Origin of the sequence: Peribacillus butanolivorans (genome assembly GCF_001273755.1) — a bacterium.
GTDB lineage: Bacteria > Bacillota > Bacilli > Bacillales > DSM-1321 > Peribacillus > Peribacillus butanolivorans.
This window is the reverse complement of sequence record NZ_LGYA01000005.1, coordinates 471,842-643,701: the sequence shown is the minus strand read 5'-3', so window position 1 is coordinate 643,701 and position 171,860 is coordinate 471,842. Positions and strand designations below refer to the sequence as shown.

The 171,860-nt window shown below is 38.4% G+C and carries 179 protein-coding genes, 1 tRNA gene and 2 pseudogenes; 62 read left to right on the top strand and 120 right to left on the bottom strand.

Translation table 11 applies throughout. From position 1 onward, the window contains the following. The first annotated feature begins 402 nt into the window (after positions 1 to 402). On the top strand, positions 403 to 588 hold the full coding sequence (locus AKG34_RS27780) for a hypothetical protein (RefSeq protein WP_141521436.1): 186 nt from the start codon (positions 403 to 405) through the stop codon (positions 586 to 588). A 34-nt stretch (positions 589 to 622) separates the two neighbouring features. Here AKG34_RS27780 and AKG34_RS25060 read toward each other — a convergent pair whose 3' ends face one another. Beyond that, a complete protein-coding gene (locus AKG34_RS25060) occupies positions 623 to 1,528 on the bottom strand; it encodes a DMT family transporter (RefSeq protein WP_053348842.1) in 906 nt (301 codons plus the stop codon). A gap of 143 nt (positions 1,529 to 1,671) precedes the next feature. Here AKG34_RS25060 and AKG34_RS25055 point away from each other — a divergent pair, with 143 nt between their 5' ends. Both AKG34_RS25055 and AKG34_RS25050 read left to right on the top strand, forming a co-directional pair. Continuing rightward, on the top strand, positions 1,672 to 2,379 hold the full coding sequence (locus AKG34_RS25055) for an MgtC/SapB family protein (protein ID WP_053348841.1): 708 nt from the start codon (positions 1,672 to 1,674) through the stop codon (positions 2,377 to 2,379). A gap of 117 nt (positions 2,380 to 2,496) precedes the next feature. After that, a tRNA-Ala gene (locus AKG34_RS25050) sits at positions 2,497 to 2,569 on the top strand. 109 nt (positions 2,570 to 2,678) lie between these two features. Here AKG34_RS25050 and AKG34_RS25045 read toward each other — a convergent pair. Then, positions 2,679 to 3,311: pseudogene (locus tag AKG34_RS25045) on the bottom strand (site-specific integrase); the annotation flags it as partial. Between the two features lie 606 nt (positions 3,312 to 3,917). Next, positions 3,918 to 6,197, bottom strand: a complete 2,280-nt coding sequence (locus AKG34_RS25040; RefSeq protein WP_053348839.1) for an ATP-binding cassette domain-containing protein — start codon at positions 6,195 to 6,197, stop codon at positions 3,918 to 3,920. 1,697 nt (positions 6,198 to 7,894) lie between these two features. Here AKG34_RS25040 and AKG34_RS25035 point away from each other — a divergent pair. Next, the gene (locus AKG34_RS25035) at positions 7,895 to 8,125 is read left to right on the top strand and encodes a helix-turn-helix domain-containing protein (RefSeq protein ID WP_053348838.1); all 231 of its coding nucleotides are present in this window, start codon (positions 7,895 to 7,897) and stop codon (positions 8,123 to 8,125) included. Between the two features lie 396 nt (positions 8,126 to 8,521). Here the strand turns inward: AKG34_RS25035 and AKG34_RS25030 are convergent, their stop codons facing one another. Both AKG34_RS25030 and AKG34_RS28185 read right to left on the bottom strand, forming a co-directional pair. Continuing rightward, a complete protein-coding gene (locus AKG34_RS25030; RefSeq protein WP_053348837.1) occupies positions 8,522 to 9,433 on the bottom strand; it encodes a hypothetical protein in 912 nt (303 codons plus the stop codon). 1,188 nt (positions 9,434 to 10,621) lie between these two features. Continuing rightward, on the bottom strand, positions 10,622 to 10,786 hold the full coding sequence (locus AKG34_RS28185; RefSeq protein ID WP_161804983.1) for a hypothetical protein: 165 nt from the start codon (positions 10,784 to 10,786) through the stop codon (positions 10,622 to 10,624). A 407-nt stretch (positions 10,787 to 11,193) separates the two neighbouring features. Between AKG34_RS28185 and AKG34_RS25025 the strand changes: the two genes are divergently transcribed. The 4 genes from AKG34_RS25025 (at position 11,194) to AKG34_RS25010 (ending at position 16,706) form a co-directional block, all read left to right on the top strand. Beyond that, complete coding sequence (locus tag AKG34_RS25025) at positions 11,194 to 12,111, top strand: proline dehydrogenase family protein (protein WP_053348836.1); 918 nt, start codon at positions 11,194 to 11,196, stop codon at positions 12,109 to 12,111. 56 nt (positions 12,112 to 12,167) lie between these two features. After that, positions 12,168 to 13,709 (top strand): L-glutamate gamma-semialdehyde dehydrogenase, encoded by a 1,542-nt coding sequence (gene pruA / locus AKG34_RS25020; RefSeq protein WP_053348835.1) that lies wholly within the window; start codon positions 12,168 to 12,170, stop codon positions 13,707 to 13,709. Between the two features lie 169 nt (positions 13,710 to 13,878). Beyond that, positions 13,879 to 15,348: a sodium/proline symporter PutP gene (gene putP / locus AKG34_RS25015; RefSeq protein WP_161804982.1), complete on the top strand. Its 1,470-nt coding sequence runs from the start codon at positions 13,879 to 13,881 to the stop codon at positions 15,346 to 15,348. A gap of 137 nt (positions 15,349 to 15,485) precedes the next feature. Beyond that, positions 15,486 to 16,706 (top strand): PucR family transcriptional regulator, encoded by a 1,221-nt coding sequence (locus AKG34_RS25010; RefSeq protein WP_053348834.1) that lies wholly within the window; start codon positions 15,486 to 15,488, stop codon positions 16,704 to 16,706. 190 nt (positions 16,707 to 16,896) lie between these two features. On the opposite strand, the gene AKG34_RS25005 is transcribed toward AKG34_RS25010, so the two are convergent. The 10 genes from AKG34_RS25005 to AKG34_RS24960 all read right to left on the bottom strand — a co-directional run bounded on the left by AKG34_RS25005 (position 16,897) and on the right by AKG34_RS24960 (position 28,205). Then, positions 16,897 to 17,244, bottom strand: a complete 348-nt coding sequence (locus AKG34_RS25005) for a YrdB family protein (protein WP_053348833.1) — start codon at positions 17,242 to 17,244, stop codon at positions 16,897 to 16,899. A gap of 7 nt (positions 17,245 to 17,251) precedes the next feature. Beyond that, complete coding sequence (locus AKG34_RS25000; protein WP_053348832.1) at positions 17,252 to 17,845, bottom strand: TetR/AcrR family transcriptional regulator; 594 nt, start codon at positions 17,843 to 17,845, stop codon at positions 17,252 to 17,254. Positions 17,846 to 17,864: 19 nt separating this feature from the next. Then, a complete protein-coding gene (locus tag AKG34_RS24995; protein ID WP_152952413.1) occupies positions 17,865 to 18,569 on the bottom strand; it encodes an MBL fold metallo-hydrolase in 705 nt (234 codons plus the stop codon). 246 nt (positions 18,570 to 18,815) lie between these two features. Beyond that, positions 18,816 to 19,913 (bottom strand): NAD/NADP-dependent octopine/nopaline dehydrogenase family protein, encoded by a 1,098-nt coding sequence (locus tag AKG34_RS24990; RefSeq protein ID WP_053348830.1) that lies wholly within the window; start codon positions 19,911 to 19,913, stop codon positions 18,816 to 18,818. 266 nt (positions 19,914 to 20,179) lie between these two features. After that, the gene (locus AKG34_RS24985; protein WP_053348829.1) at positions 20,180 to 21,610 is read right to left on the bottom strand and encodes a sodium:solute symporter family protein; all 1,431 of its coding nucleotides are present in this window, start codon (positions 21,608 to 21,610) and stop codon (positions 20,180 to 20,182) included. Positions 21,611 to 21,759: 149 nt separating this feature from the next. Then, a complete protein-coding gene (locus AKG34_RS24980; protein WP_053348828.1) occupies positions 21,760 to 22,977 on the bottom strand; it encodes a CdaR family transcriptional regulator in 1,218 nt (405 codons plus the stop codon). Positions 22,978 to 23,150: 173 nt separating this feature from the next. After that, entirely contained in the window at positions 23,151 to 24,605 is a 1,455-nt protein-coding gene (locus tag AKG34_RS24975) for an alanine/glycine:cation symporter family protein (protein WP_053348827.1), read from the bottom strand. 288 nt (positions 24,606 to 24,893) lie between these two features. Then, positions 24,894 to 26,546, bottom strand: coding sequence for a glycerol-3-phosphate dehydrogenase/oxidase (locus AKG34_RS24970; RefSeq protein ID WP_053348826.1), 1,653 nt, complete (start codon positions 26,544 to 26,546; stop codon positions 24,894 to 24,896). Positions 26,547 to 26,951: 405 nt separating this feature from the next. Continuing rightward, positions 26,952 to 27,197 (bottom strand): DUF2164 domain-containing protein, encoded by a 246-nt coding sequence (locus AKG34_RS24965; RefSeq protein WP_053348825.1) that lies wholly within the window; start codon positions 27,195 to 27,197, stop codon positions 26,952 to 26,954. Positions 27,198 to 27,761: 564 nt separating this feature from the next. Further along, positions 27,762 to 28,205, bottom strand: a complete 444-nt coding sequence (locus tag AKG34_RS24960; protein WP_053348824.1) for a VOC family protein — start codon at positions 28,203 to 28,205, stop codon at positions 27,762 to 27,764. Positions 28,206 to 28,292: 87 nt separating this feature from the next. On the opposite strand from AKG34_RS24960, the gene AKG34_RS24955 reads away from it, so the two are divergent. After that, the gene (locus tag AKG34_RS24955) at positions 28,293 to 29,231 is read left to right on the top strand and encodes a helix-turn-helix transcriptional regulator (RefSeq protein WP_053348823.1); all 939 of its coding nucleotides are present in this window, start codon (positions 28,293 to 28,295) and stop codon (positions 29,229 to 29,231) included. A 184-nt stretch (positions 29,232 to 29,415) separates the two neighbouring features. Here the strand turns inward: AKG34_RS24955 and glpK are convergent, their stop codons facing one another. The 7 genes from glpK to AKG34_RS24925 all read right to left on the bottom strand — a co-directional run bounded on the left by glpK (position 29,416) and on the right by AKG34_RS24925 (position 36,857). Next, a complete protein-coding gene (glpK, locus tag AKG34_RS24950; RefSeq protein WP_053348822.1) occupies positions 29,416 to 30,906 on the bottom strand; it encodes a glycerol kinase GlpK in 1,491 nt (496 codons plus the stop codon). 23 nt (positions 30,907 to 30,929) lie between these two features. Then, positions 30,930 to 31,754 carry an MIP/aquaporin family protein gene (locus AKG34_RS24945; RefSeq protein WP_053348821.1) on the bottom strand — a complete coding sequence of 275 codons (825 nt, stop codon included), beginning with the start codon at positions 31,752 to 31,754 and terminating at the stop codon, positions 30,930 to 30,932. Between the two features lie 234 nt (positions 31,755 to 31,988). Further along, on the bottom strand, positions 31,989 to 32,531 hold the full coding sequence (locus tag AKG34_RS24940; protein ID WP_053348820.1) for a glycerol-3-phosphate responsive antiterminator: 543 nt from the start codon (positions 32,529 to 32,531) through the stop codon (positions 31,989 to 31,991). 210 nt (positions 32,532 to 32,741) lie between these two features. Next, positions 32,742 to 33,179, bottom strand: coding sequence for a hypothetical protein (locus AKG34_RS24935; protein WP_053348819.1), 438 nt, complete (start codon positions 33,177 to 33,179; stop codon positions 32,742 to 32,744). Between the two features lie 405 nt (positions 33,180 to 33,584). After that, entirely contained in the window at positions 33,585 to 33,707 is a 123-nt protein-coding gene (locus AKG34_RS29390) for a hypothetical protein (protein ID WP_269083775.1), read from the bottom strand. Between the two features lie 165 nt (positions 33,708 to 33,872). Next, positions 33,873 to 34,973 (bottom strand): CaiB/BaiF CoA transferase family protein, encoded by a 1,101-nt coding sequence (locus AKG34_RS24930; RefSeq protein ID WP_053348818.1) that lies wholly within the window; start codon positions 34,971 to 34,973, stop codon positions 33,873 to 33,875. A gap of 399 nt (positions 34,974 to 35,372) precedes the next feature. Beyond that, a complete protein-coding gene (locus AKG34_RS24925) occupies positions 35,373 to 36,857 on the bottom strand; it encodes an amino acid permease (RefSeq protein ID WP_053348817.1) in 1,485 nt (494 codons plus the stop codon). 472 nt (positions 36,858 to 37,329) lie between these two features. On the opposite strand from AKG34_RS24925, the gene AKG34_RS24920 reads away from it, so the two are divergent. Further along, positions 37,330 to 38,955 (top strand): M4 family metallopeptidase, encoded by a 1,626-nt coding sequence (locus AKG34_RS24920; RefSeq protein ID WP_053348816.1) that lies wholly within the window; start codon positions 37,330 to 37,332, stop codon positions 38,953 to 38,955. A 625-nt stretch (positions 38,956 to 39,580) separates the two neighbouring features. Here the strand turns inward: AKG34_RS24920 and AKG34_RS24915 are convergent. The 5 genes from AKG34_RS24915 to AKG34_RS28180 form a co-directional block, all read right to left on the bottom strand. Continuing rightward, positions 39,581 to 39,991: a hypothetical protein gene (locus AKG34_RS24915; protein ID WP_053348815.1), complete on the bottom strand. Its 411-nt coding sequence runs from the start codon at positions 39,989 to 39,991 to the stop codon at positions 39,581 to 39,583. Positions 39,992 to 40,532: 541 nt separating this feature from the next. Beyond that, positions 40,533 to 40,682 carry a hypothetical protein gene (locus AKG34_RS28430; protein WP_053348813.1) on the bottom strand — a complete coding sequence of 50 codons (150 nt, stop codon included), beginning with the start codon at positions 40,680 to 40,682 and terminating at the stop codon, positions 40,533 to 40,535. Positions 40,683 to 40,922: 240 nt separating this feature from the next. Further along, a complete protein-coding gene (locus tag AKG34_RS24900; protein ID WP_053348812.1) occupies positions 40,923 to 41,138 on the bottom strand; it encodes a hypothetical protein in 216 nt (71 codons plus the stop codon). A gap of 137 nt (positions 41,139 to 41,275) precedes the next feature. Beyond that, positions 41,276 to 41,443 (bottom strand): hypothetical protein, encoded by a 168-nt coding sequence (locus AKG34_RS28425; RefSeq protein ID WP_169787527.1) that lies wholly within the window; start codon positions 41,441 to 41,443, stop codon positions 41,276 to 41,278. Positions 41,444 to 41,461: 18 nt separating this feature from the next. Next, positions 41,462 to 41,629, bottom strand: coding sequence for a hypothetical protein (locus AKG34_RS28180; protein ID WP_161804981.1), 168 nt, complete (start codon positions 41,627 to 41,629; stop codon positions 41,462 to 41,464). 550 nt (positions 41,630 to 42,179) lie between these two features. On the opposite strand from AKG34_RS28180, the gene AKG34_RS24895 reads away from it, so the two are divergent. Continuing rightward, complete coding sequence (locus AKG34_RS24895; RefSeq protein ID WP_053348811.1) at positions 42,180 to 42,581, top strand: SET domain-containing protein; 402 nt, start codon at positions 42,180 to 42,182, stop codon at positions 42,579 to 42,581. A 138-nt stretch (positions 42,582 to 42,719) separates the two neighbouring features. Here the strand turns inward: AKG34_RS24895 and AKG34_RS28420 are convergent, their stop codons facing one another. The 3 genes from AKG34_RS28420 to AKG34_RS24880 form a co-directional block, all read right to left on the bottom strand. Then, positions 42,720 to 42,908 (bottom strand): hypothetical protein, encoded by a 189-nt coding sequence (locus AKG34_RS28420; RefSeq protein WP_053348810.1) that lies wholly within the window; start codon positions 42,906 to 42,908, stop codon positions 42,720 to 42,722. 182 nt (positions 42,909 to 43,090) lie between these two features. Continuing rightward, positions 43,091 to 44,383 carry a beta-N-acetylhexosaminidase gene (gene nagZ / locus AKG34_RS24885; protein ID WP_083450964.1) on the bottom strand — a complete coding sequence of 431 codons (1,293 nt, stop codon included), beginning with the start codon at positions 44,381 to 44,383 and terminating at the stop codon, positions 43,091 to 43,093. Beyond that, on the bottom strand, positions 44,380 to 44,583 hold the full coding sequence (locus AKG34_RS24880) for a hypothetical protein (RefSeq protein ID WP_053348809.1): 204 nt from the start codon (positions 44,581 to 44,583) through the stop codon (positions 44,380 to 44,382). Before AKG34_RS24880 ends, nagZ begins: the two co-directional genes overlap by 4 nt. A gap of 197 nt (positions 44,584 to 44,780) precedes the next feature. On the opposite strand from AKG34_RS24880, the gene AKG34_RS24875 reads away from it, so the two are divergent. Continuing rightward, complete coding sequence (locus tag AKG34_RS24875; protein WP_053348808.1) at positions 44,781 to 45,134, top strand: hypothetical protein; 354 nt, start codon at positions 44,781 to 44,783, stop codon at positions 45,132 to 45,134. 152 nt (positions 45,135 to 45,286) lie between these two features. Here the strand turns inward: AKG34_RS24875 and AKG34_RS24870 are convergent, their stop codons facing one another. After that, positions 45,287 to 46,069 carry a TrmB family transcriptional regulator gene (locus AKG34_RS24870; protein WP_053348807.1) on the bottom strand — a complete coding sequence of 261 codons (783 nt, stop codon included), beginning with the start codon at positions 46,067 to 46,069 and terminating at the stop codon, positions 45,287 to 45,289. Between the two features lie 238 nt (positions 46,070 to 46,307). Here AKG34_RS24870 and AKG34_RS24865 point away from each other — a divergent pair, with 238 nt between their 5' ends. Continuing rightward, complete coding sequence (locus AKG34_RS24865) at positions 46,308 to 47,078, top strand: TSUP family transporter (protein ID WP_053348806.1); 771 nt, start codon at positions 46,308 to 46,310, stop codon at positions 47,076 to 47,078. Between the two features lie 151 nt (positions 47,079 to 47,229). Then, positions 47,230 to 48,168 (top strand): oxidoreductase, encoded by a 939-nt coding sequence (locus AKG34_RS24860; RefSeq protein ID WP_053348805.1) that lies wholly within the window; start codon positions 47,230 to 47,232, stop codon positions 48,166 to 48,168. A 176-nt stretch (positions 48,169 to 48,344) separates the two neighbouring features. Here the strand turns inward: AKG34_RS24860 and tnpB are convergent, their stop codons facing one another. Beyond that, positions 48,345 to 49,550 carry an IS200/IS605 family element RNA-guided endonuclease TnpB gene (tnpB, locus tag AKG34_RS24855; protein WP_053348804.1) on the bottom strand — a complete coding sequence of 402 codons (1,206 nt, stop codon included), beginning with the start codon at positions 49,548 to 49,550 and terminating at the stop codon, positions 48,345 to 48,347. Between the two features lie 400 nt (positions 49,551 to 49,950). Then, on the bottom strand, positions 49,951 to 50,391 hold the full coding sequence (locus AKG34_RS24850; protein ID WP_053348803.1) for a peptidylprolyl isomerase: 441 nt from the start codon (positions 50,389 to 50,391) through the stop codon (positions 49,951 to 49,953). A 160-nt stretch (positions 50,392 to 50,551) separates the two neighbouring features. Between AKG34_RS24850 and AKG34_RS24845 the strand changes: the two genes are divergently transcribed. Then, positions 50,552 to 51,544: an NADPH:quinone oxidoreductase family protein gene (locus AKG34_RS24845; RefSeq protein WP_053348802.1), complete on the top strand. Its 993-nt coding sequence runs from the start codon at positions 50,552 to 50,554 to the stop codon at positions 51,542 to 51,544. A 38-nt stretch (positions 51,545 to 51,582) separates the two neighbouring features. Here the strand turns inward: AKG34_RS24845 and AKG34_RS24840 are convergent, their stop codons facing one another. From AKG34_RS24840 to AKG34_RS24810, 7 genes are all read right to left on the bottom strand, one after another. After that, positions 51,583 to 53,049, bottom strand: a complete 1,467-nt coding sequence (locus AKG34_RS24840; protein WP_053348801.1) for a PAS domain-containing sensor histidine kinase — start codon at positions 53,047 to 53,049, stop codon at positions 51,583 to 51,585. Positions 53,050 to 53,197: 148 nt separating this feature from the next. Continuing rightward, entirely contained in the window at positions 53,198 to 53,626 is a 429-nt protein-coding gene (locus tag AKG34_RS24835; protein WP_053348800.1) for a cell wall hydrolase, read from the bottom strand. Positions 53,627 to 53,853: 227 nt separating this feature from the next. Next, the gene (locus AKG34_RS24830; protein WP_407946293.1) at positions 53,854 to 54,129 is read right to left on the bottom strand and encodes a DUF1292 domain-containing protein; all 276 of its coding nucleotides are present in this window, start codon (positions 54,127 to 54,129) and stop codon (positions 53,854 to 53,856) included. 476 nt (positions 54,130 to 54,605) lie between these two features. Continuing rightward, positions 54,606 to 55,403: an ABC transporter permease gene (locus AKG34_RS24825; RefSeq protein ID WP_053348798.1), complete on the bottom strand. Its 798-nt coding sequence runs from the start codon at positions 55,401 to 55,403 to the stop codon at positions 54,606 to 54,608. A 21-nt stretch (positions 55,404 to 55,424) separates the two neighbouring features. Next, positions 55,425 to 56,222 (bottom strand): ABC transporter permease subunit, encoded by a 798-nt coding sequence (locus tag AKG34_RS24820; protein WP_053348797.1) that lies wholly within the window; start codon positions 56,220 to 56,222, stop codon positions 55,425 to 55,427. A 4-nt stretch (positions 56,223 to 56,226) separates the two neighbouring features. Then, a complete protein-coding gene (locus tag AKG34_RS24815; protein WP_053348796.1) occupies positions 56,227 to 57,111 on the bottom strand; it encodes an ABC transporter ATP-binding protein in 885 nt (294 codons plus the stop codon). 17 nt (positions 57,112 to 57,128) lie between these two features. Continuing rightward, positions 57,129 to 57,746, bottom strand: a complete 618-nt coding sequence (locus AKG34_RS24810) for a TetR/AcrR family transcriptional regulator (RefSeq protein ID WP_053348882.1) — start codon at positions 57,744 to 57,746, stop codon at positions 57,129 to 57,131. A gap of 472 nt (positions 57,747 to 58,218) precedes the next feature. Here AKG34_RS24810 and AKG34_RS24805 point away from each other — a divergent pair, with 472 nt between their 5' ends. Beyond that, the gene (locus AKG34_RS24805) at positions 58,219 to 58,605 is read left to right on the top strand and encodes a VOC family protein (RefSeq protein ID WP_053348795.1); all 387 of its coding nucleotides are present in this window, start codon (positions 58,219 to 58,221) and stop codon (positions 58,603 to 58,605) included. Positions 58,606 to 58,780: 175 nt separating this feature from the next. Here AKG34_RS24805 and AKG34_RS24800 read toward each other — a convergent pair whose 3' ends face one another. The 10 genes from AKG34_RS24800 to purT all read right to left on the bottom strand — a co-directional run bounded on the left by AKG34_RS24800 (position 58,781) and on the right by purT (position 66,661). Continuing rightward, on the bottom strand, positions 58,781 to 59,140 hold the full coding sequence (locus tag AKG34_RS24800; RefSeq protein WP_053348794.1) for a hypothetical protein: 360 nt from the start codon (positions 59,138 to 59,140) through the stop codon (positions 58,781 to 58,783). Positions 59,141 to 59,384: 244 nt separating this feature from the next. Then, entirely contained in the window at positions 59,385 to 59,654 is a 270-nt protein-coding gene (rpsN, locus tag AKG34_RS24795) for a 30S ribosomal protein S14 (RefSeq protein WP_053348793.1), read from the bottom strand. A gap of 128 nt (positions 59,655 to 59,782) precedes the next feature. Further along, positions 59,783 to 59,932 (bottom strand): 50S ribosomal protein L33, encoded by a 150-nt coding sequence (rpmG, locus tag AKG34_RS24790; protein WP_053348792.1) that lies wholly within the window; start codon positions 59,930 to 59,932, stop codon positions 59,783 to 59,785. A gap of 24 nt (positions 59,933 to 59,956) precedes the next feature. Next, positions 59,957 to 61,150 (bottom strand): GTP-binding protein, encoded by a 1,194-nt coding sequence (locus tag AKG34_RS24785; RefSeq protein WP_053348791.1) that lies wholly within the window; start codon positions 61,148 to 61,150, stop codon positions 59,957 to 59,959. Between the two features lie 297 nt (positions 61,151 to 61,447). Continuing rightward, complete coding sequence (locus AKG34_RS28175) at positions 61,448 to 61,618, bottom strand: hypothetical protein (protein ID WP_161804980.1); 171 nt, start codon at positions 61,616 to 61,618, stop codon at positions 61,448 to 61,450. A 158-nt stretch (positions 61,619 to 61,776) separates the two neighbouring features. Continuing rightward, entirely contained in the window at positions 61,777 to 62,151 is a 375-nt protein-coding gene (locus AKG34_RS24780; RefSeq protein ID WP_053348790.1) for a nucleotide excision repair endonuclease, read from the bottom strand. Between the two features lie 345 nt (positions 62,152 to 62,496). Beyond that, on the bottom strand, positions 62,497 to 62,649 hold the full coding sequence (locus AKG34_RS27295; RefSeq protein ID WP_083450963.1) for a YpzG family protein: 153 nt from the start codon (positions 62,647 to 62,649) through the stop codon (positions 62,497 to 62,499). A gap of 108 nt (positions 62,650 to 62,757) precedes the next feature. Then, positions 62,758 to 63,402 carry a DUF4352 domain-containing protein gene (locus tag AKG34_RS24775; RefSeq protein ID WP_053348789.1) on the bottom strand — a complete coding sequence of 215 codons (645 nt, stop codon included), beginning with the start codon at positions 63,400 to 63,402 and terminating at the stop codon, positions 62,758 to 62,760. A 20-nt stretch (positions 63,403 to 63,422) separates the two neighbouring features. After that, positions 63,423 to 64,796: an alkaline phosphatase gene (locus AKG34_RS24770; protein ID WP_053348788.1), complete on the bottom strand. Its 1,374-nt coding sequence runs from the start codon at positions 64,794 to 64,796 to the stop codon at positions 63,423 to 63,425. 707 nt (positions 64,797 to 65,503) lie between these two features. Further along, positions 65,504 to 66,661, bottom strand: coding sequence for a phosphoribosylglycinamide formyltransferase 2 (gene purT, locus AKG34_RS24765; RefSeq protein WP_053348787.1), 1,158 nt, complete (start codon positions 66,659 to 66,661; stop codon positions 65,504 to 65,506). Between the two features lie 313 nt (positions 66,662 to 66,974). On the opposite strand from purT, the gene AKG34_RS24760 reads away from it, so the two are divergent. Further along, positions 66,975 to 67,301, top strand: a complete 327-nt coding sequence (locus AKG34_RS24760; protein WP_236695043.1) for a hypothetical protein — start codon at positions 66,975 to 66,977, stop codon at positions 67,299 to 67,301. A gap of 452 nt (positions 67,302 to 67,753) precedes the next feature. Here AKG34_RS24760 and AKG34_RS24755 read toward each other — a convergent pair whose 3' ends face one another. From AKG34_RS24755 to katA, 3 genes are all read right to left on the bottom strand, one after another. Then, positions 67,754 to 68,947: a M14 family metallopeptidase gene (locus AKG34_RS24755; RefSeq protein ID WP_053348786.1), complete on the bottom strand. Its 1,194-nt coding sequence runs from the start codon at positions 68,945 to 68,947 to the stop codon at positions 67,754 to 67,756. After that, positions 68,887 to 69,120, bottom strand: coding sequence for a hypothetical protein (locus AKG34_RS27775; RefSeq protein ID WP_152952405.1), 234 nt, complete (start codon positions 69,118 to 69,120; stop codon positions 68,887 to 68,889). The genes AKG34_RS24755 and AKG34_RS27775 overlap by 61 nt, the downstream gene beginning before the upstream one ends. Positions 69,121 to 69,183: 63 nt before the next feature. Then, on the bottom strand, positions 69,184 to 70,650 hold the full coding sequence (gene katA, locus AKG34_RS24750) for a catalase KatA (protein WP_053348785.1): 1,467 nt from the start codon (positions 70,648 to 70,650) through the stop codon (positions 69,184 to 69,186). Positions 70,651 to 71,483: 833 nt separating this feature from the next. Between katA and AKG34_RS24745 the strand changes: the two genes are divergently transcribed. The 6 genes and pseudogenes from AKG34_RS24745 to AKG34_RS24720 all read left to right on the top strand — a co-directional run bounded on the left by AKG34_RS24745 (position 71,484) and on the right by AKG34_RS24720 (position 77,056). Further along, positions 71,484 to 72,371 carry a TetR/AcrR family transcriptional regulator gene (locus AKG34_RS24745; protein WP_053348784.1) on the top strand — a complete coding sequence of 296 codons (888 nt, stop codon included), beginning with the start codon at positions 71,484 to 71,486 and terminating at the stop codon, positions 72,369 to 72,371. Between the two features lie 157 nt (positions 72,372 to 72,528). Beyond that, positions 72,529 to 72,861: a phage holin family protein gene (locus AKG34_RS24740; protein WP_053348783.1), complete on the top strand. Its 333-nt coding sequence runs from the start codon at positions 72,529 to 72,531 to the stop codon at positions 72,859 to 72,861. 627 nt (positions 72,862 to 73,488) lie between these two features. After that, entirely contained in the window at positions 73,489 to 73,800 is a 312-nt protein-coding gene (locus AKG34_RS24735) for an ArsR/SmtB family transcription factor (protein ID WP_053348880.1), read from the top strand. 128 nt (positions 73,801 to 73,928) lie between these two features. Further along, complete coding sequence (locus tag AKG34_RS24730; protein WP_053348782.1) at positions 73,929 to 75,104, top strand: MFS transporter; 1,176 nt, start codon at positions 73,929 to 73,931, stop codon at positions 75,102 to 75,104. 22 nt (positions 75,105 to 75,126) lie between these two features. Continuing rightward, positions 75,127 to 75,378, top strand: a pseudogene (locus AKG34_RS24725) (endonuclease); the annotation flags it as partial. A 313-nt stretch (positions 75,379 to 75,691) separates the two neighbouring features. Beyond that, positions 75,692 to 77,056 carry an amino acid permease gene (locus AKG34_RS24720; protein ID WP_053348780.1) on the top strand — a complete coding sequence of 455 codons (1,365 nt, stop codon included), beginning with the start codon at positions 75,692 to 75,694 and terminating at the stop codon, positions 77,054 to 77,056. Positions 77,057 to 77,111: 55 nt separating this feature from the next. Here the strand turns inward: AKG34_RS24720 and AKG34_RS24715 are convergent, their stop codons facing one another. Next, positions 77,112 to 77,975 (bottom strand): DUF4349 domain-containing protein, encoded by an 864-nt coding sequence (locus tag AKG34_RS24715; protein ID WP_053348779.1) that lies wholly within the window; start codon positions 77,973 to 77,975, stop codon positions 77,112 to 77,114. A gap of 313 nt (positions 77,976 to 78,288) precedes the next feature. Between AKG34_RS24715 and AKG34_RS24710 the strand changes: the two genes are divergently transcribed. Both AKG34_RS24710 and AKG34_RS24705 read left to right on the top strand, forming a co-directional pair. Next, positions 78,289 to 79,395 (top strand): GerAB/ArcD/ProY family transporter, encoded by a 1,107-nt coding sequence (locus AKG34_RS24710; protein WP_330219190.1) that lies wholly within the window; start codon positions 78,289 to 78,291, stop codon positions 79,393 to 79,395. Positions 79,396 to 79,680: 285 nt separating this feature from the next. Next, on the top strand, positions 79,681 to 80,892 hold the full coding sequence (locus AKG34_RS24705) for a Ger(x)C family spore germination protein (protein WP_053348777.1): 1,212 nt from the start codon (positions 79,681 to 79,683) through the stop codon (positions 80,890 to 80,892). A 326-nt stretch (positions 80,893 to 81,218) separates the two neighbouring features. Here the strand turns inward: AKG34_RS24705 and AKG34_RS28170 are convergent, their stop codons facing one another. From AKG34_RS28170 to AKG34_RS27285, 7 genes are all read right to left on the bottom strand, one after another. Further along, the gene (locus AKG34_RS28170) at positions 81,219 to 81,356 is read right to left on the bottom strand and encodes a hypothetical protein (protein ID WP_161804979.1); all 138 of its coding nucleotides are present in this window, start codon (positions 81,354 to 81,356) and stop codon (positions 81,219 to 81,221) included. Positions 81,357 to 81,396: 40 nt separating this feature from the next. Then, the gene (locus AKG34_RS24700) at positions 81,397 to 81,627 is read right to left on the bottom strand and encodes a hypothetical protein (RefSeq protein WP_330219189.1); all 231 of its coding nucleotides are present in this window, start codon (positions 81,625 to 81,627) and stop codon (positions 81,397 to 81,399) included. A gap of 214 nt (positions 81,628 to 81,841) precedes the next feature. Then, positions 81,842 to 83,437, bottom strand: a complete 1,596-nt coding sequence (locus tag AKG34_RS24695) for a spore germination protein (protein ID WP_053348775.1) — start codon at positions 83,435 to 83,437, stop codon at positions 81,842 to 81,844. A gap of 748 nt (positions 83,438 to 84,185) precedes the next feature. Then, positions 84,186 to 88,004: a bifunctional 2',3'-cyclic-nucleotide 2'-phosphodiesterase/3'-nucleotidase gene (locus tag AKG34_RS24690; protein ID WP_053348774.1), complete on the bottom strand. Its 3,819-nt coding sequence runs from the start codon at positions 88,002 to 88,004 to the stop codon at positions 84,186 to 84,188. Positions 88,005 to 88,540: 536 nt separating this feature from the next. Further along, on the bottom strand, positions 88,541 to 88,999 hold the full coding sequence (locus AKG34_RS24685) for a DinB family protein (protein WP_053348773.1): 459 nt from the start codon (positions 88,997 to 88,999) through the stop codon (positions 88,541 to 88,543). 166 nt (positions 89,000 to 89,165) lie between these two features. Next, positions 89,166 to 89,993, bottom strand: coding sequence for a GNAT family N-acetyltransferase (locus AKG34_RS24680; protein ID WP_236695042.1), 828 nt, complete (start codon positions 89,991 to 89,993; stop codon positions 89,166 to 89,168). Between the two features lie 401 nt (positions 89,994 to 90,394). Further along, positions 90,395 to 90,556, bottom strand: a complete 162-nt coding sequence (locus AKG34_RS27285) for a YvrJ family protein (protein ID WP_082527571.1) — start codon at positions 90,554 to 90,556, stop codon at positions 90,395 to 90,397. Positions 90,557 to 90,712: 156 nt separating this feature from the next. On the opposite strand from AKG34_RS27285, the gene AKG34_RS24675 reads away from it, so the two are divergent. Further along, positions 90,713 to 91,336 (top strand): sigma-70 family RNA polymerase sigma factor, encoded by a 624-nt coding sequence (locus AKG34_RS24675; RefSeq protein ID WP_053348772.1) that lies wholly within the window; start codon positions 90,713 to 90,715, stop codon positions 91,334 to 91,336. Continuing rightward, complete coding sequence (locus AKG34_RS24670; protein ID WP_053348771.1) at positions 91,329 to 91,547, top strand: hypothetical protein; 219 nt, start codon at positions 91,329 to 91,331, stop codon at positions 91,545 to 91,547. The genes AKG34_RS24675 and AKG34_RS24670 overlap by 8 nt, the downstream gene beginning before the upstream one ends. Before the next feature lie 144 nt (positions 91,548 to 91,691). Here AKG34_RS24670 and AKG34_RS24665 read toward each other — a convergent pair whose 3' ends face one another. From AKG34_RS24665 to AKG34_RS28160, 5 genes are all read right to left on the bottom strand, one after another. Then, positions 91,692 to 94,055 (bottom strand): penicillin acylase family protein, encoded by a 2,364-nt coding sequence (locus tag AKG34_RS24665; protein WP_053348770.1) that lies wholly within the window; start codon positions 94,053 to 94,055, stop codon positions 91,692 to 91,694. Positions 94,056 to 94,326: 271 nt separating this feature from the next. Next, positions 94,327 to 94,758, bottom strand: coding sequence for a hypothetical protein (locus AKG34_RS24660; protein WP_053348769.1), 432 nt, complete (start codon positions 94,756 to 94,758; stop codon positions 94,327 to 94,329). Between the two features lie 18 nt (positions 94,759 to 94,776). After that, positions 94,777 to 94,926: a hypothetical protein gene (locus AKG34_RS28165; protein ID WP_161804978.1), complete on the bottom strand. Its 150-nt coding sequence runs from the start codon at positions 94,924 to 94,926 to the stop codon at positions 94,777 to 94,779. Between the two features lie 250 nt (positions 94,927 to 95,176). After that, positions 95,177 to 95,866: an STAS domain-containing protein gene (locus tag AKG34_RS24655; protein ID WP_053348768.1), complete on the bottom strand. Its 690-nt coding sequence runs from the start codon at positions 95,864 to 95,866 to the stop codon at positions 95,177 to 95,179. Between the two features lie 21 nt (positions 95,867 to 95,887). Beyond that, positions 95,888 to 96,043 carry a hypothetical protein gene (locus AKG34_RS28160; RefSeq protein ID WP_161804977.1) on the bottom strand — a complete coding sequence of 52 codons (156 nt, stop codon included), beginning with the start codon at positions 96,041 to 96,043 and terminating at the stop codon, positions 95,888 to 95,890. A gap of 145 nt (positions 96,044 to 96,188) precedes the next feature. On the opposite strand from AKG34_RS28160, the gene AKG34_RS28155 reads away from it, so the two are divergent. Further along, positions 96,189 to 96,332: a hypothetical protein gene (locus AKG34_RS28155; RefSeq protein WP_157443938.1), complete on the top strand. Its 144-nt coding sequence runs from the start codon at positions 96,189 to 96,191 to the stop codon at positions 96,330 to 96,332. 305 nt (positions 96,333 to 96,637) lie between these two features. Here AKG34_RS28155 and AKG34_RS24650 read toward each other — a convergent pair whose 3' ends face one another. From AKG34_RS24650 to AKG34_RS24635, 4 genes are all read right to left on the bottom strand, one after another. Beyond that, a complete protein-coding gene (locus AKG34_RS24650; protein WP_056525653.1) occupies positions 96,638 to 96,976 on the bottom strand; it encodes a hypothetical protein in 339 nt (112 codons plus the stop codon). Between the two features lie 89 nt (positions 96,977 to 97,065). Further along, positions 97,066 to 98,259: an MFS transporter gene (locus tag AKG34_RS24645; protein WP_053348766.1), complete on the bottom strand. Its 1,194-nt coding sequence runs from the start codon at positions 98,257 to 98,259 to the stop codon at positions 97,066 to 97,068. Positions 98,260 to 98,407: 148 nt separating this feature from the next. Beyond that, a complete protein-coding gene (locus tag AKG34_RS24640) occupies positions 98,408 to 99,730 on the bottom strand; it encodes an APC family permease (RefSeq protein WP_053348765.1) in 1,323 nt (440 codons plus the stop codon). Between the two features lie 375 nt (positions 99,731 to 100,105). After that, the gene (locus AKG34_RS24635; RefSeq protein WP_053348764.1) at positions 100,106 to 100,933 is read right to left on the bottom strand and encodes an undecaprenyl-diphosphate phosphatase; all 828 of its coding nucleotides are present in this window, start codon (positions 100,931 to 100,933) and stop codon (positions 100,106 to 100,108) included. Between the two features lie 151 nt (positions 100,934 to 101,084). Here AKG34_RS24635 and AKG34_RS24630 point away from each other — a divergent pair, with 151 nt between their 5' ends. Then, positions 101,085 to 101,828 (top strand): glycerophosphodiester phosphodiesterase, encoded by a 744-nt coding sequence (locus AKG34_RS24630; RefSeq protein ID WP_053348763.1) that lies wholly within the window; start codon positions 101,085 to 101,087, stop codon positions 101,826 to 101,828. Positions 101,829 to 101,891: 63 nt separating this feature from the next. On the opposite strand, the gene AKG34_RS24625 is transcribed toward AKG34_RS24630, so the two are convergent. Further along, positions 101,892 to 102,095 (bottom strand): alpha/beta-type small acid-soluble spore protein, encoded by a 204-nt coding sequence (locus AKG34_RS24625; RefSeq protein ID WP_053348762.1) that lies wholly within the window; start codon positions 102,093 to 102,095, stop codon positions 101,892 to 101,894. A gap of 168 nt (positions 102,096 to 102,263) precedes the next feature. Here AKG34_RS24625 and AKG34_RS24620 point away from each other — a divergent pair, with 168 nt between their 5' ends. Next, entirely contained in the window at positions 102,264 to 103,550 is a 1,287-nt protein-coding gene (locus AKG34_RS24620; RefSeq protein ID WP_053348761.1) for a glycoside hydrolase family 18 protein, read from the top strand. Positions 103,551 to 104,097: 547 nt separating this feature from the next. Further along, on the top strand, positions 104,098 to 105,090 hold the full coding sequence (locus tag AKG34_RS24615; RefSeq protein ID WP_083450959.1) for a potassium channel family protein: 993 nt from the start codon (positions 104,098 to 104,100) through the stop codon (positions 105,088 to 105,090). On the opposite strand, the gene AKG34_RS24610 is transcribed toward AKG34_RS24615, so the two are convergent. The 4 genes from AKG34_RS24610 to AKG34_RS24600 form a co-directional block, all read right to left on the bottom strand. Further along, positions 105,087 to 105,491 (bottom strand): YugN-like family protein, encoded by a 405-nt coding sequence (locus tag AKG34_RS24610; protein WP_053348760.1) that lies wholly within the window; start codon positions 105,489 to 105,491, stop codon positions 105,087 to 105,089. The genes AKG34_RS24615 and AKG34_RS24610 overlap by 4 nt on opposite strands. 71 nt (positions 105,492 to 105,562) lie before the next feature. Beyond that, positions 105,563 to 105,709, bottom strand: coding sequence for a hypothetical protein (locus AKG34_RS29115; protein ID WP_162878698.1), 147 nt, complete (start codon positions 105,707 to 105,709; stop codon positions 105,563 to 105,565). Between the two features lie 331 nt (positions 105,710 to 106,040). Beyond that, complete coding sequence (locus tag AKG34_RS24605) at positions 106,041 to 107,387, bottom strand: glucose-6-phosphate isomerase (protein WP_053348759.1); 1,347 nt, start codon at positions 107,385 to 107,387, stop codon at positions 106,041 to 106,043. 152 nt (positions 107,388 to 107,539) lie between these two features. After that, a complete protein-coding gene (locus AKG34_RS24600; RefSeq protein ID WP_053348758.1) occupies positions 107,540 to 108,703 on the bottom strand; it encodes an iron-containing alcohol dehydrogenase in 1,164 nt (387 codons plus the stop codon). Positions 108,704 to 108,913: 210 nt separating this feature from the next. On the opposite strand from AKG34_RS24600, the gene AKG34_RS24595 reads away from it, so the two are divergent. Continuing rightward, positions 108,914 to 109,147 (top strand): DUF378 domain-containing protein, encoded by a 234-nt coding sequence (locus tag AKG34_RS24595; RefSeq protein WP_053348757.1) that lies wholly within the window; start codon positions 108,914 to 108,916, stop codon positions 109,145 to 109,147. 480 nt (positions 109,148 to 109,627) lie between these two features. Here the strand turns inward: AKG34_RS24595 and yugI are convergent, their stop codons facing one another. Continuing rightward, complete coding sequence (gene yugI / locus AKG34_RS24590; RefSeq protein WP_053348756.1) at positions 109,628 to 110,032, bottom strand: S1 domain-containing post-transcriptional regulator GSP13; 405 nt, start codon at positions 110,030 to 110,032, stop codon at positions 109,628 to 109,630. Between the two features lie 482 nt (positions 110,033 to 110,514). Here yugI and AKG34_RS24585 point away from each other — a divergent pair, with 482 nt between their 5' ends. Beyond that, on the top strand, positions 110,515 to 110,868 hold the full coding sequence (locus tag AKG34_RS24585; protein WP_053348755.1) for a helix-turn-helix domain-containing protein: 354 nt from the start codon (positions 110,515 to 110,517) through the stop codon (positions 110,866 to 110,868). A 165-nt stretch (positions 110,869 to 111,033) separates the two neighbouring features. Here the strand turns inward: AKG34_RS24585 and AKG34_RS24580 are convergent, their stop codons facing one another. Together AKG34_RS24580 and AKG34_RS24575 are read right to left on the bottom strand one after the other, a co-directional pair. After that, positions 111,034 to 112,200: an aminotransferase gene (locus AKG34_RS24580; RefSeq protein ID WP_053348754.1), complete on the bottom strand. Its 1,167-nt coding sequence runs from the start codon at positions 112,198 to 112,200 to the stop codon at positions 111,034 to 111,036. After that, complete coding sequence (locus AKG34_RS24575) at positions 112,197 to 112,697, bottom strand: Lrp/AsnC family transcriptional regulator (RefSeq protein ID WP_053348753.1); 501 nt, start codon at positions 112,695 to 112,697, stop codon at positions 112,197 to 112,199. Before AKG34_RS24575 ends, AKG34_RS24580 begins: the two co-directional genes overlap by 4 nt. A gap of 324 nt (positions 112,698 to 113,021) precedes the next feature. Between AKG34_RS24575 and AKG34_RS24570 the strand changes: the two genes are divergently transcribed. Continuing rightward, positions 113,022 to 113,867 (top strand): alpha/beta fold hydrolase, encoded by an 846-nt coding sequence (locus tag AKG34_RS24570; protein ID WP_053348752.1) that lies wholly within the window; start codon positions 113,022 to 113,024, stop codon positions 113,865 to 113,867. Positions 113,868 to 113,906: 39 nt separating this feature from the next. Here AKG34_RS24570 and AKG34_RS24565 read toward each other — a convergent pair whose 3' ends face one another. Further along, positions 113,907 to 114,167, bottom strand: coding sequence for a DUF1871 family protein (locus tag AKG34_RS24565; RefSeq protein WP_053348751.1), 261 nt, complete (start codon positions 114,165 to 114,167; stop codon positions 113,907 to 113,909). A gap of 103 nt (positions 114,168 to 114,270) precedes the next feature. Here AKG34_RS24565 and AKG34_RS24560 point away from each other — a divergent pair, with 103 nt between their 5' ends. Then, the gene (locus tag AKG34_RS24560; protein WP_053348750.1) at positions 114,271 to 115,446 is read left to right on the top strand and encodes a MalY/PatB family protein; all 1,176 of its coding nucleotides are present in this window, start codon (positions 114,271 to 114,273) and stop codon (positions 115,444 to 115,446) included. A gap of 48 nt (positions 115,447 to 115,494) precedes the next feature. Here the strand turns inward: AKG34_RS24560 and AKG34_RS24555 are convergent, their stop codons facing one another. The 4 genes from AKG34_RS24555 to AKG34_RS24540 all read right to left on the bottom strand — a co-directional run bounded on the left by AKG34_RS24555 (position 115,495) and on the right by AKG34_RS24540 (position 118,137). After that, entirely contained in the window at positions 115,495 to 116,250 is a 756-nt protein-coding gene (locus tag AKG34_RS24555) for a TraR/DksA C4-type zinc finger protein (RefSeq protein ID WP_053348749.1), read from the bottom strand. Positions 116,251 to 116,567: 317 nt separating this feature from the next. Beyond that, the gene (locus tag AKG34_RS24550; protein ID WP_053348748.1) at positions 116,568 to 117,182 is read right to left on the bottom strand and encodes a PH domain-containing protein; all 615 of its coding nucleotides are present in this window, start codon (positions 117,180 to 117,182) and stop codon (positions 116,568 to 116,570) included. Between the two features lie 43 nt (positions 117,183 to 117,225). Continuing rightward, entirely contained in the window at positions 117,226 to 117,702 is a 477-nt protein-coding gene (locus AKG34_RS24545) for a GNAT family N-acetyltransferase (protein WP_053348747.1), read from the bottom strand. 210 nt (positions 117,703 to 117,912) lie between these two features. Beyond that, positions 117,913 to 118,137 carry a hypothetical protein gene (locus AKG34_RS24540; protein WP_053348746.1) on the bottom strand — a complete coding sequence of 75 codons (225 nt, stop codon included), beginning with the start codon at positions 118,135 to 118,137 and terminating at the stop codon, positions 117,913 to 117,915. 421 nt (positions 118,138 to 118,558) lie between these two features. Between AKG34_RS24540 and AKG34_RS24535 the strand changes: the two genes are divergently transcribed. Continuing rightward, entirely contained in the window at positions 118,559 to 119,119 is a 561-nt protein-coding gene (locus AKG34_RS24535) for a TetR/AcrR family transcriptional regulator (protein ID WP_053348745.1), read from the top strand. Positions 119,120 to 119,298: 179 nt separating this feature from the next. Beyond that, the gene (locus tag AKG34_RS24530; RefSeq protein ID WP_053348744.1) at positions 119,299 to 119,808 is read left to right on the top strand and encodes a DUF2798 domain-containing protein; all 510 of its coding nucleotides are present in this window, start codon (positions 119,299 to 119,301) and stop codon (positions 119,806 to 119,808) included. A 74-nt stretch (positions 119,809 to 119,882) separates the two neighbouring features. Here the strand turns inward: AKG34_RS24530 and AKG34_RS24525 are convergent, their stop codons facing one another. Then, positions 119,883 to 120,416 carry a peptidylprolyl isomerase gene (locus AKG34_RS24525; protein WP_053348878.1) on the bottom strand — a complete coding sequence of 178 codons (534 nt, stop codon included), beginning with the start codon at positions 120,414 to 120,416 and terminating at the stop codon, positions 119,883 to 119,885. A gap of 235 nt (positions 120,417 to 120,651) precedes the next feature. On the opposite strand from AKG34_RS24525, the gene AKG34_RS24520 reads away from it, so the two are divergent. Then, the gene (locus AKG34_RS24520) at positions 120,652 to 121,038 is read left to right on the top strand and encodes a kinase-associated lipoprotein KapB (RefSeq protein WP_053348743.1); all 387 of its coding nucleotides are present in this window, start codon (positions 120,652 to 120,654) and stop codon (positions 121,036 to 121,038) included. Between the two features lie 40 nt (positions 121,039 to 121,078). Here AKG34_RS24520 and kapD read toward each other — a convergent pair whose 3' ends face one another. Then, on the bottom strand, positions 121,079 to 121,702 hold the full coding sequence (gene kapD / locus AKG34_RS24515; RefSeq protein ID WP_053348742.1) for a 3'-5' exonuclease KapD: 624 nt from the start codon (positions 121,700 to 121,702) through the stop codon (positions 121,079 to 121,081). 411 nt (positions 121,703 to 122,113) lie between these two features. Between kapD and AKG34_RS24510 the strand changes: the two genes are divergently transcribed. After that, positions 122,114 to 122,935, top strand: a complete 822-nt coding sequence (locus tag AKG34_RS24510; RefSeq protein ID WP_053348741.1) for a transglycosylase domain-containing protein — start codon at positions 122,114 to 122,116, stop codon at positions 122,933 to 122,935. Positions 122,936 to 123,047: 112 nt separating this feature from the next. On the opposite strand, the gene AKG34_RS24505 is transcribed toward AKG34_RS24510, so the two are convergent. After that, positions 123,048 to 123,425, bottom strand: a complete 378-nt coding sequence (locus tag AKG34_RS24505) for a hotdog family protein (protein WP_053348740.1) — start codon at positions 123,423 to 123,425, stop codon at positions 123,048 to 123,050. A 202-nt stretch (positions 123,426 to 123,627) separates the two neighbouring features. Between AKG34_RS24505 and AKG34_RS24500 the strand changes: the two genes are divergently transcribed. From AKG34_RS24500 to mnhG, 8 genes are all read left to right on the top strand, one after another. Beyond that, complete coding sequence (locus AKG34_RS24500) at positions 123,628 to 123,849, top strand: hypothetical protein (RefSeq protein WP_152952404.1); 222 nt, start codon at positions 123,628 to 123,630, stop codon at positions 123,847 to 123,849. A gap of 519 nt (positions 123,850 to 124,368) precedes the next feature. Beyond that, positions 124,369 to 126,774, top strand: coding sequence for a Na+/H+ antiporter subunit A (locus AKG34_RS24495; RefSeq protein ID WP_053348738.1), 2,406 nt, complete (start codon positions 124,369 to 124,371; stop codon positions 126,772 to 126,774). Then, complete coding sequence (locus AKG34_RS24490) at positions 126,771 to 127,193, top strand: Na(+)/H(+) antiporter subunit B (protein ID WP_053348737.1); 423 nt, start codon at positions 126,771 to 126,773, stop codon at positions 127,191 to 127,193. Before AKG34_RS24495 ends, AKG34_RS24490 begins: the two co-directional genes overlap by 4 nt. After that, on the top strand, positions 127,193 to 127,543 hold the full coding sequence (locus AKG34_RS24485) for a Na(+)/H(+) antiporter subunit C (protein WP_053348736.1): 351 nt from the start codon (positions 127,193 to 127,195) through the stop codon (positions 127,541 to 127,543). The genes AKG34_RS24490 and AKG34_RS24485 overlap by 1 nt, the downstream gene beginning before the upstream one ends. After that, positions 127,536 to 129,017 carry a Na+/H+ antiporter subunit D gene (locus tag AKG34_RS24480; protein ID WP_053348735.1) on the top strand — a complete coding sequence of 494 codons (1,482 nt, stop codon included), beginning with the start codon at positions 127,536 to 127,538 and terminating at the stop codon, positions 129,015 to 129,017. The genes AKG34_RS24485 and AKG34_RS24480 overlap by 8 nt, the downstream gene beginning before the upstream one ends. Before the next feature lie 6 nt (positions 129,018 to 129,023). After that, positions 129,024 to 129,500, top strand: coding sequence for a Na+/H+ antiporter subunit E (locus tag AKG34_RS24475; RefSeq protein ID WP_053348734.1), 477 nt, complete (start codon positions 129,024 to 129,026; stop codon positions 129,498 to 129,500). A 47-nt stretch (positions 129,501 to 129,547) separates the two neighbouring features. Beyond that, a complete protein-coding gene (locus AKG34_RS24470; protein WP_376110396.1) occupies positions 129,548 to 129,784 on the top strand; it encodes a Na(+)/H(+) antiporter subunit F1 in 237 nt (78 codons plus the stop codon). Beyond that, a complete protein-coding gene (gene mnhG / locus AKG34_RS24465) occupies positions 129,768 to 130,106 on the top strand; it encodes a monovalent cation/H(+) antiporter subunit G (RefSeq protein ID WP_053348732.1) in 339 nt (112 codons plus the stop codon). The genes AKG34_RS24470 and mnhG overlap by 17 nt, the downstream gene beginning before the upstream one ends. Positions 130,107 to 130,165: 59 nt before the next feature. Here mnhG and AKG34_RS24460 read toward each other — a convergent pair whose 3' ends face one another. The 6 genes from AKG34_RS24460 to AKG34_RS24435 form a co-directional block, all read right to left on the bottom strand. Then, complete coding sequence (locus AKG34_RS24460) at positions 130,166 to 130,885, bottom strand: MOSC domain-containing protein (RefSeq protein ID WP_053348731.1); 720 nt, start codon at positions 130,883 to 130,885, stop codon at positions 130,166 to 130,168. A gap of 129 nt (positions 130,886 to 131,014) precedes the next feature. Further along, positions 131,015 to 131,413: a hotdog fold thioesterase gene (locus AKG34_RS24455; protein WP_053348730.1), complete on the bottom strand. Its 399-nt coding sequence runs from the start codon at positions 131,411 to 131,413 to the stop codon at positions 131,015 to 131,017. Between the two features lie 150 nt (positions 131,414 to 131,563). After that, positions 131,564 to 132,127, bottom strand: coding sequence for a 5' nucleotidase, NT5C type (locus AKG34_RS24450; protein ID WP_053348729.1), 564 nt, complete (start codon positions 132,125 to 132,127; stop codon positions 131,564 to 131,566). Positions 132,128 to 132,143: 16 nt separating this feature from the next. Further along, positions 132,144 to 133,238, bottom strand: coding sequence for an FAD-dependent monooxygenase (locus tag AKG34_RS24445; protein ID WP_053348728.1), 1,095 nt, complete (start codon positions 133,236 to 133,238; stop codon positions 132,144 to 132,146). 24 nt (positions 133,239 to 133,262) lie between these two features. Next, positions 133,263 to 134,357 (bottom strand): bifunctional diaminohydroxyphosphoribosylaminopyrimidine deaminase/5-amino-6-(5-phosphoribosylamino)uracil reductase RibD, encoded by a 1,095-nt coding sequence (gene ribD / locus AKG34_RS24440; protein WP_053348727.1) that lies wholly within the window; start codon positions 134,355 to 134,357, stop codon positions 133,263 to 133,265. Positions 134,358 to 134,371: 14 nt separating this feature from the next. Then, the gene (locus AKG34_RS24435; protein WP_053348726.1) at positions 134,372 to 135,121 is read right to left on the bottom strand and encodes a GTP cyclohydrolase II; all 750 of its coding nucleotides are present in this window, start codon (positions 135,119 to 135,121) and stop codon (positions 134,372 to 134,374) included. Between the two features lie 236 nt (positions 135,122 to 135,357). On the opposite strand from AKG34_RS24435, the gene AKG34_RS24430 reads away from it, so the two are divergent. Beyond that, positions 135,358 to 135,753, top strand: coding sequence for a YuzC family spore coat inner layer protein (locus AKG34_RS24430; RefSeq protein WP_053348725.1), 396 nt, complete (start codon positions 135,358 to 135,360; stop codon positions 135,751 to 135,753). A gap of 67 nt (positions 135,754 to 135,820) precedes the next feature. Here the strand turns inward: AKG34_RS24430 and AKG34_RS24425 are convergent, their stop codons facing one another. Then, positions 135,821 to 137,317 (bottom strand): leucyl aminopeptidase, encoded by a 1,497-nt coding sequence (locus AKG34_RS24425; RefSeq protein ID WP_053348724.1) that lies wholly within the window; start codon positions 137,315 to 137,317, stop codon positions 135,821 to 135,823. Between the two features lie 282 nt (positions 137,318 to 137,599). Here AKG34_RS24425 and AKG34_RS24420 point away from each other — a divergent pair, with 282 nt between their 5' ends. Then, entirely contained in the window at positions 137,600 to 138,082 is a 483-nt protein-coding gene (locus tag AKG34_RS24420; protein ID WP_053348723.1) for a divergent PAP2 family protein, read from the top strand. Positions 138,083 to 138,091: 9 nt separating this feature from the next. After that, entirely contained in the window at positions 138,092 to 138,880 is a 789-nt protein-coding gene (locus AKG34_RS24415; protein ID WP_053348722.1) for a cobalamin-binding protein, read from the top strand. Positions 138,881 to 139,003: 123 nt separating this feature from the next. Here AKG34_RS24415 and AKG34_RS24410 read toward each other — a convergent pair whose 3' ends face one another. The 4 genes from AKG34_RS24410 to AKG34_RS24395 form a co-directional block, all read right to left on the bottom strand. Further along, positions 139,004 to 139,696 carry a stationary phase survival protein SpsC gene (locus tag AKG34_RS24410; RefSeq protein WP_053348721.1) on the bottom strand — a complete coding sequence of 231 codons (693 nt, stop codon included), beginning with the start codon at positions 139,694 to 139,696 and terminating at the stop codon, positions 139,004 to 139,006. Between the two features lie 137 nt (positions 139,697 to 139,833). Beyond that, positions 139,834 to 140,151 carry a YuiB family protein gene (locus AKG34_RS24405; RefSeq protein WP_053348720.1) on the bottom strand — a complete coding sequence of 106 codons (318 nt, stop codon included), beginning with the start codon at positions 140,149 to 140,151 and terminating at the stop codon, positions 139,834 to 139,836. Positions 140,152 to 140,259: 108 nt separating this feature from the next. Beyond that, on the bottom strand, positions 140,260 to 140,739 hold the full coding sequence (locus tag AKG34_RS24400) for an NUDIX domain-containing protein (protein ID WP_180320490.1): 480 nt from the start codon (positions 140,737 to 140,739) through the stop codon (positions 140,260 to 140,262). A gap of 378 nt (positions 140,740 to 141,117) precedes the next feature. Beyond that, on the bottom strand, positions 141,118 to 142,335 hold the full coding sequence (locus AKG34_RS24395; protein WP_053348718.1) for an NAD(P)/FAD-dependent oxidoreductase: 1,218 nt from the start codon (positions 142,333 to 142,335) through the stop codon (positions 141,118 to 141,120). A 487-nt stretch (positions 142,336 to 142,822) separates the two neighbouring features. Here AKG34_RS24395 and AKG34_RS24390 point away from each other — a divergent pair, with 487 nt between their 5' ends. From AKG34_RS24390 to AKG34_RS24380, 3 genes are all read left to right on the top strand, one after another. Further along, positions 142,823 to 143,815: an NAD(P)/FAD-dependent oxidoreductase gene (locus tag AKG34_RS24390; RefSeq protein ID WP_053348717.1), complete on the top strand. Its 993-nt coding sequence runs from the start codon at positions 142,823 to 142,825 to the stop codon at positions 143,813 to 143,815. 302 nt (positions 143,816 to 144,117) lie between these two features. Continuing rightward, positions 144,118 to 144,399 carry an NAD(P)H-binding protein gene (locus tag AKG34_RS24385; protein ID WP_053348716.1) on the top strand — a complete coding sequence of 94 codons (282 nt, stop codon included), beginning with the start codon at positions 144,118 to 144,120 and terminating at the stop codon, positions 144,397 to 144,399. 2 nt (positions 144,400 to 144,401) lie between these two features. After that, a complete protein-coding gene (locus AKG34_RS24380) occupies positions 144,402 to 144,602 on the top strand; it encodes a Rossmann-fold NAD(P)-binding domain-containing protein (protein WP_053348715.1) in 201 nt (66 codons plus the stop codon). A gap of 52 nt (positions 144,603 to 144,654) precedes the next feature. Here the strand turns inward: AKG34_RS24380 and AKG34_RS24375 are convergent, their stop codons facing one another. Beyond that, the gene (locus AKG34_RS24375) at positions 144,655 to 145,017 is read right to left on the bottom strand and encodes a HesB/IscA family protein (RefSeq protein ID WP_053348714.1); all 363 of its coding nucleotides are present in this window, start codon (positions 145,015 to 145,017) and stop codon (positions 144,655 to 144,657) included. A 222-nt stretch (positions 145,018 to 145,239) separates the two neighbouring features. Between AKG34_RS24375 and AKG34_RS29785 the strand changes: the two genes are divergently transcribed. Further along, positions 145,240 to 145,395, top strand: a complete 156-nt coding sequence (locus tag AKG34_RS29785; protein WP_152952403.1) for a DUF2225 domain-containing protein — start codon at positions 145,240 to 145,242, stop codon at positions 145,393 to 145,395. A 159-nt stretch (positions 145,396 to 145,554) separates the two neighbouring features. On the opposite strand, the gene AKG34_RS24370 is transcribed toward AKG34_RS29785, so the two are convergent. After that, positions 145,555 to 145,791 carry a YuzB family protein gene (locus AKG34_RS24370; protein ID WP_053348713.1) on the bottom strand — a complete coding sequence of 79 codons (237 nt, stop codon included), beginning with the start codon at positions 145,789 to 145,791 and terminating at the stop codon, positions 145,555 to 145,557. Positions 145,792 to 146,100: 309 nt separating this feature from the next. Here AKG34_RS24370 and AKG34_RS24365 point away from each other — a divergent pair, with 309 nt between their 5' ends. Continuing rightward, the gene (locus AKG34_RS24365; RefSeq protein ID WP_053348712.1) at positions 146,101 to 147,168 is read left to right on the top strand and encodes an NAD(P)/FAD-dependent oxidoreductase; all 1,068 of its coding nucleotides are present in this window, start codon (positions 146,101 to 146,103) and stop codon (positions 147,166 to 147,168) included. Between the two features lie 85 nt (positions 147,169 to 147,253). Here the strand turns inward: AKG34_RS24365 and AKG34_RS24360 are convergent, their stop codons facing one another. Next, positions 147,254 to 147,577, bottom strand: coding sequence for a YuzD family protein (locus AKG34_RS24360; protein ID WP_053348711.1), 324 nt, complete (start codon positions 147,575 to 147,577; stop codon positions 147,254 to 147,256). 166 nt (positions 147,578 to 147,743) lie between these two features. Here AKG34_RS24360 and AKG34_RS24355 point away from each other — a divergent pair, with 166 nt between their 5' ends. Next, complete coding sequence (locus AKG34_RS24355) at positions 147,744 to 147,980, top strand: NifU family protein (protein WP_053348710.1); 237 nt, start codon at positions 147,744 to 147,746, stop codon at positions 147,978 to 147,980. Positions 147,981 to 148,195: 215 nt separating this feature from the next. Here AKG34_RS24355 and thrB read toward each other — a convergent pair whose 3' ends face one another. The 5 genes from thrB to yutH form a co-directional block, all read right to left on the bottom strand. Next, a complete protein-coding gene (gene thrB, locus AKG34_RS24350) occupies positions 148,196 to 149,140 on the bottom strand; it encodes a homoserine kinase (protein WP_053348709.1) in 945 nt (314 codons plus the stop codon). Further along, positions 149,137 to 150,198 (bottom strand): threonine synthase, encoded by a 1,062-nt coding sequence (gene thrC / locus AKG34_RS24345; RefSeq protein ID WP_053348708.1) that lies wholly within the window; start codon positions 150,196 to 150,198, stop codon positions 149,137 to 149,139. The genes thrB and thrC overlap by 4 nt, the downstream gene beginning before the upstream one ends. Continuing rightward, entirely contained in the window at positions 150,195 to 151,493 is a 1,299-nt protein-coding gene (locus AKG34_RS24340) for a homoserine dehydrogenase (protein WP_053348707.1), read from the bottom strand. The genes thrC and AKG34_RS24340 overlap by 4 nt, the downstream gene beginning before the upstream one ends. A 190-nt stretch (positions 151,494 to 151,683) precedes the next feature. Continuing rightward, positions 151,684 to 152,598, bottom strand: coding sequence for a L,D-transpeptidase family protein (locus AKG34_RS29110; protein WP_236695041.1), 915 nt, complete (start codon positions 152,596 to 152,598; stop codon positions 151,684 to 151,686). Positions 152,599 to 152,715: 117 nt separating this feature from the next. Further along, positions 152,716 to 153,717: a spore coat putative kinase YutH gene (gene yutH / locus AKG34_RS24330; RefSeq protein ID WP_053348706.1), complete on the bottom strand. Its 1,002-nt coding sequence runs from the start codon at positions 153,715 to 153,717 to the stop codon at positions 152,716 to 152,718. A 200-nt stretch (positions 153,718 to 153,917) separates the two neighbouring features. Here yutH and AKG34_RS24325 point away from each other — a divergent pair, with 200 nt between their 5' ends. Continuing rightward, a complete protein-coding gene (locus AKG34_RS24325) occupies positions 153,918 to 154,415 on the top strand; it encodes a phosphatidylglycerophosphatase A family protein (RefSeq protein ID WP_053348705.1) in 498 nt (165 codons plus the stop codon). Between the two features lie 148 nt (positions 154,416 to 154,563). Here the strand turns inward: AKG34_RS24325 and AKG34_RS24320 are convergent, their stop codons facing one another. Continuing rightward, entirely contained in the window at positions 154,564 to 155,331 is a 768-nt protein-coding gene (locus tag AKG34_RS24320; protein ID WP_053348704.1) for a 5' nucleotidase NucF, read from the bottom strand. Positions 155,332 to 155,356: 25 nt separating this feature from the next. Continuing rightward, complete coding sequence (locus tag AKG34_RS24315; protein ID WP_053348703.1) at positions 155,357 to 155,794, bottom strand: DUF86 domain-containing protein; 438 nt, start codon at positions 155,792 to 155,794, stop codon at positions 155,357 to 155,359. Between the two features lie 324 nt (positions 155,795 to 156,118). Between AKG34_RS24315 and AKG34_RS24310 the strand changes: the two genes are divergently transcribed. Both AKG34_RS24310 and AKG34_RS24305 read left to right on the top strand, forming a co-directional pair. Beyond that, positions 156,119 to 156,385 carry a DUF3055 domain-containing protein gene (locus AKG34_RS24310; RefSeq protein WP_053348702.1) on the top strand — a complete coding sequence of 89 codons (267 nt, stop codon included), beginning with the start codon at positions 156,119 to 156,121 and terminating at the stop codon, positions 156,383 to 156,385. A 66-nt stretch (positions 156,386 to 156,451) separates the two neighbouring features. Continuing rightward, positions 156,452 to 156,745, top strand: coding sequence for a hypothetical protein (locus tag AKG34_RS24305; RefSeq protein WP_053348701.1), 294 nt, complete (start codon positions 156,452 to 156,454; stop codon positions 156,743 to 156,745). A 31-nt stretch (positions 156,746 to 156,776) separates the two neighbouring features. Here the strand turns inward: AKG34_RS24305 and AKG34_RS24300 are convergent, their stop codons facing one another. Next, complete coding sequence (locus AKG34_RS24300) at positions 156,777 to 157,052, bottom strand: YutD family protein (protein WP_053348700.1); 276 nt, start codon at positions 157,050 to 157,052, stop codon at positions 156,777 to 156,779. Positions 157,053 to 157,167: 115 nt separating this feature from the next. On the opposite strand from AKG34_RS24300, the gene AKG34_RS24295 reads away from it, so the two are divergent. Further along, complete coding sequence (locus tag AKG34_RS24295; protein ID WP_053348699.1) at positions 157,168 to 157,830, top strand: YhcN/YlaJ family sporulation lipoprotein; 663 nt, start codon at positions 157,168 to 157,170, stop codon at positions 157,828 to 157,830. Positions 157,831 to 157,898: 68 nt separating this feature from the next. Here the strand turns inward: AKG34_RS24295 and lipA are convergent, their stop codons facing one another. Beyond that, a complete protein-coding gene (gene lipA / locus AKG34_RS24290; RefSeq protein ID WP_053348698.1) occupies positions 157,899 to 158,813 on the bottom strand; it encodes a lipoyl synthase in 915 nt (304 codons plus the stop codon). Between the two features lie 189 nt (positions 158,814 to 159,002). On the opposite strand from lipA, the gene AKG34_RS24285 reads away from it, so the two are divergent. Beyond that, complete coding sequence (locus AKG34_RS24285; protein ID WP_053348697.1) at positions 159,003 to 159,992, top strand: M23 family metallopeptidase; 990 nt, start codon at positions 159,003 to 159,005, stop codon at positions 159,990 to 159,992. Positions 159,993 to 160,079: 87 nt separating this feature from the next. Then, the gene (yunB, locus tag AKG34_RS24280; RefSeq protein WP_053348696.1) at positions 160,080 to 160,832 is read left to right on the top strand and encodes a sporulation protein YunB; all 753 of its coding nucleotides are present in this window, start codon (positions 160,080 to 160,082) and stop codon (positions 160,830 to 160,832) included. Between the two features lie 24 nt (positions 160,833 to 160,856). On the opposite strand, the gene AKG34_RS24275 is transcribed toward yunB, so the two are convergent. From AKG34_RS24275 to AKG34_RS28415, 11 genes are all read right to left on the bottom strand, one after another. Then, entirely contained in the window at positions 160,857 to 161,954 is a 1,098-nt protein-coding gene (locus tag AKG34_RS24275) for an HD-GYP domain-containing protein (RefSeq protein ID WP_053348695.1), read from the bottom strand. A 178-nt stretch (positions 161,955 to 162,132) separates the two neighbouring features. Continuing rightward, positions 162,133 to 162,426: a YunC family protein gene (locus AKG34_RS24270; protein ID WP_207196218.1), complete on the bottom strand. Its 294-nt coding sequence runs from the start codon at positions 162,424 to 162,426 to the stop codon at positions 162,133 to 162,135. Positions 162,427 to 162,496: 70 nt separating this feature from the next. Further along, positions 162,497 to 163,882, bottom strand: a complete 1,386-nt coding sequence (locus AKG34_RS24265) for a bifunctional metallophosphatase/5'-nucleotidase (protein WP_053348693.1) — start codon at positions 163,880 to 163,882, stop codon at positions 162,497 to 162,499. A 13-nt stretch (positions 163,883 to 163,895) separates the two neighbouring features. Next, complete coding sequence (locus AKG34_RS24260; protein ID WP_053348692.1) at positions 163,896 to 164,723, bottom strand: sulfite exporter TauE/SafE family protein; 828 nt, start codon at positions 164,721 to 164,723, stop codon at positions 163,896 to 163,898. A gap of 87 nt (positions 164,724 to 164,810) precedes the next feature. Next, positions 164,811 to 165,659: a DUF72 domain-containing protein gene (locus tag AKG34_RS24255; RefSeq protein ID WP_053348691.1), complete on the bottom strand. Its 849-nt coding sequence runs from the start codon at positions 165,657 to 165,659 to the stop codon at positions 164,811 to 164,813. 136 nt (positions 165,660 to 165,795) lie between these two features. Continuing rightward, positions 165,796 to 167,193 (bottom strand): Fe-S cluster assembly protein SufB, encoded by a 1,398-nt coding sequence (gene sufB / locus AKG34_RS24250; RefSeq protein ID WP_053348690.1) that lies wholly within the window; start codon positions 167,191 to 167,193, stop codon positions 165,796 to 165,798. 56 nt (positions 167,194 to 167,249) lie between these two features. Beyond that, positions 167,250 to 167,678, bottom strand: a complete 429-nt coding sequence (sufU, locus tag AKG34_RS24245) for a Fe-S cluster assembly sulfur transfer protein SufU (protein WP_053348689.1) — start codon at positions 167,676 to 167,678, stop codon at positions 167,250 to 167,252. Then, the gene (locus AKG34_RS24240) at positions 167,668 to 168,897 is read right to left on the bottom strand and encodes a cysteine desulfurase (RefSeq protein WP_053348688.1); all 1,230 of its coding nucleotides are present in this window, start codon (positions 168,895 to 168,897) and stop codon (positions 167,668 to 167,670) included. Before AKG34_RS24240 ends, sufU begins: the two co-directional genes overlap by 11 nt. After that, the gene (gene sufD / locus AKG34_RS24235; protein ID WP_053348687.1) at positions 168,897 to 170,198 is read right to left on the bottom strand and encodes a Fe-S cluster assembly protein SufD; all 1,302 of its coding nucleotides are present in this window, start codon (positions 170,196 to 170,198) and stop codon (positions 168,897 to 168,899) included. The genes AKG34_RS24240 and sufD overlap by 1 nt, the downstream gene beginning before the upstream one ends. A 15-nt stretch (positions 170,199 to 170,213) precedes the next feature. Continuing rightward, a complete protein-coding gene (gene sufC, locus AKG34_RS24230) occupies positions 170,214 to 170,999 on the bottom strand; it encodes a Fe-S cluster assembly ATPase SufC (RefSeq protein WP_053348686.1) in 786 nt (261 codons plus the stop codon). Between the two features lie 450 nt (positions 171,000 to 171,449). Beyond that, positions 171,450 to 171,653: a YuzK family famiily protein gene (locus AKG34_RS28415; RefSeq protein ID WP_053348684.1), complete on the bottom strand. Its 204-nt coding sequence runs from the start codon at positions 171,651 to 171,653 to the stop codon at positions 171,450 to 171,452. Positions 171,654 to 171,860: the final 207 nt, after the last annotated feature.

The following is a 171,860-nucleotide window of genomic DNA, read 5'->3' as shown; positions in this document are numbered from 1 at the left end:
AACGTTGGCGCTTTGTTTTGTTCAGTTTTCAAAGAGCAATTTGTTGTCGTTTCTCTCAGAAGCGACTCCTATAATGTAACACATTGTGTCACGTTTCGTCAACAACTTTTTTTAAAAAGTTTTCAACAGCTTGTTGAGCTGTTTAAGTTGTTGTCTTAGCGACAAGAAATAATATACCATGTACAAATAATGTTTGCAATATGTTTTTCAAAACTTTTTTTCGAAAAAGGTGTTTTTTTCATTCTCCTTCTATATATTCCTTTCTAGAATAACTCTTTTTCGAATGCGCCAAGCCCCCCTACCTCAAAAACACAGTCCGCCGCTTCAGCTGAATTAACTCGCATATTTCCCCTTAATCCCAAATAGACATATAAAGATATCTTCTTTCTTTGAGGTGAAGCAATGAATCTATCATTAATCGCACTACTCATTTCTTACAGCATGGCTCTTTACTTATTTAGCACTGCTTATTATGAAGCCATAAAGTTCAGTAGGGAAAAAGGGAAAGTGAATGGTACAACGTTTTTGTTTAGCTTTACATTTGCCTTGATCTTCACTCGGATTACCTATTTGTTTTATCCCTATTAAATAAAAGCAGTAAGTCGGATTCGACTTACTGCTTTTATATGGAGACTGCTTCTTTTTTCTGCACCTTACTATTCTGTTCATCCTTTAGGAATATCATCAAGCCGGCCAATATGATGGTACCTCCTAGGATTTGCGTCCAGAGTATGGGTTCACCAAGAATGAAGTAAGCTAGAATTGTCGCTCCAATCGGTTCCAGTAAGATTCCCATAGAGATTGTTGAAGTACTTAACCACTTCAATGACCAGTTGAATAATGAATGCCCTAATAGAGTCGGGAAAATAGCAAGCAAAACGAAATAAATCCAGTCGACAGTAGGATATGGTCCCAGCGGCTCTCCCTTAAGGACAACGTAGAAAAACAATGTAAATGCACTAATTGCATACACGACAAAAGTGTATGTTATAGAAGAGATACGCTTTCTAACATTTTGACCAAATAGTAAATAACCAGTTACTAACGCACATGCAACAAGGGAAAGAATGTCTCCCCAAAGCGCCATACCGCTGATTCTAAAATCTCCCCAGCTGATGACAAGACTGCCGGCTATCGCGATGATCCCGCTTAATATTGCCTTCATTGAAAATCGTTCTTTAAAAAACAAGTAAGCCCCGGCAAACGCAAATAACGGCTGAAGGGTGACAAGCACAGTTGAACTCGCAACCGACGTGTAATTGAGCGATTCAAACCATAATATAAAATGAAAAGCTAGGAACACACCTGCCGCAATCGAACACAACCAGTCCTTTTTCTCAATGAATTTAAGTTCATGGCGGTATTTTATTATGAAAACCGGCAACATAAGTAGAACAGTAAATAATAAACGATAAAAGGCTATAACACCTGATGGAGCAGATGCTAATTTAACAAGTATGGCCGAAAATGAAACGGATGCCACACCTATCGCCAATGCAAAATAGGGATTTATTTTAGGTATTTGCATTCTTGTTCCTCTTTTCATGTTGAATTACCTATCATTGTACTCTATTTTACTATGGTAAAATTATTAGAGTGAGTTATTTGAAAAAACGGGTATATTGCACCAATCATATAATTCTCGATACTCTTTCGGAAGTGGTGAACATTATGGAATGGACATTCGATCCTCAATCAGAACTGCAAATACTTATTAAGCTGGGGATCTCAGCTCTCCTTGGATTAATTATCGGGCTAGAGCGAGAAATGAAACGAAAACCCGTTGGATTAAAAACAAGCTTGGTTATTTCCATCGTCAGCTGTTTATTAACGATTGTTTCCATGGAGTCAGCTTATAAATTCCCCGGAAGTGACGATGTAAATATCACAATGGATCCCTTACGTCTTGCCGCACAGATTGTTTCTGGCGTCGGCTTTATCGGGGCCGGCGTTATTCTCCGCCGTGACAATAACAGCATCTCCGGTTTAACCACCGCTGCCATCATTTGGGGAGCAGCCGGAATTGGGATTGCTGTCGGAGCTGGATTCTTTCTCGAAGCAATTGCCGGAGTCATTCTATTAATCATCAGTGTCGAATTGGTACCCGTAGTCGTCACCTGGCTTGGCCCGATGAAATTACGGCAAAAAGAAATCTTTCTGCAGCTAGTGGTAAAAGATAAAGATGACATCGCTTTAGTTCTCAAAAAAATCAAAGACGAAAAGATTTTCATCAAAAACCTAAGAATCAAAGATGTTGCAGAAGACCATCACCTCTTAACACTTAAAGTTTTGGTCGATCATAAAGTTAGAACCTCAGAAGTTTATTACACCGTCTCCAACCTTAAAGAAATTGCACGGGTAGAAATCGAGAATGCTTAAGTGAAAAAAAACCGTTTGATACCCTCAAACGGTTTTTTCTTACTATTTTGCAAATTTCTCAATTTTATTATTGACTTTTCCTGAAATTTCGATAAAATAATTATTGTACCCTAACCCGGGGCATTAGCTCAGCTGGGAGAGCGCTACGCTGGCAGCGTAGAGGTCAGCGGTTCGATCCCGCTATGCTCCATACTTGGAAACCCTTGTGTATCAAGGGTTTTTTTCTTTTTATATACCACTGTTCCCCTAATATTTTCTTCGAAAATGTCCGTCTGGTCACAATCTGGTCACACACGCAATTATTTAATAATTTCATCTAATTTACGAGCCACTTCTTCTTGCATTGATGGAAGAACGTGTGAATAGGTATCAAGTGTAACTTTTATGTTACTGTGTCCTAATCTTTCTGAGATGACTTTGACATGAACACCATTGGAAAGAAGCAAGGTAGCATGTGTATGTCTTAAATCATGGAAGCGGATTTCAGGAACATCAGCCATTTTGATCATCCTTTTAAAAGTCCTTCTAATATTTACAGGATTAAGCGGTGTACCATGCTGAGTACAAGCAACTAAATCAAAGTCTTGATAAATAGGGCCTAGGCTTAGCTTTTCTTTCGAAACAGTTAATTTACGAGTTATAAGGACCTTTATAGACGACAGGGATAAATTTATTGTCCGTAGACTAGACTTGGTTTTAGCTCCGCTTAAAAATGTCTTACCGTCATGACTAAGAGTCTGTTTAATATTTAACAATCCTTTTTCCAAATTAATATCCTTCCAACGCAATCCAAGTATTTCACCTTGTCGCATACCAGTTGTTAATGCAAGGTAAAATACAATATAAACAGGATCCTCTTTTGCTACTTTTAGAAATCTATTTACTTCCTCTTCATCCCATACATTCATTTCTTTCTTATTTGCCTTGGCAATTTATTTTTCGAACAAGAAATGTATTGAATAAAATCGTCACCAAAGTCAATTTTTATAATCATAAGCGTTTAACTCCTTAAAATCGTTTTGAAATTAAGGCTATTATAGCATTCCTTATTAAACTAACCTGCCCCTTTAGTTCCATAAGAAAGTGTTGCGTAGCAACCCTATTGTTAAACTCAAGCACCCGTTAATTGAAGAAGAAAATGGCAAAAGAGAGCTCATTTTTATGGTACAAATAAAATAATGAATAACATAAATACTGCCAAACCAAGAAACATTGAAATGAGCTTAATCCACCATTTTTCTTTAGTTATCATAAAAACCCATTTTGAAACCTTTTCATTTATGTTCAATGAATCAGGCAAGAAAATAATGGTTATGTAAAGCATTAAAAATTAATTGTGACACGCACTCCACATGTCCAGAGTGTATGTCGCAACACATGGGTGTTGATGGGTTTATGTAGAGAAGGGGGAACGGCTTCTTGCAATAACGGTTAGGATGGAGTTTCGATTGGTTACGGCCAACACCAGCAATTTATCTTTCATTAGAAAGAATCAGCCACTTTGATAAGTGGGGAAGTTCAAATAATAAATCCACATTTTAAGTGAAATGTTTTCTAACTCCATCCTTTAACCATTTCGCTGTCAATGTTTCTGCATTTAATATCTCTTCTGGTGTGCCTTCAAATATAATATGTCCGCCTTGTTTTCCTCCTCCTGGACCCAATTCTATTACCCAGTCACTCGCCGCTATAAATTCTAGATTGTGTTCGATGATTATAACAGAATTACCTCTGTTTACAAGTTTTTGAAACACATCTAAGAGTTTTCCATTATCTTTTGTGTGTAGTCCTAAGGATGGCTCGTCTAATAAGTATATTTGTCCTTCTTTTTGTAAGTGGCTTGCAAGTTTTAGACGTTGGATTTCTCCTCCGCTTAGAGAACTTGTTGTCTGTCCTAGAGTTAGATACCCTAACCCTACGTCTTTTAGTGTATTCACTCTTTTTATGATCTTTGGCATTTTAAAATAGATAATAGCCTCGTCTATAGTTAAATCTAAAATCTCTTCCATATTTTTATCTTGATATCGATATGACAGTGCTTCGTCTGAATATCTCGTACCACCACATGCTTCACACGGGATTGTCACTGGATCTGCAAATGCTACGTCTGGCGTTAGGACTCCTTTTCCTTTGCAGCTAGGACATGCTCCTAATGAGTTAAAGCTGAACAAACCTGCTGGTTGTCCTGTTTCTTTTGAAAATATTGAGCGAATATCATCCATTATTCCCATATATGTAGCTAGTGTCGAACGGTTCGAAATTCCTATACTGCCTTGCCCTACCATTATGGTTTCGGGATAACTTTCTGTGAATGCTCCAAACATTAAAGAGCTTTTACCTGAACCAGATACTCCACATATAGAGAGTAAGACATTTTTAGGAATATTTACGCTTATATTTTTCAAGTTATTGTTACTTGCTCTTTTTATTGTAAAATAACTTTCTATATCCCTTGGATTTTTGTTGATTTTTAGACTGTGGTTTAGGGTTGTTGCGGTTGGAGAGGTTTTTAGTCCTTCTAATTTTCCTTGATAGACAACTTCTCCTCCATTTACACCTGCTCCTGGTCCCATCTCTATTATTTCATCCGCTACTTTTATTACTGATAGATCGTGTTCGATTACAATTACGGTATTATGTTGGGCTTTTAGATTTTTCATCATTTGTATTAACATATCCACTTCTTCTGGATGGAGTCCTGCACTTGGTTCGTCGAAAATGTATGTGATATTGTTTAGGCTGCTCCCTAAATGACGAGCGATTTTTACCCTTTGAGCTTCGCCACCGGACAAGGTACCCATTTTTCTTGATAGACTCAAATATCCTAATCCCATTTCAACTAGTTGTATGATATGTGGGATTGCTTGTTGTGCGATAGATTCTCCCATAGGATCTTTTATGTTTGTTAGTTCTTCCAGTAGTTCTGTAAGCTCAAATTGATCGTATTCTGCGATATTTAAACCATTTATTCTACATTCCAATACCTTTGGGTTTAGGCCTGAACCTTGGCAGGTTGGGCATAATGAATGTGTTGATACTGCTAAGACGTCATCTTGGGTTACTTCTTTTAGCTTTGAGATATCTCTATTGATATAAAGGCGAGTAAATCTGGGCAATAACCCATCCCACTCATGTTTTTGAGGTCCGTGTTTTGTGTGAAACGGCGCATAGACTCTTTCACCTTCTCGGGGACCATATAATAGCAGGTGGAGCTCTTCTTCTGAGTAGTCCTTTATCGGTTTATCCGGATCGAATAATCCGCAGGTCATCATCCATCGGCCTTGCCAACCTGAAGGAGATAATGGCTTAAATTTCACTGCATAATCTCGAAGTGACTCATTGTAATCGATAATCTTATTTAGGTCTGGCGCAATTACCTCCCCAAATCCGCCACATTCTGGACATCTGCCAAAAGAACTTTGGCTCGAAAATTCGTTGGCAGAACCAATTGATGGCTTTCCTATTCTTGAAAACAAAACTCTAATCAATGGATTTATATCCATATAGGTGCCTACTGTTGAGCGGGAATTGCTCCCTGTAGGTCTTTGTTCTACTACTACAACCGGGCTTAAGTTTTGCATAAGATCAGCATGGGGCCTTTCGTACCTTGGCATTTGATATCTGACATAGTGAGGATAATTCAAAGTCATTTGTCTTCTGCTTTCTGTTGCTAATGTATCAAAAACAACGGAGCTCTTTCCTGAGCCTGAAAGACCAGTAAATACGATAATTTTTTCTTTGGGTATGTTTAAATCTACATTTTTTAAATTATTTTCTTTAAGCCCTCTTAAAATGATTTCATCTTTTATTTCTGGCATTTTATCACCCTTTCTGATTTTATCTACTTTGCTTCTTTCAGTTCGCTACAAGTCTAGCCAACCCTCAGGGGGAATACCTTTCAAATTCTCTCGCCTTTCTGGCTAGATAAATAAGAAAATGAGATAATTGCACCAAATAAAATAATTTTTATTGCTTTCGAAACTCTTTTTGATTTTGTTCTTTCTGCAGCTACTCTATAATGATTTCTAGAATTTTTCTATCAATTCATCCATGTGGAACTCCTCGTGAGATATAAATAATCTTTGTTTCGCAATTATCTACAACTATGCATTAATACATTTTGCTAAATCGTTCAACTATACCGGCAAAACTTAACCTCATCACTCGATAATAAAAACATTCATTTCTTTTTCCTAAGACTTAAAACACAAGAAACTGCCTTGTTTATAATCCGCTGAAAAACTTGATTTAAAATGGTCATTTTCGCTTTAATTGATTTCATCCAATTAAAATTTAGCAACGGCTCCCGCACCAATTAAACCGATATTCATAGTTGGCCTCCTTTATTAAAGTAGTAAGTACTAGGAAACATGCAAATGGTCTTCAAAATGGTGATAAAGGACAATATAAAGCGTATACAAAAACAACCCAGTTTCCTATGTCTAGTTCCACCACTCTAACTTTCATACTGCCTTTATGGCATGATATTTGATTAATATTCTAGTTTACACTTTATCACATAAAATTGTTCTAAATTTCACCTGTATTTGTACTATTCTAAATCTTTTCTCCCCTATTCAATATTACTTTTGAAATATTACAAACTCAACTGGATTGCTTTTCTCTACTATGTTCAATTAAAATAAACTCTTCCGAAATCACCCCACTCCACCTCGCATTCAACCGTTTCAGTTAAAATAAAGTTTTTCTACGGAATCCCCATTTCGGACGATTTTTGATTCAAAAATGACCGTTTTTTCCCGCTTTTTCCGCTTTTCTCTACATTTTTTTCACCTTTTTTCGAGTGTTAAAATAGAAATCTCTCAGAGTTGGATGAGGGCAAAAAACCAGAAATCCAGGATTATCAAAGGGTGAAAGAGGGAAAAACCCGGAATTCGGAAATTTATTTTTTCACGAAATCCGAGTCTGAATAGGAGGGGTTTATTTTAATATAAATTGTGTCACACACTCTACATGACTCGACTGTGGAAACATTCTGTCTTATACCGTCCCTTCAGCATTTTAATGTTTGTCGGAGGTAATAGGGAGTGTCCGTTCAACTATTACTCCTCCAGAAAAATACTCTCTTGCTGATAAATCTAAGGGATACAATTAATAATAACTTTTCTTACTATTTAGCATACCATCACACCTCACAATCCTATTGATGTTATCCCTACACCTGGCGAACCATAATCCTCCGTTAACTTATTGATGCAACCATTTCTCAGCTTGCTCCTAATATAAATATCAGTTTATATCCCTTCGTATTTCGTGAGGGTTTCCCCCTCGTGATCCCCTTTCCGTTTCCATCCGCTTCGCTTCTTCAAAACACTTTCGTCCTTTATCGCTTCGCTTTCGATTTGGCAAAGACTACTCTAATAAGGCTACTAGGGTAGTTAACTTATTAGACTTACCGTTTTTTCTTTATACCAATTATTTGCGAAACTATGCGTATATTTTTGTGAAAGATGGACGAGACTGCTAGTACAATAAATACTAGGAGGTACGCGAAATGTTTAGATTCGGGAAGGGAAAGCGTCGGAGTAAGGTAGGCAAATTAATAGATAAGCACGGGTATACACAGGAGGAGTTTGTAAGCGCGTCTGGAATCTCACGCAATACGATTAGCAGAGTTTGCAGCGATCCTAAGTATGTGCCTTCTGCCGGAGTATTAAAGAAAATTATGAAGGCGATTCGGAGTATAGATGCTGGCGCAAAGTCAGACGAATATTTTGATATTTAAGGTTGCCCTGATTATTCGATGTTTAAACGCAAAAAATGCCCCGACTCAAACGAACGGTTCCACTTAAGGTCGTGGCTTTGATACGTTACATGAAAGCAGATATTTCTTTGTATTGTTTGCTAATTTTCCGTTTCATTGTGTCCTTCCAAAATCCCATTTCAACAACTTCATTTAGCTGCCTCAGAATTGAGTAGAACAAACCCTGCAGGTCAAATTATGTTGATCTTCAGGTTATAGCAGCAGTAGAAGGGGATTGCGAGCCCGTGCTTGGAAGTTAAAATACCCCTTAAGTCGGCACGAAACCGGCATAAGGGGTATTTTACTTTTTGCGAATTTGAAAGAATTGAAAGAATTGCTCTTAATACTGAAATAAGCGGGACTCTATTATTTCAGTATTTAAGGTTTGATAACTGTTCGAAATGATCCGAAGGCGGCTGTGCTTTCGTAGTCACTCTCGCTAACTTCATAAGGTTTTGGTAAAGCAATAACCTGAAAATTCGAGTTATCTTTTACCTGAGGAAGTTTATATTCAAAAACTTTTCTTTCACCAGGATTAACAACTACATTTCCTACTAATTGTTCATTCTCTAAAGGAATCTGTTGCCAATTATTTAAAGCAATGATATTGTAGTTTTCCTTTTTTTCAACAATGTTACCAACAGATATAAAAATATTTTCACCACTTCTTGCTGTGGGTAGAATATTTAGTTCCTCTTTTTGTTTACTAATAAAAATGGTATCGTTGGGTCCTTCTTTAATCGTTTCATCAGGAATAAAATCAGCTGTTTTTGGTTTGGCTCCGTTGCTCTTAACCTTAAAACGCAAAGGTAAAAATTCCTGCAAAGTATGCATCTTTGATATATCTAATTTATCTAGTAAATAATTTGGTTTTTTAAATATAAGATAATCTATCTCTCTTGTATTATTGTTAGTGGAAATACTCGTATTAAACTCAATTCTTTTATTTGGCTTAGCGTTAAAAGTATAAACACTGTATCGCTTTCCTTCAACTGTGAAGGGTGTTTGTTTAAAGTTTTCAAGGACTATTAATGCATACTCTCTTTCCACTTCGATAAAATTAGAGAGCGAGAGGGTATACTCGAGCTTATTCTCTTTTGGTTCTAGAATACTTCCATTATCTATTACTTTGTCATCCGCATTTAACAACCCGTAGGATATGGTATTGGAACCTTCTTCAAATCCTGGTTGTATTCCTTTTGTGTTTTCGCCTGACATTTTATTGTAAAAGATCCAACCTGAAATTCCAATGAATAAAATGACCGTGACTATCAATAGCTTTTTTTTCATATAATCATTGCTCCTAGAATAAAGTTAAGACTAACAATAGTTAGCCTTAACTTTTTCTTATATTTAAAATTTATCCTTGGTTTCATGTACGACAGTTTTATAACTCTTCTTTACATAAGTATGATTTCCAAAAGCAGTAGCTGGAATACTAGTAGATTTATCAGTATAGGTAGCTCCAGCATATGTTGACTTTGTCTGCGAATCTGTTTTTTGTCCTCGCAACCCGCCCTTACTGCTATATACCCTAACTTTAGCAGAGATATGATCTTCTTTTACAGCTGCTGATGAAGTAGCTGTTGCGCTAGGAGAACCAAAAATTGGATTACTAGCCTTTACCTTGGAAGTACACTTGATTTTTTTTCCGGATGTTTCTGCTGTGATACCTGCAGTTAGACTGCTAACTTCAGAAAAACTTGATATGTTAGTAACAGTTGTTTCTGATCTACTTCAGCTGCAATAGCACTATTCCCAATTGATACTAGCAAAAATTGTACCTACAACACATAATTTCTTAAGCATGAATACTCTTTCATCTCCTCTAAATTAAATACCAAATTTTAACACAATTAAAACCATACCATATTTTTCTATTATATTCCATTGTTGTAAAATTTTCCTTAGATTGTTTTATTAGAATACTAGTACTATCACCTTTATGGTTTCGGAGAAAGTAAAATGCCCTTTATCCCGATAAGCCGGCATAAAGGGCATTCGTATTCTAATATGATTTTCTTAATTTGAAAGAATTGTTCTTGTTCCTAAGAATGACGAATTCATTTACTGAATTTTAAATACAGAATGACACCTTCCAGCCCCAAAGCGTCATGCCTTCGAACAAAATAATCAGCATTATTCGGTGGAGACAAATGCGTGAGATGACATTTAGCACTTCAGAACCTTTATCTCTACTACATCATGATTACTTATTAATCTAATATGTAAAATCCCCCACTTCTATAGTAGAAGTGGGGATTTTTTTGCTATAGTTATCTATTGATTACATATGTGAAAGGAAAAGAGTCGTTTCAATCTTATTCTTCGCCGCATCTAATGCTTTGACAATTCATATATAGTGACTTCTTTTTGAGTTTATTCACATACTTCCTACTATTATAGACATACACGGTTGCACCTTCTTCAAGCGGGGCTTGATGGATTAGGGACAAGGGGGTATGTAATCCGCCACATCTATTTTCGACTAACCATTTTCTTTATCCTTCGAACAACAGGTGACACAATGACTTTATGTGCTTTTGTGAAGGCTAGTCCAATAAACCCTGTTATTACCAGAGCCATTATCAAGCCGATTATCAATCCAGATGTTTCTCTAAGTTCTTCAAATACCGCACCCATTCCTTACCCCTCCCCGCCTTACCGATGTCACTTATTTTTACAGCCCTCGCCATTAACTTCCGATCATGTAACAGAAGATGTACTCGGTTGGACCTATAGTAAGGTTCATTATATCGCATTGGATTATTATGGTCGAGCTACCACTTTTAAACGCATTCGCAAAGGTTTCATCTTTCACAGGGCTATTTTCTCCTAAGCACCTTTCTTCTAGCTTTTCTTTATAAGATAAATTATAAACCTTCCGTTCTATCCATTAAGATTAGGAGAAAATTGAGTACCTCCCCCTTCTTTGTCCCTAACCGACAAACAAAAGACAGAATTATTGTATTTTTAGAACATTGCGCAAATTGTCGAAAAACCATAAGATTATCTTGTGATTACAACTTCTTAGGGGGTGTGTTTTTTAAATGGAAGCGATTACAAGAGACTTTTTCTTATTTTTATCTAAAAATAACTTACTTAATAATATTGCTAAGAAAAGCGGCGGTAGTTTTGCAGCTGGAAAAATTATAGGGGGAACTGATTTCCAAAGTTCCATTAAATTCATTAAACAGCTTAATAATAGTGGCCTGTCGGTTACAGTCGACCATCTTGGGGAATTCGTTGATTCTAAGGAAGTGACCCAGGAAAGGACAGCAGAATGCATCGAAACCATTGAAATGATCAGCAGAGAAAAACTGGATTCACAGGTATCTCTCAAAATGACTTCTCTGGGTCTTGATATCGATCATAATCTGGTCATCGAGAACATGACAAGAATTCTTGATACAGCAGAAAAACACAATGTCATGGTCACGATTGACATGGAAGATGAGGTTCGCTGTCAGGCAACAATCGATATATTTAGGCAGTTCAAAGAAAAATACAACTGCATAAGTACTGTTTTACAAGCTTATTTATACCGCACAGAGAAAGATTTGGAAGACCTTGCCGAGTATAAGCCATTCTTGCGTCTCGTAAAGGGTGCCTACAAGGAATCTGCCGAGGTGGCTTTTCCCGAAAAGAATGATGTAGATGAAAACTATAAAAAGTTGATTAAGCAAAGTCTTCTTAACGGTAATTATACGGCCATTGCCTCACATGATGACCAAATCATCGAATATACAAAAGCGCTGGCTAAAAAGCATAACATTCCAAATACACAATTCGAATTTCAAATGCTTTATGGCATGAGAAACAAAACACAATACGAGTTGGTCAAGCAAGGTTACAAAATGCGCGTCTATGTACCATATGGTCTGGATTGGTATGGATACTTCATGAGAAGGCTTGCGGAAAGGCCGTCTAATATTGCCTTTGCCTTCAAAGGGATGGTCAGAAGCTAAATATACATTCAACATTCTAATTGCTACAAAAATTCTATAAAAAGGTGTGATTATTAATGATTTCATATAAACACGAACCATTTGTTGATTTTACAAACGAGGAAAACAAAAAAGCATATCAGGAAGCACTTCAAACTGTTGAGGGCTACTTAGGGCAAGACTACCCTCTTTATATCGGGGCAGAGAAAGTAACGACTGATGAGAAAATCGTTTCATATAACCCTGCAGACAAACAAGAGGTCATCGGCCAAGTATCGAAAGCTAACAGGGATCTTGCTGAAAAAGCTATGCAGGAAGCTGCAACAGCTTTTGAAAGCTGGAAAAAAGTGAAACCGGAAATCCGCGCTGACGTTTTGTTCAAAGCTGCTGCCATCATTCGCAGACGCAAGCATGAATTCTCTGCGTTATTGACAAAAGAAGCGGGAAAACCTTGGAATGAGGCTGATGCGGATACAGCGGAAGCGATCGATTTCCTTGAATTCTATGCCCGTCAAATGCTGACGCTTAAAGATGGTGTGCCTGTTCAAAGCCGTCCGGGAGAATTTAACCGCTATGATTACATTCCATTAGGAGTAGGCATCATCATTTCTCCTTGGAACTTCCCATTTGCAATCATGGCAGGTACAGCTGTTGCCGCTATCGTCACTGGTAACACAATCCTGTTAAAACCAGCTTCGACTACTCCTATTGTTGCTGCGAAATTCGTTGAAGTAATGCATGAAGCCGGCCTTCCGTCAGGTGTGTTGAATTTCGTTCCAGGAAGCGGAGCCGAAGTGGGCGACTACCTGGTTGATCATCCTAAAACACGTTTCATTTCCTTCACAGGTTCACGCGATGTAGGTCTGCGCATTTACAAACGTGCGTCAGAAGTGAACGAAGGCCAAATTTGGCTGAAGCGTGTCATCGCTGAAATGGGCGGAAAAGATACGATCGTCGTTGACAAAGAGGCAGATCTTGAATTGGCCGCTCAATCGATCGTGAAATCTGCATTTGGCTTCTCTGGACAAAAATGTTCTGCTTGCTCCCGTGCTGTCATCGTAGAAGATGTATACGATCAAGTTTTAGATCGCGCTGTTGAATTAACAAAACAACTTACTGTTGGTAATCCTGTAGAAAATCATTTCATGGGACCAGTTATCGATCAGGCGGCATTCGATAAAATCATGAGCTATATTGAAATCGGTAAAGAAGAAGGACGCGTTCTAACTGGCGGAGAAGGAGATAGCTCAAAAGGTTACTTCGTTCAACCGACCATCGTCGCTGATGTCGATCCGCAAGCCCGTTTGATGCAAGAAGAAATCTTCGGCCCAGTCGTCGCCTTTACAAAAGCGAAAGACTTTAACGAAGCTCTTGAAATTGCCAATAACACAGAATACGGTTTGACTGGGGCTGTCATTACGACAAATCGACTGAACATGGAAAAAGCACGTGAAGAATTCCATGTGGGGAACTTGTATTTCAACCGCGGCTGTACTGGTGCAATCGTAGGTTATCAGCCATTCGGCGGGTTCAACATGTCAGGAACCGATTCCAAGGCAGGCGGACCGGACTACTTGCAACTTCATATGCAAGCCAAAACAACATCAGAAACGTTCTGATAATGATCCTTTAAAAGCAAATGAAGTAGAAATGAATAACCTCTTTAGTTAAGTATCTTCTATACTAAGATACACAATCAAAACGAGGTTAAATGGAGGAAGTGACAAATAGGTTGCTTCCTCTTTTAAAACAAAAAATTATATATTTCATCCTGAAGGGAGTCTTCATATGATAGATTACTCATTAATAATTTCCATTAGCATTTATATGGCGGGCATGCTTTTCATTGGGTATTTCGCTTACAAAAGGACGTCCAATTTAAATGATTACATGCTGGGCGACCGGGGTCTTGGTCCGGCTGTTACTGCATTAAGCGCCGGTGCTGCAGATATGAGCGGTTGGCTTTTAATGGGGATGCCAGGTGCCATGTTTGCAACAGGACTCAGTTCCATCTGGATTGTAATCGGCCTGACACTAGGTGCCTATGCGAACTGGCTGTATGTTGCACCAAGATTGAGAACGTATACAGAAGTAGCCAATAACTCCATTACGATCCCTGCTTTCCTGGAAAATCGTTTTGGTGAGGGCTCACGGATCTTAAGGCTCATTTCCGCTTTGGTTATCCTGATATTCTTTACCTTTTACGTTTCCTCCGGAATGGTATCTGGCGGAGTCTTATTCCAAAGTACATTTGGCCTAGATTACCATACAGGTCTATGGATCTTAACAGGTGTTGTCGTGGCCTATACTTTATTCGGCGGATTCCTGGCAGTAAGCTGGACAGACTTTGTTCAGGGAATCATCATGGTCGTTGCCTTGGTTCTGGTACCGATCGTTACCCTTTTCCATGTTGGCGGTTTCGGTCCTTCCATAGATACGGCACGTTCCATTGATCCAGCCTTATTGAATATTTTTACAGGGACGAGCTTTTTAGGAATCATCTCATTATTTGCATGGGGACTGGGTTACTTCGGACAGCCGCATATCATTGTCCGCTTTATGGCGATCAGTTCTGTTAAGGAAATCAAGAAAGCCCGTAATATCGGGATGAGCTGGATGATTTTCTCCAGTGTCGGTGCCATGCTGACTGGATTCATCGGTATCACGTATTTTTCTCAGAACGGTCTCAAGTTAGATGATCCTGAAACGATTTTTATAGAGTTAGGGGAAATACTTTTCCACCCACTTATCACTGGTTTCTTGATTTCCGCAATACTGGCAGCCGTCATGAGCACGATTTCTTCGCAGTTGTTGGTTACAGCTAGCTCTTTAACCGAGGATATATACAAAACCTTCTTCCGTCGTTCCGCTTCAGATAAAGAGCTTGTCTTCCTAGGCAGACTTTCTGTACTGATCATATCGATCATCGCGCTTATTCTCTCTTGGGAGAAAAATGACACGATTCTTGGACTTGTAGGGTATGCTTGGGCTGGATTCGGTTCTTCATTCGGTCCATTGGTCTTACTAAGCCTATGCTGGAAACGCATGACAAGATGGGGCGCATTAGCAGGGATGGTCGTTGGTGCCGGGACTGTTATTTTCTGGTCGATGGCAGGATTATCCGATACGCTTTATGAAATGATCCCTGGTTTTGGCGCAAGCTTGATTGCCATTATCGTGGTAAGTCTTCTTACAGCCAAGCCATCAAAAGAAGTAGAAGAGCAATTCGAGGAATTCGAAAGAACATTAAAACAATAATAAATCACCTAAAAGGAACGGTCTATGAAATTTTTTTCATAGACCGTTCCTTCTTTGTGCCCCTATACACATCATCCGTTTAAAAGTATTATTAAACTTAGTTGTCATATACTTCAAAAAATAACAGGGGGCCATATATGTCATTAGAAAAAATCCTGACTCTCACAAACATCAACGATATAACGGATATGGTCAGCACTTATTTAAAAAAACCAGTCGTCATCGAAAATGACCAATTTTTATTGCTGGCATATAGTTCATATTATATCGAACACTTCGACCAAGCCAATCAGCAAACCATCTTCACTAAGCATTGGCCGATTCCAATCTTGGAAAAATTCATGGATGAGGGCATTGTCGAACAGCTTAAAACGGTGGAGCATCCATTTAGAGTGAAACAAATCGAGGAAATCGGTTTAAATCAAAGAGTTGTTGTAAGCGCTGTCCACAAAGGGCAGGTCTTCGGATTCATTTGGGTCCAAGAGACGGAAGTGATGCCTGATTCCGATTTGGAATTTTTACATGAGGTTTCCCATCATATCGGCAAGCTCCTCTATCAGAAAAAACAGATAAACATGAAAAAAGATGAAGAAAAAAATGAGTTTTACCAAAAGGTCATCGACGAAGTCTATCAAACGGAAAACCAAATAAAATGGGAAGCAGCCAATATGAGTCTTCTTATTCCGGAAACTTTCCTTGTAAATGTCTTTACCATCGCTCAATCCGATGCGGAACATTTCGATGAATTAACGGATACAGTCAGTCTATTCGCAAATGCATTGAATCATTTTTCCCATGTATTCACAAACCAATTGAAGATCATCGTCTTAATTGGTAGCAACGGAAAAGGGAAAGAGCTGCTTTCTGATAGCGCCACTGATTTAACGAACACGGTTCTTTCCCAATTCAATGGCCAAAAGGTGTTCTCAGGAATCGGAAATGAGTATTCTTCGATTCTTCAATTAAGAAAATCCTATCTAGAAGCCCTGGAAGTGATAAATGCAGCCAAGTTCATCGGTAAACCTGAACAGCTTCCTTTTCAATATAGCAAACTTGGGATTTTCCGTTACCTCGAAATGATCTCTAATCATCATGGTAAAACGAATTATATCAATATGGATTTACAGATTCTGCAAAAGAAGGACCAGGAAAGCCAAACAAAGCTCCTTCAAACAATGGAAATATTTCTGTTGAATAATTGCCGGATCAAACCGACAGCTGAACAGCTATACATTCATACCAACACGTTAAAATACAGAATGAACCAAATAGCCGATCTCACTTCAATCGATTTTGATGACTTTCATTCACGGATACAGCTATACGTCGACTTACAACTATTAAAGCAGAAAAAATAGGAAATGCTTCTTTTGCAGGCCAGACTTTTAAACTCTCTTATGAATCCTTTAAATCAGCTAAGAAATATGAAACTCGGCAACGGTTCGATCCAGCTATACTTCATACTTTAAAGCCCTTGTGTAGCAAGGGTTTTTTCTTTTTGTTCGCCACTCCATTTTGATGTCCTGCTGGTCAGGTTTAAACTACACCTTATTGGTCCAGAAGCATCATGAAAATTCTATTTATTATCACGGTAAATCCATAGAACCAAGCTAGTTTAACGTTTTTAAGGGACAAAAGTAATCCTACTGGAACCAAGAAAATAACTGCTTCCAGTAGCAAATGAATTTGTGCGGATAGTTGTATGCTGGCCTTAGGGGAACCAAATGCCCCCCAAAGGATCGCTATACCAATTGGGATAACAATGCTAAAAAAAACTTTCATGATTCTGGTATTTCCTACTTTGAAACCCCAATAACCGTATACAGCAAGTGCAAAAATTTCTAATAAAAATCGAACGGATAAGTTTACCATTTGCAAGACAGAAAGAAAACTCATTTTAACCTTACACCAGCTCATATTTATCTTTATTTATAACTATAGAATGGATTCCCTCAATATAAGTATTTAGCAGTATAGAAAAACTCTTATCGATATCAATCGGCATCCCAAACCCACCCATTTTTTCAATTGAAGTAAATCCATGTAAAATGCTCCTTAATCCTCTCACCAAGTGAATTGCCATTTCTTCCTTCAAATTATAGGCTTGTAGTACTTGGACAACAAGCTCTACAACTGATTGCTGTGCTTGTTGTAACTCCTTGTCTTCAGAATTTGGAAAACGGGTGGTAGCATCATAAAGTCCTGGATGAATTCTAGCAAATTCAACATATGCCTCACTAAGTGCCCTGATTGCATCATCACCGGAGCGTCCCACTGCTGCTTGAAGCATGTATTCATAAAGTTTTTTAACTCCATTTACTGCTAGTTTCTGTTTTAATCCATTTAGGCCGTCTAAATGGTTATATAACGAAGGGGGGCGTATTTGTAATTCTTCAGCCAACTTGCCTAACGAAAGATGATCAAGGCCGTTTTCATCAACTAGTTCTGTAGCTTTTTGTAAAATGATAGACAAATCTAACCTTATACGTTGAGACATCAATTTTTACCTCCTATTTTCATGATTGAAGTTTTAATTCTGCTTCAACTATTGCTTTGTCAATAGAATTCCCAGGGTGTTCTAGCATCTTCCCATGACCAACAGCAAGTAAACTCGGTTTATAACTTCTTAATTTCTTTGCACTTTCAAGAGCGATAAGTTTATTCCATGTGGCAAAGGCCGGGAACGGAAATAAAGGTTTAATCATTCCAGACACCGCAGTTCCACCTCTAGTTTGTAAGGCATCCCCCACAATTAAACTATGATTCCGGGTGTCAAGAAGAGATATAGAACCAGGGGTATGTCCTGGTGAAAAAATAACCTCCAATGAACCAATACGGTCGCCCTCTTTGAGTAATAAGTCTGGTTGAGTTTGAATATTTTTAGGGACTCCTCCGCGGATTGGAGAGTTTGTTTCATTTTGTAGGAGGGTAGAATCACCAGCCAGTAATAACGCATCCCTAAAAGAAATACTCACTTGTAAATCAGGGATTAACGCTTTAAGCCCGTCTAGTGCACCAACATGATCATCATGTGCGTGGGTAACTATTAATCTTGTTATCGGTTTTCCAATAATCCGCGCCGCATTTATTATACTTTTTGTACTGTAGGGTAAGGCTGCATCTATTAGTGTAAGACTATTCTCTTCCTCTACAAAATAACAGTTCACAGGAAATACACGTGGCATAAAAGATAGTTGATATACTGTACCAACCTTAGTCATTTTCACCTTTAATCAAACTCCCCCCCAAACTAATATAATTAATATTATAACTAATATGATTAGTTTTTCAATAATATTCCATGTTTAAAGTCTTTAAATTATATGAAAATAAGCAATCTACGAATCATCGTAAAAAAACCCTTCTAAGTAAACAATAACGCTCTTTCTTGAGCATGTTTACTTAAAAGGGGTGCGATTTCGTTCTGCTAAAAATGAGGGTTTTTCGATTTTTTTACTAGACTCACCTTAAACAGAAACTTTATGCGTTCCTGTACGAACGAATTCTATGATTTCATCTTTTGATAGTTTGCTAAGGCCTAAATTATCAATTGTCCTTCCAGTTTGCGGGATTCCTCCAACAAGAATTTCGCCTAACGTGATCATCGAATCCATCACTGGTGTTTCTAGTCCAATATGATCGGCTATTGAAGCGAATGTTCGTAAGCCAAAAGGAATATCTTCAGATAAATAACGCGATTGCAAAGAAGTAGGCCCTTTAATCGGTGTCAAACTGCGGCTTCCGTTTAACACTTCCCAAGTTGTTCCTTTTGGACCATACCCTGATGTATGAAGAAGTTCAGCAATTGTCATCAATTCCAAATCAAACCACTTCCCAATTTCTAATCTTTCCTGATCCAATTGTTCCATCACACGAATAACAGATGGGGTCATCCCTTCTTCATAAATATAAAATTCGCCATTTGAGCGCTCAATGCGACCCGCATTTAAAATCGTTCCAGGCGGATGATCGATTGGGTTCATACTGCTCAATCCAGCCTCAAGTACATTGCTCACAGGGGTGATAGATAAAATATCATCAAGCAAAGCCGTTGCCCATTCAGTACGAACGGAAGGAAACACGCCGATTTGCACGTTAATTTTCACATTAACTCTTACTTTTCCAGGACCCTCTAGTCTTGTCGCATATGGAAGGGTATCTGATTCAGCTAGCACAACATCTTCATTTACACCTAAATCTCTCCATATCCTTGCAAATTCTAAAGAACCAAGCGTTCCTGGCAGAAGAACAACTAATTGATCTGATTTCACTTTATCAGCTAATAGATTCGCATAGTCTTTATGTGCAAAAGCCGGGACAGCAACAAGGATAATCTCAGCACCGTTTAATGCTTGGTCTATGTCATTTGTGACCATAGCTATTTCAGCTGTTCCATTTAATATCTCGCCAATACATTCAATACGTTTCGTTTCAAAAACATCCTTCATTGCAAGACTGAATTTCTCCATTTCAAATAGTCGAACTTCATGTCCAGCCAAACTTAAATCAGCCGCTAATGTATGACCTCCATTACCTCCACCTAAAACAGCTACAGATCTTTTCATAACTTTTCCTCCTTCATATCTTTTCGTCTATTTTCCATATCTTCATATTCTATTGAATGAGTAAAAATGACACTGTTCTCTCCGCACAAAATGTTCAGTGATTTCTACGGATACTTTCGTCAGATTTTTCCGTTGATATTTCATAAACTAATTTTTCAGTCTTTTTTTATTTCTTAATGACATCATCTATATAATGTTTTGTACATACAATACCTGTCATAAGGGTAACTACGATTAATAATGATGGAATGAAATAAAGTAGAAAACTATACAACATCATTTTCAAGCATCTCCTTATCCACCTTAATTGCAGAACTTCCTGCATCATTGTTTTTCGTTAATGAATGGGCGATAAAAAAGGTAATGATATTCGCGATAAATCCTGGAACAACCCCAGATAAACCAAAAGGTTCATGTAAGGCAAAGGTCCAAATTAAGGTGATAATCGCCCCCACAACGATTGAGGATAAACCCACTGTTGCATTACGAAAGTTCCACATGATTCCCATCACCAATGGGAATACAACGGTCGGAGCCCAAAGGTAATAAGAATATTCCAAGGCCGCGATTATACTTGGAACATTTAGAGCAAAAATTAAAGAGGCGATACCAACGATTACTGTCAGTATTCTTCCCAACAATAATTCTTGCTTGTCCGAAGTTTTTTTTCTATTAAGAAAAGGATAGATATCTCGCATAAAAGAAACGGTCGTTGAATTTAAAAAGGAGCTGGCTGTGGACATAATGACGGCTAATAATGCAGCAACTGCTAATCCTGTCACACCAACTGGCAAAAGTTCTTTTACAATGGTTGGTAAAGCATTGTCTGTTTGAATCCCAGGGAATAACACATAGGCGACTAAGCCTAATGAAGCTGTGATGAAGAAGAATCCAAAAGAAAAGAATCCGGCAATTATATACCCTTTTCTAGCTGTTTCAGGATCTTTAGACGAAAAAATCCGTTGTGTATAAGGCGGAATCAACGCTTCTCCTAAGAGAAATGTGACGAATAATCCAATAAACGTAGTTATTTCCCAATTACCCAACAAGGTGAAATGAAAATCCGGAACTTTTGCAATTAACGTATCCGTACCGCCCACAGCAAACAATCCAATGATAAGCGAAAGAGGCAATATGACACCGAGCAGTACAAATTGAAGAACATCTGTTTGAATAACGGCCATAACTCCTCCAAAGGACGTATAGAGAATGACCGCACCCATCCCGATTAGAATCCCTACAAGCGGAGGTATATCCAAGATTACTTTAAGCATAGTTCCTAACGCTAATGCTTGTCCCCCTATAATCCCCGTACATAATCCCACTGAGAGAATTCCAGTTACTAATTTCGCTTTTTTCCCGTAGTGTCTTTCCATAATATCTCCAACGGTTTGTGCTCCTTTATAAGCTTTTAACCGCGGGGCAATAAAATAACCAATCAATACACTAGCAATCCCATATGCACAAAATGCAAACATAAAGACATACCCATCTTTATAAACATTTCCCGCCATTCCAGTTGAGGCTCCTCCTCCTAATACGGAAGCCGCCAAACTAGCAAAAAGAATGGAAATTGTAACTTTCTCTCCTGCAACATTATAGTCTTTTACTGTTCGTATGCGTTTACTTGTTTGATATCCAATAACCGCGATGAACGCAAAATAACCTACAACAAAGATCCAATCTAAGTTCTCCATACCCCTTCACCCCTTTTCAAACTAATAACCTAAAACAGTTTCTCCCTCTCTAATTTGAATTATATTGGTTTAGGGTCATTCAAAGCATCGTAATCCCCGCCTAATTATTCATTTATATAAAAGAAGTAGTTTGTGCTAACAGCACAATGCTAATTTCCCTTGTTTTCTGGTTCGAGTATCTGCATTAGTTTCACCGCAATATAAAGTTCCAGGGACTCCCTAAAATTTCGTAAATTCTTTCCTGTAATTTGTTCTATTTTGTTTAATCGATAAAAAAGTGTATTGCGATGGATGTTCAATGCTTTAGACGAATTAATCGGACTCAAGCTAGATTCACACCAAGCTGTGATCGTACGAAATAATTCATCATAATCAGGGTACTGTGTTAATTTCGTAACGGTTTCTTCTACGAAATGATGCGCAGTATTTTTATGAATATAGGATAGTAATTCTTCTAAAACGAAATCTTTTATATAAAAGATTTCTGGGTGATCCGTCATTTTTTTTCCGATTCTCAGCGCCCGCCAAGCAGCATGGTAAGAGTTATTAAGATCAGTCAGACTTCCAATAGTTCCTATTCCAATTGAAGCGTCAATTCCTAACTCCTTTAATGCTGAAATAAGCTGTTTACACTTCTTTTTAATCGTTTCACAGATTTCTTCTTCATGAATTTCACCATCCAACATATGAAACACAACATATTTATCAGACCCTAAGGACACCGTAATATCCTGATTATTCGAAAAGGTTTTTTTTATTTTCGATTCTATGTTTATCTTTAATGATTGAATATATATTTCTGGTGAATCTTTTTTTAACGCTTGATGATGAATTTCACTCGTAATATGATTGAATTGAAAGAGATCGATAACGATCGTAATGCGAGGTGGTTTTAAATCATAACCCAATTCCCTTCCTCGAGTTAGCAATAGCATTTCATCACTATGGTTGGGGTCAAAAGCGGCAATTTCCTGAACAAGGCTCTGTAAAGCCCTTTCACGTAGAAGGGAAGATTTATTGATGATTTCCTCACGCAATAAAATTTCAGCATACTTTTTAGCTAACATCCCAAACTTTGCTACTTCATTAGGATATCCTGTGATGCCTAATGTACCTACATATTCCCCTGATAGTTCAATTGGGATTGTTATTCCAGGTTTTACCCCCTTCAATGTACTTGATACTATTTCATTATGGGTCATTTCCTTACGACGAAAAATGGCTCCAAGAGAAGCTTGATGCAATGTGCCAATTCTTGATTGATCACTTGAACCAAGCACTATTCCATGTTTATCTGTAATCAGCACTTCATGGCCAATTACTTCACTGGTTATGTTCGCAATTTCTTGAGCTAGCTTTTCTAACATAATATCCCTACCTTAATTTTCCACTGAATTTTTTTTCTTTTTGGAGATTACACTCCCTTTACCAAGTTCCCCAATTTAACAGAAACTAAAAAAACCAGCTCTCATTAAACTTGAACTGGTTTGTGATGAACAATGATTTATTTTTTACATAATAAAATTAAATCCAGGAATATTCAAGACACATTTTCCTTGTCTCTAACATATTCATGCTCCCAAAAATCAGCATTTTTAATCCCCAACGATTTTGGATCGAAAACGGGATCCAAACCTTTTTTCTTCTGCTTTTCGTAATCTTTTAAAGTTATCAAGGCTGGCTTAGCAAGAATTAAAATGGCAATAACATTGAGCCAAACCATAATCCCTAATCCCGCATCACCTAACGCCCAAGCCAACTCTGCTGTTCGAACAGTTCCATAAAAACTAGCCGCAAGTATGACAAGTTTTAATGTAAACATAGCCCATTTACTATTACGATTACGCATTAAATAGGCGATATTTGTCTCTGCAATATAATAATACGCCATGATCGTTGTAAAGGCGAAGAAGAAAAGAGCAACAGCAACAAACCCAGCTCCAAAGCCTGGTATAACACTATCAATTGCCGCTTGTGTATACCCAGGACCAGGTGTTACTTTTCCTAAATTATTGACAATATATGAACCATTTTCTGCTTGTGTATTATACATGCCTGTGAATAAAATCATAAATGCTGTAGCAGAACAAACGAACAATGTGTCAATATAAACAGAAAATGCTTGGACAAGACCCTGCTTTGCTGGATGTGATACTTCAGCTGCAGCGGCCGGATGAGGGCCTGTACCTTGACCTGCTTCGTTTGAATAAACCCCACGTTTTACTCCCCAGGCTATCGCCATACCAATAAGCCCACCAAATGCAGAATCCATCCCGAAAGCACTTCTAAATATTAATGAGATAACATTGGGTAATTCAGTAACGTTGAAAAGAATGATTACAACTGATAATAAAATATAACCAAGAGCCATAAATGGAACAATTAATTGAGCAGCATTAGCTATCCGTTTTACTCCACCGAATATAATAAATCCTAGTAGAAGGACGACTATTATTCCGGTGATTGCCGGTTGAATGCCAAATGCGTTTTCTACTCCTGCAGCAATTGAATTAGACTGAACACCAGGCATAAGAACTGCCATAGCTATTAGTGCAGCGAATGCAAAAAGAACAGCAAACCACTTCCAACCTATTCCTTTTTCAATATAATACGCGGGACCACCTCGATATTGACCGTCTTGTTTGACTTTGTAAATCTGAGCTAAGGTAGATTCTACAAATGCACTAGATGCTCCAATAAAGGCTATGGCCCACATCCAAAAAACTGCACCTGGACCACCAAAAGCGATAGCTGTTGCTACTCCCGCAATATTACCTGTACCGACCCGACCCGAGAGCGCAATTGATAGAGCCTGGAATGAAGAAACCCCTGCTTCTGAACTTTTACCTTGGAACATTAAAATGATCATTTCTTTAATATGCCGTACCTGTAGAAACCGGGTTAAAATTGAAAATAATAGCCCTACTGCCAATAAACTATAAATGACTGGTGTACTCCATAAAACTCCATTTAAAGCAGTAATAAAATCCGACAAATAAACTCCCCCTTTATATAATTTGAAAATTCAAATAATATTACTTAAATAATTATATTTCATCTTAATCATATAAACAATATTAAATATGTAAGAAAACCTAACATTATTAAAGTAGAAATGGATTATCGTGATTGTTCTATTTGCAAGCATTCTATCATTGAATATGTAAAAGATGAGCCGCATTGCCACTCATCTTTTACTCACACATCTATAATTCGAATAAAATCATGGAAAATAAGATAAACGCCAGCAAAGCCGCTGGCGTTTAATCGTTTCAGGTATAAGTTAAGATACTTTAATAGCACCATGTATTTCTTGTTCCAATTGGTTTGTTCTTTCCGTTTTTGTTGATTCCGTCCAGCCAAAATATTCAGCCATATATTTAATTACTGCACTTTTATGTGTTTGGACTAAATCAATATCAAATAATAGGGTGCCGGTTCTGCGGAAGAAGAAATCAACCGGAGTTGCGGCCATTTCATGATCTAATGCGTATTGCAGCTGTACGAACAACTTCTGTGGGAGGCCAGTGCGAGTTTCCACGTCCCCTTCACTTTTTGCGATATTGAACAAAACAGCCGCGTTTGATCCGTACATAGCCAATAATTCTTTGGAATCCTTAGCAGTGAGTCCTGAGTCAACCCCTATTTGAATATGTGTCTGGATATAATCAGAGAAATTGCTTGATCCTCCGACATCCCCTCCAGAAATCGGCATTTTTTTGGTACTGCTATTAGGGTAAGATCTATTTGATTGCTGGGAAAGCTTCCCGGCTACAAGGTCAACTGTCGTTTTTGCCATTTTGCGATATCCCGTTAATTTTCCTCCGGCAATCGTGATAAGACCCGAATCGGACTCCCAAATTTCATCTTTTCTTGAAATTTCAGAAGGGTCTTTACCTTCTTCTAGAATTAACGGTCTCACTCCAGCCCAGCTTGATTCGATATCTTCATTCGAAACTTTCACTTCTGGAAACATATAATCAATCGCCTTTAATAAATAGGTACGGTCTTCTGATGTAACGGTAGGGACTGCAGGATCGCCATCATAAAAGGTGTCTGTAGTTCCGACGTATGCCTTACCGGCTCGCGGAATAGCAAAGATCATCCGGCCATCGGGCGTATCAAAGTAAAGCGCCTGCTTCAAAGGAAATTTCGATTGGTCGATTACGACATGAACACCCTTTGATAACTTCAGCGTTTTCCCTTTTTTCGATTGGTCTTTTTCACGGATCGAATCAACCCATGGACCTGCGGCATTGATAACTTTGTCTGCATATATTTCATACTGATTACCTGATAGTAAATCATTGACCAGGACGCCTATTACCTTGCCATTTTCATACAACAATTTTTCTACCTTTGTATAATTTATCGGTGTCGCGCCTTTATCCACAGCCGCCTTCATCACTTCAATCGTCAGGCGTGCATCATCTGTACGGTATTCAACATAATGGCCTCCGCCTTTAAGTCCTTCTTTCTTTACAAGGGGTTCCATTTTCAGTGTTTCACTAACCGATAGCATTTTCCTTCGTTCACTTTTTTTGACGCCTGCTAGAAAATCATAGACTCGGAGTCCGATGGATGTACTGAATTTTCCAAATGTGCCGCCTTTATGCATTGGGAGCAGCATTCTTTCCGGTGTAGTCACATGTGGCCCATTTTCATAAACGATCTCTCTCTCTTTTCCAACCTCAGCAACCATTTTTATTTCAAATTGCTTTAGATACCGCAAACCACCATGGACAAGCTTTGTTGAACGGCTTGATGTTCCTGCAGCAAAGTCCTGCATTTCCACCAATGCCACTTTCATTCCTCGAGTCGTTGCATCCAGGGAAATCCCTGCACCTGTAATTCCTCCGCCAATGACTAACACATCAAATTTTTCTTTTTTCAGAAGCTCAATTGTTTCTTCTCGATATATATTTGAAAACCTCATGCCTAACTCCTCCTTTGAGTGATACCTGCTTTTGTCGAGTAGTTGTTGGTTCTTGTATTTAAATAAGTTAATTTGTTCTCATAGTTTTCCATTCATATAGATATTAATTACCCTAATCTGCCAATAAAAACAAAAAAAGAGACCATAAATGCACATTATCGAATTCTCGATAACGCATTCATGGTCTCTCCTGTTCTCCGGCCGATTTATTAACTTGATTTTAGTATATCATACTCTAACTCATATTAGAAAGACTTCGCTTTGTTTTTATTTAACAGTTCAACTAAAGGGGCAGATTAGCTGAAGTAAAAACAAGGAAAGATGATTCCTATCTTATGCCGTATAAGACATATTATGTGCAACAATAAGAGTGAATTATTATCAAATTCACTCTTGAAAAATTATTTATCTTTTTATCGGGCGTTCTAGAGTTAATATTTCATCTTCAAGTGAAGAAAATTGCTGTTCCACTACATGTTTAACATCTAAGACAGCAGCGTTATAGAAATGAGGAGCAAGTGACTCCTTAACGAAATCTAATACTCTTTCTGCAGCAAATTCGGTTATTTCTTCATCTCTTTCTTGTGAAAAAAAGTATTGAATGTCAGAAATCATTAATTGCTGTTGGTCTTTTGTAAGTTTTATAAACAAGTAAAACACTCCCTAATAAAATATATTACAGCTAACTATACATGTGAAATTCAGTAAATCACAGGCTATATTTTCATAAAATATTATGTACAAGTAGGAGTGGTAAAAACCCTTTATTAAGGGTATTTGAAACTAGATTTAATGCAGATGAGCATACCTCGACATTGTTTGGTTTAGGTTTTCTCGAATTAATTCTTTTATCATACCCGTTTATTTTTATTGGATTATCAGTTTTATTAGGAACAAAAGAAGAGCGAATTTAAACGTGATTTTAGTTAATAAAAATAGAATTTAAGGGGCGGGCGTTAGTTGAAGAAGATGAATACTTATAATAAAGTCATTTAATTTTATAGCCATCAATCAAGAAAACCGATACTACTGATGTAGAATCGGTTTTCTTAAGTTCTGTAATTTAGTTGGAAAGTGGTACTACAGAGTAAAAACCTTAACTATAAAGTTGTTTAATCATTCTTTCACTAACGCCCCAAACTGTTAAATAATCTTCTAAATTACTGAAATTTAATACAAACGTCATATAGCTGTACATGTAATAAATCACCTAAATTAAAAATCATGCACGGTTACACAAAGTTGGATAATTACTCCAAACGGATCTCGCACAATGGCATATCCTGGACTAAAAGCATTGGGTTCATATGGTACTAAAATGGCCACCTTTTCATGTTGAATAAGCGAGTCATAGAGATCTTTAATTACAATCTTATCTTGAGACTGAATACATAAAGATGAACTATTACCTAATTGCCAAGGTTGTGTATTGTCCATTTCTTTCTCCGCAAGCATAAGCTTATTCGCACCGATTTGCAAAACAGAATGTGTAATATACTCATCTTGACCTTCTCCATAAATAAAATTAGGATTCATTTCCTTCATCTCTTTATAATTTTTCTTAAAAAGAACGGTCGCCCCTAAATATTCCTCATAAAACTCAATTGCAGCTGCACCTTTACCATTCATCGATAGAAAGGGAATTACTTCAAAATTCATTTTATTGCCTCCTCAACAATTATTTATTACACTTACAAGTATATAAAATAAAGGTGACAAAAAACGGCACCATTAAGAGGTCATTTTATGAAAAAATCAGAACGCTTAAATCAAATGCTGCGTTTTATCAATCAAAAACAACAGTTTACGCTCCAAGATTTAATGCAAGAATTTCATATTTCTAAAAGAACTGCATTACGAGACATTTCTTCACTAGAGGAAATTGGCGCACCAATTTATGCAGAATATGGTCGGTATGGAGGTTATCATTTACTTAATCAAATGACACTCCCCCCCATTTCTTTTAACAGTCAAGAAATTTATGCACTTTATTTTGCAATGCAGGCACTACGCAGCTTTTCAAATCTACCTTTTCAAGTATCGCTTCATTCTATTCATGAGAAATTTATAAACGCGTTAGCAGAAAAACAACGTCAGCATATAGAGAGAATTCAAGACCGGGTAACCTTTCGACACACGGAGCAAATCAAAGAAAGCGCACATTTAGAAACTTTATTACTTGCTGCCATTAAAAATGAAGTATTAAAAATCAGTTATCAATCAATGCATCAAGAAAGCACTCGTAGCATTCAGCCAATCGCTATTTATGCAATGAAAGGCTATTGGTATTGTCAGGCTTATGATGTAACGAAAAAAGCTTATCGAGTATTCCGGTGTGATCGTATTACAACAGTGGAAATAACGAACATCGAACCATTAATTGACTTAAAGGAGATTAATGTTCACAATGCACATTCACTCTGGAAACCATCTGAAAAGGCAATTCAATTCAAATGTCTAATAAATCAAGAAGGGGTTGAGCATTTTCAACAGCAACATTTCCCATCTATGAAGTTAATCAACGAGAGTGAAAGTACCTATATTGTTGGTTCGTATGAGCCAAATGAGCTTGAGTTTATAGTTAACTATATTGCTAGCTTTGGTAAGTCCATAAAAATAGTAGAACCTAATATATTAAGAGAACTTTTAAGAAAGTATTATATAGATTTACTAGATAATTTATAGAAGGCTAGTTTGTAAATTATTTCTCTTATTTAAAGACTTTATTATGGTAATCTGCCCGATAATTGAACAACATATTTAAAGCATTTTATTAAGTTTCAAATGACTTTATTGTAAATTTAACAACAAAAAGACCACTATATAAGTGGCCTTCTTTATTTGTTAAATTTAGTGTTTATCAGAACCTTTATTTAAAAGCCATTGCTGCTTGAACAGCTTTTTTCCATCCGTCATATAATTTTTCACTTTCCTGCTCATCCATGGATGGATTAAAGGTTTTGTCTATTGCCCACTGCTGAGCGATTTCCTCTTGGTCCTTCCAATAGCCAACAGCTAGTCCAGCCAAATACGCTGCACCGAGTGCTGTCGTTTCGTTTATAGTCGGCCTTTCAACAGGGACACGTAGTAGATCGCTTTGGAATTGCATTAAGAAGTCGTTCTTAACTGCACCGCCGTCCACTCTCAATGTCTTCAGCTCAATACCTGAATCCGCCTCCATGGCATCGAGTACATCCTTCGTTTGATATGCAAGCGATTCAAGGGTAGCACGGACAAAATGCTCTTTAGATGTTCCACGAGTTAAGCCAAAAACTGCACCTCGGACATCGCTGTCCCAATATGGAGTCCCAAGCCCTACAAACGCAGGAACAACATAAACTCCATCAGTACTTTCTACACGTTTTGCATAGGCTTCACTGTCCTCGGCATTTTTTAGCATCCGTAAGCCATCACGCAGCCATTGAATCGCTGATCCTGCTACAAATATGCTGCCTTCTAGTGCATATTCAACCTTGCCATTCAATCCCCAAGCAAGAGTTGTCAATAACCCGTGCTCGGAACTGACAGCCTTTTCACCCGTATTCATAAGCATGAAACAACCTGTTCCATACGTATTTTTAGCCATTCCTTCATTAAAACAAGCTTGGCCAAATAATGCCGCCTGTTGGTCACCCGCTGCTCCTGCAATTGGAATCGACTGGCCGAAGAAGTGATATTCGATCGTATGGGCATACACTTCGGAAGAAGGTCTAACCTCTGGTAGCATCGATTTTGGAACAGTCAATATCTCTAGAAGCTCCTCATCCCATTTCAGATCATGAATATTATACATTAATGTCCGCGAAGCATTAGAATAGTCTGTTACATGGGCCTTGCCTCCTGATAGCTTCCAAATCAGCCAGGTATCAATGGTTCCGAATAACAACTTGCCTTCATCTGCTTTTTGTCGAGCTCCTTCCACATTATCGAGGATCCACTTCACTTTTGTACCGGAAAAATAGGCGTCTATTAACAATCCTGTTTTTTCTCGGAACAGATCATTAAGACCTCTTCCTTTCAATTCATCACAAATTTCGCTAGTTTGTCTGGACTGCCATACTATCGCATTATACACAGGGGTTCCTGTTTCTTTATCCCAAACGACTGTCGTTTCACGCTGATTAGTGATTCCAATACCAGCAATTTGCTCAGGCTTTACACTAGATTCCGATAGTACACCAGCAATCACTGCTAAAATTGATCCCCAAATCTCATTGGCGTTATGCTCTACCCAGCCTGGCTTAGGGAAATGCTGTGTGAATTCCTTTTGGGCCGAGTGGACGATCTCGCCCTTTTCGTTAAACAAAATCGCCCGTGAACTAGTTGTTCCTTGATCCAATGATAAGATATATTTTTCCATAATGTGTTTCCCCCCTTTTTAATTTAACTAGCAATGTTGCTAGTTTCTAACTCACGCGACTGCTTTTTTCCAAAAGTATATGCTAATACCAATATTATTAGGCTTGCTCCTAAAACAGTCCAAAAGACTGTCGTCAATTCACCTAAAAAGACCGCTTTATAGAAGACAGCTCCAAGTGCTCCACCGACAATCGGGCCAACAACCGGAATCCAAGCATAGCCCCAATTCGAATTTCCCTTACCCGGTATTGGCAGCAGGAAGTGAGCAATACGAGGTCCAAGATCACGTGCAGGGTTTATGGCGTAGCCTGTTGTTCCTCCGAGCGACATCCCGATAACAACAATCAATAAACCGACAGCAAATGGGTTCAGACCTTCTGTAAACTTGCCTGCTCCAATAAATAATAAGCCAAGAACAAGGATGAATGTACCAATCATTTCACTTAATAGATTTGAAAAAGTATGTGGGATAGCTGGTGAGGTTGCAAACACACCAAGCTTTGTACCTGGATCCTCCGTAGCTTTCCAGTGAGGCAAATAATGCAGGAATACAAGAGTCGCACCTATAATTGCCCCTATCATTTGCGCCACAATGTACCCTGGCACATCAGCCCAAGGAAAATCTCCATTGATAGCTAATGCTACTGTAACAGCCGGGTTTAAATGTGCTCCGCTTATGGAACCCACTGCAAAGACACCCATTGTAACAGCTAGTCCCCATGCAATCGTGATGACAATCCAGCCTGCATCTTTGGCATAAGATCCCTTTAAGGAAGATCCTGCCCCAATACCTGCACCAAATAAAATTAAAATCATTGTGCCTACTACTTCTCCCCAAAATGGAGTCATACATAACTCCTCCTCTTATAGAATGATGCCTTACCAACAAATAAAAGGAGATTCACAGCAGAACTTTCCTCAAAAAATGAGTATGTCTGGTGTGAATCTCCTAATCTCCGTCACATGTATTAACTTGTAATGTAAATATACTAGGTAGTGAAAACGCTGTCAATTAATTTATATAAAAATAAATGATTTTTTCTGTATTTTTTTTCCTCTATCACACATCAACTCCTATCTAAATTAAAACATCTCCCATAATTCAGTTTTTGAAGTCGTGATTGACGAAGCTCCTGCCTCAAGGGCATTCAAGACTTCATCTGAAGAACGTATGAGCCCACCAGCAAAGATAGGAGTTTGTAAGCGTTCCTTTACCTCTTTAATCATCCAAGGCATTGCGCCAGGCAAAACTTCGATATAATCAGGCTTTGTTTTCTGTACCAGCTTATAACTTTTCTCTAACGCATGTGAGTCAATTAAAAAGATTCGTTGAATGGCAATAACACCCTTTTGCTTCGCTTTCAAAATCACGCTGGATTTTGTTGAAATCAGGCCATATGGGCAATACTCCTGACAAATAAATTCTGTAGCGTATTCATCACTTTTAATACCATGAATTAAATCGACATGATAAATCATTTTCTTATTATGCTGCTTTGCCATTAAGCTTACATTTTTCAATTGTGATATATGCAAATCAAGAAACACACCTATTTCATAGGAACTTTCTAGAAATCTTTCGAAATCCTTCATGCTTGCCGAAGCAGGCAAAATTTTCTGGTCCATTCATTTTCCCCCTTATCTACCGGAAAAACTCAAAACTTTTAGTTATTTAGTATATTTTAAAGAGCTTGGTTTATCAAACACAATTTTTCTTATTGAAGAATCGTCCTTTACCATATCCTTACACTAACATACCTGGTATCCCCTTTAAAATAGTACAGGTAAGAATGCTATGTAAATATTTCCTTCATTGCTTACCCTTTCTTCGATTCATCATAATGAAAGTTTAATTTTTAATGCACCTTCCGCCAACTCATACGATTTAATAGTGCCCACGGGTATTCTTTTCACGATGTTCCAAGCATTAAAATTCATTTTGATCATTCTATTTTCAAATTCAAAAAATGGCGGTCTGTTAAATATCTTTTGGTTAATAAAATTCCTATCAATAGGCTTCATTTCTACTAATTCAAATGAAATCGTTCTTTTTTCCACGTGAACCGGTTTTAATGTAATACGGAAAGGCACGTTTTTCTTAAACATCATTTTTTTCACTTCCGTCGTTCCGAAAAGCACTATATGTTTTGGCGTAATCTCGACTTTAACATCCTGCTCACCTGATTTCATCTTTATAAATCGCTCTAGCATAGACGCAGTTAACGTTATCGGTAAACCATTCCCGAAAATATTAGATGGATTGAACGTATTCATCGTGGTTTCCCCCTCCAACTTAACTTACAGGTAACTTCATTCCATATGGAACGTCAGTTATAGCATATGCCGTCTTCACGAATGTAGTTAACCCTTCATAACATGCAAGGTCTACTACTTATTTCGTCCTTCATCCCACTTAATTCGACCTTTCTCCGCTTTATTCGACCTTCCTCCGAATAAATCGACCTTTCTCCACTTATTTCGACCTTCCTACGATTAATTCGTCCTTCATCCCACTTAATTCGACCTTCATCCGATTAATTCGTCCTTCATCCCACTTAATTCGACCTTCCTTCTACTTATTTCGTCCTTCCTTCTACTTATTTCGTCCTTCCTCCGATTAATTCGTCCTTCATCCCACTTAATTCGACCTTCCTCCTACTTATTTCGTCCTTCCTCCACTTAATTCGACCTTCCTCCGATTAATTCGTCCTTCATCCCACTTATTTCGTCCTTCATCCGATTAATTCGTCCTTCATCCCACTTATTTCGTCCTTCATCCCACTTATTTCGTCCTTCCTCCATTTAGTTCGGCCTCATAAATGTTGCAGCACTATGAGTACAGGAGTATTTACGTCGTTGCAGCGAAGATCGAATTCAAAAAAATTAGGCTATCTCTCTCCAAAAAGATTTTGGAAAAGTGACAGCCTTTAAATATATATATCATTTTAGCTAGGTCCGTTTCTTTATTTAGCGATTAAAGGTGCGGAGAACTTCTTCATTGCTTTGTCCTGGCTTCAGCCCTGCATGTTTATAATCAGGGGTAAAAACCGATGTTTTGATTGGACAGGCAATTTGCTTCTGGATGCTTCCTTTTCCGTCAGGTATTTCAACAATCATGCCCCGCTCCTTAAGCTGGGGATGATTGGTCGCTTCGGTAAAGGTCAGTACTGGTTCTACACAAGCCTCAGAATCAGCAAATATTTCTTTCCATTCATCAAAGTTCTTTTCAAGAAAAGCACGTTGGACAGCTGTTTTAAATCTACTTCCACTCTCAGCATCTCTACTCAAGCTTAGTTCATACAATTCGGGCTTGAGGATTGCTACACACAGAGCTTTACGGAATGGAGGCTCCAGGCTTCCTACCGAAAAATAACGACCATCTTTCGTTTCGTAAAAGTCATAAAATGACCCTCCGTTTAATATCAATTTCTCTGGCTCAAGCTCCATGCCCCCTTGTAAATTCAGAGGTGCGGATATGGCATTTAAAGCGAAACTGCAGTCGGTCATGCTGATGTCGATGTATTGGCCTTCCCCCGTTCTGTCTCTATAAATGACTGCGGACAAAATACCGATAATAGCATGCAATGACCCTCCTGCAAGATCAGCTATTTGCGTTCCGTTCTTTGCTGGGCCGTCTTTTTGCGTACCGGAATAGCCTGATAATCCTGCAATCGAAATATAATTGATATCATGACCCGGGCGGTCTTTGTAGGGACCGGTTTGGCCAAATCCTGTGATTGAACAATAAATTAACTTCGGATTGATTTGTTTTAATACCTCGTACCCCAGCCCTAAGCGCTCCATGACACCTGGCCGGAATTGTTCAAGGACGATATCGTATTCTTTCACTAAATTTTTTACGGCTTCGATGGACTCCGACTGTTTTAAATCAAGGGTAATCGATTGCTTTGATCTGTTAAGATATTGATTCACACCCCATGAATCCCCTGCTGCCGGCCTTTCTACCTTCAAAACATCTGCTCCTAAATCAGCTAGCATCAAAGTGGCAAATGGTCCGGGCAGTAGCGTTGAAAAGTCTAATACTTTCAAATTAGTTAATAGAGTCATAAGCGCGCACCCTCCTTTTCTAGCGATTAGATACTTCAAACGGTTAAAGTCTGGCTTTCTCTTCTCAAAGATGGTAGTTACCCCGTCGTACTAGCATGCATTCCTTTACTTTTTTAAAAAAATTTGAAAGAGATTAGAATGATACATAGAGTCCCCTTTAGCTAATTTTATAGAAAAACACACATAGAGATTACGTTTATCATATAACATCCACCTTTAAATTTGTATTAATTTCCATTTATCATAAATTAAAAAGCCAGGAATCCGGCTCCTGGCTTTGAATAAGAGTTTTGAATGGGGAAGGTAAAAAAGCTTACATGCACATTACTGTTTATATAGACAAGTAAAAGCCGGACAACTTAAAACAACGTTGTCCGGCTGATTTTACTTAAAGCATTATCATTCGTATTTTTTGTCAAAGTCAAACTCCACTTCTTCAAGTTTAACGAATTTAGTTTTCCTTACCAGTTTATATCCAAACCATAGACCAAGGAAAAGTGGGATTCCTAGGTATGCAGCTACTACACTGCCCCAATCAATGTGGTCTGAAAAAAACGCTTGAAAATTTTGAGATAGAATGACAATTAAGCCAATCACAATAGCAAAAATCGGTCCAATCGGAAACCATAATGCCTTATATGGCAGCTTCTCCAATGAATGGCCTTGAGCTATATAAGCTTTCCGGAAACGATAATGGCTGATAGAAATACCTAGCCAGAAGATAAATCCTGTAATACCAATAGCATTCATTAACCATATATACACTTTACCATCACCAAATACAGAAGCTAAAAATGCAAGCATACCAATGGCACATGTCAAAATCATTCCCGCAACCGGCACTCCGCGTTTGTTAAGTTTTGCAAAAATGCGTGGTGCTTGCCCATCTTTAGCCATTGAATATAACATACGTGTCGATGCATATAAACTAGAGTTACCTGCTGACAATACCGCTGTTAAAATGACTGCATTCATGAGCGAAGCTGCAAAAGCAATTCCAGCCTTTTCAAATATAAGCGTGAATGGGCTGACCATAACATTATCCCCTTGTAAACTTTCGCTTGTATAAGGGATAAGTAGCCCTATCACAAAGATTGCCAATACGTAAAAGAGTAGGATTCTCCAAAAAACGCTTTTAATAGCCTTCGGTATATTTTTGGCTGGGTCTTCACTTTCACCTGCAGCCACACCAACGATTTCTGTACCTTGAAAAGAAAAGCCAGCTGCAATAAACACAATGAAGACACCCATAAAACCACCCGGGAAAGGCGCGTCATCGACTGTGAAGTTCTTAAAACCTACTGCTTCGCCACCCATGATGCCAACAATCATTAGTATGCCAACGATTATAAAAATAACGATGGCCGTTACTTTTATGAAGGAAAACCAGTATTCCCCTTCACCATATCCTTTAACGGATAAATAGTTTAATAGGAAAATGAGTACCAAGAATGATGCACTCCACAACAATGATGGACTATTTGGAAACCAAAATTTCATAATCATTGTTGAGGCTGACAACTCCGCCGCTATGGTCATCGACCAATTGAACCAGTACGTCCATCCCAAGGCAAATCCAAATGCCGGATCGACGAATTTCGTTCCATAGGTACTGAATGAACCGCTTGTCGGCATAAAGGCTGCCAGTTCCCCTAAGCTGGTCATCACAAAGTACACCATTGCCCCAACTAAGGCATAAGCAAGTAATGCGCCGCCTGGACCAGCTGTATGGATAGCTGCCCCGCTGCTAAGAAACAGCCCGGTGCCAATAGCCCCTCCAATAGAAATCATCGTTAAATGTCGGGATTTTAAACCGCGCTTTAATTCTTGTTCTTCTCGCTTTGGAGGATGCTGAAAGATGTCGTTTTCTTGTTTTGGTATCATAAATTTTCATCCCTTTCTATATAAGCGCTTTCATTTATAGGGAAATCCATTTAATAAATTTTCCTATTTCATCGACTTTCAAATAGACCTAATTTACAATTCGAATATTCCTATTCTGAATATATGCAATTTTCATGCCAAATTTTCAAACCGCAAAATTCAACAAATTATTTTAAAAAACGCTTTTAATAGACAAAATATTTTGCACTTTATGCCATGTTTTTTTGCACTTTATGCCATGTTTTTTTGCAGCATTAAAAAAGCGGGACTAATAAAATACTAAGCTCATTTCATACGCCCTTAAATATATTCCAAATATTACTAGAAGAATATTTAGAAAGAACATTTCTATTAAAAACCATTTTTCTCCATTTTATCCCTTTAAATGTCATATTTTTGCGTGTTTTCTCCATTTGATAATAATATGAAACGATGTAAAAATGAGGTATTCTCATGAAGGAGTTGAAAGGTTATGAAAGGTAAGGTATTTTTAGGAACCGCACTATCTATCGGTCTATTATTTTCTGCTATTCCCCAACAAGAAGCTCTAGCGGCAAAAAACGTGTTAAGCGTTGAAAAGTATAATAAGCATAGAGATTCGCTAGAATTCAAGTCTGGGAAACTCACAGAACCTTCAAAGCAGACGGCAGAGGATATCATTCTTACCTTTTTTGATAAAAACACAAAGTCTTACAAGTTAGAGAAGCAAAAAGCGAAAGACTCCTTCATTATCCAAAAAAAAAGTAAGGATGAACTTGGAAATACCGCTCTAAGATTGCAACAAACCTATCAGGGCGTACCTGTATGGAATTCTACACAGGCAGTATTAATTGACCCTCAAGGTGTTTTAACAGTCGTGTCCGGAACAGTTGAAGCCAATTTAAACACTAAATTAGGGAAAAAGGCTAAAAAAGGCATCAGTAAATCAGAAGCAATCCAAATAGCCGAAACAGATATTGGATTCACTCCTTCCTACGAACAATCTCCTGAATCAGAGCTATATGTATACGCCAATGAAGGAAAGGCCGACTATGTATATAAGGTCAATTTAAATTTCTTAGATCCGGAACCAGGAAACTATAATTATTTCATTTCAGTCAAAACAGGTGAAATATTGAATAAATATAACACCCTTGATGAAGTGACGGGGACCAATTCCGTCGGTACGGGCATCGGAGTCCTAAACAATACTGTATCGTTAAACACTACCTTATCGAGCAGTAAATATTATCTACAAGACAATACACGTGGCAAAGGTATTTTCACCTATAATGCTAATAACCGGTCAAAATTGCCTGGTACACTCTTATCCAATTCAACCAACGCTTTTACTTCTTCTACCGATAAAGCTGCAGTGGATGCTCATTTTTATGCTGGTAAAACCTATGATTATTACAAATCCACGTTTGGACGGAACTCTTACGATGGAAATGGAGCCATCCTGAAGTCAACCGTTCATTATGGTTCGAAATACAATAATGCTTTTTGGGATGGTACACAAATGGTTTACGGTGATGGGGACGGCACGACGTTCATCCCATTGTCAGGCGGTTTAGACGTTGTTTCACATGAATTGACACATGCAGTAACTTCTACGGAATCGAATTTGACCTATCAGAATGAATCCGGTGCTTTGAATGAAGCTATTTCTGATATTTTTGGCACCGTTGTTGAATTTAAGAATCAAAGTGCAAAAGCGGACTATCTGATAGGAGAAGATATTTACACACCTAATATTTCCGGCGATGCCCTCCGTTCAATGGCCAACCCAACATTGAATGGCGACCCTGACCATTATACGAACCGTTATACAGGATCGGGCGACAATGGCGGCGTCCATACGAACAGCGGAATCATTAATAAGGCAGCTTATCTTATCTCCGCGGGTGGCACTCACCATGGCGTGACCGTAACTGGAATTGGCATTGATAAACTAGGAACCATCTTTTACCGGGCCAACACGACTTATTTAACTTCCTCGTCTACTTTTTCACAAGCCAGAGCAGCAGTCGTCCAATCTGCCGCTGATTTATATGGTTCAAGCAGTGCAGAAGCCACTGCAGTCAAAAACGCTTTTACAGCTGTCGGTGTGAATTAAGAGATCCACCCTATGAATTATTAAATGTCTAGGCTAATCTAATAAGTAAGACAACCTTAACACCTCCCTAAATGTACAGAAAAAAGTACATGTTAGCTGAGGTGTTTTTTTATAAGTATAAATGTAAGCAACAACCAGCACCCAAACCTAGGTACATCGGAGCTCCCACTGTGTATGACGCATGAGTTACCATTTCCGCGCAGGGAAACGCGTCCTACTATAAATCCATCATTTATCATTTCAGGACGTCCTTACTAAAAATAATAAGCACAATATTAAAAAGTCGCGCACCTTATAGGAAGTTCGTTCCGGACATTCGTATAGTATTTTCGTGCTTTAACGAACGTTAATAACGGCTGTTTTGAGAAGAAACTCCACCGTTCGAGAAAGTCTGCTTTTACGAACAGTAGCTAACCGCCCACTTCGGAAATTTTATACGCTAAGAGAATTCCAACCTAAAAAGTCGATCTCTTCTAAGTTATAGAACTAACGCACCCGTTAGTTTAAGTACAAACCTTCACAATCTTGCTAACCTGCCCCTTTAGCTCCATAAGAAAAAGAGCTGCCATAGCAACTCCCTTATTGAAGTAAAGAACCTGAGCTTAAAAAGAAGTAGCCATTATGTTTACCTTTTCAGTAAAAATCTTGGAGGTGAACCAACCTCTTGTTCTGCTTCAAAGTAAGCAAGTGAACCTTCAATACACGAAACAATAGAAGGCATTCCATAACCAACTACTTTCTTTAAGGCTTCATTTAAGGATAATTTTTTACCATCAATTTCTTCGTTCCATGAAATTACATAACACTCATTGGGTGCACCTTGTTTTTTAAGTAAAGTAGCAATTTCTTGATAATCGGAATTAGGAGTTGGTATTTCAATCATATATTCCGGAAGAAGTGTTTTGCCATAATCGTGGCAAAGTCTGTTCAATGCTTCTACTCTTTTCTTTTCTGATGATAGTTCAAATATAACTCTATCTTGTATTCTTTTAGCAAAGAACCTTTTTACAATTCTTTTTTCTTGTTCTTTATCCATTATGACCTCCCGTATACTGCTTGTTTTTACTAATCATAACAAAATCCTTATAGAACTATCCTGCCCCGATAGTAAAGAAAGAGCTGCCTTAAAGACAGCTCTGATCTTCAGCTAACGCATGCGTTAGTTGCATAAGGAAGTTGAAAAAATAGCCTGTATATATTTGAACGATGAATAACTTACCTATTTTCTTGTGTTTGTTTGCACCATATACAGAAAATTGGGAAAAACGTAACCAAAAACGTAACCATTTTTATAAAAAACTCGTCAAGCGTAAAATTGAAAGTATGAATTAAAGCAGCCGTTTCTATATTGGAATGCGTTGCTTTATTTTTTATTGGAGCATATCAGAATCCAAAATAACGGCTGGTCTATTGATTCTGCTACTGAAATTTTTAGTGAGGAATGGATATCTGATGACGAGTTTTTTGTCACCGAATCTGAAATTTATGGGAATAATAAACTCTATCATCAATTGAAAAAAGAACTTCGAATAAGAAAAACATAGGGAGATTTTAGTCTTCCTATGTTTTCATTCATATTATTTATCTGTTTGTTTTTGCTTCTTTTTCAAATACTCCGCACGTATTTTTTCAAGTTGCTGCTTTTTATCAAATTTGGCAGGCTTCTGTTTTTCACGAAACTTTGTCACAGCTACCTGACCTTTGTAATCCAATTGATATTTTCCCACTTTGTTCACCTACTTTTCTTGTCTTTAAAGAAAATCTATTCAACAAATATAATATACCTTTTTTTACTGAAGTAAACCTTATTACTTTATTAGTGTACTGCTAACTTTGCATATATCAGTAAAAACATTAAAAACTTAGTAAAATAATTCATCGCCAAATGGTATTCATTTCATTGCTATAATCAAAATAAAATGCCTTGACACTCTGCATAAGCCTCAATCATTCTATTTCTTGTTTGTTCAACTCTCTTCTAAAGGTCCAATTGTTCGGTAAATAAGGTTTAAAATATTAAAACAATCTAAGTCTACTCCATCTTTTAAATGGTTCTTAATGCTAATAACCATTACGTTCTCGATGATTTCAAATTTAGGTTTCTGAGGGGAAATATTGTTTTTTTTGCAAAGTCTTTTTACTACTTGTTTAAAAAAATCTACATCCCCAATATTTTTCTCCAAAAAATCAGCCCTTGTTATTAACTTTTCTACTTATATCTATCTTAATCCAAATATTACCTTATTCAACTAAACTGCCCCGATAGTTGCATAAGACAAAGAGCTGCCAAAGCAACTCCCTAATAGAAGTAAAGCACCCGTTAATCCATTTTCTCTTTATTAACTTTCAGTATCTCCTTTAATGTAGAATGAATATTTTGAAGGCTAATTAAAATAAAGCCCAGCATAATAAATGTTACTAATTCCCCTGTAAATATAGAGATTATTGCTATTATTAGAGCATATAAACCATAAAGCCAACCTTGCATTTTTATATCACCACGCTGCTATTTTTGATTTTTAAGTTTCCAAACCTCTTCTTCGAGATTATCTATTCTTTGTTGTAGTGCTTTCTTCGGTTCTAAAATCCTTCTCCCCAATATTACGGAGAAGCCGGTAATAGCAATAATTCCCCCAGCAAAAGCCATAAACAATATCAAGGTAATATCAAACATAAAAACAACTCCTAATTAATTCAAGGTTTGTTATTATTATCTACGTAAATTGAACAACAAGAGTTTCATTTTCCATCAACAAACTTGCCCCGATAGTTGAAGAAGAAAAATCAAAAGCATTGTTTAACAGATTCTATTTTAAAGAAGTAACAATCAAAAAAAAGTTCGTAAAAATGTACTTAAACGAACGGATAGCTAATAAACAGATTAAGGTTTATTTGTGCACATGGGTCTGTACATACCTATTCACGCATACAGCCATAAGGATTCTATGTATGGTAAAATGTTGGTTAGGAGATTATATTAGATACTTTATTACTTCGGCTTATTATTGCCGGCCCTTATTCTTCTACGAGGTCTAGGGAAGCAGCAATAGTTTTTACATCCCACTTTCATTCTTTAATTTGAATGGAAGTGTTATTACACATATAACAATCCCTTCTTTTTCATTTGAAAAAGATTAATTCCCTAAAATAGTTGCTTTTCTTCTTATTAACTGTCAAGCTTAGATGATCTAGACTATAAAGAATAGAACAAGTAGGTGACGAACATGATTGAAGTTAAAACTTCCACACTTAGTGATGGTGAGTTCAATAGAGGCGTATTTGCTACACAAGACATTAAAAAAGGTGAGCTTTTACATGAGGCACCTGTTATTGCTTATCCAAACGAAGAGCATGTTTTCATAGAGAAAACATTGCTTGCAGATTACGCGTTTGAGTATGGAATTAACCATACTGCCATGCTTTTAGGATATGGCATGCTGTTTAATCACTCTTATACTCCCAATGCTACTTATGACATAAACTTTAAGAACCACACGTTTGATTTCTTCGCTTACACCGACATAAAAGCAGGAGAAGAAATTCTTATTAATTATAATGGTGAAGTCGATAATGAAGATCCTTTATGGTTCAATAAAGAAGATAATGGTGAAGATGACGCTGAGTAACAACACCGTTACTTTTGAATGACCTGAAGGTAATACTTTATTAATGAGAGCCATTTACACAGACAACAAGGTTCAATAAAAAATCCCCTTTAAAAGGATTGTGGCAATTACACAATCACTTAAGGGGATTTTTTTTACTTAATGAGCGGAAGGCTTATTCGATTTTGATTTTGTTAAGGATTGGAGTTGGCTCTTAACCTTATCAATGTTTTCTGGAGTGGCTAGGGATTTTATTTGACTCATGGTTTTTTCACGAGTTTTTTTATTGCGCATTAAATATGCTGCTGCTCCTATCACGACAGTTCCAATCATTTTATTTGATGGCATATGAGTTTCCTCCTTGAAGTTGGTTATATTATAGTATTCCCTCTATCGGTTGATTTAAACAACAGGCCGTAGCCTCAGCCTGCATTGAATAGACTGGTAAAAACTCTTAAACTTGACCCGCGAAACCCAGCCTTCGCTGTTTTATTTGAACGAGGGCTAAGCTTTGATAGTTGATTTTCCTTTTATTTCTCCAAGTTCAGACTGTTAATATACTCTACGCTTTCAGGACTTTTCACCACTTTTGCAGCTTGATCTGGATCTACCTTTGTTTGCTTCATATTGTAGAGTTTATAAGTTAGAACTCTTTTCGTTGACTCGTTAATTCGCTCCATAGGAACTTCTCCTGCTTTCACCGCTTCAAGTAAACCGTTATATACCTCAAGCTCATGCGAATATTCATGACAGACCAATAATAAATCCGCTCCTGCAAGGATTGCTTCTTTCCCCATATCTTTATAGGAAAAATACTTATTCACAGCGCCCATTTCCAAATCATCCGTGACCACAAGCCCTTCAAATCCAAGTTTCCCCCGAAGCAAGTCTTCAATGATAACCTTGGACAGGCTTGCCGGTTTTTCTTTATCATAAGCTGGATATTTAATGTGGGTGACCATCACGAAAAACTTTTGGTTATCCATTTCACTAATAATTTTCTTGAAAGGATAAATATCCGAGTTTTCTAGATCGAGCTGGTTTGCTTCCACAGAAGATGTTTCGACATGCGGGTCAATCTCGCTGCGTCCGTTTCCTGGAAAATGCTTCAATGCTCCTGTGACGGAAGCATCGTTCAAGCCTTGAATCGCTTTCGTTCCGTATTGATAGACCTTTTCTGGATCTTTTCCCAGTGAACGGTTGTCCTTCTTTGATAAATCAAGAACTGGAGCAAAATTTATATTAATCCCCATAGAGTTCAGTTCTGTCCCGTTCAATTTTGCCACCTTGTACATGTCTTCAACAGAAGCATTTTCCCCAAGTTCCTGTTGCGAAGGGATTGGCGATACTCGTTCCCTCATTCGGATTATGTCTCCGCCTTCCTGATCGACGGCTACCATAAGCGGAAGGGAATTCTTACTGCGATCTGCCGATTGCTGAAGCGAATTGGATAACTTCGCCACTTGTTTTGGCGATTTCATATTGCGGTCAAAATAAATGACGCCCCCTATATGTTTTTGTTCGATAAGCTCCGTAATTTCACTGCTCTTCTCAGTTCCCTTGAAACCGACCATCATTAGCTGTCCAATTTTTTCTTCAAGCGTCATGTTTTCAAGCAATTCTTCTATTTTTTCATCAGTATCTGTGATGACATTGATGTCGGTTTCTTCCTTACCGCCTTGCTCTTTTTCTTTATCTGCTGTGTTTTCTACCTTCTCGGTTTCTTTGGATTTCGTATCCATATTTATTTGAACGAGCACCACCGTTAATAACGAAATGATAGCAATGAATAGCAGTACGATATACTTATTTTTTTTCTTCATTGTACTTTTTTATCCTTTCGTTCCATATCAGAATCCGCAAGCTTCCTACCGGAGATTCCCTTCATTAGATACCCCTTGCTTCCCCATATATGGACTAACGTTTCGCCCTCCTTACAGTCCTCGTTGAAAATATCAAAAGAGACTGTCGTTTTACTATTCTTCATTAATTCTCCTTTTACTAATGACACTTCATCACTCATATTGTCCGTCATTCCTTTTCTGCAAAATTTATTTTTCTTTTTCGGCTGTACTGCTTAAATCGTAATTTCTATTTGTTCTCTCTTAATAATGTTCATAAGTGACCTATTCTATTTCTTCCTTAGGAATTTATTGCATAAAGCATAAGCCACGTACCCCATACTATACATACCCCAATACAAAGGAGATACAAACCCTTATGGACGGAATCTTAAAGAATCTTGCCGATACTATTAGTCATGCAGTTGATTATGCAAAAGAAAAAGTAACAGACATCACAAGATCAACATCTGTTACGATTTTGCAGTTGAGTGAGCATATTATGAATCAGCCTGAAACCAAGCAAATGGATAAAGACCTTTTAGGTATAGTTTATTCTTTTTATCATTTACAAAAAGAAGATGTTTCGTATTATTTGGAAATGAAAAGCTCACATATTCTACAGTTGGACGTGTATTCACACGACCACACGATTGTTTCTTACCGGTCTTATCGCGATCATTCTAGCTTACCTACTCCAATAAAATTTCCAAAAAACCTTTTATCCGAATGACTATCCTGAATCGTTTAAATATATATATCCACAAATCAACAACACAGAATCAGAAGCTAAGGTAGATAATAAAAAAAGCTGATATCCCACCACATTGGGGATATCAGCTTTTTTGAACTTCATTTGAGAAACAAAGGTAAAACAGGATCTAACTAGAGTGAGAAAAACTGATCTCTTTCTCTCGATATCCAATTCTCAGCATCTTCATTATCCTTTTTAACTAGTCGGTTAACGAGGATATCATGCCAAATATAGTTTTCTAGAAAATTGATATGAACCGGATCATCTGTGTAAAACGCTGTTTCTCTTTCTTCAGAAGAGGGGCCGTAAATTGTCTCCTTGCCATCAATGGATAAGATAAACCATTTGTTCTCTCCAATATTGTCTACATAACTGGTTTTACGATGAATATCTATCCCTGGTAATGGGTTGTCAACTTGAAAAACTATACCTTTGAGATTACAATACGCTGCTGTATCTGTTAGCTCTTGTTCAAGTTTCTCATACATCTTATCCCATATGGAAACAATCACTCTTTTCTCAGCTTTTTGTAATAAAGTACGACAAAAGGATAGAATATGCCGTTCTCCTTTAAGAGTCATTACACGGTTATCGGAAATGGGCTCTGTTTTTTCAAATTGCTTTAATGTATCACTTATGGATTGATAGGTATTGTTCCATTTTGTTTGAACAGATTCTAAAAATACATCGACAGGTAAAGGTGAATATTGAACCGAATCATTAATTTCTTCTTTTAACACGATTCCCTCTTCTTGAAGCCCATTTAATATTTCATAGATACGTGCTCTAGGAATTCCTGATTCCTTGCTCACTTGATAGGCACTTGTTGGTCCTTGACGTACCAAAGAAACATAAGCCTTTGCTTCATATTGACTAAATCCTAGAGACTGAATTTTTTGAATGATATCTTGCATAGTACCTCCTAGTGCAATTAGTAAGTTATATCTATCATACCAAATCTCTATTTGAAAAGTTAAGAAGTTATAAAATCGTAAAAGTCTTATTTACATGGATGATTTTTTTAGTTACTATCTAAGTAGTAACTAAAAATGTCTTACTCTAATTTTTTTAGTAAAGTAGATAACTTTGGATTAAGGAGTCCCAATCAGCGAGTGGTTCGTCTTTAATTCTATTGATACGGAGGTTTCTTGGATGGAAGATATTAATATTTCTACACTTTTGTTGTTAGTATGTTTCGGATTTCTAGCAGCATTCATTGATTCTGTAGTCGGAGGCGGAGGTCTCATTTCTATACCTGCTTTATTATTTTCAGGTCTCTCCCCTACAGCGGCAATTGCTACGAATAAATTGGCCAGTTCAATGGGATCTTTAACAAGTACCATTGCCTTTATCCGTTCAGGAAAAGTCGATTTTCAATTAGTAGCAAAGTTGTTTCCTCTTATTTTCACAGGGTCCTTACTAGGTGCCTGGGTAGTCAATTTTGTCTCACCCGAATTATTAAAGCCAATGGTATTAGTTCTCTTAATAGCCGTTGCTATTTATACGATTCTAAAGAAAAACTGGGGACATGAATCGACTTACCAAAAACTCTCTTTGCAAAAAGCCCTACTATTTTCATTTACTATATTTGCAATTGGTTTTTATGATGGATTTTTAGGTGCTGGAACAGGATCCTTTATATTATTTGCCTTTTTGATTATTGGTTTCGATTTTTTACACTCAGCGGGAAACGCAAAATTTCTAAACTTCGGAAGTAATATTGCGGCGCTCATCATGTTCATTTTTCTTGATGCGGTCAACTTTTCCTATGGGATACCGATGGGGATTTCTATGATTGCAGGAGCTTTAGTAGGTTCTAAATTCGCCATTAAGAAAGGAGTAGCATATGTAAGAGTGTTATTTATCTTTGTTACTGTTTTCTTAATCATAAAAAATATTATTGATTACATAAAAATTTTGTAATCGTTTAAAAGCCGGCTTACCCTTAAGTTAAATTAGACTTAACATGTTTTTCGATTTGATTACACTCTTTCACACCTCTAAATGTGACATATAGGAATTATTTGGGTATATGATAGATAGATATAGAATGTGTGGAAAGGTGTGGTTGGTGATGAGTGAAAAGTGGAATGGTGAAGAAATGGTAGATGTAACTGGGAAAACGATTGTGATTACCGGAGCTAATAGCGGTATTGGCTTTGAAACAGCCTTTGTGCTCGCTAGTAAAGGGGCCGAGATAATTCTTGCTGTTCGGAATGCTTCTAAGGGCGAAAAGGCTGTCGAAAGAATTACCTCCGTCTACCCTAAGGCGGACGTACGAGTGATGCAGCTCGATTTAAGTGATTTAAGCAGCATTCGTCATTTTGCTGATTCCTATTTGGAAAACTATGACTCACTTTCTGTTCTTATCAATAATGCAGGTGTCATGATCCCACCTTACAGTAAGACGAAGGACGGCTTCGAGCTACAATTAGGAAGCAATCATCTCGGTCATTTTGCTTTGACAGGTCTGCTTCTTCCGTGTATTCTGTCTACACCAAAATCGAGGGTAGTCACATTAAGCAGCTTAGCCGCCATCAATGGATTTATTGACTTCGATAACTTAAATGGTGAAACTAATTATAAGCCCATGAAATACTATGGGCAAAGTAAGCTCGCCAATCTTCTCTTCGCCCGCGAATTACAGAACAAGTTCAATCAGCACCAAGCCGACTCGATTAGTGTTGCCTGTCACCCTGGCCTTGCTCATACGAATCTTATGTCACGCGGATCAGGAAGACCGGTAAATAAGTTCGTCCACTTTCTTTCCAAAACTATCACCCAGCCTGCAAGCATGGGGGCGCTTCCGACTCTGTACGCCGCGACTGAACCTGCCTTAACAGGCGGAGAATACATCGGACCCGATGGAAAGAAAGGCAGAAAAGGCTTTCCTAAAAAAGACGATATTATTAATACTTTATATAATGAGGAAACCTCGAAGAAATTGTGGGATATTTCGGAAACTATGACAGGTGTCAAATATAGTTTTACTGCAGACATATTCAATAAATAATCATCGAGTCAATCACTTATAAAACATTCGTTAAAAGAGCAATTTTCAATGCTCTTTTTTATTTTCCCCTTTTTAAAAGAATGGGTGAGCCTTTGAACTACCCACCACTTATCGACCTTACGGTCTGATTGTAGTGGGGGATTCCTAAGAACATTAGCCTATCGGCCAATTTTTAATTAGGCTACTCCCGTAGTTCCTACGGTTAGAAGCCTTATGGCTTCATTCATTAGATTGAGTCCTGTGTTAATATCTCGATCGTGGTGAGTAGAACAAAAAGGACAATCCCATTCACGAAGATTCAGATGTTTAACGTCTTTATTTTGGTAACCGCAGCTAGAACACAATTGGCTAGAAGCAAACGTTTTAGATACGGTCACGATTTGTTTACCATACCATTTTGCTTTGTATTCCAACATTTTTTTGAATAGGTACCAAGATACTTCACTAATACCTTTAGCTAGTTTGTGATTTTTCATCATATTCGACACTTGCAAGTCTTCCATTCCAATAACATCGTGGTTTTTGATGATTTCGGTAGAAACTTTATGTAAGTAATCCATTCGGGCATTTGAAATTTTTTCGTGTAGGATAGCCACTTTTCGTTTTTGTTTTTGATAGTTTTTGGCTTCAGCCAATGGTTTATTTTGATTCAAGGCTATTTCTTGTCGCCTTGAAAGAATCCGTTGTGCTTTGGCCAATTTCTTTTCGACCGTCCGGAAGAATTTTGGGTTTTGATAGACCGTACCATCTGAAAGAATAGCAAAATTCTTCAAACCAACATCTACACCGCACGAACGATTCGTTTTAGAAAGTACTTGTACATTGGTTTCCGCTAAAACGGAAATGAAATATTTACCCGAAGGTTTCCGCCTGATTGTGGCATTGATGATTCGCCCTTCGACTTCGCGGCTTTTAGCAAAACGAACTAGACCGAGTTTTGGCAATTTGATTTTGTTTCCAATTATTCCGATATTTCCATTCGTATATTTAGTCGTGTAGGACTGGATAGGATTCTTTTTCGATTTGAAGCGTGGTGACTTGTTTTGCTTTTTATAATATCGACTATAGGAATCTGCTAAATTTTCCACCGATTTCTGTAAGGCAATACTGTCTACTTCTTTCAGGAAAGAATACTCTTTCTTTAAAGCTGGAAGTTCTTTGATTGTTGCGTATTTATTCAGATAAGAACCTTTCCATTCATTAGAGGGTAATTGGCCGTACTGCTTCATTTCTTCACAAATATACCAGTAGGCATCTTTCTCCTTTTGTTTGCCTAAAAAGAAGTTATAGACAAAACGGGAGCAGCCGATCGTTTTATTGATTAGAACTAGTTGTTCTTTAGTTGGATAGATTCGAAATTTATAAGCTTTGTTTACGACCATTGGTTTCACCCCCTTATGTTATTATTAACTATCGAACGTATGTTTGCTAAAAGATTACTTTGGCTTATGCCAACCGCCATTCATCTCCCCCTTACCACTGGGCTCTCGCCCTTCACACGCTTGAAGAGGGAGTCTTCTGGCGGGAAATGATAAAGGAAAGATACTAATAACATTAAAGAGGGGCGGTAAATGCTTAAAATTGAAAAAAAACTACTTTATATCAAATATTCTCAACGAAAGTCTAAGATCCTGATTTGACGAAAAAAAGACAAGCAATTTTTTGATTAGCTGTTGGCTCCCCCCCTCTCATCTTCTTTCCAGATATGCTATGCGGTCCACACTAACATGGATTTTAAGACCAAAAAAAGAGGAAGCATAATGCTTCCTCTTTCTACATCCATTATTCAGCGTCAAAAACTTCGACTTTCTCCATTTTGTCGCCATTTTTCATAGCTTTAGCTGTTTCAAGTCCAGATGTTACTTTACCGAATACCGTGTGGACACCGTTAAGATGTGGTTGCGGTGCGTGAACGATAAAGAATTGGCTTGAGCCAGTGTCTTTTCCAGCATGTGCCATAGATAGGCTACCTGCTTCATGTTTATGAGGATTTCCTACAGTTTCACACTTAATCTGTGTGCCACTTCCGCCTGCACCTGTACCTGTTGGATCTCCACCTTGGCTTACGAAACCTGGGATGACACGGTGAAATACTACGCCGTTATAAAATCCTGTGTTCGCTAAGTTTTCGAAGTTAGCTACTGTGTTTGGTGCTTCGTTCGGGAAAAGATCGAATTCGATTTTTTCTCCATTTTCCATAAGTATGTATCCTTTTTTAGCCATGTAAAACATCTCCTTTAATATAAACTGAATCAAACCTTATAGTAACATTTTTAGAAGAAGAAAGAAAAGATAGAGCCATTTATTTCGAATTCAATCATTATACAGCTTACCGTCTTTTCTTATATAATTAGAATGATTTAAATCAAAGGGGGAACTAATTATGGTACAACGATTTGATGCATTAGTCGTGGACAAGCAAGAGGACCAATTTTCCGTTAGCATTCAGGAACTAACACTTGATGACTTACCTCAAGGCGAAGTGCTCATCCGCGTTCATTATTCAGGTGTGAATTATAAAGATAGCCTAGCTAGCATTCCGAATGGAAACATAGTCACAAACTATCCAATTGTTCCGGGAATTGATTTAGCTGGTGTTGTCGTTTCATCAGAGAATCCTCGTTTTAAAGAGGGAGACGAAGTCATTGCGACTTCCTATGGAATCGGCGTTTCCCAATCCGGGGGCTATAGTGAATTTGCCCGCGTTCCTGCAGAGTGGATTGTTCCACTTCCTGAGGGCCTTACATTGAAAGAAGCGATGGTTATCGGGACGGCTGGTTTTACTGCGGCCTTATCGGTTCTCCGTCTAGAAGAAAATAACCTCACTCCTGATCAAGGAAGTGTTCTCGTAACTGGTGCAACAGGTGGGGTCGGCAGCTTTGCGGTCTCGATACTTTCCAAGCTTGGCTATTCGGTTGAGGCGAGTACAGGAAAAGAATCAGAACACGGGTACCTAAAGGAAATTGGTGCCTCAACAATTGTATCACGTGAAGATGTCTACAATGGCAAGCTTCGGGCACTAGGCAAACAAAAGTGGAGTGGTGCGGTTGACCCAGTTGGCGGAGAACCACTTGCTTCTGTCCTTAGTCAAATTCAATACGGAGGTTCTGTTGCGGTAAGTGGATTAACAGCAGGTACCAATCTACCAGCTACTGTCTTTCCATTCATCCTAAGAGGTGTTAATTTACTCGGAATTGATTCCGTGAATTGCCCAATGGATACGAGATTGAAGGTTTGGCAGCGACTCGCTACCGATTTTAAGCTGGCACATTTAGAACAGCTCATACAACAGGAAATTACCCTTAAAGATTTACCGGATGTCCTTCCTACCCTTTTAAAAGGGGAAGCAAGAGGCAGAACAATCGTTAAACTATAAACCAAAAAGTGACGAGAGCATTGACTTCTCGTCACTTTTCATTGTGAATTTTTATCGATAGGGAGAATGATATCAACGATGGTTCCTTTTCCTACTTCACTACTAAATTGGATTTCACCCTTATGCTCATGAATGATTTTAGTACTGACCATGAGTCCTAATCCTGTTCCTTTTTCCGTAGTACTATAAAAAGGCTGTCCTAGATGCTTTATGCGCTCTTCTGAGATTCCACTACCCTGATCAATAAAGGAGATAACTATGGATTCCCCTTCATATTTTAACTGAATATGAAGTTTCCCTCCTTTAGGCATTGCTTCTATCGCATTATTAACGACATTAGTAAACACCTGTTTTAACTGAGTAGGCTCACCAAGGACCCATACAAAATTCTTTTTATATTCTTTGATAATTTCAACGTCATTTATTATTGCCTGAAACTCGGCTAACATAATTACACTGTCTAATATATCGGTAAGCTGAATCGATTCCCAAACCTTCGCTTCAGGCTCTGCTAAACTCAAAAATTCATTGGCTAAAATTTCAATTTTCTCAACTTCACTTACAGTCATTTCAAGATAGTCCTTTTTATCGGGGCTTTCTCTCAATAGTTGTAAAAATCCTTTAACCGTTGTTAACGGATTCCTTATTTCATGTGCAATACCCGCAGCCATCTGCCCCACCGCAGATAGCATGTTAGATTTACAAAGTATTTCTTCTGTTTTCTTACGCTCGGTAATATCTCTGCAAAACACCTGTATGGCTGGACGGTCCTTATAAATAATCGGAAGGCCAAGTGTTTCTCCATAAAATTCTTGTCCATCAAGTCTAATGAACTTTTGCTCCAATAAATCAACTGCTTTATAATCGTCTCTCATTATCTTGATTCGTTTTTTTACAGTTTCTAGAGAATCAGGGTGAACGAACTGAAAAACGGACATGCCAATAATATCATCAACACTATCCATACCTAGCATTTTTGCCCCCATAGGATTCATATACTCAATGACCCCATTGCGATGCACAAAAATCGCTTCAGGTGATACTTCCACTAAACTGCGATACCTTTCTTCACTTTCCTTCAAGGCAGCTTCAGCAAGCTTTTGATCCGTGATATCCCGATAAACGAAGGCCAATGCACTCGGCTCATTTTTATTGTCTCGGATAGTAAAAAGGGAGATGCTCACATTGATTAACTGGCCATCTTTTCTTTGTCTAACCGTTTCAAAGCCTTTCTTTTGTTCCCCTTCCCTAACCTGGCTATGCAATTCATTTACTGACTCCTTCAAGAATTCAGGAATAATCGGAAACGGCTTACCTATTATTTCATCATTTTTCCAACCAAAAAATTCTTCAAAAGCAGAATTAACTTGAAGGGTTTTTCCTTCCAGATCAACGATAGAAATGGCGTCCGCATTATTCTCCATGAAAGACTTAAGTTGCTCTGTGATTTCCTCCGACTGTTCTCCCATTTGCCTTTGCCCATAATTAACAAGCCTTTTACTCATCAATTTTTTTATTCCTTTCTTATCCGGAAATTTACTGTCTCAATTTTACAGTATCAGTAAATCATTTGCTAGTTTTATCATATGATATTTTGATTACATACTTGACACACAAAGAGGCCAAACCTCCATATAAGGTTCAGCCTCTTTCCTAAAATGTATTATAAATATTTTCACACTCTGCACCTGTGGGTTCATAAAAACAATGAAGCTTAAAACGCCCAGCTAAAGGCTGGTTATACCAGGTTGCCGGACAATCTCCCGGTGGCCTGAAGTACCATAGGCTAAATTTTGAAGGCCATAACCTTTCACCATTTACATTACGACGTGCAAGACTTTTTTCTCTCTCTCTTGCTCTTTGATAAAAATAACCTTTTTGAACAGCTTCGAAGGCATGTTCCTGATAAACCATATCCGGAATCGTTCTTAATCCTATAAAATCGGAACAGTCCGACCTTATCCGGTTGATTCCAACATTCCCAATCATCAGCATGCCTTGATCACCTTCGCTCTCACCTTCAGCTCTAAGCAACCTTGCCAACAATGCAATATCAGAATCCGTATGTTTTACGACAGCCATTCTATCACCTCCACTTTTTTTATCCTATGCCTAGTGGGTAGAAAAATGACTTCTTGATTTAACAAAACCTTCATACACACTACATGTCCTTTCAACAACGCGGCACTATACTTAAGTAAGGCTGGATAGCACGCGTGGCTATCATGGTATTTGGCGAAGGCGGGGCCAGTACTTTTCATACATATAAAAAAGACGACACCCAATGTGCCGTCTTTTCTAGTTTCCCATCAATCCTGCGGATCAAAAGCTGCTTCGAACGCTAGGGATACCTTTTCGAACTCCTCGTCCGTTTCGATATCGATTAGCTCTCCTTCACCCTCGACTCTGAAAAAGAAAATATCAATATCATCCTCTGTATCTTCTTCAATATCTTCAAGCAAGCCCACTGCTACATATTCCGTTCCTTCTACATCTAATGATCCTAGAACTTCAACCTCATGGCCCTCATCATTGTCATCAGTAAGGGTGAAAACTTCACCTTCTCGAATTTTTCCCATAATAATATCTCTCCTCCCATATCCATTAATAATGGCGTTGTTCCCATAGTATATCTACTATTTCATATAGAAACAAATTTTTGCTTACAAAAAGATAAATATTTGCCTCAGCAAATACAGTCAAAATGAAATAATCTGGATAATATCTCATCTCCAGAGTTTTTTACACTAAACAACTATTGATTTTATTTAACAGCTTCTCTAATTCTTACCCAGTTTATAAACAGAAACTTTGGAAGCCTCAATTAGCTAATTTGATTTTCTCATCTTTAGCTAGCATATTGGGGTATGTTTCACACAAGATACATCCACTGATTTCTGCAGTTTGATAATCCTTATTATGTTAAAAGGGATAATAGTGAAATTTCACAGAATCTTATGCATGTTAAATCACTAACAAATACGAGCACGAAAAAATATAACACAATAAGCAATTCTAAATCAGAAAAGGAACCCCGACTTAGAGTTCCTCCATCGCAATTCTATATATTCAGGTCCCTCTTTTGATACAAGATATAGGTGGCATTTATTAATACTACAACTATTACCACTGATAATATGACAAATACTGCATCAAATCCATCACCAGCCAAAATGTACTTAGCCTCAAAATATTTAAATGGAATGATGTATTTCAAATTTTCAAGCTTACTGCTGAGCTCGACGGCAATCGATAGAATATAGGTTAGTAGAAGAATCCCTGTTGCTATCGATGTCGCAAGTTTTGGACGCTTGCTCACCGCTGCAATGCTGGTGCCAATTGCTAAGAATATCAGCTGTAATAGGAACATTCCTCCCACTAATGCTGCTATTTTGCTCGTAATCTCTGCACCACTATCATAATAGTTTACCATCATGGCCGATAAAAGGAATGTGATGAGGTTAAAAAGAAAAAGAAGGATAATCGCTGCCGCTAACTTGGAGGTGATAATCCTACTTCTTGAGACAGGCTTTGCCATCAAAAATTCAGAGGTTTTATCCCGTTCTTCCTTAGCAATAGAATTTGCCCCCAGCATAACGGCATAAATGGCTGCCATCAACAAAAGGTAAGAGAAAATCAGACCATAATAGCCAAGTGCTGTCGATATATCTAAGGTGCTTACACCAAAAATCGCTTGGAGCGACTTCGGCATTGCCGCAAAAAGGTCGTTTGCTGACTGTCCGGACGATTGCATCCCCCCATACTTGCTCATCCCTCCCGTTATCATGGCAAGAAGTCCCACCGACCACCAAATTAACGACTTACGGCTAGACATTAACTCTCTTAGCACAATGTTCATGATAGAAACACCCCTTTCTGATTACACAGTATGAATATCTTTTTTTGTAAAAACAATAAAGCTCACAGCCACAGTTGCAACAATAAAAATTGATCCAATGATAATGTACTGAGCTTCGTAGCCGGAATGTCTGATGATATAAGCAAGATCAAAATATTTAAATGGTGTTAAATAACGAACGGCCTTTTCCCCAATGACCGACCCAAACATATAGAGTATAAAAAACGCAAAAACAGTACTAAGTGAGAGGGGAAGAACCGATTTAATCCTTGAAACAAGCACAGAAAGCAAAAATCCAAAAGATGCAAACATAAGCTGAACGAAAAAGTTTGTTGCTGAGATCATGAAAAAAACTTGGTAATCAATGGATTCCTTTGCGACTATATTTGCCATAAGTGCTGCTGCCCCCATAAAGACGATATTCGTGATCAACAAGGAAGTGACAACCACCAAAGCTTTGGACGTTAGTATTTCTTTGCGGGCAACAGGCTTCGTCAACAGAAATTCAGCTGTTTTCCCGATGATTTCCTTCGATAAAACCCCCATCCCCAGGTTCATTCCCTGAATGGCTCCACATAACATGATATATAAAAAGACATAGGAGTAAAATCCAAGAAACGATGTAATGCTGTCAATTTGAACGCCGACTGCTTTAAGGACACCCTCAGGGTAACTAGCAAGAACCTTTTTAAATTCTTCACCTTCCCTTTCAATCGTTGGAAAAATGGATAAAAAGAGAACAGCTATTGCAACAAGAGACAGAGTCCAAATTATTGTGGACTTCCGATTCACCTTTAATTCATGCAGAAACATGTTCATCTCCTCATACCTCCTTTTCGTAATAATGAAGAAAGATTTCCTCAAGGTCCGGCTCATCTACCCATACATTGGAAAGCTCGATCTCCGAGAGCTTTCTCATGATGAGATTGATATTGCCCGAAAACAGAAAACTAATGGTATTATTGGTCGCTTCCAGATTTGTGACACCATCTGCATCAAAGAAATCGACATCAACAGGAACCTTTGTTTCAACCTTAATCTTCTTGTGGTTGCTTTCCTTTAGAGTACTTATTTTCTCAACCTTAATGATTTTCCCTTCTTTAATGATCGCCACCCGGTCGCACATCTTCTGGACCTCACTTAAAATATGGGAGGAAAATAGAATAGTTGTTCCTTTCTTGTTTTCCTCCTTCAAGAGATCAAAGAACTTCTGCTGCATTAATGGATCTAAACCGCCGGTCGGTTCATCGAGTATAATCAGCTTCGGCTTATGAAGAAGCCCCTGCACAATCCCTACCTTCTTCCGGTTTCCATAAGACAAATCATCAATTCTTTTACTCAGGTCAAGATCCATAATTTCAGCAAGCTCCTGGATCCGTTTCCTGCAATCCTTCTTATAAAAGCTGGCTGAATAGTTTAAGAGATCCTTCACTCGCATCCTGTCATAATAGAAAACTTCAGATGGCAGATAGCCAATGTCTTTTTTAATTTCGGAAGCAGACTGAACAGAATCTTTACCAAAGACCGTTGCGCTACCGCTTGTAGGATATATAATCGACAATAGTGTTCTAAGTGTAGTAGATTTACCTGCACCATTTGGCCCGATAAAACCAAAAATTTCCCCCTCTTCAACATGAAAGCTCACATTCTCGATTCCTCTGGCGTTTCCATACGTTTTGGTCAGATTTTTAATCTCAATCACGTTCATTCCTAATAACCCCCTTTTCATTTATAGAAGCTTCTTTTAAACATTTCGATGTACTGCTCTCCTTCAGAAAAGACCTCTTCATAATCCGTTTTTTTCAAATTAAGCGCCTTAGCTTTGGTTAGAACCTCGTTGCTAAACCCTTCAAAGGTCCAAAGAATGCTTTTTATCGCTTTTTGAATGTCAATATCGTCACGGAACTTTGAAGTATCAATGTCATCAAAGATCGCGGTCGAGCTTTTTACGGAAAATATTTTTTCTTTAAAATCGCCCTTAATATCATTGGCTTCTTCTAAAATTGCCTTTTCAAAAAAACGAATGATATCGGGGAATTTATTCAGCAGTTCCATCTTTATAAGCGAAATTTGCCGCAATCGGGCAAAAAAGTCTCGTTCCTCAAGATTCACTTTTTCATAAAACTCTTTCATCACCATATCCAAACAATAATCGAATAAAAATAAATACAAAGTCTTCTTATTTTGAAAATAATGGAATAACAGACCTTTCGAAATGCCCGCTTCCTTCACAATCGCATTGGTGGATGCATTGTCATATCCCCTTTCCACATAAACCTTAATTGCAGCATTCAGGATGCGCATCTGCTTCTCCTCATCTAGGCTTAAGAACTTCGAAAACATTTGTACAACCCAACCTTCTATAAAATATATTTCTGAATTTCCTTTTTTAACCACATAGGTCATTTTCAATATACTTCTGTTGACCACATTGGTCAACATAAAATTTCCAAAAAAAAGAAAATCAATAAGATGTTTTACATTGGTCTATTAGTCTTTAATCCTTTTTAGAGTAAAAGAAAAAAACAGGCTTTCTTCTCTAAATAATACTCATGTTTCAACCCCTAGTAGACCTGAAGCACACTTTTAAAACAAGAAAAAAAGCCCTTTATAAACATGGGCTTAATTTAGAAAGACTACTCTAGGTATGGGTTTTGCCTCCTGGTCATTTTTTACGATTTACCAGTCCAATCTTCCTTCGTCAATCATTTTTTCAATAATCAGACAAACACTACCTCAAATTGTAATTTTATAACGAATAATGTTATATATACTAATATCAGCATATTGTACCTAAACAGAAGGAGGAAGATCCTTGGCTATAAAAAGAGTCGATCATATTGGAGTTGTTGTTAGAGATCTTGAAAAATCCATAACCTTTTATCAGGATGTTTTAGATTTAAAATTGAAATCGCGGGTGCCACATACAGATGGGGTAATCCAACTAGCATTCCTTGGATACAATGATTCAAACGAAACAGAAATTGAATTAATTCAAGGTTATAGCGACACGTTGCCATCCGAAGCAACAATTCATCATTTTGCCATCAGTGTCGATGATATAGAAGAAGAATATGCTCGGATTCAAGGCCTTGAAAACGTTGAGCTAATTGATCAGGAAATTGTTACCCTGCCCAATGGTTATCGCTATTTCTACATATATGGACCAGAAAAAGAATGGATTGAATTTTTCCAAAGATAATTATTAATAAAAAAGCAGAGTTGCTAAAACTTCTGCTTTCTTTGCATTGCATCATAAAACACCTCTCTTTTACAACAATGCTGAAATATATGGTTATATCATACCTACTAAAGGAATCCCCCTTCTCTTTAACCAAAATAAAAAGAACCTTACAGGTTCTTTTTTGGTTTAGCTGTTAGAATGCATATTTGAATAACCCATAATATAACGGTCCAAGACAGACGACTAATGTGATTGCAGTCAATAATTTACTAATAGAATCAGGTAATTCTTCCGCTTTCTTATCACTATTGTAGTCTTTGCTCATAAAACTGAAAATTATATCCCATAGCAAAGAACCAACAAATACGAATTTCCATACCAGAGGTGTAAGGATAGAGGTTTTCGTTATGTACCCAAATAACCCTATCCAAGTGATAATCGAGATGACAAAATCCATTTTTGCAAGAGAGGTTTTATAGGCACCTTTAATGAGAAAACCAATCGCAGCCGTTCCCAATATTCCTAAATAAATCATCCAAAATATATGTCCCATTACTCATTCCTTCTTCCCTATGATTCTTCAATTATATGAAGAACCAAAGGAAAAGGAAATCTCTTAATATTTGAAGCCATTGTCCAAACGATGTAAGCAGAAGTTTTGCGTACAAGAAGCCACCACATCCAGGAACATTCGATACAGGATTCAATGAACTAAAAAAAATGGTGTGATGACTATTACGAATAATGATGATTCAAGGGAACCTACCCCTGAATCACCTTTGCTTTTATCCCCGTTATTACCAGCTTGCCTTTTTGACACCAGGTAAATGTCCTTTATGAGCGAGGTCTCGAAAAACAATACGTGACATGTTAAATTTGCGCATATACCCACGCGGTCTTCCTGTTACTCCACAACGATTGTGAACACGTGTTGGTGAAGAGTCTCGTGGGAGTTTGGCCAATGCATCAAAGTCCCCTTTCTCTTTCAGTTCCCTTCGGATTTCTGCATATTTTTCTACCATCGCCAACTGTTTTTGTGCTTTTACTACTTTAGATTTTTTGGCCATTTGAATCTCTCCTTTATTAAAATATAGAGAATGTTATTTAGGTTATATAATTCTATAAACTGTTCACGATTCTTTCCGCTACCTATCTTTCTTCATAAAACATAATCATTACGATTTAAAATTCAAAATTACTTCGTTTCACGGTGAAGCGTGTGTTTCTTTAAACGCGGGCAGTACTTTTTCAATTCAATGCGATCCGGGTTATTCCGCTTGTTTTTCGTTGTGATATAATTTCGGTCCCCTGTTTCTGTGCATGCTAAAGTGATGTTTACTCTCATCTTTGTTTCCTCCTATTTAGTTTTTTAATGAACTATTTCCGTAAAGGCAGGTAATGGATCTTCATACAGAGACCAATCCTGCTGCAACTCTATTTCCGTCAATAAGCATTGATCTAATTCATTTTCGATTTCCTGTTGATTCATTTGAATGCCAATCATCACTAGTTCCGTCATCCGGTCTCCGTAAAGATCATCCCAGCTTTTCAACAATTCAGGTTCATCCTGCAATATCTGCTGTTGTTCATCTTTAGGATAAGCTGCAATCCATTTACCTGCTCCCTGGATCATTAATGACGGTCCAGCCTGTGATAGCAGGCCTGCTGTATCATTTCTCGTTGCCAACCAAAGGAAACCCTTTGCCCGCACCACTTCCACCGGCCAACTTTCTAACCACGTCATCAGCCGCGATGGATGAAATGGCTTTTTCCTTCTGTAAACGAAGGAGGCTATTCCATATTCTTCGGTTTCTGGAATATGCTCTTCATTTAATTCCTTTATCCAGCCTGCTCCTTGGCTTGCCTTTTCAAAATCGAACAGCTGGGTGTTCATGACTTCTTTTAGCGGCACCTGGGAATGACTCGTTTCAATGATCCGCGCATCAGGATTTATTTTTTGAAGAACCGCGTTCAATTCCGCAACTTCTTCTGCTTTCATTAAATCGATTTTATTTAAAAGAATCACATTAGCGAACTCTATTTGGTCAATCAATAGATCAACCACTTCCCTCTGATCGGCCTCATCGGTTGCCTGCATTCGATCAATAAGAGTTTCCCCTGAAGCGTAATCCTGCCAAAAGTTCTTCGCATCAACAACGGTAACCATCGTATCGAGCCGACAAAATTTTGATAAATCAATTCCCACGTTTTCATCAACATACGTGAAGGTTTGAGCGACTGGAACGGGTTCACTGATACCAGTCGATTCAATCACAATATAGTCGATATTACCTTTTGTGGACAGCTTTTCAACTTCAATCATTAAATCCTCACGAAGTGTACAGCAAATGCAACCGTTCTGCATTTCCACCAACTTTTCATCTGTCCGAGTAAACCCTCCCTGTTTGACAAGGGACGCATCAATATTGACCTCACTCATATCATTGACGATGACCGCAACCTTCAGATTCTCTCGATTTTCAAGGATATGATTCAGCAGCGTCGTCTTTCCCGCACCAAGGTATCCACTTAAAACCGTAACGGGGATTTTCTTATTTCTCATTCACAAACACTCCTTAAACATATCTGCATTTTAAATCCATTCACAAATCAAAATCATTACGATTTATACTATGGAATTACTTTCTGTTTAAATCCACCCCCTTATAATAAAACGTAATCATTACTATTTGCAAGTTTTTTTCAAAATATTTATTGATTTCATTTTCAGTATAAGAATCATAAAAATAAAAACAAAAATAAATGGAGACCCAATTACACATAAGCATGTGTAAAGAACCTCCAGTGCTTTTTTTAGTTAATTGTACTCTCATATCCAATATTTTATTGGATTATGTTCTTATTCCGCCATTTCCAACTCTGAAGATTTTACTGTCTCTTGTTCAAAAGATTCAATCTCTCGTTGTTTCGCCAGTTTAGAAGCTTGTGACACGGACCACGTTAAATTCCCAAAGGCAATCACTGTCCCTACCGAGATAACTAACACCTTTTTACAAAGTATTTTCTTCAATAGCAACCTCCTGAAAATGTATTGGAATACTTTAAATATAAACCAACAATGTTAACCTAACATCAAGCAACTGTAAATGTACGGACTTATTTTTGTACTTTAGATGTAACAAAAAAAGCTGATTGCATAGGCAGTCAGCTTTTCATAGTTGATTCTTATTATTTATAAAACACTTTGTCGATATTGTATTTTGCATGAAGTTTGTTGATCATGTACGTTTCATAGATTTCACGTTCCATTGCGTCTTCTACAACAAGAATGTCAATTTTTTTGACTTCATTACGGTGTAACTTAATTGGAGAAACATTATCCTCGAAATGTTTTTTGACTCTTTGTCTTAATTTACGTGCTTTACCGACAAAAATCAACTCATCATTTTCGTTATAAAACATGATGATGCCGCCTTTATCACGGGGAATTAAATGAAAATCAATGAACCCGTAAATTTCTGGGATGATCGCTTCGTCTCCCTCTATTACTTGTTTCCTTTGTTTAATGCTTATATCCGCTGCAGGGATCTCAATATTTATCATTAAAAATCACGTCCTCTATTTGTGTAAGGTAAAACTTCCAACATTGGGCCTGTTTACCCTTTGATGGTTAATATGCACAAAACCAAAATTGCTGCGCCCTGTGTCAACGCCTGCAAACTTACGGCCCGGCTTTGCTTTATTCCTAAAGGTAAATGTTATCATAATTATGAAGGAAAAGCCATGCATGCCTTATTTGAACGTTTATAAGCGATATAGATTGCAATCATGGAAATCAGCGAAAGAACACATATATTAAAAACCTATATCACGGTCCTATGTATACTTTACCCCAACATATAAAGAAGAAGACCCGTTAAGAGTCTCCTTCTTTATCAGAAATATCCGTTACCACTTGTGAGCCTTTGCATTACTTTTTAGTTTAATGTTTGTTTGTGATTCTACCGTATGGCCATTTACTTGAGTATTTGAACGCTTAGGTCTTGTCCAATTATGGTGAAACTTTTGAGAATGTGGATCTAATTGACCTTTATAACTCATTCTGTATCACCTCAGCAATAGGATTTGGATATTCTGTACATGCGATAGGTCATCCCTATCACATGTACTAGTATTTGATTTTTGCAAGGCATTCATACACCACTATTATTAAAAAGAAAATTCCATGGACTTACCTTTTGAAAGGACCTCCCCTTCACTATCAACTGCATCACTTGTCATAAAGGATATTTCCTTCGCATCTTTAGCACTTAGAATAAAACCAATGTTCCCCTGCTTTGAACCATTTCCTTCTATTTCCCCGTTCAGCTCTTCTAAGTAGATGTCATCTTCCCATGTCATATGTTTCCCAGTGTTAGTTTCCAGAAAAGCCACCGGGGAAAACATAACGTTTTTATCTGAAGTGTTTTTGATTTCAACATTCACTTTTACGATATCGAATTCGTCATCATGTGTGTATCCATGAAAGAAATCAATCATACTGTAATCCGGGAAGGCATGCATCACTTTCATATCTTTGATTACTACCTCAATCGGACCGACCTTTACAGACTCATTTGACTTATCGTAGGCCTTTAGTGTAAGTTCACCTTTTGCATCGGAAACTGTTTGGCCGATTTGGTTCAGGTTCATATCATCAGGAAGCTGTGGATTCGGAACATAGACATCCTTTTTCACCAATGGCTGGGCAACTTCCTCTGTTTTTTCTTTCCCTTTTTGTTCGTCAAAAGCCGGTTGAGTGTTAAGCGCACCAAATGTGGTTAATAAAAGGGCACCAATAATTAGTTTGTTCATGGAATCCCTCCCAGAATTCATTACCTTTTCTTTAATAGATCAAAGATGATCTTAGCTTGGTCCGTATTATCAACCTGGCCGGCAAAGCGCTCTTTATATGGACCGTATGCATAGACCGGTACATCTTCACCTGTATGACCTCCAGTTGTCCAAGCGGTATTAGTCCGATTATCAAATATTGCTTCTATAGCGTTGTCGATGTTCGTCACATTTTTTGTTTTAGCCGCATCTGAAACCGTTTTGATTTCATCGTTAGTTAGCTTGACTTTATTTTGATCGATATATTGTTTTAACGTCTTTTCTACATCTGCGCCTTTTACGATCGCATCAGCCATAAAGTCAGGTGTACGTTTAGCAGCCTTAATCGGTTCACCGAACCAGTTATAAATACCCTTTGCTCCAATCGAGAATCCTCCAGTAGAATGGTCAGCAGTCGCCACTACCAAGGTATGCTTGTCTTTCTTCGCAAATTCAATGGCGGCTTTGTATGCTTTTTCAAAGTCCTCCATTTCACTCATCGCACCTACAATGTCATTGTCATGTCCAGCCCAATCGACTTGGCTTCCTTCAACCATCAAGAAGAACCCATCTTTATCTTTGTTTAAACGCTGAATGGCTGAATTTGTCATGTCTTTCAAAGAAGGAGTTTCGTTTGGACGATCAATCATTTTCGGAAGTCCTTCTGGAGCAAACAAACCAAGAACCTGTTTATTTGTATCCTTTAACATTTGATTTTTATCGGTTACATAACTATAGCCATCTTTTTTGAAGGCTTTCGTCAAATCAATATCCGGTCGGACAAAATTGGATTTCCCACCACCTAGCAGGACGTCAATTTTATGTTTGCCATTAATTAATTCCTTATAATAATCATCTGCAATAGAATTCATGTTTTTCCGGCTTTCATCATGTGCACCAAAAGAGGCTGGTGTGGCATGAGTGATTTCCGAAGTCGCAACAAGTCCAGTCGCTTTTCCTCTTTCTTTTGCAGCTTCCAACACCGTTTTGACCTCGGATTTATCATTATCAACAGCGATTGCAGCGTTATAGGTTTTCACACCGGCAGACATCGCCGTTGCTGCTGAAGCTGAATCCGTTATGTTTTGTGCAGAATCCTCAGGGTATGTCATCTGCTGACCAACCAAGTATTTATCAAACTCTGTTCTTTCTGCAACTGAAGTAGAAGGATTATCTTTTAAATACCTGTAAGCGGAGGTATAGGAAACACCCATGCCGTCACCTATCAAGAAAATGACGTTTCTAATTTCAGGTGATTTCTGTGATTTTTCCTTTGCCAACGCATCTTCATTAGTTGTGGACCATGTTAAACTTCCAATTGCTAAGGCAGAAACGAGGGTAATAGGCAAAAATCTTTTACTCAATTTACTCTTCAAAAAAATGACCTCCCATAAATTAGTTCGTATATTTAATTAAACTATAAGGGAAGAAGATGAACCTAATGTCAAGGAAATGTAAAAATGTAGCGGTTTAATTGTTAAGACAGGGTAAATACAAATTAGGAAAAGACGGAGTCATCGTAATATAGTTCCAGGTGGACAGCTTCAATATACGGATGCCAGTTCTGCTACTTCAGATGAAGTTTTCCAGATGATAAGAGAAAGTACTCCACTCCAAAAAGTGACTGCCACTGAAAAGGCAGCCGATGCTGTGTTATTCTTCACATCCCCCTGAAGCCGGGTTGTGACTGGTCGAACTTAGTTGCGGATGGCAGCTTGATTATGGATTAACCATGGAGATGGACAATCATGTCTAAAGTAAAAAAAAGCGCTCTATTCCAGAGCGCTTTACTCCTATATTTAAAACAAAAAAGACTGTAGGCAAAAGCGGTTAAATTTAATTGTTAAAACAAAGTTGATTGGAACGGAAGGTGCGAGACTCCTGCGGGAAAAGCGCGTCCAAGGGAGACCCCACAGGCGCAAAGGCGCCGAGGAGGCTCCCGGACCGCCCGCGGAAAGCGAGTGCCTGGAGTGGAAATCAACGTTCGAATTTTTAAAACCCTTAAAAAAAACTGTAGACAAACTCGATTTCCATCGAGTTTGTCTACAGTCTGAAGCGCTCTATTCCAGAGCGCTTTTTAATATTACTTCTCTACCTTCAAATATTCCAAAGCACGGGCTGCATTCACTCGCGCAATTTCGACTGAATCGGCGGAAGATAAAGCAACAGCTACCCTTCTACCAACCTTCGTGACCGGTTTTCCAAAGACGCGCACTTGTGTATTCGGCAAAGCCAAGGCTTGTTCAACACCAACTATAGAATATTCCGATAACTCGACTGGCGCTTTTAACGGACGGCTGGCTCCTGGAGAAATCAGCGTGATTTCTGGAATTGGAAACCCTAGAATTGCTCGTACATGCAGGGCAAACTCCGATAAATTTTGGGTAGCTAATGTCACTAGCCCTGTATCATGCGGGCGTGGAGAAACTTCACTGAAATAGACTTTATCTCCAGATAGGAAAAGTTCTACCCCAAATAATCCGTATCCTCCAAGTTCATCTGTAATGGCCTGGGCAATTCTTTTCGCCTCTACGATTTGTGCTTCTGTCATATTATGAGGTTGCCAAGATTCAATATAGTCCCCACCCTGCTGAATATGACCGATTGGAGCACAAAACATCGTTCCATTTACTGCACGAACAGTAAGGAGCGTGATTTCTGAATCAAAACGAATAAATTCTTCAATTATCACTCGTCCATTTTGAACCCGGCCGCCTTCCATCGCAATTTTCCAACATTCTTCAAGATCATCTTCCGTACGGCAGACACTTTGCCCTTTCCCTGAAGAACTCATTAGCGGTTTTACGACATTAGGAAACCCAATCTCTTTGGCAGCTTGGACAAATTCTTCATATGTATCAGCAAATTGGTAAGCAGCAGTTGGAAGCTCTAGTGTTTCAGAAGCCAACCTTCTAATTCCTTCACGATCCATTGTTAACTTAGCCGCTCTTGCTGTTGGAATGACATGAAAGCCCTCATCCTCTAATTTGATTAATTCAGATGTGGCAATAGCCTCAATTTCCGGCACAATTAAATCGGGTTGTTCTTTTTCAACAATTTCCCTAAGCTGATTCGCATCCAGCATATCGATGACATAACTTCGATGAGCAACTTGCATTGCAGGTGCCTGTTCATAGCGGTCTACGGCAACGGTCTCTACACCAAGACGCTGTGCTTCAAGAATGACCTCTTTACCTAATTCACCCGAACCTAATAATAAAATCTTTTTCGATTTATACATCCAGTCTCTCCCCCTCTATGTCTTCAAAACCATTATATACGAACTATAAATGAATAAACACAAAATTTTATTCGTCTTTTCATTTATTTTTCTCTATTAATAGCAAGTGAACGTAATAAATACGGGTTTTTTAAGAAATAAAACGCTTAATACAAAAACCTGCATTTAATTCATACTTGACAACTAAGTTTAATATGTTTTATGCTGGTTTTATATAATAAATATATCGGCTGACTAGTTCACTAGAGGCTCTCTATTCAACAACATGAATAGGGGGCCTTTTCGTTATTATCAAATGAGGGAGGAATTGACTTTGCAAAAAGAATTACTAAGGCCTATGTTCCCTATTATGAAGGAGAAAAAAAATACCCGCTTAGAAGAGATGGAGTACCTCCATCTGCCTGATAGAAAATTTTTTCAATGGTGCCAGCAGCAATATTCGCTGAATAAAGGAGTTTACAATACGATTGATAATTGGTTTTATGAATATGGTATCATCCATATCCTTAACCGTCGGATCAACCTTTTAGCCTTCTTGGAATTTGCTGCTTCTCCAGAACAGGAAGCTGGAAAAACAAAGTTCATTAAATTTGGCAATGGCGGCCTAACAAAAAAACTTCAGGAATTCATCGCTCGTTAACATGGTTAATACTAAAGAATCCCACCTCAGTGAGAAGTCAAATTTCCCTTCACTAAGGTGGGTATACAGGAGTAGATGTCGAAATTTGTTCTACGATTTTTTTGTAAATGTAAGCGCTTTCTATTATAATAAACTTAGGTTGGATGGCATGCGTGGCCGTCAATGTATCTGGCGTAGGTGGGGCCGATACTAGCGCTAAAGGAGTCAAGCTTCTTTACCGTAAAACTATTAGTATACCTTTTAGGTAAGGGCTGCAATTTAAGCAATACGAATGCTGGAGAAAAATCGTTACTTTTAGGCTTAAAAACGAGTTAATCATGCAATCAATAAGGCAATTCAAACTTTACCTTATTATTGAAGCAGCCCTCATCATCGTTTCCGGTCTAATAGTCTATAGGACTAAAAGCTCTTCCCCTAAAGACCAGGAGTTGAGCTTTTTCACATGGACAAATTCACATATACAAACCAGCTAGAAAAATCCCCAGCGTTTTCTGATAAATCTCATCAAATTGTGTTAAAGGAAGCGGGTTTTTTCCTTTGCCGAGCTCAACGGTAAACCCTGGCCTCCGCCAATCCTGAATAAACCAATCCTTATATCCTGCATAACTATTAGCGGATTTGACGGGCTCATAACCGCTGACCCTCGCAAATTCATTGACGATCGTTTTAGACTCGGGTGGTTCCAAATCTTCAAACCCCCAATAAATGACCTCCCCTTGGGTATGAAAAGCAAGCACTCTGTCAAAATCCCGTTTTCTTGTCAAATCAGCCATCGCAATTGCCTCTGGCTGCGTTAGCGGACCTTTTCCAGAATAATTTGCTGGTCCTGGCTTCGTGACCATATTGCGAGCTTGTTCTAGCTCCCATTTGGCGGGAAACTGATCATTCAGATCGACTCCATTGATATTAGCTTTCCAGCCAGAAAAATCCTCGCTATTATTATTCCATTCCACGAGCTGTGATTTCAATGAGGCATCAGCAGGTGGTCCTTTTAGAACCAGCTCCACTCCATCAGGATTCACCATCGGAACGAGAGATAGCATCGTCTGCTGATAATAAGGGAATAGAGATAGACTGCGGATCCCAGTTTGATTCGTGATTGCCATTAAATAATCATTTAAAAAAGTCATAATCACAGGGGTCGTAATCCACTCATTTGCATGAAATGAACCATTATAGTGCACTCGTTTGTCACCATTCCCAATCAGCACTTCAGGGATCTCCTTCCCGAGAACCGAATCTCCAATCGAGGATGTTTTAATAAAAGGATAGATGCTTTTCAGTCGTTTTACATCATTCATCATCGTTTGATAGTCATATTCCTGATTTCCTTGAACAAGCCTCCAAGTAATCCTTAATGGTACAGAAATCGTCTGGCCAATTTGCAAGGCATTCGCATTGAGACTAGGATTAACCAAAAATAGTGCATCCAATGGAAGATTGCGTGATTTGGCAATCGCCCATAAGGAATCCCCTTTCTTAATATGATGACCAGTCGTCGTAAAGCCTGGAATTTTGATCTTCTGTCCTATCATGAGGGCAAGAGGATCAATCCCGCTATTGGAATCAATTATCAGTTGATAATTCACATTGAATAATTGGCTATAATGCCACAAGGAATCATTCTGCCGCACAAAAACGTCCATTCTGCACCTCCACTTATCCAAATGTATGCTGATTTGGCCAAATTATTGCCAATTTTCATCCCAATAATGGGTTGTGCCAATACACAAATACAAACCGCTTTGGTTGGCAGCACTGTCATATTGGTCAAATAACCCAGCCCAATTTTCTCCACATCAAGCCGTTTAACCTTCAAATTAATACAGGCACCCATTTATAAATGGATGCCTGTTTGCTTTTTGTTAAGATTAAGAATTCATTATTTTATGCTTCTTGCTTCTTCTGGTACTGCTAAGCCTAGACCTTCAGCAACGCGTGTTCCGTATTCTGGATCAGCTTTGTAGAAATGGCCAATTTGGCGAAGTTTGATTTCTTCTAATTCGACTGGTTTCATTGCTCCCACAATAGTTTCTACAAGTCTAGTTTTTTCTTCTTCACTCAATAGACGGTATAAGTCACCTGCTTGAGTGTAGTGGTCATCACTGTTATGTCCTACTTGTGCAACTTGCCCAGTCACTTCAAATGGAGTGGTTTTATTTTCAGCTGTTTCAGTAGGGCCATCAAAGCTATTAGGCTCATAATAAACTGAACCCTTGCCATTGTCATCCGCACGCATGAAGCCATCACGTTGATAGTTGTTTGCTTCCACTTTCGGACGGTTAACCGGAAGTTGGTTGTGGTTAGAACCAACACGGTAACGGTGTGCATCACCATATGCAAATAGACGTCCTTGAAGCATTTTGTCTGGAGAAGCTTCAATTCCTGGTACGAATGTTCCTGGTGAGAACGTAGCTTGCTCTACTTCTGCAAAATAGTTTTCAGGATTCCTATTCAATTCCATCCGGCCAAGTTCGATTAACGGGTAATCTTTTTGAGACCATACTTTTGTTACATCAAATGGATCGAAACGGTAGGTATCTGCATCTTCCAAAGGCATGATTTGTACGTATAATTTCCATGCAGGGAAGTCGCCTTTTTCAATTGCATTGAAAAGATCTTCCGTATGGTAATCAGGGTTTTCACCCGCAAGTTTTGCAGCAAGATTCACATCAAGGTTTTTGATGCCTTGTTCTGTCTTAAAGTGATATTTCACCCAAACACCTTGTCCTTCATCATTCACCCATTTAAATGTATGGCTTCCAAAACCATGTGTATGACGAAGTGTAGCCGGAATGCCTCGGTCAGACATTAGAATCGTTACTTGGTGTAGAGATTCTGGTGAATGTGACCAAAAATCCCAGACCGCAGTCGGGTTTTTCAAATGTGTTCTTGGATCTCTCTTTTGTGTATGGATGAAATCGGGGAATTTGATCGCATCGCGGATAAAGAATACAGGCGTATTGTTACCAACGATATCGTAGTTTCCTTCTTCCGTGTAGAATTTAACAGCAAATCCACGTGGATCACGAACTGTATCAGCTGAGCCTAATTCGCCAGCTACTGTAGAAAAACGGATAAATAAATCTGTCTTCTTGCCAACACCATTGAAAAGTTTAGCTTTCGTATACTTAGAAAGGTCGTTCGTTACTTCGAAAGTACCGAATGCACCGGCACCTTTTGCATGAACTACACGTTCAGGCACACGTTCACGGTTAAAGTGCGCTAATTTTTCTAATAAGTGTACATCTTGAATGAGTACAGGGCCACGTTGTCCCGCAGTGATTGAATTTTGGTTATCTCCAACTGGTGCACCCCAGCTAGTTGTAAGGTTTGTCTTATTAGTCATAATTGAACCACCTTTTCATTATTATTTATGTATATAATGATAAGCCTTATCAGAAAAAAATCAATACTTATTTATAATAATTTTAATATAATAATTAATTCATTAAGGTTGTAATTGTTTATACTTTTATTTTAAATCCAGTAAAAGGAAATATCAAATTTTATAAATCGCTTTACTACAATTTTCTTCGATTTTTTCATCCCTTTTACTGGTATTTCACTTCAATGTCACTTTTCCTTCATACTGCATGATTTTATCATTTCTATATCTAATAGGATATTAAACGAGAATGAAGATAAGTTTAAGTATCTTCCATAATTTTCTTAAAAATTGGATAAATCTAGCTCACTCTCTCATTTTATAACAAAGCATAAGATTCGCATGTGACAATGTTCACTTCTATTTCCTTTTTTTAAATCACAAGCAAAACAGCAAAACAGCTACCATCCTTATAAAAGGAATGGCAGCTCTAAAAACTAATGCTTTTATCTTTTTTGTGAGATTCCGGTATCTGATCAAACACACTTTATGAAGAACGTAAAAAAACTCCACACCTAATCGATGGTAGAGCCACATTCACTAAAGTTTAGTTTAGGAAAGCTATGAATCCACCGTTATGAAGGTCGCTATCTACCCTATTCAGTGGTCGTTTTATTGATGTTGAACTCTATTACTTTTTCTTCTATTAAACTTATCGTTCATTTTTCCTGACACTACTCCCTTCCCTAGAATTAAGCAATAAAACAATTGTGAAAATACTGGTTTGTGTTCGTATAAAAAATAAGATACTATTACGTTAAAATGACCGTCCAATAAGAGTAAGGGTGATTTATATGAATGAACGGAAACAACTTGTAGTTAAGTATGCACACCAGTTATTTATTGAAAAGGGTTATCAAGCAACATCTATTCAGGATATTTTGGACTATAGCGGTATTTCAAAAGGGACATTTTATAACTACTTTTCTTCTAAAAGTGAACTGCTTAAAGCTGTCTTTATCTCTACCCAAGAAAAATTCGAACATGAAAGTAATGAACTATTAATCGGTCAAAATGTTGCGGATATTGAAATATTCATCAAACAATCTGAATTACAAATACACTCCAATAGAAGTAATAAACTATTTTCCTTATTTGAAGAAATAATGATTTCAAATGATACCGAACTTAAAAACTTTATTACACATGCAAAATTCAAACATATACATTGGCTATCAAAACGGTTTCTAGAAATATTCGGCGAAGAGAAAAAACCTTATATATTAGATTGTGCCATACTTTATTCAGGGATGATGCACCAAACCATTCATTTTAATGCGTTAGCTAAAGAGCCTGATTTCAACCCTACTGAAATAATTCGTTATTGTGTTGATAGGCTTAAAACTCTTTTCGATGATGTGAGCCAATCAGGAGTACAGCTTCTCGATCCTGATTATATAAAGCAATGGTTGCCAGAATGTTTCGATACGAAACAGGATTTTCACACTGCTCTCCTTCACTCTACAGCCGAACTTAAAAAAGTCATCTTAAAACTTTTCCAAGATGAAGCAGAACGGGTAAAACACTTAAAATTAGTGCACTTTATCCAAGAAGAATTTCTGCAAAAAGGTGAGCCGCGCCACTTTCTTATCGAAAGTGCTCTGCTATCTTTAAACACAAATTTAAAGCTTAAAAACTCAAAAGAATTGAGTGATTTCGAAAAGATTATCGCTAGTAACTAAACTGGTTAAAGCCCCAATTATGGGGCTTTTTATTTTCTGCAAGAAAACGTATTCGAATCGTTATTTTTTTGTGACAATTCAGCAAACATATAACTGAAATTCATAAAATTTTAGTATAATGACTAGTGTAGAATAGTGTCTTCAGGAGGAGTTTTTCATGAATATAATAATGCGATTTCTTATCAACGGGTTGATTTTACTCGTTATTGACTGGCTTCTCGACTCCATCACGATAAAATCTTATGGTACAGCCCTACTGGCGGTTTTTATATTATCAATCATGAACATGCTAGTTAAACCAATTCTTCAACTTATCGCTTTGCCGATCACTATCCTAACCTTCGGCTTGTTTTCGTTCATTATCAATGCCTTCACGTTCCAAATTACATCCTATGTTGTCAGTGGCTTTGAAATAGAATCTTTTTGGGGAGCCCTAATCGGTTCATTGTTATTAAGTTTCATCCAAAGTCTTATTATAAAAAAAGAGTAGAAAAACCGTCAGTAGAATGCTGACGGTTTTTCGTTTTCATTACTATTTCCATAACACCCTTCGATATTTCCCGGGCTATTCCCCTAAATTCCCCTATTATGTAATAGCTTTATTCGCTCATTTTTGACACCGGTTATGGTGGTGAAAGATTAGATTTTAACCCAAATTCAGAGCGAAAGAAGGAGGGAATCTGAGCATAAAAGACAGCATAAATCTTGGCTTATGTTTTCTGAACATGTCATTCCTTCATAAATCGATTCACTCCCATTTCCATCGAAATCGGTATGTACGGTTATGCTTATGGATAAAAGACTCTTCTTCCTTGTTACTGAGTGAATATTTCACCCATCCCGGCTTAAAAGATGTATCTGCCATGGATTCAGTGGGTGACAGAACCGGGGTTGGCTCCTACCATGACTCTGCCAGCTGAAAATCAGGGTCTTCGCATCATCGATGACCCTACAGAAATATCGAAAGGACTACTACTGTACGACTTTCGATAAGAGCTTAATTCACTATGTAGATTCACTTTTTTCGTGTTACTTTTTCCGCATCTTCAAATTACTTATCGGTGAAAACGGTAAACTTTACATTTACAAATCTATAAAAATAGATATAATGATTTATATGGAACCTTTATTAATTTATAAAGCTTTGTCAAATGATACTCGTCGTCAAATTTTGCTATGGCTAAAAAACCCAGAGAAGTTCTTTAATGAAAAGCCTTATTTTCAACAAGGGCTAAATTTTAAAGTTGGTGTATGTGTGGGAGATATTCAGGTTAAATCGGGGCTTGCACAATCTGTCATCTCTAGTTATTTGTTAACCATGCAAAAAGCTGGGCTGTTGGAATCTGAGCGAATCGGAAAGTGGACCTATTATCGTCGGAATGAAAAAACAATACATGAATTTTCCGAGTACATTCAAAAAGAACTATAAAATAAACGTAAAGGAGGTCATTCTTTTTTTGTTTTTACATATCTAGATATACAGATATTTAATTTTATAAATGATTTATATCTATATATAAATTAAGAAATATACAATAAGAATGGAGATTTGTATTAATGAAAAAAGTTAACCCTTTGCTTATTATTATGTTGGCTCTAGGCGTATTCGGCATTATTACAACTGAAATGGGTATTGTGGGAGTTCTACCCCAGATAACTCAAAAATTTAATATAACAACTTCACAAGCCGGATTACTTGTAAGTATATTTGCTTTAATCGTTGCCATTTCAGGTCCATTCTTGACATTACTCACTTCTGGAATTAATCGTAAAGTAATTCTATTAACCTCAGTGTTTATGTTCACGATTTCGAATATTATTTATGCATGTACAACGAAATTTGATATCATGCTAGTTTTCCGTATACTACCCGCTATTTTTCATCCTGTCTTTTTTTCGATAGCCCTTGTGACTGCTGCCAAACTTGTTCCTCCGGAAAAAAGTAACCAAGCAGTTACAAAGGTTTTTGCCGGAATTACTTTCGGATTTGCATTTGGCGTACCTTTAACTTCTTATTTCGCGGAACAGTTTTCGTTAGAAACTGCTTTCTTATTTGGGGCTGTTGTAAATGCGATTGCTTTTGTAGGAATATTAATGTGGCTTCCTTCCATGCCTAATGAGGAAAAAATGTCTTATGGAATGCAGCTTGGAATATTACGTAAACCGGGATTATGGTTAAACATCGCAGCCGTTATGTTTATCTTTGCAGCGATGTTTTCTGTGTACAGCTACTTTGCCGAATATTTGGGACAATTAACACATATGAATGGTTCTTTGATTAGTGTAATGTTGATGGCGTTTGGTCTAATCATGATTTTTGGGAATTTTTTGTTTGGTGGATTCTTGCAAAAAAGCATAACTAAGACCGTAATAATGTTTCCCCTTCTATATATAGTAATTTATTTATTCGCTTATTATTTGGACTCTTATTTAATTCCGATGATTCTAATGGTTTTCATTTGGGGAATAGTGCATTCTGGTGGTCTAATTGTCAGTCAAACATGGTTGACAACTGAAGCGAAGGAAGCACCTGAATTCGGCAACAGCTTGTTTGTCTCATTTTCCAATCTTGGAATTACTTTGGGGGCATCTATTGGTGGTTGGTTTATTTCTCACTTGGGAATACATCAACTCATCTGGAGCGGAATTGTGTTTGCATTACTAGCTTTCTTATTGATTATGATAAAAATTAATATTTTCAGTTCAAACATAGAAGGAGCTAACGTAGCGTAGGTTCGTGAATTGAATGGACAGCGAAATTGCCCGAATACTGTTTTATATGGCCGTTCATTACGGTGATAGTGGTGAATTTGATTTAGAACTAAATAATCAAGTGAACAACCGCACCAATCCTTATAGAAAGTTGGAGGTCCTGCCGGAATGGAACGAACAGGCCCCAGTAGATACCTTTGAACGTAATCGAAATGCAGCCATTTATAATAAATATCAGCATAATCGCAACCCATTCATTGATCATCAGGAGTGGGCCTCATCCATCTGGCAGTAAGAGGAAAGAGCTGTCCTGTTTTTCAGGGCAGCTCTTTCCTCTTATAAAGTCTAAATTTTTAGAAAAATCACATAATTATACTTTCTCCGAATAGCAATCTATTTAAATATTATAAAAATTTCAACTTTTTTTACATAGCTAATGCCTTTTATAGTAAGCGTTTTCATTTTTTTACTTTACAAACTTTCTATTAAAATATATTATTTAGTTGTAATATTATGTGAAAAATCAATAAATAATATTGATTAGCCTCTACTAGTGATAAAATGCTAGAAAGAGAAAATTACACTCCAACAAAGAAAAGGGGAAAATTATGCAAAACTCCAAAGATTCTCAACTGCACAGAGGATTGGAAGAAAGACACATCGCATTAATGTCTCTTGGCGCAGCCATTGGAGTCGGTTTATTTCTCGGCTCGGCATCTGCGATTAAATTAGCCGGCCCAGCTATTATTATTTCGTATGCAATTGGCGGGCTTATGATCTATCTTATCATGCGGGCACTAGGGGAAATGGCGATAAAAAATCCAGTCGCAGGCTCTTTTAGTCGCTATGCAAGCGAATATGTCGGCCCTCTTGCCGGATATATAACCGGTTGGAATTACTGGTTCGTTTGGATTGCCACCTGTATGGCTGAAATTACAGCAGTCGGAATTTATATGCAGTTTTGGTTTCCAGGGACCCCACAATGGGCTTGGGCATTAGCGGCTCTTGCCATTATGACAACGATTAACTTTCTTGCTGTAAAGGCTTATGGTGAATTGGAGTTTTGGTTTGCCTTAATTAAAATTGTTACGATTATTCTAATGATTGTTCTTGGGTTTGGAATGATTCTCTTTGGACTCGGAAACGGTGGAATCGCAGTCGGATTCGGCAACCTTGTAGAAAATGGCGGTTTTTTCCCTAATGGAATTTCCGGTGTCATCCTCTCTTTCCAAATGGTCATGTTCGCCTATTTGGGAATTGAAATGCTCGGGGTAACTGCAGGTGAAGTCAAAAACCCAGAAAAATCTTTAAAAAGAGCCATCGATACAGTCTTTTATCGAATTTTACTTTTTTACGTTTTAGCTTTAACTGTCATTTTATCGATTACTCCATGGGATCAAATGAATGGAAAGGACAGCCCATTCGTTATGATGTTTGATAAAATTGGTATACCAGGTGCAGCAGGAATCATTCAGTTTGTCGTACTGACAGCAGCCCTTTCATCTTGTAACAGCGGGATCTTTAGTACAGGCAGAATGTTGTTTAACCTAGCACAGCAAGGGGAATCACCAAAAAGCTTCCAACGTACAACAAAGACAGGCGTTCCAGGTGTTGCCATTATTGTTTCGGCTGTCGTGCTTCTATTCGGCGTCTACCTTAACTATATGGAAGCGGATAAGGTCTTCGGTTACGTAACAAGTGTTGCTACATTCGGTGCCCTCTGGACATGGGGAACTATTCTTGTTACACAGATTATCTCAAGAAAGAAAATGAGTCCGGGAGAAAAACAAGGCTTAACGTATAAGATGCCGTTATTCCCACTCACTTCTTATTTCGCTCTTGCTTTTCTAGTATTTGTAATGGTCATACTCGGCTTTTCAGCAGATACCAGAATCGCCTTGATCGTCGGTCCGATTTGGATCATATTGCTTGTAGTCTTGTATTATGTATCCGGTTTGCATAAGAGAAAATAATAAATAGATACAGGGTGTCCTATCAACTTGGACACCCTTTTTTTATGATTTATATTTATCCTTTTCTCCTTCTTTTTAGCGTCCAATAAATTACAGCACCCACTACGCCTAAAATAATGAGGACCGGCAAGTTTCCTATAATAAAAACAATCAGTCCTGAAACTGCTTTAAGTAAAAAGTTCGCACTCGTTGCGAATTGCTTCTTCGTTCTCTCCCATGTATTCAATTTTTTATTATCAATACCTGGCACAATAATATGGTCTTGCGATAAAGATATTGTTACCGTTGAAAACGAGGTTTGGTTTTCAAGATACTTTATTTGCCCAACTAGCTGCTCTATCTCCTCTTGGACAGTGGCAAGATCGGATGATATTTTCAGCAAATCTTCCGTTTTCTTAGCATCCTTCATGAATGCAAGTAACCTCTCTTCCACAGCCCGCTTTGATTTCAGTCTTGCCTTTAAATCTACATACTGCTCTGTTACATCCTGGCCTGTCACATTTCTTTCGACCACTTCTGAAGCCTGCCCCTCGGTATCAACGAGAAAATCCTGAAAACGAGCTTCCGGAATCCGTACTGTAATCGAACCTTCTACCATCTCTTCATCTTCCCTGTATACATTCGACTCTACAACATAGCCCCCGTATTCGTTCGCCTTTCTTTCAATCTTCATTTGTGTTTTTTCAAGATTTTTCACTTTCAACTTAAGCTGTGCTTGATGGATGACCATTCTTTCATTTGTTGCCGCTTCTTTTTCCGCCTGCTTATCAGAAGCCTGTTCTCCAGATAAGGAGGCGTCCATTTTACTTTCCACTTTTCCTTCCTGTGACTTCGATAAGGATTCTTCTTTATCATTACTACTGCATGCCCCCAATAAAAGAAACAAGCTGAAAATAAGTATCACTTTTTTTCGATTCATCGGTATTCCTCCTTCACTTAACATTACCGACGAATAATTTGGAAGAAAGTTACACTTCATTTGTTTTGTTTTAATGATAAAAGGTAGTGATACAACAATTTCCAAATTATGTATGAGGAAAGGGGGTAATATTATGGACTATAGAAAATTAGCTAAATGTGTCGGAGACTCAATTGTGGACGTATTAGCCACAAGAAATTCTAAAGAAATTTGAAAGCGTTGACATATCAAAGCTTTCTATACAGCAAGAGTTTATTCTAACAATACATAGGTAACAATAGGAATATAATCAGCGATGGGAAGTCGGGATATAGTGGAAAATTTCAAAATTAGTGCTCGACAATTTGCAATTTTAGTTATTTTATTTTCTATAGGTACGACCATCTTGGTGATTCCTGGAGTTATGGCTCAAGAGGTAAAACAAGATGCTTGGATTGCAGCTGTAATCGGTACAGGCATAGGTTTATTGCTGGTGGCTTTATATATCGCTGTAGGCAGGATGTTCCCCACTAAGACGCTTGTTGAAATCAATGAGACACTTTTTGGCAAATGGTTAGGTAAGGCGGTCTCACTTACGTTTATTTTATTTACACTTTACTCCACGGTACAACTATTGTTTTATGTTGGGAGTTTCTTAACTACACAGATTATGCCTGATACACCAATTGAAGCGATCAATATTCTTTTCGCATGCATCCTAATAATGGGAGTTCGCCTTGGTCTTGAACCGTTGGCTCGTTCTGCAGAATTGTTATTTCCTATCTTTGTTTTTTTATTCCTAGTTCTAGTGGGCTCAATATTTTTACCTCCTGTTCAATTTAAGTTTGAAAATATACAACCCGTATTTGAAACAGGAATAAAACCGATGATTCATGCTGTTTTTCTTTTTTCAAGTATCTTTTCTTTGCCATTGATTGTTTTATTAATGATTTTTCCTGTTTCAGTGAATCAACCAAAAGCAGCTGAAAAAAATTTTTTTATCGGAATACTAATCGGCGGAATCTGTTTAATCATCATTATCGCTTTAACTATTCTTGTTTTAGGCGCAGATAGTAGTGCCAGACAAACGTATCCAAGTTATCTTTTGGCCAGAAAACTAAACGTTGGCGATTTTCTTCAAAGGATTGAAGCAATAATGGCTATCATGTGGATTATCACGATTTATTTTAAAATGGCTTTTTACTTTTACGCTACAGTTATAGGTCTTGCACAAACATTGAATATGAAGGATTATCGGCCACTTACGGTACCTTTTGGGATGATCGTAGTTTCGCTTTCCATACTTATACATCCCAATGTGGTCCATTCAACCACATTTGATAAAGAAATTTGGCCCCTATACGCTTCGACGTACGGACTTGTACTTCCTATTCTCTTATTAGCAATCAATGTATTTCGAAAAAAAATACATCAAAAATAAAAAAAGATCCTTTGAATACTCCCGAAATTCAGAGTATAGATAACTTACATAAAACCCACACTAAGAAAATTTATTTAATCGTCATTCTGCTTTTTTTCAGGATTTTGAATAGAAAGGGTTTAGGGACTAAAAGCATTCATTTTAACCATCAATTTCGAACAATAGGAAGATCCCCTCCAATGGTCGTTTCTGGAAAAATTCTGATTAAACAAAAATTAGTAAATACTGTATCGCTATGACCCGGCTGAACCCCTATAAATAAATAGAGCAAAAGGAGTCTCGTCTATGAAACGGAGCTACACCATGTTTATCATACTAATCGTATTCCTGTTATTCACTACTGGTTGCTGGAACCGTCGTGAATTAAATGAACTGGCTATTACGATGGCCATAGGGCTAGATCGTACAAAGGATGGTCAATATCTTGTAACCGCCCAAGTGGTAAATCCAGGAGAATTAGCTACAGGAAAAGGCGGTGGAGGTTCCGGCGGATCACCGACAATCATCTATCAGGCGAAAGGGGAAACTGTTTTTGAGGCTATCCGAAAAATGACCAAGGAATCCCCAAGAAAAATATATCCCTCACATCTTCGAGTCCTCGTGATTGGTGAGTCATTAGCAAAAAAAGGAATTGGGAAACCGTTAGATCTTCTCTCAAGGGACTGGGAAATCCGATCCGATTTTTATATCGTCGTAGCTAAGGGAATGAAAGCAGCAGAGATCCTGAAGGTGCCCACGTCTTTAGAAAAAATACCTGCAAATCAAATATTTGATACCCTGAAAGTCTCAGCAACTGCATGGTCAGCGACAAGTTTCGAGAGTTTAGACGAACTGATTTCGGATATTGTAAGTGAAGGAAAACAACCGGTGTTAACAGGAATCCAAGCAGATATAAAAGGTGATGAAGAAACTTCTTTAAGCAAACAGAATGGAGAAATGATTGATCCCCCTGCTCGTTTGAGGTTTAAAGGACTAGCGGTATTTAATGATGATAAATTAGTTGGCTGGTTAAATGAGAAACAAAGCAAAACGTATACTGTCATTACAAATAAGGAGAAAAGTACAGTTGTGAATATACCGTGTCCTAAAGGCGGAAAAGCTGTGTATGAAGTGAAAAAGTCAAACACGAAAATAAAGGGTAAGATAAAGAATGGAAAACCTGAGATAGATCTAAATATTCGTGTGGAAGGCAATTTAGGCGAAGTAGAATGTCATATCGATTTGACAAAACCAGAAACGATTGAAAAATTAGAGAAAATTTATGAAAAAGAAGCGAAGAAATTTTTCATAAATTCAATAAAACAGGTACAGAAAAATGAGAAAGTAGACATTTTTGGATTTGGTGAGGCGATTCATCGAGCTGATCCTGAAGCCTGGAAAAAACTCAAAAAAGATTGGGATAAAAATTTTGAGAACTTGCCTGTAAATATAGAGGTACAAGGAGAAATCCGAAACGTAGGTACAGTTGGTAATTCCTTTTTAGACAAGATAAAGTAATTAGTTTGTTTTATCAAGAATCAAGAAATGGGGTTACGTTGTGTTTCATGATATCCTTTTATTAAATGGAATCTATTTGCACATGGCCCTCATTGCTGTACCCCTAATAAGGGATACCCGCACAATAACGAGTACTCTTTTAAAATTAATCAGATTTTCCAGTCATCATATTAGTAGATTTATTTCAAAAAGAAAAGAAACTGTCGCCAGCTCCTGATGTGAATGAAGGCCTCAATGCTGGCACACAACTAATTAACTTCTTTTAGCCATTCGTTATTAAATTGCCTCTCTTTTAATTCATGTCTTCGCTATGAGCGACATGAGGATCATTTTCCGCCAATAAGTGCGCTTCTTTCAAATGTTTTTTGAATATGGACAACTAAACGGCCTGAACCACCGCGAAAGGTCCTCTGATCAAGTTCGTCTAAATACTCGATATGAAGTGGAACTTCCTTATTTTTCAACTATATGCCCGTTCTAAGCATTTTTTGCATATTCTCATTTTCACTTTAATAATTTCTCAATCATGTCGGAAAGCGGTTTATAAATTGCTGTAATCCAATCTAGTGGATTGGGAATCTTGATATTCAGTGCTTGGGAAATGCTTAACGCGGTTCCGAATAGTAGAAGAACGGAAAATATCCATAGTTCCTTTTTTAATTTTTTCCTCAACAGACTAGGAACATCAATAGCGATAATTATAGCGACGATGACAAGGATTACTGTAACAGCCAACAAATTCTACTACTCCTTTCTCTTTTTGCTTTATAACAGAATAGGATACTGTACCGTCAAATCTTTGTATCTACCCAGACAAGTCAAAATTGTTTATTCCAATCCTTCATATACCTTTTTGGTAGCTTAGAATCGCCATGTTAAATGGCTTTATCCAACTAAATAAAAGCGTTTTGTGTATTTTGATACCATTTTGATAACTTTGTTGTCAATCTCACACTTTATCCCGCGGCGGTTTCGGTGCCGAGGTATGCTCGCGTTTATTGTTTTTCTGGCTGATTAAACGGGGGCGAGCAAACATCCCCCATCTCGGTACCCGAATAAGCGTATCCTTCATGTCTTCACCGATAAAAGGAGCAAAAGGACTCATATAGGGAACCCCATAGGAACGCAAGCTGCACAAGTGAAGAACAAGTGCAATGACCCCAACGATTATCCCGAATAAGCCAAAAGAAGCGGCAAGCGCCATCATCGGGAAACGGAGCATTCTAATCGACATAGAAATGGTAAATGACGGAAGGACGAAACTTGAAATAGCCGTGATTGCAACAACGATTACCATGGCGGCCGATACGATTCCAGCCTCTACTGCCGCTGATCCAATCACCAGTGTCCCTACAATAGATATAGCTTGTCCTATAGCTTTTGGCATTCGTAAACTAGCTTCCCGCAAGATTTCAAACGCAACTTCCATCATAAGAGCTTCAAAGAATGCAGGAAAGGGAACCCCTTCACGTTGAGAAGCTAGACTGATCAGAAGTCTAGTTGGTAACATTTCCTGATGAAACGTGGTGATAGCGATATATAAGGACGGTCCTAGTAGAGCAATAAAAATAGTAAAAAAACGAAGCAAACGAATAAGGGTGGCAATGTCTGCACGCTGATAATAATCTTCCGCGGAATGTATAAAGGAGACGAACAGTGCCGGGACGACTAGAACAATCGGCGTTCCGTCCACTAGTATGGCGACTTTCCCTTCCAACAGCTCGGCGGCAATCACATCAGGGCGTTCAGAATAATACATAGTCGGAAAAGGAGTGTGCGTTTCATCTTGAATCAATTCCTCAATATAACCACTTTCTAGGATTCCATCGATATCGATTCGATCCAGACGCGTGTGCACTTCTTCGACAACTTTGTCATTCACAATTCCATCGATGTACATGATTGCTACATCGGTTTTAGTCAATTTTCCAATTTTTTTCGATTCCAACCAAAGTTGAGGAGTCTTTATTTTTCGTCGAATTAACGACGTATTGGTACGCAAACTCTCCGTAAAACCTTCCTTTGGTCCCCGAACGACGGTTTCCGTGGTGGATTCCATTACACCACGGTCTTTTCCACCACGCATACCGATTGTAAAACCTTGTGCATATCCATCCAATAAAAGAATAACATCCCCTGATAACAGGGAAGTAAATAAAGAACTGAATTCCGTAACATCCTGTATGTCTCCAACCGCAAGGATGCGGCCTTTCAATACTTGTAAAACATTTTGTTGATACGATATCATTTGCTCTTGATCAGGATGGATATCTAACATGAGTGATTCCAGGATAAAGTTCTGAATGGAATTAGTGTCCACCAATCCATCCGTATAAAAAATACATGCTTTAACGTTTGGCTCTTTGCCAATTTGTATTTCTCTAATCACGATATCGCTGCTATTTCCAAGCTGCTGCTTTACATGTTGAATGTTTCCTTGGAGGCTTGTTTTTAACAAGTCTTTGTTCGTTTCCTTATTCTTATCGTCTTGCTTGAATGAGGAGAGGTTAATGCTGTTTTTTCTTTGTTTTTTAAATAAACTCATACATTTTATCCCCCTCTCAGTCTTTTTCTTTTTCAGAAGGTAGAGTTATTAGATTTCTTCCAAAATTCTTGAGAAAAAATTTGATAAGTTAATTGGGTTTTTAAAGCACTTGTCATTTCATATTTTATTCTCTACTATGTATTTGCTAATTCATTATGGTCAATTGCTTGTGAAGGTTGTATATACATAATTGGCCTAGTGACAGAGAATCCCCGATTTCAATGTTATTAATGCCACTCATAGGTCTTTCTAAAATAAAACTGCAAATGAGGTCTTTATTAGCTAACCCATTTATCTAAATAATCTGGACTGTTTTCAAATACAGGGTTTTCTCCCTTTTTTTTATTATCCGGTTGCTTGATTTGGTCATTTTCTTTTAACACTCCAAGTTTATAGTGTTACCTAATGAAGTGTTCGATGTCTTCGCTATTATCATGCCTATTTTCCAATTTTTAATACTTTTAGGGAATAAATACTTTTCATGATACCCTGCACGGAACAACCTTACTGACACTCATTACTTTAATTGCTTTCGAGATGCGACCGTATAGCAGGAATAGTAATGTTCCCGAACTTTTGTATGTTCAGAAAAAATTAATAGAAAAGAGAGCGTCCCTTTGTATTACGGAACGCTCTCTTTTTAATATTTTTGCGAGTAAATCCTGCAAATTCACGAGTAAATACATAAAACTTACGAGTAAACACACAAAATTCACGAGTAAACTTTAATTTGACTGGTAATCTTCAATTAATTATTGATATTCGTAATTCTGTCTTCTATACCTGCCGTGATCTTTCCACCTTTAAAGGTATCTTTCACATAGTTAACGAAAGCTTCTAGATCAGCATGTCCAAACACACGCTCTTTTCCTATTAAAACGGTATAATTATCGCCACCGCTTGCCATGAAGTCATTGACGGTCACTGTGTAAGTTTCTGTATCCTCAATTGGCGTTCCATCCGCTTTCTTCAATAAAGTGACACGTTCCTTGACAGGTTTACTGAAATCGGCCGTATAGCTCAATCCTGAGATTTGTAACGTTTTCGGAGAGCCTTCAACAATCCATTGCTGTTGAAGCAATGTTTTCACTTCAGCCCCAGTTAGTTCAAGTCGGACCAACACATTTCCGAACGGCTGGATTTTCGCTAAATCAGAAAAGGTAACTTCTCCTTTTGGAATATCTGCGCGAATTCCACCTGGATTCATGAAGGCAAAATCAGATTTCAAATCGGCCTTCATGGAGTCCGCAATTAAATTCCCAAGACCAGTTTCTTGTGTATAGGCATTGGCTCTTAAAAATTTCTCATCCGTTGTCCCTAGTGGGGTTTTCAATTCAGGGAACATGTCTAGATAACCGTTAATAAATTTAGTCGTCCCAGCATCTGGTGTGATGCCATCTTGTGTAACTGTAACAATTTCGGCTGACTTTTTAACAATATCCTTTGTGTTTGGATCGATTTCCAAATCAACATCTTCAAAGGCCGTTCCATAAGAATAAGCCTGTACAATCAATTTATTATCTACATAGTTATTGACCCTTGCATGATTATCTCCAGCTAAAATTACATCGACTTCATCATCTACCGCTTTGGCAAGATCAGCTACTTCACCAGTAATGACACCGTCTTTTTCAGTACCTGGGTCATGCGAGATGACGACAATTGATTTTACACCTTTTTTCTTCAACTCATTAACCGCCTTATTTACGGCAGGTGCCTGTTCTATAAATTCCACATTCTTAATGCCATCCGGACTGACTTTTTGAGGTGTGGCATTCGTGACTATACCTATGAAACCAATATCAACCCCGCCGACCTTTTTTATGACGTAAGGGTCCAAAATAGGTTTTTTCGTGTCTTTATATACGACATTGGCAACCACATACGGAAAGTTCAATTTATCAAATACTACATCCGATGTAGGCGACTTTCCGCCATTGATTTGAGCCATCAGAGTTTCTACCCCTTTATCGAACTCATGGTTCCCGACCGTTCCTACATCAAATTTCATATTATTTAAAAACTGAAGCGTCGGTTTGTCCTGGACCAAAGAGGAAACAGGAGCACTTGCCCCTACTGCATCCCCAGCTGATAGTAAAAGTGTATTTTCAGGGTTTTCAGCTTTACGCTGCTTTAAGTGCGCCGCTAAATAATCAGCTCGACCTTGTTTGACCCCACTAAATTCAGAAGTAGTGTCCAACTGGCCATGAAGATCATTGATTCCGAGCAATTGCACTTTAATGTTTTCTTTCCCCAGATTGAATTTGTAAATACCAAAGCCTTTATCATCTTTTTTACCTGTATAAGAAATCAGGCTATCTTCATTTAAATATTCCGCCCCCTTTGGTGATGAGGTGAACGTAACATTCACCTTGCCTGAAATCGGGGCAATCGACCAGTTATTGTCAGCGGTTGGATTGATCTCCTTCTCTTGTGTAATGTAATCCATCAAGATCTGGCGATTTTCATCCGCAGAGTCAACTACGTATTCGCTTCCCTTGACTCCTGGGAAGTTTCCACCGCCCGAAGCACGGTAATTATTCGTCACGACGATGAAATCCTGATTAGGATTGACTACTTCACCATTATATTCTAAATCGGTAATCCTGCTTGAATCTGACACTTTTATTCCTTTTTCATCATAACGCGGAGCCTTAGTGACATCGATTTGATACGTAACACCGTCAATCACATCAAAATTATAGACGGCAAACTTCCCATTAAGCAATTCCTGTTCCTCAGTCTTAGCCGGATCAATTGTATTATATTTCCCCGCAGACATTTCAAGCCATTCTTTTACTACGGAACCTTTGATTTTGATCGCTTTCAAGGTATTATCGTATAAATATAAGTCACCGGCGCTGCGAATTGTCAAACCACCTTTTTTTATTTCGGTGAATTCTTCGACTCCATTTCGTCCTGCTTTGAAAGGAGCTCCTACAGAGAGAATAGGCAAGTCTTTGTATTCAGGTCGGTTGCTTTGGATGTATTTTTCTACATACCATTTTTGTGCGCTTGTCACGACTTGTACAGAAGGATCATCTTGCACAAGGGCGAAGTAACTATGAATTGGAGCGGTAGTCGTTCCAATTGGTGTGTTAACATACTTGATCGTTCCTTCGTGATCCTTTTTAACGGCTTTGACGACAGATACATCTTCAGCTGCTTTTTTCCCTGTTATTTTGTCGTTGATTGCTCGTGTTGATGAATCTGAGTTAACGACTTTCCATTTCCCCTTGATATTCTGGATATCAAGATCGATAATCCCTAGATTACTACCGCCATATCCTGCTTGAACGGCCGGTACACCATTAATTGTACCCTTTTTATTATCCACACCTTTAAGAACTTTTCCTTGGCTATCTTTAAATAAGCTGTCTAAAGAAGCTTCATCTTGTGCCGGAAAGACTTTATGTGTATGGGAGAACGTGATGGCATCGATATCAGACACTTTACTTAATGAATAGATGACATCCTCGGTGTTCTTTGTGTCGCCATTAAAACCAGAGTGTGTAAGTGCCACGATGACATCTGCACCCTTTTTCTTCATTTCAGGTACATATTTTTTTGCTGTTGTGACGATTTCTTTTGTAACGACCTTACCATCAAGGTTCGTTTTATCCCAATCCATGATTTGTGGCGGAGCAAATCCGATGTAGCCTACTTTTACGGATTTTTCAGCTCCATTAATATCTTTTACTTTCTTGGTGACAATTTTATAAGGGGTATATTTATTTTTGTCGTTTTTTGGATTTTTATCTTTATCCTTTTTATAAATATTTGCATTTACATAAGAGAAGTTCGCATCGTTGATGGCTTCATCTAAATAGGATAACCCATAGTTGAATTCGTGATTGCCAAATGTAGCTACATCATAATTAAGCAAATTCATTGCTTTATAGACAGGGTGGACTTCACCTTTCTTCAGTGGAACTACCTTCGCTTTGTATGTACCAAGCGGTGTACCTTGAATAAGGTCTCCATTATCTACTAAAACACTATTTTCCACTTCTTTTCTCGCCTGCTTGATTAAAGTTGCTGTGCGTGAAAAGCCGACTGAATCTGATACAGCATCTTTATAATAATCATAGCTTACTAGATTTGTGTGTATATCTGTCGTTTCCATAATCCTTAGTTCAAACGGGGCATCGGAAACAGAGGTTGCTAGGCTGGTGCCAAAATTGCTCGTATTGCCGTTATACTTGGAGACTACGGATATCTTAATCCAATAACCTGATTTGTACGAGTTGAAGTATGCGGAAAATTTCTGGGCTGATTTAATATCCGTCTCAACAGCTGACTGTGAAACGACCTTCTTTCCATTCATTAGCTGGAAGACAACAGTTTCCTTCCCCGTATTTCCTTTTTTCGGTGTGACCGTTACTGTAGCTTTTGCCCCATTTGTATAATTAACAGTAGGAGCTGAGATGACAAACGGTTTAGTCGTGACAGGTTTCTTGGCAGCCTCTTTGGCGGATGTCTCCATCGGTACGGTAAATGGAGCCGTAATTAAACTCACAGCAAGAACCGGGGCTAGTATTTTTTTTACATTGGACTTAAACGACATACTTCACAACCCTTCTATATTTTTTGTAAAATTCTAGAATAATATAACATGATTTTGTCGAAAAAGTGTCATAATTTACCTCAATATTAAGAAACTATAATAAAAAGTACTATTTTAACTAATTTTCACTTTCAAATATATGTAACTATTAATAAATTTTATCGAATCATGGTAGGCAATCTCCCTTTAGTACTTGCAAAGAGGCTGACTCATTCATATGAGCCAGCCTACTAATTATAGATTAACTTGTAGTTTCTTCTTTCTCTGCCGATCTTTTTCTAATTGGAACGGTTTTATGTGACAGTCTGTAATCCTTTTGAATCGTCTTATAGAATGAAAGCATGATCAACAGATACAGACTGCAATCCGGATAATCCACTTACTAAAAGCAGGACTAATGTGTTTTAAAAAAATAAGTTTATTCCCTACTTTTCAATCCCTAATCCTCCATTATAAAAAAACGGTAGGAATTAAATATCTAAAAAGCCGGTAAAGCAGGTTCCTTTACCGGTTTTCTTTCATGCTTAAATAAGAACTTACAAAACTCGATCAATCACACTGGCAGATACCGGTTTGATTCCGATTTCCCTCGACCAGATAGACAGCTGGCCAATATGATGAATTTCATGGGCAATCAGATGGCGTAATATCCTGCCTATTTCATATGTCCCTTCCATCCAAGATGGCTCAACTATATCATTCTCCAAATCAGGTGAATACGAGTACAAAAAATCTTTCACTTCAGAATGATAACGTTCCGATAAGCCTTTTACCTTCTCGATTGTATTGTAAGAATCCATATCAATCTCGATATCTGGCTTTCCTTGAATCGTCCGAATCCAACTGTATTCAACATCAATAATATGAACGAGTGTTTTTAAGATAGTGCCCATCCCACCACTCCGCTGCCGTAAAAGTTCAGCACTCGGTACAGTCTGGCACCACTCAAACCACTCTCTTCTCACCTGCCAGTTATAGGTGAATAACGTTAGCATCCTATTCCCCCCTTATGTACCTTCACCCAAACATCATCATGCGAATTCCTCAATGCTTTTTGTTTCTATTTATTTACTCAGTCAGATATCTCACTTAGTTTTAACTGACAGACCGTTTTTAAGTTGACCCATTGAATCCACTCATACAATTATGTCATTCAGCCTTCTAACATTTATACTGATAATAATCCTGGCGTTGAATGGTTTTGAATCCGCAAGATTCATAAAGTCTTAAAGCATAATCATTGGTTGCTTCTACTTCAAGAAAAATATCATACCCAAGTTGCCGTTGTTCGGCTACAATCTTTTTCAGCACCTTTCTGCCAAGCCCTTTTCCCTGGTATTCCGGAAAAATTGCAAATCCATAAATCCATGCTTCTCCGCCCGAATGATCAACACGGATTTTACCGACCGCTCGACCATCTTTTTCAATCATCATTGTTTTCAAAGTATCCTCGTATTGAACACGTTGATAATAATCTCGCGCTTCTTTTTCCGAAAACTTAAAACAATGAACATCCAGCTGAATTTCCGTTTCCGCATCATCTCTGTTTGAAGGACGAACGACCACATCCTCATAATTATCCAGCTCCATGTTTGACCATTTCATTTGATACTCAGAAAAAGAAAACTCACATGGCAGTTGCTTCATAAACCCATGCCCTGAATGAGATTGGGCAGGGGTATTCAGGATAATTAGTTTATAGTCCCGCTGCAAAGCAGTCCTTAAAGCTTCGTCCATTAAATCTGTAAAAATCCCTTGCCTTCGGAAGTCTGGATGAACCATCCCACACATCTCTACTTTATTCCCGAAATCATAAAGACCAAGAAAACCGACAAGTTTGACTCCCACGTAATGAAAGAAATCATTCTTCATTACACCATTTCTGCTGCGAAGCGTCTCCCAATTTAGCTTTAAAGTAAAATCTTCCTGTTCACATCTCTGTTGTAGACTTTCGATATCATCGAGCTGTTTTTTATTCAAAATTGTCACCCCTTTTCCATAATATCAGTTTATTACCAAAAAATAAGAAAAGCAGCACCCTTTATTGGGATGCTGCAAGCTTTCTATAAGTTTATTTATTAAAGTTGTTTTTTTAAAAGTATTTTCACTTTAACCTATAAAACTAAAATCGTATGAGAGGAGGATTTCCTACCTAATTCTATTGTCGGATGAATTATAGTAGTAAAATGATTCAATTTGACGATTATTTATCACCCATTTTATGGTATATTCCAAATAATGGAGTATCATTATCCCTATCCGAATCAAAAGGAGGAATTTAATGGACTCACTTTCCATCGTCCCGAATTCTTTATACCCGAATTTCGGATCCTCTTTTGTATAGAATCCGAAATTCGGTTTTCACTACCTAGCGACGTAACGTCCTGAGGTTATCGTTTCGTTTTATGAGCGGACTTTTTTAAGTTCTCGACGTCCGTTGTCAGTTCTTTTAATTTTTTACCGAAGCGGAAGAGCAAAAACATAGAAACGACGAATGGATAGCCAAAATCGCTAACTAATGACACCCACATAGTAGCATCCTCAATCATCATCCTCTTCACCCCTTTTCTTGTATCTGATATCTAAAGTGAAACTTGTTTCAGAAAATCAATCTAGCACTATTGATTTATGGTAAAAAGAACGAATGTTCGTATATAATTGATTTATTCCCCTTGTCTATCACTTTAATAATTAAAGGAGGGATAGCAATGAACAAGTTAACTTCTCATTTTTTTTCTCATTCATTAGAATTTTTACAACAGCATTATTCGTCATTCTTCGAACAGCCAATCATTCAATTATTTTTACAGAATCCAGAGCATTTAAAGATTTTCACTGATACTTTAGATTCCCCTTCTACACACAACATTGGTCATCTCAACGAGACCTTTAAAATTTTCTATTATCGGGCAAGAGTATACAAATACATGTGCTCTTTAATTTACTTCTTCTCAGTTGATTTTGATAAAAGAGCACGAAAACAACGGGAACGCTATCGAATGGTACTTGATGCGACACCAAAGGATAACGGAAGAATGATGGACCGAATTGGCAACTTGGATGGACGACTTGAAAAGATGGGGGAAACCAATGAACTATCCTCCCACATTAGTGATGAAAAATTGATAGAAGCCTTGAAAAATTTAACAACCAAGCAAAACCTGGTACTGACCATGGCCTTTACCTATGGACTATCCAACAAAGAAATTGCGGCTTATTTTCATGAGTCACCTCAGAATATTTCAAGCATCCGTAAACAAGCTCTCAAAAAACTGCAAAAGTACTATATGAATGATGTTTATGATAGGAAGGAGAAAAGGTATTGTGGATAAAAAACTCTCAAAAGAAGAATTAATTGACCTAATTGATTCTTTGAATCCTAAAATAAAAAAATCATTAAAAAACACACATTATCAAGACAGAAATGACCTAGAGCAAGAGATCAAACTCAAAATCATTGAATCATACGAAAAAATAGCCGCTATCGAAGCACCAAATTTCGAAGAGTTCCTTGCAGAATTCTTAACTAAACAAAAACGTTAAAAGAGTACCAAGTTCAGCTCACGCTGGACTTGGTACTCTTTTTTTACCGCTGCCATGTATTGTGTCAATTAAGTACTTAATCGCATCACTCCAGTATCATAAAAAGCCTTACTTCTATCAAAGCAAGTAAGGTTACGCTAATTCTTATGGGTTTATTATCAGTTTATCGCCTTTTGGATGATCTAATACGGTTTTATGATAGGTTCCGTCAGTCCAATCATCAAGCTGATCGTGGTACCATTTGCTTTTAACGTTACCTGATTGACCCGGACCAACGAGATGGTAGCCTTGATTCATATCAGATAAATCGATGACAAAGCGCCATGAGCCTCCATGATTGACGGTTCCATCATCTAGAAATGCTGCTGCCTGTACGGTGACACTGCTGCCGCCGACTGGAATTCCACCGTCGCTGTTAAACAAATGATTCAACGGAACGACACTCGATAGAGGATGGTTAAAGCGAACTTGGTGATAATCCCCCCACTCCCAATCAGCTATGTCGTTACCCTGTGATTTCTCCAGATCCTTCAATGTCTGTTGTAATGACTTTGCGAGTACTTGCTCAAGTCCGCCCGCTTCTTCTATCCAAGGACCTGGCTTCCCGTCCAGTGCCCGCCGCAGCAGTTCATCAATGGCAGATCGCCTTCCATTAAAGAGGTTGAGAGTTTCCTCTGGTATTTCATCCATAAGCAGAACTTCCCCTATCTTTTTCATCCAGACATTAAAAATCATCGGCGCTGCTGCGTCTATAGAATCAATGTTATTCCATTTCTTCAGAATTCTTATAGCTTGGTCTTCCTGTTTACCAGATGAGCCTTTCAATACCTCTAAAAATTGAGGGACAAACTCCTTAGCCTGTAGGTTTAACTGATCCATCTGCAGACTTTGCATATCCTCGGTGGTGAGTTTTTTATTAGCATGTAAAAACTCCTGGATCCTCATCTGACGGTAAGGCTGCGCCCAGTTATTGCTGATATGGTAAGGATAATCATCGGATATAACCTTATTATTTGCTGTCGAAATAAATCCTGATTCTGGATTGATCGTTTTTGGGAGTTCATCGAACGGGATATAGCCTATCCATTCATATTCATCGGTCCAGCCAGGGACAGGTAACATACTATCCCCTTTTTTCCGAATTGGGATTTTCCCGTTCGCCTTATAAGCAATAGTCCCATCGACCGAAGCAAAGACAAAATTCTGTGCCGGCGTTTCAAATTTCAAGAGGGCTTTTTCGAATTCTTTCCAGTCTTTCGCTTTATTCATATTCAATACCGCTTCCAGCTCGGCAGATGGATCAAGTGCTGTCCACCTTAACGCAAGGACAGTATCTTTTCCACTTTTACCAGCAAACTCAGAGACAACCGGCCCATGGCGGGTAACCGTCACTTTATAATCGAGCGTCTTACCGTCCTTCACCTTGATCGGTTCGTTCATGATATCAGCTTTTTCCCAATCATCTTTGTAAGCAAACTCATTCTCGTTTGCCGGATTTCTCTTTTCGATATACAGGTCCTGAACATCCGGCCCCGTATTGGTCACACCCCAGGCAGCCTTTTCATTATGACCGAGAATGATTCCCGGAATCCCGGCAAAAATAACACCGCTCACATTGACAGTCGGAGCCTCCAGGTGCATTTGATACCAAACAGACGGGGTGGCTAAGCCTAGATGGGGATCATCCGCCAAAATCGGCTGACCTGAATCTGTTTTCTTCCCCGAAACGACCCAATTATTGCTGCCGTTGAATTCATAAGGAATAACGGCCCCAGCAAAGCTTTTTTCAATATCAAGTTCGTCCTTGCTGATAATATAAGGAGCATCCTCTGGATAATTCGGGAATAAATCATACGCTTTTTCCTTTGAAAAAGTTTGCAGCAAATACTGTCTAAACGCTTGGTCTTCCCAATTCCCGCCCAAATCATAGGCCATATATTTTCCTATAGTGAGAGAATCAACAGGCGTCCAGGGTTCTGGCTCATAGCCAAGTAAAGTGAACTCTACCGGCCATTTTCCGTTCTCCTTCAATTCATCGATATAGAGATTTACCCCTTTGGCAAACACATCCAAGGCTTCTTTCCCTTCACTTGTATATTCTGCATAGGAGGATTCAGCAGCCCGCCTTAACCCCAGCGTTCGAAAATATTTATCATTTTTAACTGTCTTCTCACCAATCACTTCACTTAATCTACCTGAAGCCTGGCGCCTGCTTAAATCCATTTGAAATAAACGATCTTGGGCTTGAATATACCCTTGTGCTAAATACAAATCATGATTATTTTCTGCCTTGATATGCGGTACCCCACTGGAATCCCTCACTACTGTAACCGGTTGCAAAAGACCGGATAGCCATATTTCACCCTTGGTTTCCGGCAGTGAGCGCGATAGAAATACGTTTGCTACAATCAAGATAGACAGCAAAAGGAAAATCAGAATTCCTAAGCTCCATAGGACGCGTTTTCTCCACTTCCGTTTTGGTTTTTGCTGAGGTACGACAGCTTCCATTGCTACATCTCCCTTTCCCTTTAATGCTCTCTTTTTTTCTATTTTTCTACTTTAGTTATTCGCGTTTCTATCCATCTTTCCTACTGCCTTCCTAATTTTCTCTATTTTCCCTGTTATCTATCAAATATGAAAAGGAATCAACCATCATGTCAATTGGAATCACGATTTTTTAATGAGGAAAAGGAAATTCTTTTTCACACTGTCGAAAAAAGTCGCCCTGGGAATAAACAATAAAGAAACACACCGAAACAGAGTATCGGCGTGTTCATCATTATTTTGTAAGATATTCAATCGCATTGTCTACATCATCCGTATAATAAAGGGCCTTGTCAAAGTCATGGGCCGCCTTTGTCTCTGCAACCATGTATTCAATCGGGGATAGAAGACCAAAAAGCCTCTTCCATTTATGGTTTTTCTCCAGAAGCTTCCTTTCTCTTTTTATATCCACTGATTTGTATTCATTAATAATAAAACAAGGATCAGAAAATGTCGGGTACCGAAATCGTTCGTTCAAGGTTTGCAGTTTTTCTTCATCCCACTCTACCCTGATCAAATCCGATATGATTACTACATTTTCGACCGAATCGTGAATGCGTTTTATTAAAGCATCATATTCTTCATCTTGTAGCCCTTGATCCGTCATAATTCCTATACTGTACCAGTTTTTATTTGGATCCAGTTCATCCCTTTTCTTAAAAAGCACTAATTATCCACCGTCCCTTTATTTTACAGGCAGCTCTTGTTTTTGCGCTTTACTATATCCAATTTGTATTTTAACGCTTGCGCCCTGCTGCACTTCCAGTAGTACCCAACTCTCTTTGAATGTCCAATTATAAGGAAAAGAGGCAAGCACATAATCCGGCCATTTCATCTGGTCGATAAACTTCTATCCCCTTTGATCTTTTACTAAATTCGTTTCATTTTTTACTATAACATGTTGAAATATTGCCATGATGATAAAAAAATTTATTTTCACTTCAATCAATACAGGTAAAGTAAACCTAATTATTGATGCAGCATACAGGAACGGTAAGCAAAGCCAGTCAGTTCTATACCTCTGTTTATGGAATTTTTTTAAGCAGTACCATAAAAAAAGATACCCTCATTTTAAAAGGATACCTTCATTTCACCGGTTGAAGAGCCAGCCCTCTTTGCTTAAAGATATAATCCAGAGCCTGTCCGAATGATAGGAAGGATTTTACCTGATTAGCAAAATCAAGTTGGACAATTTGCCGAACAACATCTGGAGTATAACCGACAAACATCGTTTCCGTTCCCATCATCGACAGTGCTCCTACCAATTGATCAAGCAGCAAGAACATATTATTTTCCTTCGTAAAGGTAATGCCAGAGAAATCCAAGATCAAAACTTCTGCATGTAAATCTGCACATTTTTGGAGAACCGTCGATTGCATGGACTCCATTCTCCAATCATCCATACGGCCGATTAACGGTACGAGAAGCACGTCTTTGAAAATGGTTTGAACAATTGGTGTTGCCAATTCTTCCATAACTTCTTGATTTTCTTTAATTTTCTGCAATGATTCATTCGCCGCTGTGGCTATTTCTTTATAATAATTCACATAACTTATACTCACGCTATGAATGAACTGATCCAAGATTGCATCAATTATAGAACTTGCCTTTAACAAAATTTCAATGGAATAGTAGCGATTGCTTACTTCTTCTTCAATAAAACTCCAGAAAAGATTACGAACCAGCTGTATTTCCTCAATATGATTATCCAAGGGAATACCCATATCCACGATTTGCTTTCCAATCTCCATACCCGTTTTTTTCATACTTTCCATTGCTTGAGCTTTTCCATGAATTTACGCATCTGCATGAATTTGAATAAGCTGAGCCCGTACCTCTTTACTGGCTTCCAAATTAAAAGGAGATTCCTCTTCTTCAAACAACTCAATATGTTCCACTAAAATATATTTGAATTTCTCTATTTTCTCACCAATCAATTTTAGTTCTTCCATGTAGGCCTCCCACACAGGGCTTTTTTCACATTTTATCAAATTATAATTGAAAAAAGAAATAATATCCTAAAATTACCAATATGATAAAAGACGTTTACCTGAGTCTTCAAAAGGGTATTACGATATATGACATGGAGGGAATCCGATGAAAAAAAATCAACAAGACTATGAATCTGAAAACATGAGTGATTTAGTCGAACTCATAAATAGTAAAAACAACAAGCGTAGAATCTTAGATATACTTCAGCGCAATAAAAAGGACAAAAGTAAAACTAAGAAAAAAAAATAAAAAACCCAGTCCATTATGGTCTGGGTTTTTAAATAGATTGGATAAAAAGCCAAACTTTAAACGTATGAATGGTTGCATCTCATCTATTTCACCTTCTAATGTGCGTGGATGTTCAGCAATAGCACTAATCTCTTCAATGGCCGCCGATTGTTCCCCTGTAGCAGTAAAAGCGTGTCGCGTCGCTGCTTCTTCCACAATTTTTTCGAAATTGGTTCGAAATTCATCAAAGTAAAAAAAGCTGATTTTGTTAGTTAAACAAAATCAGCTTTACCGTTATTTTATGTATTCTGTGTGATTGACGAGCACTACCTTTTTCTTCGAATTTCCTTTACTTGTTTCCCATCAGAAGTAATATAGACTGTTTCATCAATTTTATATGTTAAATAACGGTCACAATCAATTTCCAACGTTTTCCCATTGTTGAATTTCATTGCGCAATTGGATCCCTCTTCGGTTTCCGTCACATCAATGACTTCGTTCGTCTTAAAACCGACCGCCTTGCCATCGGAAAAATGTGGGTAGTATTTTTCTACAATCTCTACCTTTTCCAAACGACTTGGACTTGTTAAGTATACAACGAATAATATAATTAAAACGGCTACTAAGCCAATGAGAATTACAGCTTTTTGTTTCACTCTATCCACTACCCTCTTCTCTTATCAATCTATTATTCTTTATCCGTTTTCACTAGATTATATTCAGAAATTCGGCAAATATGATAGAAAAGATACTTTTATTGAGCGATTTTCACCTTTTCAACCATCATGGCACACACGGCAGCGAGAATGATTAGGATCGATACAGCTGAAATGACCCCGCTCCAGCCGAACTTCATCAGAAATAGTCCACCCGATGCCCCTACGACACTAGACCCTGCATAGTAAAACAAAAGGTATAAAGAGGAGGCTTGTGCCTTCTCACTTTTTTTAGCTAACCTTCCGACCCAACTGCTCGCAATTGAATGAGCTCCAAAAAAACCAAATGTAAAAAGTGCCAGGCCCATTATTTTTAATATAAGTGGGCCTAATAAGGTTAAAAGGGCACCCATTAACATGATGGCTATTCCGGAAAGTAGAACGAGCCTTCGACTAAATTGATCCGCCAGCTTTCCCATCCACGTTGAACTAAATGTCCCGACGAGATAGATGATAAAAATGAAACCAATCAATGTCTGTGATAAATGATACGGCGGTCCCATTAATGGTATACCTACAAAGTTATAAACAGTCACAAACGAGCCCATTAATAAGAATGCCATGCCGAATAAGAGTACTAGTCTAGTATTCCTTAAGTTGTTTATAAGTGAATTTTTAATTCTCGACAACGATATTTTATTGCGAACAGCATGCTGTGAAGGAGGAAGCATCCACCAAAAGGCTAGACTAATGATCAAACTCAAAGCCCCAAGACTACCTATCGCTATATTCCATGAGAAGTGATCAGTCAGCACTCCTACAATGAGCCTGCCCGCCAGTCCGCCGATACTCGAACCGCTCACGTAGATTCCCATCACATAGCCCAGACTTTTCGGATGAAATTCTTCACTGATATAGGCCATTGCTATCGCGGGGAAACCTGCTAGCACCGCTCCTTGAACCGCTCTGATTGCGATCAAGATGTATAGGTCGTCTTGAATAAAGCTGACACAAATAGATAACAATGCAGACAATGTGAGCGCTGTACCCATTATCTTTTTCCTATCGATATTTTCAGAGAAAAAGGAAACAAGCAATAAACAAATAGCAAGCGTCCCTGTAGCGAAAGATAGTGTCAGGCTTGCCACCGCTGGAGAGACTCCGAATTGTTTTGCGAATACCGGAATGACTGGTTGAGTACTATATAAATCGGCAAATGTTACAAAGCTTCCAAGAAATAAAGCCAAGATTGTCTTTCTGAATGATTTACCAGCAGGCTCAATATAATTCACTGTTGTTCAAACCTTTCAATATTAAACTTTCTCTTATGTTAATACTATCTGCCTGAGTTGTCTATTTCGCCATAAGTTGTTGAACGGAAAGATTTTAGATTCAAAAAAAAAACCCTTCACCGCAAGAGCGAAGGGTTTTCTTAAATCATTAATTTGATTGCTTCTCATTCCGCTCATTTTTTGTAAGCAACCAGTATACCGGCATACCCACGATCACAATAATTACCGAGTAAAGAGCATCTAACGGTGTATCAATTAATGTGCTCACAACAATATAAACTGCACCAGCAATCGCTATAATAGGAACTAGCGGATAAAAAGGTACTTTATACGTTTTTGCATCCGGGTCTTTTTTGCGTAAGATGAAGACCGCAAAGAAGGCAAGCCCATAAAAACTAAAGACAGAGAATATTGCCATATTGGTAAGTTTGTCGGGATTTGTTACGACCATCATGATAATTGCGATGACCACTTGTAAAATGGTTGCATTAATAGGTGTTTTAAACTTGGGAGATATTTTACTGATTTGTTTATGACCAGGCATCATTTTATTATCCGCCATTGCTAGTGTTATACGCGGAAAGGTTAGAAGTTTCCCGTTCAAACAACCGAAAATTGAAACCAATATTCCGATCGCTATTAATTTCCCACCCAATTCTCCAAAAAGAAGTGTGGCCGCAACGTTTGCTGCATTTGTTCCATTAGCTATAATTCCCTCTGCACCCAATACATGAAGCATAGCAAGGTTTACAGCTAAGTAGGCAACCATGACCACAAGAATTCCCGTAATAATCGCTCGTGGCAAATTTTTCTGTGGATTTTTCATTTCGCCTGCCATGAAGCCGACATTCATCCAGCCGTCATATGCCCAAAGTGTAGCCAAAATGGCACCGGCCATACTGATTTTCATTGAACTTTCACTATCTATATTGAATACAGGCATCTCACCTTGTGCAATTCCGAATACTGCAATGAAAATAATCGGAATCAATTTACCAACCGTCGATAATGCTTGTATCATACCGCCGTATTTCGTCCCTAACAGATTCATACCGGCTAAAAATACAATCGTTAGAATTCCTATAAACAATGTATAATCCGTAGAGATATTAAATAGCCCTACCACTAACAACCCAAAATATAAACTGAGTGCGCCCATAACTGCAGGACCATATACTAATGTTTGAACCCAGCCGCACAGAAATCCCCATACTTTTCCGTACACTTCCTCTAAATAGACATATAAACCACCCGTTTTAGGAATGCGTGTACTTACTTCAGCAATTGTCAATCCGCTAGCTAGTGTAATTAAACCACCAATCAACCAAGCTAATAAAGCCATTGTTGAATTACCACTTAACTCAAGCACGTCACCAGGCTTCATGAAAATACCAGAGCCGATAACTGTCCCAACTACAATAGATGTTCCAACCCAAAAGCCAATCGTTTTCTTCAATTGGTCATTCCCCATGATGTCCTCCCGACGTGTACACATGTACTTATTTTATACTAAAATTATATCATAAAAATTATTCGGGAATAGTTTATGCAATAGTTGGAATATTACATCATCGTCTGGAACTGTTGGTATTCCTGCACTGAGAGCGTTTTATTAAAATTTATTTATTTTTTTCTAATTCTGAATTAGACACCTTAAAACCGAATATTTTTTAAACATTTAGGAATTAAACGATTATTTATCGACTAATTACGAATTAAAAATTATTTTATTATAAAATCGTTCGCTACATTTAAAGAAAACTTTCTGTATTATTTTAAAAAAACACAAAAAAACCACCCCTTATAAAAGGGATGGATGTGATATTCCTTAAGCATTAAGTTGGTATTACCAAAAAATAAACATAAGCACAACTGCCACGACAATCCGATAGATGGCAAAAGGAGTCAATTTAACTTTATTGATTAAAACCAAGAAAAAGCGGATACAGAATAACGCAAAAATAAATGCGCTGATAAAGCCTGCGATAAAAAATGGCAGAACTTCGGGTGTGAAAATATCCCAATATTTTATAATTTTCAACAAACTGGCACCAGCCATGATTGGAACTGCCATGATAAAAGTGAAATCAGAAGCCGCCCGGTAGCTCATACCTAAAAGCACACCACCTGATATCGTTGAACCTGAGCGGGAAAATCCCGGCCATAGGGACAAACATTGAATTAACCCGACCCCAAGGGCTTGTTTATAAGTAATTTGATCAACCGTTTCTGCAGTCACCTTCGGACGGAATTTATCCGCAGCAATCATCAAAAATGCGCCCAAAATTAATCCAACGATAACCGTCTTCATTGTAAATAAATTTTCATCAATATAATCTTCAAACAATAAACCTAATACGGCAGCAGGTAACAAACCGACGATTATCTGCAATAGGTTGAGCTTTTGTCCCCCTGGAGCAGATGGGTTTTTCATTTTCCTTAAACCAAGCAAGTCCATGAATCGACCCCAGAAGAGAACGACTACAGCAAGAATCGATCCAAGCTGGATTACAACTTTAAATGCATTGGCCACTTCACTTCCAAAAAGCTCGTTCGATTTCAGCCATATGTCATCAACAATAATCATATGCCCTGTAGATGATACAGGAGCAAATTCAGTTAATCCTTCTACTAGTCCAAGGATAACCGCTACAAAGATTTCCCACATATTCATTATTTTCACCTCATAATTCGCACACCTATTTATGGAAATACCATTAGTATTGTACTAGTTGTTTAATATATTGTCTATTAAACATTGCTGAAAGAAATTTGGGGTACATGTATGATAGGTATAAAGATAAACTCTAAAAGGAGTGATGAACTTGAAAAACATCCAAATTTTCGCCCATAGAGGGTCCAAAGGAACACATCCTGAAAATACTATGGCCGCTTTTAAAGAGGCAGCACGAATCGGGGCTGAGGGAATTGAGTTTGACGTCCATCTTAGTTCAGATGGAGAAATGATCGTTATCCATGACGAAACACTTGACCGAACTACTTCTCTTTTAGGTTATGTAAAAGATTGTTCAGCACAAAAATTGAAAACAGCAGATGCCGGGAGCAAATTTTCCAAGGAATTCCTTGGGGAGCGGATTCCTTTTTTAATGGAGGTTTTCGACTGGGCAAGGGGAAATTCTTTATTGATGAATATCGAAATCAAAACGGATAAACTCGCTTACGAAGGAATTGAACAGAAGATCATTGATTTAATTCGGAAATATCGAATGGAAGATCGGGTGATCCTCTCTTCCTTCAACCATCAATCCATTGAAAAAGTGAAGATGCTTGCCCCAGAACTTGAACGTGCATTATTGTTCGAGGGAATTCCTGAAAACTTCGAAGAAATCTTACATGATAAAAAAGAATCGGGTTTTCATCCAGATAAAAATAGCCTGACTCCAGCAATTAGTGAAAAAGCGAAAAAACTTGGATATAAAATCCGCCCTTGGGTAGCCAATAATAAAGCTGACATTATCAGGCTCGCTGAAATGGATGTCGATGTGATTATGACGGACTTTCCTGAAAAGGCAATCAAGATCTTAAAAGCTTGGCAAACAAGCGACTAAAATAATGCGAAAGAGAAGGAGGACGATGCTCCTTCTCTTCCTAATCCATTTTTATTCAGTTAATTAACGAGAATATCCGCCTAATTGTTGTTCAGCCATTTGCACTAAACGTTTTGTAATTTCTCCACCAACAGATCCGTTAGCACGAGCAGTAGTGTCGGCACCTAAGTTTACGCCAAATTCACTAGCGATTTCATTCTTCATTTGTTGTAGAGCTTGCTCTGCACCAGCTACTACTAGTTGATTGCTGCTATTGTTGTTTGCCATGTGTTTTTCACCTCCTACTAATATTAATTAGCATTTTAAGCTTAAATTATTATTGCCAATTTATTGAATTATTTTATCTTTACGTTCCCTTCAATCCAAAGCTCTTTATCATGAATTTCTTTTTAGTCTCATAAACTGTTAGGAAACTTTCAGTAGGAGGGAAAAGAATTGCAAATTCATGTGGTTAGGCCAGGCCAGACGTTATTTGGCATCGCCCAGACGTATAGCGTAAGCGTTGACCGGCTCGTGGAAACAAATAAGATCCCTAACCCAAATAATCTTGTTACGGGGCAGGCCCTTGTCATTCCAATTGTCGGCAGTTATTATTTCGTGCAATCCGGCGATAGTTTATCTTCGATATCTAAAAAAGTTGGTGTCCCTGTTCAAGAATTGGCAAATATAAATGGTATTTCCGAAAATCAATCTTTATCCGTTGGATACCGTCTCTACATTCCTGCACGAAAGAAAAGGACAGCTGAATTTAATGGCTATGTCGAGCCACGTGGCACGACCGTCGCACCGGCCCTTGAGACAGCTGCAAGGGAAGCTGCGCCCTATTTAACCTATTTAGCTCCTTTCAGCTTTCAGGCGCTTCGTGACGGCTCCTTAAAGGAGCCATTGCTCAACAACTTTCCTACCATTGCCAAAGAAAATAAAAATGTATTAATGATGGTAATCACGAATCAGGAAAATGACCAATTCAGCGATGAGCTCGGGCAAATCATCTTAACGAATACTTCCATTCAGAATAAGTTCCTGAACAACATCGTTGCAACTGCGAAAAAATATGGTTTCCGGGATATCCACTTTGACTTTGAGTTTTTACGGCCGTCTGATAAAGAAGCCTATAATCAATTTCTCCGAAAAGCCAAGGAACGTTTCAAAAAAGAAGGATGGTTCATATCAACTGCGCTAGCTCCGAAAACAAGTGCAGAGCAAAAAGGACGCTGGTATGAAGCGCATGACTATAAAGCGCATGGTGAAATTGTCGACTTTGTTATCATCATGACATATGAATGGGGATATAGCGGCGGGCCCCCAATGGCTGTATCACCAATAGGCCCTGTCCGCGATGTTCTCGAATATGCCATCACGGATATTCCAGCCAACAAAATCCTGATGGGGCAAAATCTTTATGGCTATGATTGGACATTGCCCTTTGTGCAGGGTTCCATTGCCAAGGCCATCAGTCCACAGCAGGCCATCCAGATTGCAGCAACCAATAACGTATCAATCGAGTATGATGAAAAAGCGCAGGCTCCTCATTTTAGATATACAGACGTTGAGGATAAACAGCATGAGGTCTGGTTTGAAGATGCCCGATCTATTCAGGCAAAGTTTGATTTAATCAAAGAATTGAATCTAAGAGGTATGAGTTATTGGAAGCTCGGTCTAGCCTTCCCTCAAAACTGGCTTCTTATAAGCGATAACTTTAACGTACGAAGAAGGGTTTGAATCGCCAATAGTAAAACTTTCAGGAATATCGCGGAAAGTGCTTGCATATAATCTAACATCGAGCATAAAGTCCAGTTCCAGGATACGTGACTCATCTATAAAAGCCTTCCGTCGTTTAACGGAAGGCTTTTATCATTTTTCCTCCTTAATCACCTGCTGAAGCTTAGGTTTTTTACCTTTTTGATATCAGTCTCGACAAAATCAAGGAATCCATCAAGAAATTTTTTAGTTTGCATTATGAACCCTTGATCTAGAAGGTACTTTGGATCCGATGTCGACATATATAAATGAATTGGATACCTGTTCCATCCACATACACAATCGAATCATCCAGCTCGTTACCTATCACTTAACGCTTTTTATTTACTATTATCAAAAAACTTCATAATACCCAGGTTTTCACCCTCAGATTCTTCTATACTCCTTGTTACTATAATGACAATTTTTTTTTCATGAGAGGACTCATTCAAAATTTGTCCAGCCAAGCCTTATGAGCAAAACCTTTTTTGTCCATACTAAAAAGGACAGCTCGGGGGTGTGAAAAAACATGATTCGAATCAAACCATTCAATACCGTCTTTCCAAGAATTCCGCGTTTTATTAGATTGCTTACTATCATCGCGCTATTTTTACTCTCATTTGGTATTCTGATTCATCTAGTTGAGCCACGGAATTTCCCTACCCTACTTGATGGCATCTATTGGGCAATCGTAACTATGTCAACGGTAGGGTATGGAGATTACACTCCAATGACGAATATTGGAAAGATCATTGGAATATTTCTCATTTTGTCAGGTGCCGGCCTAGTCACTTCTTATTTTGCTTACATTGCTAAAATGTCTATCTCCACTGAACAGCAATATCTAACCGGGAAAAAGGAATTCTCTAGTGGAGGACATATTATCATCGTTGGCTGGAATGGCCGTTCTAAAAGAATCATCAGTGACATTCATGATAGTAAGCATCATCAAGCCATTGTCCTGATAGATGATACGTTACAAAAGCACCCGCTACCCAGAACAAATATCCACTTTGTACAAGGAAAAGCAACCTTAGATTCCGTTTTGCAACAAGCTAATATAAAACAAGCCATACGAGTTCTTATCACTGCTGATCTAAAGCAAAACGAACTTCAAACGGACATGTTCTCGATTTTAACCTTACTTGCGGTCAAAGGACTAAATCCGAATGTGTATTGTCTTGTGGAAATTTTAACGCAGGAACAAAAGGAAAATGCATTACGAGCTGGTGCAGATCGTATCGTAGAAACGAATAAGTTTGCGAGTGAATATATGCAGGATTGTTTATCGAAAGGAATGGAAGGAGAGTTTGAAGAGAAAATAGAAAAGTGGAGTTTGAACATTAAACAGCTGCCCACTCATATCGAATGGACAGGTTTGTCGTTCAAACAATTGAGCGGTAAGTTATTTGATAAAAACATTTTATTAGTCGGTATCATTTCAGGAGGCGAGACAATTATCAAGCCCCCTGCAGATATAATCATTCATCATAATGACACCCTACTAATCCTTGAAGATTAATGTATTAAAAGCTTTTCCAAATCATGGACTAGTGATTTTCCGTATGAGATATAGTTCTCCGGAAACTCCGCATCTGGATTTTCCGGTTCAGCAAACTGATTGAAGGAGGCTGCAATGTTACCTATATTTCCTTCATCGTCAGTACCATCCTCGTACTTATGAGCTAACAAAAACGGTTGTAAAAGTTCTACCATCACCCCATCCGTATCAAGAGACCCATCAACAGCCTTGAAAGGAATTCTTAAAAATTGATAACCATCACTGTCATCCATTTTATAATCAAAAGATCCATGGTCATAGTCCCAGCCTCCGCCTATCACATAGCCTTCTGGTTTTAACTTCGTCTCCAGATCAAATAAACCGAATGTTTTCCCTTCCAACTCAGAAGATATTTTAATCATTGTAAAAACCTCTTTCGCTAATTTTTTATTAGCATAACCAAAAAGCCTTTAAAAAAACCTGGGGATTACTACTATTCCTCCCTCGTTTGAGCATAGAGGAGATTAGCTTTGTCACTGATTTCCAAGCTATCCCCACTCTTTTTCGTAGTCTCTTCACCTTTATTGCTTCTTTTGTCTCGTCCATTTGCAATTGCTGTATTTGTCTCAATTTGCTGCATTTCTTGTTGCAGCTGCTGGACCTCATTGCTTCAGCCATTTCATCCGATAGGTAAGCTTCCTGAATATCTGCCTAGAGCTCACTCCTCTGTTTCTCAAGCACTTTGTTGGCACTTGCCAAGCTACCCGTAGCAGAACTTGTAGAACCTGGGTAACTGGAATTCGATGATACTTGCATCAATAATCCCTCACTTCCATTTTAATATTTTGATTACCATTATCAGGGATGTATTTTAACTTCCCCTTGATTTACATTTACTAAAATTAGATAAAAACAAAAAAGGTATCAGCTTGGACAGTGTTATCCAGCTTGATACCTTTTTTAATAAATGATTATAGGCGCTGTTCGAGCTCCTCTTTTTTCTTTTCATAACCTGGTTTACCTAGAAGGGCAAACATGTTCACCTTATACGCTTCCACTCCAGGCTGATCAAATGGATTGACTCCTAGTAGGTAACCGCTCATCGCACAAGCTTTCTCGAAGAAATATACGAGATAGCCAAATGTATACGCATCTAGCTGCGGCACCGATAAAATCAGATTTGGAACACCACCGTCTGTATGAGCTAACAGCGTACCTTCGAAAGCTTTATTATTGACAAATTGCACCGTTTCTCCCGCCAAATAATTCAAACCATCCAAGTCATTGTCCGCTTCCTCAATTAAAATTTCATGACGGGCTTTTTCCACTTTGATGACCGTTTCAAAAAGATCGCGGCGTCCTTCCTGAACATACTGTCCTAATGAATGCAGGTCAGTTGAAAAGTTGGCGGATGCAGGGAAAATTCCTTTTTGGTCTTTCCCTTCACTCTCTCCGAATAACTGCTTCCACCACTCGGAAAAGTACTGAAGTCCAGGCTCATAGTTTATCAGCATTTCAATAGTCTTACCTTTATTGTATAGAACGTTGCGGACCACTGCATATTGGTATGCCTGATTATCAGCTAGCTCAGAAGAACTGAAGTCCACTCTTGCATGTTCGGCACCCTCCATGATTTGGTCGATATCTGCACCGCTCACTGCAATTGGAAGCAACCCTACTGCTGTTAATACTGAATAACGGCCACCAACATCGTCAGGAATAACGAAGGTTTGGAAGCCCTCTTCAGTTGCTACCGTTTTTAAAGCGCCCTTTTCTTTATCAGTGGTCGCATAAATCCGGCCTTTCGCTTCTTCGACACCATATTTTTGTTCGAGCAGTTTCCGGAAAATTCGGAACGCAAGAGCAGGTTCAGTTGTCGTGCCCGATTTTGAAATTACATTGATTGAGAAATCCTTATCCGCCAATAAATCCATAACATCTTGCATATATGTAGAGCTGATATTGTTACCGACAAATATAATTTGTGGTGTATTTCTTTTATCCGAAGGCAAAAGATTATAAAAACTATGTTGAAGCATCTCAATGGCAGCACGTGCCCCTAAGTAGGATCCGCCAATTCCGATAACCAATAACACATCTGAATCATCTTTTATTTTAGCGGCAGCTTTTTTAATCCTTGAGAATTCTTCCTTATCATAATTAGCAGGTAAATCAATCCAGCCAAGATACTCATTGCCCGCCCCTGTCTGTTCATGCAGAGAATGGTGTGCCACTTTTACAGCATCCTGTAAATAAGTCATTTCATGCTTTCCAAAAAACGGTAGAGCCTTTGAATAATCGAAATGTAAATGGGCCAAGCCAATTCCTCCTCTAATTTAAAGTTTCTCTTTCACTTTATCTGATGTATTAATCATAATCAAGAAATCGATAAAGTAAACATCAGATTATACCCTTGTTCAAGAAGTTCTCTCACCTTTTGTGGTGGGAGAACTCAGCTTTATAACTCGAATTATAACGATGCCCGTAAAATGGCATGAACATCTTCGCGATTCAACACTTTAAATTGGCCAAAATCTCCTCTGCTCATGGCTTTATCAGCCATGATCTCTAACTGCGAGTCGTCGATACCATAATCCGCAAGACGTGTCGGCGCCCCTAAGCTGCTCCAAAATGTACGAAGTCGTTCAATGCCCTCAAGCGCAGCTTCCTCATCCGTTTTACCTTTCGGATCTACATTAAATACGCGGACTGCAACCTGCTTGAAACGGTTGACATTTTCATGGAGCACATGTTTCATCCAATTTGGAAATAAGATAGCCAATCCTCCAGCATGGGGGATATCATATACCGCCGAAACTGCGTGTTCAATATTATGTGTAGCCCAATCACCGTTGTAACCAACCCCTAGAGATCCATTTAAGGCAAGGGTTCCCGCATATAATACCGTAGCCCGATGCTCATAATTCTCCAGGTCTTCCAATAGTTTTGGAGCCGTTTCGATGACCGTCAACAAGAGAGATTCACAAAAACGGTCCTGAAGAGGTGCATGGGTTTCTGGATGAAAATATGATTCAAACACATGTGACATCATATCAACCATCCCGTAGACCGTTTGATTTTTTGGAACTGAAAAAGTATTTACGGGATCTAAAATGGAGAATTGCGGATAAACTAAAGGACTTCCCCATCCGTATTTCTCTTTCGTTTCCCAATTTGTTATGACAGAACCTGGATTTGCTTCAGAACCAGTTGCAGCTAAAGTCAGCACTGTTCCAAACGGAAGGGCTTCATTCACTGGTGCCTTTTTAATTACGAGATCCCATGGGTCTCCCTTATATTTCGCACCTGCAACAATGGCCTTTGTAGCGTCAATAACGCTTCCTCCGCCAACTGCAAGTACAAAGTCGATTTGATGCTCTTTACAAAGCTCCACACCTTTACGGACTGTAGAAATGCGTGGATTCGGTTCAACTCCGGCAAGTTCATGTACTTCCGCATTAATCTCCCCTAATGCTGTGATTACCTTATCATACAGACCATTTTTCTTTATACTTCCACCGCCGTATACAAGTAACACTTTATCACCAAAGGGTGGAATTTCTGCTTTTAGACTTTCAAGCTGATTTTTCCCAAAAATTAATTTAGTAGGATTTTTATAAGTAAAATTCTCCAATGCATTCTCTCCTTTTATGACACATTGTCCTCTTTTTCAGGCCACGATATCCACCTCTTGGGCAATGGTGAGTTTTTTCTTTTCTTCATTATGCCGAAAGTTCCATATAAATACAAAGTATCCGTTCGGAAGTTTTGTCCGGATGTATATTTGCATGGTGAAAAAGCATGATAAATAAAGAACTACCTTATTAAAAAAGGAGGCTGTACAATGAGTGGAATACAAAGAACTGCACTTGTTTTTACAATTATCGGTGCCTTGAATTGGGGATTAATCGGGTTTTTCCAATTCGATTTAGTTGCTTCTATCTTCGGCGGACAAGATGCTGCATTGGCCCGTATCGTTTATGGAATAGTAGGAATTTCCGGTCTTATTAACCTTGGTCTTCTCTTCAAACCAAGTCCTGAAGTTTCAAGAGAGCCTGAAGCTAAACCAACTCGTTGAAAGTCTTAAGTCTATAGATAATTTGTTTGTCCTATAAACAAAGCCGGTCCATGATAACCTCATGCCCCGGCTTTATTTTAATTAATACTTTTTTTCAATGCGTAATCAATTTCTGGCTTATCAATTACATCGGAGGTACAAATCGAATGATGTTTTCGCATTTTCTTACAGCTTTACAGAGTTTATATCCGGCTTCAATTCTTCTTCAATCACAAGCAAACATTTTCCACCTAACTTAATTTATCAGCAATAAAAACCAGAGGAATTCATCTCTATATTCCGTATTGGAGAGCGACATGGCTGTCGTCGTCCGACCATGAAAGTTCCCGATAGAGGCAATTATTTTCACCGTTCAAACAGAGATAACCCGCACTTTGGCGAGTTGATGGTTTGAGTATGAAGGGTCGAAATGCTATATGAAATATAATGCTAATAAGCACAAAAAAACCGACTGATCAAATGATCTGTCGGTTAAAAAAATTATTTTTTGATTAGGTCTTCGCGTTGAGATTGCTCAATCCAAGCTTGAAGTTTGTCTTTCAAAGAGTTGAAGCCTTCAGTAGATTCGATGTGAGATGTTGCTTTAACAGATGCTTGGCGTTTTTTCGGAGCTTTTTTCGGAGCTTCAGTACGCTCAGGAGCTTCTTCTGTTGCGCGGATCGATAAGCCAATTTTTCCAGCACCTGAATCGATAGAAAGCACTTTAACTTTTACTTCATCGCCCACTTTTAAATGTTCGTTAATATCTTTTACGAATCCGTGAGTAATTTCAGAAATATGAACTAAACCTTGAGTTGAATCATCTAGAGCAACAAATGCACCGTATGGTTGAATACCAGTTACTTTGCCAGTAACTACCGCACCAATTTCGAATTTTTCAGACATGGTAACACTCCTATTTTATATATATTTTTTCGTCTTTTCACGCAATAAAAAATTATATCACATAATTGGAAAATAATCAAAGTTAAGTATATCATACTTTTTAGGTTTTTACTCAATAAAAATGTTTGTTTTTTGGAAATACTTATTATTATAAGATTGTTATTTATAACTTAACCTAAAAATATGCAATTAAACATGATTTCCTTTAACATATTCACTTATTTTTCTAAAGATTGTAATTTTAAAACACTACCTAGTGTTGAAGAGTTTGGTATTTCTTGATTCGCTACATCGTACCAATCATGATTATCCCCGTGTTTCTCAAGTCGATAAATCTAATGTAACATCCCAAATACGCCGCTTCGATATTTTCTCGATGTGGCGTTTTTTCACAAAACATACATATTCATTCACTTTACTTATACTATAATATGGTAAAATAATCATATAAAGAATATTTCCTGATAAAGGAGTGCTTGACAATGTCAAATATCGCGAAGAACATCCGTCAGTACCGAGAAGATCATAACCTCACTCAACAGGAACTGGCTTTAAAATTACGTATTGGCACCAAGAAAATTGAAATGTATGAATCAGGTGAGTCAGTCCCTGATACACAAACCATTTTGCGGCTTTCTACCGTTCTTGATATTCCAGCTTCAGAATTTTTAAAAGTTAGTCCAACAGTGAATGCCGCTGGTGTTGACGAGGAAATCGAAAAGCTAATTGAGGAGATCGGAACCGAAAAGGCAATACTTATCCTAAGAACAGCTAAAGATTTTAGTGAAGAACAAATTCTGAATGTTATGAATAAATTATATAACACACAAACTTAATTTAAAAAAACGCTGGTTGTACATGTATTTTTTTCCAAATTATCGGATATACTATGATTAACACTTTCTATGTTAATCCATTAGATTAACTCTTTTTTCTAATTCCCCCTATGGAAAAGGGATCCGTCGTAAGTAACGACAGATCCCTATTTTTTTTGCTTTTATTCAACTATGATTCTTCATGAAACGTTCCATTCTTTTCAGTGCTTCTTGAAGATGCTCCATGGAAGAAGCGTAAGAACAACGGATATGCCCTTCACCGCTTTCCCCAAATACATCTCCCGGCACAACAGCAACTAGTTCTTCCTTCAGAAGTCTTTCTGCAAATTCCATCGAAGTCATCCCTGTTTTTTCGATAGATGGAAAAGCATAAAAGGCCCCTCCTGGTTTATGGCAGTCCAGACCGATGTCATTGAACGATTTCACTATATAATTCCTTCTTCTTCGATAACTCCTTCGCATCTCTTCCACATCTTGCATCCCGTGCTTTAATGCTTCCAATGCAGCATGCTGCGCCATAGTTGGGGCACACATCATCGCATATTGGTGAAGCTTCAGCATTGCTTCAGAAATTTCTTTAGGCGCACATACAAATCCTAGACGCCATCCAGTCATCGCAAAACCTTTAGAAAATCCATTGATTACGATTGTACGTTCCATCATGCCATCAATAGCTGCAAAAGAAGTGAATACTTCATCATAAGCAAGCTCCGCATAGATTTCATCGGAAATAACTAGCAAATCATGTTTTTTAACGATATCAGCAAGCATCACTAATTCTGCCTGCTCAAGTTGAGTACCTGTAGGGTTATTCGGCGAACAAATTAAAACGGCCTTCGTTTTAGGAGTAATCGCCGCTTCAAGTTGTTCGGGTGTTAACTTAAAGTCATCATCCTTAGAGGTTTGAACCGTGACTGGGATTCCCCCTGCCATGGTCACTAGGGGTGCATAGGCGACAAAACAAGGTTCGACAACGATAACTTCTTCACCTGGATTCAAAATAGTTCTCAGCGTAATATCGAGCGCCTGGCTTGCTCCAACCGTTACAATAATTTGATCCTCAGGTCTATACGAAACATGGAACTGCTTCTCCATATATTTGCTGATCTCTGACCTTAATTCAAATAATCCGGCATTAGCTGTATATGAGGTATATCCTTCCTCCAATGAGTTGATAGCTGCTTCCCTTACTGCCCATGATGTAACGAAATCCGGTTCACCTACACCAAGTGAGACGACACCCTCCAAATTGGCAGCCAAGTCGAAGAAGCGGCGAATTCCTGATGGTTTTAGCTCTGCAATCGTCCTTGAAACATAACTCGTTTTAATCATGGTGACACCACTATCCGCTTATCTTCTTCAGTTTGATCAAATATAGTGCCGTCATGCTTGTATTTTTTCATTATAAAGTGAGTCGTAGTAGATATAACAGAATCAAGTGTCGAAAGTTTTTCTGATACAAAACTTGCCACTTCATTCATCGAACGTCCCTCAACGATGACGGAAAGATCATAGGCTCCAGACATTAAATAGACGGACTCTACTTCTTTAAACCGGTAAATTCGTTTTGCGACCTCATCGAAACCAACACCGCGTTTTGGTGTTACTTTTACATCAATCATCGCAGTGACACCATGGTATTCATCCACTTTTGCCCAGTTAATAACTGTTAAATAACGGACAATCACACGCATGTCTTCTAATTTCTTCAATGTTACTTCAATGTCCGCTTCTGATAACTCGGTCATTTTCGCCAAATCCTTAAGATCAATCCGGCTGTTATTTTCAATGATTCTCAAGACTTCCAATTCCTCTTCATTCAAGTGCATTGGAAAACCCCCCTTTTGGAATTCACTATTTTAGACGTGATGTTTGGCTGGCAGATAGTCTGATGAATTACCTTATTAGACTTTTATAAAATCAAGTACGACAATATAAATTAATAAGTCCTATTCTGTCAGGATAAACTTACACTATTATATCAAAATTGATTGAAAACCTGTTATAGTAATTGTCTTTTTTCATGGTTATTATTACAATTACTGTTATGCAACAGCATTAAAGAACAGAATTTTTGGATTTTCAGGGAAAATCTGTGATTGAGACAATATCTCTTTATTTAGATGAGAAATAATAATAGAGAAGGGGTTCATATGGAAGGTCATACAATTAAAGGCATTGAACAGGTGGGAAATATTGATATCTATTTTGAATATGATCAAATTAATGATTCCTTTCCGACCCTTGTTTTACTGCATGGGTTTTTATCATCCAGCTTCAGCTTCCGTAAATTAGTACCTTATTTAATCCAAGATTTCAATGTGATCTCGATAGATCTTCCTCCATTCGGTCAAAGCGGGAAAGCTTATCGATATACATATTCTTTCCAGAATATCGCCAAATCCGTTGTCCAGTTTTTAGAAGGCAAAAACATCAGGCAATTTAGTATCATCGGGCACTCTATGGGTGGCCAGGTTTCCTTGCAACTCATTAAATCACATCCGGACCTGGTCGAACATGCCATTCTCCTTGCCGGTTCAGGCTATCAGCCTAGCTATTCAGAAAAAATGAAGATGATTAGCTACCTGCCTTTCTTTTCGTTCGGAATAAAACGGTATCTACAAAAGTCGGGGATAGAAAAGAACTTGAAAAACGTTGTTCATAATCAAGCCATGATTGATGATGAAATGCGGCAAGGCTATCTAGAACCATTCATTAAGAATCATGATATATTTCGTGCGCTAGGAAGGATGCTACGCGATAAGGAAGTCGATTTATTAGAGGAGGACCTTTATTCGATTCAAACGCCTTGTCTGCTTGTTTGGGGGCGGCATGATAACGTAGTACCCCTGAAGATTGGTGAAAGGTTACATAGAGACCTTCCTAATTCAAAACTTGCCGTCTTAGAAAATTCAGGACATCTGCTTCCAGAGGAGAAGCCCGAAGAAGTGTATCACTTAATTAAGGAATTTTTAAGGACACCGACTATCCAAACATAAAAGAGGATGACCCTTATTTCGGGTCATCCTTCACTGTCTTTAGATCGAGCAGCTGGCATCATTCTTTATGATTAGCAGCTTCTTTGCAACATCCAGACATTTTTCCATTATAACGGGCGCATCAAATGCGAACTCATAGATAGATTTTATTTTTTTCGCCAGTTCCTGTGGGTTATCTATATCTCGGATTGCAACAACTGTATCCGCAATTTCCGGCTCATATAGTTCCCCGCCAATCTGGAAAGGGTCCCATTCTTGCAAAACGGCAACCAACGCTAAATTCATTTGCTGTGTATCCATATAATCATCACCTGCTCAATATATTCAGAGAACATGATATCATAGTATCATAACAACACGCTTTTCGCGAAGACGACAAATTTTTAAATCGGTGGTGGATATTTTGAAAGAGTCAATTTTTGAAGAACACATTAACAGGGAAAATACAGGATCAGTAAAATGGGATAAAAACTCGCTTAAATCACTGTATGGAAGAGAAGATGTACTGCCAATGTGGGTTGCCGATATGGATTTCCCTTCTCCTAAGGGCATTCAAAAAGCGTTAATTGAACGCCTGAATCATCCGATTTTCGGTTATACCGTCCCTTCCGAAACGGTTTTCACCGAAATTCAAAGCTGGCTTAGTGACCAGCACTCCTGGCCCATCACAAAGGAATGGATCTCATTTAGCTCTGGCGTCGTTTCAGCCATCGGTACAACTATCCAAGCATTCACGAACCCGGGTGATAAAATATTGGTACAATCACCCGTCTATACACCATTTTTTGATATGATCAAAAATAATGACCGTGAAGTGGTCAATAGTCCGCTTATCATAGAAGACGATCGCTTTAAGATTGATTTTACGGATTTTGAAGACAAGCTGAAAAGTGGAGTGAAACTATTCCTGTTTTGCAGCCCACATAATCCCGGCGGACGCGTCTGGACAAAAGACGAACTCCTGCGGATTGGCGAGCTCTGCGTAAAATATAATGTAATCATAGTCAGTGATGAGATTCACGCTGACTTATTCCATTCAACATCCAGACATTATCCCATCGCCTCACTTTCAGAACAATTATCGGACATAACAGTTACGTTAATGGCACCAAGTAAAACATTCAATATTGCCGGCATTCAAGCTTCATTCCTGATCACCAGTAATGAAAAACTGCAAAAGCAATTGCAAAAGGCTCAAACGAAACTGGCCTTTCATGGACTGAACATCCTAGCTTTAACAGCTATGGAAGCCGCGTATCGAGAAGGCTTACCCTGGCTGAAAGACATGATTGCTTACATCGAGGAGAATATAAAAGTGGCAGAGGAATTCATTGCTGCTGAAATTCCTGCACTGCATGTCATGCATCCGGATGCCTCTTACCTTTTATGGATTGACTGCCGTGATCTAGGATTGAACGACAAGGAAATTAAGGAACGACTGATCCATCAAGGGAAGCTCGCATTAGAGCCTGGTTCAAAATATGGCCCAGGTGGAGAAGGTTTCGTCCGGATGAATATTGGTTGTTCACGCAGTGTGCTGTTGGATGGGCTTAATCGATTAAAATTGGCTTTTTCATAAGAAATAACAAAGAACCAGGTTTGAAGCCTGGTTCTTTGCTTTTTTCTATTAGTCCTTCTCTTCTTCTACATATGGATCATGCTCATAACGAGGCAGATCCCCAATCGATGTTTGTATATTTTCTTCAATAAGTGTTTCCTTCAATTCTTGATACTGGGAGTTAGGATAGACCGTTATCTCCTTACCGTATATATCCACGCCAACAAAATTTTCATAATCTTCAACATACCCAATATTTTCTTCAGACTCGACATACATATCTTCATAATCGTTAGGAGGATAAGCAAAATCAGAAGGCGTTTCAGATGTTCCATAGCTAGCAACTTCCTGCCATGAATCCTCCGCATCGAATGCAACCGATTCGTCCCGCCCATCATAATCAAACCTTCCAAATGGAGGTCCCAACACTTCCTCTTCTACCGGCCGATTGTCAGAAGTTTCTTGAGATGGCGAATGTTCGACACAAAAGGTAGTCGTCGGGATAATGCTCAAACGGTCAAGAGGAATCTCTTTTGAACAAACTTCACATTTCCCATACTCTCCTGCATCAATTGCTTGAAGGGCTCGATTAATATCCCTAATTTCATCTCGGACATGCTCACCCAGCGCCAAATCTTTTTCACGCTCATATAATTCTGTTCCTTGATCACCAGGATGATTATCATAGCTCGATAACTCACCAGTCGAATCATCTTGACTTCTTCTTAAACCAAAGTCACCCGAGTCATTTAATTGCTTTTCCAACTCCTGCTTTGTGTGCTGCAATTGCTGTTGAAAGCTTTTTATTTGCTGATTAGATAGCATGTGCAACATCCTTTCATAATCGTTCTTTTCTCTAGTATTTCTATCTTTACTTCATTCCATAAAGGTACTTTTTACCTCAAGAATAAATCGGGAGAGAGAACAAAAACTAATAAAATTCAAAAAGATGGGCTTTTCATGTGATTTTCCAAAGAGGATTAATTAACATGATCGTTCCGGACAATTCGGTGAGATGCAGATGATGATGCAATATCCGTATCAAAGCGTAACCTTTCGTGTAAGTCTAAACAATAGGGGATCGTGGGGGGATTGGCTTAAATAAAATAAGGCGGACACATCATTCTGTGTTCGCCTCTTTTTTAATTATTGATATATTTTTCAAAAACATAGCCGAAATCTTTAATATGATACTTTTTCCGGCTGTCCATCAACCATTCAAAAGCAGCGGAATTAATATCCTTAAAACTCGCGGCCATTTGACTTCCTTCAGTCCGAACCTGGTTCAAAGTGGAAGAAGCAAGGTTTACACTTTGTTGGGCATATTGAAGGGCATACTCATTTTCATGACAAATTTCCGATATTTTAACAAGTGATTTGAACAAGTCCTTTAATTCTTCGATGAATTTTTTATGAACATCAATGGAAAAAGTTTTTGCCCCAATCGAAAATTTAATTTCTGCATCTAAATCCACGGTGCCTGCCGTTTCAAGGGTCACGTTGGAAATATTATGCTGGCTATAGCTATACCTTGTAAGTGTACGCTTTTTACTAATGGCACTTGTACCATCCAAATGGATAAACGCCTGATTCGTAAAACAGTATTCATCGGTTTTCGATTTAATCAGGAAATAAATTTTTTCCTCATCTTCGTGCATGATGTAATCATCTGCATCCACCTTGTCATAGTCGGCAGGCTTAATCACACTTCCGATATCACTGAGACCAAGTGCATCAGCCGCAATTTTCTTAAACAAATTCCATTCCTCCTCTATTCATACTCAGTTAAATTCTACCATATTATAAAAATTTCTCTAGTATTATCTCATCTCGTACCGGAATTCCATCAAAGCTGTAAAATGGGATTTCAGGCTTGATTTTCCTTGATTCTTCGACTGCATTTTTCACAATTTCTGAAATGACATAGCCACGCTTTTGGAAAAACTTCAATGCCTGTAAATTATCATTGGTTGTAATCGCTTTAATAGTATGGCAATTTTTTTCTTTTGCAATATTTTCTATCACATAAAGCAACGATGAGCCCACACCTTGCTTCTCGTGCTCACTATTCAAAGAAATGATCTGACATACCTGATTGGCCATTTTATATGTCCCTAATCCCGTGATTTTTTCATTCTCATCCATCACCCCAAATCCCTCAAGTTCTGCATAATGAAACAAGCCTCTAGAAAAAACGACTTGAGTCGTTTCCCAATGCTGCATGAAAAAACTCTTAACCGTATCTGCCGCAATCATTCTTTTAGCTACGATTTGCATAACAATTTACGCCCCCAAAAATTCTATCTATATCCTTATAGTATAAAATGCTTATGCTGATAAAGGAACAGTTTATTATGTATACAGGGACTTTACAACCTATTATCAAAATCGAATCCCATTCATAACGGGATAATTAATGTTCAAATTACCAATAGAATATAATAAAAAACTGCAATCTCTCATGAATGAGCTCGCAGCTTTTTTAGGTTAAGAAAGAGAATCATCCTTTATGCGTTGATTTCTTTTAGTGACTTCATCTTCAAATTGTTTTGTTTTCATTTCTTCTTTTTTTGAATATTTTATGATGGCTCGCATCGTAAAAACAGCTGCAATTAAAAAGATGAAACATGTTATACCTGCCGAGATATATTCAGTCTTGTCCTCTGGAAAGTAAAGAAACAAACCTAATAAAGTATGATTAAGAAAGTCCATCCGATACATCCTTCCTGATAGAAAATAACTTCTTTATGTCATTATAACAATTACCAGAACAATCCACTAGTGGGCCAAATCCACTAAAACTTAAAAAAACGAGAGGTATCAAACCCCTCGCTTCCCTTTGACGATTATTAAATGGTAATACCCTTGATGACTACGTCTACAGCTGGTTTATCTCCAGCCACTGCTCAACGTTAGCGATCATGTCGACAACATCCATTAAGTAAGGTGAAATAGAAGGATATTTTGAAGTGGTTTGAGGAAGGGTAGAAGGAAAAAGTTTTTTAGGGATACACCAATAATTGTGTATAAATCGTGAAAACCATTACTGTTAGAGAGTTAAAAATGTCTTGACTTATAAAATGTTATTTTGATATATTTAAAAACAGACCGGTTGGTATGGAGGGTGTTTATTATGGATACGAAATCGCGGATAATCGACATCGCGACAAGTCTTTTCCAGAAAAAAGGATATTTGGGAGTAGGATTAAACGAAATTTTAAAAGCATGTAACATTTCAAAAGGTTCGCTTTATCACCACTTTCCAAACGGAAAAGAAGAATTACTCATCGCTTGTCTTCATTCATTAAATGAAGCAATTACAACGCATATGGAAGAAATTTTTCAAAATTATCCGTCTACTCAAGCAGCTACACAAGCGATGATTGAGGAATTGATCGTTCAATATGATCGAGATGGGATGATTACTGGTTATACATTTAGCAGCATCGTTAGCGAAATGGGATCACTAAGTGAACCAGTCAGAAATGCCTGTGATCAATCTTTCACAAATATTCAAGAGATTTATTCGAACAAGTTAATAGCAGATGGTTTTTCGAAAGAAACAACTGATTCAATTTCTCTAATGATGACAGCTTCTATTGAAGGTGCTATTATGCTTTGTTTAACAAAAAAAACAAGTGATCCACTAAAAATGATTTCACAGGTATTACCAAATTTATTAAATTCGTATTAATAAGTGAATAAACAAATCTAAACAGGGTCTATAATGGCTCTCTTTTAGTAGCTGACTTGTTGGACTTTTTAGTGAATCCGTATTAAATATTGCCTTAGCATTTGTGATGTAAATGCTTTTAAAGCACTAAATCATGTATTGATACTATCTGAAATACTTTTTTGGAAAGGAAGAAAAAAATGAAACTAGAAACAAGATTACCTAGAAACGGTAAAGAAGGAGCGTTGTACGGCGGTATCATTTGTACGCTGACTGTTTTGTTGATGACAACACTAAGTATCATTCTAATTTCAGAAAAATTAGATGGGAATGTTGTATTACTGATACTTAAAACGTTACCGATTATGTGGATTATTGCGATGATTATGGAACCGGTAGTCATAGGTCCTATTGCAGAAAAATTAGTTGGGAAATTTACAGAACCAGCAGATAGCTTTAATGCAAAGATTTTATTTAGGATCTTATTCACTGTATTGGGAATGTCAGCGTGCATGACGCTTATTGGGGATATCGTAGGAAACGGTATTAGTTCAGAAATATTTAGTAGATTTTTAACGAATTGGCCAAGAAATTTCTTAATCGTACTTATAGCTGAGAGTTTAGTGATTCAACCAATTGCAAGATTTGCAATGGTAAAATTACATGCTTATCAAGATAAAAAAAATTATGCATCGATGTTGACAAAATAACATTGTTAAACGAAGGAAAGATTGGAACGCTAGTAAAAACGAGAGGCATCAAGCCCCTCGTTTGATTTTGACGATTATAAAATGGTAATACCCTTAATGACTACGTCAACAGCTGGTTTGTCTCCGGCAACTGTCTCTACGTTAGCAATCGTATCAACAACATCCATGCCTTCGATAACTTGTCCAAAGACAGAGTGTTTATGGTCAAGCCATGGTGTGCCGCCTTGTTCCATATAAGCGTTAATGATTTCTTCCGGATAACCGGCTTGCTTCATTTGTTCACCCATTCTGCTGTCTACGTGCTGTGCTTGAACAACGAAGAATTGGCTGCCATTTGTTCCTGGGCCTGCATTCGCCATGGAAAGAGCTCCTCGCAGATTGAATAATTGCATAGAGAACTCGTCTTCAAATGGAGCGCCCCAAATACTTTCACCACCCATTCCAGTTCCTGTAGGATCACCGCCTTGAAGCATGAAATCTTTGATGACACGATGGAATATAATCCCTTCATAGTAACCGTTTTCAGCATGTGTTAAGAAGTTTTCTACTGTTTTTGGAGCCAGTTCGGGAAACAGTTTAATTTTAATATCACCTTGCGTTGTTTGCATAATGACCGCTTTTTCATTTTCCAATACTTCGTTTGTTAATTGTGGAAAGTTTGTCACAGTTCATAACCTCTTTCTTTTTTAAATAAAATGGCTTACATCTCCATTTTCAACCTTCATTTGTACACTTTACACGATTTTTGTGAAAAAAGCATCTTTGCGAAATTAAACAAATTCGCTGTGAAAAATCGGTGTTCTTATGTATCATGAAGGAAGCTAAAAGAAAGGTGGATGAAAAATGTCCGAACAGGAATTTAACATTGGCGACAAGGTTACTGCCATATATAAAACAGGGAAATACATCGGCGAAATCAATGATATCAGGCCTACTTCATATCTTGTAAAAGTGTTGGCAGTTGTGAAGCATCCCATGCAGGGAGATCTTCATAACCCGAAGCAAACAGAAGTTTCCATGTTTCATCAACGTCGTGCACTTGCATTCCGCGAGAGAACCAATGTACCGAAGAATATGGTCAGGGTCTTTGAAGAGGAAATTCCTGAGTATAAGGAATCATTAAGAGAAGCTGTTGAGAATATGGCACGAACTTTAAGCGAAGTCCACACAGAATGGAATAATAAAAGCTTACAGTTACTTGAAGAGTTAGCAGCGGATTATTTCAAATAAAGCATGATAAAAGCCAAATCAGTAGTAATTGATTTGGCTTTTATAACGCTAAATGATTCAATACCTTCGATAAATCAATGCGATCGCCAATTGTCGTCGGTTCATGATTTTGCATATAACTCTTATCTTTCTCGACTAACTTAAAGATGTTATAGGTCGTAATCGCATCATCAAGGGCTCTGTGATGCTTGCCTGTCCCTTCTTTACCATAGGCCTGTACAGCCTTCCATAATCCGGTTTGATTTTGATCTCCGAAAAAGCGTTTGTATTCCAAGCAAAGATCCACTTGTTTCCCGGAAAAAGGAAACTTTAATCCTGATTTCTGACAGTTCTGCCGTAGTACCTTCATGTCCATATTTCCCCAAGTCACAATTGTCGATGGAGCTTGCTCATCTATTTTCTTCAATAAAGAAACCAACTCTTCAAATGAAATCCCCCGGTCCACCTGATTTTGGGTGATATTCAAGAATTTCTTACATCTTCCCGTTAAGGCTGGAAATTTCAACGGGTTAACAAAGGAAGAGAACTGTTCTTGGATTGTCTCATTTATAACTGAAACTAAACCGACCTCAATAATTTCCGGATAAAACCCTACTGGATTCGCTTTTCCTTCAGGCATCGTAAATTCAAAATCAATGAATATATATTGCTGTTGTTCCTCCATTTTTATGACCCCCTTCTTATTCCTGACATCTTCACACCAACCAAAATTTGGTTTTCAATATTCTCATGAGAATATTATAACAGAAGATTTAGAAAGTTTTTATTGGATTTTACTACCCTAGATATGCTGTGACACTGCGGCTGACGATTCCTAATTTCTTGTAAAACTCTTTATAGTCTTCCTAAATTGGATTATGATGGATTCATAAATCGAAAGTACCATCCTTTATTCCCTATACTTTTCCATAAACATACTAAAAATATATTAGTTAGGAAGTTGAACTATGCGCACGTATCTTGGTTATATCACGATTTTCTCCTTATTTCCTGCTTTATCCATTTTCGTTTTTTTCCTATAAAGAGTGGTCTATAACCCAATCTGCCTATCATGTTCTCGACGAGAGAAGTCCTATTGAAAAAATCGAAATCAGAAATCATTGAGTTATATATGAACGCTATTTATTTCCATAATGGAGTTTACGGACCTTCCCAGTTTTATTTCAGTAAACCAACTGCGGTGTTATCAAAAGCCGAATTGTCATTCCTAGCAGCGATTCCTAATAATCCCGAACTCTATAATCCTCTTAAACATTTTGATAAAACGAAAAAGCGACAGGAACGGATTCTAAAGCAAATGGTCGCAGAAGGTAAATTAAAACAGAACGAGTATGAAAAGCTTATCAAAAATACGATTAAATTAGACTTGTCCACCTCGGTCGACTTATATCCCGATTATGTGACATATACTCATCAGGAATTGAAAAACCTGGTGGCATCCTCTGAAGGTCTCACAAAGTCTTTGCAAAGTTCTGATGAAGCTACACGTCAGCAGGCGGAAGTCGAGCTGAATAAAAGGGGCGAAAAGCTTTTGAACTCCGGTGTAACCATCCATACCCCACTCGATACTAAGCTGCAAACCCTGTCCAAGACTGCTATACAGTCAAAAATCGGTGTCAATGATATCGAGGGAGCTATAGTGGTTATACAGCATCATACGCACGAGCTTGTCTCTTTGATTGGGGGAAAAGATTATAAAAAAAATTCTTTTAATCGGGCATACCAAAGTTATAGACAGCCAGGATCAGCCATTAAGCCACTTCTTGATTATGCCCCCTATATTGAAGAAACAGATGCGGATATTACTCAACTTATAAGCGGAGCCAGCTATTTCCCGAAAAATTACAGCTGTGGCAGCTATGGAATGGTCACTTTAAAAATTGTGGTTTTAAAATAAAGTTTGATCAAAATGGATTCTTTTCCAGCAGATTTAAGTTTGGCATTTATAAAAAAGTTTGATCATTTGTAAATATGTTCTTCCACAATCGCTCCCTTTAGTTGAAGAAAGTTTAAAGAATTACGCCTGAAACATCCCCTTTCAATACTTCTTTTTTATTCTGATTTTCACATAAAAAAGATGCAATAAAAGCTGTTCTATTATTTTCTTGCCTTTCGTATTTTTCAATTTTAACTTTACAAATTATTGTATCTCCCGTAAAAACAGGTCTTAAAAACTCAAAATTCGTACTACGAGCCAGTACATTATTATCTCCAGCTATTTTTGTTGGCAGAGTCGCCGTTAATAACCCTTGAATTACAAGTCTTCCTTGTTCATCTGGGGTTATATGATGAATCCCCTCATCACCTGAAATCTCAGTAAATAATTCAACATCCCTTACTGTAAAAGTTCGTTCAAACGTAATTATATCTCCTGCTTTTAATGACATTTTAATCTCCCCCTGAATGTTTTATACTGTCTGGTTAAGAACAATGTGAATATTACATCAACACCAGACCTTTCAAGGTAATATATTCCATACAAATTCAAGAAACCCTTGTTCCACTAACTTGCTTCTATAGTTTAAGTACATTCCTTTACAATCTCCATCTAGGAAGGACAAACCAAAGGAGATATGGAACAGGGACACGGTGAGCAAGATGCGGCAGCTCCTCCATGAAGTAACCGTAAACGGGACGGCGCGTAAAGCATACTTTCCAACGGATTATATCGGTGGAAAAACCGGAACGACCAATGACGTTAAAGACATTTGGTTTGTCGGTCTGACTGCAAACTACACAACAGGGGTTTGGATTGGAAAAGACACGCCATCCAATCTTCAATCAATTTATTCACGTACTCGCATGTGTTGATTTGGAAAGATATCAACCAAACACCAGAATAAAAAAACATTTTTCATTAAAAGAAGGTGTCCTCATTAGCCACCTTCTTTTTCTTACTGTATTGGCAACTTGCAATAACGCTGATAAATCGCAAAGGAAAGGCTAAATAACAGTATTGCAATGATTGGGAAATAACTAAGTAAATAGTGTTTTTCATTTTTTCTCCATCTATGTATCTTTTATCCTATTATTATGCAAGATATTATTCAATTCGACAATGTATGGCATTTATTATTCCTTTAAAATTTCTTAAAAAATAAATTTTTTCAGGTCGATTTTCTCTCCTTTTCTACCTATATATAAATCTTTATTTCGGCATGCCACCTCTGCTCGTAAAGCCATGCAAACCCTGAAAAATTACGTTATACTTTTAAGCAAGACAAACATTTATTAATAAAAAACACATTCAACGAAGATATTCTAACGTCTAGGATTGCTGAAAAAATGCATAATAAGACGAATAACTTCGTTTAAAAAGGGGGGGAGTTTATGTCTTTGCTTCATTGGGCGGTACTATCACCGTTTCTATTAGCAATTATAGTACCGTTCTTATACAAACTATTTCGACAAATACATACAGGATGGTTTGTATTAATTTTACCTGTTCTACTTTTCACCTATTTTTCACGATTCATTTCATTGACCAAACAAGGAGAAGTAATTACGGAAAGAGCTACATGGATTCCTTCTCTCGGAATTCATGTTGATTTCTATCTAGATGGACTTGGACTTTTATTTGCACTGCTCATTACAGGAATTGGTTCACTCGTAATTTTGTATTCGATTTTTTATTTATCAAAAGTGAAAGAAAAGCTGAATCAGTTTTACGTCTTCCTCTTGCTTTTCATGGGTGCGATGCTTGGTGTTGTACTTTCTGATAACTTAATCGTCCTTTATTCCTTTTGGGAATTTACGAGTTTATCATCCTTTTTATTGATTGGATATTGGAACGAAAGGGAGCGCTCACGTTATGGAGCACAAAAATCCCTGCTTATCACCGTGTTCGGGGGCTTAAGCCTGCTTGGAGGAATCATCCTCCTTTCCATTATGGGGAACACATTCAGCATACGTGAATTGATTTCACAAAGCGGAGAGTTGATGGACCACCCGCTCTTCACTCCCGCACTTTTGCTCGTGTTACTTGGTGCCTTCACTAAATCCGCACAGTTTCCATTCCATATCTGGCTTCCTGATGCGATGGAAGCTCCGACACCGGTCAGCGCTTACCTTCATTCCGCCACAATGGTCAAAGCGGGAATTTATCTGGTTGCCCGTTTAAGCCCAGTTTTCGCAGAATCTGGCGTTTGGTTCTGGTGCGTTTCGATTGCCGGCTTGATTACCCTATTCTGGGGTTCGTTCTCTGCAGTCAAGCAAACCGATTTAAAGGGGATTCTGGCATTCTCCACCATCAGTCAGCTCGGCTTGATCATGTCTCTATTGGGACTTGGAGCAGCCGCACTCCACTATGACACATTGGGTGAAAATATTTATTTGGCAGCCACAGTGGCAGCTGTTTTCCACTTAATCAATCATGCAACCTTTAAAGGCAGTCTATTCATGGTTGCTGGTATTATTGATCACGAAACTGGCACCCGGGATATCCGGAAGCTCGGCGGATTGATGCAGCTGATGCCAATCACATTTACCGTGGCCGTCATCGGTGCTTTTTCAATGGCAGGCCTTCCACCCTTCAATGGTTTCTTAAGTAAAGAAATGTTCTTGGCCAGTATGGTGAATGTATTAGAACTAGATATTTTTAATATGGAGACATGGGGGGTATTGTTCCCCGTTCTAGCTTGGGTTGCCAGCGTGTTCACATTTATTTACAGCATGATTGTCGTGCTCAAGCCCTTTACTGGCAAGCTTCAGCTCCATCTATTAGAAAAGAAGCCGCACGAGGCACCAATCGGCATGTTAATTTCTCCGATTATCCTTGCTACCTTGGTCATTGTTTTTGGAATTTTTCCAAATCTGCTGTCTTCGTCAATTATTAAACCGGCGGTAGCCAGCATACAGCCAAACTTAGTAGATTCGAATTTCCAAGTTCATATCGCTTTCTGGCATGGATTCTCACCAGAATTATGGATGACGATTGGCATCATTGTAATAGGGATAATTTTATACAAAACGTTTCCGAAATGGAAAAGGATTTATCAGTGGTTGCCTGAACGTTTTTCCTTGAACGCTCTGTATGATAATGGGCTAAATGCGCTCGAGCGCTCCGCTTCCTCTGTCATGAAATTTCTAATGACAGGCTCTATTCGGACCTATTTATTATCGATTTTCCTTTTCTTTATTCTATCATTGGGCTTTGCCCTCTATTGGAAGGATGCATTTAAATTAGATACAGGGAATTTTGCCCCGATTGGTTTATATGAAATGGTTTTAGCGGCGATTATCGTGATTGGCTCAATTTCCATTCTGTTTGCAAAATCCCGTTTAACATCCATTATCCTATTAGGAGCTGTTGGTTATACGGTTTCCCTATTTTTCGTCTTATTCCGAGCACCGGATTTAGCGTTAACTCAACTAGTCATCGAAACGATTTCAGTCGCTCTGTTTTTGCTCTGTTTCTTCCACTTACCGTTACTGGCAAGCAGAAAGGAAGAGCGGATGACCTTCAGATTGAATAACGCATTGATTTCTATTGGTGTAGGTACCATCGTCACATTGATTGCCTTATCAGCTCACAGCAATAAACTATTTGACTCTATATCAAGTTATTATCTTGAAAATGCTTACAAGGAAGCAGGCGGGAAAAACGTAGTAAATGTCATTCTAGTTGACTTCCGCGGACTTGATACGATGTTCGAAATCAGTGTTCTTTCTATTGCTGCGCTCGGGATCTTCGCGATGATTAAGTTGCGGCTGACAGGGAGGAAAGATAAATCATGAAACAAAATGACCTGATTCTTCAAACGGTGACGAAGGTAGCCGCCTTTGTTATCTTGCTTTTTGCGGTAGCCATCTTTTTAGGCGGCCATTATTCGCCAGGGGGAGGGTTTGTCGGCGGCTTAATGACTTCAGCAGCAATTGTCCTGCTTCTGCTCGCTTATGACATTAAAACCGTCACTAAGATCTTGCCGATTGACTATAAATTAATGATTGGTTCAGGCTTGTTCATCTCAAGCCTGACTGTTGCTGGTGGGTTAGTGTTCGGGGTTCCGCTCATGACCCATGTGTACCGATATATCGACCTACCTATTCTTGGACACATCTCGCTTCATACGGCAGTACTTTTTGATTTAGGTGTTTATCTTGTGGTTGTTGGTGTAACGATGACCATTATTCAAACGATTGGGGAGAGTGAATAATGGAACTTTTAATGGCCATTGTCATTGGAATTTTATTTATGAGTGCGACCTATTTAATGCTTTCAAAAAGCATTTTACGAATCATAATAGGAACTGGTTTACTCAGTCACGGTGCCCATCTTTTAATTTTGACGATGGGCGGTTTAAAAGGCGGCTCGGTTCCATTGCTTAGCGATAAAGTGGCATCCTATGTTGACTATGTTGACCCGCTTCCGCAAGCACTTATCTTAACTGCGATTGTCATCAGTTTCGGTGTCACCTCATTTTTACTGGTGCTTGCTTACCGAACCTATCAGGAGCTTGGAACTGATGATATGGAAGAAATGAGAGGTACGGAAGCAAATGAATAATCTAACTTTTATGCCTGTTTTATGGCCGCTTTTTACAGGCATTATCCTCATCTTCTTTGCAAAAAAAATCAAGCTCCAACGAGGGATTTCTCTATTTTCCTCCCTTATTGGAATCGTAATATCCCTTTATTTAGTGCTTTCCGTTAATAATCAAGGGATTTTGACACTCGGTGTCGGTAGCTGGGATGCTCCATTTGGGATTGTGATTGTCGCTGACATGCTTTCCTCGCTGCTAGTTCTAACCACGAATATCATTGGATCAGCTATATTGATTTACTCGTTTTACTCTATTGGTAAAGAACGTGAAACACACTATTATTATCCTGTATTTCAATTTTTACTGATTGGTGTTAACGGAGCATTCCTCACGGGAGATCTCTTTAATTTATTCGTTTTCTTTGAAGTCATGCTGATGGCTTCTTACGTGCTTCTCGTTCTTGGAGGAACGAAAATCCAGCTGAGAGAATCATTGAAGTATATTATCGTCAATGTACTATCATCTGCCTTTTTCGTCATCATGGTCGCATACCTGTATTCAGTTCTCGGCACCTTGAACATGGCACACCTCAGCCAGCGGATATCAGAGGTTAACCAGCCTGGGATCATCTCGGTGATCGCCATTGGTTTCTTAATCGTATTCGGTTTGAAGGGAGCTATTTTCCCGTTATTCCAATGGCTCCCTGGGTCCTATTATGCCCCACCTATCCCAGTGATGGCTCTATTTGGAGCGTTGCTGACCAAGGTCGGGATTTACGCTATTTTCAGGACCTATACACTTATGTTTTATCATGACCAAAATTTCACCCATACTTTTTTAGCGGTACTTGGTATCTTAACCATCATCATCGGTGTCATTGGTGCGATCGCCTATTGGGATGTTAAAAAAATTATCATTTACAATATCATCATTGCAGTTGGGGTTATCATTTTCGGAATCTCCTTGATGAATGAACAGGCCTTATCTGGTTCCATTCTTTACATCATTCATGACATGCTGATTAAGGCAGCACTATTTCTGTTGGTTGGTATCATGATTAAAATCAGTGGATCAGATAATTTACGGAATATGGGTGGACTGATCAAGCAATACCCTGCCCTTGCCTGGACCTTTTTTATTGCAGCCATATCATTGGCAGGGATTCCTCCCTTCAGCGGATTCGCTGGCAAGCTGCTGATTCTTCAGGGAGCTGCAGAAAAAGAGGCCTACTTTGGAATGGCTGCAGTCTTAATATCAAGCTTAATGGTTTTATACTCGGTGATGAAGATTTTCATAAATGGCTTCTGGGGTACTCCAAAAGCAGATTATACTCTAGCTAAAAATACGGTTAATAAGATGCTTGTTCCTGCTGTTCTCCTTGTTGTCCTTTCCGTTTTATTCGGAGTTGGAACAGAATCAATTTATCCTTTTATTTCACAAGCTGTTGACACATTAATGAATCCCGATATTTATATCGATGCGGTTTTAAAGGAGTAGTGCCTGATGTCCTTTCAAATTTTACTGAATGTGTTCCTGGCGGTTATCTGGATGTTTTTAAAAAATGAATTTAACGGGAGCACCTTTATCATCGGCTATGTATTAGGGCTCGGTATCATGTTTGTCTTCCGTCATTTTTTCACTGAGCGTTTTTACCTGAATCGGGTGAAAGCTGTCATTCAATTAACCCTGATTTTCGCCAGGGAGCTCATATTATCAAACGTTAGCGTCCTTAAGGTCGTGCTTAAGCCCAAACTGGATATGAGGCCTGGCATATTTGCATTCGAGACCGTGCTTACAAAAGATTGGGAAATTACGATACTATCAAATTTAATTACACTGACCCCCGGAACACTTGTCGTTGAAGTTTCAGAAGATAATCGAATTCTTTATATCCATGCGATGGATATCGCCGACAAAGAAGAAGCCGTAGACAGCATTAAAAATACATTTGAAAAAGCGATTATGGAGGTGAGCAAATAATGTTTGATCTTTTACTTAAAATCGCGTTGCTCGGTGTCTCCCTTTCCATGATTGGTTTTTTATATCGTTTAATTAAAGGACCATCCGTGCCGGACCGGGTCGTTGCACTTGATGCGATGGGTATAAACCTTATTGCAATCGTAGCGCTTGCCTCCATCGTTATGGATACAAGCGCTTATCTTGAAGCCATTCTGCTGCTCGGAATCCTATCATTTATCGGAACGGTCGCTTTCGCTAAATTCCTTGAGAAAGGGGAGATTATCGAAAATGATCGAAATCGTTGAAATCCTATCAGCTGGATTCATTTTAATTGGGGTATTTCTCTTTTTAGTCTCAGCTTTCGGTGTCATTCGACTGCCTGATGTCTATACAAGAAATCACGCTGCATCCAAAAGCTCAACACTCGGAATCATGTTCATCCTGATCGGCACATTGTTATATTTTTATTATAAGCATAGCCACTTCGATTTCCGTGTCGTGCTTGCAATTTTCTTTATCTTCATGACAAGCCCCGTAGCCGGACATTTAATCAACCGCTCCGCTTACCATTCCGGTGTTAAAATGTGGGATAAAAGTGTCCAGGATGATTTGAAGAAGAACCGATGATTCGTTATATCCATACCAAAAGAGCTGCCCTGTTGAAAGGGGCAGCTCTTTTGTATGTCTTAATCCTTTAAAAATACTTGATCTCCCAAACTGATTTCACCAGTTCGAATTACCGAGGCATACACGCCAAAATGATTTTTTCTTTCTTTGACTACTGTTTTTAAAAGAGATGGATCTCTTTTTGAATCGGTTGGATCGACTGTTATAATCATACAACGCTCACAATGCCTTTTAATTTCCAATTCAACATGATCTCCGATTTGAAGTCTCTTTCCGAACCACTTCTCTTCTAGAAAGGGTTTTTTGTTCATTAGTGACAGCACCAAATTGTGTCTAAATCTCCTGCCATCTACTTCTTTTCCCCAAAGCTCTGTCAATTTGGCAATCGAGGCGTCGCTCACAAGTAAGATGCTCTCTTCTTCAATCGCTCCTAGTGGAATATGTGCCGGTGAATACTCAACGAATGATGCCTCCTGTTTTAACAGCTGATCCATTTCTTCTTGAAAGGCTGTATCTCCCCAGGTTAACACGTTTCCTGAAGGAGTCTTCACTTGAATTTCCGGATAATGGTCCAGAGCTTCCTCTCCAGAAAAAACGGCTTGATAACGGACCATTTCAGGAACTTGAGTAATCGTTAAGAACTTTCCATTCTTATCTTTAAAGGCATGGCTGCGATCTCCATATAATCCATATCCCATAACCTTAGTTTTTTGTACCTGTTCCCCTGTAAACGATTTTACCGGGTGACGGGTTATCTCTTGTACATGACCAACCAGCATAAGAGAAAACTCCTTTCTAAACAATAAAGGCCTACAACATTACTATACTTAACCCAAGAAATGTAGAATCAAGAAAAGGAACTAGATTACAAAAACACTGCGTTATTTCTAAAATCAATTTCATTCATTTTACTCACTTTTTGGTAAATCAATTATTGCTAACGTACAGCGTGAGATGCAGATAAGTTGATCTTGATTATCCCTGATTTTCACATCCCATACCATTGTTGACTTCCCGCGATGGATTATGTTCCCTTCTGCGATAACATGACCAGAACGCACGCCTCTTACATGATTGGCATTGATTTCAAGACCAACTACCGCTTGTTTCGTACTATCAACAAGCTGTATTCCACCAACGCTTGCGACTGTTTCTGCAAGGGCTACAGATGCTCCTCCATGCAATAAACCAAGCGGCTGCCTTGTTCGTTCATCAACTGGCATCGTCGCAACGACTTTCCCATCACTTATTTCTTTCATTTCAATTCCAAGCGTACCGATCAGTGACCTTTCGATATTAATCTCCATCTCTATACCCCCACATTTTGTTTTTTTACTATCTAGATAATTTTACCTTTTCATTAAGTAATACAACAGAATAACGCATAAAGATTATTATATATAAAAAGGATGACTCACGTTTAATCAAGTCATCCTTCATCCTATATTGATCGTGCGTTACTTTGAAAGAATCTCTTTCAGTTCAAACCAACTTGTCAATCTTGGAATATCCATTTCTCTGTTATAGGAGTTATCCATAGCATATACTTTCGTTGGAATATCCAATAATGTTTCCAAAACTGCCGGTTTATCATCAAAGTAATAATCCAATTCCAATTCGCGAATCGTTTCAATTTTTTCATGATCCCTCATACCGCAGTAAAAATGTTCGTCCTTAACTGGAAAGCCGTTTTCGATCAACCATTTTTTCGTCCGTTCACCATGCTCCGATTTTCTGGCGGTAATGTAGTATATCTCATGTCCTTCGCTTTCAAGCTCCTGTAACGTCTCTACTGCGCCCTCAAAGGCTGGACAGGATGAATAATAGACTTCTTCGGCAAGGCTGTTCCACATCTTTCCTCCTGCCTCTTTATCCAACCCGAAAGCTTCATGGATCTCTAGCGTTTTTAATGCCCTGAATTCCGTTAACTCTACATTCTTATTAAGCTTTTTATTATAGAGATGGAACGCAAACTCCCTCAAATTAATAAGAGTATCGTCTATATCAAAACCAAATTTCATATCCTTCACTCCTCATTCAAACATAAACGGCAAACTGTGATGCGAATGAAATTTCCTTGTCCACCTGAACGGCCTGTAATTTTTCAATCTCGGCTTTTCTTTTCGGCTCAGCCATTTTCAGACCAAAAAAGCTGGTATCCTGCTGCTTGATGCATTCTTGAATAAGATCAGCTAATATATCTGCATCCTTCATGGCACAATTAAGGCCAAACGCGCCTGTAGGTGTCATCGTATGGGCCGCATCGCCCAATAAAGCAACCCCATCTTTTGTCCACGTTTCACAATAGCTACTGTGAACATCCAATAAAATAAAATCCTGCCAGGAGTGAATATTTTCTCGCACCACACTCTTTAACTCTGGGAAGGCTAATATCAATTTTTCAATAAATGGCTCAAAGGGTTGTTTTCGCAGATGAGGATACGAACCATGTTCAATATTCCACCCGATTTGTATGAAACCTCCTGCCTGAGTGAAGAGAGCAAGCTGGGAATCATTGACCAAAGCCATCTTGATGGAAGGTTTCCATCCCTGTGGAGCAGGAATCTTAGCCCACAGCAAATCATAGCCATGGTTTTTAATTACCACAGGAATTTTCGCTTTCTTTCTAATAGTTGAAAATCTGCCGTCCGCGCCAATAATCAATGAGCTTTCCACTCTAATGTTGTTTTCTTCTTTTCGAGCTTCCACACCGGTAAATTGGCCCATTTCGTTCTGAATTAAGTCAGTCACCCGTGTGTTCATCATCAATTGAAAAGAATCGAGCTTTTCAGCTTCATTCAATATAGCAGTAAGCAGGTGATTCTGAGGGACATGGATGCCAAGGTTATCTTTAGTAACTTCGGGAAAAATCCTCTTAAATACTTGGCCGTCCTGCCAATATTCAATTTGCTCCATTCTAAGCAAGCCAAGCTCTTCCACATCCTCGAATAAGCCGTGCTTTTTAAGAATGCTTTCTCCTTCATCGTTTAAAAACTCACCCCGAAACTCTCTTGCTACTTCTGAATGCCTCTCAAGTAGAATGACTGATATGCCTTGTTTGGCCAATAGGTAGCCTAATAGCGCTCCTCCTGGTCCTGATCCGACAATACATACATCTGATTTAACCACCATGCTTTTTCACCTGTTGTCTATTTTTTATTTAGGATAAGCAATGATACAGATATCCTCTCCAGACATGTCCACACTAGAGATGGATACATCCATTGCTTCATCCATTGTATCTACATTGATTCCGCTAAATGGTGTAAGCGAGTTTCTCCCGCCTAATAGTTTAGGTGCGACATAGATCAAGTACTTATCGATGAGTCCTGCCCTTAGGAATGAGGCGTTTACTTCGCTTCCGCCCTCAAGTAAGACATCCGTTATTCCTTTTTTATATAGTTCTTCCATCAGAATTCTCAAATCCAAACCCGCATCTGTTCTTGGAACAATAATGAATTCAATTCCCTTTTCACTTAAGGCAGCAATTTTATCTACAGATGCATTTTCCTGCGTCACAATCACGGTTTTAGCATCCGATACCTGAACAACATTGGCATCTAATGGAACACGGAGTTCGCTGTCTAAAATAATTCGTATTGGGTTCTTCCCTCCACCTTCTGGAAGCCGAGTCGTTAAGGATGGGTTATCAGCCAATACAGTCCCAATACCGATGAGAATAGCATCGACTTCATCACGAAGAAGATGAACGGAATGGCGAGACTCTTCTCCTGTAATCCACTTAGAATGGCCTGTATGGGTCGCAAGCTTGCCATCGAGCGTCATCGCATATTTAGAAATGACAAATGGACGATTTGTTATCATATTGTGAATAAAACGCTCATTTAGTCTTTGGGCTTCCTTTTCTAAAACTCCGACTTCCACTTCAATTCCTGCATCCCGAAGAATTGAAATTCCTCTTCCTGCAACTTCAGGGTTTGGGTCTTGTGTAGCCACTACAACTCGACGTACACCTGATTCTTTTACTAAATTAGCACACGGAGGTGTCTTTCCATAATGAGAACATGGCTCAAGAGTGACGTAAAGAGTCGCATTTTTCGCATAATCCCCAGCCATTTTAAACGCATGAACCTCCGCATGCGGCTCACCCGCTTTACGATGGATCCCCGTTCCGGCAATGACACCATCTTTAACTATAACTGCCCCAACTACTGGATTCGGATTCGTCTTTCCTTTAGCACTGGCCGCTAAATCAAGCGCCAATTTCATGTAATATTGATCATTATTCATAGCCTCAACTCTCCTTACACAATTAAAGTAGGCTTCTTTTGCGGAATATGCCCAGACTTCTTAACCTTTGTATCCAGATAGAAACTATTATCGTCCGTCAAACCGCCCCAAAGCGGGATATGGTCTTTAGCCGCAAGTCCATGCTTTTTAAGAGCATTCAACTTTTTCGGGTTATTCGTAATCAAAGTTACTGGATTCTCACGCAGTTCTCTCAATACCCGAATGGCACCCTCATACGACCGTGTGTCGTCTTCAAATCCTAAAGCTTGATTCGCTTCAACAGTGTCATAACCTTCTTGTTGAAGCAAATATGCCAAGGATTTCGAGAACAAGCCTATCCCTCTTCCTTCATGGTCTGCAAGGTAAAAAATAGCGCCGCAACCATGGTCGGCTATCATCTTCATTGATTGGTGAAGCTGGTATCCGCAATCACAGCGTTTACTGCCAAAGATATCCCCTGTATGACAGATGCTATGCATACGGACTAGTGCATCCTCCGACTTCTGGAAATCACCGTACACCAATACAGAAGATTGCTGACCAAAAGCCAGATTGGCTTCTGAAAGCGACTCAAGTACTGTTTCCTTGTCGTTCTCAGTTCCATCTAACTGGAGCCATGTATACCATTGAAAAACAGTAGAGAAATCCCCTTGTTCAACTGGAAGATTCACCGGCCCCACAAGGCATAGATCATCTTTCCCTGGAGTTTTAATGATGTTCATTTTATCTATTAAAAGGTCTTTTGTTTGCTTGGTTATATTCATAATAACATCACCTATTTTATAATTTATAGTGAGCCTGCCCCTTACTTTAGGTAAGTAAGTATATTACTATACACTATACCTGTCAATGAATGAGTTTACAAATAATAGTGTGTGTTTGTTTCTAATTTTCAAGTAGGTTTTTCTCAAACCGCTATCATATCAGCTATCTATAATACATATTTTAACGTATAAAGAAAACGTGTCTATAGATAGACTCAGGAAAGGAAGGCAAGATTTTGGAGGATTTCCCTTATTTTTTATACGACCCTGACCTTTTTCCGATTTGTGACAAGACAGAGAATATGTATCGAAAATCCGAAGGACCAATGTTCCGCCCCTTCTCGGCCGCTACTCCAGATCTGTTAGTTAAATCAGCAAAGTCTTCGCAATCTTTACTACTCGATGTAAAAAAACTCGTGGATACTATAGCCACATCCATGCCCTTCTCCACCAGGTTAATGACTGCTGCTCAAGAATCAAAAAAGACTGTCGTGATCGATATGATTCGAAAGACAGGCGTCAAAACCGTACCTGACATCATATATAGCCCTGATGGAATACGCTTTGATTTCCATTCGATAACAGGGGATGAAGCTCGTATCATCGTCAACTTGAAATGGAGTAATATGTAGGTAATGACCCATCTTTTCAAAAAACCGAAGCCCTTTTTTCGGCTTCGGTTCATTAATGTTCATTTGTTTACGATTCGAAAGTTTCAACTAACAGTGCGAGCGTACGTGCCATGACTCCAGTAGCCCCCGCTGTGCATAATTCGGAACTAATCGAGGTCGTGGATGTTCCGGCAATATCCAGATGCACCCATGGAGTTGCTTCGGCAAATTCACCTATAAAGGCACCGCCCATGATTGCATGTCCAGCTCCACCTGGTGAATTATTCAAATCCGCTATTTTACTGTTGCGCACCCGTTCTTTGTCTTTTTCGGTAATTGGCAGACGCCACATCGGCTCTCCCGCTTCCTCTGAGGCTTTAAGGACTTGCTCATAGAATTCCACGTTATTGGTCATTGCACCCGTCATATCCATACCTAGGGCCGTTATAACACCACCAGTTAAGGTTGCAACGTCAACAAGATATTCTGCACCATGATGTTTAGCGTACGTTATAGCATCCGCCAAAACAAGTCGTCCTTCCGCATCAGTATTCAATACCTCAATCGTTTTGCCGCTCATGGCAGTAATCACATCATCCGGCTTAAAGGCATCGCCGCTGATCATGTTATCAGTAGAAGGAATGACAGCTACGACATTTTGATCCGGTCCTAATTCACCTATAATTTCCATTGCACCTAAAACTGCTGCCGCTCCTCCCATATCCGTCTTCATTCCGACGATTCCAGCCTTCGTTTTCAATGAGTAGCCACCAGTATCAAAAGTGATGCCTTTTCCCACCAACCCGATAACATCTGTCCATTCTTCTTTGCCTTGATACTTAAGAACAATCATTTTCGGAGGTTCGACCGACCCTTGATTAACTGCAAGAAGGGCACCCATACCTAGCTTGAGCATGTCTTCTTTCTCAAGGATTTCTACTTCAAAACCATAACGTTCACCTAAAGTAGATGAATAGTCAGCTAGATCCTTTGATGTCAACAAATTCCCTGGTGTGTTAACCAATGTTCTGGCTGAATTCGTTGCTCTTCCAAAAATACGGCCAACATGAAGGGCAGCTCCAACTTCTTCGTTATCAAATTCACTATAGACCGTAATTGATTCAATATTTTTTTCAGCCTGATTCGACTTTTGTTTGTAGCCCGCAAACTTATAGGAAGCCAGCTCGAAAGCCTCAGAAAAGGCGTGGGCAGCATCTAGTGCATCCAAGTTTTCAGTCGTAAATGTATCCAAAGCTATCGAAAGCGTCGTAAGTTTTGATTTTGCAATTGTTTTACACGATTTACCCAGAGCTTCACGCAACGTTTCAAGGGTAAGCTCTTTATCCTTGCCCAACCCTACAAAGATCAATCTCTTTACACCTAATTTTCCTAATGTATGTATTTTTACAACTGATTTTTTCTTGAAAGAGATTTCACCTGCCTTCACTAATTCAGTAAGTTGACCGGATAATTTCTCATCGGCTTCTTTTCCTATACCGGTAAATTTTATGGGCCGGTCAAAAACGCCTATAATCAGGCATTCGTCGATTACATCTATATTCAAGGAACTTTTTACTGTAAACATTCTGATACCTCCTCCGTTCGATTATCTTTATTATAACGAAATCTTCCGAAATTTTCGAATAATGACACCAATGTTAATAATAATAAGAGATATAGTTTAGAATACCCACCTTTAGAGAAATAGTATAAGAAAGATCATATTTACTCTTACAAGCAGGTAATCGACAGGATTTGATGGAAAGTATAATAAGGACCAAATCGTCCGATGAAAGAAGCAAGATTACTCATTTACCTTTATATAGATTTCAACGTTATTTTATAATCAGAAAGAAGGCTGATACTTTTGGAATTATTTTTTAACTTCCCTTTAATCGCAGCATTAATTGCCATTTTCTTTGCTCAATTCATTAAAGTACCCATTCATTTTATCGCTTTTCGTAAAGTTGACTGGTCACTTCTTAACTCGACTGGCGGTATGCCAAGCTCCCACTCAGCGGCCGTGTCCGCTCTTACCGTAGCCGTGGGGATAGAAACCGGAATGGACTCCCCGGTCTTTGCCGTTGCTACCATATTCGCTGTCATCACGATGTTTGATGCGACTGGAGTAAGACGGCAGGCAGGAGAACAGGCGGCTGTCTTAAATCAACTCGTAACAGACTTTAATACGTTTGTCGAGCAAGCAAAGAATTGGCAGAAAAAAGCAGAGAAACAGAAACAGCAACAATTGAAGGAACTGCTAGGCCATAAACCTATTGAGGTCTTTTTCGGTGCCTTAACAGGAGTATTCATTGCACTTATTCTTCACTTTTTTATCTTTCAAGGGTAGGTGGTTAACATGAAAATAATCTCTCTTTGCCCAAGCAATACAGAGCTTTGCACATATTTGGGTATTGAAGAACAGCTGATTGCAATTGATGACTATTCAGATTGGCCTGAATCCATTCAGCATCTGCCAAAAGTCGGTCCGGATTTGTCGATAAATATCGAACTCGTAGAATCATTAAAGCCTGATTTGGTGCTGGCTTCACTGAGTGTACCTGGCATGGAAAAAAATATTGAAGGACTAAAGGAAAGAAATCTCCCTTATATTATTTTCAACCCGCAATCGCTTGAAGATATCGCCCAGGACTTGCTGACACTTGGCAAGGCCATTCATGCTAAGGATATAGCAGAGGAACAGGCTGCCAAATTCCGGGCGACTATCTTGCAATATAAAACGATTGCCGACAAAATCGAAACAAAGCCATCCCTATATTGGGAATGGTGGCCTAATCCCCTATTCAGCCCTGGGGGGGTTAACTGGTTAACAGAGATCAGCCGACTGGCCGGTGGGTATAATCTTTTTGAAGAGATAGATATGGCAAGTATTCAGGTTCCTTCCGAAGAGGTCCAAACAAAGAATCCTGATCATATTTGTTTAGCCTGGGTCGGTGTTCCTTTACGAAAAGTAAAACCTGAGCTGGTCAAGAAACGGAAAGGGTGGGCAGAGATAAAGGCTGTCCGAGATAATAACATTCATATTATGGAGGAACCTTTATTCTGCAGGCCTTCTCCCCGTTTACTAGATGGATTATCAAAGCTGGCCATGACTCTTCACCCTGAGGCCTACAGCGGCATTAGGTAAGTTAATAAAGCATCTGCTATAACAAAAATTACATCAAAAAAGGCTGACTCCCAAGTTGAGTCAGCCTTTTTTTGAACTCCTGATTTCCGTCGATTGGAATTTTAATAGTCATCTAGTTAGCTTTTAAAAGGCAAAGGAAGAAACCTTTTTGTTTAATGCCTTTTCGGCAATTTTATGCTTAAAAACCTGCCTAACTTTGGTTTCATTCAACTTGTTTAATTGTTCTTCTGATAAATTTCCATTCCCTTTTTGCACAATATATACTTCTAGGGTTTTCTTTCCCCAGTTCTCATACACATCTTGTACCGTTTCGTAGTATAGATCGAGGTGATTTCCTTTAATCGCTCCACCCTTATCTGCTACTACTCCAAACCCATAACCAGGTATCCAAAGGATGGTGCCTAGCGGAAAAATAGTAAGATCAGCAGCAATGGTGGAAAACAAATCCCTCTTCACCTTCACCCCTGAATATGTAATCCCATAAGATGGACTTTCCGGATACTTTCCTGTCGACTCATACCCTGCTGTATATCCTGTTGCCAAAACCTCATGCTTAGGATATTTAGAGAGCTCGATTGCCTCTTCAATAGTTGCTGGACTATTGCTCATTGAAGCGGAGGCCACTAGTGTTGTGACATGGCTCCCTCTATGTACGGCTTTATATTCGAGACCAATCATTCTATTTTGTCTCACAGCATCCTCTAAAGGGTGAACTTCTGACGATGCTCCAAAAACATGATTTAAGGTTGATTCAATAGCTAAGATAAATAATATGATGATAGCAACCCTCAAAAATAATATCTTTAATATCTTCATGTATATTTGTTTCACTCCTCTCACAAGGATATTTGTTCCCTTCCCCTAGTGAAAGTATTCATAAAACATAAAAACAATTATTTTTTTTTTGTACAAAAAATAAAAAAAGACTGCCGATAAATGACAGTCCTTCATATTTAAAACATTTGATATCCTTTATTTCTTAAAGTCTTAATAACGACTCCAGCTAAAATCGCTCCAAGTAATCCACTTGATAAAATTATAATATCCGCAGTATGCAAGGAAGTAAGGTTAGTCCCAAGCTGCGAAAAAGAAATCCCCGGATTTCTGAAATATTCGATTAGCTTAGTTTCATTAACAATGATGATGAAAACGATTGGAAATAAGATGACCATGATCCATGAAGAACGAAAGAGCATATTAAGCAAAAAGCCTATACCGAAAAATAATATAAAAAATAAGAGTATTGAGATAATTAAAACAGGCAATGGCATGTTATTCTAGACCCTCCTTTAAAGCAACACTTTTAGTTTACTGAAAACATAATTGGTACGTCAACGACTTAATACCAAATAATACCGAACAAACGATAATTAACCAAATCACATAAATAATTTATACGATGTATACCCAAATTGATTTCCCGGGTTTAACCCGTCCAGCATCGTCTGCATTCTTTCCTTTTTAAAGGCCAATAGTTGTTCTAATAATAAAGATTGCTTGCCTTCCTGTATGAGTAAATCAGGATCATAAAATTTAGCTTCATACAATTCATCCAATTGAGCGGTCACTTCAAAACTAAGCGGCTTAAGTAAAAACACTAACATATTATCACTTATTTCCCCTTTAATGACCCCGCTTCTTACTCCTACCATGCCTTCGATTTCTGTATGAATGCCTGTCTCCTCTAACACTTCTCTTATGACAGCTTTATCAACTGTTTCATCATTTTTGACAAAACCGGCAGGAAGAGACCACTGCCCCTTCAACCCGCCGTAACGTTTGTTGACGACCAGCCATTCACCCGTATCGGATATCACAAGACCAGACACAGCCAGCCAAACATTTTTGCAGCGTTCCACCAAATCCCACTTCCCTCTATTTAATTTCCACTATTAGTAGTGTAAACCCATTTTTCCCATAAAACCACAGAGAACGTACAAAAGTGAGACAGATACTATCCGTTCATTCAAGGGTTTGACTTAATCAATTTATTAGCATCTATTTGGGATGAATTCAATAATATGTCTGTAACGTACAAAACTTTATCAATCTATTCTATACCACTACTTATTTTTCATTGTGTTCCACATCTGAATGGCACATACTCCTCATCTCTCACAAAGTGAGTATCATTATTTCAAGAACACATACTTGCTAAAGATTGAGATGTTTCCATATAATAAAAAAAAAGCCATTCAGGGGAAATCCCCAAACGGCTTTCGGAATATATTTTAAAATTAAAGGACGTTGAATTTACCCTTTTTAGCAACTAGAGAGGCTCCACCAATCATTAATAACGCTCTATTATCAACCATTTTCTTCATAAATGAAGCGGTTTTTCCTGTAACTTTCTTGCCGAATACAACGCCAATCGCATTGTCATCACCAAGTGAACATACAGTTCCTTTGTTTTCGAATGTGAAAGTCTCAAGATCACTTTGGTTACGTACTAATTTAGTGAGGTTTTTCGCAATAACTTCACCTTGTTGCATAGCGATCTGTGCAGTAGGAGGATATGGACGATTAATTTCTTCGTTAATGATTAATGCACAGTCACCTACAATGAAGATATCGTCATGACCTGGTGCACGCATATCAAGGTTTACTTTAATACGTCCGCGCATTGCTTCAAAGCCAGAAGCTTCAATAACTGAGCTACCACGTACGCCAGCTGCCCATACTACAGTTCCTGCTTTGATTTCTTCTACTTCATCCTCGCCTTTTGCAACGATAATACCTTCAGGAGTAGCACCTTTAATCGGAGTACCGATTTTGAATTCCACACCTTTTTTCTCAAGATAAGACACAGCATAGTCCACTAATTCTGGATCGAAACCCGGAAGAACAGCTGGTGCTGCTTCTACACAGTACATACGAACTTTTTGGAAATCGATATCGTATTCTTTACAAAGTTCAGGGACACGGTTAGCTAATTCTCCAAGGAATTCGATACCCGTAAATCCTGCTCCACCAACAACGATTGTCAAGCGATCTTCATTTTTCTCAACTTCTGAGCTGTAAGTAGCAAATTGCAATTGAATATGATCACGGATTTTACGTGCAGTGTTTACGTTAGAGATAGAGAAAGCATATTCTTTTAACCCTTGAATTCCGAAAGTTTCAGATTCTGGTCCGAGTCCTACCACAAGGAAATCATAAGAAACTTCGTCGTTTTCAAGAATAACTTTTTTATCTTCTGTTTTAACTTCTAAAACAGAGTCTTGGATGAATTTAACTTTACTGCTGTTGATTACACTTTTGATTGGGTAACGCACACGATCGTGGTGAAGAGTTCCAGCGGATGCTTCATGTAGCCAGGTTGTTTCATAGTGGTAATCATTTTTGTTAACTAATACGATTTCTGCTTCATTTTGACCTAATGCTTTTTGTAAACGAGTAACGGTCATTAATCCACCATAACCTGCTCCTAAAACAACGATAGTTGGCTTTTTCAAAAGTATTCGTCCACCTTTACGATATTTTCTTGTGATGCTTCCCATAACTAAAATCTATTGACTATCTTATAATTTCCATTATAAAAAGCACTCTTATACACTTGTGACTTATTTCACGTACTATTTCAAAATTGTCATAAAAAGTTCATAAAAATTTTACAAAATGATGTCTAAGTAAATATTAGTCGTTTTCCTAACCTTTTTCAAGTAACAATCTGAATTTTTTCTTAATTAAAATACAGATAAAAAATGACACTAATTACTTAGTGGTTATGCAGTATTTTACTACTCTTTTTATAGCAGAAAGAGCACTTTTACCTACTTGACATAGGATAGCGAAGTACATTCTCATTCTAATTTATTTAGCACGCCTCTCTTATTGTCAAAACTTTCTCACTTTTCGAATCTTTCTCCGTTTTTTAAAACTTTATCTATGGTAAAATAAGAGAATAAATTTTAGCAAACCTAGTATATCGGAGGGATAACGTTGGAAGTTAATGAAAAAGTTTATGATATTACCATCATTGGCGGCGGCCCAGTCGGACTATTTACTGCATTTTATGGTGGCATGAGACAAGCATCCGTGAAAATCATTGAGAGTCTCCCACAATTAGGCGGGCAATTATCAGCCCTTTATCCTGAGAAATTCATTTATGATATCGCAGGTTTCCCTAAAGTACGCGCTCAGGAATTAGTCAATAATTTGAAAGAGCAAATGGCAAAATTTGAACAAACCGTAGTCTTAGAACAATCCGTTAAACAAGTAGAAAAGCAAGTCGATGGCGTATTCAAGCTAACGACTGATAAAGAAATTCATTATTCTAAAACTATTATTATTACAGCTGGGAATGGAGCATTCCAACCGCGCCGCATCGAAATTGAAGATGCAAAAAAATACGAGAGCAACAACCTGCACTATTTCATCGATGACCTTAATCATTTTGAAGGCAAAAAAGTGGTGGTCTTCGGAGGCGGGGATTCAGCAGTCGACTGGGCACTAATGCTTGAGCCTATCGCTGAGAAGGTAAGTATCGTTCACAGAAGAGATAAGTTCCGTGCCCACGAACATAGTGTAGAAAATCTTAAAAATTCAAAAGTTGAAATAAAAACCCCTTACATACCTGCAGAATTGATTGGTACTGAAAATCAAATCCATACAGTGGTCCTTAAGGATACGAATGGTGAAGATACAGAAACTTTAGAAGTAGATGCAGTTATTGTCAACTACGGTTTCGTTTCTTCTCTGGGTCCCATTAAAGAATGGGGACTTAATATTCAGAAAAATAGCATCTTAGTGAACTCCAGAATGGAAACAAACATCCCCGGAATCTATGCTGCAGGAGATATTGCAACCTATGACGGCAAAGTCAAATTAATTGCAAGTGGTTTTGGCGAGGCTCCAACCGCTGTTAATCATGCTAAGCAATATATTGATCCAAAAGCAAAAGTCCAGCCTATGCACAGCTCCTCTATGTTTTAATAAACAAACTTTCAATACAACGCATGAACCGGCATAATCAAAGCCGGTTTTTTTATTGTCCCCATTTTCCGACTGTGGATAACTATTTTTTTCATGAATTATCCACAGTATTAACCTTGTTTTATAACGGGTAGAGAATATTAGTAAAAGAGAAAAAAGAATGCACATATGAATATTTTAATTGCAGGAGCTAACGGAACAACTGGAATGCATATATTATTGAAGAATTATCAAAAAATCCACAACTTACAGTGTATGGCTTACAAGCTCGGACACCCTATACTTGCAGATTAGGGGGTAATGTGGATAAAGCAGTGGATAACATGAAAGCGATCATATTTACAGCCGGACCCAGACCAAAAACAGGACCCGATAAAACGACAGCTGTGGATAAGAATAGGGCAATTAAACTAATTGATGCTTCTAAGATGAAAGGTATCAATCTTTTTGTAATGATAAGCTCTGATGGTTCTGATAATCCACAACAAGCTCAAGAAACACTTCGCCACTATCTCGAAGCAAAACATGATGCGGATGAACATTTAAAAGCAAGTGGAATGACTTACACCATTGTCCGTCAGTAGCATTGACCAATGACAAAGCTGTGGGCACAATCACAGCTGAGGAAAAAGTCGACCATCCCCACAAATCAATTCCAAGAGCCGACGTTGCTACAGTTCTTGCTCATTCTGTCACATTTAATAAAACATTTGAGATTTCCAGCGGCAACCTTCCAATCAAGGAAGCTCCACAATATATAAAGTATCGCTTAATTAATAAGCATTAAAAAGGTGAGCACTTTAAAAAGTGCTCACCTTTTTTTCAACAATCAAGATTTCTTAGCAATTCTCCGGTGTACCAGCGTTCTTTGCTGTTTTGAAAGAAGACCCACAACCGCATGACGCGATAGCATTTGGGTTTTCAATTGTAAACCCTCCACCCATCATCGTTTGTTTATAATCAATCACTGTTCCATTCAATATATCTGCATCCTCTTTATCCACAAGGATCTTAATTTCAAACTGTTCCAGCTGGTCATCTTTCTCTCCGGGCTCTTGTTCGAAGCCCATTCCGTAGGATAATCCACTGCAGCCTCCGCCTTTAACAGCCACTCTTAAAAAGGAACCTTCTTCACCATTTTGCTTCATCATTTCTTTTATCTGAAAAGCAGCAGCTTCCGTTATTTGAACAACTTCACTCACAATAAATCCCTCCTTCTTCTGATATGTGAGATAGACAATTTCTCCTTATAGTATATACCAAAGAATTTCACCCGCTCAATTTTCCAGCTCGAAAAAATTAATCTTCCATCTCCTATTTTACCAACATTTAATAAAAATTAGGTTATTATAAGGTATGTAGGTATAATGAACCGAGCAAATAGCCTTAATCTTAAAAGGGCCTCTATATGACAAAAGCATGGAATGTCTTCTGTCGAAAAAACATCAACTACAAAAAGGGTACGCTCTCGATTTGTTAAAGTAGCCAAATATGATACAGATTTTTGTCCCATTTATGCTGATTCCACTATCAACGCCCTCTTCTATAATATTTTTGTTTACCCTCACTGGTATTTTTAAGGTCATTATTCAAATGGCTAAGGACCTCTGGCAGGAAATCAAAGAAGAATCGTGTACAATCAGTGTCGCTCCGCTCAATGGATAATGAATCTTTTCCTATTTTATAACAATCAAAAAGACTACCCCAAAAGGAATAGCCTTTTTGATTGTTATTGATGATTAAAACATTTGATACTCATCAATAAACTTATATATTTTTTCTACCAGTTCATCCGTTGTATCCCCAAAAATCACTTCACCATTTACAAGTGCGTATAAGTTACTGGAACATCTACCACAATGACCCAGACAACCATATTCAATAATATCTAAATTAGGATCGCGTTCTAATCTTTCCAAAGCCTCTTGAGCACCACTGGCTAGATTGCTTACACAAAATTCAATAATCGGATACATTGTTTCACCTCATCGTTATTAACAATTCATCTTATTACATCTTCCATATACAGTCAATATTTACGCACAAAATATAAGCCGATTTTAAGATACCAGTTGTGATTTCCCTTTATATTCGTTATACTTTTGTCGGGGTATGTAAAACAAGAAAATCATTTATTTATTTTTATTCTTATTAAATTGGGGCATATATATTTAATTAAATTTTAAAGGGATTCATTTGGGGGAATCCTATAGTAGGACATTTACTTTTACAAGTGAAATAATTAACAAATTTTTCAAGAGATCAAATAAAGGGGAAAAAAACATATGAAGAATTTAGTCATACTTGGTGGTGGCTATGGTGGTATGCGCATGTTGCAAAGATTGCTGCCTAATCAGCTTCCTGAAAATGTGAGCATCACGCTTATCGACCGTAATCCTTATCACTGCTTAAAAACGGAATATTATGCTTTAGCAGCAGGTACCATTCCTGATCAGCACATCCGTGTTGCATTTCCAGAACATCCTCGCTTGAAGAACGTATACGGAGAAGTACTTTCCATCGATATGGAAAATAAACAAGTTATTTTAGAAAATCAAGAGCCTGTTGTTTATGATGATTTAGTTATTGGCCTTGGCTGCGAAGATAAATACCACAATATTCCTGGTGCAGACACACATACTTATAGTATCCAAACCATTGATAAATCACGTCGCACATATTCAGCATTGAATAATTTAGGTGCTGGTGCAACTGTATCAATAATTGGTGGAGGACTTAGCGGTGTTGAGTTAGCCAGCGAATTGATTGAGAGTCGTTCTGATTTAAATGTTAAGCTATTTGACCGTGGACCACATATTCTATCTGCATTCCCAGAAAGATTAAGTACCTTTGTCGAATCTTGGTTTGATAAACATACAATTGAAATTATTCATCATTCTAATATAACCAAAGTTGAACCAAACCTTCTTTATAATGGCGATGAAGCCGTTCAAAGTGACGTCATCGTCTGGACAGCTGGCATTCAGCCAAGTAAAATAATCCGCGATATGGATATTGAAAAAGACGGTCAAGGTAGAGCAGTACTGACGCCTCAGCATTTCCTTCCATCTAATGATAGCATCTTTGTAGTCGGCGACTGTGCTAGCCTGCCGCATGCACCAAGTGCCCAATTAGCGGAATCACAAGCTGAACAAATCGTCCAAGTCCTTGTAAAAAAATGGGCAAATGAACCACTTCCAGAAAGCTTCCCTACCATGAAATTAAAAGGGACATTGGGTTCCCTTGGGAAGAAACAAGGTTTCGGTCTTGTGGCAAATCGTCCTATTACTGGAAGAGTAGCACGCCTGATGAAATCAGGAATTCTATGGATGTATAAATACCATAACGGTTGATTCAAGATTTCATAAACTGACCCAAGAAGTTGCGACAAGCTTCCAAACGGGTCAGTTTTTTTATTTTCTTTCCATTATATATCCCTTAAGCTTTATATCCGTATTTCTCCATCACTTCCACCACTTTTTTAAGGCGCACATTTCCTTCTGCAACGATTTCATCCTCAATGATGACAAGCGGATAAAATAAATCTTCTTCAATCATCTTTGCTACAAAGCTTTTTTGCTTAATATTTTCTGGAGGATTAAACATATCGATATATGAAATTTTAAAGTTCTGCTCAGGAAACTTTCTCGTTAAAGCAGCTTCTAGCCACTCACACGTATCTTTCGAAGAGGGAAGATTTACACAACTTGCACAAACCTGTTCCGCCCCATATACTTCTATCTCAATTTCTTTCTTTACCATACTCTTCCTCCTTTATTTTAGTTTTTTAGCTTCATTTCGATAACTTTTTAAAACCATTCACCTGTTCCTAGCTTACTTGAATAAGATAGATTATTTTTCCGCAAGCTACAGTTGGATTTTTTACTATCTTCGCATTATAATATGATTAGGAAAGGAGTCGATTGCAATGTCTGACCAAACAATGGAAGCCCAAGTTCAAGATGTTCTAGATAAGCTTCGTCCGTTTCTTCTTCGTGATGGCGGTGACTGTGAACTAGTTGACGTAGAAGATGGAATTGTAAAATTACGATTACTAGGAGCTTGCGGAAGCTGTCCAAGTTCGACCATTACGCTAAAAGCTGGGATTGAGCGTGCTCTTCTTGAAGAAGTTCCCGGCGTAGTGGAAGTAGAACAAGTTTTCTAATAGCCTTTATAATAACGTATAACGTATATTAGCTAGAGTATCACTTCAGCTAATATACGTTCAACCATTTTAGATACACACAGCCAAGAACCTTTTTTGCCTGTTATAGAAATAAAGCTGACTCCTCTTTCGGTCCTATCAATTGAATTGATACGGCTTTTGAAGGGGTCAGCTTTTTTTATAATTAAAGAGTAAGTATATGAAGCAGGTATGGCTCACGATTTAATAAAGTTCAATTCCTTCTTTTCTTCCTCTGATAAGATCGCTGTATGGCTGCCATCGTTATCAATTTGCAACTCTTTCACTTGAAAGTCCGGAAAGATTTCTGTCAAACTTGAAATCACACTGCCTGCTTTTTCGGCAGAGACCAAGCACAGAACAGTGGGACCTGCACCACTTAGTGCAGTACCATACGCACCTTCATTAAGAACAACCTCTTCTATTTGTGCTAAATGAGGCACTAGCCCAGCCCTATATGGTTGATGAAAACGATCATTTTGCATCATTTTACCGACAAGATTCCAATCATTCGACAAGATTCCAGCAAGCAAAACATTGGCTGCCGCACTTCCGTTTATCGCTTCTTTATAGGGAAGCGAATTTGGAAGAACATTTCTTGAATCCTCTGTAAGCAATTCAAAATCAGGAATGACTGCAATTACCTTAACGCCCTCAATTGGAAACGAAAGGACATCTGTTCTTTCCTCTGTATGCAATCCTACAACCAATCCACCGTAAACTGAGGCCCCTGCATTATCAGGGTGCCCTTCAAAGAGAGAGGCATGTCTATTCTTTTCCTCATCAGATAAATGGAGTTCACCTACCAGGTTTGCTAATTCAATACCTGCTACAATGGCAGATGCACTGCTTCCGAGGCCCCTGGCAAGTGGGATTTCACTTGAAACATAAAGGCGACATGGGGAAAGTTCTTTTCCATAAGAAGCTGCCGTTTTCTTGGCAATTTGAACAATATAATTACTATCATCCCCAGGGAAAACAGACATTTCCTCAGACAGCGGGATAACTTCCCAATGGTCTGATAAAGATCCGTGTACTTCTAAGTAAAGTCCTAGGGCCAGGCCGATTGAATCGAACCCTGGTCCTAAATTGGCCGTACTCGCTGGTACACGGATCAAGAACATCTCAGAATCTGCACTCATGCCTGTTTCACACCTTGCAGATGTTCTAAAATAATCTCTTCATCCATTGGCAGTAACGTTGGTTGAATTGTACTTGTATCAACTGCCACATTCGGATCTTTCAAGCCATTCCCTGTTAGCACCGCTACAATCTTGCTTCCCTTTTTAATTTCACCGCTTTTTAATTGTTTATAAATACCTGCAATAGATGCACATGATGCTGGTTCAGCAAATACTCCTTCTTTTTTCGCAAGGAAATGATAAGCTTCCAGTATTTCTTCGTCGGTCACCTCATCAATTTTACCGTTAGATTCGCTTGCTGCTTCCACAGCGAATTTCCAGCTTGCAGGGTTACCAATACGGATAGCTGTTGCAATTGTTTCAGGATTTTCAATGATAGTGTCCCGAACAATCGCAGCGGCGCCTTCCGCCTCGAACCCTCTCATTTCAGGGAGTCCCGTTTGTTTCATCTCATTATATTCTTTAAACCCTTTCCAGTAAGCAGTAATATTCCCTGCATTTCCAACTGGAAGCGCCAAAATATCAGGTGCCGTGCCTAGGGCGTCACAGATTTCGAACGCGGCCGTCTTCTGGCCTTCAATCCTAAATGGGTTTACCGAGTTCACAAGAGTAATTGGTGAACTCTCACTAAGTGAACGAACGATATTTAATGCTTGGTCAAAATTTCCTTCAATCGAGATAACCTCAGCTCCGTACATAACAGCTTGAGCAAGCTTACCCATTGCAATTTTCCCCTCTGGAATAACGACGATACAGCGTAGGTTAGCACGCGCTGCATAAGCTGCTGCAGCTGCTGATGTATTCCCAGTAGACGCACAGATGATTGTGTCACTGCCCGCCTCGATTGCTTTGGCAACAGCCATGACCATTCCGCGGTCTTTAAACGAACCCGTCGGATTCGCTCCTTCATATTTTACATGCAGGTCGATTCCCCACTCTTCAGATAAACGGTTTAGTTTAATTAAAGGTGTGTTTCCTTCTAATAGGGAAAGTGCAGGTGTATTTTCATTTACAGGTAAAAATTCTTTATATTCACTAATTAGTCCTTGCCAGCTCATTTGATGTTCTCTCCTTCAACTCGGTATGTGCTTTTGACTTCTCTTACCATATTGTAATCATGTAATTTCTGCTTTATTTGTTCAAATGCTGCCAAAGAGGCTGTATGTGTAACCAGTACGATTTCGGAAGATTCTTTTTCATCCAGCGGCAGTTGAAGGATTTTGTCGAATCCAACCCCATGCTCTGCAAATAAATTCGTGATTCTAGCTAAAACGCCCACTTCATCCTGTACATGCAACCGGATAAAGAACTTAGCAAAAATCTCAGTAGCATCTTTTAATTGTTTCGGGTACTGCGGTGAAACAGCACTTCGCCCATTAACACCTAGTCTCATATTCTTGATGACCGTTACCATATCTGAAACAACAGCAGTCGCGGTCGGCAGGCTACCAGCCCCTGGTCCGTAAAACATCGTTTCTCCTACAGCTTCCCCATAAACATATACCGCATTATATTCATTATTTACCGATGCTAATGGATGTGCTTCTGGAAGCAAGGCTGGTTGGACGCTTACTTCAACCCTATCTCCAGCTCTAGAAGCCACTCCAATCAATTTCATTGTATAGCCCAGCTTTTTACTGTATCTCAAATCCTCTTCAGAAATCTCAGTAATCCCCTGTACCTCAACATCATGTAAGCCAATATTCATTGAGAAACCAAGAGTCGATAGAATCGCCATTTTTCGTGCCGCATCCAATCCCCCTACATCAGCTGTTGGATCAGATTCTGCAAATCCTAGCTCTTGTGCTTCCTTTAATACGTCTTCATAGGGTCTGCCTTCTTTGCTCATTTTCGTTAAAATGAAGTTCGTCGTTCCATTGACAATTCCCATCATTTTTGTGATTCGGTCAGAAGATAATCCATCAACAAGACCTCGCAAAATCGGTATTCCCCCTGCAACACTTGCTTCATAGAACAAATCACATTGATTCTCAGTGGCCAATTCCAGCAGTTCCGGACCATATAAGGCCATCAGATCTTTATTAGCCGTTACGATATGCTTTTTATTGTTCAACGCTTCTATTAAATAGTTGCGTGTTTCTTCAATTCCGCCCATAACTTCAATAACTACATCAATCTCAGGATTCGAAAGAATATCCTCTGGATTGGAAGTTAACATACTTTTATCAATATCAACAAGGCGCTCCTTCGTCGTATCCTTGACAAGTATCTTATTAATTGATATTGAACAACCTACTTGATGCATGAGCTTGTCCTGATGACTTTCGATAATTTGTACGACTCCTGATCCGACTGTACCTAACCCCAATAACCCGATCGAGATGGTTTTCATATTTGGTTCCCCCTTAAAAACTGTTTACCTGAAGAAAACATTTGTATTTGTATAGTAGACATTATATGTTTTTTTTATTTAATTATCAATAGTTAGAAAATACAGTCTTCAAGATTTTTTTCTTCTATCCCTTGAAAGAGTAAGATCGAATACCCCTAAATTTTTTATGGGAGAACCATATTGATGGATATTACTTAACGGATTTCAAGGATTCATTCGTCCCCATAATTATATGTGGGTTTTGCTCGGGATCCATCCATTTCAACAAACTTAATACATTCTTTTCAGCAGTAGCCGTACATCCCGCTGTCGGCTTAGTTTCTCCTCTCCATATATGAAGAAAGATTGCACTGCCTTTTCCTTTTTTGATGGGATTCATATTATAATTGATGACCGCTCCATATTTATAGAGTTCATGGTTCATCCTTTCAAAAGACTTCCATTTATCAGCAGGATTTCCCGTGTAAGTCTTCCACTTGTTATAATCCTTCGAGGTCTGATCATCAATCCAGTAATCATTTTTGGTTGTTTTCTTATATTTCATTTTCAAATTTGCCGGCTTCGTTTCACTTCCAAAAGCCGTACCAAATGAATATATTCCAATAGGTGATTTTCCGTCGCCCTCTTTTTTACTCTTAGTAAAGCCGTTCTTCCCAATGACGCCCCCCATCTTCTTTAACGCGCGTCGCCATTCGCCTTTTTTCTTCTCATATGTTTGAATTGTCACCTTCGTATCACTCATAGATTTTCCTGTGACAGCTACAACTTGGTTAACATTCTTTCTCGTATCAAATTTCTTCAGAATGGCTTTTTCACTGGAACTGAATACCTCTTTGGCATCTGTCATACTGATATATGCGGTCTTTTTTGAATAGCAAACCTTATACCAGTTTCCAGTTCTCCCACTGACTGATAACTCTTTATTTTTCTTATATGTTTTTAAGGTTTTACTGCCAGCCGACGCCTTTTCTTTCAAATCAGTTGTGCTCTTAATGACAATCTTGAATTGCGCTGCTTCACAACTTGTTTTCGTTTCAGCCTTGGCAGGTATCGATGCTTGGAAGACTAGTAGAAATAAAAGGGTAGCCATCATAATTCTTTTCATGGATTCATCCTTCCTCATCTTGAAGTAAAGTAAATAAATATCAAACTATTCTAAAAAATCTTGTTTTTATCATAACATAGTAAGCAAGGATGAATCATATTTCTTTCCAGTTTTTATCTAAATCCAGTCAATTTGAGGCAAATTATATTGCTTGACCGGGACTTCCGCCAATTCATAAAAATGTTTGAGGAAAGACTCATATTGTTGGGATGATTTCGTAATTGAAGATATCTTATCTTCCAGTTCATTGGATCTTGATTCCGTTGTTTTGGAAAAATACTCTTCGACTGTTTCAAAATAATGAATCGGAAACAGCATTCTCGAATATAACAACCGAGCAGAGAAACTCGAGAACTGCTCTACATTCTGATATTCATGAAAAAAATGCGCAATGCCTCGCTGATAAGTATGTTTGTTTTGAAAATAGTGTTCCCTCACCCATTCTGCCACATCCCTTGTTCCATGGTCGAATACCCAATCAAACGGATTTTTCATCCAATTATTGATTTTCCAGGTATCATGTAAAAATCGTTCATAGCATACCGTTCCACTGTCGACAAGTTGTGGGGTATCATCAATTTCCGTGTCGACTAAATATTGAATCGCATTTTCACCTAATACCATATAATAGGGAAAGGTTTCTACAAATAATTTTTCAAACTGGTTATCCGGATGGGCGTTCAGCTTATCCTTCCAGATCATTTCTAATTGATCAATCCTTTGTTCCCAGAGCTCTTTCCATTTACCAATTCTTGAACATGTTCGAATCGTTTCATTAATATCTCTCCCACGCTGATGAAATCTGGCTAAACGCCGGCCCGGGTTGAAATTTTTCGGACCTTCCAATGCCTCATTAGCAAGGAGAATAAATAATTGCTCATCCGCTTCCGAAACATAACTGCCATGATTTGCAAGGACAAAGGCTGAAACATGACGATCTCCCTGTGAAATCAGATGCTGAGACATTTTATGACGTTCCACTAATTCCTCCTGTTCCACATTTTCTATTGGAACAATGCTGTAAAACATATTTCCAGAACGAAAGCTAGGAAACCGGCTATTGGCTTCCTCTCGCTCTACTTGTATACCGTAATTATTAAAAATGATTTCTTCTATCATAAAATTGCCCCTTTCATCAAATGGATAAAAATAGAAATATTTGGACATTATATACTTATATATATGTGGAATAACCCGTTTTCTGAATGATTATCGAAACCTTATTACGAAATAAAAGCATGTTTCAGGATTTTCATTTTTACTACAGTACTACTAGCGTTAGAACTATCCCTTAAAATATAGAGAAATGGGTGAAGACCATGGCTAATATTGAACAATCAATATCTGAACAAACGGCTCGAAGATGGCTAAGTGAACGGGGAGTGAAACTAGAGGATATTGCAGAGCTTGTCATGTATCTGCAAAAAAGCTACCATGAAAATCTTCAAATGTCTGATTGCCTTCACAATGTCGAACGGGTACTCTCTAAACGCGAGGTCCAAAATGCTATCTTAACCGGCATACAGTTGGATATTTTAGCTGAGAAAAAGTTGCTTGAAGAGCCTCTACAAAGCATCATTGAAATAGATGAAGGACTATATGGAGTCGATGAGATATTAGCCTTGTCGATTGTAAATGTGTATGGATCTATCGGTTTTACGAATTATGGATTTATCGACAAGCAAAAACCCGGTATCTTGAAATATTTAAACGATAAAAGCACAGGTAAGGTCCATACCTTTTTAGACGATATCGTCGGTGCTATTGCTGCTGCCGCATCAAGCCGGCTTGCCCATCGAACTAAAAATGTTGAATAGTGGACACCACCTTTAAAAAATCGGAGATGAATTTTTCCATCTTCACAAATTTCCCCTTAATTTTGAATATATGCTGAAATTTTATGATACATCTAAATTCCAGTTCCATAAAAAAAATCCAGGGCTGCTTTCGCAGGCCTGGATTTTTTTATTCGAAGTGCCATAGGTCGAGCGTGTCCACCACATATGTAGGCTGCTTCTCATATTGCTCTAAGTGTTCTTTTGTTGTTACACCTGTATGTACAAGTAATGTATCGATACCTGCATTAAGGCCAGCCAAAATATCCGTATCATAATTGTCGCCGACCATGATTGTTTCTTCTTTTGGTACACCCAATACTCTTAGCGCCTGCTCTACTATGACGGATTCAGGTTTTCCAATGAATATCGGCTGTACCTGAGTAGAAACAGAGACAACGGACGTCAACGCGCCATTTCCCGGTAAAAGACCCCGTTCAGTAGGGATGGCAATATCACCATTAGTTGAAATGAAAACGGCGCCATTTCTCACTGCAAGGCAGGCTTTTGACAGTTTTTCATAATTAACGCCACGGTCGATGCCCATCACAAGAAAGTCAGGAGATTCATCAACAAGATTCATTCCCTTTTCCTTAAGAGCCTCGATAATGCCTTCTTCACCAACTACATAAACAGATGCATCTTCTTTTTGTTCAGCAATGTAATTCGCTGTAGCCATACTTGTCGTGAATACCTGGTCATCTTCAGTTGAAATACCAAGGCTTCTTAATTTATCCGCTACCTGTGCCGGAGTCCGGGAAGAGTTATTGGTTACGAATAAATAAGGGATATCTCTTTTTCTTAGTTCATTAATAAAACCTGCTGCTTCTGCAATTTGTTCGGTTCCACGGTACATCGTGCCATCTAAATCAATTAAATATCCTTTGTACGATTTCATTTGAATCCCCCCTTACCCAACCAAACTAATTTTTAAAAGCTGAAACAGGGCCCAATTCGTTTGTTAAATAGTTTCTTACCAAATCAGGGAATTGTTTAAATGCATCTATGTTTTCCTCGAATACGGAAAGTAGTTCTTGATGGTTTACTTCAATGAAATCCTGAACTAGCATTTTTCTTAGCGGCAGCACCTTTTTAAATTGTATGGCGATAACTTCGGAAATGACTTTTTCATCATGAAGGATATCAATAATATCTTCGTAACTGCCTGGATCACGCATAATAAAACCATCAATTACTGCATTCCCTACATCCAACACAGAATCGATGGAAGTTTGTATGAGCCTTTCGACGATAAGCTCTGAAAGGTCTCCATCCCAATTATCTTGCCCTTCAAAAAGCCCAAGCTGTTTTTCAAGAAATCCTAAAATCTGTTCAATTTTTTGTCGGTCTACAAAGTACATTCTTTCCAGATCCTTTCTGATCTAAGATGACACATGAATTTTATCTACAGTTGAAGGTCTAGCCTAGTAATAGCCCAGTACCAAATCAACCTTATACCTTGATAATACCATAGCTTCTCCAATACTCTCAATTCCTTGGGCTACAACTACTGACCCATTCTCTTTGGCAATCATGTAATTTGGTCATTTCATCAGAAATTTCATACTAAATACTCTCTCTAAAAAAGTAGTACCTCCATAGGACTCCAAAAATGTCTGTTCCCCTATTGCAGTCACTTTGTTATGATGGAACTACCAAAATGCAGATATGAAGGGAATGATAATGTGGAAGAACGTTTTTATTTATACAATGACGTGGTTGACTCCAAAACCCGGTTTATTAGTTTTATGGGTGAGGAATCAAGATTTGATTTGGCCATTACGACTACCGACCGCTTTTATGGCAAGAAGCTTGTATTAAACATGCAGAGTAACCGTTTCGCAATTATTGGACCGGATGATTTAGAAGAGGAAGGCTATCTTGAACATGCCTTTCAGTTAACAGAAGCAGAAGCAGAGGAACTAAGTCACTTTTTAATGGAAATCGTCTAAATGCTAAAGTTTTTTTCTTTAACGGGAAAACCTACTGAATGTACGATTACATGAGGAGGGTTTACCTTGGAAAAAGAAGAGGAAACATACCACGATTTCTCCAATGTTGAAAAGCAGCGGGATTTTTTACTTCCTGAAGAATTTCCCGAAGGACCTTTTGGATCCACAATAGCACAAGATGCCCCTGTCGAGAATAAAAGTACACCATGGCAGGAAGGACAACGATCTCAAAGTGCCTTTAATTTTGAAAATAAATCATTGCACGAAGACTTACCGCGTAAATATCCTGGTGCTCATCCTACACATGATGATCCGGAAAAGCCTGAACAGCCTCCTTATGAAGGATATGGAAGCTCTTAAAGTTAAAGGCCAGAATGCATTCTGGCCTTTTTTATTTCTTTATTTTTTTCACAACAAAATATGGACAGCCAAAATTGCAGTACTCATATAAATATTCGCTGAGCGTACTTATTTTTGTATCGAAGGTTGCTTTCTGATTAGAATCATCAAAAAATCCGCGCAGTCTCAATTGACCGTAACCCCAATCCCCTACGATAAAATCATACTTCGTTAAAATCTCACTGTATCTGGCTTTAAACGCTTCTTCGTTATAACCTTCTCTTTCGTCTTCGATTATTTCATAGGTCAGGTTATTGATGTTAATCATTCATTTCACCTCTCAAAAATACATTCCTTCTTTAAATTATAACTGATTCCCCATCAATTACTAAGCGAAAATTAGAGAAATATGTTCATCCTAAGGTTACAGGGGGTGTTTTTTAATGAAAAAAACAATAATAGCAGTAGGTTTAATTTCAATTATTGCACTAACCGGCTGTGCTACTAATAAAGATAAAGATCAAGGTATGGGTCCCAACAATAATGCCGATAATCCTACAAATGTAAATAATCCAACTCAATATTATGACGAGGATTATCGTAATCATGACAACAAAAGTGATGATTTTGGTTTTACCCGCACCAATAAAACGACCATTAAGGGCCGTAACATTTCTAATAAAACAGCTACCGTTGACCGTGAACAATTGGCTGATATTATTTCAACACTAAGCGTTCAGCTTCCAAATGTCAATGATGCCGCTACCCTCGTAACTGATGAGGAAGTTCTTGTCGTATATGATACAAATACCAAGAATCGAACCGACACCGCGGATCAAGTGAAGCGTACGGCAATGTCTATCGTCCCCCGCTACTATCATGTTTATGTCAGTGATGATCCAACACTTGCCCAAAATGTCGAAAACTTCGCAACACTGCAGTCCGACAGCAAAGGTGTCGACTATACTATCGAAGAGACCATTAAACGCATGCTAAAGTCACCTCAAGGACACAAAATGAGTGATGTGGAAAACGAGAACGGTGAAATGGTTAACGATAAAAGTGATCATCATGATAACATCCAACAAAAAACGGACAATTTTTAATTATCTTATTTACTGATTAAGAAATGAATAAAATGAAAGGACCGAATATTTTCGGTCCTTATTTCTTTCTATTTCAATAATTCTTCACCTTTAATTTGCTTATGTTTTGCTGCGGCATTAACCTGTTCATCTGCATGATAAGAAGAACGGACAAGCGGACCGGATTCACAATGACTGAAGCCTTTTTCCAGTGCCCTCTCTTTCAATTCATTGAACTCTTCTGGTGTGTAGTATTTCAACACCTTTAAATGTTTTTTAGTCGGTTGTAGATACTGGCCGATCGTCATGATATCCACATTATTCGCCCTTAGGTCATCCATTGTTTCAAGGATTTCCTCCCTCGTTTCACCTAAGCCGACCATTAAACTCGACTTCGTTGGGATCTCAGGATACATCTCCTTGGCTCTTCTTAAAAGCTCCAAAGAACGTTCATATTTAGCTTGCGCCCGCACTCGGTCGGAAAGGCTTCTGACTGTCTCTATATTATGGTTTAGAATGTCAGGTTTAGCATCCATCAATATCTTGATATTATCATACACTCCGCCCATATCTGATGGTAATACCTCAATCGATGTAAATGGATTTTTGCGTCGGATAGCACGAACCGTTTCAGCGAAAACTTCAGCGCCACCATCCTTTAAATCATCACGGGCAACAGCCGTAATTACAACATGTTTTAAATTCATCAATACAACGGAATCTGCAACGCGTTCAGGTTCAGCCCAATCTAATTCGTTTGGACGTCCAGTTGTAACAGCACAAAAGCGGCACGCTCTTGTACAGATCTCACCTAAAATCATAAATGTGGCAGTTCGTCTAACTGCCCAGCATTCATGAATATTCGGACATTTTGCTTCTTCACAAACAGTATGCAGATTTTTCTCCCGCATCATATTTTTTAAACCAATGTAATTCTCATTGGTATTAAGCTTTATTTTTAACCAATCTGGTTTACGAAGAATTTCTTTATTTGTAGCAGACATGAAAATGTCACTCCATTCTATAGAAATTAACACACCCTACTTTAACAATAATAATACATTTAGACAAGTTATAGTGAGTTTCCCATCATTTATTTTTCATGTTTAAAGCTAAATCAGTAAAACTTATAAAAGATAGACAAACTGATGTCTTTATAAATACGGATAGCAATATGAAAGGAGCCTGCCCCGTTGAAAAAAGTATTCCTTTTTACCCTAGCTTGTTTGTGTTTTTTGAATACTCAAAGCCTAGTTGCAAATGCTGCTGACACCCCTGATCCTTATCCAGGGAGAATGGAGCTTTATAAAAACATGGAAACAACTCTCCAAATTCCTTGGTATTATCTAGCAGCAGCTGATCAATATGAGCATAGCCTGAGACTTGCCCGCAGGGACCTAGAGCCGGCAAAGGGCTTAATAGGGATTAATATTGAACCTTCTAAGTGGAGAGGGGCTCTTAATCCCAACTTAAATGATGTAAATCCGCTTACAATCACATTTTTTGATGGATTAGGTCAAGATGGGAATGGTGACGGGAAAGCTGATATTACCAATGATACCGATCGTTTATATGCCTTTGCAAAGTATCTTCTTAATTACGGAACTGACGAAGATAATATCCGGATCGGCCTCTGGAATTATTATAAACGAGATAAAACAGTTAGCATAATTATCGGCAACTCCATGATTTATAAAAAATATGACCGGCTGGATTTGCAGGAGAAAGCTTTCCCTGTTCCAGTAAGGACTCATTATACGTATTTAAATACATGGGGAAGTGCTCGTGGGTGGGGCGGCAGGAGAATCCATGAGGGAACTGATATTTTTGCAGACTATAGCCTTCCTGTACGGTCAACTAGTTATGGAATTGTTGAAATGAAAGGCTGGAATAAATTCGGAGGGTGGCGAATTGGTATTCGTGATTTAAATAATACGTATCATTACTTTGCCCATTTAAGTGGTTTTTCTGATGGATTAAAAGTCGGCCAAATCGTTGAGCCTGGCCAAATAATCGGTGGTGTCGGCAGTACGGGTTATGGTCCTCCAGGTACATCCGGTAAATTCCCCCCACATCTTCATTACGGAATGTACAAAGACAACGGAATAACAGAGTGGAGCTTCGACCCCTACCCTTATTTAAAGATGTGGGAAAGGAAAGATTTAGCGAAAAAGCAAAAGTGAGCAGCGGGAAATTTCCCGCTGCTTTTTTTTGAAACGAACATAAACCCCTGAACTTTATGCATAAGTATTAGTAAAGGGGGCTAAAGCGTGTTCCGAAAAAGATTTCGCCCAAAAAAATTCCGAAAAAAGGGACCTCTTCCTACCCGAAAAGTATTTCTCTATTCTTTTATCCTTTTTATCATATCGAGCATCTCTACACTCTGGTATGTTGATAAAGCAATCGAACCCGTTATCATGAGCGTGGCTGAAAAAGAAATCACGCGTATTGCTACAGAAACGATTCATGAAGCTGTTGATGAGAATATATCAAAGGTTGATATGAAAGAAATGATCACTACCAGCAAAGGCGGTGAGGGGGCCCCTTCTTCTTACAGCTTCAATCCAACGATTTATAGTGAATTGAGATCCAACATTACTAAAGATATTCAAAATAAACTAGGAATCAAAAAAGGAAACCCTTTTACTGAAACCGGCAAAGCGAAACTCAATGATGAACAATATAAAAGCGTTGTGTACTATATACCTCTTGGTGTAGTTACCGGAAATAACCTTCTTTCAAATTACGGACCTGAGATTCCTGTGAAAATGTCTGTCATTGGAAACGTTGAATCAGATTTAAAGACCAAACTGACCAACGCTGGTATCAATAACATTTATTATGAATTAACCGTTGATTTTAATGTCAATATTCAAATTGTCATCCCCTCACTATCTGAGGAAACTAAGGTGAGTCAGGAAGTAAAGGTTGGAGATATACTGATTAATGGTGACGTACCTAGTTATTACAGCAACGGAAGCGGCTCAGTCCCTCCGGCCATTATGAAGGATAGCAAGGAATAAAAAAACAGCTTAACCAGTAACAGGTTAGGCTGTTTCTTGTATGTTTAGGCATTTCCTAATCAGCAAGTGCAGGTTTTTCTTCAAATTCACTTCATAGGGCTCTACTATCTGTTCACCATTTTCCTCAAGGATTCGTATCATGGGACGGTCTCCTATTCCCTCATTTTGAGCAGTCACGACCCCTTTTCTCCCATCATTCAATTCAATAAATAGTCCATTTGGGTATATAGCAACCGCCCGGCGGAAAGCCTCAATGATCGTATTATCAAACTTCCTTCCTGCTCCGGCATAAAGAATTTCCAAGCCCTCATGCGGCATCATAGCCTTGCGGTAAACCCGGTTAGACGTAACGGCATCAAACACATCAGCCACGGCAATAATCTTACCGAAATAATGGATTTCATCCCCTTTGATACCACGGGGATAACCAGATCCATCTAATCTTTCGTGATGCTGATAAGCACAATTCGCAACTAGGAGTGATACAGTGTGTACATTTTTTATAAGTTGGAACCCATAATCGGCGTGCTTCTTGATTTGCTCAAACTCATCTTCTGTTAACTTACCGGTTTTTCGTAAAGTATCCACAGGGACAAGTATTTTCCCGACATCATGCAAGATCGCTCCAAGCCCAAGAGCTTCTAGATTCTTTTTATTTATGTTCAATTCCATCCCAATTGCCAGTGTATATAAGGTCACATTAAAGGAATGAGTAAAAATATAATCATCATATGTATAAACATCAGCCAATAAAGTCAGTAACTCTTTATTCCTGTTCAACTCTTCCATGATGTTTCTTACTATTTGAGTGAACTTAACGTTGGCCTTCTCTATCGTAAACGAACCATCCAGCTTCATATTTTTTTTCAAGTCCAGAAAAGTGCTTTCTATCGTTTGAATAGCGTCTCGCCTTAATCCCCCAGCGATTGTAGGCGCAGGAATAATGTCATCCGTCCTTGAGTCTTGAATGTAGACAAAGGGAATATTAAGGAAAACCAGTCGATTAATCATGTTCTGCGTTAATGTTAGGCCCTCAGCCAATAGGATATTACCCCGCTCATTATAGATGCTTTTTCCGAGCTTGGCTCCTGGGGTGAGAGACTCTGTAATAGATAGCCTCATAATTATACTCCGTTTCCCCATTCAAGATTTGTAAATCCACGTTCATATTCCTTTATAAGGATTATCGGACAATATCTAGAAAAATCAATCCGTTATTGTACATATTTGTAAAAAAATATTGATTTATCTAGTTGAATTAAAAACAAGGCTCCCTCTAGATAAAGGAAAGCCCTCCTGATTAAATCATTTTCATTAATGCCTTTTTTCCAATCATCCCTGGATGAATGCCCTTTTCCGCGGCCTCCCATGTAACCGATTCAAGTGGTGCATCTAAAAGCTCTTCAATCGACTTAACACCAGTTGCCCTTCCTGCAAGGATCTTACGATTTTTCAATTTATCATTTAGTAGTCCGATATCTAGAGCACCGCACATTATATACCCTTTTTCGGACGCGACAGCAAGCAAATTGGTTTTGGGCAGTTGGACAGAAATAGCTAGGAATGTATGATTTTCAAGTATTATTGGCATCATGTTAATCAATTGGTTTCGCCCCTTTCTTCCCCATACTTTATGAAAAAAAGGGAGAAACCGTGTTTATAGCCTATTCATTCGGATATACTTTTTTCAACTTCCATAATAGGATATCCCGTAAAAATTCCGGCAATAAGTAATCTTTTCGATTAGAGCGCTGGATACTTGGAAAGAAGTGCCCAAACGTGAACATATCCGGTATCGCAAGTTTATAGGACTTATGAGGCTGAAGCTTTTCCCCATTTATAAGAATCTCTTTTACTATTCCTTTTGTAACTTCTTTAAATTCTATTTGATCATAATGCATGACTCCCATGATTTTCCCACGGAAACCGAACCCCTTTACCTGAATATGAGGCCACTCCTCATTTCTCGATTGCATTAAGATTTCCTTTAATTCATTACCGTTAACCTCAACGATGCATGGATTAATCGGGTGTGGACAGATTCGATGAATATCCCCTTTTGTGACAGGTCCCTTTAACAAACCATCAAGTAGCAGGCCTGCATTCAAAAAGGTACAATCTGCCTCACTCCACTCCCTTAAAGCCTCCCCAAGGATTTCAGTAAGCGGACTAACTTTAAACCATTCATTTTCCAAAGACTCGGGTAAGTTTACTGCGACTTGTTGAAGAGTCTCTCCTCCGGCCTGGTACATCTCTTCAATCCAAGATCGTTCATTCTCTAATTCTGGAAGATCGTTTGTATCATAGAGCATAGCCCTCTTTTTACAGACTTTCATTTCTTCATTGACGGACATTTCTACCTGTCCAATAAAAAAGCCATATTTCCCAGCACCACAAAGAAGCGTATTATTGACTAATTTGCCTTGATGAAGTATGTGATGGGTATGTGCACCAAGAATGACATCAATCTCGGGAAAGTCCTCTGCCATTCTTTCGTCATCATGAATGCCTAGGTGGGAAAGTATGATGATTGCATCTGCTTCACCTTTAATCTTATGTAGCTGTGTCTTTAATTCCGCAAATGGTTCGGTTAGTTCCCAACCCATAGCTGAATAAAACTTTTGAAAATAAGCAGTCAATCCTATCATGGCAATCTTTGTACCTTTTGCCGTCGTATGTATCCAATAAGGCAGCGCCCATTCCGGTCTTTCATTATTCTGGTTATAGATATTGGCTGCCAGCACTTGGAACTTTGCATTCTCATATAAGGAGTCTAACGCTTCATGCGGCAAAGTGATTCCTTCATTATTGCCGATTGTTACATATTGATAACCCGCTTCATTCAGCAGTTCAATATTCCCTTTCCCTAAAGTACCTTCTGTATATGGGTGCCAGCGATCAACATGATCTCCTATATCTAGTATGATCGCTTCTTCTCCCGTTTCTTGATGAAGTTGTCTTCTTTCTTTAAGAAACTTATCAATACGAGGCCAGTTTTCAAAATGACTATGAAGATCATTGGTGTGATATATATGAATGATTTCTGACATTTTTTCCTCCTCGTTATCCTGTAATACCTTGGTATATAAGACGTAGACCAATGATTATCAGCACAATTTTCAACATTTTTTCGAGCGATGTACTTTTTAAGCGTGTATTAATAAATGCACCCAATTTTGCGCCAAACCAGGCTCCGGGAATAAGGGCAAAAGCATATGGCCAATTTACATTACCAAGCGAAATATGTGCAATCGAATTAGTAATGGAAGACAGAAACACCATGAACATCGACGTCGCTACAGCCATATGCGGCGGGAAGAAGAACATCAGTATCATTACTGGAACCATTAAGGAACCTCCGCCAATCCCAAATAAACCGGAACTGAATCCAACGACTAAAGCAATTAATATCGCTACCAGAGGGTAATATCCATAAGAAGATACTTGTCCATTTTTATTTTTATACGTTTTTACGACCTTCCCTGTTCCAGGTTTGAATACCATAGGCTTCAGGCGGCCTTTTACTAATAAAACCAAAGCCATTAATACCATGAAGATTCCAAAGTACAACGAAAAGGCTTCCACATCAAGGTTTTTATTAACATAGGCTCCAATTATTCCTCCAGGAGCACTGCCTATAAAGAAAATTAAGCCAGCCTTATAATCGACTACTTTATGCTTCATATAGGATAAAGTAGAAGATAACCCGGTAAAAATCATAATAACAGTTGAAACACCGACGGCGACTTGAGGTGTTAGTTCATCGATAATATCTGTCGATGTACCTAGAAACAAAAGGGAAGGTACTATGATTATGCCGCCACCCAGGCCAATGAGAGCGCCGATTGAGCCTGCTAATAACCCGATACCCACTAATACTAACCATACCATGAAGAAATCCGCCTTTATCTGTTTGTGGGCCTCGCGATCCCTTACTAGTTTGTCACATCAGCTAATTTATTAATTATATAATGACGCTTAAAACAAACCAAGCTGCTTAGGGGCTAGCCCTTCATATTCTATACCAAGCATCTCAATCATCTGCTTGGCATTATCTGCGGCATCTCCGCCTGAGTTATTATTGAAAAGGACATATATATCCTTACTCTGTTTTTCTAATTTCCTGATTTTCTCCACCCATTCGGTCAATTCCTGATGATTGTATCGGTATAAATAACGAACTTCCCGCCAATTATCCCCTGAAGAAGGCTTTTGCCAACCATGGATATTGCGGCCATGAAGGCGAACTAAGGTTTTATCTGGATGTATAGACTCGAGCACAATAGGAATGGACCCTTCTCCTGCCTGCGGCTCATCACATACAGTATGAATCCAACCTTCCTTTTGGATAAAGTCCAGGGTTTGCTGATACATGTTGGGTCTGTACCAGCTTCGATTCCGGAACTCAATAGCTACTGGAGTATCCCCCATCTCTGCTTTGCACCACCGTAAATAGTTTACATTCTCCCGCTTACAATCAAACCATGGTGGAAATTGAAACAGCACCATTGCTAGCTTGCCGGCTTTTTGATAGGCTTCAAGAGAGTCACGGAAAGCTTTAAACATTTCTTTTTTATTTTCAAAAGGAATTTCTCCACGCTGATGCCCTGTCATCCCTTGATAGGCTTTTACAACAAATTGAAAAGGAACCGGTGTCTCGGATACCCACTTTTCGCTGTTCCTCTTAGGCTGGACCGCATAAAACGAAGCGTCCACCTCCACTACAGGAAAATGAGCCACATACTCTTTCAGCTTATCACGTTGGGACACCCCGTCACGATACAAACTATCATGATCACCCCAACCAGTCACCCCAACATAAATCATCTGCACCACTCCTTTTAGGGGTCAGACCCCATTTCCCGAATTATTTCCCAAAAGAAAAAGCCTGCCGGATCTACCTGGCAGGCTTTTTATATGAATCGGTTATTCTAAAATGCACTACAGGCAAATTAGTCGGTTATTATCCGATTGAGCCTTCCATTTCGAACTTGATCAGACGGTTCATTTCAACCGCATATTCCATTGGAAGTTCTTTTGTAAATGGTTCGATGAAGCCCATAACGATCATTTCTGTTGCTTCTTGCTCGGAGATTCCGCGGCTCATCAGGTAGAACAATTGCTCTTCTGATACTTTGGATACCTTCGCTTCATGTTCAAGAGAAATGTTGTCATTCAGGATTTCATTGTAAGGGATTGTATCAGATGTAGACTGATTATCCATGATTAATGTATCACACTCAATGTTAGAACGAGCTCCATCCGCTTTACGTCCAAAGTGAACGATACCACGGTATGTTACTTTTCCGCCTTGTTTAGAAATTGATTTTGATACAATAGTTGAAGATGTATTTGGCGCAAGATGAATCATTTTTGCTCCAGCATCTTGGTGTTGGCCTTTTCCAGCAATAGCAATAGATAATGTCATACCACGAGCACCTTCACCTTTTAAGATGACAGCAGGATATTTCATTGTCAATTTAGAACCAATGTTTCCATCAATCCACTCCATTGTTGCATTTGCATCACAAACCGCACGTTTCGTAACCAGGTTAAACACGTTGTTTGCCCAGTTTTGAATCGTTGTGTAACGGCAGTAAGCATCTTTTTTAATGATGATTTCAACAACTGCACTATGAAGAGAGTTAGTTGTATAAACAGGTGCTGTACAACCTTCTACATAGTGAACAGATGCTCCTTCATCCACAATGATTAGCGTACGTTCGAATTGACCCATGTTTTCAGAGTTGATTCGGAAATATGCTTGAAGCGGAGTATCTACTTTAACACCTTTTGGTACATAGATGAAAGATCCGCCTGACCATACAGCTGAATTCAATGCCGAAAACTTATTATCAGTAGGCGGGATTGTTTTACCGAAATGCTCACGGAAGATATCTTCATTTTCACGAAGTGCAGAGTCCGTATCTTTAAACACGATACCCAAATCTTCTAATTCTACTTTCATGCTGTGGTAAACTACTTCGGATTCATATTGAGCAGAAACACCTGCTAAATATTTTTGTTCTGCCTCAGGAATTCCTAATTTATCAAAAGTTTGTTTGATTTCGTCAGGTACTTCATCCCAAGATTTCTCTGATTTCTCTGATGGTTTAACATAGTATGTGATTTCATCAAAGTTCAAGCTTTGCATGTCGCCGCCCCATTGAGGCATTGGCATATTGTAAAAATGCTCCAATGATTTCAAACGGAAATCAAGCATCCATTGCGGTTCATCCTTCATTCGAGAAATTTCTTCCACGATTTCTTTTGTCAGACCACGCTTTGAACGGAAGATGGAAACATCTTTATCCGCAAAGCCATATTTATAATCACCAATTTCAGGCATTTTCTTAGCCATAGCTCGTATTCCTCCATTTCAAATGGCTGAATCTACAACAGCTCATTTTAATTAATTTATTCCTTTAATCCCTTTTCCATGGCTTTCCAAGCTAGAGTTGCACACTTGATACGGGCTGGGAATTTCGAAACGCCTTGAAGGGCTTCAATATCCCCAAGGTCAATCTCATCATCATATTCTTTTCCTTGTATCATTAAGGAAAAAGTCTGGGACATTGCTAGAGCGGTATCAACGTCTTTGCCCTTAATGGCTTGAGTCATCATAGAAGCTGAACTCATGGATATTGAACAACCATCACCATCGAATTTAACATCGCTGACTTTGCCATCTTCAATCTTCATCGTTAAACGAATCCGATCGCCGCAAGTTGGATTATTCATATCGATTGTCATGCTACCATCTTCTAGCATACCCTTATTACGTGGCTTCTTATAATGATCCATAATGACTTGACGGTAAAGTGTATCTAAGTTATCAAAAGACATTACTGAAATACTCCTTCGTTTTAACAAGCCCGGACACAAGCTTATCAATATCTTCTTCCGTGTTGTAGAGATAGAAACTTGCTCTTGCTGTCGATGATACGTCAAGCCATTTCATTAATGGCTGTGCGCAGTGATGACCGGCACGGACAGCAATTCCATCTGCATCAAGAACGGTAGCGACGTCATGTGGATGAACGTCATTAATATTAAAGGTTATTACACCCGCACGCTTTTCTGCATCTTTAGGACCGTAAATAGTCAGCCCTTCAACTGCAGACATTTTCTCCATTGCATAAGCTGCAAGTTTATGTTCATGCCGTTCAATATTATCCAAGCCGATTTCTTCTAAGAAATCAATTGCAGCCCCAAGGCCAACTGCGCCGGCAATGATTGGGGTACCGCCTTCGAATTTCCACGGGAGTTCTTTCCATGTAGACTCATACAAACCTACAAAATCAATCATCTCTCCGCCAAATTCAATCGGCTCCATTTTTTCAAGAAGTTCTTTTTTACCATATAATACGCCGATACCTGTTGGACCGACCATTTTATGACCTGAGAAGGCAAAGAAATCACAATCCAAATCACGAACATCCACTTTTAAATGCGGCGTGCTTTGTGCCCCATCCACAACCATGACAGCATGGTGTTCGTGAGCAATTTTTGCGATTTCCTTCACAGGGTTGATAACACCAAGCACATTGGAAACCTGCATAATGGAAACGATTTTCGTTGCATCTGTAATTGTAGCCCTCACATCATCAAGGGAAATCGTTCCATCCTTTTGAAGCGGAATATATTTCAGTACAGCACCTTTTTCTTTAGCCAACTGCTGCCACGGAATAATATTACTGTGATGCTCCATGTAAGAGATAACAATTTCGTCGCCCTCTTTTACATTTGCTCCACCGTAACTTCTTGCTACAGTATTTAAAGAAGTTGTTGTTCCTCTTGTAAAAATGATTTCTTCTGTAGAAGAAGCATTAATGAATTTACGCACCTTTTCACGTGCACCTTCATACGCATCCGTAGCTTTTGTTCCAAGTGTATGCACCCCGCGGTGAACATTCGAGTTGTATCCGCGGTAATATTGCTCAATCGCTTCAATCACTGCAGCCGGTTTTTGAGAGGTTGCAGCACTATCTAAATAAACTAATGGCTGACCATTGACTTCTTGATCTAATATCGGAAAAAGCTTACGAATTTCGTATGGGTTCATTACTGTACTTTCCTTTCAATGACCGCTACTAATTGTTTTTTAACTCCTTCAATTGGAAGCTGGTTAACAACAGGGGCCAAGAATCCGTGAATGACAAGTCTTTCTGCTTCTTTTTTAGTAATACCACGACTCATTAAATAATAAAGTTGAAGCGGGTCAACACGTCCGACAGAAGCGGCATGCCCAGCCGTTACATCATCTTCATCAATTAAAAGGATTGGATTGGCGTCTCCGCGTGCTTTTTCACTTAACATCAGTACGCGTGATTCTTGTTCAGCATTGGCCTTTGTAGCACCATACTCAATTTTCCCAATTCCATTAAAAATGGAGGATGCTCCGTCTTTCATAACACCGTGCTTAAGGATATAGCCCTCAGAGCGTTTGCCATAATGAATAATGGCTGTCGTAAAGTTTTGTTTTTGTTCCCCGCGGCCGACTACAACGGTTTTAGTATCACCGTGAGAGCCATCGCCCATTAGATATGTTGTGTTATCTGAAATCGTATTTCCATCGTTCATTAGGCCAAGTGCCCACTCAATACGAGCGTCACGTGCTGCTACTCCACGGCGGTTAACATATGTCGTAAAACCTTTCGAAAGGGTATCAACTGCTCCATATTCCACTTTAGCATTCGCATTTGCAAATACTTCAGTTACGATGTTAGCAATACCTTCGTTAGACTCAACGCTTGAGAAGTAGTTCTCTACATATGTTACAGAGCTATTATCTTCTGCCACGATTAAAACATGGTTGAAAAGTGTAGTTTCAGGGTTATCCAACAAAAATACTGCTTGAATTGGATCTTTGATCTCTACATTTTTTGGAACATAAAGGAATGCACCACCGTTAACTAATGCAGCATGTAATGCTGTTAAACGGTGCTCATCTATTTTAACTCCGTCCTTCATGAAATATTTTTGTACGAGCTCAGCATGGTCACGAGCCGCTGTAAAAATATCAGTGAAAATAACGCCTTGTTCTTTTATTTTTGCTGACAAATTAATATGTGCCGGCGTATTATTGCGTTGAATGTATAAGTTTTCATTTCCTTCAATGATGGATTTAATTTCTTCCGGAAGCTCATCTAAAGAGGTAAAAGTTTCACTTTCAACTGTATGAGTCTTGAAAGAAGTAAAATTCCATTTATCGATTTTTGTTTTATCCGGCTTTGGCATTGGGAGCTTTTCTAATTCAGAAAACGCTTGAATTCGAAGCTCAGATAGCCAAGCTGGCTCATTATTTTTAGTTGAATAAGAGCTTATGTCCTCTTGTTCAAACGGTAATTTCGTTTCTGTAGTCATTGCAAATCCTCCTACTTACGCTTCTTCGCCAACAGTTTCGTCTTCAATGCCTAATTCTTGTTTGATCCAATCATAACCTTCTGCTTCTAAACGTGCAGCTAGTTCAGGCCCGCCTGATTTTACAACACGGCCTTGCATCATTACATGTACGTAATCAGGAGTGATGTAATTTAATAGACGTTGGTAGTGAGTGATGATTAAACATCCAAAGTCTTCTCCGCGCATTTCGTTGATTCCTTTTGAAACGACTTTAAGAGCATCGATATCTAGCCCAGAGTCAATTTCATCTAAAATAGCGATTTTTGGCTGAATCATCATTAATTGAAGAATCTCGTTACGTTTTTTCTCTCCACCGGAGAATCCTTCATTTAAATAACGTTGCGCCATATCTTCATCCATTTCAAGGAAAGCCATTTTTTCGTCCATTTTACGGATGAATTTCATCAATGAAATTTCATCGCCTTCTTCACGACGTGCATTGATAGAAGAACGTAAGAAGTCAGCATTTGTAACACCACTGATTTCGCTTGGATATTGCATAGCAAGGAAAAGACCAACACGTGCGCGCTCGTCAACTTCCATTTCCAATACGTCTTCACCATCGAATGTGATGCTGCCGCTTGTTACTTCATATTTAGGGTGACCCATAATTGCTGAAGATAAAGTGGATTTACCAGTTCCATTTGGTCCCATGATTGCATGGATTTCTCCGCCTTTTACTTCAAGGTTAACCCCTTTTAAAATCTCTTTACCCTCAATTGATACGTGAAGATCTTTAACCGTTAATGTAGAAGCTGACATAATAATACCTCCGTGAACTAATTCCTATTTTATTACCAGAAAGTAAAAACTACTTTCTTTACTATTTATTTTTCATAAAAGCATTCTCACTTTATTCTCATTCCAATTTTATAACAAATCCAATTTGGAATCAACTAATATAGATAGGGGTTTCCACTTCTTTCATGATGAAAACCTGTCCTATTGTTACAAATCCCACTGTTATAGGCTATTTACAGCAAATAGAGCCTTATTTTAGCTTTTCTTATTTAAAACTTATTATTCAACAAACCTTCGTTCTTATTAATATATGTCTAAAAAACCTTAATTGGAAGGTACGTATTACCTTTGTTAAAGAAAAAAAGGTCTGCTAGGTGTTATGTAAGTTAATCTAATAAGGAAACCCTTATTTTCTAGACCACTTATCATTTTACCTCTACAGACCGATCTTTTAAAGACTCTTTTATATGCTTAACCGTGAATTTTACGTTGTAGGTCAATGACCATTTTGTTGCACTTTTCATGTTCCTTATCTCGTTCTTTCTCAACCTCGATACGGAGGTCTAAATTTCTGCTGTACTCATTATAGCCAATCCCATGTGATAACTGCATCGCTTTTTCCATTTCGCTTGTTACATTTAAATCTAAAGTATTGATAGTGAACCATCCTTTCAAATTTGTGAATCACTTTATTACTCTATTAATTCTATACCCTTAGTTTTCATCTTTAAACTTGAACTACCCACCACTTATCGACCTTACGGTCTGATTGTAGTGGGGGATTCCTAAGAACATTAGCCTATCGGCCAATTTTTAATTAGGCTACTCCCGTAGTTCCTACGGTTAGAAGCCTTATGGCTTCATTCATTAGATTGAGTCCTG

What these genes read in the sequence shown, in the direction of transcription:
- AKG34_RS24615 (WP_083450959.1), top strand. Translation starts at nt 104,098, where the DNA reads ATGATTCGAATCAAACCATTCAATACCGTCTTTCCAAGAATTCCGCGT.
- AKG34_RS24640 (WP_053348765.1), bottom strand. Translation starts at nt 99,730, where the DNA reads ATGGGGAATGACCAATTGAAGAAAACGATTGGCTTTTGGGTTGGAACA.
- AKG34_RS24820 (WP_053348797.1), bottom strand. Translation starts at nt 56,222, where the DNA reads ATGAACATGTTTCTGCATGAATTAAAGGTGAATCGGAAGTCCACAATA.
- AKG34_RS24780 (WP_053348790.1), bottom strand. Translation starts at nt 62,151, where the DNA reads ATGATAAATATTGAGATCCCTGCAGCGGATATAAGCATTAAACAAAGG.
- AKG34_RS25005 (WP_053348833.1), bottom strand. Translation starts at nt 17,244, where the DNA reads ATGAGTTTTCTTTCTGTCTTGCAAATGGTAAACTTATCCGTTCGATTT.
- AKG34_RS24925 (WP_053348817.1), bottom strand. Translation starts at nt 36,857, where the DNA reads ATGATACCAAAACAAGAAAACGACATCTTTCAGCATCCTCCAAAGCGA.
- AKG34_RS24470 (WP_376110396.1), top strand. Translation starts at nt 129,548, where the DNA reads ATGATTGGTTTTTTATATCGTTTAATTAAAGGACCATCCGTGCCGGAC.
- AKG34_RS24485 (WP_053348736.1), top strand. Translation starts at nt 127,193, where the DNA reads ATGGAACTTTTAATGGCCATTGTCATTGGAATTTTATTTATGAGTGCG.
- AKG34_RS24520 (WP_053348743.1), top strand. Translation starts at nt 120,652, where the DNA reads ATGTCCGAACAGGAATTTAACATTGGCGACAAGGTTACTGCCATATAT.
- AKG34_RS24575 (WP_053348753.1), bottom strand. Translation starts at nt 112,697, where the DNA reads ATGCACTTGAATGAAGAGGAATTGGAAGTCTTGAGAATCATTGAAAAT.
- AKG34_RS25055 (WP_053348841.1), top strand. Translation starts at nt 1,672, where the DNA reads ATGGAATGGACATTCGATCCTCAATCAGAACTGCAAATACTTATTAAG.
- AKG34_RS28165 (WP_161804978.1), bottom strand. Translation starts at nt 94,926, where the DNA reads ATGAAATGGCCGGATTATGTGCTTGCCTCTTTTCCTTATAATTGGACA.
- AKG34_RS28160 (WP_161804977.1), bottom strand. Translation starts at nt 96,043, where the DNA reads ATGGAAGAACTAAAATTGATTGGTGAGAAAATAGAGAAATTCAAATAT.
- AKG34_RS24675 (WP_053348772.1), top strand. Translation starts at nt 90,713, where the DNA reads ATGAACAAGTTAACTTCTCATTTTTTTTCTCATTCATTAGAATTTTTA.
- AKG34_RS24685 (WP_053348773.1), bottom strand. Translation starts at nt 88,999, where the DNA reads ATGCTAACGTTATTCACCTATAACTGGCAGGTGAGAAGAGAGTGGTTT.
- AKG34_RS24505 (WP_053348740.1), bottom strand. Translation starts at nt 123,425, where the DNA reads ATGTCATTAAAAGCAGGAGATATAATTACGTTTGAACGAACTTTTACA.
- AKG34_RS24480 (WP_053348735.1), top strand. Translation starts at nt 127,536, where the DNA reads ATGAATAATCTAACTTTTATGCCTGTTTTATGGCCGCTTTTTACAGGC.
- AKG34_RS24745 (WP_053348784.1), top strand. Translation starts at nt 71,484, where the DNA reads ATGAATGAACGGAAACAACTTGTAGTTAAGTATGCACACCAGTTATTT.
- AKG34_RS24930 (WP_053348818.1), bottom strand. Translation starts at nt 34,973, where the DNA reads ATGACTCTATTAACTAATTTGAAAGTATTAGACTTTTCAACGCTACTG.
- sufD (WP_053348687.1), bottom strand. Translation starts at nt 170,198, where the DNA reads ATGACTACAGAAACGAAATTACCGTTTGAACAAGAGGACATAAGCTCT.
- ribD (WP_053348727.1), bottom strand. Translation starts at nt 134,357, where the DNA reads ATGAATAATGATCAATATTACATGAAATTGGCGCTTGATTTAGCGGCC.
- AKG34_RS24755 (WP_053348786.1), bottom strand. Translation starts at nt 68,947, where the DNA reads ATGGACGTTTTTGTGCGGCAGAATGATTCCTTGTGGCATTATAGCCAA.
- AKG34_RS24535 (WP_053348745.1), top strand. Translation starts at nt 118,559, where the DNA reads ATGGATACGAAATCGCGGATAATCGACATCGCGACAAGTCTTTTCCAG.
- AKG34_RS24260 (WP_053348692.1), bottom strand. Translation starts at nt 164,723, where the DNA reads ATGGTATGGTTAGTATTAGTGGGTATCGGGTTATTAGCAGGCTCAATC.
- AKG34_RS24835 (WP_053348800.1), bottom strand. Translation starts at nt 53,626, where the DNA reads ATGGCTGTCGTAAAACATACGGATTCTGATATTGCATTGTTGGCAAGG.
- AKG34_RS27285 (WP_082527571.1), bottom strand. Translation starts at nt 90,556, where the DNA reads ATGATGATTGAGGATGCTACTATGTGGGTGTCATTAGTTAGCGATTTT.
- AKG34_RS24730 (WP_053348782.1), top strand. Translation starts at nt 73,929, where the DNA reads ATGAAAAAAGTTAACCCTTTGCTTATTATTATGTTGGCTCTAGGCGTA.
- AKG34_RS24540 (WP_053348746.1), bottom strand. Translation starts at nt 118,137, where the DNA reads ATGGACTTTCTTAATCATACTTTATTAGGTTTGTTTCTTTACTTTCCA.
- AKG34_RS24355 (WP_053348710.1), top strand. Translation starts at nt 147,744, where the DNA reads ATGTCTGACCAAACAATGGAAGCCCAAGTTCAAGATGTTCTAGATAAG.
- AKG34_RS24475 (WP_053348734.1), top strand. Translation starts at nt 129,024, where the DNA reads ATGTCCTTTCAAATTTTACTGAATGTGTTCCTGGCGGTTATCTGGATG.
- AKG34_RS29110 (WP_236695041.1), bottom strand. Translation starts at nt 152,598, where the DNA reads ATGAAAAGAATTATGATGGCTACCCTTTTATTTCTACTAGTCTTCCAA.
- AKG34_RS24525 (WP_053348878.1), bottom strand. Translation starts at nt 120,416, where the DNA reads ATGCAAACAACGCAAGGTGATATTAAAATTAAACTGTTTCCCGAACTG.
- AKG34_RS24860 (WP_053348805.1), top strand. Translation starts at nt 47,230, where the DNA reads ATGAGTGAAAAGTGGAATGGTGAAGAAATGGTAGATGTAACTGGGAAA.
- AKG34_RS24690 (WP_053348774.1), bottom strand. Translation starts at nt 88,004, where the DNA reads ATGTCGTTTAAGTCCAATGTAAAAAAAATACTAGCCCCGGTTCTTGCT.
- AKG34_RS24425 (WP_053348724.1), bottom strand. Translation starts at nt 137,317, where the DNA reads ATGTTTACAGTAAAAAGTTCCTTGAATATAGATGTAATCGACGAATGC.
- AKG34_RS24870 (WP_053348807.1), bottom strand. Translation starts at nt 46,069, where the DNA reads ATGCAAGATATCATTCAAAAAATTCAGTCTCTAGGATTTAGTCAATAT.
- AKG34_RS24985 (WP_053348829.1), bottom strand. Translation starts at nt 21,610, where the DNA reads ATGGAGAACTTAGATTGGATCTTTGTTGTAGGTTATTTTGCGTTCATC.
- yutH (WP_053348706.1), bottom strand. Translation starts at nt 153,717, where the DNA reads ATGATAGAAGAAATCATTTTTAATAATTACGGTATACAAGTAGAGCGA.
- AKG34_RS24320 (WP_053348704.1), bottom strand. Translation starts at nt 155,331, where the DNA reads ATGAAATCGTACAAAGGATATTTAATTGATTTAGATGGCACGATGTAC.
- AKG34_RS24565 (WP_053348751.1), bottom strand. Translation starts at nt 114,167, where the DNA reads ATGGATACACAGCAAATGAATTTAGCGTTGGTTGCCGTTTTGCAAGAA.
- AKG34_RS27295 (WP_083450963.1), bottom strand. Translation starts at nt 62,649, where the DNA reads ATGAGTTATAAAGGTCAATTAGATCCACATTCTCAAAAGTTTCACCAT.
- AKG34_RS24875 (WP_053348808.1), top strand. Translation starts at nt 44,781, where the DNA reads ATGGACGGAATCTTAAAGAATCTTGCCGATACTATTAGTCATGCAGTT.
- mnhG (WP_053348732.1), top strand. Translation starts at nt 129,768, where the DNA reads ATGATCGAAATCGTTGAAATCCTATCAGCTGGATTCATTTTAATTGGG.
- AKG34_RS24450 (WP_053348729.1), bottom strand. Translation starts at nt 132,127, where the DNA reads ATGAAATTTGGTTTTGATATAGACGATACTCTTATTAATTTGAGGGAG.
- purT (WP_053348787.1), bottom strand. Translation starts at nt 66,661, where the DNA reads ATGTATAAATCGAAAAAGATTTTATTATTAGGTTCGGGTGAATTAGGT.
- AKG34_RS24915 (WP_053348815.1), bottom strand. Translation starts at nt 39,991, where the DNA reads ATGGATAAAGAACAAGAAAAAAGAATTGTAAAAAGGTTCTTTGCTAAA.
- AKG34_RS28185 (WP_161804983.1), bottom strand. Translation starts at nt 10,786, where the DNA reads ATGGGTGCGGTATTTGAAGAACTTAGAGAAACATCTGGATTGATAATC.
- AKG34_RS24315 (WP_053348703.1), bottom strand. Translation starts at nt 155,794, where the DNA reads ATGTACTTTGTAGACCGACAAAAAATTGAACAGATTTTAGGATTTCTT.
- AKG34_RS24815 (WP_053348796.1), bottom strand. Translation starts at nt 57,111, where the DNA reads ATGAACGTGATTGAGATTAAAAATCTGACCAAAACGTATGGAAACGCC.
- pruA (WP_053348835.1), top strand. Translation starts at nt 12,168, where the DNA reads ATGATTTCATATAAACACGAACCATTTGTTGATTTTACAAACGAGGAA.
- sufU (WP_053348689.1), bottom strand. Translation starts at nt 167,678, where the DNA reads ATGTCTTTTGATAACTTAGATACACTTTACCGTCAAGTCATTATGGAT.
- AKG34_RS24570 (WP_053348752.1), top strand. Translation starts at nt 113,022, where the DNA reads ATGGAAGGTCATACAATTAAAGGCATTGAACAGGTGGGAAATATTGAT.
- AKG34_RS24865 (WP_053348806.1), top strand. Translation starts at nt 46,308, where the DNA reads ATGGAAGATATTAATATTTCTACACTTTTGTTGTTAGTATGTTTCGGA.
- AKG34_RS24800 (WP_053348794.1), bottom strand. Translation starts at nt 59,140, where the DNA reads ATGGGACATATATTTTGGATGATTTATTTAGGAATATTGGGAACGGCT.
- AKG34_RS24555 (WP_053348749.1), bottom strand. Translation starts at nt 116,250, where the DNA reads ATGCTATCTAATCAGCAAATAAAAAGCTTTCAACAGCAATTGCAGCAC.
- AKG34_RS24585 (WP_053348755.1), top strand. Translation starts at nt 110,515, where the DNA reads ATGTCAAATATCGCGAAGAACATCCGTCAGTACCGAGAAGATCATAAC.
- sufB (WP_053348690.1), bottom strand. Translation starts at nt 167,193, where the DNA reads ATGGCTAAGAAAATGCCTGAAATTGGTGATTATAAATATGGCTTTGCG.
- thrC (WP_053348708.1), bottom strand. Translation starts at nt 150,198, where the DNA reads ATGAGCTGGCAAGGACTAATTAGTGAATATAAAGAATTTTTACCTGTA.
- AKG34_RS24825 (WP_053348798.1), bottom strand. Translation starts at nt 55,403, where the DNA reads ATGAACATTGTGCTAAGAGAGTTAATGTCTAGCCGTAAGTCGTTAATT.
- AKG34_RS24655 (WP_053348768.1), bottom strand. Translation starts at nt 95,866, where the DNA reads ATGGAAAGTATGAAAAAAACGGGTATGGAGATTGGAAAGCAAATCGTG.
- AKG34_RS24455 (WP_053348730.1), bottom strand. Translation starts at nt 131,413, where the DNA reads ATGGAGATTAATATCGAAAGGTCACTGATCGGTACGCTTGGAATTGAA.
- AKG34_RS24490 (WP_053348737.1), top strand. Translation starts at nt 126,771, where the DNA reads ATGAAACAAAATGACCTGATTCTTCAAACGGTGACGAAGGTAGCCGCC.
- AKG34_RS24635 (WP_053348764.1), bottom strand. Translation starts at nt 100,933, where the DNA reads ATGAATATGTGGGAAATCTTTGTAGCGGTTATCCTTGGACTAGTAGAA.
- tnpB (WP_053348804.1), bottom strand. Translation starts at nt 49,550, where the DNA reads ATGGTCGTAAACAAAGCTTATAAATTTCGAATCTATCCAACTAAAGAA.
- AKG34_RS24530 (WP_053348744.1), top strand. Translation starts at nt 119,299, where the DNA reads ATGAAACTAGAAACAAGATTACCTAGAAACGGTAAAGAAGGAGCGTTG.
- AKG34_RS24970 (WP_053348826.1), bottom strand. Translation starts at nt 26,546, where the DNA reads ATGAGGTTTTCAAATATATATCGAGAAGAAACAATTGAGCTTCTGAAA.
- AKG34_RS24845 (WP_053348802.1), top strand. Translation starts at nt 50,552, where the DNA reads ATGGTACAACGATTTGATGCATTAGTCGTGGACAAGCAAGAGGACCAA.
- AKG34_RS25030 (WP_053348837.1), bottom strand. Translation starts at nt 9,433, where the DNA reads ATGAAAAAAAAGCTATTGATAGTCACGGTCATTTTATTCATTGGAATT.
- AKG34_RS24545 (WP_053348747.1), bottom strand. Translation starts at nt 117,702, where the DNA reads ATGCAAATCGTAGCTAAAAGAATGATTGCGGCAGATACGGTTAAGAGT.
- AKG34_RS24935 (WP_053348819.1), bottom strand. Translation starts at nt 33,179, where the DNA reads ATGAATACGTTCAATCCATCTAATATTTTCGGGAATGGTTTACCGATA.
- AKG34_RS24850 (WP_053348803.1), bottom strand. Translation starts at nt 50,391, where the DNA reads ATGGCTAAAAAAGGATACATACTTATGGAAAATGGAGAAAAAATCGAA.
- AKG34_RS24595 (WP_053348757.1), top strand. Translation starts at nt 108,914, where the DNA reads ATGAGTGGAATACAAAGAACTGCACTTGTTTTTACAATTATCGGTGCC.
- putP (WP_161804982.1), top strand. Translation starts at nt 13,879, where the DNA reads ATGATAGATTACTCATTAATAATTTCCATTAGCATTTATATGGCGGGC.
- AKG34_RS25040 (WP_053348839.1), bottom strand. Translation starts at nt 6,197, where the DNA reads ATGCCAGAAATAAAAGATGAAATCATTTTAAGAGGGCTTAAAGAAAAT.
- AKG34_RS24445 (WP_053348728.1), bottom strand. Translation starts at nt 133,238, where the DNA reads ATGGTGGTTAAATCAGATGTATGTATTGTCGGATCAGGACCAGGAGGA.
- AKG34_RS24495 (WP_053348738.1), top strand. Translation starts at nt 124,369, where the DNA reads ATGTCTTTGCTTCATTGGGCGGTACTATCACCGTTTCTATTAGCAATT.
- AKG34_RS25060 (WP_053348842.1), bottom strand. Translation starts at nt 1,528, where the DNA reads ATGCAAATACCTAAAATAAATCCCTATTTTGCATTGGCGATAGGTGTG.
- AKG34_RS24265 (WP_053348693.1), bottom strand. Translation starts at nt 163,882, where the DNA reads ATGTCAGAAATCATTCATATATATCACACCAATGATCTTCATAGTCAT.
- AKG34_RS24705 (WP_053348777.1), top strand. Translation starts at nt 79,681, where the DNA reads ATGAAACGGAGCTACACCATGTTTATCATACTAATCGTATTCCTGTTA.
- AKG34_RS24840 (WP_053348801.1), bottom strand. Translation starts at nt 53,049, where the DNA reads ATGAGTAAAAGGCTTGTTAATTATGGGCAAAGGCAAATGGGAGAACAG.
- AKG34_RS24665 (WP_053348770.1), bottom strand. Translation starts at nt 94,055, where the DNA reads ATGGAAGCTGTCGTACCTCAGCAAAAACCAAAACGGAAGTGGAGAAAA.
- AKG34_RS24460 (WP_053348731.1), bottom strand. Translation starts at nt 130,885, where the DNA reads ATGCTGGTTGGTCATGTACAAGAGATAACCCGTCACCCGGTAAAATCG.
- AKG34_RS24275 (WP_053348695.1), bottom strand. Translation starts at nt 161,954, where the DNA reads ATGAGGCTATCTATTACAGAGTCTCTCACCCCAGGAGCCAAGCTCGGA.
- AKG34_RS28155 (WP_157443938.1), top strand. Translation starts at nt 96,189, where the DNA reads ATGAAAAAAAATCAACAAGACTATGAATCTGAAAACATGAGTGATTTA.
- AKG34_RS24740 (WP_053348783.1), top strand. Translation starts at nt 72,529, where the DNA reads ATGAATATAATAATGCGATTTCTTATCAACGGGTTGATTTTACTCGTT.
- AKG34_RS25010 (WP_053348834.1), top strand. Translation starts at nt 15,486, where the DNA reads ATGTCATTAGAAAAAATCCTGACTCTCACAAACATCAACGATATAACG.
- glpK (WP_053348822.1), bottom strand. Translation starts at nt 30,906, where the DNA reads ATGGAAAAATATATCTTATCATTGGATCAAGGAACAACTAGTTCACGG.
- AKG34_RS24370 (WP_053348713.1), bottom strand. Translation starts at nt 145,791, where the DNA reads ATGTATCCGATTATTGAATTTTGTGTAAGCAATCTAGCCAGTGGTGCT.
- AKG34_RS29115 (WP_162878698.1), bottom strand. Translation starts at nt 105,709, where the DNA reads ATGCAGCAAATTGAGACAAATACAGCAATTGCAAATGGACGAGACAAA.
- AKG34_RS24895 (WP_053348811.1), top strand. Translation starts at nt 42,180, where the DNA reads ATGATTGAAGTTAAAACTTCCACACTTAGTGATGGTGAGTTCAATAGA.
- AKG34_RS24435 (WP_053348726.1), bottom strand. Translation starts at nt 135,121, where the DNA reads ATGAATATAACCAAGCAAACAAAAGACCTTTTAATAGATAAAATGAAC.
- AKG34_RS24270 (WP_207196218.1), bottom strand. Translation starts at nt 162,426, where the DNA reads ATGATGCCAATAATACTTGAAAATCATACATTCCTAGCTATTTCTGTC.
- AKG34_RS24880 (WP_053348809.1), bottom strand. Translation starts at nt 44,583, where the DNA reads ATGAGTGATGAAGTGTCATTAGTAAAAGGAGAATTAATGAAGAATAGT.
- AKG34_RS24995 (WP_152952413.1), bottom strand. Translation starts at nt 18,569, where the DNA reads ATGACTAAGGTTGGTACAGTATATCAACTATCTTTTATGCCACGTGTA.
- AKG34_RS24405 (WP_053348720.1), bottom strand. Translation starts at nt 140,151, where the DNA reads ATGCCATTGCCTGTTTTAATTATCTCAATACTCTTATTTTTTATATTA.
- AKG34_RS24920 (WP_053348816.1), top strand. Translation starts at nt 37,330, where the DNA reads ATGAAAGGTAAGGTATTTTTAGGAACCGCACTATCTATCGGTCTATTA.
- AKG34_RS24325 (WP_053348705.1), top strand. Translation starts at nt 153,918, where the DNA reads ATGGCTAATATTGAACAATCAATATCTGAACAAACGGCTCGAAGATGG.
- AKG34_RS24980 (WP_053348828.1), bottom strand. Translation starts at nt 22,977, where the DNA reads ATGTTAGAAAAGCTAGCTCAAGAAATTGCGAACATAACCAGTGAAGTA.
- katA (WP_053348785.1), bottom strand. Translation starts at nt 70,650, where the DNA reads ATGACTAATAAGACAAACCTTACAACTAGCTGGGGTGCACCAGTTGGA.
- AKG34_RS24735 (WP_053348880.1), top strand. Translation starts at nt 73,489, where the DNA reads ATGGAACCTTTATTAATTTATAAAGCTTTGTCAAATGATACTCGTCGT.
- AKG34_RS24240 (WP_053348688.1), bottom strand. Translation starts at nt 168,897, where the DNA reads ATGAACCCATACGAAATTCGTAAGCTTTTTCCGATATTAGATCAAGAA.
- AKG34_RS24625 (WP_053348762.1), bottom strand. Translation starts at nt 102,095, where the DNA reads ATGGCAAACAACAATAGCAGCAATCAACTAGTAGTAGCTGGTGCAGAG.
- AKG34_RS24945 (WP_053348821.1), bottom strand. Translation starts at nt 31,754, where the DNA reads ATGACTCCATTTTGGGGAGAAGTAGTAGGCACAATGATTTTAATTTTA.
- AKG34_RS24580 (WP_053348754.1), bottom strand. Translation starts at nt 112,200, where the DNA reads ATGATTAAAACGAGTTATGTTTCAAGGACGATTGCAGAGCTAAAACCA.
- sufC (WP_053348686.1), bottom strand. Translation starts at nt 170,999, where the DNA reads ATGTCAGCTTCTACATTAACGGTTAAAGATCTTCACGTATCAATTGAG.
- AKG34_RS28425 (WP_169787527.1), bottom strand. Translation starts at nt 41,443, where the DNA reads ATGCAAGGTTGGCTTTATGGTTTATATGCTCTAATAATAGCAATAATC.
- AKG34_RS24610 (WP_053348760.1), bottom strand. Translation starts at nt 105,491, where the DNA reads ATGATTAAAATATCTTCTGAGTTGGAAGGGAAAACATTCGGTTTATTT.
- AKG34_RS24410 (WP_053348721.1), bottom strand. Translation starts at nt 139,696, where the DNA reads ATGAAGATATTAAAGATATTATTTTTGAGGGTTGCTATCATCATATTA.
- AKG34_RS25035 (WP_053348838.1), top strand. Translation starts at nt 7,895, where the DNA reads ATGTTTAGATTCGGGAAGGGAAAGCGTCGGAGTAAGGTAGGCAAATTA.
- lipA (WP_053348698.1), bottom strand. Translation starts at nt 158,813, where the DNA reads ATGTCTGCTACAAATAAAGAAATTCTTCGTAAACCAGATTGGTTAAAA.
- AKG34_RS24940 (WP_053348820.1), bottom strand. Translation starts at nt 32,531, where the DNA reads ATGGACCAGAAAATTTTGCCTGCTTCGGCAAGCATGAAGGATTTCGAA.
- AKG34_RS28420 (WP_053348810.1), bottom strand. Translation starts at nt 42,908, where the DNA reads ATGCCATCAAATAAAATGATTGGAACTGTCGTGATAGGAGCAGCAGCA.
- AKG34_RS24990 (WP_053348830.1), bottom strand. Translation starts at nt 19,913, where the DNA reads ATGAAAAGATCTGTAGCTGTTTTAGGTGGAGGTAATGGAGGTCATACA.
- AKG34_RS27780 (WP_141521436.1), top strand. Translation starts at nt 403, where the DNA reads ATGAATCTATCATTAATCGCACTACTCATTTCTTACAGCATGGCTCTT.
- rpmG (WP_053348792.1), bottom strand. Translation starts at nt 59,932, where the DNA reads ATGAGAGTAAACATCACTTTAGCATGCACAGAAACAGGGGACCGAAAT.
- AKG34_RS24715 (WP_053348779.1), bottom strand. Translation starts at nt 77,975, where the DNA reads ATGAATCGAAAAAAAGTGATACTTATTTTCAGCTTGTTTCTTTTATTG.
- AKG34_RS25025 (WP_053348836.1), top strand. Translation starts at nt 11,194, where the DNA reads ATGGAAGCGATTACAAGAGACTTTTTCTTATTTTTATCTAAAAATAAC.
- AKG34_RS24695 (WP_053348775.1), bottom strand. Translation starts at nt 83,437, where the DNA reads ATGAGTTTATTTAAAAAACAAAGAAAAAACAGCATTAACCTCTCCTCA.
- AKG34_RS24365 (WP_053348712.1), top strand. Translation starts at nt 146,101, where the DNA reads ATGAAGAATTTAGTCATACTTGGTGGTGGCTATGGTGGTATGCGCATG.
- thrB (WP_053348709.1), bottom strand. Translation starts at nt 149,140, where the DNA reads ATGAGTGCAGATTCTGAGATGTTCTTGATCCGTGTACCAGCGAGTACG.
- AKG34_RS24955 (WP_053348823.1), top strand. Translation starts at nt 28,293, where the DNA reads ATGAAAAAATCAGAACGCTTAAATCAAATGCTGCGTTTTATCAATCAA.
- AKG34_RS24295 (WP_053348699.1), top strand. Translation starts at nt 157,168, where the DNA reads ATGAAAAAAACAATAATAGCAGTAGGTTTAATTTCAATTATTGCACTA.
- nagZ (WP_083450964.1), bottom strand. Translation starts at nt 44,383, where the DNA reads ATGAAGAAAAAAAATAAGTATATCGTACTGCTATTCATTGCTATCATT.
- AKG34_RS29785 (WP_152952403.1), top strand. Translation starts at nt 145,240, where the DNA reads ATGTCTTCTGTCGAAAAAACATCAACTACAAAAAGGGTACGCTCTCGA.
- AKG34_RS24300 (WP_053348700.1), bottom strand. Translation starts at nt 157,052, where the DNA reads ATGATTAACATCAATAACCTGACCTATGAAATAATCGAAGACGAAAGA.
- AKG34_RS25000 (WP_053348832.1), bottom strand. Translation starts at nt 17,845, where the DNA reads ATGTCTCAACGTATAAGGTTAGATTTGTCTATCATTTTACAAAAAGCT.
- AKG34_RS24720 (WP_053348780.1), top strand. Translation starts at nt 75,692, where the DNA reads ATGCAAAACTCCAAAGATTCTCAACTGCACAGAGGATTGGAAGAAAGA.
- rpsN (WP_053348793.1), bottom strand. Translation starts at nt 59,654, where the DNA reads ATGGCCAAAAAATCTAAAGTAGTAAAAGCACAAAAACAGTTGGCGATG.
- AKG34_RS24785 (WP_053348791.1), bottom strand. Translation starts at nt 61,150, where the DNA reads ATGAGAAATAAGAAAATCCCCGTTACGGTTTTAAGTGGATACCTTGGT.
- AKG34_RS24960 (WP_053348824.1), bottom strand. Translation starts at nt 28,205, where the DNA reads ATGAATTTTGAAGTAATTCCCTTTCTATCGATGAATGGTAAAGGTGCA.
- AKG34_RS24415 (WP_053348722.1), top strand. Translation starts at nt 138,092, where the DNA reads ATGAAAATAATCTCTCTTTGCCCAAGCAATACAGAGCTTTGCACATAT.
- AKG34_RS29390 (WP_269083775.1), bottom strand. Translation starts at nt 33,707, where the DNA reads ATGGAGGAAGGACGAAATAAGTGGGATGAAGGACGAAATAAGTGGGAT.
- yugI (WP_053348756.1), bottom strand. Translation starts at nt 110,032, where the DNA reads ATGTCTGAAAAATTCGAAATTGGTGCGGTAGTTACTGGCAAAGTAACT.
- AKG34_RS24360 (WP_053348711.1), bottom strand. Translation starts at nt 147,577, where the DNA reads ATGGTAAAGAAAGAAATTGAGATAGAAGTATATGGGGCGGAACAGGTT.
- kapD (WP_053348742.1), bottom strand. Translation starts at nt 121,702, where the DNA reads ATGGAGGAACAACAGCAATATATATTCATTGATTTTGAATTTACGATG.
- AKG34_RS24255 (WP_053348691.1), bottom strand. Translation starts at nt 165,659, where the DNA reads ATGATTTATGTTGGGGTGACTGGTTGGGGTGATCATGATAGTTTGTAT.
- AKG34_RS24810 (WP_053348882.1), bottom strand. Translation starts at nt 57,746, where the DNA reads ATGTTTTCGAAGTTCTTAAGCCTAGATGAGGAGAAGCAGATGCGCATC.
- AKG34_RS24775 (WP_053348789.1), bottom strand. Translation starts at nt 63,402, where the DNA reads ATGAACAAACTAATTATTGGTGCCCTTTTATTAACCACATTTGGTGCG.
- AKG34_RS24340 (WP_053348707.1), bottom strand. Translation starts at nt 151,493, where the DNA reads ATGAAAACCATCTCGATCGGGTTATTGGGGTTAGGTACAGTCGGATCA.
- AKG34_RS28180 (WP_161804981.1), bottom strand. Translation starts at nt 41,629, where the DNA reads ATGTTTGATATTACCTTGATATTGTTTATGGCTTTTGCTGGGGGAATT.